This window comes from Lacinutrix sp. Bg11-31 (genome assembly GCF_002831665.1).
Lineage (GTDB): Bacteria > Bacteroidota > Bacteroidia > Flavobacteriales > Flavobacteriaceae > Lacinutrix.
This window is the reverse complement of record NZ_CP025118.1, coordinates 1730147-1960832: the sequence shown is the minus strand read 5'-3', so window position 1 is coordinate 1960832 and position 230686 is coordinate 1730147. Positions and strand designations below refer to the sequence as shown.

213 protein-coding genes, 2 pseudogenes and 1 CRISPR repeat array (2 of these 216 cut by a window edge) are annotated in these 230686 nt (G+C 31.0%); of the genes and pseudogenes, 131 read left to right on the top strand and 84 right to left on the bottom strand.

The features are described from left to right. The 10 genes from CW733_RS08830 to CW733_RS08780 form a co-directional block, all read left to right on the top strand. Positions 1–605: the 3' portion of a CsgE family curli-type amyloid fiber assembly protein gene (locus tag CW733_RS08830; RefSeq protein WP_100996848.1), read on the top strand. The gene continues 163 nt to the left of window position 1, outside the view; only the last 605 of its 768 coding nucleotides appear in the window; its start codon lies off the left edge, out of view; it ends in the stop codon at positions 603–605. 2 nt (positions 606–607) lie between these two features. After that, positions 608–1018, top strand: a complete 411-nt coding sequence (locus CW733_RS08825) for a curli production assembly/transport component CsgF (RefSeq protein WP_100996847.1) — start codon at positions 608–610, stop codon at positions 1016–1018. Between the two features lie 17 nt (positions 1019–1035). Continuing rightward, on the top strand, positions 1036–2562 hold the full coding sequence (locus tag CW733_RS08820; RefSeq protein ID WP_100996846.1) for a CsgG/HfaB family protein: 1527 nt from the start codon (positions 1036–1038) through the stop codon (positions 2560–2562). A 16-nt stretch (positions 2563–2578) separates the two neighbouring features. Then, a complete protein-coding gene (locus CW733_RS08815; protein ID WP_100998750.1) occupies positions 2579–4111 on the top strand; it encodes a carboxypeptidase-like regulatory domain-containing protein in 1533 nt (510 codons plus the stop codon). Between the two features lie 106 nt (positions 4112–4217). Further along, complete coding sequence (locus CW733_RS08810) at positions 4218–5396, top strand: AIR synthase related protein (RefSeq protein WP_100996845.1); 1179 nt, start codon at positions 4218–4220, stop codon at positions 5394–5396. 29 nt (positions 5397–5425) lie between these two features. Then, on the top strand, positions 5426–6367 hold the full coding sequence (locus CW733_RS08805; protein WP_100996844.1) for a DUF3078 domain-containing protein: 942 nt from the start codon (positions 5426–5428) through the stop codon (positions 6365–6367). 801 nt (positions 6368–7168) lie between these two features. Next, complete coding sequence (locus CW733_RS08795; protein WP_100996842.1) at positions 7169–7882, top strand: hypothetical protein; 714 nt, start codon at positions 7169–7171, stop codon at positions 7880–7882. Between the two features lie 38 nt (positions 7883–7920). Further along, on the top strand, positions 7921–8997 hold the full coding sequence (gene prfA / locus CW733_RS08790; protein ID WP_100996841.1) for a peptide chain release factor 1: 1077 nt from the start codon (positions 7921–7923) through the stop codon (positions 8995–8997). Between the two features lie 116 nt (positions 8998–9113). Continuing rightward, complete coding sequence (gene pyrF / locus CW733_RS08785) at positions 9114–9929, top strand: orotidine-5'-phosphate decarboxylase (RefSeq protein WP_100996840.1); 816 nt, start codon at positions 9114–9116, stop codon at positions 9927–9929. Between the two features lie 179 nt (positions 9930–10108). Continuing rightward, positions 10109–10900 carry an ABC transporter substrate-binding protein gene (locus tag CW733_RS08780; RefSeq protein WP_100996839.1) on the top strand — a complete coding sequence of 264 codons (792 nt, stop codon included), beginning with the start codon at positions 10109–10111 and terminating at the stop codon, positions 10898–10900. A 636-nt stretch (positions 10901–11536) separates the two neighbouring features. Here CW733_RS08780 and CW733_RS08775 read toward each other — a convergent pair. Both CW733_RS08775 and purU read right to left on the bottom strand, forming a co-directional pair. After that, positions 11537–12241 carry a DUF4197 domain-containing protein gene (locus tag CW733_RS08775; RefSeq protein ID WP_100996838.1) on the bottom strand — a complete coding sequence of 235 codons (705 nt, stop codon included), beginning with the start codon at positions 12239–12241 and terminating at the stop codon, positions 11537–11539. A 172-nt stretch (positions 12242–12413) separates the two neighbouring features. Beyond that, positions 12414–13262 (bottom strand): formyltetrahydrofolate deformylase, encoded by an 849-nt coding sequence (gene purU, locus CW733_RS08770; protein WP_100996837.1) that lies wholly within the window; start codon positions 13260–13262, stop codon positions 12414–12416. Between the two features lie 180 nt (positions 13263–13442). On the opposite strand from purU, the gene CW733_RS08765 reads away from it, so the two are divergent. The 3 genes from CW733_RS08765 to cas9 all read left to right on the top strand — a co-directional run bounded on the left by CW733_RS08765 (position 13443) and on the right by cas9 (position 22170). Further along, positions 13443–16880 (top strand): methylmalonyl-CoA mutase family protein, encoded by a 3438-nt coding sequence (locus tag CW733_RS08765; protein ID WP_100996836.1) that lies wholly within the window; start codon positions 13443–13445, stop codon positions 16878–16880. A gap of 302 nt (positions 16881–17182) precedes the next feature. After that, positions 17183–17656, top strand: a complete 474-nt coding sequence (locus CW733_RS08760) for an OsmC family protein (protein ID WP_100996835.1) — start codon at positions 17183–17185, stop codon at positions 17654–17656. Between the two features lie 209 nt (positions 17657–17865). Then, on the top strand, positions 17866–22170 hold the full coding sequence (gene cas9, locus CW733_RS08755; protein WP_100996834.1) for a type II CRISPR RNA-guided endonuclease Cas9: 4305 nt from the start codon (positions 17866–17868) through the stop codon (positions 22168–22170). 354 nt (positions 22171–22524) lie between these two features. Next, a CRISPR array of direct repeats spans positions 22525–26380; the repeat unit is 36 nt; unit sequence GTTGTGGTTTGATTAAAGATTAGAAAACACGATATT. A gap of 106 nt (positions 26381–26486) precedes the next feature. On the opposite strand, the gene cas2 is transcribed toward cas9, so the two are convergent. Together cas2 and cas1 are read right to left on the bottom strand one after the other, a co-directional pair. Further along, complete coding sequence (gene cas2 / locus CW733_RS08745) at positions 26487–26816, bottom strand: CRISPR-associated endonuclease Cas2 (protein ID WP_100996833.1); 330 nt, start codon at positions 26814–26816, stop codon at positions 26487–26489. Next, on the bottom strand, positions 26807–27688 hold the full coding sequence (cas1, locus tag CW733_RS08740) for a type II CRISPR-associated endonuclease Cas1 (RefSeq protein WP_100996832.1): 882 nt from the start codon (positions 27686–27688) through the stop codon (positions 26807–26809). The genes cas2 and cas1 overlap by 10 nt, the downstream gene beginning before the upstream one ends. A 264-nt stretch (positions 27689–27952) precedes the next feature. Here cas1 and CW733_RS16775 point away from each other — a divergent pair, with 264 nt between their 5' ends. The 4 genes from CW733_RS16775 to CW733_RS08725 all read left to right on the top strand — a co-directional run bounded on the left by CW733_RS16775 (position 27953) and on the right by CW733_RS08725 (position 29534). After that, positions 27953–28195, top strand: coding sequence for a sigma factor (locus tag CW733_RS16775; protein ID WP_369806611.1), 243 nt, complete (start codon positions 27953–27955; stop codon positions 28193–28195). Between the two features lie 79 nt (positions 28196–28274). Then, positions 28275–28493, top strand: coding sequence for a sigma factor-like helix-turn-helix DNA-binding protein (locus tag CW733_RS16770; protein WP_369806632.1), 219 nt, complete (start codon positions 28275–28277; stop codon positions 28491–28493). Between the two features lie 63 nt (positions 28494–28556). Continuing rightward, positions 28557–29060, top strand: a complete 504-nt coding sequence (locus tag CW733_RS08730) for an antitoxin Xre-like helix-turn-helix domain-containing protein (RefSeq protein ID WP_100996831.1) — start codon at positions 28557–28559, stop codon at positions 29058–29060. A 3-nt stretch (positions 29061–29063) separates the two neighbouring features. Then, positions 29064–29534, top strand: coding sequence for an RES family NAD+ phosphorylase (locus CW733_RS08725; RefSeq protein ID WP_100996830.1), 471 nt, complete (start codon positions 29064–29066; stop codon positions 29532–29534). A 191-nt stretch (positions 29535–29725) separates the two neighbouring features. Here CW733_RS08725 and CW733_RS16765 read toward each other — a convergent pair whose 3' ends face one another. Further along, complete coding sequence (locus tag CW733_RS16765) at positions 29726–29884, bottom strand: hypothetical protein (RefSeq protein ID WP_369806610.1); 159 nt, start codon at positions 29882–29884, stop codon at positions 29726–29728. Between the two features lie 94 nt (positions 29885–29978). After that, positions 29979–31184 carry an MFS transporter gene (locus CW733_RS08715; RefSeq protein ID WP_100996829.1) on the bottom strand — a complete coding sequence of 402 codons (1206 nt, stop codon included), beginning with the start codon at positions 31182–31184 and terminating at the stop codon, positions 29979–29981. A gap of 275 nt (positions 31185–31459) precedes the next feature. Between CW733_RS08715 and CW733_RS08710 the strand changes: the two genes are divergently transcribed. Together CW733_RS08710 and CW733_RS08705 are read left to right on the top strand one after the other, a co-directional pair. Continuing rightward, the gene (locus CW733_RS08710) at positions 31460–32002 is read left to right on the top strand and encodes a DUF4252 domain-containing protein (protein ID WP_100996828.1); all 543 of its coding nucleotides are present in this window, start codon (positions 31460–31462) and stop codon (positions 32000–32002) included. Between the two features lie 22 nt (positions 32003–32024). Next, positions 32025–32630: a DUF1684 domain-containing protein gene (locus CW733_RS08705; protein WP_100996827.1), complete on the top strand. Its 606-nt coding sequence runs from the start codon at positions 32025–32027 to the stop codon at positions 32628–32630. Here CW733_RS08705 and crcB read toward each other — a convergent pair. After that, a complete protein-coding gene (crcB, locus tag CW733_RS08700; RefSeq protein ID WP_100996826.1) occupies positions 32627–32998 on the bottom strand; it encodes a fluoride efflux transporter CrcB in 372 nt (123 codons plus the stop codon). The genes CW733_RS08705 and crcB overlap by 4 nt on opposite strands. 222 nt (positions 32999–33220) lie before the next feature. On the opposite strand from crcB, the gene CW733_RS08695 reads away from it, so the two are divergent. Further along, positions 33221–35296 (top strand): hypothetical protein, encoded by a 2076-nt coding sequence (locus CW733_RS08695; protein ID WP_100996825.1) that lies wholly within the window; start codon positions 33221–33223, stop codon positions 35294–35296. Positions 35297–35370: 74 nt separating this feature from the next. Here CW733_RS08695 and CW733_RS08690 read toward each other — a convergent pair whose 3' ends face one another. From CW733_RS08690 to CW733_RS08650, 9 genes are all read right to left on the bottom strand, one after another. Further along, on the bottom strand, positions 35371–36393 hold the full coding sequence (locus tag CW733_RS08690) for an SRPBCC family protein (RefSeq protein WP_100996824.1): 1023 nt from the start codon (positions 36391–36393) through the stop codon (positions 35371–35373). A gap of 112 nt (positions 36394–36505) precedes the next feature. Continuing rightward, positions 36506–37096 (bottom strand): hypothetical protein, encoded by a 591-nt coding sequence (locus CW733_RS08685; RefSeq protein ID WP_100996823.1) that lies wholly within the window; start codon positions 37094–37096, stop codon positions 36506–36508. Positions 37097–37101: 5 nt separating this feature from the next. Further along, positions 37102–37548: a lipocalin family protein gene (locus CW733_RS08680; protein ID WP_100996822.1), complete on the bottom strand. Its 447-nt coding sequence runs from the start codon at positions 37546–37548 to the stop codon at positions 37102–37104. A 197-nt stretch (positions 37549–37745) separates the two neighbouring features. After that, positions 37746–38453: a hypothetical protein gene (locus CW733_RS08675; protein ID WP_100996821.1), complete on the bottom strand. Its 708-nt coding sequence runs from the start codon at positions 38451–38453 to the stop codon at positions 37746–37748. Positions 38454–38557: 104 nt separating this feature from the next. Then, positions 38558–39400, bottom strand: a complete 843-nt coding sequence (locus CW733_RS08670; RefSeq protein ID WP_100996820.1) for a hypothetical protein — start codon at positions 39398–39400, stop codon at positions 38558–38560. 61 nt (positions 39401–39461) lie between these two features. Next, entirely contained in the window at positions 39462–40100 is a 639-nt protein-coding gene (locus CW733_RS08665; protein ID WP_100996819.1) for a response regulator transcription factor, read from the bottom strand. A 56-nt stretch (positions 40101–40156) separates the two neighbouring features. Next, a complete protein-coding gene (locus CW733_RS08660; RefSeq protein ID WP_100996818.1) occupies positions 40157–41872 on the bottom strand; it encodes an ATP-binding protein in 1716 nt (571 codons plus the stop codon). A gap of 7 nt (positions 41873–41879) precedes the next feature. Further along, complete coding sequence (locus tag CW733_RS08655) at positions 41880–42542, bottom strand: hypothetical protein (RefSeq protein ID WP_100996817.1); 663 nt, start codon at positions 42540–42542, stop codon at positions 41880–41882. A gap of 150 nt (positions 42543–42692) precedes the next feature. Beyond that, positions 42693–42878, bottom strand: coding sequence for a hypothetical protein (locus CW733_RS08650; protein ID WP_100996816.1), 186 nt, complete (start codon positions 42876–42878; stop codon positions 42693–42695). Between the two features lie 78 nt (positions 42879–42956). Between CW733_RS08650 and CW733_RS08645 the strand changes: the two genes are divergently transcribed. Both CW733_RS08645 and CW733_RS08640 read left to right on the top strand, forming a co-directional pair. Next, on the top strand, positions 42957–43346 hold the full coding sequence (locus CW733_RS08645; RefSeq protein ID WP_100996815.1) for a nucleoside triphosphate pyrophosphohydrolase family protein: 390 nt from the start codon (positions 42957–42959) through the stop codon (positions 43344–43346). A gap of 246 nt (positions 43347–43592) precedes the next feature. Further along, entirely contained in the window at positions 43593–45911 is a 2319-nt protein-coding gene (locus CW733_RS08640) for a T9SS type A sorting domain-containing protein (protein ID WP_100996814.1), read from the top strand. Between the two features lie 84 nt (positions 45912–45995). On the opposite strand, the gene CW733_RS08635 is transcribed toward CW733_RS08640, so the two are convergent. After that, positions 45996–46295 carry an immunity 53 family protein gene (locus tag CW733_RS08635; RefSeq protein ID WP_100996813.1) on the bottom strand — a complete coding sequence of 100 codons (300 nt, stop codon included), beginning with the start codon at positions 46293–46295 and terminating at the stop codon, positions 45996–45998. 214 nt (positions 46296–46509) lie between these two features. After that, complete coding sequence (gene htpG / locus CW733_RS08630; protein ID WP_100996812.1) at positions 46510–48426, bottom strand: molecular chaperone HtpG; 1917 nt, start codon at positions 48424–48426, stop codon at positions 46510–46512. A gap of 379 nt (positions 48427–48805) precedes the next feature. On the opposite strand from htpG, the gene CW733_RS08625 reads away from it, so the two are divergent. Further along, positions 48806–49816, top strand: coding sequence for a 3-oxoacyl-ACP synthase III family protein (locus CW733_RS08625; RefSeq protein ID WP_100996811.1), 1011 nt, complete (start codon positions 48806–48808; stop codon positions 49814–49816). A gap of 950 nt (positions 49817–50766) precedes the next feature. Here the strand turns inward: CW733_RS08625 and CW733_RS08620 are convergent. Beyond that, positions 50767–53244 (bottom strand): outer membrane beta-barrel family protein, encoded by a 2478-nt coding sequence (locus tag CW733_RS08620; protein ID WP_100996810.1) that lies wholly within the window; start codon positions 53242–53244, stop codon positions 50767–50769. A gap of 171 nt (positions 53245–53415) precedes the next feature. Between CW733_RS08620 and CW733_RS08615 the strand changes: the two genes are divergently transcribed. Beyond that, a complete protein-coding gene (locus CW733_RS08615; RefSeq protein WP_100996809.1) occupies positions 53416–53778 on the top strand; it encodes a CoA-binding protein in 363 nt (120 codons plus the stop codon). Here CW733_RS08615 and CW733_RS08610 read toward each other — a convergent pair. Then, positions 53762–55249: a sodium:solute symporter gene (locus tag CW733_RS08610; RefSeq protein WP_100996808.1), complete on the bottom strand. Its 1488-nt coding sequence runs from the start codon at positions 55247–55249 to the stop codon at positions 53762–53764. The two genes, CW733_RS08615 and CW733_RS08610, sit on opposite strands and share 17 nt — an antisense overlap. A 330-nt stretch (positions 55250–55579) precedes the next feature. On the opposite strand from CW733_RS08610, the gene recR reads away from it, so the two are divergent. The 4 genes from recR (at position 55580) to CW733_RS08590 (ending at position 60511) form a co-directional block, all read left to right on the top strand. Beyond that, on the top strand, positions 55580–56197 hold the full coding sequence (recR, locus tag CW733_RS08605) for a recombination mediator RecR (RefSeq protein ID WP_100996807.1): 618 nt from the start codon (positions 55580–55582) through the stop codon (positions 56195–56197). 6 nt (positions 56198–56203) lie between these two features. Then, complete coding sequence (locus CW733_RS08600; RefSeq protein ID WP_100998748.1) at positions 56204–57301, top strand: glycosyltransferase family 2 protein; 1098 nt, start codon at positions 56204–56206, stop codon at positions 57299–57301. Positions 57302–57415: 114 nt separating this feature from the next. After that, a complete protein-coding gene (locus CW733_RS08595) occupies positions 57416–58741 on the top strand; it encodes a dihydrolipoamide acetyltransferase family protein (protein WP_100996806.1) in 1326 nt (441 codons plus the stop codon). Positions 58742–59236: 495 nt separating this feature from the next. Next, positions 59237–60511 carry an ice-binding family protein gene (locus CW733_RS08590; RefSeq protein ID WP_100996805.1) on the top strand — a complete coding sequence of 425 codons (1275 nt, stop codon included), beginning with the start codon at positions 59237–59239 and terminating at the stop codon, positions 60509–60511. Between the two features lie 144 nt (positions 60512–60655). Here the strand turns inward: CW733_RS08590 and CW733_RS08585 are convergent, their stop codons facing one another. The 3 genes and pseudogenes from CW733_RS08585 to CW733_RS08575 form a co-directional block, all read right to left on the bottom strand. Next, positions 60656–61255, bottom strand: a complete 600-nt coding sequence (locus CW733_RS08585) for a GNAT family N-acetyltransferase (RefSeq protein ID WP_100996804.1) — start codon at positions 61253–61255, stop codon at positions 60656–60658. 135 nt (positions 61256–61390) lie between these two features. Continuing rightward, positions 61391–62110, bottom strand: a pseudogene (locus CW733_RS08580) (3-ketoacyl-ACP reductase). Positions 62111–62159: 49 nt separating this feature from the next. Then, a complete protein-coding gene (locus tag CW733_RS08575) occupies positions 62160–62798 on the bottom strand; it encodes a glutaredoxin domain-containing protein (RefSeq protein ID WP_157811563.1) in 639 nt (212 codons plus the stop codon). A gap of 88 nt (positions 62799–62886) precedes the next feature. On the opposite strand from CW733_RS08575, the gene CW733_RS08570 reads away from it, so the two are divergent. The 9 genes from CW733_RS08570 to CW733_RS08530 all read left to right on the top strand — a co-directional run bounded on the left by CW733_RS08570 (position 62887) and on the right by CW733_RS08530 (position 68542). Then, the gene (locus tag CW733_RS08570) at positions 62887–63660 is read left to right on the top strand and encodes a 3'-5' exonuclease (RefSeq protein WP_100996802.1); all 774 of its coding nucleotides are present in this window, start codon (positions 62887–62889) and stop codon (positions 63658–63660) included. Between the two features lie 99 nt (positions 63661–63759). Further along, positions 63760–64371: a fumarylacetoacetate hydrolase family protein gene (locus CW733_RS08565; protein WP_100996801.1), complete on the top strand. Its 612-nt coding sequence runs from the start codon at positions 63760–63762 to the stop codon at positions 64369–64371. Continuing rightward, the gene (locus CW733_RS08560; RefSeq protein ID WP_100996800.1) at positions 64372–64713 is read left to right on the top strand and encodes an Hpt domain-containing protein; all 342 of its coding nucleotides are present in this window, start codon (positions 64372–64374) and stop codon (positions 64711–64713) included. Positions 64714–64723: 10 nt separating this feature from the next. Then, positions 64724–65971, top strand: a complete 1248-nt coding sequence (locus CW733_RS08555) for a competence/damage-inducible protein A (RefSeq protein ID WP_100996799.1) — start codon at positions 64724–64726, stop codon at positions 65969–65971. Positions 65972–66049: 78 nt separating this feature from the next. Further along, a complete protein-coding gene (gene rpmB / locus CW733_RS08550; RefSeq protein ID WP_055448832.1) occupies positions 66050–66286 on the top strand; it encodes a 50S ribosomal protein L28 in 237 nt (78 codons plus the stop codon). A gap of 26 nt (positions 66287–66312) precedes the next feature. Continuing rightward, positions 66313–66495 (top strand): 50S ribosomal protein L33, encoded by a 183-nt coding sequence (gene rpmG, locus CW733_RS08545; protein WP_055448831.1) that lies wholly within the window; start codon positions 66313–66315, stop codon positions 66493–66495. A 9-nt stretch (positions 66496–66504) separates the two neighbouring features. Further along, positions 66505–66657: a DUF4295 domain-containing protein gene (locus CW733_RS08540; protein WP_083476345.1), complete on the top strand. Its 153-nt coding sequence runs from the start codon at positions 66505–66507 to the stop codon at positions 66655–66657. 364 nt (positions 66658–67021) lie between these two features. Further along, positions 67022–67996 carry a signal recognition particle-docking protein FtsY gene (gene ftsY, locus CW733_RS08535; protein ID WP_100996798.1) on the top strand — a complete coding sequence of 325 codons (975 nt, stop codon included), beginning with the start codon at positions 67022–67024 and terminating at the stop codon, positions 67994–67996. Positions 67997–68113: 117 nt separating this feature from the next. After that, positions 68114–68542: an SRPBCC domain-containing protein gene (locus CW733_RS08530; protein WP_100996797.1), complete on the top strand. Its 429-nt coding sequence runs from the start codon at positions 68114–68116 to the stop codon at positions 68540–68542. Here the strand turns inward: CW733_RS08530 and CW733_RS08525 are convergent. Beyond that, positions 68539–69615 carry a serine hydrolase gene (locus tag CW733_RS08525; RefSeq protein WP_100996796.1) on the bottom strand — a complete coding sequence of 359 codons (1077 nt, stop codon included), beginning with the start codon at positions 69613–69615 and terminating at the stop codon, positions 68539–68541. The two genes, CW733_RS08530 and CW733_RS08525, sit on opposite strands and share 4 nt — an antisense overlap. A 107-nt stretch (positions 69616–69722) precedes the next feature. Here CW733_RS08525 and rimO point away from each other — a divergent pair, with 107 nt between their 5' ends. Further along, entirely contained in the window at positions 69723–71030 is a 1308-nt protein-coding gene (rimO, locus tag CW733_RS08520) for a 30S ribosomal protein S12 methylthiotransferase RimO (protein ID WP_100996795.1), read from the top strand. A gap of 24 nt (positions 71031–71054) precedes the next feature. Here the strand turns inward: rimO and CW733_RS08515 are convergent, their stop codons facing one another. Continuing rightward, positions 71055–71477: a hypothetical protein gene (locus tag CW733_RS08515; RefSeq protein WP_100996794.1), complete on the bottom strand. Its 423-nt coding sequence runs from the start codon at positions 71475–71477 to the stop codon at positions 71055–71057. A 186-nt stretch (positions 71478–71663) separates the two neighbouring features. Here CW733_RS08515 and CW733_RS08510 point away from each other — a divergent pair, with 186 nt between their 5' ends. Next, positions 71664–72218 (top strand): thioredoxin family protein, encoded by a 555-nt coding sequence (locus CW733_RS08510; RefSeq protein WP_100996793.1) that lies wholly within the window; start codon positions 71664–71666, stop codon positions 72216–72218. Here CW733_RS08510 and CW733_RS08505 read toward each other — a convergent pair. From CW733_RS08505 to CW733_RS08495, 3 genes are all read right to left on the bottom strand, one after another. Next, the gene (locus CW733_RS08505) at positions 72205–72579 is read right to left on the bottom strand and encodes a hypothetical protein (protein ID WP_100996792.1); all 375 of its coding nucleotides are present in this window, start codon (positions 72577–72579) and stop codon (positions 72205–72207) included. The genes CW733_RS08510 and CW733_RS08505 overlap by 14 nt on opposite strands. Before the next feature lie 130 nt (positions 72580–72709). Further along, a complete protein-coding gene (locus tag CW733_RS08500) occupies positions 72710–73231 on the bottom strand; it encodes a hypothetical protein (RefSeq protein WP_157811562.1) in 522 nt (173 codons plus the stop codon). Further along, positions 73228–74118 (bottom strand): hypothetical protein, encoded by an 891-nt coding sequence (locus CW733_RS08495; RefSeq protein WP_100996790.1) that lies wholly within the window; start codon positions 74116–74118, stop codon positions 73228–73230. The genes CW733_RS08500 and CW733_RS08495 overlap by 4 nt, the downstream gene beginning before the upstream one ends. A gap of 133 nt (positions 74119–74251) precedes the next feature. Here CW733_RS08495 and CW733_RS08490 point away from each other — a divergent pair, with 133 nt between their 5' ends. Both CW733_RS08490 and ctlX read left to right on the top strand, forming a co-directional pair. Next, positions 74252–75103, top strand: coding sequence for a DUF4349 domain-containing protein (locus CW733_RS08490; RefSeq protein WP_100996789.1), 852 nt, complete (start codon positions 74252–74254; stop codon positions 75101–75103). Positions 75104–75179: 76 nt separating this feature from the next. Next, on the top strand, positions 75180–76112 hold the full coding sequence (ctlX, locus tag CW733_RS08485; protein ID WP_100996788.1) for a citrulline utilization hydrolase CtlX: 933 nt from the start codon (positions 75180–75182) through the stop codon (positions 76110–76112). Between the two features lies 1 nt (position 76113). Here the strand turns inward: ctlX and CW733_RS08480 are convergent, their stop codons facing one another. Further along, the gene (locus tag CW733_RS08480; protein ID WP_232730338.1) at positions 76114–78105 is read right to left on the bottom strand and encodes a tetratricopeptide repeat-containing sensor histidine kinase; all 1992 of its coding nucleotides are present in this window, start codon (positions 78103–78105) and stop codon (positions 76114–76116) included. A gap of 559 nt (positions 78106–78664) precedes the next feature. On the opposite strand from CW733_RS08480, the gene argS reads away from it, so the two are divergent. Both argS and CW733_RS08470 read left to right on the top strand, forming a co-directional pair. Continuing rightward, a complete protein-coding gene (gene argS, locus CW733_RS08475; RefSeq protein WP_100996786.1) occupies positions 78665–80467 on the top strand; it encodes an arginine--tRNA ligase in 1803 nt (600 codons plus the stop codon). A 207-nt stretch (positions 80468–80674) separates the two neighbouring features. Beyond that, entirely contained in the window at positions 80675–81445 is a 771-nt protein-coding gene (locus tag CW733_RS08470; protein ID WP_100996785.1) for a sigma-70 family RNA polymerase sigma factor, read from the top strand. Between the two features lie 125 nt (positions 81446–81570). Here the strand turns inward: CW733_RS08470 and CW733_RS08465 are convergent, their stop codons facing one another. Then, complete coding sequence (locus CW733_RS08465; protein WP_100996784.1) at positions 81571–82365, bottom strand: DUF3050 domain-containing protein; 795 nt, start codon at positions 82363–82365, stop codon at positions 81571–81573. Between the two features lie 430 nt (positions 82366–82795). After that, positions 82796–83308 carry a VOC family protein gene (locus tag CW733_RS08460; protein WP_100996783.1) on the bottom strand — a complete coding sequence of 171 codons (513 nt, stop codon included), beginning with the start codon at positions 83306–83308 and terminating at the stop codon, positions 82796–82798. Positions 83309–83464: 156 nt separating this feature from the next. Between CW733_RS08460 and CW733_RS08455 the strand changes: the two genes are divergently transcribed. The 4 genes from CW733_RS08455 to CW733_RS08440 all read left to right on the top strand — a co-directional run bounded on the left by CW733_RS08455 (position 83465) and on the right by CW733_RS08440 (position 87167). Next, positions 83465–83740, top strand: a complete 276-nt coding sequence (locus CW733_RS08455; RefSeq protein ID WP_100996782.1) for a helix-turn-helix domain-containing protein — start codon at positions 83465–83467, stop codon at positions 83738–83740. Positions 83741–83786: 46 nt separating this feature from the next. Next, entirely contained in the window at positions 83787–84401 is a 615-nt protein-coding gene (locus CW733_RS08450; RefSeq protein WP_100996781.1) for a SprT-like domain-containing protein, read from the top strand. Positions 84402–84526: 125 nt separating this feature from the next. After that, the gene (locus tag CW733_RS08445) at positions 84527–85615 is read left to right on the top strand and encodes a mannose-1-phosphate guanylyltransferase (protein WP_198520131.1); all 1089 of its coding nucleotides are present in this window, start codon (positions 84527–84529) and stop codon (positions 85613–85615) included. Between the two features lie 16 nt (positions 85616–85631). Beyond that, positions 85632–87167, top strand: coding sequence for a DUF389 domain-containing protein (locus CW733_RS08440; protein WP_100996780.1), 1536 nt, complete (start codon positions 85632–85634; stop codon positions 87165–87167). Between the two features lie 2 nt (positions 87168–87169). Here CW733_RS08440 and CW733_RS08435 read toward each other — a convergent pair whose 3' ends face one another. Both CW733_RS08435 and CW733_RS08430 read right to left on the bottom strand, forming a co-directional pair. Continuing rightward, entirely contained in the window at positions 87170–87937 is a 768-nt protein-coding gene (locus CW733_RS08435; protein ID WP_100996779.1) for an ABC transporter ATP-binding protein, read from the bottom strand. After that, positions 87937–88674, bottom strand: a complete 738-nt coding sequence (locus tag CW733_RS08430; RefSeq protein WP_100996778.1) for an ABC transporter permease — start codon at positions 88672–88674, stop codon at positions 87937–87939. The genes CW733_RS08435 and CW733_RS08430 overlap by 1 nt, the downstream gene beginning before the upstream one ends. A 198-nt stretch (positions 88675–88872) precedes the next feature. Between CW733_RS08430 and pafA the strand changes: the two genes are divergently transcribed. Further along, on the top strand, positions 88873–90534 hold the full coding sequence (gene pafA, locus CW733_RS08425) for an alkaline phosphatase PafA (RefSeq protein WP_100996777.1): 1662 nt from the start codon (positions 88873–88875) through the stop codon (positions 90532–90534). A gap of 360 nt (positions 90535–90894) precedes the next feature. Here the strand turns inward: pafA and CW733_RS08420 are convergent, their stop codons facing one another. The 6 genes from CW733_RS08420 to rsfS form a co-directional block, all read right to left on the bottom strand. Further along, positions 90895–91161: an acyl-CoA-binding protein gene (locus CW733_RS08420; RefSeq protein ID WP_100996776.1), complete on the bottom strand. Its 267-nt coding sequence runs from the start codon at positions 91159–91161 to the stop codon at positions 90895–90897. Position 91162: 1 nt separating this feature from the next. After that, complete coding sequence (locus tag CW733_RS08415; protein WP_100996775.1) at positions 91163–91813, bottom strand: phosphatidylserine decarboxylase family protein; 651 nt, start codon at positions 91811–91813, stop codon at positions 91163–91165. After that, the gene (locus tag CW733_RS08410; RefSeq protein ID WP_100996774.1) at positions 91803–92624 is read right to left on the bottom strand and encodes a phosphatidate cytidylyltransferase; all 822 of its coding nucleotides are present in this window, start codon (positions 92622–92624) and stop codon (positions 91803–91805) included. The genes CW733_RS08415 and CW733_RS08410 overlap by 11 nt, the downstream gene beginning before the upstream one ends. A gap of 3 nt (positions 92625–92627) precedes the next feature. Beyond that, complete coding sequence (locus CW733_RS08405) at positions 92628–93233, bottom strand: LUD domain-containing protein (protein WP_100996773.1); 606 nt, start codon at positions 93231–93233, stop codon at positions 92628–92630. A 110-nt stretch (positions 93234–93343) separates the two neighbouring features. Beyond that, positions 93344–95320: an ATP-dependent zinc metalloprotease FtsH gene (gene ftsH / locus CW733_RS08400; RefSeq protein ID WP_100996772.1), complete on the bottom strand. Its 1977-nt coding sequence runs from the start codon at positions 95318–95320 to the stop codon at positions 93344–93346. 8 nt (positions 95321–95328) lie between these two features. After that, positions 95329–95700, bottom strand: a complete 372-nt coding sequence (rsfS, locus tag CW733_RS08395; RefSeq protein ID WP_100996771.1) for a ribosome silencing factor — start codon at positions 95698–95700, stop codon at positions 95329–95331. 106 nt (positions 95701–95806) lie between these two features. On the opposite strand from rsfS, the gene CW733_RS08390 reads away from it, so the two are divergent. Next, positions 95807–96538 carry a biotin--[acetyl-CoA-carboxylase] ligase gene (locus CW733_RS08390; RefSeq protein WP_100996770.1) on the top strand — a complete coding sequence of 244 codons (732 nt, stop codon included), beginning with the start codon at positions 95807–95809 and terminating at the stop codon, positions 96536–96538. 14 nt (positions 96539–96552) lie between these two features. Here CW733_RS08390 and CW733_RS08385 read toward each other — a convergent pair whose 3' ends face one another. Together CW733_RS08385 and pyrE are read right to left on the bottom strand one after the other, a co-directional pair. Then, entirely contained in the window at positions 96553–96948 is a 396-nt protein-coding gene (locus tag CW733_RS08385) for an orotate phosphoribosyltransferase (RefSeq protein WP_100996769.1), read from the bottom strand. 64 nt (positions 96949–97012) lie between these two features. After that, positions 97013–97657 (bottom strand): orotate phosphoribosyltransferase, encoded by a 645-nt coding sequence (gene pyrE, locus CW733_RS08380; RefSeq protein WP_100996768.1) that lies wholly within the window; start codon positions 97655–97657, stop codon positions 97013–97015. A 132-nt stretch (positions 97658–97789) separates the two neighbouring features. Here pyrE and CW733_RS08375 point away from each other — a divergent pair, with 132 nt between their 5' ends. Beyond that, complete coding sequence (locus tag CW733_RS08375) at positions 97790–98371, top strand: NUDIX hydrolase (RefSeq protein ID WP_100996767.1); 582 nt, start codon at positions 97790–97792, stop codon at positions 98369–98371. 174 nt (positions 98372–98545) lie between these two features. Beyond that, positions 98546–100804: a T9SS type A sorting domain-containing protein gene (locus CW733_RS08370; protein WP_100996766.1), complete on the top strand. Its 2259-nt coding sequence runs from the start codon at positions 98546–98548 to the stop codon at positions 100802–100804. A 61-nt stretch (positions 100805–100865) separates the two neighbouring features. On the opposite strand, the gene CW733_RS08365 is transcribed toward CW733_RS08370, so the two are convergent. Next, positions 100866–102599, bottom strand: a complete 1734-nt coding sequence (locus CW733_RS08365; RefSeq protein WP_100996765.1) for a M14 family metallopeptidase — start codon at positions 102597–102599, stop codon at positions 100866–100868. Positions 102600–102697: 98 nt separating this feature from the next. Between CW733_RS08365 and CW733_RS08360 the strand changes: the two genes are divergently transcribed. Both CW733_RS08360 and CW733_RS08355 read left to right on the top strand, forming a co-directional pair. Then, positions 102698–104359, top strand: coding sequence for a SulP family inorganic anion transporter (locus CW733_RS08360; protein WP_100996764.1), 1662 nt, complete (start codon positions 102698–102700; stop codon positions 104357–104359). Between the two features lie 94 nt (positions 104360–104453). Beyond that, on the top strand, positions 104454–106634 hold the full coding sequence (locus tag CW733_RS08355) for an ATP-binding protein (RefSeq protein WP_100996763.1): 2181 nt from the start codon (positions 104454–104456) through the stop codon (positions 106632–106634). A gap of 2 nt (positions 106635–106636) precedes the next feature. On the opposite strand, the gene coaD is transcribed toward CW733_RS08355, so the two are convergent. Continuing rightward, positions 106637–107095, bottom strand: a complete 459-nt coding sequence (gene coaD / locus CW733_RS08350; RefSeq protein ID WP_100996762.1) for a pantetheine-phosphate adenylyltransferase — start codon at positions 107093–107095, stop codon at positions 106637–106639. Between the two features lie 18 nt (positions 107096–107113). Further along, entirely contained in the window at positions 107114–108088 is a 975-nt protein-coding gene (locus tag CW733_RS08345; RefSeq protein WP_100998744.1) for a D-alanine--D-alanine ligase, read from the bottom strand. A 257-nt stretch (positions 108089–108345) separates the two neighbouring features. Here CW733_RS08345 and CW733_RS08340 point away from each other — a divergent pair, with 257 nt between their 5' ends. From CW733_RS08340 to yaaA, 3 genes are all read left to right on the top strand, one after another. Then, a complete protein-coding gene (locus tag CW733_RS08340; protein ID WP_100996761.1) occupies positions 108346–108903 on the top strand; it encodes a PASTA domain-containing protein in 558 nt (185 codons plus the stop codon). 7 nt (positions 108904–108910) lie between these two features. Then, entirely contained in the window at positions 108911–109957 is a 1047-nt protein-coding gene (locus CW733_RS08335; RefSeq protein WP_100996760.1) for an RluA family pseudouridine synthase, read from the top strand. Positions 109958–110138: 181 nt separating this feature from the next. Further along, positions 110139–110897: a peroxide stress protein YaaA gene (gene yaaA / locus CW733_RS08330; RefSeq protein WP_100996759.1), complete on the top strand. Its 759-nt coding sequence runs from the start codon at positions 110139–110141 to the stop codon at positions 110895–110897. Positions 110898–111047: 150 nt separating this feature from the next. Here yaaA and CW733_RS08325 read toward each other — a convergent pair whose 3' ends face one another. Further along, positions 111048–111179, bottom strand: coding sequence for a 30S ribosomal protein THX (locus CW733_RS08325; protein WP_100996758.1), 132 nt, complete (start codon positions 111177–111179; stop codon positions 111048–111050). An 87-nt stretch (positions 111180–111266) separates the two neighbouring features. Between CW733_RS08325 and CW733_RS08320 the strand changes: the two genes are divergently transcribed. Continuing rightward, positions 111267–111989 (top strand): tetratricopeptide repeat protein, encoded by a 723-nt coding sequence (locus CW733_RS08320; RefSeq protein WP_100996757.1) that lies wholly within the window; start codon positions 111267–111269, stop codon positions 111987–111989. Between the two features lie 123 nt (positions 111990–112112). Then, positions 112113–112835 carry a uracil-DNA glycosylase family protein gene (locus CW733_RS08315; protein WP_100996756.1) on the top strand — a complete coding sequence of 241 codons (723 nt, stop codon included), beginning with the start codon at positions 112113–112115 and terminating at the stop codon, positions 112833–112835. Position 112836: 1 nt separating this feature from the next. On the opposite strand, the gene CW733_RS08310 is transcribed toward CW733_RS08315, so the two are convergent. After that, a complete protein-coding gene (locus CW733_RS08310) occupies positions 112837–114096 on the bottom strand; it encodes a carboxypeptidase-like regulatory domain-containing protein (protein ID WP_100996755.1) in 1260 nt (419 codons plus the stop codon). Positions 114097–114225: 129 nt separating this feature from the next. Between CW733_RS08310 and bshC the strand changes: the two genes are divergently transcribed. From bshC to CW733_RS08280, 6 genes are all read left to right on the top strand, one after another. Beyond that, the gene (gene bshC, locus CW733_RS08305; protein WP_100996754.1) at positions 114226–115821 is read left to right on the top strand and encodes a bacillithiol biosynthesis cysteine-adding enzyme BshC; all 1596 of its coding nucleotides are present in this window, start codon (positions 114226–114228) and stop codon (positions 115819–115821) included. Positions 115822–115824: 3 nt separating this feature from the next. Continuing rightward, positions 115825–117198, top strand: coding sequence for an aminotransferase class V-fold PLP-dependent enzyme (locus tag CW733_RS08300; RefSeq protein WP_100996753.1), 1374 nt, complete (start codon positions 115825–115827; stop codon positions 117196–117198). A 306-nt stretch (positions 117199–117504) separates the two neighbouring features. Then, positions 117505–119037, top strand: a complete 1533-nt coding sequence (gene guaA / locus CW733_RS08295; protein ID WP_100996752.1) for a glutamine-hydrolyzing GMP synthase — start codon at positions 117505–117507, stop codon at positions 119035–119037. Between the two features lie 302 nt (positions 119038–119339). Next, positions 119340–121313 carry a LysM peptidoglycan-binding domain-containing protein gene (locus CW733_RS08290; RefSeq protein WP_100996751.1) on the top strand — a complete coding sequence of 658 codons (1974 nt, stop codon included), beginning with the start codon at positions 119340–119342 and terminating at the stop codon, positions 121311–121313. 40 nt (positions 121314–121353) lie between these two features. Then, positions 121354–121893 (top strand): hypothetical protein, encoded by a 540-nt coding sequence (locus tag CW733_RS08285; protein ID WP_100996750.1) that lies wholly within the window; start codon positions 121354–121356, stop codon positions 121891–121893. Further along, the gene (locus tag CW733_RS08280) at positions 121893–122129 is read left to right on the top strand and encodes a DUF3820 family protein (protein ID WP_100996749.1); all 237 of its coding nucleotides are present in this window, start codon (positions 121893–121895) and stop codon (positions 122127–122129) included. The genes CW733_RS08285 and CW733_RS08280 overlap by 1 nt, the downstream gene beginning before the upstream one ends. Positions 122130–122202: 73 nt before the next feature. On the opposite strand, the gene CW733_RS08275 is transcribed toward CW733_RS08280, so the two are convergent. Further along, the gene (locus CW733_RS08275) at positions 122203–122787 is read right to left on the bottom strand and encodes a HEPN domain-containing protein (protein ID WP_100996748.1); all 585 of its coding nucleotides are present in this window, start codon (positions 122785–122787) and stop codon (positions 122203–122205) included. A gap of 250 nt (positions 122788–123037) precedes the next feature. Between CW733_RS08275 and CW733_RS08270 the strand changes: the two genes are divergently transcribed. From CW733_RS08270 to CW733_RS08260, 3 genes are all read left to right on the top strand, one after another. Beyond that, on the top strand, positions 123038–124654 hold the full coding sequence (locus CW733_RS08270; protein WP_100996747.1) for a CTP synthase: 1617 nt from the start codon (positions 123038–123040) through the stop codon (positions 124652–124654). Between the two features lie 149 nt (positions 124655–124803). Beyond that, entirely contained in the window at positions 124804–126705 is a 1902-nt protein-coding gene (gene yidC, locus CW733_RS08265; protein ID WP_100996746.1) for a membrane protein insertase YidC, read from the top strand. 175 nt (positions 126706–126880) lie between these two features. Continuing rightward, a complete protein-coding gene (locus tag CW733_RS08260) occupies positions 126881–127582 on the top strand; it encodes a toxin-antitoxin system YwqK family antitoxin (protein WP_100996745.1) in 702 nt (233 codons plus the stop codon). Between the two features lie 112 nt (positions 127583–127694). On the opposite strand, the gene CW733_RS08255 is transcribed toward CW733_RS08260, so the two are convergent. Next, complete coding sequence (locus CW733_RS08255; protein ID WP_100996744.1) at positions 127695–129113, bottom strand: fasciclin domain-containing protein; 1419 nt, start codon at positions 129111–129113, stop codon at positions 127695–127697. Between the two features lie 216 nt (positions 129114–129329). Here CW733_RS08255 and mnmA point away from each other — a divergent pair, with 216 nt between their 5' ends. The 7 genes from mnmA to CW733_RS08220 all read left to right on the top strand — a co-directional run bounded on the left by mnmA (position 129330) and on the right by CW733_RS08220 (position 136543). Next, positions 129330–130520, top strand: coding sequence for a tRNA 2-thiouridine(34) synthase MnmA (gene mnmA / locus CW733_RS08250; RefSeq protein ID WP_100996743.1), 1191 nt, complete (start codon positions 129330–129332; stop codon positions 130518–130520). A gap of 227 nt (positions 130521–130747) precedes the next feature. After that, positions 130748–131689, top strand: coding sequence for a nitronate monooxygenase family protein (locus CW733_RS08245; protein WP_100996742.1), 942 nt, complete (start codon positions 130748–130750; stop codon positions 131687–131689). Between the two features lie 75 nt (positions 131690–131764). Next, positions 131765–133609, top strand: coding sequence for a PLP-dependent transferase (locus CW733_RS08240; RefSeq protein WP_100996741.1), 1845 nt, complete (start codon positions 131765–131767; stop codon positions 133607–133609). Positions 133610–133775: 166 nt separating this feature from the next. Then, entirely contained in the window at positions 133776–135158 is a 1383-nt protein-coding gene (locus CW733_RS08235; protein ID WP_100996740.1) for an MATE family efflux transporter, read from the top strand. Between the two features lie 42 nt (positions 135159–135200). After that, the gene (locus CW733_RS08230; RefSeq protein WP_100996739.1) at positions 135201–135554 is read left to right on the top strand and encodes a four helix bundle protein; all 354 of its coding nucleotides are present in this window, start codon (positions 135201–135203) and stop codon (positions 135552–135554) included. Positions 135555–135674: 120 nt separating this feature from the next. Continuing rightward, entirely contained in the window at positions 135675–135902 is a 228-nt protein-coding gene (locus CW733_RS08225) for a hypothetical protein (protein ID WP_055448771.1), read from the top strand. Between the two features lie 71 nt (positions 135903–135973). Beyond that, positions 135974–136543, top strand: a complete 570-nt coding sequence (locus CW733_RS08220; protein ID WP_100996738.1) for a phosphatase PAP2 family protein — start codon at positions 135974–135976, stop codon at positions 136541–136543. Here CW733_RS08220 and CW733_RS08215 read toward each other — a convergent pair. From CW733_RS08215 to CW733_RS08205, 3 genes are read right to left on the bottom strand one after another with little or no spacing between them, the layout of a single operon-like run. Further along, entirely contained in the window at positions 136533–138167 is a 1635-nt protein-coding gene (locus CW733_RS08215) for a glycosyltransferase family 39 protein (protein ID WP_100996737.1), read from the bottom strand. The genes CW733_RS08220 and CW733_RS08215 overlap by 11 nt on opposite strands. Continuing rightward, on the bottom strand, positions 138160–138783 hold the full coding sequence (locus CW733_RS08210) for a lipid-A-disaccharide synthase N-terminal domain-containing protein (protein WP_100996736.1): 624 nt from the start codon (positions 138781–138783) through the stop codon (positions 138160–138162). The genes CW733_RS08215 and CW733_RS08210 overlap by 8 nt, the downstream gene beginning before the upstream one ends. Further along, the gene (locus tag CW733_RS08205) at positions 138783–139496 is read right to left on the bottom strand and encodes a glycosyltransferase family 2 protein (RefSeq protein WP_100996735.1); all 714 of its coding nucleotides are present in this window, start codon (positions 139494–139496) and stop codon (positions 138783–138785) included. The genes CW733_RS08210 and CW733_RS08205 overlap by 1 nt, the downstream gene beginning before the upstream one ends. Before the next feature lie 97 nt (positions 139497–139593). Between CW733_RS08205 and CW733_RS08200 the strand changes: the two genes are divergently transcribed. Beyond that, positions 139594–140535 carry an NAD(P)-dependent oxidoreductase gene (locus tag CW733_RS08200; RefSeq protein WP_100996734.1) on the top strand — a complete coding sequence of 314 codons (942 nt, stop codon included), beginning with the start codon at positions 139594–139596 and terminating at the stop codon, positions 140533–140535. Between the two features lie 256 nt (positions 140536–140791). On the opposite strand, the gene CW733_RS08195 is transcribed toward CW733_RS08200, so the two are convergent. From CW733_RS08195 to CW733_RS08165, 6 genes are all read right to left on the bottom strand, one after another. Next, complete coding sequence (locus CW733_RS08195) at positions 140792–141253, bottom strand: hypothetical protein (protein WP_100996733.1); 462 nt, start codon at positions 141251–141253, stop codon at positions 140792–140794. Positions 141254–141787: 534 nt separating this feature from the next. Then, positions 141788–142690, bottom strand: coding sequence for a TIR domain-containing protein (locus CW733_RS08185; protein ID WP_232730413.1), 903 nt, complete (start codon positions 142688–142690; stop codon positions 141788–141790). Between the two features lie 168 nt (positions 142691–142858). After that, a complete protein-coding gene (locus tag CW733_RS08180) occupies positions 142859–144286 on the bottom strand; it encodes an FAD-dependent oxidoreductase (protein WP_100996732.1) in 1428 nt (475 codons plus the stop codon). A 1-nt stretch (position 144287) separates the two neighbouring features. Then, positions 144288–144959, bottom strand: a complete 672-nt coding sequence (locus CW733_RS08175; protein WP_157811561.1) for a phosphoglycolate phosphatase — start codon at positions 144957–144959, stop codon at positions 144288–144290. A gap of 223 nt (positions 144960–145182) precedes the next feature. Then, a complete protein-coding gene (gene meaB / locus CW733_RS08170; RefSeq protein WP_100996730.1) occupies positions 145183–146253 on the bottom strand; it encodes a methylmalonyl Co-A mutase-associated GTPase MeaB in 1071 nt (356 codons plus the stop codon). An 83-nt stretch (positions 146254–146336) separates the two neighbouring features. Next, a complete protein-coding gene (locus CW733_RS08165) occupies positions 146337–146882 on the bottom strand; it encodes a DUF2911 domain-containing protein (RefSeq protein ID WP_100996729.1) in 546 nt (181 codons plus the stop codon). Between the two features lie 200 nt (positions 146883–147082). Between CW733_RS08165 and CW733_RS08160 the strand changes: the two genes are divergently transcribed. From CW733_RS08160 to CW733_RS08145, 4 genes are read left to right on the top strand one after another with little or no spacing between them, the layout of a single operon-like run. After that, complete coding sequence (locus tag CW733_RS08160) at positions 147083–147640, top strand: RNA polymerase sigma factor (RefSeq protein ID WP_100996728.1); 558 nt, start codon at positions 147083–147085, stop codon at positions 147638–147640. Further along, positions 147624–148184, top strand: a complete 561-nt coding sequence (locus tag CW733_RS08155; RefSeq protein ID WP_100996727.1) for a hypothetical protein — start codon at positions 147624–147626, stop codon at positions 148182–148184. Before CW733_RS08160 ends, CW733_RS08155 begins: the two co-directional genes overlap by 17 nt. A gap of 38 nt (positions 148185–148222) precedes the next feature. Beyond that, positions 148223–149692, top strand: a complete 1470-nt coding sequence (locus CW733_RS08150; protein WP_157811560.1) for a hypothetical protein — start codon at positions 148223–148225, stop codon at positions 149690–149692. Positions 149693–149739: 47 nt separating this feature from the next. After that, positions 149740–150429 carry a peptidoglycan DD-metalloendopeptidase family protein gene (locus tag CW733_RS08145; RefSeq protein WP_100996725.1) on the top strand — a complete coding sequence of 230 codons (690 nt, stop codon included), beginning with the start codon at positions 149740–149742 and terminating at the stop codon, positions 150427–150429. A 1-nt stretch (position 150430) separates the two neighbouring features. Here the strand turns inward: CW733_RS08145 and CW733_RS08140 are convergent, their stop codons facing one another. The 8 genes from CW733_RS08140 to CW733_RS08105 form a co-directional block, all read right to left on the bottom strand. Beyond that, complete coding sequence (locus CW733_RS08140; RefSeq protein ID WP_100996724.1) at positions 150431–151615, bottom strand: nitrate/nitrite transporter; 1185 nt, start codon at positions 151613–151615, stop codon at positions 150431–150433. A gap of 59 nt (positions 151616–151674) precedes the next feature. Beyond that, positions 151675–152082, bottom strand: a complete 408-nt coding sequence (locus tag CW733_RS08135) for a hypothetical protein (protein ID WP_100996723.1) — start codon at positions 152080–152082, stop codon at positions 151675–151677. A gap of 161 nt (positions 152083–152243) precedes the next feature. Then, positions 152244–153137, bottom strand: coding sequence for a T9SS type A sorting domain-containing protein (locus CW733_RS08130; RefSeq protein ID WP_100996722.1), 894 nt, complete (start codon positions 153135–153137; stop codon positions 152244–152246). Positions 153138–153305: 168 nt separating this feature from the next. Continuing rightward, positions 153306–156662 (bottom strand): preprotein translocase subunit SecA, encoded by a 3357-nt coding sequence (secA, locus tag CW733_RS08125; RefSeq protein WP_100996721.1) that lies wholly within the window; start codon positions 156660–156662, stop codon positions 153306–153308. A 311-nt stretch (positions 156663–156973) separates the two neighbouring features. Continuing rightward, complete coding sequence (locus tag CW733_RS08120) at positions 156974–157195, bottom strand: DUF2795 domain-containing protein (protein WP_034057512.1); 222 nt, start codon at positions 157193–157195, stop codon at positions 156974–156976. 175 nt (positions 157196–157370) lie between these two features. Then, on the bottom strand, positions 157371–157943 hold the full coding sequence (locus CW733_RS08115; protein ID WP_100996720.1) for a cob(I)yrinic acid a,c-diamide adenosyltransferase: 573 nt from the start codon (positions 157941–157943) through the stop codon (positions 157371–157373). Between the two features lie 367 nt (positions 157944–158310). Continuing rightward, a complete protein-coding gene (locus CW733_RS08110; RefSeq protein ID WP_100996719.1) occupies positions 158311–159084 on the bottom strand; it encodes an O-methyltransferase in 774 nt (257 codons plus the stop codon). A gap of 398 nt (positions 159085–159482) precedes the next feature. Continuing rightward, positions 159483–161348, bottom strand: a complete 1866-nt coding sequence (locus CW733_RS08105; RefSeq protein WP_100996718.1) for an ABC-F family ATP-binding cassette domain-containing protein — start codon at positions 161346–161348, stop codon at positions 159483–159485. A gap of 213 nt (positions 161349–161561) precedes the next feature. Here CW733_RS08105 and CW733_RS08100 point away from each other — a divergent pair, with 213 nt between their 5' ends. The 36 genes from CW733_RS08100 (at position 161562) to CW733_RS07925 (ending at position 200061) form a co-directional block, all read left to right on the top strand. Next, on the top strand, positions 161562–162362 hold the full coding sequence (locus CW733_RS08100) for a polysaccharide biosynthesis/export family protein (RefSeq protein ID WP_100996717.1): 801 nt from the start codon (positions 161562–161564) through the stop codon (positions 162360–162362). Between the two features lie 12 nt (positions 162363–162374). Beyond that, positions 162375–164843 carry an exopolysaccharide transport family protein gene (locus CW733_RS08095; protein WP_100996716.1) on the top strand — a complete coding sequence of 823 codons (2469 nt, stop codon included), beginning with the start codon at positions 162375–162377 and terminating at the stop codon, positions 164841–164843. A 59-nt stretch (positions 164844–164902) separates the two neighbouring features. Beyond that, entirely contained in the window at positions 164903–165724 is an 822-nt protein-coding gene (locus CW733_RS08090) for an ABC transporter permease (RefSeq protein ID WP_100998740.1), read from the top strand. Positions 165725–165744: 20 nt separating this feature from the next. Continuing rightward, positions 165745–166863: a non-hydrolyzing UDP-N-acetylglucosamine 2-epimerase gene (wecB, locus tag CW733_RS08085; RefSeq protein ID WP_100996715.1), complete on the top strand. Its 1119-nt coding sequence runs from the start codon at positions 165745–165747 to the stop codon at positions 166861–166863. Continuing rightward, a complete protein-coding gene (locus CW733_RS08080) occupies positions 166857–168134 on the top strand; it encodes an ABC transporter ATP-binding protein (RefSeq protein ID WP_100996714.1) in 1278 nt (425 codons plus the stop codon). The genes wecB and CW733_RS08080 overlap by 7 nt, the downstream gene beginning before the upstream one ends. Beyond that, on the top strand, positions 168131–168853 hold the full coding sequence (locus tag CW733_RS08075; RefSeq protein ID WP_100996713.1) for a hypothetical protein: 723 nt from the start codon (positions 168131–168133) through the stop codon (positions 168851–168853). Before CW733_RS08080 ends, CW733_RS08075 begins: the two co-directional genes overlap by 4 nt. An 83-nt stretch (positions 168854–168936) precedes the next feature. Next, the gene (locus tag CW733_RS08070; protein ID WP_100996712.1) at positions 168937–169740 is read left to right on the top strand and encodes a glycosyltransferase family A protein; all 804 of its coding nucleotides are present in this window, start codon (positions 168937–168939) and stop codon (positions 169738–169740) included. 8 nt (positions 169741–169748) lie between these two features. After that, positions 169749–170660, top strand: coding sequence for a glycosyltransferase family 2 protein (locus CW733_RS08065; RefSeq protein WP_100996711.1), 912 nt, complete (start codon positions 169749–169751; stop codon positions 170658–170660). After that, positions 170650–171495 carry a glycosyltransferase family A protein gene (locus tag CW733_RS08060; protein WP_100996710.1) on the top strand — a complete coding sequence of 282 codons (846 nt, stop codon included), beginning with the start codon at positions 170650–170652 and terminating at the stop codon, positions 171493–171495. Before CW733_RS08065 ends, CW733_RS08060 begins: the two co-directional genes overlap by 11 nt. A 4-nt stretch (positions 171496–171499) precedes the next feature. Beyond that, positions 171500–172642: a glycoside hydrolase family 99-like domain-containing protein gene (locus tag CW733_RS08055; RefSeq protein ID WP_100996709.1), complete on the top strand. Its 1143-nt coding sequence runs from the start codon at positions 171500–171502 to the stop codon at positions 172640–172642. Then, positions 172639–173652 carry a glycosyltransferase family 2 protein gene (locus CW733_RS08050; RefSeq protein ID WP_100996708.1) on the top strand — a complete coding sequence of 338 codons (1014 nt, stop codon included), beginning with the start codon at positions 172639–172641 and terminating at the stop codon, positions 173650–173652. The genes CW733_RS08055 and CW733_RS08050 overlap by 4 nt, the downstream gene beginning before the upstream one ends. Further along, positions 173652–174578, top strand: a complete 927-nt coding sequence (locus tag CW733_RS08045; RefSeq protein ID WP_100996707.1) for a glycosyltransferase family 2 protein — start codon at positions 173652–173654, stop codon at positions 174576–174578. Before CW733_RS08050 ends, CW733_RS08045 begins: the two co-directional genes overlap by 1 nt. A 6-nt stretch (positions 174579–174584) precedes the next feature. After that, entirely contained in the window at positions 174585–175652 is a 1068-nt protein-coding gene (locus tag CW733_RS08040) for an acyltransferase (protein ID WP_100996706.1), read from the top strand. A gap of 86 nt (positions 175653–175738) precedes the next feature. Then, entirely contained in the window at positions 175739–176947 is a 1209-nt protein-coding gene (locus CW733_RS08035) for a hypothetical protein (RefSeq protein WP_157811559.1), read from the top strand. Between the two features lie 19 nt (positions 176948–176966). After that, positions 176967–177785, top strand: a complete 819-nt coding sequence (locus tag CW733_RS08030) for a bifunctional 2-polyprenyl-6-hydroxyphenol methylase/3-demethylubiquinol 3-O-methyltransferase UbiG (RefSeq protein ID WP_100996704.1) — start codon at positions 176967–176969, stop codon at positions 177783–177785. 10 nt (positions 177786–177795) lie between these two features. Further along, positions 177796–178896 carry a glycoside hydrolase family 99-like domain-containing protein gene (locus tag CW733_RS08025; protein ID WP_100996703.1) on the top strand — a complete coding sequence of 367 codons (1101 nt, stop codon included), beginning with the start codon at positions 177796–177798 and terminating at the stop codon, positions 178894–178896. A gap of 7 nt (positions 178897–178903) precedes the next feature. Next, on the top strand, positions 178904–179929 hold the full coding sequence (locus CW733_RS08020; RefSeq protein WP_100996702.1) for a glycosyltransferase family A protein: 1026 nt from the start codon (positions 178904–178906) through the stop codon (positions 179927–179929). Continuing rightward, complete coding sequence (locus tag CW733_RS08015; protein ID WP_100996701.1) at positions 179930–181213, top strand: hypothetical protein; 1284 nt, start codon at positions 179930–179932, stop codon at positions 181211–181213. It abuts the gene before it with no gap. A 25-nt stretch (positions 181214–181238) separates the two neighbouring features. Continuing rightward, positions 181239–181913, top strand: coding sequence for a cytidylyltransferase domain-containing protein (locus CW733_RS08010; RefSeq protein ID WP_100996700.1), 675 nt, complete (start codon positions 181239–181241; stop codon positions 181911–181913). A gap of 11 nt (positions 181914–181924) precedes the next feature. Further along, a complete protein-coding gene (locus CW733_RS08005; protein ID WP_100996699.1) occupies positions 181925–182998 on the top strand; it encodes an acyltransferase in 1074 nt (357 codons plus the stop codon). A gap of 17 nt (positions 182999–183015) precedes the next feature. Continuing rightward, positions 183016–184056 (top strand): N-acetylneuraminate synthase family protein, encoded by a 1041-nt coding sequence (locus tag CW733_RS08000; RefSeq protein WP_100996698.1) that lies wholly within the window; start codon positions 183016–183018, stop codon positions 184054–184056. Further along, entirely contained in the window at positions 184056–184643 is a 588-nt protein-coding gene (locus tag CW733_RS07995; protein ID WP_100996697.1) for a serine acetyltransferase, read from the top strand. Before CW733_RS08000 ends, CW733_RS07995 begins: the two co-directional genes overlap by 1 nt. A gap of 4 nt (positions 184644–184647) precedes the next feature. Beyond that, entirely contained in the window at positions 184648–185766 is a 1119-nt protein-coding gene (neuC, locus tag CW733_RS07990; RefSeq protein WP_100996696.1) for a UDP-N-acetylglucosamine 2-epimerase, read from the top strand. Positions 185767–185769: 3 nt separating this feature from the next. Then, on the top strand, positions 185770–186684 hold the full coding sequence (locus CW733_RS07985; RefSeq protein ID WP_100996695.1) for a polysaccharide deacetylase family protein: 915 nt from the start codon (positions 185770–185772) through the stop codon (positions 186682–186684). Continuing rightward, positions 186681–187514 (top strand): GNAT family N-acetyltransferase, encoded by an 834-nt coding sequence (locus CW733_RS07980; protein ID WP_100996694.1) that lies wholly within the window; start codon positions 186681–186683, stop codon positions 187512–187514. The genes CW733_RS07985 and CW733_RS07980 overlap by 4 nt, the downstream gene beginning before the upstream one ends. Positions 187515–187520: 6 nt before the next feature. Then, positions 187521–188924: a UDP-glycosyltransferase gene (locus CW733_RS07975; protein ID WP_100996693.1), complete on the top strand. Its 1404-nt coding sequence runs from the start codon at positions 187521–187523 to the stop codon at positions 188922–188924. Between the two features lie 5 nt (positions 188925–188929). Beyond that, on the top strand, positions 188930–189493 hold the full coding sequence (locus CW733_RS07970) for a serine O-acetyltransferase (protein ID WP_100996692.1): 564 nt from the start codon (positions 188930–188932) through the stop codon (positions 189491–189493). 35 nt (positions 189494–189528) lie between these two features. Continuing rightward, a complete protein-coding gene (locus CW733_RS07965) occupies positions 189529–190251 on the top strand; it encodes a glycosyltransferase family 2 protein (RefSeq protein ID WP_100996691.1) in 723 nt (240 codons plus the stop codon). A gap of 171 nt (positions 190252–190422) precedes the next feature. After that, on the top strand, positions 190423–191583 hold the full coding sequence (locus tag CW733_RS07960; protein WP_100996690.1) for a glycosyltransferase family 4 protein: 1161 nt from the start codon (positions 190423–190425) through the stop codon (positions 191581–191583). Beyond that, positions 191564–193096 (top strand): glycosyltransferase family 2 protein, encoded by a 1533-nt coding sequence (locus CW733_RS07955; RefSeq protein WP_100996689.1) that lies wholly within the window; start codon positions 191564–191566, stop codon positions 193094–193096. The genes CW733_RS07960 and CW733_RS07955 overlap by 20 nt, the downstream gene beginning before the upstream one ends. Position 193097: 1 nt before the next feature. Continuing rightward, positions 193098–194090 carry a glycosyltransferase family 2 protein gene (locus CW733_RS07950; RefSeq protein ID WP_100996688.1) on the top strand — a complete coding sequence of 331 codons (993 nt, stop codon included), beginning with the start codon at positions 193098–193100 and terminating at the stop codon, positions 194088–194090. After that, positions 194090–195208 carry a glycosyltransferase family 4 protein gene (locus CW733_RS07945; RefSeq protein ID WP_100996687.1) on the top strand — a complete coding sequence of 373 codons (1119 nt, stop codon included), beginning with the start codon at positions 194090–194092 and terminating at the stop codon, positions 195206–195208. The genes CW733_RS07950 and CW733_RS07945 overlap by 1 nt, the downstream gene beginning before the upstream one ends. Then, a complete protein-coding gene (locus tag CW733_RS07940; protein ID WP_100996686.1) occupies positions 195209–196291 on the top strand; it encodes a glycosyltransferase family 4 protein in 1083 nt (360 codons plus the stop codon). Next, on the top strand, positions 196288–197640 hold the full coding sequence (locus CW733_RS07935) for an O-antigen ligase (RefSeq protein WP_100996685.1): 1353 nt from the start codon (positions 196288–196290) through the stop codon (positions 197638–197640). The genes CW733_RS07940 and CW733_RS07935 overlap by 4 nt, the downstream gene beginning before the upstream one ends. After that, on the top strand, positions 197600–198610 hold the full coding sequence (locus CW733_RS07930; RefSeq protein ID WP_100996684.1) for a glycosyltransferase family 4 protein: 1011 nt from the start codon (positions 197600–197602) through the stop codon (positions 198608–198610). Before CW733_RS07935 ends, CW733_RS07930 begins: the two co-directional genes overlap by 41 nt. A gap of 56 nt (positions 198611–198666) precedes the next feature. Continuing rightward, positions 198667–200061 carry a sugar transferase gene (locus CW733_RS07925; protein WP_100996683.1) on the top strand — a complete coding sequence of 465 codons (1395 nt, stop codon included), beginning with the start codon at positions 198667–198669 and terminating at the stop codon, positions 200059–200061. Between the two features lie 206 nt (positions 200062–200267). On the opposite strand, the gene CW733_RS07920 is transcribed toward CW733_RS07925, so the two are convergent. Further along, positions 200268–201449: a DUF4105 domain-containing protein gene (locus CW733_RS07920; RefSeq protein ID WP_100996682.1), complete on the bottom strand. Its 1182-nt coding sequence runs from the start codon at positions 201447–201449 to the stop codon at positions 200268–200270. 103 nt (positions 201450–201552) lie between these two features. Continuing rightward, positions 201553–202617 carry a PorV/PorQ family protein gene (locus CW733_RS07915; RefSeq protein ID WP_232730412.1) on the bottom strand — a complete coding sequence of 355 codons (1065 nt, stop codon included), beginning with the start codon at positions 202615–202617 and terminating at the stop codon, positions 201553–201555. A 282-nt stretch (positions 202618–202899) separates the two neighbouring features. Here CW733_RS07915 and CW733_RS07905 point away from each other — a divergent pair, with 282 nt between their 5' ends. The 3 genes from CW733_RS07905 (at position 202900) to CW733_RS07895 (ending at position 205189) form a co-directional block, all read left to right on the top strand. Continuing rightward, entirely contained in the window at positions 202900–203646 is a 747-nt protein-coding gene (locus tag CW733_RS07905; protein ID WP_100996679.1) for a phosphatidylcholine/phosphatidylserine synthase, read from the top strand. Beyond that, positions 203646–204452: a TerC family protein gene (locus tag CW733_RS07900; RefSeq protein WP_100996678.1), complete on the top strand. Its 807-nt coding sequence runs from the start codon at positions 203646–203648 to the stop codon at positions 204450–204452. Before CW733_RS07905 ends, CW733_RS07900 begins: the two co-directional genes overlap by 1 nt. Before the next feature lie 140 nt (positions 204453–204592). Further along, entirely contained in the window at positions 204593–205189 is a 597-nt protein-coding gene (locus CW733_RS07895) for a hypothetical protein (protein ID WP_100996677.1), read from the top strand. Between the two features lie 137 nt (positions 205190–205326). On the opposite strand, the gene lptB is transcribed toward CW733_RS07895, so the two are convergent. The 4 genes from lptB to CW733_RS07875 form a co-directional block, all read right to left on the bottom strand. Continuing rightward, complete coding sequence (gene lptB, locus CW733_RS07890; RefSeq protein ID WP_100996676.1) at positions 205327–206067, bottom strand: LPS export ABC transporter ATP-binding protein; 741 nt, start codon at positions 206065–206067, stop codon at positions 205327–205329. A gap of 66 nt (positions 206068–206133) precedes the next feature. Further along, positions 206134–206484 carry a carboxymuconolactone decarboxylase family protein gene (locus tag CW733_RS07885; RefSeq protein ID WP_100996675.1) on the bottom strand — a complete coding sequence of 117 codons (351 nt, stop codon included), beginning with the start codon at positions 206482–206484 and terminating at the stop codon, positions 206134–206136. Continuing rightward, a complete protein-coding gene (tatC, locus tag CW733_RS07880) occupies positions 206465–207304 on the bottom strand; it encodes a twin-arginine translocase subunit TatC (RefSeq protein WP_100996674.1) in 840 nt (279 codons plus the stop codon). The genes CW733_RS07885 and tatC overlap by 20 nt, the downstream gene beginning before the upstream one ends. Then, entirely contained in the window at positions 207304–208269 is a 966-nt protein-coding gene (locus CW733_RS07875) for an SIS domain-containing protein (protein ID WP_100996673.1), read from the bottom strand. The genes tatC and CW733_RS07875 overlap by 1 nt, the downstream gene beginning before the upstream one ends. Before the next feature lie 215 nt (positions 208270–208484). On the opposite strand from CW733_RS07875, the gene CW733_RS07870 reads away from it, so the two are divergent. Further along, positions 208485–210677 (top strand): ATP-dependent DNA helicase RecQ, encoded by a 2193-nt coding sequence (locus tag CW733_RS07870; RefSeq protein ID WP_100996672.1) that lies wholly within the window; start codon positions 208485–208487, stop codon positions 210675–210677. A gap of 68 nt (positions 210678–210745) precedes the next feature. Here the strand turns inward: CW733_RS07870 and CW733_RS07865 are convergent, their stop codons facing one another. Further along, positions 210746–211180 (bottom strand): hypothetical protein, encoded by a 435-nt coding sequence (locus CW733_RS07865; RefSeq protein WP_100996671.1) that lies wholly within the window; start codon positions 211178–211180, stop codon positions 210746–210748. Between the two features lie 140 nt (positions 211181–211320). On the opposite strand from CW733_RS07865, the gene CW733_RS07860 reads away from it, so the two are divergent. The 3 genes from CW733_RS07860 (at position 211321) to CW733_RS07850 (ending at position 213775) form a co-directional block, all read left to right on the top strand. Further along, the gene (locus tag CW733_RS07860) at positions 211321–212253 is read left to right on the top strand and encodes a peptidylprolyl isomerase (protein ID WP_100996670.1); all 933 of its coding nucleotides are present in this window, start codon (positions 211321–211323) and stop codon (positions 212251–212253) included. 191 nt (positions 212254–212444) lie between these two features. Next, positions 212445–213140 carry a lipopolysaccharide assembly protein LapB gene (locus CW733_RS07855; RefSeq protein WP_100996669.1) on the top strand — a complete coding sequence of 232 codons (696 nt, stop codon included), beginning with the start codon at positions 212445–212447 and terminating at the stop codon, positions 213138–213140. A 95-nt stretch (positions 213141–213235) separates the two neighbouring features. Beyond that, positions 213236–213775, top strand: coding sequence for a YfiT family bacillithiol transferase (locus tag CW733_RS07850; protein WP_100996668.1), 540 nt, complete (start codon positions 213236–213238; stop codon positions 213773–213775). A 257-nt stretch (positions 213776–214032) separates the two neighbouring features. On the opposite strand, the gene CW733_RS07845 is transcribed toward CW733_RS07850, so the two are convergent. From CW733_RS07845 to CW733_RS07835, 3 genes are all read right to left on the bottom strand, one after another. Beyond that, positions 214033–214758: a hypothetical protein gene (locus tag CW733_RS07845; RefSeq protein ID WP_100996667.1), complete on the bottom strand. Its 726-nt coding sequence runs from the start codon at positions 214756–214758 to the stop codon at positions 214033–214035. Next, complete coding sequence (locus CW733_RS07840; protein WP_100996666.1) at positions 214748–215050, bottom strand: hypothetical protein; 303 nt, start codon at positions 215048–215050, stop codon at positions 214748–214750. The genes CW733_RS07845 and CW733_RS07840 overlap by 11 nt, the downstream gene beginning before the upstream one ends. 166 nt (positions 215051–215216) lie before the next feature. Beyond that, positions 215217–216023, bottom strand: coding sequence for an SDR family oxidoreductase (locus CW733_RS07835; protein ID WP_100996665.1), 807 nt, complete (start codon positions 216021–216023; stop codon positions 215217–215219). A gap of 94 nt (positions 216024–216117) precedes the next feature. Here CW733_RS07835 and CW733_RS07830 point away from each other — a divergent pair, with 94 nt between their 5' ends. The 3 genes from CW733_RS07830 to CW733_RS07820 are packed head-to-tail and all read left to right on the top strand — an operon-like array spanning position 216118 to position 218405. Next, positions 216118–216453: a tRNA-binding protein gene (locus tag CW733_RS07830; protein WP_100996664.1), complete on the top strand. Its 336-nt coding sequence runs from the start codon at positions 216118–216120 to the stop codon at positions 216451–216453. A 2-nt stretch (positions 216454–216455) separates the two neighbouring features. Beyond that, positions 216456–217352, top strand: a complete 897-nt coding sequence (locus CW733_RS07825) for a bile acid:sodium symporter family protein (RefSeq protein WP_100996663.1) — start codon at positions 216456–216458, stop codon at positions 217350–217352. A 21-nt stretch (positions 217353–217373) separates the two neighbouring features. After that, positions 217374–218405, top strand: coding sequence for a lysophospholipid acyltransferase family protein (locus CW733_RS07820; protein ID WP_232730411.1), 1032 nt, complete (start codon positions 217374–217376; stop codon positions 218403–218405). A gap of 68 nt (positions 218406–218473) precedes the next feature. On the opposite strand, the gene CW733_RS07815 is transcribed toward CW733_RS07820, so the two are convergent. Together CW733_RS07815 and CW733_RS07810 are read right to left on the bottom strand one after the other, a co-directional pair. Next, positions 218474–218887 (bottom strand): PUR family DNA/RNA-binding protein, encoded by a 414-nt coding sequence (locus CW733_RS07815; RefSeq protein WP_100996661.1) that lies wholly within the window; start codon positions 218885–218887, stop codon positions 218474–218476. Between the two features lie 90 nt (positions 218888–218977). Further along, entirely contained in the window at positions 218978–220735 is a 1758-nt protein-coding gene (locus tag CW733_RS07810; protein ID WP_100996660.1) for an ABC transporter ATP-binding protein, read from the bottom strand. 142 nt (positions 220736–220877) lie between these two features. Here CW733_RS07810 and CW733_RS07805 point away from each other — a divergent pair, with 142 nt between their 5' ends. The 5 genes from CW733_RS07805 to CW733_RS07785 all read left to right on the top strand — a co-directional run bounded on the left by CW733_RS07805 (position 220878) and on the right by CW733_RS07785 (position 225027). Continuing rightward, on the top strand, positions 220878–221984 hold the full coding sequence (locus CW733_RS07805) for a Glu/Leu/Phe/Val dehydrogenase (protein ID WP_100996659.1): 1107 nt from the start codon (positions 220878–220880) through the stop codon (positions 221982–221984). A 101-nt stretch (positions 221985–222085) separates the two neighbouring features. Then, the gene (gene nusB, locus CW733_RS07800) at positions 222086–223030 is read left to right on the top strand and encodes a transcription antitermination factor NusB (RefSeq protein ID WP_232730410.1); all 945 of its coding nucleotides are present in this window, start codon (positions 222086–222088) and stop codon (positions 223028–223030) included. A 55-nt stretch (positions 223031–223085) separates the two neighbouring features. Beyond that, on the top strand, positions 223086–223577 hold the full coding sequence (locus CW733_RS07795; protein ID WP_100996658.1) for a DUF1573 domain-containing protein: 492 nt from the start codon (positions 223086–223088) through the stop codon (positions 223575–223577). Further along, positions 223577–223870, top strand: a complete 294-nt coding sequence (gene yajC, locus CW733_RS07790; RefSeq protein ID WP_100996657.1) for a preprotein translocase subunit YajC — start codon at positions 223577–223579, stop codon at positions 223868–223870. The genes CW733_RS07795 and yajC overlap by 1 nt, the downstream gene beginning before the upstream one ends. 149 nt (positions 223871–224019) lie before the next feature. Next, entirely contained in the window at positions 224020–225027 is a 1008-nt protein-coding gene (locus tag CW733_RS07785; RefSeq protein WP_100996656.1) for a LacI family DNA-binding transcriptional regulator, read from the top strand. A 51-nt stretch (positions 225028–225078) separates the two neighbouring features. Here the strand turns inward: CW733_RS07785 and CW733_RS07780 are convergent, their stop codons facing one another. The 7 genes from CW733_RS07780 to CW733_RS07750 are packed head-to-tail and all read right to left on the bottom strand — an operon-like array spanning position 225079 to position 229734. After that, the gene (locus CW733_RS07780) at positions 225079–225678 is read right to left on the bottom strand and encodes a YdeI family protein (RefSeq protein ID WP_100996655.1); all 600 of its coding nucleotides are present in this window, start codon (positions 225676–225678) and stop codon (positions 225079–225081) included. Positions 225679–225680: 2 nt separating this feature from the next. Then, positions 225681–226091 carry an MFS transporter gene (locus CW733_RS07775; RefSeq protein ID WP_100998737.1) on the bottom strand — a complete coding sequence of 137 codons (411 nt, stop codon included), beginning with the start codon at positions 226089–226091 and terminating at the stop codon, positions 225681–225683. Positions 226092–226095: 4 nt separating this feature from the next. Further along, positions 226096–226464 (bottom strand): DUF2200 domain-containing protein, encoded by a 369-nt coding sequence (locus tag CW733_RS07770; RefSeq protein ID WP_100996654.1) that lies wholly within the window; start codon positions 226462–226464, stop codon positions 226096–226098. Positions 226465–226518: 54 nt separating this feature from the next. Continuing rightward, complete coding sequence (locus CW733_RS07765) at positions 226519–226956, bottom strand: SET domain-containing protein (RefSeq protein ID WP_232730409.1); 438 nt, start codon at positions 226954–226956, stop codon at positions 226519–226521. Positions 226957–227001: 45 nt separating this feature from the next. Then, positions 227002–227310 carry a hypothetical protein gene (locus CW733_RS07760; protein ID WP_100996653.1) on the bottom strand — a complete coding sequence of 103 codons (309 nt, stop codon included), beginning with the start codon at positions 227308–227310 and terminating at the stop codon, positions 227002–227004. A gap of 15 nt (positions 227311–227325) precedes the next feature. After that, positions 227326–228399 (bottom strand): cytochrome d ubiquinol oxidase subunit II, encoded by a 1074-nt coding sequence (cydB, locus tag CW733_RS07755; RefSeq protein ID WP_100996652.1) that lies wholly within the window; start codon positions 228397–228399, stop codon positions 227326–227328. Positions 228400–228402: 3 nt separating this feature from the next. After that, positions 228403–229734: a cytochrome ubiquinol oxidase subunit I gene (locus CW733_RS07750; protein WP_100996651.1), complete on the bottom strand. Its 1332-nt coding sequence runs from the start codon at positions 229732–229734 to the stop codon at positions 228403–228405. Positions 229735–230256: 522 nt separating this feature from the next. Between CW733_RS07750 and CW733_RS07745 the strand changes: the two are divergent. Next, positions 230257–230686: pseudogene (locus tag CW733_RS07745) on the top strand (IS110 family transposase) (it continues 542 nt past the right edge of the window).

Genomic DNA, 230686 nt, shown 5'->3' with positions numbered 1-230686 from the left:
ATTTAACGTATTCAGGAAGAAATTTGCGTTATGAATTCATGTTGTTTAAGGCAGACACAAGCAATAATGTAGTTAAGTCATCGCAGATTGATAAGTTCTATTTGGAGAACTATGAAAAAAAAATATTATCTTCCGTTACAATTAACAATCAAATTGAAGGGAAAGTAACATTATTATTATTAATTTTCCCAGATGATGAAGGCTTAGATGAAACACAAGGCGCTATAGGAAAATGTAGGCTGGTTATTCGAAGTAAAGAAAATGGTCAATTAGATATTGAAGGAGACATAGAGAAAGAAATCTTTTTACAAGGCTTAGTGATACAAAAAACACTAACAAAGTCTGGAAGAGATTTTCATCGTTATTTTTACTCAGAATATTTTAATAAACAGATTAAAACAGAAAAGCATATTTTAATTAAAGAAGTGCCAGGTCAGCGTAGAAGTACACTAATTACTGTTGAAGTAGATGGCCAATTGGTTTGGAGATTTTTTGTAAGGCCTAAAAAAGAGTATTTACAAGAAATGGCAGGTGTTGCTTTAGATAGATGTATTAGATATCTTCAGCAATTAAAACAAAGACAAGACACACAAACACGCTATTAATTATGAAATTTAAATTATTTTCAACCCTATTTTTAGGGGTTTTTACTTTTGCTTTTGCGCAGCAGTTTAGTTATAAACCTACAAATCCAGCTTTTGGTGGTGATACTTTTAATTACAACTGGTTGTTAAGTTCTGCTAATGCACAAAATGGATTTACTGCGCCCAGAGCACAAACAGAAACACAAACTGAATTAGAACAATTTGGAAACCAATTGAACCAGCAGGTGTTAAATCAAATTTCTAGAGCATTATTAGCGCAACAAGTAGATGCAGTTGGAGATTTTGATCAAGAAGGAACATTTACCTTTGGAACACTAAATGTTGAGGTTTTTGAGTCTGATGAAGGTTTAGTAATTAATATTCTGGACACCTTAAACGGTGAACAAACTCAAGTAATCGTTCCCAATCCATAAACGAAGTTTAGCCTCTTATGATGAATTACCAAAAAATAATAGCCATACTGGCTATATACTTATGTTTAAGTTCCTGCGGAACTTATTTTAATCAGCCTTTTTCTCAAGAACCATCGAGAATTGGAGAGCTTTCTAAATCCACAAAAAAAATATTAGAATTACCGCCACCTAAAGTGCCTTTAGAAGTTGCGGTTTATAATTTTAGTGATCAAACTGGTCAATACAAAGCTGTAGAAAACGGAAGTACTTTTAGTACTGCAGTAACTCAAGGAGCAACAACCATGCTTATTAAAGCATTAGCAGATTCGGGTTATTTTATTCCTCTCGAACGTGAGAACTTCAATAATCTTTCAACAGAAAGAAATATCATTCGTACAACAAAGCAAGAATATATCAAAGGTTTAAATCCTAATGAACCAGCAATTAAACCGCTATTATATGCCGGATTAATGCTAGAAGGAGGTATTATTTCTTACGACACTAATATTGTTACAGGTGGTGCTGGTGCAAGATATTTTGGTGTTGGTGGTTCTGCACGTTACAGACAAGACAGAATAACAGTATATCTAAGAGCAGTTTCTACACAAAGTGGAGAGATAATTAATACGGTTTATGTTTCTAAGACCATTTTATCTCAAGCGGTAGATGTTAGCTTATTCCGTTTTGTTAAATTCCAGAGATTATTAGAAGCAGAGACTGGGTTTACTCAAAATGAACCAGTACAATTAGCAGTAAAAGATGCCATTGAAAAAGCAGTACATGATTTAATTATGGAAGGTATTGAAGATGGTTATTGGGCGACTAAAGCAGGTGTAGAGGTAGATCAAAGATTAATTGCAGATTATAAAAAAGAAAAAGAAGCAGCGAATGTTACAGAACTGTTTAATCGATTTACATTTAAACGTCGTACAGATAATGTATTGCATGCTTCAATTGGAGCAGCACGTATAAATGGTGATTATATTAATTCAGAATTAAGATTAAACTCGAGAATAGGATACAAGCGTTATTTAAATTCACATTTTAATTTAAGTTTAAATGCCAATAAATTTAATTTAGAAAATAAAGATATTCTAGATAAAAGCTTTGTTTCTATTGATGCCAATGTAGAATATACAGTATTGCCTTCAGATAAATTAACACCTTTTGTTTATGCAGGTGGTGGAACAAACATTTCTAACGATTTTAATAATATCAGTCCAAAACTTCAAGTTGGTGCTGGACTAGAATATTTAGTCACCGAGAGAATTGGAATTGCTGCTTATGCAGAAAATAATTTTGTATTTAGCGATACTGTAGATGATTTAGTTCGTGGTGATAAAGATGACATGTTCTTAAGGTTTGGTATAGGATTAAATTTATACATTGGTAATTACAATACTAAAAAAGATCTTGAGCGCACAAAACAAAGAGAAGAAAGAAAAGCGCTGAAGCAAATTAAAAAAGACAATATTAAGAGAAGCATATTGAAAAAAAAGTCAGCTCCTTTAGAAGAGAAGATTTCGCCTCCAAAGGAAATTAATGAAAATGGAGAGAAAAACTAATTTAAAAGCGATGAAAATGAAAACGATAAAAAATATCTTAGCGCTAATGTTAGTTATAGTAACTATTTTAACATGTAGTGAAAATCAAATTGATGGAGTAAGAATAGGTTCTATTAATGGTAAAGTTGTAGCCGAAGGAACAAACTCGCCATTAGAAAATGCCAAAGTATCTACAAACCCAGTAACAAGTACTGTATTTACAGATTCAGAAGGTAATTTTGTTATAGACAATGCTTTAGTCGAAACGTACGCTGTACAAGCTGAGTTAGATGGTTTTGTAACTGCATTCGAATCTGTTACTGTATTAGAAGATGCAGCAGCAGTAGTAGCTTTTGAGTTATTAACTTCAAACGCTAATAACCAACCGCCAACAATTCCAAATTTAGTTTTTCCGGAAGATTTGGCAACAGAAACGGATTTAGAGATTCAGCTTACTTGGGAATCTTCAGATCCTGATACAAATGATGAATTATCTTATTCTTTAGAACTAAGAAACGGTAGCACTAACGAGATTGAGATGTTTGAAACCGCTCAGGATACGTTCTACTTAGCTAGTAACTTAGAATTATCTACTACCTATTTTTGGCAAGTTACTGTAAACGATGATACTAACGACAATGTTGTGTCTACAATTAGTCAATTCACTACAATTACAGTTCCTAACAATCCTTTTGTTTTTGTAAAAAAAGAAAACAGTAATAGTGTTATTTATTCAGGTGACGAAGATGTAGAAGGTGGTGGTGATTCAGAATTAGACTTTAGCTTACTTAAATTAACAAGTGAGACAAATAATAGTTTTAGACCAAGAACCAATAGTGCCATTAATAAAATCGCTTACTTGAGAACCGTTGGAGGAAACACGCAAATTTTTACCATGGATACAGATGGTTCAGACAAAACACAGGTAACTAGTACTATACCAGTTAATGGATTTAGACTAGAGCATGTCGATTTTTGTTGGGCGCAAAATGGAAGTAAAATTTACTATCCAAGTTTCGATAAATTATATTCAATTAATCCAGATGGAAGTGGTCTTAGTGACCCTCCAATTTTTACAACAACAGATGGTTCGTTTATTTCTGAGGTAGAAAGTGTTGCTTTTGATAATGATTTAATTCTTATAAAAACTAACAATTCAGTTGGGTATAATGCAAGAATAGTTATCGTTAGGTTATCTACAGGATTAGAAGAAACTGTAATTGTAGAAAATCTGCCAGGAGCTATAGGTGGAATTGATATTACCGCTAATGGAAACGAAATTATATATACTAGAGATATTACTGGTTCAGAAAATGCAACATACAGACAATTTCAAAGTAGAGTTTTTGTCTATGATGTCGCAATGGCAACAAGTACTCTAATACCAACTGATGCTTTGATTGGCGAAAATGACACAGATGTTAAATATGCACCAAATGAAGGTGGTTTTATTCTTTCTAGAGCATCGAATACATTAAACGCTGTACCAGGAATTTTTAGATTTCAATTTGGAGCAGCAACTGCTGAAACTGAATTATTCACAGCATCTTCAATGCCAGATTGGGACTAATCAAATAAATTAAAACAGCACATCAAGAATCTTAATTATAAAGAAGCACACAATATTATTTGTGTGCTTTTTTTTTACAGTTATATTTGCAATTCAAAACAATATTATGAGTTCGGAAATAAGTAAACGTTACAGTCAAAGAGGTGTGTCAGCATCAAAAGAAGATGTGCATAATGCAATAAAAAACATAGATAAAGGCTTGTTTCCAAAGGCATTCTGCAAAATTGTGCCAGATTACCTTACAAACGACGACGATTATTGCTTAATAATGCATGCAGATGGAGCAGGAACAAAAAGTGCTTTAGCCTATATGTACTGGAAAGAAACAGGAGATGTTTCTGTCTGGAAAGGTATCGCCCAAGATGCTTTAATTATGAATATAGACGACTTACTTTGTGTTGGAGCAACAGATAATATTATGTTGTCATCAACCATTGGTAGGAATAAAAATTTAATTACAGGAGAAGTGCTATCTGCAATTATTAATGGAACAGAAGAACTTATAGAGGATTTAAAAACATTTGGAGTAACAATCCATTCTACAGGAGGAGAAACGGCAGATGTTGGAGATTTAGTGCGTACAATAATTGTAGACTCTACAGTTACTGCTAGAATGAAGCGTAGCGATGTTATAGATAATGCTAATATTAAAGCAGGAGATGTAATTGTTGGATTAGAAAGTTTTGGTCAAGCCACATACGAAAAAGAGTATAATGGTGGTATGGGAAGTAATGGTTTAACATCTGCTAGACACGATGTTTTTAATAACTATTTAGCAAAAAAATACCCAGAAAGTTTTGATGCGGCTGTACCTGAGGATCTTGTGTATTCTGGACAAGTAAAACTAACTGATAAGGTTGAAAATAGTCCTATAGACGCAGGTAAATTAGTGTTGTCTCCAACAAGAACTTATGCTCCAATTATAAAAGAGATTTTATCTAAGTTCAACTCTGAAACTTTACATGGAATGGTACATTGTTCTGGTGGAGCACAAACCAAAATCCTTCATTTTATAGACAATTTACATATAGTTAAAGATAATTTATTTCCAATTCCACCTTTATTCAAATTAATACAAGAGCAATCTAAAACAGATTGGAAAGAAATGTATCAGGTGTTTAACTGTGGGCATAGAATGGAACTTTATGTGTCTCCAGAAATTGCTGAAGATATTATTTCTATTTCAAAAGCATTTAATGTTAATGCTCAAGTTGTTGGTAGAGTAGAAGCTTCTGAAACTAAAAAACTGACAATTAATAGCGAATTCGGTACGTTTATATACTAAATATTATCTAATTTATAAAGTGAAATAGAATGAGGTTTTATTTATTGTTTTTAATTATTTTTTCGTTTCAAGTTGTAAAAGCACAAGACTCAGTTGTTAAGGTTTTAGATACTGTAAAATGGGTTCAAAAAAGCACAGCAGGTTTAGATATTAATGAAGTTACTTTTGTTAATTGGAATGCTGGTGGAAGTAATTCTGTTTCAGCACTTTTTAATATCCTTTCAAGTTTAAGATATAAAAAAGAAAATCTTATCTGGAAAAGTTCAATAAGAACACGTTATGGAGTTAATAAACAGGGAAATCAGAAATTAAGAAAAACGGAAGACGAACTAGAATTAATTTCAACTATAGGCTATAGAAAAGATACTTTAACTAATTGGTATTATTCAGGACGATTTAATTTTAAAACACAGTACTCTAACGGTTATAATTATCCTAATAGAGACAAGTCTATTTCACGTTTTATGGCTCCAGGATATTTATTTATAGGTGGAGGTGTAGAATATGGTAAAAATCTCGAAAAACTATCCTTTTATTTCTCTCCTTTAACTTTTAAAGGAACTTTTGTTTTAGATCAAGAACTTGCAGATGCAGGCTCTTTTGGTGTTCAAGCAGCAGTATATGATAATTTAAAAAATAGAATTAAAAAAGGAGAAAATGCTAGAACAGAAATGGGTGTTTTAATTACAAATGCCTACGAAACCGAAGTATTCGAAAATATATACGTTAGAAACCAATTGAGTTTATATACAGATTACCTTAATAGTTTTGGTAATGTTGATGTAGATTGGGAAGTCGTTTTCGATTTTAAGGTTAACGATTATGTAAAGGCAACTTTAGGTTCGCATATTAAATATGATAATGATATAAAAACGCAACAAGAAACAGCTATTGTGGATGTGTTTGTAGAAAGAGGAGCTAAGCTACAATGGAAACAAATTCTAGGAGTAGGTGTTACTATGGATTTATAATTAACGGATGTATAAAGAGTTCTAATTGAAATGTAAATTAATCATAAAAATAGTTGCACTAGTTGTCGTAGTAGTAAATATAGTTTCAGTATTTTTTTTGTATAGTCAGATTGTTAGGCTTCTTCTTCTTCTTCTTCTTTCTTAAAACTAAAGGTAAATTGTTATTGGTTTTTTTTGTATTTATGGTTTCTGCAGATATACTAAACCATATATGACAGAGATTTATTCTCTCATAAAAAGGATAGCATTTTCTATACTTTCTGTTAGTGTTTTATACTTTTAGGCTATAGATATATATATATCCTTTTATTTATGCATTATAGAAGAAAAAGAACGATGATGTAAATAAGTTGTTTTAAGAAATCAGTTTTCCTTACTTTTATATAAAACCTTTTATTAATAATAAAAAACTACAAGTTATTAAAGAGTCAATTGCGTAAAGAGTTGCAACTAATTTAAAATTAGAAACTCCAACCATTTTATAGAATTTTAATTTTCTTCGCATGCTTCTATCGTTAATCATTAGCAAAAATAAGAGCATTAAAAACAATTTGGTTAATAATGCACAAACTATCCCAGGATTATAGATAGTTATTAAAATAGTAACCACAAAAGACCATATGGCAATTGGTTTGTAATAAAATAGTATGGCTCTAAATTGGTTTAACATAGCTCATTTATAACGAAAGTTGTTGCGAAATATTTTAAACGATAATTAACCTTTATAAGTATAAAATATTGCTTTTTTTAGAAAAAATAATAATTAGTATCTTCGTAGACCCAAATCATAACCTATTTACTTTGTACTATCAAAAGCTATTATACTCTATAGCAGTTACTTTATTTTTAACTGGTCTTTATACTGTTTCAGAGATGCCATTCGGCGCTTATGTCGTTCATACAATGATTACATCATTAATATTCACACTTGTTTCCTTTTATATAGGTTGTTATAAACATAAAATAGCGGCAATTATTATGCTTTTGTTTGTAGTTTTCGATATGCTTACAATTTTTGCGGAAATTCAAATAATAATAAAAATAGCCATAGTAGTTCGTGCTACTATATTTTTATTATTATGTAGTTTAATAGTAAAAAAGATTAATGTAAAAGCGCGAAGCTATTCTATGATTTTAATTTTTTCTACAATAGCATTGTTAAATGGATACTTAGTTTATTTGTTAATTTCTTCAGTCGATATTCACAAGTTTGGTTTTGTTAATAGAGCTTTTTTTATAATTCCAAGTATTATAATGATTGTAATGTGTGTGTTTTCTGCAAATTATAATTTTAATAGATTCCACTTACGTTCAACACTATTTTTATTAGCAACGTTTTGTATTGCGTTTGCAGATATTTCAATGTTTTGTGGGTATTTCTTAGAGTTTAAATACATGTTTTATTTAGAACGGTTTTTTACTGTTTCAGCATTTTTAACTTTTGTAAACTACGTTATGTTAGAGAACAAAAAAAGAGCACAAAATTCAGTAGAGAAAAGCGTTTATTATTATTGATTTTTTATCGTATTTTTGCTCGATAACGCAAAATATTTATGTTAGATAAATTACAAATAGTAAAACAACGTTTTGATGAGGTTAGTGATTTAATCATTCAACCAGATATTATCTCAGATCAAAAACTTTATGTTGAGTTAACTAGAGAATACAAAAGTTTACGTTTGTTAATGGACAAGCGTGAGTTATATATAGAACAGACAAATAATTTAGCTGAAGCTGAAGAAATAATTGCAGATGGTAGTGATGCTGAAATGGTAGACATGGCTAAAATGCAATACGATGAAGCAAAAGCTGAAATCCCAAAATTAGAGGAAGAAATAAAAGTACTTTTAATTCCTAAAGATCCACAAGATGCTAAGAATGCAGTTGTAGAATTACGTGCAGGAGCAGGTGGAGACGAAGCAAGTATTTTTGCAGGAGATTTATTTAGAATGTACAGCAGATACTGTGAAGCTAGAGGGTGGAAAGTAGATACTGTAGATTATAGTGAAGGTACAAATGGAGGTTTTAAAGAAATTCAATTTGAAGTTTCTGGAGACGATGTTTATGGAACTTTAAAATTTGAAGCAGGTGTACACCGTGTGCAGCGTGTGCCACAAACAGAAACACAAGGTCGTGTACATACAAGTGCTGCTACAGTAATGGTGTTTCCAGAAGCCGAAGAGTTTGATGTAGTTGTTGAAGCAAAAGATGTAAGAGTCGATTTCTTTTGTTCTTCTGGACCTGGAGGACAATCGGTAAACACAACCTATTCAGCAGTACGTTTAACGCATATTCCAACTGGATTAGTAGCACAATGTCAAGATCAAAAATCGCAGCATAAAAATAAAGAGAAAGCTTTTAAAGTTTTACGTTCACGTTTATACGATTTAGAGTTAGCTAAGAAAAACGAAGAAGATGCTGCCTTAAGAGGCACAATGGTAACTTCTGGAGATAGAAGTGCTAAAATTAGAACCTATAACTATTCTCAAGGACGTGTAACAGACCATAGAATTGGGTTAACACTTTACGATTTACAAAACATTGTAAATGGAGACATTCAAAAAATATTAGACGAATTAATGCTAGCCGATAATACCGAAAAATTAAAGGCTAATAGCGATTTATTGTAAATATTAAGCCTCTTTATAGAGGCTTTTTTATTATAAAAAAAAGTTAAACTATTTGTTACACCACCCACAAGTGCAACGTTTGTTGTAGTGTAATGTGGAACTCACAATTTTAAAGCATGACAACACAGCAACTAACAGCAGAAATTAAAAAAAAGAACTCTTTCTTATGTATAGGGTTAGATGTCGATTTAAATAAAATTCCACAGCATTTATTAGAAACCGAAGATCCAATTTTCGAATTCAATAAAGCGATTATAGAAGCAACTCATCATTTATGTGTAGCCTATAAGCCTAATACAGCCTTTTACGAAGCTTATGGTATTAAAGGATGGCAAGCATTAGAGAAAACAATAAAATACTTAAATAAAAACCATCCTGAAATTTTCACTATTGCAGATGCTAAAAGAGGAGATATTGGCAATACAAGTACTATGTATGCAAAAGCATTTCTCGAAGACTTAGCGTTCGATAGTGTTACCGTTGCACCTTATATGGGAAAAGATTCTGTAGAACCTTTTCTAGCATTTAAAGATAAGCACACTATAATGTTAGCATTAACATCTAATGCTGGAGCATTCGATTTTCAAACAAAAACAGTAGAAGGTAAAGAGTTGTATAAACAAGTTTTAGAAACATCTAAAAACTGGGAGAACTCAGAGAATTTAATGTACGTTGTTGGAGCAACGAAGGCTGAGTACTTTGCAGATATTAGAAAAATAATTCCAGACAGTTTTTTATTAGTTCCAGGTGTTGGAGCACAAGGCGGAAACCTTCAAGATGTATGTAAATATGGAATGAGCGATAATGTTGGTTTGTTAATTAATTCTTCAAGAGGAATTATTTATGCTTCAAACAATGAAGATTTTGCACAAGCAGCAGCTATTAATGCAAAAGACTTACAGCAGCAAATGGAAGCTATTTTAAATAACTAATGTCATTGCGAGGAACGAAGCAATCTCTAAATAAGTAGTTAAATTAATCTAGTAACTCAAATAGTATTGCAAATATTACTGTCATTACGAGGAAGTATGACAAATAAATCTCATCATTTTAAGCGTTCCTGCTATTCATAGAGCAGCGAATAATCTCATAAAAAGAAGATATATCTTAAATGAAAATGAAAGATCAAATAGGTAGACAATTAAATATAGATACTATTCCAAAGCGAATAATCTCACTCGTACCATCGCAAACCGAATTACTTTACGATTTAGGTCTAGAACATTCCATAGTTGGCATCACTAAATTTTGTGTACATCCATTTCATTTTAAAAGCATAAAACAAATAGTAGGAGGTACAAAGCAAATTAGTATAGAGAAAATAAAGGCACTTAAGCCAGATATTATTCTTTGCAATAAAGAAGAAAATACTAAAGATATAGTAGAAGCTTGCGAAGCCATTTGCACAACTCATGTGTCAGATATTGTAACAATAGAAAATTGTATTGAAGTCATTAACCAATATGGAGAAATTTTCAATAAGCAAATAAATGCTCAAAAAATATCAGATAAAATAAATGTTAATTTAAAAGATTTTAAAACATTTATTAAAAGCAAGCCAACTTTAAAAGCAGCTTATTTTATATGGCGAAATCCATGGATGGCAGCAGGAAGCGGAACATTTATAAATCACTTATTAGAATTAAATAAATTCGAGAATATTTATAAAAATTTAGAACGCTATCCAGAAATAGAATTAAAAAATTTGCGATTAGAAGGCGATCCTGAAATCGTGTTATTATCCAGCGAACCTTATCCATTTAAAAACGAGCACGCTTTAGAAGTTGGCAGTGCATCTCAACATGCAAAAATCATTTTTGTAGACGGAGAAATGTTTTCGTGGTATGGCTCAAGGCTTATAAAAGCATTTAACTATTTTAAGACGCTACGTGAAAATTTTTAGGATGTTTTTTTATTATGTACAACTTCAAAAGACTGTACAGTCTTTTCTTTTATTGCACTTAAATTTAAGGTCTTATTTAAATTAGGTGTTATTCTTCCAACTTTACAAAAATGTGTACTCATAGCTCTTTTTATATAAATACGAGTAATTTTCCTACTTAGACGTCCAAAAGTAAAAATGATAATTTTTATACTGTAGAATACGAATTATCGAGAGATAAAAACTTAATTTTATTTAATTTGTGCAACAATTTCATGACTTATAAATTTATAATCATCACCAAGTGCATGATCTATTTGTCTAAGATTATATCCTTCTTTTGCTAATTACTTATAACGGTTTTGTAGTTTTTGTTCATGAGATAGTAATAGGTTACTTCTGTTCATGGCTAATTTGGTGTTAGTCAAATAAAAACACATTAAGTATTGATATATAGCAATATATGTCAGTAAAACATTTTTTTAGCCATAAAAAAAGCCAATCATAATTTATAGATTGGCTTTCATTATACTAAACTAACTAACTCAAGTAAAATTGAAGAATAATACTTGAACTACAAAAGTATAGAAATTACTCTTTTTATATGTTATCTAAACTTTAGTTTAACATTATTAATGTGTATTGTTTAAAGAAAATTTAGTCCTGCAAAGCAAAAACTTTTTGTAACAAACTAGTTGTTCTAGAGCCTACTTTCTCTCTAATTTCTAATTCCTCTACAGCAATCATTTTGTAAACACCTTTTAAAGCTTCAGTAGTAACATAATCTGTTAAATCTGGATTTACATTATTAGTAAATGGTATTGCATTATATTTATTAATTAAGTTAGACCAAATCTGGTCTGCACCAACTTTAGCAAAACTATTTTTAATCACAGGATTAAATTTAGCATAAAGCGCAGTTTGTGTTTTCTCGTTTAAGTATTGTGTAGCAGCATCTTTGTTACCTAATAAAATGTTTTTAGCATCATTAAACGTTATGTCTTTAACAGCATCAATAAATATAGGCGTTGCTTCGCTTACAGCGTCTTCTGCCGCACGATTTAATACCTTTATACCATCGTCTGCTAAACTTCCTAATCCAATATCTCTTAAAGCTTTGTCTACTTTTTGTAACTCTTCAGGTAGTAAAATTTTTACTAATTCGTTATTGTAAAATCCATCTTTAGACGTTAGTTTACTAACCTGTTTGTCAATACCTAAATCAAGTGCTTCGCGCAATCCGTTACCAATATCTAATTGAGAGATACTTCCATTACCTTGAGGTAATTGGTTTACAACCTGCTGTAATTCTGCACAAGCAGATAAATTTAATACTAATAAAAGGGCAATAAATTTTTTCATCTTTTGTTATTTTAGCGGTAAAGGTAATAATTATTAGAGCAAATATTTTGTTAAAACTGTTTCGCAAGCTACACAGTTTTAAAAAATACCGCGTTTTCCGTTATATCTTTTTTTTGCCATATATGGCAGCAAAAAAAAGGATGCCACCGCAACCGCTTTCGCAAAACCACTGTTACGAGAAAATAACCGTTTTATTATTAAACACCATCACCTTACGTTTTATGTGTAATTTAATAGCATTAGCCAATACAACGCGCTCTAAGTCACGTCCTTTTGCAATTAAATCTTCAATAGTGTAAGTGTGAGATACACGCTCTACATCTTGTTCTATAATTGGTCCTGCATCTAATTCCTTGGTTACATAATGGCTTGTCGCTCCAATAATTTTTACACCACGTTTATAAGCAGAATGATAGGGTTTTGCACCTACAAAAGCTGGTAAAAACGAATGGTGAATATTTATAACCTTATTAGGGAACTTGCTAATAATTTTACTAGATACAATTTGCATGTAACGTGCTAAAACAATAAAATCGACACCATGAGAATCGCATAACTTTAATTGTTGTACTTCGGCTTCAGCTTTAGTATCTTTTGTAACAGGAATATGATAAAACGGAATCTTAAAACTATCTGCAATAGGCTTTAAAGTATTATGATTGCTAACAATAAAAGGGATTTCTAAATCCAATTCACCCGAATTATAACGACCTAGTAAATCGTACAAACAGTGATCGTATTTAGACACAAATAAAGCCATTTTTGGTTTGTCTTCAGCATCATAAATACGCCATTTCATATTAAACCGTTCAGCTAATTCAGTTTTAAAATTAAGAGTAAAACTTTCCATAGAAAAGGAAGTAAATTCACTCTCTAAACGCATAAAGAAAATGTCTTGTTCTCTATCTACATGTTGGTCTATGTAAACAATGTTTCCATTGTTGTTAGCTATAAAATTAGTGACTGTTGCAATAATTCCAGATTGATCTTTACAGTGTATTTGTAATGTTATTTTTTTCATAGAAAACTTGTTCTTTCATTTCCATTCTTAAGGAAATACGATGACTATTGACCATACTAAAGTAGTGTAAAAAGAGTAGTGTAATTTTGTTCATTAAAACTTTTAGATAATTGTAGATTTTAGAGCGAATTTTTTGAATATTCCGTAAATTGCAAGCCTAAATCAGATTATTTTTTCCGAATGATACAAGCAACACCATACAAACCAAAATATAAAGTTAGAATAGTAACAGCAGCAGCCTTGTTTGATGGGCATGATGCATCCATAAATATTATGCGACGCATTATCCAATCTACAGGAGTTGAGGTTATCCACCTTGGACACGATAGAAGTGTAGACGAGGTTGTAAATACAGCCATTCAAGAAGATGCAAATGCTATATGCTTAACCTCTTATCAAGGAGGACACAACGAGTATTTTAAATACATGTACGACCTTTTAAAAGAAAGAGGAGCAGAACATATTAAAATCTTCGGTGGAGGAGGAGGTGTAATTTTACCTTCGGAAATTAAAGATTTAATGGATTATGGTATTTCACGAATTTACTCACCAGACGATGGTCGTGAAATGGGATTACAAGGCATGATTAACGATTTGGTACAACAATCAGACTTTGCCATTGGAGATAAATTAAATGGTGAAGTAGCATTACTACCTACAAAAAATGCAAAAGCAATAGCGAGAGTTATTTCTTCGGCTGAAAATTTTCCTGAAGTTGCAAAAAATGCTTTAGAGGAAATTCATTTAAAAAATAAAAATTCTAAAACACCAGTTTTAGGAATCACAGGAACTGGAGGTTCAGGAAAATCGTCTTTAGTAGACGAGTTAGTACGACGTTTTCTTATAGACTTTCCAGAAAAAACAGTTGGTTTAGTTTCTGTAGATCCTTCAAAACGTAAAACTGGAGGTGCACTTTTAGGAGATAGAATACGTATGAATGCCATAAACTCACCACGAGTTTATATGCGTAGTTTGGCTACACGCCAAAGTAATTTAGCATTATCTAAATATGTAAATGAAGCTGTACAGGTTTTAAAAGCTGCGGAATATGATTTAATAATTCTTGAAACTTCTGGTATTGGGCAATCTGATACAGAAATTATGGAGCACAGTGATGTTGCTTTATACGTTATGACACCAGAATTTGGTGCAGCTACACAGTTGGAGAAAATAGATATGCTTGATTTTGCAGATTTGGTAGCCATTAATAAATTCGATAAACGTGGTTCTTTAGATGCGTTGCGTGATGTGAAAAAACAATACATGCGTAATAATCATCTTTGGGATGTGCATCAAGATGATTTACCTGTTTATGGCACAATTGCATCTCAGTTTAACGATCCAGGAATGAACACGCTTTACAAAGCGATAATGGATAAGTTAGTTGAGAAAACTGAATCTAATTTAAAATCGACTTTTGAAATTTCGGAAGAAATGAGCGAGAAGATTTTTGTGATTCCACCAAGTAGAACACGTTACTTATCTGAAATTGCAGAAAGTAATCGTGCGTACGATAAAACGGCTTCTACTCAAGTTGAAGTTGCACAAAGACTTTTTGGTATTTATAAAACATTAGAATCTGTACTAAACGTCATTGCGAGTGAAACGAAGCAATCTCTTTTAGATAAACATGGCGTAAATAGTGATGAGATTCAGAATCTAGTTACCGAAGAAAATAAAGACTTTGTGAGATTACTTCTTGGAGAGTTCGATCGTGTAAAACTAAACTTAAACCCACACAATTGGGAGGTTATAATAGGTTGGGACGAGAAAGTAAATAAATATAAAAATCCTATCTATACTTTTAAAGTAAGAGATAAGGAAATAAAAATAGAAACACATACAAAGTCATTATCGCAAAGTGATATTCCAAAGGTAGCTTTACCAAAGTATCAAGCTTGGGGAGATATTTTAAAATGGTGTTTACAAGAAAATGTGCCAGGAGAATTTCCGTACACTTCAGGATTATATCCTTTTAAACGTACAGGAGAAGATCCAGCAAGAATGTTTGCAGGAGAAGGAGGTCCAGAACGTACAAATAGACGTTTTCACTATGTAAGTGCAGGTTTACCAGCGAAACGTTTATCTACAGCTTTCGATAGTGTAACACTTTATGGTAACGATCCAGATTTACGTCCAGATATTTACGGTAAAATTGGTAATGCAGGAGTTTCAATTTGTTGTTTAGACGATGCTAAAAAACTGTATTCTGGTTTCGATTTAGCACATGTAATGACATCGGTAAGTATGACTATTAATGGTCCAGCTCCAATGTTATTAGGTTTCTTTATGAATGCTGCTATAGATCAACAATGTGAGTTTTATATTAAGGAAAACGGACTAGAAAAAGAAGTAGAAGCTAAAATTGCTAAACTATATAAAGGCAAAGAGAGACCAAGTTATAATGGCGATTTACCAGAAAGCAATAATGGTTTAGGTTTAATGTTGTTAGGTGTTACTGGAGATTTGGTTTTACCAGCAGACGTTTATGCCGAAATTAAAAAGAACACTATTGCTCAAGTTAGAGGAACGGTTCAGGCAGATATTTTAAAAGAAGATCAAGCGCAAAACACCTGTATATTCTCTACAGAATTTGCATTGCGTTTAATGGGTGACGTACAAGAATATTTTATAGAAAATAATGTGCGTAACTTCTATTCGGTTTCAATTTCTGGATATCATATTGCAGAAGCAGGAGCAAATCCAATCACGCAATTAGCATTAACATTATCAAACGGATTTACTTATGTAGAGTATTACTTAAGTCGTGGAATGGATATTAATAAGTTTGGGCCAAACTTATCGTTCTTTTTCTCGAATGGTATCGATCCAGAATATTCTGTAATTGGTCGTGTGGCTAGAAAAATATGGTCTAAAGCTTTAAAGCATAAATATGGTGCAAATTCTAGAGCACAAATGCTTAAATACCATATTCAAACGTCTGGTAGAAGTTTACATGCTCAGGAGATTGATTTTAACGATATTCGTACAACGCTACAAGCATTATATGCTATTTACGATAATTGCAACTCGTTACACACTAACGCGTACGATGAGGCTATTACAACACCTACAGAAGAATCTGTACGTCGTGCAATGGCAATACAATTAATTATTAATAAAGAGTTAGGATTGGCTAAAAACGAAAATCCTATTCAAGGTTCTTTTATTATTGAAGAATTAACCGATTTAGTAGAAGATGCTGTTTTAACAGAATTTGACAGAATTACAGAAAGAGGAGGCGTTTTAGGAGCCATGGAAACCATGTACCAACGTTCTAAAATTCAAGAAGAAAGCTTGTATTACGAAACATTAAAGCATAATGGAGAGTTTCCTATAATTGGAGTAAATACATTTTTGAGTTCTAAAGGATCACCAACGGTTATTCCAAAAGAAGTGATTCGTGCAACCGAAGAAGAAAAGCAATTTCAAATTAAAACACTAGAGCATTTACATAAAGCAAATGATACTGATGTATTACTAAAAGAACTTCAGCAGAAAGCCATCAAGAATGAAAATATTTTTGAAGCTTTAATGGAAGTTTGTAAAGTATGTTCTCTTGGAGAGATTACAGCTTCGTTATTTGAAGTAGGAGGACAGTATAGACGTAATATGTAAGCAGAGAACCACGTTTTACTTTTGTAAAACGTGAGTGAATCGCTTATGCTGAGCGTAGTCGAAGTATCTCAGAGAATCCATTTTTCGTTTTTACGAAAAATGAGTGAATATCTTATCCTAAATTTATTTTGGGATCTCATAAAAAGGATTAACCTTTAAGAGCGTCGTTTGTAATTCAGAACAAAGTGAAGAATCTTAAAAAGAATCGTTTGTCTTTCAAAGCGTAGCGAAGAATCTCAATAAATTTAAAAAAAAGCGTTTCAAAATGGAACGCTTTTTTTACATCAAAAAACTAAAATAATATGATTCAAAATCACACCTTTAAAGCAAAAGTAAACTGGACAATAAACGAAGGCGGAAGCACTCGAAATCCAAGAAATTTCAGTAGAAATCATAGCGTTACAATTGCTAATAAGGCAGCACTACTACAAATGTCGGCTGCAAAACCATTTAGAGGAGACGATACGTTGTATAATCCAGAAGATTTATTGTTATCTGCTTTAGCATCTTGCCACATGATGTCTTATTTATATGTTTGTGCTCAAAATAATATAGAGGTTTTAAGTTATACAGATACTGCAGAAGGCGATTTAGAAGTAAAAACTACAGGTAGCGGAAGTTTTAAAAGAGTACGATTAAAACCAATAGTTACAATAAAGGATACTACACAAAAAACACTAGCGCTTAGTTTGCATGAAAAAGCAAACAGTTTATGTTTTATAGCCAATTCGTGTAATTTTCCAATTTCTCATGAGGCTTTAGTTTTTGTAGGTTAGTATTTTAAATGAATAACAAAAAAAAAGTCCTACCGAAGCAGGACTAAAGATTTTCATCTACGGCATATAGCCTTATTGTGATAAGATTAAAGATTAGAAATTTTAATCTGAAGTAAATGTACTATATTTTTTTTATAAAAACAATGAGGAAAACCGTAAACTACTCATTTTGTTTTATTGTAGTTTTATTGTTTAAATATAGCTAGTTAATGAATAAGATATTAGGATTAGATTTAGGAACCAATAGTATTGGTTGGGCAATTGTAGAAAAAGAGAAAAGCGAAAAAGAATATTCTTTAATAGACAAAGGTGTTCGAATATTTTCGGAAGGTGTTAATATTGAAGCAAAAACAAGTAGCGAGAGCTCAAAAGCAGCACAACGAACTGATTATAGAAGTGGTAGAAAACTAAAATATAGAAGAAAACTTAGAAAGCTAAGGCTATTAAAAGTTTTATCAGACAATAACTTATGTCCAACACTTTCAGACGAAGAATTAAATCTTTGGCGTTATAAAAAAATCTATCCAGAAAATGATGGCTTTAGATTATGGCTAAGCACAGATAATCAAGACAATGAAACAGAACGGAAAAAACAAAATAAAAACCCTTATGCATTTCGTTATAAAGTCTCAACCCAAAAATTAGATTTAAATACGACTGTTGAAAAGCATGAATTAGGCAGAGCTTTGTATCACATGGCACAAAGACGTGGTTTTTTAAGTAATAGATTAGATACTTCGGACAATTCGATTATTGAAGAAAAAAATAGCGAAATTGAAGATATTATTCAGCAATGTAATACTTCTGAAGAATTGCTTAAAATATATAATGAATTTTTAGAAGTTTATGATAAATCAGATGCATACAGTAAGGCATTATTTACTTTAGGTAGAGCTTTTAAAACCATTTTAAAAGAAAACGTAAATGCAGAATTTGTTGCAATTAAAGAAAAGTTATTAGAACGATTAAATCGCAAAGAATTTTTAGGCAAAGTTAAAAGTGCTATTAGTGATTTGTCTGCAAAAATAGAAGAAGCCAATTGCAATACTTTGGGAGAATATTTTTATGGCTTACATAAAGAAGGACTTAGAATAAGAAACAATTACACCCATCGTGAAGAACATTACTTACACGAGTTTCATGTTATTTGCGACCAACAAAATCTTTCAACAATACTAAAAAAAGAAATTGAAAATGCTATATTTTTTCAAAGACCATTAAAATCGCAAAAAGGATTGGTTGCCAAATGTCCTTTAGAGAACGACAAGGCTTGTGTGCCAATTTCTCATCCAGATTTTGAATTGTTTAGAATGTATGGTTTTATTAATTCAATTAAAACAAAGCCAATAGATGAAGACAAGTTAAGGTTTTTAAATACCGAAGAAAAGTTAATTATAGCACCACTTTTTTATAGAAAATCGAAGCCTAATTTTGATTTTGAAGAAATATCTAAAAAATTAACTCCTAAAAATTTAAAATCAGGCTATTATAAAGACAAGAATACAAAAGATTTTGATATTTTATTCAACTTCGGAAGCTATACAAATGTTAGTGGTTGTCCAACAATTGCAAATTTAAGATCTGTTTTTGGTGAGGATTGGAAAACCTATTTAATTCAGAATTTCAAAAAAAAGAATAAAGACAATTCTAATAAAACAGAAGATCAAATAATTGATGCTATTTGGCACATCCTTTTTAGATTTGATAAAACCGAAAAACTAAAACAATTTGTAATAGATTATTTAGGTTGCGATGAGGTAACTGCTATAAAATTTTCAAAAATAAAATTAAAACAAGACTATGGTTCTTTAAGTTTAAAGGCTATTCGTAATATTTTGCCTTATTTAGAAAAAGGATTGTTGTATTCGCATGCCGTTTTTCTTGCAAACATGAAAACTGTTTTGCCTAAAGAGGCTTGGAATAATGAAACAGATAGACATGTTATTAATAAAGAAGTGTTTTCTATAATAGACAATTTTAATACTTATAAAAATAGAGTTGACATTGTTAATGGGTTAATTAAAAAGGTAAAAGACAATAAAGAAACCTGGAGCGATAACAATACTTTTGTAATTGAAGCCTATAAAAAAGACATAGTTAGAAATATTCAAGACTATTTTGGATTAAAACGTTGGGATTCATTCTCTGAAGAAAAACAAAAAAAACTTTTAAAAGATAGTTTTAGTGTTTTTTCTTCTCAAATGAAACTAAATTCTGGGCGAGGAGAATTTTTGAAAAGAGAAACATTAGATGAGCGTGTAAAAGATTTTTTAAGAGATAACTTTAATATTGAAGAAGATAAACTTAAAAAACTCTATCATCCGTCTGCAATAGAGGTTTATAACAAAGCAAAACGCAGCGACAAAGACGAAAAACTGTATTTAGGGAGTCCGCTAATATCATCCATTAAAAACCCAATGGCAATGCGAGCCTTGCATCAACTGCGTAAAGTCATTAATCAATTAATAAAAGATGATGCTATAGACGAGAATACTATTGTACGTATTGAAATGGCAAGAGAACTTAAAAGTGCTAACGAAAGAGTTGCTATTAGGCAATGGCAAAATGATTTGCAGAATAATAGAAAAGAGTATGTTGGTGCTATACGAAAACTTTATAAAGAAGATTGTGGTTTAGATATTGAACCATCTCAAGATGAGATTTTAAAATACCAATTGTGGTTAGAGCAAAATAGAGTATGTCTTTATACAGGGAAAAGTATTGGGATTTGTGATTTTATTGGCGCAAACCCAAAATTTGATATTGAGCATACTGTTCCAAGAAGTAAGAGTTTAGATAATTCTCAAACCAATAAAACCTTGTGTTGCTCTATTTATAATAGAGACATTAAAAAAGATAAAATACCTACAGAATGTAGTAATCATGAAGAAATATTACCACTAATAAAACATTGGTATGCTAAATATAAAAACTTAGAAACTCAAATTAGAGATATTACTAAAAAAGTAAGAGTTGCAAGCACAAAAGAAGGTAGAGATAGTTACATCCAGAAAAGAGCCAAATTACGTTTCGAATATAATTATTTAAAGCATAAATACAGAACGTTTACAATAACTGAAATTCCAAAAGGATTTAAAAACAGTCAATCTGTGGATATTGGAATTATTAGTAAATATGGTAATTTATTTTTAAAATCGTTATTCATAAAGGTGTATCCTGTAAAAGGAAAAACAACATCAAATTTAAGAGATATTTGGGGATTAGATAAAAAGGAAAGAGTTAACCATGCGCATCATGCTAAAGACGCTGTAGTAGTTGCGTGTTGCTCCAAAGATATAAATGATGCTTTAGCAGAATATTATCATAATTACGAAGATTATAAATTTTACGGAAAGCCAAAACCTTCTTTTAAACATAGAATCCCATGGAAAGGCTTTAATAATGATGTTAAGAGCTTTGATGTTAATACATTAATTAGTCATCACACACCAAATGTTTTACCAATACAAAGTAAAAAAGCAATACGTAAACAAGGTATTATACAAAGAAACGAAAAAGGCGAAATTAAATACAAACAAGGTGATACTGTTAGAGGAGCATTACATAAAGAAAGTTTTTATGGCGCTATAAAAAGAGAAGAAACCAATAAAAAAGGAGAAGTTGAAGATGTAATAAAATATGTTTTAAGAAAACCGTTAGAAAGTTTTTCGGATACAGATTTAAAAAACATTGTAGACGATACAATTAAAGCAATTGTTATAAATGGTCGTAGTCAAGAAAATATATTAAAGAAAGAAATTGAAACTTTTAAAAAACAAATTAATAAAGTAAATGATGCCGAAGAGCAAATTATAAAAGCTCAAATAGAAATATTATCTAATAAAATTAAGAATGAACTTTATGTATTACCAAACAAAAATGGAAAACCAGTACCAATTAAAAAAATTAGATATTTTACAACAGATGTAAAAGCGCCATTAGAAATTAAAAAGCATCGGGATATTTCTAGACATGAGCATAAGCAACATTATTTTGCTAAAAATGATAGTAACTATTGTATGGCAATCTATGAAGGTGTTGATGTAAAAGGAAAAGTAAAAAGATCGAATTTGTTAATCAATAATTTAGATGCTGGAAGCTATTTTAAAAAGAGTAATACAGATAATGAAATTTACCCAATAGCACCAGAAAAGGATGAAAACAATAATCCGTTAAAATATATTTTAACAAAAGGTAAAATGGTTCTTGTTTATGATAAAACACCTAATGAGTTGTTTGATATGGAAGGATCTCAATTGTTAGAACGTTTATTTCAAATTACACAAATGGATGTAGAAGCTTCGTGTATTAAGCTCTTGCATCATAGTGAAGCTAGAGAAAAGAAGTCATTAACGTCATTTATGGGATTAAAATCTGGAATGAAAGGTGGTAAAAATATTGGTGAACATAAAAAATTTCCATGGATAAAAGTTGGTGTTAATAGTTTTGATTGCTTAGTGGAAGGTTATGATTTTAGAATTTCCGCTTCAGGAAAATTAGAATTTGTAAATTAGAACTAGACAAAGTGTTTCCTTATCTAAAAAAAAAATGATGAATAGTTTTTAAAAAAACAAGTAGCAGAAGATGAGTTTAATAGTAAAAGTGAAGCTATTAACTATCTCATGAAACAAGCGCGAAATTAAAAAGGATATTATAATTTCATACGATTAAAAATAGAAAACGGAGAGAAAGTCAGTTTTGTCTCAAAACAAACTAAAGAGGAGTTTTTGACTGAAATTAAGAGTAGTATAGATAAAAAGAAATATACATAATTTATTCACAAACGTTCATTGACATAAATCTGATTATCTTAAACAGTCAAACCACAACGAAAAATTGACCTTTTTAATTTTTTGCAACGATTTTTCGTTGTGGTTTGATTAAAGATTAGAAAACACGATATTCTTCTACACATTCTATATCCGTCACCAACTGTTGTGGTTTGATTAAAGATTAGAAAACACGATATTTCAGTTCTGCTGGTATATAGTCCAGGAGTGGTTGTGGTTTGATTAAAGATTAGAAAACACGATATTGGAAAAACATAATACATTTTAGTAATGGTAGTTGTGGTTTGATTAAAGATTAGAAAACACGATATTATTATCACCCTATTTTGTTCTAACACAATAGTTGTGGTTTGATTAAAGATTAGAAAACACGATATTAATGTTTGGCAAAGATATAGATAAAGAAAGGTTGTGGTTTGATTAAAGATTAGAAAACACGATATTGTAAGAAGTAATGTATATAATAAACGAGGAGTTGTGGTTTGATTAAAGATTAGAAAACACGATATTACATCTTCCTCTGGTTCTGTACCTTCGTAAGTTGTGGTTTGATTAAAGATTAGAAAACACGATATTAACTGGAAGACATATAAACGAGTTCTTTAAGTTGTGGTTTGATTAAAGATTAGAAAACACGATATTTTTTTATTGTTTGTTATATAATCGTAATACGTTGTGGTTTGATTAAAGATTAGAAAACACGATATTATAACAATAAAGTTTATAGGTGTTTGAATAGTTGTGGTTTGATTAAAGATTAGAAAACACGATATTTAAAAAAGCCTACCTATATAAACGTAGGTAGTTGTGGTTTGATTAAAGATTAGAAAACACGATATTGTTTCGCTCGCTTTCAGTCGCTACACTACTGTTGTGGTTTGATTAAAGATTAGAAAACACGATATTAATAACAATACTAGATACAGTTCTTATAAGTTGTGGTTTGATTAAAGATTAGAAAACACGATATTTTACGTCTTTATGCTTATCTATATTGCTAAGTTGTGGTTTGATTAAAGATTAGAAAACACGATATTGGTAATCTTATTAAAGGTCGTGACGACTTAGTTGTGGTTTGATTAAAGATTAGAAAACACGATATTTTTCATTGTTGTTTTTAAATGCTGGTTACGTTGTGGTTTGATTAAAGATTAGAAAACACGATATTACTAACAAAAAAAGTAACTTTAACTATATAGTTGTGGTTTGATTAAAGATTAGAAAACACGATATTGGCAATTTCTGTCGCGTTGAACAAAGCTTAGTTGTGGTTTGATTAAAGATTAGAAAACACGATATTTAGATAAATCAAGAGGGTTTAATATTGATAGTTGTGGTTTGATTAAAGATTAGAAAACACGATATTTTACAGAAATTATTGATGTACCAATTGCAGTTGTGGTTTGATTAAAGATTAGAAAACACGATATTTGTACAGAATAAATCTGTCACTTAGTTCTTGTTGTGGTTTGATTAAAGATTAGAAAACACGATATTCCTTTCTTGTCTGTAGTAACGTGTACTATGTTGTGGTTTGATTAAAGATTAGAAAACACGATATTTACTTACATCTCTTTGTTTGGATGGTTTAAGTTGTGGTTTGATTAAAGATTAGAAAACACGATATTAACTTAATAGAAAAAGAACTCAAGCTCAGAGTTGTGGTTTGATTAAAGATTAGAAAACACGATATTCCACCGTCTACACTTTCTCCTAATCTCCAAGTTGTGGTTTGATTAAAGATTAGAAAACACGATATTAGAAATGATGGAGATAATAATGGAGAGTATGTTGTGGTTTGATTAAAGATTAGAAAACACGATATTGGAAACTACTTATTAATGAGTGGTGCATGGTTGTGGTTTGATTAAAGATTAGAAAACACGATATTAAGTTTTCTTACTTCGTTTACATCATCAGGTTGTGGTTTGATTAAAGATTAGAAAACACGATATTTCAAAAAGAAATACAAAGCTAATAGGCAAAGTTGTGGTTTGATTAAAGATTAGAAAACACGATATTTTTATAACCTCTTTTTTCTAATACTTCACTGTTGTGGTTTGATTAAAGATTAGAAAACACGATATTTTTTTCTCCAGATCGCATAACATCGAAAGGGTTGTGGTTTGATTAAAGATTAGAAAACACGATATTTTAGGTGAGTTAGGTTTAGGTTCTTTATCAGTTGTGGTTTGATTAAAGATTAGAAAACACGATATTAGAAGCACGGAACAAAGCATTAACTATACCGTTGTGGTTTGATTAAAGATTAGAAAACACGATATTGTTTCCCAACAACGAACTATACTATTAATGGTTGTGGTTTGATTAAAGATTAGAAAACACGATATTTTTAGTCTCTTTAGTAGATTTAAGAAAACAGTTGTGGTTTGATTAAAGATTAGAAAACACGATATTAATTTTATATCACTTACTTACTTGGATAACGTTGTGGTTTGATTAAAGATTAGAAAACAAGATATTAAGGTGGATGCTATAAACACGTCTGTAAAGTTGTGGTTTGATTAAAGATTAGAAAACACGATATTCCCATTATGTCGTTTCGCATTCCGTCAATAGTTGTGGTTTGATTAAAGATTAGAAAACACGATATTGTAAAACACAAACACATGTACACAGAAGCAGTTGTGGTTTGATTAAAGATTAGAAAACACGATATTAATCATTGCAATCTAAACTCTTGTCTTTAGGTTGTGGTTTGATTAAAGATTAGAAAACACGATATTCATTGCTAAAAGAAATGTAGCCAAAGCCAAGTTGTGGTTTGATTAAAGATTAGAAAACACGATATTACCTTTTGTCCGTATCAATAGAAAGTATATGTTGTGGTTTGATTAAAGATTAGAAAACACGATATTCGACAACACGTAAATAAGCAGTGTAAGCAAGTTGTGGTTTGATTAAAGATTAGAAAACACGATATTTTTTAGTTGTTATTTCTTTTACAAATCTACGTTGTGGTTTGATTAAAGATTAGAAAACACGATATTAATAATGTATTTTAAGCCTAATGTAATAACGTTGTGGTTTGATTAAAGATTAGAAAACACGATATTTAAACTCTTACAGCGAAGAGAGAAAACAAAGTTGTGGTTTGATTAAAGATTAGAAAACACGATATTTTGCTTAGATTTTTCAAATGCGTTTTCTAAGTTGTGGTTTGATTAAAGATTAGAAAACACGATATTTAATAGTCAAGATATTACTAAGAATACTTCGTTGTGGTTTGATTAAAGATTAGAAAACACGATATTTAGAATTAGATATTAAAGAATCTAATGATCGTTGTGGTTTGATTAAAGATTAGAAAACACGATATTGCTACTGTTCTTATATACCAAGGATGGTAGGTTGTGGTTTGATTAAAGATTAGAAAACACGATATTCTGCATCTACGTAATAAGACCATGGGTGTGTTGTGGTTTGATTAAAGATTAGAAAACACGATATTGAAAAAGATTTCCATTGAGAAACGGCAAAAGTTGTGGTTTGATTAAAGATTAGAAAACACGATATTTTAGTTACAGAAGTGTCTAACCTATCTGCAGTTGTGGTTTGATTAAAGATTAGAAAACACGATATTTACAAAGGAATAAGAATATAGTAGCTAAGAGTTGTGGTTTGATTAAAGATTAGAAAACACGATATTCTCCACCTATTGCGCCAATTACTAACAAGGGTTGTGGTTTGATTAAAGATTAGAAAACACGATATTTAGAGCAGCAAGCAAACACATACGGGCGTGGTTGTGGTTTGATTAAAGATTAGAAAACACGATATTGTCTTTAAATTATTTTTAAACGGAGCAGAAGTTGTGGTTTGATTAAAGATTAGAAAACACGATATTATAACCACGTAAAGCAGGAAGCACAGTGTCGTTGTGGTTTGATTAAAGATTAGAAAACACGATATTAGTTGGCTTGTTACCTTCTGTTATTCAGTAAATTAAATATAAATATCGTTTAAAAAAATGCTTCTTTTTTGCAGTGATAAGGCAAGATTGTTGCATTTTTTTGTTTTTAAAATAGTTCTAATTGTGTTGGTTGTGGTGTTTTTGGCGCTTCAGCTCTTCCCCAAAAATTCATAATATTTCCAAATTGTTTATCTGTAATACGTAAAATACTCACTTTGCCCAAAGGCGGTAATAATGCTTTTATACGTTTTTCGTGTGCATCGGCACTTTCGCTACTAGCGCAATGGCGCATATATACAGAGTATTGCATCATATTAAACCCATCTTTAAGTAGGTTTTTTCTAAAGCCAGCAGCATTTTTTCTGTCTTTAGCTGTGTCTGTTGGTAAATCGAAGAAAACAAATAACCACATAATTCTATAACCGTTTAATTCCATAATTTTGGATACTTAATTTTTTTGCGTTCTCCAGTGTAGCATTGCTGTAAAGAGCTTGCGGTTTTTTGCAAACCAAGCATAAGTATGGTTTTTTCGGTTTTAAAATATACTGTTCTGGTAAGTATTTGTAGTAATATGGATTTTGTTTCTGTTGTTAATTCTTGCTCGTCATAATTTTCCATTATACTATAAACGGCTTCATCTACAATTGGTCTGTAAGGTTCCATAATATCATCTGCTAAAGCAAATGCATTGTATTTATTTTTATGGTGTATGCCTAAAGTATTTAATAGCCCGCTTCCAGAAAGAGCTCTTGCAGTTGCTGCACGTAAAATGGCGTATCCATAATTTAAAAAATTATTTGGATAGTTACCAAAACGCTCTCTTTTAAAATCTAGACTAAAAAAAGACTTCCAATAAAAATTAGCAGCAACACCTTCCATATTTGTTGTGTCTCCACTTTTAACTTTGCTTGCTAAATACTTAAAAGTGTTTTCTTTTCCTGTAATTGTATTTAATAAAAATCCTTGATTTTTAATTTTTTCTTTAACCGTTTGTTCCCATAATTTTTTTTTGAGAGGTAAGCTGGCATCTATTTGTTTTTTAAATAGTTGTTGTTGTATGTGGTGGCCATTAAGGTTTAATAACATGCCATTAGGTAAGTGTTTTTCATTACAAAAAATAATAGCTACATTGTTTTGGGTTAAGCAATTTATTGCAGGAATACTAATGTAAATTTCGGCATGATCTAATACTAAAAAGCCTATGTCTTCAATAGGTATGGTAGCTTTTCTTACCTCATTTTCTATATGTAGTTGTAATAATTTTAATTGTATTTTACTTTTTCGCTCTACAAGAATTGTCTTTTTCATGTTGGTTGTTTTGGTTAACAAAAGTTAAGGCTATTTTTTTAAGTAAAATAAAATGAAAGTAGTCGCTTTTTTTTGCATCTTTTTAAAACATTCTGCGTCTATTATATAAACTTAAAATTAGATATCATGAAAAATAAAGAATGTACTTGCAACTGCAAAGGTTGCTCTAAAGGAAACTGTGCTAATTGTACATGTTCTAACTGTAATTGTTAAAATAAAAGTGGGTTTAAAGGAATATGCTTTTAAACCGACTAATTTAAAACTATGACTACACAACATGTTTGGCAAAGTTATTCTCAAGACTTAAAACACTTTATTTTAAGTAAAGTAAAAGATCCAGCAATTACGGATGATATTTTGCAGGATACTTTTATTAAAATTCATACAAAATTAGAAACGCTTAAAGATGAATCTAAAGTGAAAGCTTGGGTTTTCTCTATTGCTAGATATTCGGTTTTAGATTATTTTAAGTCTACAAATTTAACTTTTGAGATTGCTAATTCTTAAACTGAAACATTTATAGAGGAGTCTGTACATACAGAAAAAGAATGCTTGTATGGTATTATAAAGCGCTTGCCTAAAAAGTATAGAGATCCATTATTTCTTTTCGGATATTAAAGGTTTAAAACAAGCTGAAGTTGCAAACCAATTACACGTTAGTTTACCAACGGTAAAATCGCAAATTCAACGTGCAAGAAAGATGGTGGCACAAGGTTTTAAAGACTGTTGTGGTTTTGTAGAAAACGATAAAGGAGTGTTAATAGGTGAAATACAGGAGAAAAAAGACTGTAAGATTTGTAATTAATAGTTGGCTAAATGTTTTTTAATCACGACAAAAAGGGTTATATTTGTGTAAAATGTCGCAATTATGAAACAATATAAACAAGACAACAGTATTCAAAATTTAGCAAACGAGCCAGAAGCATTCTACGGCTTAGATAACAAATACGATAGAATTATAAGTGTTTTAGGAGGTAGTACAAGTATTTCTCAAGATATAAGTAGCGATTTCGATCTTATTCAAATTACAAGAAAAGGGTTGCCAAAATCGGCTGTTTTAACGTTAAGTAAATTGTTAGGGGTTTCTATGGAGCGCATGAGTGATTTAATTCATATTTCGCATCGTACCATACAACGCAAAAACGATAGCGATTTATTAAATGTATACAGTACAGAGCAAATTTTAGAGATTGCGCAAGTGGTTTCTAGAGGTATCGAAGTTTTAGGAACGTTAGATAATTTTACATCTTGGCTACATAGCGATATTCGCGTTTTAAATTATAACAAGCCTATTAGTTTACTAGATACTAGTTTTGGTACTGCTTTAATTTTAGATGTTTTAGGTCGTATAGAATTTGGTGTTTACTCTTAATACATGCGCGTATTTAGAATAGCAAAAAAGCAATATTTAGAAGATTTATCTGGAGAAGGTTCTCGATTGTTTGGAGGACGATGGAATAAAAAAGGCATGGCTATGCTTTATTTTTCGGATAGTCTATCTACCAGTCTTCTTGAAGTTTTAGTGCATTTAGATTTTAAGCATCTTACTAATGATTTTGGTTACATTGAAATAGAGATTCCTGATGCGTTAATTGATACTAAATTAAAATTAAAAGATCTAAACGATGATTGGAGAGATAATCCACCAAGAAATAGCACTGTAAATTTAGGGTCAGCATTTTTAAAAGCTAATAAAAAATTAGGCTTAAAAGTGCCATGTACTATTCTGCCAATGGCAAGCAATATTTTAATAAACCCAAGGCATAAAGATATCTCTAAAATAAAAGTGATTAAAGTCGAAGATTTAGATATAGATAGTCGTCTGGTTGTGGATGGGAAGCTTTAAAAGTTAAAAGAGAAATTATTCCAATTGTAAAAAAGAACATTTCCATTTTGTGAATTTTTAATTAAATTTAATCTATTCGCCAAGGCGGATTTTTCCTGTTATCATCAGCCTTAAACAATATAATGCTATTACCATCTGGATCTTGCAATTTAGCTTGTCTCCAAAGCCAAGATTCATCCTTAGGTAATTGATTAAGTGTTATTCATTTTTTTCTTAAGCTCTTGAACTAAAATATCTAGATTTTTATCTTCAAAATATAATGTTGTATTGTTGTTCGATGGTGTTTCAGAAAAATAAATAGATAACGTTGCCTCACCATCTGGACATTCTAGTCTAGCGTAACGAGGCAATGCATCTACTATTAATTTTAAGCCTAATTTTTTATAAAAAGGAACTAATGCGCTTGTATTATTTGTAGCTATTGCGATTTGGTTTAAGTTTATTTTATGCTGCTTTTTTCTTCATATATAATTTTAAAATAAATAATAAAAGCACGCATAAACCCGACAGAGCTGTCATTATTGTCCATGTATTGTTAAAACCAATACCTGATATTGTTTGCAATCCTGCATTAAAACCAAAAACGCTAGCCACAGAAAAAGACATAATATACATGGCCATATATTCGCCTTGATTTCCTTTCTTGGCTTGTTCCATTGCAAAAGAATTTGAAAACGGAAATGCAATCATTTCTCCAATAGTCATTAATAACATTCCAATTATTATAACGCCAGACCAAGTTGTAAGGTTTAATACAAGAAAACTTAAGCCTACTAAAAAGGCTCCAAATAATATTAATCCAATTTTGTTATAACTACTTTTTTCGAGCCAGCTTATTAAAGGCATTTCAAATAGAAATATAAAAAAACCATTAGCTCCTAATAATAAACCAATTTCAATTTTGTCTAATAAGTGCACATCTCTATAATACAATGGCATTGCAGAAAAGTATTGGAAAAATATTACAGCAAAAATTAACATAGCAAAAAAGAAAATCATAAACGCTTTATTACTGTACACAGATTTTGGATTTTCTACTTCTATTTTATCTTGCACTACTGTTTTTTTAGGGTTTAATACTTTAAATAGAACAAATGTTGCTAAAATACATGTAATGCCATCTGCCCAAAATAAACCAGAATAACCCATAATGGTAATTATTATTCCACCTAAAGCAGGACCAGCCGAAAATCCAAGATTTATTGCTAAACGTATTAATGTTACACTTCTTGTTTTGTTTTCGGGTTTACTATACGCACTCATTGCTACAAACATTGCAGGCCTAAAAGTGTCTGCAACTATCATTAGAAAAAAGATGCCAAAGCAAAAGGATTCAAATGTTTTTAAATATTGAACAGCAATAAAAATAAGACCAGTAAGGAATAAGCTACCTACCATAACTTTATAAAAACCAATAGAGTCTGTTAGTTTTCCACCAATCCATGTTCCAATTACAGAGCCTAAACCAAAACACGTCATTATCCAACCAACATTTTCTAAAGATAGATTTAAGTCTTCTGTTAAATAAATTGATAAAAACGGAATTACCATTGTTCCTGCACGATTAATAAAAGTAATTAGTGCAAGCCACCAAACTTCTTGAGAGAGGCCTTTAAATGTTTCGAAATAGTTGTTAAATAATTTTTTCATGGTTTGGTTGGTTTTTTGTTTATTTCATTTACTAAAAGTTTAATTCGTAATAGTCTTAAATTAAAAAAGTCCAACTACGAAGTTGGACTTTTAATATTGTATTAATCGATATTTATATCATTACAAAATATAGCAAGCCCAATCTGTATCTCTACAAGAGGTTTGTTTTCTATAATATGTAATGACTAAATTCATTTTATTTATCTTTTCAAAGTATAAAATTAAACAAAAAAAGTAATAAGTTGTACTTTTGGAATGAAATAAATATATTCTTTATGAAGAAAATAGTTTTAATCTTTAGTGTTTTTCTTTTGCTTTTTTCTTGCGGAAGTGCGTCGTTTCAAGGTTTTTACAATAACCATAAAACAGATTTAGGAGCTACTTCTTTTCAAGTGCCAAATGTTATGAAAGCACTTTTAAGTTCGGTTTCACCAGAAACAAAAAGTGTAATTGGTAATCTTCAAGATGTAAAATACATAAAGCTTAATAGTGTTTCTTCTTTTAGAAGACAACAAATAATAACAGAAATAAATGCGGTTACAAGTGCAGGATATTTAGATATGTTTAGAGATAACCAGGTTAATAACACGCGTATTATTTCGGTTAAAGAAAATGGTAATGTACTAACAGATGTTATTCTTTTTAATTGCGACGAAAAAGAAGCAACTGCATTTTATTTACAAGGTCGTTTTGATCCAGATAAGATTAAAACACTGTCTGAAGTGAAAAATTTTGATGCCTTATCTTTAGATTTATTACAATCTTATAAATCGAATATGAGTCCTAGTTTAAACCCATCTTTCAACCCAAATAATTAAAAATTTACTCTTAAATTATATTATGAAAAAAATCATATTACTTTCAATTTTATTCGTTTCAGCATTAAGCTGCGCACAAGATAAACAACCGCTTTTAGGAGATACAGAACACCAAAAAGAACAAAATGCTGAATTTAAAGATGCCTTAAAATCACCTTTAACTGAAAAGGATAGAAAAACCTTTAGGGCTTTAGATTTCTTTAAATTTGATTCTACTTACGTTGTTACAGCTAATTTTAAAAGCACACCAAACCAGACACCTTTTGAAATGGCAACTACAACAGATCGTAAACCAATGTATGTTAAGTATGGTGAATTGTCTTTTGTTTTAAATGGCAAGGATTGTAAATTAAATATTTATCAGAATTTAGAACTAGTAAAACGTGAGGGCTACGAAGATCATTTGTTTCTTCCTTTTATAGACCAAACTAATGGTGAAGAGAGTTATGGAGGAGGACGTTATTTAGACACAAGCACACCTAAAGGCAATACGATGGTTTTAAATTTTAACGAAGCCTACAACCCTTATTGTGCTTACAGCCCAAGATATTCTTGTCCTATTGTTCCTTTAGAAAACTCTTTAGATGTTAGAGTAGAAGCAGGAGTTAAAGCTTATGGAAAGCATTAAAAACTCTTAGCTAAATACATGCCACCAAAAACGGCTAAAAAGCCAATAACAAAACTTGCTATAGTGTAAAGAGCAAAACTTGTAAAATCTCCTGCCTTTAAGAATACATGATTCTCGTAAGCAAAGCTTGAAAACGTGGTAAAACCACCACAAAAACCAGTGGCTAAAAGCAGCGTGTGGTTTTGAGAAAGTGTATTGTTTTTAAGTGCTAAACCTAATATAATACCTATAAGTAAACTCCCTAAAATATTGGCAGCGAAAGTGCCATAAGGTATTCCGTTTTGGGTATTGTTTAAATAGTTCCCTAGTAAGTAGCGAAGTACACTACCAAAACCACCACCAACAAATACAAGTAAAATATTCTTCATATTACAATAGAATGAGGTGCAATATTATCTCTTTTTTTCTAATCTCTTTTCAAAATAACAAAATATTTAAAGTTTAGACTTTAACATGTTGCGTGTTAACTATTTTGTTTTTAGTGTATTAAGTGGTGTATTCTGGTGTGTAGTTTATACTAAAATATCAGGATTTGGCGGAAACTGAAAAGCCAAAATAGAGTAAGTATGCTATTATAAATTTTTTACATCATGGAAAAGCTAAATGAAAAGCAGCTATTAGTTGCAAGACAAGAGTTTAAACCTTTTTTAACAATGACTAAAAAAGGAGTCTCTAAACTAAAATTAAAGACACCTTTAAGTCTTTACAAACAGCAATTTAATACCTCTTTCGAGTCGTTAGGTTGTGTTGGTTATAATTCGACTTTTAAACAATTAACAGCAACAATAAATATAAAACGGCAAACAGGTTATTCTGGAGGTTTGTGTACCAATGGCTCTTTTGAATATGTAAGGTTTTACATGAATTATCAAGAAGGAGATGGTTGGGAAGATATGGGTTATGTTGGTGTTAATGTACACGATATTCCAACACAAAAAGATTGTAGTAATAAAGATGAAAAACCTATTAACTATACTGTTAGATTAAATATAAGCCCAAAGAAAAAATCTTGTAACATAGCTAATTTGCCTTTGGTTAGAGCTGTTTTATCTTGGAGTACTATTCCTGCGGCAAACGATCCAGAGTTAACTAATGGAACTTACGTTTGGAGTGATAAAAAAGAAGTGCAAGTGCAAATAGAACCTTTAAAATTGTTTATACCAGATTTCCCAATATTTGAATTAGACGACTTGTTTAATACTGCTCTATTAAACCCAGAATTGTCTATTAATGCGATTACTAACTTAAACCCTAATTTAATAAACACTTTACAGAAGGCTAAAAAAAGTATAGCACCAAAGGCTTATAATTTTGCCGAATTAAATCAGCTTTATAAAAAAGAAAAATTTGGTCCTCAACGCTTTGGACATAAATTATTACAACAAGTAGAGTCTGAAAAAGAATTAGCTAATATTACAGAAATCAATGATTTATTTGAGTTGAACGATTTTAACTTGTCAGATGTTTTAGTGAACTGGAATCAATTAGAATGTAATACTGATTTTGAAGAATTATTATGTGTTGGAGCAGATTATAATCAAGAAGCATTGGTAGGTACTTTAAAGATTAAAAAGCCATCAGGTTACAGCGGCAATTTGTGCAGTACAGGAAGTAGAGAGTATGTTTCTTTTTGGATACAAACCGAAGAAAATTGCCAATGGAAACATGCAGGAACTACTTTTGTGAGCGCATATGATATTGCAGATATTCCGAGTGATGGTATTCACTATTCTGTAGTTTTACCTTATAATTTTGATGAATTAAAACAAGATTGTGAAAATCCACAAGTATTAAAGGTTAGAGCTATATTATCTTGGAACACTTCACCACAAGGTTTTGGGTGTTCTAATTATGGTAATGTGGTTGAGTCTTATATTCAATTACAGAAGGCATTAGTGAGTAATGGTCCTAAATTAGTTTCAGTTGGAGGTGTTTCTACAGATTTTATAAATAATGTAGATGGATTAACATTAGCAGGAGCGAAATTTGGATTTACTATGAATACTGTTACATCTGGAAGTGCTTTTGCGAAAAAGATTATTATTCAAGGTTTAGCGACTACTTATGCAGGACAGAGCTATAAAATTAAAACAACAAATTTGGACACTGGAGAGGTTAAATATGTAAATAATACATTAGTATTAGAAGGGCATAATAACGTTACAGGATCTGTAATTTATACAACTGTAATACCAGTAAACGATGTTTATACGTATATAGGTGGTAATAAAAACACATACAGTGTTATTGCTAACTTTTCTCCTGGAACAAATAACCGATTGCTAATAGAGCTTGAGCATTTAGGAGTAGCAGTAGATAGTCAAATTATTCAAATGGATAATCAAGCACCAATTTTAACGCTTAATATTGATGACTATGGTGATTGCTCTCACTTTTCTAAAGGCATTCAAATTAAGGGAAATTTTGATATTCAAGAGGCACACTTAAGTACGTTTGTTTTAAGAACAACAGCTACAGATGTTAATCAAACATTAAGTAGTTCTATAGCTGGAGATAACCCATTTGGAGACTTTGAGTTTACCGCTTCTACCATTAAAAATTGTGGTAATATTATATTAAGCGCAAAACCAAAAACGGTTGTAGATAGCGTAGTAATGCATCCAGGTACATCTATAGCACCTAACATTTGCTTATCGGATAATTAATATAAATTAAGTGTAAATGAAAAAGCAGTTCTAAATTTAGAACTGCTTTTTTTTATGATACTATATTAATACTGTTATTTTACTGCAATGTAAATTTTAGTTTTTAATTCTGCTGGATTAGGCGTGTTCATTGGTGAGTTTAAGTAAGCCTCTAAATTTGGTCCATTCTCTTCTTGTTCTAAACCACTGTCTGTAATAGTTTTTATTGCTTTTTCCCAAGCATCTTTTAAATTACTATAATCACCATTTAAAGTCGTTTTTACAGCTTTAAATGGTTTTAATTGACCAGTTAATATTTCTCCTCCTGTAGTAATTACACGAGCAGTTGTTGGGACACAGCATGAAAACATAACTGCGTTGTTTTCCTCATCATATTTATGATATAAAACGTAGGGTGCTCCAGCCATTGTAATGTTGTTTTTTTCAGCGTAAGACATAACAGCTGGTAACATTGTAGCCATTTTACTTTTAAAATCGTCTAGAGTTGTAGCAGCAGTATTATAAATATAATAGCCTCCACTGTGTTGTATTGTTTCTTTATCAACTACAATGCTGTATTTTTTCATGTCTAACAGAACTATGCTATCAAGTTTTTCTAAACTACGTTCGTATTCTGGACCTATTTGTTTTTCCATTCCACCCATAAAAGCAGCAAATGCTTTAAATTCAAATGGTAAATTTTTACCTGCTATATTCCACGTTACATCTGTTGAGCCATCTGCATTTGGTTTAAATTTCCATGAGACATCAGATGATGGGAAGTCTGCAAACTGCATTACTTGGCTTATAGATTTATTGGTGTTTGTTTCAATTGTTTTCATTGTGCCAATACCATCTTTATCTTCCCAAGTATAGCTTGAACCTTCACCTTTAGTTAATTCAGGTAAAGTAATTTTCATATTAGGATCTTTTTCTACCCAAGAAGACCAAGAATTCCAGTTTTTATAGTCATTAACATTCTTGTAAATTACAGCTGCAGGTGCATTTATGGTACGCGTTCTTGTTACAGAGAATTCGCTTGGTTGCACAGCTATATATATTGCTAATGCAATAATAGCTATAAGAATAAGGAAGAAAATGTATTTTATGGCTTTCATTATTTATTAAGATGATAATTATTTTATCAAAGATAGATATAAATAAGAAATAAAAGAAAAGCCCTTCAGAAATGAAGAGCTTTATAAGAAAGACTAATACTAAAAAAGTAGTTTACATAAAACTAAATCCAATACCAATATTAAAGACTGGTAATCCAGATTCGCTAATACCAGGAACTTCGGGTATTTCTTCAATAGATGTTTCGTTGTTAGAATTGCTCTTTACAACTACATATTCTGGAATTTCACCTAAACCGTATCCTGCTTCTATTCTAAAGAAGAAAGTTCTGCCCAGTTTAGCACCAATTTTAAGGTTTATAGTATTGAATTCTATGTTTGCTGTACCTTCATTTGTTCCTGAATCGAATTCTACATCGCTATAGGTTCCTTCGGCATTAAAAGAGAAGTAAGAAATACCTCCATAGAAGCCTTTGCCTGTATTGTTAATGTAAATGTTAGAGCCAATTTCGAAATTATTGTAATTTACATTAACATCATCTACAGTTTTAGACAACGACATGTAGTCTAACATTATTGAGACTCTATTGTCTAATAATGGTGTAACATATTCTAGGTTAGCACTAATAATATTTGGTACACCTATTTTCGCACCAATACGTAGTGGTTTAATACTTTCTTGGGCATCAATTTGTGTGCTACAAAGTATTAGTATTGCGGTTATAAATTTTAATAGCGTTTTCATAAGATTTATTGTTTGGTGAAGGTTTCTGTATAGATATAAGTATTACCGTCATATTCATCAACGTCTTTTAAAACTAGGGTAGTACTATTTAATGTTAAAATTTCTTGAGAATAGTCTTCGCTTGTTAAGGTATTGGCGCTAATAGTGTAGTTTGTATTATAAGTTTCGTCTAACTCACAGTTAGCCTCATTGTTACCAGATGGGTCTGAATAGTATTTGCTTGCAATAGAAGTGTTTGAGAAGGTGTGAGTGTCTTCAAAATCGCAAATCCATATATCTGTATCTGTTTCACCATTTGTAGTACTTGTGGTAAATTTCCAAGTGCCTATAATACGTTCTTTGTTTTGAGCTGTTGTAACTTGGTTTGAATCCTCATTATCATCATCGCTTCCGCAAGAGACTGTAAATAGTGTAATAATAATAACAGTAAAAATGGTTTTTAAAATTTTCATGGTTTTGTGTTTTTGATTAATTTATAGTAATGTAAAGAAAGATGGGAAACCAAAAAATCCCCAATATTGGGGATTTTAAAAAAGAAATTGATTAATAGCGAATTAATAAAATCTAGTGTTTAATAAGGTGCTTATTTACAGGATTATTGAGCGTAATAAACCTAATAAAATAGTAAGTTTCTGATAAATGAATATCATTATTTTACTCTGGCTTGAAATTCTGAAATCACATTAGAGTAACTACGTAGTACACGATCCCATTCTTTGTAGAGTTCGTCGCTTTTTACACTTGTCATTGGCATTCCAGAAGCTTCACTAATTAGTTTTACTTTAAACATAAGTGGGTCGCTTGACGATTCTTTAATAATAATTCTTGTTCGTACTGTATTTTGCATAAACGTTTTTAAAGACCAAGATGTACGTAAATAACCTGTTTCTTTATCTGTCATTTCAATGACATCAATATATGTAAGCACAATCTGGTTTATTAGTTTCCATGCTTTGTCTTTTTCCATGCTGTTACATTTTAACTCAATATCTATATTGGCAATATCGGTTAGTATAGATGCATCGTAAGAGTCGTCACGTTTCATTTCTACATAATGTGTTTTTGGTGGCTTAGTCATGTCTTTTTTATTACAAAACTCAATACGCTCTGTTAAATAGGCTACTTTTTTTATAATTACAGTAACACAATCGTTTTTTGGTACTGTTACTTCTGTACCACCTTTACCAACAAGTTTTCCGTTTATAAAAATTTCAGCATCACTTTCTGAGACACCTAGTTCTACTTTCTTTTTACCAACAAGTATACTGTTGTTTGTTTCTAGATTAATTGAAGTGCTGTTGTTGGAATAGCCAATAGTAGTTATAGCTAAAGCAAATAATAGTAAGTAAGTTTTCATAAGTTATAGTTTAAGAGTTAATTAGACTGCAAAGTATGAAAGAGTATGAAGCCAAAAAATCCCCAATATTGGGGATTTTTGAGTTAAATGATAATTGAAGTTAATTATTTGAAAGGATTTTTGTCTAATCGAAAAGAGAATGAGACAAATGGATTAGCTCTTATGTAATCGGTATGTAACTGATCGAAAGTTAAATTTTCATTTATACTATCTCCATTAGAATAATTAGAAGATAATCTTTTATGATTATGAAAAGCGACTCCTGTGGTTATTGTAATGTTTTCATTATAGATAATAGAATAACCTGAGAAAATAGATAAACTGGTTTTAAAATCGTAACCAATTCCACCAGAAAAGCCATGTTTCCAGTTGGCATTTCCAAATAGATGGTTTTTACTTAACCAAGTGAACATTAAAGTAGGATGGTATTGAAATTTTTCTTTGTTATTTCCTTCCGTAATTATATAAGAACCAGCAATATCTTCATCGGTATTAGTTTTAGAATAGTACGTTTCTTGATTGGTTAAAAAAATGAAATTAAAACCAAAAGTGGTTCGCCATTCTCCACGTTGTTGGGTTGTGTAAATTCGCTTTAAGTGAGTTCCTTCTTTACCATCCTTTTTTGTTTCTTGAATTTCAATAGTAAGTTGTTGCCCTTTATCCAAATTAAAATCTCCAATAGATATTTCTAAATTGTTTATCTCAGCAAGGCCGTTAATGCTAGCAAAATCTGTAGGTGTTTTTAATACTTCTATTTTTAAATCTTCTTTTTTTACTTTTATTTTATAAATAGAGGTTTTTTCAACATGAGTCATTTTAAAGTTATATTTATTAATGTCTGAAGGAATTGTTAACTCTTCTATTTGACTTGTTACATCAATCTCTATAGTTTGAGCAGATAATTGAAAGCAAATTAATAATAATAGAAAGTGTAAAAAGTATTTCATAGCATAAAGTTTAATTGGTTGATTTTTCAAAAATAACAGGTTATATTATACAAGTACATACCTAATTCCGGGTATTTTTAAATGTATATTTCTTCTCTAAAGCATAACGCATTAACTCGCCTTTACCTTTTAGTCCTAAAATACGAATCATGTTTTTTCTGTGTGTATCTACAGTATGGATGCCAATAAAGAGCTGCTCGGCAATTTCACGAGAGGTTTTTCCTTGAGCTACCAAGTGTAGAATTTCAATTTGTCTTTTAGTTAATAGCCCTTTTTTGCTATTGTTTTTTTCTTTGCCTAGTGCGTTAGTGTCTATATTTTTGTCGAAATATTTTTCACCTTTATGAATAGTTCTTATAGCTAATAGTACTTCGTTTAAAGAAGAGTTTTTTAGTATATATCCTTTTGCGCCAGCTTCTAACATTTGCTCGATTGCATCTAATTGATCGAACATAGAAAAGGCCAGTATTTTGGTTGTGGGAAATTCTTTTATTATTTGCTTAGCAGCTGTAATACCATCCATTTTTGGCATTCTAATATCTGTAATAACAACGTTTGGTTGTTTTAGTCTTACAATTTCAAGGAGCTGCTCTCCATCGTTTGCTGTTCCTACAATAGAAATGCCTTCTTCATATTTTAGTAGTAGTTCTAAACCATCAATTAAAGATTGATGATCCTCTGCAATGGCTAGTCGTATCATTATTTAATGTTTAATTGTTTTATAAATTTTAAATCATAGATAAAATTTTCATTATCCTAAATAGGGATGTCTATAATTATAGATGTTCCTTTATTTATTTCAGACTCTATAGTCATGTTTCCTTCTAGATGTTCTACGCGTTTATCTATACTGTGGATTCCCATACCTTCTTTACTAATGTTTTTAGTGTTAAAACCTATGCCATTATCTTCTACCATAATGTTTAAGCTGTTTTCGTGGTTAGTAAGGTGTATGGTTACTTGCGAAGCTTTCGAATGCTTTATTGTATTGGTAACCAATTCTTGAATAATTCTAAAAAGTGTTATTTCTAAGCTGTTTTCTAGACGGTTTTCAAGGCCATGATCTATTACTTCTATTTGTATTTTATTAGCTCCAGATATTTTTTTTGCCATATCTTTTATAGCTTTTAAAAGCCCTTGTTTAGCTATAACACCAGAGTTTTTAGCATGAGCAATACTTCTAACTTTTTTATAAGCTTCGTCTAATAATACATTTGTTTTATTAAATAAATCTGGAGATTGTTTTTCTTTTAATACATTAAAATGAAGCTTTACAGTTGCCATAAGTCCACCTAAATCGTCATGGAGTTCGTTTGCTATTCTTTGGCGTTCTTTTTCTTGGCCTTCTATCATAGCATCAATACTAGTAAGTTCTTGTTCTTTTAGTACTGTTGCTAGTTTTTGGGTTTTAAGTTTGCTTTCTTGTTCTGCTAATAGTTGTTTTCGTTTAGTGTTTTTCTGAATTAAAAAGGCTGTTATTCCACCAAAAACCAAGAATCCAATAGCTGCAAAAAGTAAGTTTTGAGTTTGTTTACGTTTGGCTTCACTTTCTAAATTGTCACCACGTAGTTTTTCGTTATCATATTGTTCTTTTATTTCGGAAATAGCAATATTCTGTGAAGTAACATTTATACTGTCTCTTACAGTATTATATTTTTCGAAAGCGTTGTAGGCATTTTGATAATCATTTAAATGTTTATAGCAAATAGTTAATTTTGCATATAGATTCTTTTGGTAATTATTCTTGTATTTTGTTAGTGCTATTGCCTCTGCTTTTTTTAAATATTCAATTGCCTTTATGTATTCTTTATCTTTTTGGTAAGAATTAGCGTAATTAAAATATGTAGAAAATAAGGCATTAACATTTTCGGTTTTGTACAGTTTTAATGCTTTTTCAAAAAATAGCCTAGCAGAATCTTGTGCTATAAATCCGGAATATAACAAACCCAAATTGGTATTTATTTTTGCTTGTGTATAACTATCGTTTATTGCTTTAGCATCATTTAGTGCATCGAGATAATACGCTTTAGATTTTTTGTAGTTTGTTGGGTTAAAATAATAAGATGCATAATCTAATTTAGCCTCTAGTAGTTTCTTATTATCGTTATTGACTTTAGCGTAATTAAAATAAGAATCTAAATATGGTAATGGATCAATATTGAGTTGGTTTTGAGAATCTAATAGCTGAAACAGCTCCTTGTTACATTCCATAAACCTATCTCTTAACCCGAGTTCTTTACTAAGTTTAAGAGATTGGTTGTAATATTTAAATGCTGAATCTGCTTTGTTTAAATTTGAATAACGCTCGGCAAGTAAAAACAATAGTTCTGCTTTATCTTCATTAGCATTTGTTTGAGATACTTTTGTTTTAAACTGGTTTGCAATCGAGTCTTGAACATTACTAGAAAATACTTTGGTAGTTAAACCAAATGCGAGAACATAAAAAAATAAATATTTATGGAAGTGTCTCATTTATTTGTTACTCGACTATTATTCCTCCACAAGCCTCTTTAGGTTTAGGATTTTCATTTGTAGATTTAGGTACATTATTAAATAATTCAAGACAATCAACATTAATATTATTGTTTGCTATTTGTTCCCTAAATTGAGTAATTATCTTTTTTTTACTTTGTCTAAAATCGTCAGGAGTATCATTTACAACAAAAACTACCAGCTTACCGTCTTTAACACTGCCTCCAATAAAACTAAGAGAAATTTTATCTTCTAGAATATGTGTAGGCACTTTTTCTAAAGCACCTTTTTCTTTTCTGTCTGTTATTACATATACTATTGCGCTTATAGTGCTAGATGAAACATCTTCTTTGTATAAGCCATAATAATCTGCATTTGGTACTGGTATGTCTAAAAAGATATTGCCTTCTTTTATATAACTGTTTTCTTTGCCAGATACAACGTGTAAGCTTTTATTACTGTAGGTTTCATGTTCACCTTCATCTATATTTATTTTTCTAATAGTAGATGAAGCTTGCTTATATTCTACTATTTCTTTATTTTTAAATTTAGGTGTTTCATCTTTTGTAGATTCTGTTTCAACACTATTTGTATTTGTGTTTTTACAAGAAAAATTTAAGCAAAGAAGCAAAAAGAGAAACGAATAAAGTAGCGTTTTAATAGTCTTCATAATAATTGTTTTTTTGAGTTAGATTAGTTAGCGTAAATAACATCAAATAAAAGATGTTTAAAAATACCTAATTATAGGTATTTTTAAAAGTTAACAATTATTTTTTTTAGAGGAAGAAAATACAGACAAAAAACAACAATTATAGGTAAACTACTTAAAAATAAATTTAATAGCAGCAATAAGTCCAATAAAAGAAATAAAGGCAACCAATACCCAAATAGTACCTTTGTAATGTTGTTTATGTAGCTTTAAGTCCTTTCTATACATATAAATTAAAGCTATAGTAAACACAACTGAAAAACAAATGCCAAATATTAATTGTCCTGTACTAAACATAGTATTATTTTTATGCAAAAATACGAAAACTAATAACCAAGATTTCCGTTTTCACGGAAATGAAAAATAAATTTTTCAATGAAAAATAAAATAGAAGCAGTAAAAGCATTTCATACAGCATTTAAAATTGGACATTTAGAAGCTCCAAAAGGTGACTTAGGAAAATCTAAAAACACCTTGCGTTTTAATTTAATGCAAGAAGAGAACGAAGAGTATCTTGAGGCTGCAAATAATAACGACTTGGTTGAGGTTGCAGATGCCTTAGGAGATATGCTTTACATTTTATGTGGAACCATTATAGAACATGGTATGCAACATAAAATTGAGGAAGTATTTAACGAAATACAACGTAGCAATATGAGTAAGCTAGGTGAAGATGGACAGCCTATTTACAGAGAAGATGGTAAGGTTTTAAAAGGACCAAATTATTTTAAACCAAATATTAAAGAGATTTTAGGTAATAAATAATTTAAAATTGTTAATTACCTTAGAATATAGAGAGCCACCTTAAAAAGGTGGTTTTAGTATTTCCGCGAAAGCGAAAAACAGTTCTATTTATAAGATTGCTTCATCTTGTTATTACATTAAAGATGTGCACTTACTTTTATTAATTTAGTAACTTATCTACCAAATATGTTTGTGCTATATTTACAATATATCTCACTAAAATATAACAATTAGAATTTGTTAGAAACTTAATATTAAAACCATTTTATGAAACAATTTTACTCGCTATTACTCACCTTATTAGCATTTGGTTTTTTAAATGCCCAAATAGTTAATATTCCTGATACTGCTTTTAAGCAAATTCTACTAGAGTATAATTGCGTTGATACAGATGGCGATTTTTCAGGAGATAGTACTATAGATTTAAATGGTGATGGCGAGATACAAAATACTGAAGCCGAAGCTGTTATTAATTTAATAATACCAATTTTTGAGTATGTTGATCCAATTACAGGAGCTAGCTCTAATATTAGTGACATAACTGGACTTGAAGCCTTTTCTAGTATCGAGATTCTATTTCTTGATGGTGCAGGTACCTTAATTAGTTTGTCCAGTATAGATTTAGGTGCTAATAACCAAAGTTTAGTTGAAATAAAATTGGGTTTTGTAGATGGTCTTCAAAGTTTAGATTTAGGTTTGAAACCCAATCTAACCAAATATACAAGTGAAAACACTTTTGATCTTACAACACTAGATTTTAGTGAATGCCCAAACTTAGAAAATTTATATTGTGGTATGACAAATTTAACGTCTTTAGATATTACACAAAATACTAATTTAATTAATTTTGGGACAGATTTTTATTATGGATTAGATATCGATTTTACACAAAATATTAATTTAGAAACTATAAGTTTTGTCGACTCTTCCATTACTTCTATAGATTTAAGTAATTGTGTGAATTTAATAAATTTTTATAGTCAATTATTAGATGCTTTAACAGCTTTAGATTTTTCGGGTAATCCTAATTTACAATCGTTACAATGCCAAGATAGTGGTTCACTAGAGACACTTAATATAAAAAACAATAGCCAATTAACTACTTTAGATTTTTCGGGATGTAGTTTTCTTACTTCTATATGTGTAGATGATACTGAGTTTGATATGGTGTCTAATCTTGTAAATCAATATGGTTATACAGATTGTGCAGTTACTAACTACTGTACATTAAATCCTGCAGGAGCGACTAATTTTGTAGAAGGAGTGACGGCTTTAGATTTAGACAATAATGGTTGCGATATTAGTGATTTGGCTTATGGTAATTTAAGATTCAATATTACAAATGGGACTACCAGTAGCGTTTTTTTTACAGACAATTCTGGAGATTACAGTATACCACTTCAAGATGGAATAAATACCATAACACCACAATTAGAAAATGCTAATTATTTTAACATTACACCTGCAAGTGTTACTATAGATTTTACTATAGATACTAGTCCGTTTAGTCAGGACTTTTGTATTGCGCCAAATGGTGTTTTTAACGATTTAGAAGTTGTTTTAATTCCTATTGGAGATGCAAGACCAGGATTTGATGCTAATTATAAATTAGTATATAAAAATAGCGGAAATACTACATTGTCAGGTAATGTGTCTTTTGCGTATTTAGATGATACAACTAACTTTGTTTCGGCTGTACCAATACCAGATAGTGATGTTAGTAGTGAGTTAATGTGGAGTTTTATTGATTTGCTTCCTTTTGAAAGTAGAGAAATTGATATTGTGATAAATTTAAATACACCAACCGATGTTACTTTTCCCTTAAATGGTGGAGATCTTATAGCTTACACTGCAAACGTAACACCTTTAGTTGGTGATGAAACACCAATTAATAACAATACAGCCTTGAGGCAAATGGTTGTTAATTCTTTCGATCCAAATGATAAGGCTTGTTTAGAAGGCAATGAAATTGACATAGACAGAGTAGGAGAGTCTTTAAATTATAGAATTCGTTTTGAAAACACAGGAACTGCTAGTGCTATTAATATTGTTGTAAAGGACGTTATTGATACCTCTAAGTTTGATATGGCTACTTTTACGCCTTTATATGCAAGTCATGATTTTGTTACTAGAATTGAAAATAATAATGAAGTAAAATTTGTTTTTGAAAACATTAACTTGCCTTTTGATGATGCTAATAATGATGGTTATGTTATTTTTAAAATAAAGACTGTTACTACTTTAGTAATAGATGATACATTTAGTAATCAAGCAGAAATTTATTTCGATTTTAACTTCCCAATTATTACAAATAATGAAACAGTAACTGTTGTTGAAGAGAATTTAAGTGTTTCAGATTTTGACTTAGATAATTTTGAAGTGTATCCAAATCCAGTAAAAGATATTTTGAAAATTAATAGTCAAGTAGATTTCGATTCTATTTTAATTTTTAATATTACAGGACAGTTTGTAAAAGAAATAAAAGGGAGTAATAATATAAATATAGAAGACCTTGATGCAGGTATATATTTTGTTAAATTAGAATATAATGAAGCACATTATGTGAGAAAAATTATTAAAATATAATAGATTTTAATAATGTTTGAAACAAAAAAAACCACCTCGAAAGGTGGTTTTTTTATTTCCGCGAAAGCGTAGAAAAAGATAGTGTTATGAGTTTTCGAACTTCTCTATCATCTCTTTGAATAAGCCTAGCAAAAAAGTTAGTTTTCCAGAATCACCAGAAGCGTTAAATACGTGGTTTTCAATTTTTACACCATACCAATCTTGCTTGCTACTTTCATTAAGAATCCATGGTATTTCTATATTAGCCAAAGAGGTATTAGATATGTCAATTTCCACATCCCATCCTGGATTGTCAATTGTCGTAATTTGTATCCCATTGCCATGTTCCCAATCTCCATCACAATTGTTTTTAAACCAATGCTGTATCCAGTCTGTAATTTCCATTTGTATTAAGTTGTTTTGATACTATTTAAGCACGTTTTATACTTAGTTGTTAAAAAATAAATGTAAAATATTTTAAACGAAATTAGCTTAAAAAAGTCACAAAGTCAAGCACTAAAAAACCACCTCGAAAGGTGGTTTAGTGTTTCCGAGAAAGCGAAAAAATGCTTTATTTATAAGGTTGTTTCATCTTGCTTACTGCAATAGAAATGTAATCTTACTTTATCATTTCGTAAGAACGTTTTACAAAATCACTAAGTTCTTTTCCTTTTAATAAACCTTGAGATAGTCTAGCTAAATCTAAACTTTGGCTTATTAAACGTTCTTGAATCTCTTTGTTTTCGGTATTTAAAATCTCGCCAACTAAATCAGAATTTGTATTAACAATTAAGTTATACATTTCTGGCATGTTACCAAACATTTGCATTCCGCCTCCACCACCAGACGCTTGCATTTCTTTCATTCTACGCATAAATTCAGGTTGCGTAATCATAAATGGAACTGCTTCGCTGTCTTGAGCTTCTAATTGTACCATGAATTTATCTGAAGGTATTACACCTTTCAATAACTCGTCTAATACTTTAGTTTGGTCTTCGTCTAATTTAGAAATTGCAGTTTCATCTTTCTTAATTAACTTTTCTATAGAATCTGCATCTACACGAGCAAATGTAATATTCTCTTTCGTGCTTTCTAATTTCTGCATTAAATGCGAAATAATAGGAGAATCTAATAATAATACTTCGTAACCTTTAGCTTTTGCTGCTTCAATGTACGTGTGTTGTGCATCTTGATCGCTAGTGTAAAGAATTACCATTTTACCATCCTTATCTGTTTGGTTGGCTTTAATAGTTTTCTCTAACTCTTCGTAAGTAAAATACTTATTATCTACTGTTGGGTATAAAGTAAAGGCATCTGCTTTTTCGAAGAATTTATCTTCAGAAAGCATACCATATTCAATAACCACTTTAATATCGTTCCACTTTGCTTCAAAATCTTCACGATTTTCTTTAAATAACGATTTTAATTTATCTGCAACTTTACGTGTAATGTAAGATGAAATCTTTTTTACAGCACCATCTGCTTGTAAGTAAGAACGCGATACGTTTAATGGAATATCTGGAGAATCGATTACACCTCGTAACATGGTTAAAAATTCTGGTACAATACCTTCAACATTATCGGTTACATAAACTTGGTTTTGGTATAACTGAATCTTATCCTTTTGCATGCTCATGTCTTGAGTCATCTTTGGGAAATATAAGATTCCAGTTAAATTAAACGGATAATCTACATTTAAATGAATGTGGAATAATGGATCCTCGTGTTGTGCAGGATATAATTCTCTGTAGAAATTTTTATAATCGTCACCTTCTAATTCTGTTGGTTGTTTTGTCCAAGCAGGATTAGGGTTGTTGATAATGTTATCTACAGTAATTTTTTTCTGTGGCTCAGTTGTTTCTTTACCTTCAGTATCTTTTGTAGTTGTTGGTGTGTGCTCTGGATCGTTAACTTCTTTAGTTCCAAATTTAATTGGAATAGGCATAAACTTGTTATACTTATATAATAAAGTGTTAATACGAGATTCTTCTAAAAACTCTGTAGAGTCTTCTGCAATATGAAGAATAATTTCTGTTCCTCTGTCTGTTTTGTCTGAAGCTTCTAAAGTAAACTCAGGAGAACCATCGCAAGTCCAATGTGCTCCAGTTGTTCCTTCTTTATGAGATTTAGTGATGATTTCTACTTTTTCGGCAACCATAAATGCAGAATAAAAACCAAGACCAAAATGACCTATAATTCCAGAATCTTTAGCAGAATCTTTATACTGATCTAAAAACTCTTCAGCACCAGAAAATGCAATTTGGTTAATGTATTTCTCAACCTCTTCGGCTGTCATACCTAAACCTTGATCGATAATATGAAGCTTCTTACCTTCTTTATCAATTTTAATTTCGATTACTGGATTTCCGTATTCCGATTTAGATTCTCCAATACTAGCTAAATGCTTTAGTTTTAATGTTGCATCTGTACCATTACTTATAAGTTCACGTAAAAATATTTCGTGATCACTGTACAAGAATTTTTTAATTAATGGGAAAATGTTTTCTACTGAAACATTAATATTTCCTTTTGCCATAATTATAATATTTATTTGTCATTCCTGCGAAGGCAGGAATCTGTTTGTTTTTTGTCATTTCGAGTGCTTTGAGTAAAGCGAAAAGTGTATCGAGAAGTTCTCAGGATATCTTTACTTAAAACTCTAACTCAAACTAACGTGTTTAACATTATTAATTTCTTTAGTATTGAACAGTCAACAAAAATGCCAATTAGTAAAAAGTGACAAAGTGTCAATTTTAATTTAACAGCTTCATTAAAATCGATTTATTATGCATGCATAATGAATTAAAACAAATTTAAGATAGATGATAACTGAAAAACTTAAATTGCACTACAAATTATAGTAATAATATAGTCTTGAGATTTCCGTTTTCACGGAAGTAAAAAAACAGCATTTTATGTACAATTCAAAAATAATAGGACTAGGTAAATACGTCCCAGATAATGTAGTAACCAACGCAGATCTATCTAAAATGATGGATACTAATGATGAGTGGATTACCGAACGTACAGGTATAAAAGAACGTCGTTGGGTAAAAGAAGGTTCTGGAGATACAACTGCAACAATGGGAGTAAAGGCTGCCAAACAAGCTATTGAACGTTCAGGAATAGATAAAGACGATATCGATTTTATAATTTTTGCAACTTTAAGTCCAGATATGTATTTTCCTGGACCAGGAGTACAAGTACAACACGCTTTAGATATTAAAACGGTTGGAGCATTAGATGTTAGAAATCAATGTTCTGGTTTTGTTTATGCTATTTCTGTAGCAGATAACTTTATAAAAACTGGAATGTATAAAAATATTCTTGTTATTGGTAGCGAATTACATTCTCATGGATTAGATAAAACCACTAGAGGAAGAGGTGTAACCGTTATTTTTGGAGATGGAGCAGGAGCTGCAATTTTAACTAGAGAAGAAGATAACACAAAAGGAATATTATCTACACATTTACATTCTCAAGGAGAACATGCTGAGGAATTAGTACTTGTTGCACCAGGAATGGGAAAACGTTGGGTAAATGATATTATAGCAGATAACGATCCTAATGACGAAAGTTATTTTCCACACATGAATGGACAGTTTGTATTTAAAAATGCAGTCGTTCGTTTTAGTGAAGTAATTATGGAAGGTTTAGCCAAAAATAATCTTGATAAAGATGCTATTGATATGTTGATTCCGCATCAAGCGAATTTACGTATAGCACAATTTATTCAAAGAAAATTTGGGTTAACAGACGACCAAGTATTTAATAACATCCAAAAATACGGAAACACTACAGCTGCTTCTATTCCAATTGCTTTATGTGAAGCTTGGGAAGAAGGAAAAATTAAAGAAGGAGATAATGTGGTTTTAGCTGCCTTTGGGAGTGGATTTACTTGGGGAAGTGTTATTATTAAATGGTAAACTCATTAACGAACTGTCATTGCGAGGAGCTTTTTAGTGACGTGGCAATCTCTTAATACGGGCTAAAAGATTAAATAATAAACGGTCTGTAATTGCGTACTTGATACGGAATCCATAATAAAAATTATAATTGAAAATTATTGTTATTTCTGCGAAGTCAGGAATCCAATTTTAAAATGAGATAATATTAATAAGATTCCTGCCTTCGCAGGAATGACATAAGTGTACTAGAGATAAAAAATTAAAAATCCCAATGCGTCAACATTGGGATTTTTGCTATTAATAATGAAAACTTAACTATTTGGCGAATTTTAAAGTGGAAGACTAATTCAAATTTAACTATTCGTTTTTCTAAGTTGTGTTATACTTTAGATGTGTCTTTTCTATTTTCATTGCATTAGAAATTAGACTTTAACATAGTTTAACATTAATATAGAATTTTAAATAGAAATCCCAATGCGTCAACATTGGGATTTCTTGCTATTAATCATATAAACTTAACGTGTTTACGAACGTTTTAATGGAAGACTAATTCAAATAAATGTTTCGTTAACTATGTTGTGTTTCTATATAGACGTTTAAATTTTAATTTTATTACACTGATAATCAGTATTTAACATGTTTTTAACATTGACGGCGTATATTTTTATTAAAAAAAAATCCTGAAACATAAGTCTCAGGATTTTATCGCTATTAACCAACTCTATATCGATTAGAAAATCGGATTAAAGAATTAATCGCCGCAAATGTACGATGGTTTAACGTAAATAGTACGTTTTAAAATTTTAATATTTATTTAACTTTTTTTAAAAGCTATTTGAGAGATAAAAATCAAAAACCCAAAACTGATCAAGTTTTGGGTTTTCTTATTTAATAACCTTGTATAACACTAACCATTAACTATTAATAAGGTTATTAAAACACTAATTAGTATTCTTAAAATCTATCTTCTATAAAAATCCACCTCCAGATTTTTCATTGTTATCTCTGTTTTTTCTAGATTTTGCTTGGTATTTTCCGCCTCCAAATCTGTAAGATAAACCAGCAAAAATCGTTTGGCTTTCCCAATTAAAGGCACCTACTTGTTTGTAAGGTCTGTTTCCTGTGAAACCAAATTCTTGTGTTCCAAATACATCGTTAAAATTTAAACTAAAAGATCCTTTACCATCTGCAAAATCATGTCTTGCACCTAGATTTACAAAATACATTGGTTCACTTTTAAATTGTAAATCTTCGGCAGAACCACGGTAAAAAGCGAAAGCAGATAAGCTAATCTTTTTTGTAACTTTAAAATTGTTGAATACTCTAAAGTTGTATGCGAAATTATCAACTTCAACCACATTTGTTTGGATATCGTCTAAAGTTGCCGTTTCTAAGGGAGCGTCAAGTATTTCTGTAATTCCATTTTGTGTTTGCATGTAAGCATCAAAACTAGCATTTAAACTCCACCATTTTGTAGGTCTGTAATTACTTGATAATTCCAAACCATAAGCAGCAGTATCATCATAATTATTATGTGTTAAAATTTGACGACCAGAAGTAACATCTGTTCTGTCTATAGTAATACCTTGGTTAATTTCATCTTGTATTGCACGATAGAAAACACCTGCTGTAACACTTCCTGCTTTTAATTGTCTAGTATAATTTAACTCTATAGAGTTTGTAAACTGTGGTTCTAAGTTTTGATTTCCAAAAGAAGATATTAAAGGCGTGCTCCATTCTCTAATAGGATTTATTTGTCCTATTCCAGGTCTGTCTACGCGACGACTAAAACTTAATTGGTAAGCGTTTTTTTCTGAAGGAGAATACGTAAAGAAAGCAGAAGGATAAACTTCAAAATAATCATTATCGAAAGCTATTAAGCTTGTTTCGTTTGTAGCTTCAGTAGATAAAGCATCCGCATTTACTTTTACATTTTCTGCACGTAAACCAATTTGGTACGTCCATTTCTCAAAAGTTTTGCCATAAGTAGCATAAGCAGAATAAATATCTCTTGAGTAATCGAAAATTGTACTTGGTGTTGGTTTAAAAACACCCATGTTATTTAGTGAAATTCCAGTAGAATTATAATCTATATTGGTATTAAACAAACGCGCTTGTACTCCAATTTCTAGTTTTACAGAGTCGCTTAACGGGTTCACATAGTCTAAATTTACAGTAGTGCTTTCTCTATCTGTAGTTACAAAATCTAAGTAATTGTCTAAGTCTACAGCTCCAGAAAACCTAAAATCGGCATCTTCTTGCTGGTCAAAAACATTATAATCTACTTCCAACTCTAGGTTAGAACCTTCTTTTGCTAATTCTAATTTGTAATCAAAATTGTATTGCGACGAGTTATTATCGTTTTTACTATCGAAAACTTGATATTGGTTTAGGCTTGGCATATCATAAAACAAAGCATCAGTTGTACCTTTGTTTTTCGCATCTGTAATACTTTGATTAGTAAAAAATGAAACAGTATTCTTTTCATTTAAATAGAAATCAACTCCAGCTTTAAATAAATGATTTTTATTATTGTCTTTAAAAGCAAAAGCCTGTTCAGAGTTGTTTGCTGGCCTACTTATTAAACCGCTATTGTCGTTGTAAGAAATGTTATTGCCATAATTACCGTAGAAATTTAATTTTCCATTACGGTAATTCATATCTATAGAACTATTAAATTTAGCATTGTCTTGGTAGTTTAAGCCTAGATTAATGTTTCCATTAAAACCAATTTTTATATTTTTTTTTAGGATAATATTTATTAATCCACTCATGCCTTCTGGATTATACTTTGCAGACGGATTTGTAATTAATTCAATACTTTTAATAGAAGTAGAAGGAATTTGTTTTAACAATTGCGCTGCAGGAACATTAGACAGTTTTCCATCCACCATAACACGTACATTAGCATTTCCTCTTAAGCTAACAGCTCCAGATTGAGAATCGACACTTACGCTTGGTAAGTTGTTCATTATATCGCTTGCAGTTGGACCAGATGTTGTTAAGTCTTTACCAATAGTAATAACTTTTCTGTCTACTTTTTGTTGTATAGTTGAGACTTCGGCAGTAAGTTCTACTTCGTCTAGGCTAGTTGCAGCTTCGTAAATTTTTACTTCACCAAAATCTATTTTATTGTTTTTTCGGTCTATAGTTATTTCTCTGCTTACAGTTTTGTATCCTAAATATTCGATACTTACTTTAGAGGTGCCTTCGGGAATATTATCCATGTAAAAACTACCATCGTCTTTAGTAATACCGCCTGTAATAATTTTGTCGTTGAGTTCGCGAATAACGACATTTACATATGGTAAGGGTTTGTTTAATATTCCGTCTAAAACAGTACCAGTAATAATACCAGTTTTAAATGTGGGTAATTGCTTTGTTGAAGTTTGCGCTTGAACTAATGTGGTTACTAGTAACAAGCAAAGGAAGATAATTTTTTTCATTTGATTGATTGATTGATTGATTGATTGATTGATTGATTGATTGATTTTTTGTTTTGGTATTAATATTAAGACGACCAATTTTATATTGTGTTACTGTTTTTAACAAACGTTAACATTGTTTTAACAAAAAGGTGTTTTCGCTTTCGCGGAATTGCCTCAAAATAAATTGATATGAATAAAAAGACATTAGTAATAGGAGCATCAACAAAACTACAGCGTTATTCTAACATGGCTATGCGAAAACTAACAAACTACAGCCATGAAACAGTGGCTTTTGGTTTACGAGAAGGAGTAGAGCATGGTGTTACATTAGATACAGAGTTAAAGCCTTATAAGAATATAGATACGGTTACTTTATATCTAAACCCAAAAAGACAAGAACAGTATTACGAGTACATTGTGTCTTTAAATCCGAAGCGTGTTATTTTTAATCCAGGCACAGAGAATCCTGAATTTTATACTATTTTAAAAGAAAACGATATTGAATTTGAAGTTGCTTGTACTTTGGTTTTATTATCTACAAATCAGTATTAGAAGTTTCTTTCTTAGAAATTATTAGTAAGCCTAAAAAGGTAACCAGCCCATTTAATGGTAGTATTTCCCAATGAAAAGCATAACTGCCAATAAAACTATCTGGGAAAGTTGCTGGAGCTAACGTTATTAAATAAGTAATTACAATAGATGCTAAACCAATAACCCAAGCTAATTGATCTTTAATGCTTCTTTTGGTTAAAATTCCAAAGGCAAAAAGACCCAGTAAAGGACCATAAGTAAATGTTGCAAATTTAAAGAGGTTACTTACTACGCTACCTTCTAAAGAGTTGAAGATAACTACAACAACAATTAGTACTAAAGAAACGATAATATGTACCTTTTTACGCAAAGGTTTTTGCTCTACTAGCGGTCGTTTTTCAATGTTTAAAAAATCTACAGAAAAAGAGGTTGTTAAAGAGGTTAAAGCGGAATCTGCGCTACTATAAGCAGCAGCAATTAATCCAATAATAAAGGTAATGGCTAAGCCTTTGCCAAGACCTTGATTCATTGCTATTTCTGGAAATAATAAATCTGTTCTAGTAACTCCGTTTAATTCTGGAATTTTAACACTAAACTGTTCCGCATATATAAATAATAAAGCACCAAGTGTTAAGAATACAAGGTTTACAATAACCAATAAAACCGACATGGATAACATGTTCTTTTTAGATTCGTTTGCGTTTTTGCAGGTTAAGTTTTTTTGCATCATGTCTTGATCTAAACCAGTCATCGCAATCGTAATAAAAATACCACCAATAAAATATTTCCAGAAATTTATTTTACTATTAATATCGTCGAAAAAGAAAATCTGACTCTTACTTTTAAACGTTTCTTTGGCAAATGTTTCGGCTAAAGTCCAATCGAGTTTGTTTAAAATTAAAACAATGGCAACAATAACAGAAGTTAACATGGCAACGGTTTGCAGAGTGTCTGTCCAGATAATCGTTTTAATTCCTCCTTTGTTAGTGTACAGCCAAATCAATAATATAGAAATAACCACAGTTACCCAAAACGGAACACCTAAACTTTCAAATACAATATATTGCATGGCAAGTGCAACTAAATATAATCTAAAAGAAGCTCCAGTAACTCTAGAAAGTAAAAAGAAAAAAGCACCAGTTTTATAACTTACTTTACCAAAACGCTCTTCTAAATACTGATAAATAGACGTTACATTTAAACGATAGTACAAAGGCACTAAAACAAACGAAACCACCAAGTATCCAACAAAAAAGCCAAAAACACCTTGCATATAAGCAAACTGCTGTCCAGCAATTAAACCAGGAACAGAAATAAAGGTAACTCCAGAGAGTGATGCGCCAATCATTCCAAAAGCAACTAAGTACCAAGGAGCAGATTTATTTGCTTTAAAAAAAGCAGCGTTTGTATCTTCTTTTCCTGTAAAATATGAGATTAATATAAGCACGCCAAAATAGGCTGCAATTAGTAGTAGTATTTGAGTTGCTGACATGTAGGTGGTTTTCTGAGAGCCAAAATACGGAAAAGTTACAAGTGCTTATAGTTTGAAAGTGTTTAAAGTTAAAAAACTGCGAATAGTGAAGTAAAAAAAAATCGAGTGAACTCTGTAAATCTCTGTGAAAATTCTGCGAATCTCTAGGTAATAACATCCAGAGTAATCATTCGTGATAATTAGTGAAATCCGTGTCTAAAAATGCCAGAGTAATCCCATAGAAATTAGTAGTAACTAGTGAAATTCGTGTCAAACAAAACTACAAGAGTCATCAAATATAGATTAGTGAAAATTAGTGAAATTCGTGGCTAAGTTATAAATTAGCACTCTATGGAATTCTCTTCAAAACTTTTAGAAAATGCAGTTAACGAAATCTCGCAATTACCAGGTATTGGTAAGCGTACAGCATTGCGTTTGGCATTACATTTACTAAAACAACCCAAAGAGCAAACGCTAAATTTGTCTAATGCATTATCACATATGCGAGAAGATTTAAAATTCTGTAAATCGTGTCACAATATAAGCGATGTAGAATTATGCGAAATTTGCTCAAATCCGTTAAGAAAAGACGATATTATTTGTGTGGTCGAAGATGTTCGCGATGTTATGGCAATAGAAAACACAGCATCTCATAAAGGATTATATCACGTTTTAGGAGGTAAAATTAATCCTATAGAAGGTATTGGTCCTCACGATTTAAATATTGTGAGTTTAGTAGAAAAAGTAAGAACTGGAAATATAAAAGAACTCATTTTTGCATTGAGTCCAACTATGGAAGGCGACACAACTAATTTCTATATCTTTAAACAACTAAACGGTTTAGAAGTCGAAACATCAACAATTGCGAGAGGGATTTCGGTTGGCGATGAATTAGAATATGCCGATGAGATTACACTTGGACGCAGTATATTAAACCGTATTCCGTTTGAAGCTTCACTAAAATACTAATTGCATTTGCAACTTTCTATAATCATATTAAACTACAACGTACACTACTTTTTACAGTTGTGCTTGCAAAGCGTGGAAGCTGCTATTCAAGGTTTAGATGCCGAAATTATTGTAATCGATAACAACTCTCAAGATGATAGTTGTGCAATGGTAAAAAAGAAATTTCCAAATGTAAAACTTATAGAAAATAAAGAGAACTCTGGTTTTTCTAAAGGTAATAATATTGGTGTTAAGCAAGCAAAAGGCGAATACCTTTGCATACTAAATCCAGACACAGTTGTTGAAGAAAATACTTTTAAAACACTTTTGGCTTTCGCCGAAAAACAAAAGAGTCTCGGAATCGTTGGTTGTAAATTAATCGATGGCAACGGAAATTATTTACCAGAAAGTAAACGTAATGTTCCTGTAACCAAAATTGCAATTAATAAAGCGTTAGGGAATTCTAAACACTATTACGCAAACCATTTAAAAGAAAGTGAAATTGGTAAAGTAGATGTATTTGTTGGTGCTTTTATGTTACTAAAACGTAGTGTTTATAACGAAGTTAAAGGTTTCGACGAAGATTACTTTATGTATGGAGAAGACATAGATTTAAGTTACAAGATAAAAAAAGCAGGATATCAAAGTTTCTATTTTGGAGAAACTTCAGTTATCCATTATAAAGGAGAAAGTACCTTAAAAGACAAAACCTATGCGAAGCGTTTTTATGGTGCAATGCAAATTTTCTATAAAAAACATTTTAAAAGTAATATTGTTTTCGATGCTTTAGTGTTTTTAGGAATACAATCTGCAAGATTATTTGGAGGTAAAGCTTCAGTTGAAAAACTAAATTTCGAGAACTATACTTTGGTTTCGAATACAAAAAATGAAGCATTAAAGAGTAAACTATCGAAACCCGTAAAACAAGTTTCTAATCTTTCTGAAATAAAAGATAGAACTCAAGTTATTTTCGATGTTAATTGCATTAGTTTTCAAGAGATTATTCAGCAAATGGAAACTTCAGAAAAAAATAAAAATATATCATTCAAAATACTTCCAAAAAACGCTAATTTTATACTTGGAAGTCATTCCTCTAAAAGTAGAGGAGAGCTGGTACACTTTTAAGTATCATAGTATTAGAATAATAGAATTTAAAATTATATTGAATAGTCAGGTAAATAGACTATTTTTTAGTAATTTTGCATTCTAAAATTATAAAAAGACACATTTTTTATTAATATGGCAAGATTTGAACTAAAATTACCGAAAATGGGAGAAAGTGTTGCTGAGGCAACAATTACTTCATGGTTAAAAGAGGTTGGTGATACTATAGAACAAGATGAAGCAATCTTAGAAATTGCAACAGATAAAGTAGATAGCGAAGTGCCAAGTGAAGTAGATGGCGTTTTAGTAGAAATACTTTTTAATGTAGACGATGTTGTTCAAGTTGGGCAAATTATCGCTGTAATTGAAACAGAAGGTGAAGGTAATGCTTCTGCCGAAGCTCAAAAAACACAAGAAGTTGTAGAAGAGAAAACAGCTCCTGCTGTTGCAGATGTAGCACAAACAGTTGTTGCTGCTCAAGAAACTGCTGCACCAATTAGTTCTAATGGAGAACGTTTTTATTCGCCATTAGTAAAAAATATGGCTAAAGCCGAAGGTATTGCACAAGCAGAATTAGATACTATTCCTGGTTCTGGGAAAGATAGCCGTGTTACCAAAGCAGATATGCAAGCATATTTAAAAACTAGAGGTTCGCAACCAGTTCAAGCTATTGCTGCTCCAGTTACTCAAGCTGCTAAAGCTCCTGTAAAAACAGTAGCTAAAAAAACAGCTGCTCCAGTTATGGCTGCAGAAGGTGATGAAATTATAGAAATGACCAGAATGGGCAAAATTATTGCACATCACATGGTAGAAAGTGTGCAAACTAGTGCACACGTTCAAAGTTTTATAGAGGCAGATGTTACTAATATCTGGAATTGGAGAAAGAAAATGAAGGATGTGTTTATGAAACGAGAAGGCGAAAACCTTACGTTTACACCAATCTTTATGGAAGCTATTGCAAAAGCATTACGCGATTTCCCAATGATGAATATTTCTCTACAAGGCGATACAATCGTTAAAAAGAAAAATATTAACCTTGGTATGGCTGCTGCATTAGGTAACGGAAACTTAATAGTGCCAGTTATTAAAAATGCAGACCAGCTTAATTTAGTTGGTATGACGAAAGCTGTTAACGATTTAGCAGGTAGAGCAAGGGATAATAAATTAAAGCCAGACGATATTCAAGGTGGAACGTATACGGTAACTAACGTTGGTACGTTTGGTAGTATTATGGGAACACCAATTATTAATCAACCACAAGTAGGGATATTAGCTTTAGGTGCAATACGTAAAGTACCTGCTGTTATAGAAACTCCAGATGGCGATTTTATTGGTATTCGTTATAGAATGTTCTTATCGCACTCTTACGATCACAGAGTGGTAAATGGTGCACTTGGAGGTCAATTTGTTAAAGCAGTAAAAGATTATTTAGAGGCTTGGGATGTTAATCGTGAGATTTAAAATTATTTATTTATGTCATTCAGGGTATTCCGAATATATTTGGAGTCGAAGAATCTCATAAAGCATTCTAAATAGTAAAAAGATAGTAAAGCGAAAAGCACAGTTTTTATAACTGTGCTTTTTTTTGTTTTATAGTAAAGGTTTTTTGTTGTAGTACTTACTCTTTAAGCAAATCTTAAGGAATTGATTTAAAGTTAGTAAATTAAGTCTTTTATGTTGTGTTAATGTATTATAGTTTACATTAGCACCAATAAATCTATAGGTTTCATTAGAAATTTAGAACTACTCTGTTAAAACAACCAACTCAAACTGATTGGTTCCTGTTAATCTATAGCATTTTTATTTTTCTGTTTTATTTTATATTAACATTATTTTTAATTCACTTTCTTAATCCGTTCAGTTTCGGAGTACCCTTTAATTTATTATAACAAATCTTATTTATAGAGGTATAAATTATACTGAACTTAATTTGTTTAACACAAAAAAAACACATTTATGAAACCTACTTTCAATCATTTTTTAATTTCGTTTGTTTTATTATTTTCAATTAGTCTAAATGCTCAGGTTGGTATAGGAACCGAGGTGCCAGATGATTCCTCTATGTTAGATGTTTTTTCTGTTGAGAAAGGATTCTTAATGCCAAGATTAACGACAACCGAAAGAGATAATATGGTGTTGCCAGCGAATGGTTTAATGATTTATAATACATCTTATAATGATGGACAATTAAACACAGGAACTCCTTTAAATCCTATTTGGGTAGGTGTAAAAGGGTATGATGAGCCTACTGTTGGTTCTGTAGTTTTTGATGATATTATTAGTACCATATCTACAAGTAGTTTATTGGTGCCAGGTATGACAGTGTCTCCTCAAGTAGGTACCTTTCTTGTATTGTTTAATGCTCAGCAAAACAATTTAGAAGGATCATCATCATTTAGTAGTAGTCAAGCTATTATTGATATGGACCAAGTTTATCAAGATTTAACAGCTATGCCAGGAGGTGTGCCTCATGCTGCTGTTTTTACAGGAGGAGAAGTCTTGTCTCCTGGCGTCTACGATGTTGCAGGAGCAGCATCGATTGGAGGGGGTGTTCTTACTCTTGATGGAGGAGGGGATTCAGATTCTGTATTTATTATTAGAAGCACTGGAGCATTTACTACTGCAGCGACTTCAAGTGTAGTTTTAATTAATGGAGCAACTTCTAATAATGTATTTTGGATGTCTCAGGCAGCTATGTCTACTGCTTCAGGAGCTGCGATGAAAGGAACTTTAGTTTCTTTAGCCGGAGCTATTTCATTAGGCGCTAGTTCAAGTCTAGAGGGAAGAATGTTTACAAAGTCTGGAGCTGTAAGTATAGCGGCAAGTTGTATTGTTACAGTTCCATTGGGTGACTCGTTTATTGATTTAGGAGTTCTTTCTACACTTGCAATGTGGAGCTCTAATGGAGCAATTTCAGATACGGCAACTTCTTCGATTACTGGAGATGTTGGAACAGGATTGGGAGCTATAACAATAGTAGGTACACATTTTGGAGCGGAGTACTCTCCTGGGACAATGTCTGGAGATGCTACAACTTATAGTATATATCAAAATGGATTTGAGGTCGTTAATTCTAGTAGAATAATTAAATTGAACAGTTCAGTTGTTTCTCTACAAGCAATGATTACTACTCTTGCAATTGGAGAATCTATAGAGGTGCGTTGGAAGGTAAATGGTGGTGAATCGATACTTAATAATAGAGTATTGTCGCTAATTCGTTCTGTTTATTAATTATTTAGCATTTTTGAAAAGCAGAAATTAAGTTCGACTATTTTTTTAACATAGTCAAGCCAGTTTAAACACAAAAAGCACAGTTATAAACTGTGCTTTTTGTGTTTTATTAAATGTTTTAATTTTTTTACAATATACTTGTTCTTAATAAACTAAAAACTCAGGAAAAATTTCATCTTTTAAAGCCTGCCATTCGTCTTTTATTATACTATAATAAATATCGGTTCTGCTGTCTCCACTTGGTGCGACGTTGTTATTTCTAAAAACACCTTCTTTTTGCGCTCCTAGTTTTTCTACTGCTCTTTGCGCTTTTATGTTTTTGCTATCGACACTAAATTGTATTCTTTTAAACCCAATAGTTTCAAACCCAAATTGTAATAATTCATGCTTAGCAGCTTTGTTTAGTCCTGTGCCTTGAAAATCTGTTCCAAACCAAGTCCAACCAATCTCACATTTTTTATTTGCAGCATCTACGTTTCCGTACCTTGTACAACCTGCAACTTTATTAGTTTCTTTATCGATAATTAAAAAAGGATAGCAAAGACGGTTGTTTTTGTCCTTAATCGTTTTTGCTATATAGTTTTTTAAACCTTGTTCATTATTTATGTTCGATCCCATAAATTCCCAAATTTCTTTATCGAAAATTATGTCTTTAAGTTCTTCATTTCTTTCATCGGTAAAAGGAAGAAGTAAGACTCTATCGTTTTCAAGTTGAATATTTGATTTTAGAATTTTTATTTTCATGTCTTAAAACTGTTGTCAATGTTTTTATTCCCGAAATTTCGAGATTAAACGAAGGTCGACTATTTTTTTTGATAAAGTGAGTCTTGCTTAAATATCTAAAATAAACGTTTCTCTATTATTTAATAAATAATAAAATTATGGATTTGTAGACCATAATGCTACACTTTTTAACATAGCTCTTCTAGGTAACTTTAAACCTGCAACTACAAGCTCTGCAAAATCTTCTGGTTGTAAAACACTGTCTTGAGAGTCTTTATCTGCAATACCTAATTATACAGACATGTCAGACGCTATTGTGCTTGGTGTTAATGTGCAAACTCTAATATTGTTTTTACGTACTTCTTTCATTAAAGATTCCGACATTCCTATTACTGCAAATTTAGAAGCAGAATAGGCAGAAGTAGTGGCATTTCCGTTTAATCCAGCAGTAGAAGATACGTTAATAATATCACCTTCATTTTTTTCTATTAAATAAGGTAAAACCTCTTTAGTTACATAATACATTCCCATAAGATTGGTTTGTATAATTTGGCTCCATTGTTTAACATCCATATCGTTAAACGAACCAAAGGCAGCAATTCCAGCATTATTTACTAAAATATCTACAGTACCAAATGTGTTTATTATATTTTTTATACCAGTTTTTACTTCTTCGTAATTACTAACATCAAAAACAGAATAGGTAGCATTAATTCCAAGCGATTCTAATTCTAAAACGGTTTCTTTTAAAACGGTTTCATTTCTTCCTGTTATAGCCACGTCTATTCCTTCCTTTGCAAAAGCAATGGCTGTCGCTTTTCCTAATCCTCTTCCGCCTCCAGTAATTATTGCTTTTTTACTTTTTAAATCTTTCATTTATTAAATCTTATTATTTTTGAGGTGTATATTTTCAAATAATTAAAGCTTAGTTAAAAGCCTCACGTAAAGCACCAATAAAATCTTCAACGCTCGAAATATTATTATAAACCTCACTCTCTATTTTTAAAAGTGGAATGCGGTTTTCGAAACGGTTCTTTTTATCTGCTTGAAATTCTTTAATTATTTTAAGATAAATGGTACTGTCTTTATCGATATTATACTCTGTGTAAGCAATCTTATTGTTCTCTAAAATACGTTTGGTGTCTGGGCAAATAACACAGTCGTTTTTAGTAAAAATTGTTACTTTCTGGTCTTTAATAGCGCGATCTAATTTAAACTCTAAAACTTCAAAATCTTTTTCTAAATCTAAAGCGTAAGCAACTTCATTAACAATAAAAACAGAGTCGTAGTTGCCTTCTGTTTCTGTTAGTTGAATAAGTGTCATTATTTTTATTTTGCTGTTAGCAGCAATATTTCTAATAATAGGCCTGTTGCTACTACGTCTATAATCTTTGGTATCTACTTTTAGGAAAATATCGTAAGAAATAGAATCTGTATTTGTAACGTAGAGCGTAAGGCGTTTGCCTTTTTTTTCTTCGGAAAGTTTAACGAATTTATGATCGTTTTGAGCAAAACTATTTAATGTAAGTAGCAAGAAAGTTATTAGAGTAAGGTATGTCTTCATATTTATAATTGATATCAAAGTAAAAATAATATAATACATTTATATTTGCATAAATCGCACCAGTTTTTGGTGCAAAATTAACAATTACATGCAATTAAATCTCACAAAACCAATTTGCTTTTTCGATTTAGAAACTACAGGTATTAATATTTCTAAAGATAGAGTTGTTGAAATCTCGATTTTAAAGGTGTTTCCAAACGGAAATAAAGAAAGTAAAACATGGTTGGTAAATCCAGAAATGCCAATTCCAGCAGAAGTTTCACTTATTCATGGTGTAACAGACGAGCGTGTTGCAAACGAGCCAACATTTAAGGAATTAGCAAAAGAGATTAGTGTAATGACTAAAGATTGTGATTTGGCAGGATTTAATTCTAACCGCTTCGATATTCCATTATTAGCAGAAGAAATGCTTCGTGCAGAAATGGATTTTGATATGAAAGGAAGAGTTGCTGTAGATGTGCAAACTATTTTTCATAAAATGGAAAAACGAACACTTGGAGCAGCTTATAAATTTTACTGCGATAAAAGTTTAGAAAACGCACATACTGCAGAAGCTGATACATTAGCAACTTACGAAGTGTTAAAAGCACAATTAGACCGTTACGAAGAATTAGAAAACGATACTAAGTTTTTAGCAGAGTTTAGCGTGCATAAAAAGTTTGCCGATTTCGCAGGTTTTATTAATTTTAACGAAGATGGAGAAGAGTGTTTTTCTTTTGGAAAGCATAAAAATAAAAAAGTATTGGATGTTTTAGATAAAGAACCAGGTTACTTTGGTTGGCTTTTAAATGCCGATTTCCCTCTTTATACTAAAAAAGTATTGACAGCTATCAAGTTAAGAGCCTTCAATAATAAGATTTAATTTCTCTGTCATTCCTGCGAAGGTAGGAATCCAATTTTAAAATTGCATTAATATAATAAGATTCCCATTTTCATGGGAATGACAAATTAAAAATTTGCCATGAAACTAATCTGCATAGGAAGAAATTACACAGACCATATTAAAGAGTTGGAAAACGAAAAACCAACAGATCCTGTTGTGTTTTTAAAGCCCGACACTGCAATTTTATTAAAAAAACAACCGTTTTTTATACCAGAATTTTCTAACGATGTGCATCATGAAGTTGAGGTTTTGGTAAAAATTAATCGCGTTGGAAAATATATCGATAAAAAATTCGCACATAAATATTATAGCGAAATAGGTCTAGGAATCGACTTTACAGCACGAGATTTACAAGCACAATTAAAAGCAAAAGGTTTACCTTGGGAAAAAGCTAAAGCTTTCGATGGGTCAGCAGTAATAGGTAGTTGGTTGCCAAAAACAGAATTTAAAGATTTAAACAATTTAGGTTTTAGTTTAAAAAAGAACGACGACATTGTACAACAAGGAAATACAAGCCTAATGTTGTGGAAAATTGACGAAATTGTAGAATATGTCTCAAAATATTTTACTTTAAAGATTGGAGATATTATATTTACGGGAACTCCAGCAGGAGTTGGCAAGGTTGTTGCTAATGATAAACTAAAAGGATTCATAGAGGATAAGCAGTTATTTTCTATAACAGTTAAGTAAATGGAAGAACACTACAAACTACACAGATTAAGAGAATTAGCAGAAGGTGACGAAGAGTTTATCTTAGCTTTAGCTGAAACTTTTTTAGAAGAAGTGCCTGCAGATGCTATAGTTTTAAAAGAAGCTGTAGAAAGTGGTGATTTTCTTCAGACCTACCAAACAGCGCATAAAATGAAGCCTACAATCGATGTTTTCGAATTAGGTGTTCTTGATAAACTAATTGTTGTTCAAGATTGGGGAAAACTAGAAAAAGAGAATGAAGATGTTTCTTCTCAATTAGCAGACGTTTTAGAAGCTGTAGAAAAAGCGGCAAACGAAATTAAGTCTGATTTCAATTTATAATACATAATACATGCAAGCCGAAATTATTACCATTGGAGACGAGATTCTCATTGGGCAAGTAGTAGACACTAATTCGGCATTTATTGGTAAAGCACTCAATAGCATTGGTGTTTCTGTTTACCAAATAACATCCGTACAAGACGATAAACAACATATTTTAAAAGCATTGGCTGAAGCCGAAGAAAATGCAGATATTATTATTGTTACAGGAGGATTAGGTCCAACCAAAGACGACATTACAAAACATACCATCTGCGAATATTTTAACGATACTTTAGTTAGAAACGCCTTAGTAACAGAAAATATAGAAAAACTGTGGCGAGATCATGTAAAGCAGCCTATGCAACAAGTAAACTTAGATCAAGCATTTATGCCTACAAAAGCAAAAGTATTGATGAATTTGGTTGGTAGTGCTCCTGGAATATGGATTGAAAAAGACGGCAAAGTATTTATATCAATGCCAGGCGTGCCTTTCGAAATGAAGGCATTAATGGAAGAAGAAGTACTTCCAAAGCTAACAATAAAATACAAGCGACCATTTATTCTGCATAGAACATTACTAACGTATGGAATGGGAGAAAGTAGATTGGCAGCAAAAATAGAATCTTGGGAAGATAATTTACCAGATTATATTAAGTTGGCTTACTTACCAAATTTAGGAAAAGTAAGATTAAGGCTTTCTGGTAAAGGATTCGATGAGCAAGCATTAAATATTGAAATAGAAAAACAGATTAAAACTGTTTTGCCATTAATAGAAGACGTCTTTGTAGGCTTCGAAGAAGATGGAGATATAGAAGTGTTAATTGCAAAGCAGCTAACTAAAAAGAACAAAACGTTAGCCATTGCAGAAAGTTGTACAGGAGGAAAACTAGCAGAAACATTCACGCAACACGCAGGAGCATCCTCCTTTTTTAAAGGCGGAATGATTACTTATGCAACCCAAACTAAAGTTGATGTTTTAGGCGTTTCTACAGACTTAATAAAGAAGTATTCTGTAGTAAGCGCAGAAGTTGCCGAAGCAATGGCAGTAAAATGTAGAGCATTATATAAAAGTGATTACGCAATTTCTACAACAGGCACTGCAGGACCAACAAAAGGAGATTCAGATGCAGAAGTTGGAACTGTTTTTATTGCATTAGCGACAAAAGAAGGTGTTTTTTCTCAAAAATTTGAGCTTGGAAATAACCGTACAAGAGTGATAAACAAGGCAGTAAATAAGGCTTTAGAGCAGCTTCAAAAAGAAATTTTTAAAAATTGACAAAAAACAGATTGTCAATACTAAAACATTCCCTATATTTGCACCTCGAATTTTAATAACAATTTAAAGTTATAAGTAATGTCAAGAGTTTGTGAACTTACAGGAAAGAAAGCAATGGTTGGAAACAACGTATCGCATGCAAAGAATAGAACTAAACGTACGTTTGATGCTAATTTAATCAAAAAACGTTTCTTCATACCTGGAGAAGATAAGTGGGTAACTTTAAAAGTTTCTACTTCTGCTTTAAAAACAATCAACAAGATTGGGATTGTAGCAATGTTAAAAGATGCAAGAGCTAAAGGATTTATAAAATAATAGCCAAGCTATAAAGGAATAAGAAAATGGCAAAAAGAGGAAACAGAGTACAAGTAATATTAGAGTGCACAGAGCACAAAGATTCTGGACAACCAGGAACTTCTCGTTATATTACAACTAAGAATAAAAAGAACACACCAGATAGAATGGAGATTAAGAAATTTAATCCAATCTTGAAGAAAATGACTGTTCATAAAGAAATTAAATAATAAGGAACCATGGCAAAGAAAACCGTTGCGTCTTTACAGACATCGTCAAAAAGATTATCAAAAGCAATCAGAATGGAAAAGTCTCCAAAAACAGGAGCTTACATGTTTGTTGAAAAAATCATGGCACCAGAATTAGTAGCAGATTTCTTAAACAAGAAATAAGTTAACTTCTTATATACTTTTATTAAAGCTACTTTCTTTTAGAGAGTGGCTTTTTTAGTTGCATAATACTTAAATTATCCCGTTTTTATAGCGGGATTTTTTGTGGAATAACAAAATATCTTAAATAATTCAAAAATATTCAGTTTCTTTACATTAATATGACAAAGTAGCAGTTTTGTAAAAAAGGCTTAACTATTGTTATTATAATTATGGCGTTACCTAAAGGTCGGGCTTTCCGCTATATCTTTTGCAGAAAGAGCAAAAAGGTTAAGACTATTGAGGAATAGTCGAGCGGCTTTAATCCCTAACGCTGAAATAATGTGAAGTATCAACTTCACAACTCAACAACAAACAACAAATAGTAATGAGTTTTTTTAAAAAAATATTTTCTTCAGAAAAAAAGGAAACTTTAGACAAAGGTCTAGAGAAAACAAGCACAAGTTTTTTAGGTAAACTAAGTAAAGCGGTAGCAGGAAAATCTAAAGTAGATGAAGACGTTTTAGATAATCTTGAAGAAGTGTTAGTTTCTAGCGATGTTGGAGTAAATACAACGCTAAAAGTAATAACACGTATAGAAGAGCGTGTAGCAAAAGATAAATACTTAGGAATAGACGAACTTAATAAAATCCTTCGAGAAGAAATAGCAGGATTATTAAGTAAAACCAATTCTGGAGAAGAGACAGAATATACCATTCCTAAATTGGCACCTCAAGCAGACGGAACAAAAACACCTTATGTATTAATGGTAGTTGGTGTAAACGGAGTAGGAAAAACAACAACCATAGGTAAGTTAGCATACCAGTTTAAAAAGCAAGGCTTAAACGTGGTTTTAGGAGCAGCAGATACGTTTAGAGCAGCAGCAATTGAACAATTACAGGTTTGGGCAGATAGAGTAGAAGTGCCAATGGTAAGACAAGATATGGGAAGTGATCCAGCAAGTGTAGCTTTCGATGCTTTAGAATCTGGAGTTACTCAAAATGCAGATGTTATTATTATTGATACAGCAGGACGTTTACATAATAAGATTAACTTAATGAATGAGTTAACTAAAGTAAAACGTGTTATGCAAAAAGTAATTGGAGATGCACCACACGACGTTTTACTTGTTTTAGATGGCTCTACGGGTCAAAATGCATTCGAGCAAGCAAAACAGTTTACAGCAGCAACAGAAGTAACTTCTTTAGCAGTTACAAAACTTGATGGAACAGCAAAAGGAGGAGTTGTAATTGGTATTAGTGACCAATTTCAAATTCCTGTAAAATATATTGGTGTTGGAGAAGGTATTGAGGACCTGCAAGTTTTTAACAAGCATGAATTTGTGGACTCGTTTTTTAAGTAATAAATTCCTGCGAAAGCAGTAATCTTATTAATTATTGTGTTAATAGTATTTTATGTGTCATTATAAGACACAAAGTGCGTGGCAATCTATTAAACTAAAATTTCATAGTTTTACTTTATGAGTCATACTATATTTCACGATGTTGTAATTAAAACAAAAAAAGAAAACGTGTTTAATGCTTTTACACAACCAGAGCATTTAAACAATTGGTGGACTTTAAAATCTTCAGGGAAACCCGAAATAAACGCAGATTATAACCTCAATTTTACAGACCAATACAATTGGTACTTTAAAGTTTTAGAAGTTAGATTAAACAAATCATTCTATTTAAAAACAACAAAAGCTGATGACGATTGGAATCCAACAACTTTTGGTTTCGAATTAAAAGAGCACGAAGATGGTACTTTGGTAGAATTTACACATACTAATTGGCAAGAAAATAATCATCATTTTCGAAACACTTCTTATTGCTGGGCATTATTACTAAAAGGTTTGAAAACTTACCTTGAAAAAGATGTTATTGTTCCTTTTAATGAACGTGATTAATCAATTAGTAAATTAATTTTCTCCCATAAATCATTATCAAAAGTAGAGAGTGCAAAATTAGAATTGTCTGCAGCTTCTCCCATTCTAACAATAACAAGTTTTTTGCTTGGGACTATGTATGTTTTTTGATCATTTTTACCTAAAGCTGCAAACATATCGCTAGGTGCATTAGGAATTAACTCTCCATTAAATTCAAGCTGACTTTGTGGTAAATGATATGTATTTTTTCCGTTTAGCCACCATAAATAGCCATAAGCTCTATTAATGTCTTGAGAAGTGGATGTTGCTTCATTTATAAAGTTTTCTGGAATAATTTGAGACGTTTCCCATTTTCCATTTGCAGACATTAATAAACCAAAACGCGCCATACTTCTTGTATTACTCCAGTACACACTTAAGTCACTAAAAGGAATCCAAGCTCCAGTCATGCCTATTCTGTCTCTAAGTTTTGTATTGAAATAGTTAGACCAACTTTGGTTACTTGCTTGAGTAATTACATCTTGCATTTTTACATAGACATTATGGTATGCCCATCTTTCTCCTGCGTCTGTAACATATTGTAAGTTTTCTGGTAAAACCGAATCTCCAATACTATCATCAAGACCTGTGGTCATGGACAATAAATTTTCACAAGTTATTAATTGTTCTTTTTCTATTGAAGCGCTTGTCCATCCTGTGCCTAAATAATCAGATACTTTATTGTTAATATTTATTAGATTTTCGTGTTGGGCAATTCCAGAAATGGCTGTTGTTAGTGTTTTGCCTGCACTTGCCCAATACCAGTTAGATTCAATATCATGATTATTAAAATAGTTTTCTATAACAATTTTACCATCGTGGAGCACAATAAAACCTTTGGTGTTTTTTTCTTCTAAATAATCTAAAAGTGGTTGTAATTGGCTTTCATTCCAATTCAAGCTATTTATAGATTTTGTTTCCCAATTAGTGCCGTCAACTGTTGGGAAATAAACAGATTCTATTTCTGTAACATCTTCAATTACTGTTTCGTTTGTACTACAGTTACTAATTAATAGAAAGAGTATTAAATAAAATGACGGTATTAAAACTTTCATAGACAGTGGTTTTGTAATTAGACTATAAAGAAAACTAAAAGTTTAATGTTTCACTATTATTCATATATCTTAAATCATTACGTATCTTTGCAATCCAAAATTAAGATATGCGTACTAAGTCACTTAAGAAGAACAAAATCAATGTAATAACTCTTGGTTGTAGTAAAAATGTTTACGACAGCGAAGTGTTAATGGGACAACTAAAAGCTAGCGGTAAAGATGTTGTACATGAGCAAGAAGGAAATATTGTTGTGATTAATACTTGTGGTTTTATTAATAATGCCAAAGAGGAAAGTGTGAATACCATTTTGGAGTACATGCAGAAAAAGGAAGATGGTGATGTAGACAAAGTATTTGTTACTGGTTGTCTTTCTGAAAGGTATAAACCAGAGTTACAAAAAGATATTCCAAACGTTGATCAATATTTTGGAACTACAGAATTACCAGGTTTATTAAAAGCTTTAGGTGCAGATTATAAACACGAACTAATAGGTGAGCGTTTAACAACAACACCTAAAAATTATGCGTATTTAAAAATTGCTGAAGGTTGCGACAGACCTTGTAGTTTTTGTGCTATTCCGTTAATGAGAGGAAAGCATAAAAGTACGCCTATTGAAAACTTAGTTATTGAATCAGAAAAACTTGCAGCAAACGGAGTAAAAGAATTAATACTTATAGCTCAAGATTTAACGTATTACGGATTAGATATCTACAAAAAAAGAAACTTAGCCGAGTTACTTGAAAACTTAGTAAAAGTTGAAGGTATCGAGTGGATTCGTTTACATTATGCATTCCCAACAGGTTTTCCTATGGATGTGCTTGATATTATGAACCGCGAACCTAAGATTTGTAACTATTTAGATATACCATTACAACATATTAGCGATTCTATATTAAAAAGTATGCGTCGTGGTACTACAAAAGAAAAAACTACGAAGTTGCTTAAAGAATTTAGAGCAACTGTTCCAGACATGACAATTAGAACAACATTAATTGTTGGTTATCCAGGAGAAACACAAGAGAATTTTGAAGAACTTAGGGAATGGGTTCGCGAGATGCGTTTTGAACGTTTAGGTTGTTTTACATATTCTCATGAAGAAAACACACATGCATTTAATTTAGTAGATGATGTGCCTCAAGATGTTAAGCAAGATCGTGCTAATGAAATTATGGAAATTCAATCTCAGATTTCTTGGGAATTAAATCAAGAAAAAATAGGTCAAGAGTTTAAGGTAGTTATCGATAGAAAAGAAGGCGAATACTTTGTTGGAAGAACAGAATTCGATTCTCCAGATGTAGATAACGAAGTGCTAATTAATGCAACAACAACCTATTTAAAAACAGGAGAATATACTACAGTAAAAGTTACTGAAGCTGCAGATTTCGATTTATACGCAGAACCAGTTACTAAATAGAAATATTAGTTATTAAGATTTCTTTTAAAGTTCTGCTAAAGCAGTATAAGCATCCATACTAGAGAAATTAGCTTCTAGAGGAAACACATTGTATTCTAATATTTTAACAACTTTCATAAGTTTATTGAAGTCTTTTTGCTTGTAAATACGCATTAAACTATCATCTGCTTTAAAGTACATTTGAGTGGTGTTTGTAGCCATGTCGTTTCCGTAGAAAAACAAAATTTCATTTTTCTTTGGTTTAAAATAACGATAGTCTTCAGTAATATTTCCGTCTTTTAGATAATAAATCTTAAGATTTATTTTTTCAGTTTCAACATCATTTTGAATATTTAATTCTGTTGGATGTATCTTATAACGCGTGACTTGTAATAAATTACTATCATTGTTTTGAGCTGAAATAAAAGAGGTAACAAAAAGGAACAGGAGTATTAGGGAATACTTCATTTAAGGGATAATGTTTAAGGGTTGCTATTAATATTTACGAATAAAGCAATAATTATTTGATAACTCAAATAAATTGGTATAAAATCGTAAAAATAATTATCAGTTTAGCTTTTTTAGATGTTATTTGTCTCTAAGTATTTAAAGTTCCTCATTATCAGTTTCATAACTAAATTTAAAATAAAAAACATGGCTTTAACAGAATCTAATAGTTTCGAAAATGGAACACTTGCACCTGAATTTTCTTTACAAGATGTTGTTACAGGTAAGTTAATGAATCTTCAAGATTATACAGGAGATAAAGGAACTGTAATAATGTTTATATGTAATCACTGTCCATTTGTAGTACATGTAAATGCGCAATTGGTAAAAGTTGCTAACTATTACCAAGAGAAAGGAATTGGGTTTATTGCTATAAGTAGTAATGATGAAGCGACTTATCCTCAAGACAGACCAGAATTAATGAAGCATGTTGCAGCTAATTTAAAATATCCTTTCCCTTATTTATACGATGAAACTCAGGAAGTAGCTAAAGCTTATGACGCAGCTTGTACTCCAGATTTTTATGTGTTTGATGCTAATTTAAAAGCAACATATCATGGGCAGTTAGATAATTCTAGACCTGGAAATGGGATTCCAGTTACAGGAAAAGACTTGCGTGAAGCTATAGATGCAGTATTAAATAATAAAGCACCTTTAGAAAACCAAAAACCAAGTATAGGTTGTAATATTAAGTGGAAGTAGTTTCGTTTTTTAAGGATTTTACTATTTCCTTTTTATAAATTTTAGTGTAGCGTTCTCCAAATGTGTCTATAATGGTAGCCATTGCAAAATGAATCATTAAGGCAGTTGAAATTCCAAAGGATATAGATTTAATATCTGTTTTAGATTGAATAATAGCTAAAACAAAGAAAAGCATAGCATATATGCATTTTAGAATAAAGAAAAATTTTAGGTTTTTGTCTATAATCAACTTGTCTTTTTCGAGGTAGTCTTTAGGTGACTCTTGATATGTTTCTAGTTTACTATTTACATTGTTTGTATTGTTTACGAGAAAATAACCTGTAATAAATACACCAGTTTCTATAGTTCCAAGTATAAGCATGGTAATATCAAAACCTTAAATTGAGGTTTTGATATTATAAAAAATAGACCTACAGAAATAGAAACCAAAAACTCCAACGCTTAGGCCAAGCAGTCGTTCGCTTTGTAAATAATGAGATACAAATTCCATATTACTTAATTTTATTAAACTTTAGTTTCTTCGATTGCATTTGCTTACCATCCACGTTTATTGTTTTAAAGGTGATTTCTGCCCAAATGGAATCTTGAGTTTTATTGTTTTTCGATGTTACATTATATAATAGTTTCATTTTTTGTGTAGAATCGTTGGGTTTTAATACGCTTCCTTTTAGTCTTAAACTATCTATTGTAATTTCTAAGCTTTTTGGTACTGCTAAGCTATCTTTTGTGAATGTTTTTAATTGTGATGTTAGAGAGTCTTTAAATTTAGGATGTTTTTGTATTAACGTTAATACATCGTATAATTCTTGAAGTTTCTCAGTTGTTAATTCTTTAAATTCAAAAGTTTCGGTTTTATTATTAGTAGTTGTTTCTTCAGGAACATAAAATTCCTCAAGTTCCAGATCCATTCTCACGTCTTCAGTAACTTGTTCCATTTCACTAGAACTTTTTACGGTTTTATTTTTGCAAGAAACCATAATTAATACAATAAAAATATAGAGGGATTTTTTCATTTTATTATAAATTTTAGAGTTCCAATTTTTCCGTTTTCTATAGATTTATCTAAAATTTCTATCTTTTTTAAGCTTTTTGTTGGTATTGTTAATATTCTAATAAACTCATCTTTAGAATATAACTCAATGTCCATTTTGTTTTTAAAAAGCCTGTAAATTTTGGCATCATTGGCTATGAGTAAATCTAATTTTTTTATGTGTGCTTTCCAATCTTTAATATTACCATTCGCATAGTAATGTAGCATTAATGCATAATCATCTGGTTTTACTTTTACAATTTGGTTGTAATTAGAGTTTATATTTCTAATTATGGTATCTGTTTTATGGTAAGGAGATTGTACTACAAATTTTATAATGTCGTTTTTTGTTTTAAATAAAAAGCAACCCAAGCTATCCGTTTTATAATGCATTGGAGACTCGTTATCCTGTAATATTTTTATATCTAATGGAATAGAGGTGATGTTTTCATTTTTAATAGCATCTATAAAACAAAATTCGAAAGTGTTTCTAGAATCAATGGTGAATAAAAGTAGCAAAAGAGGTAAAGGAGATAGAAACCATAATTTTGATATTTTTTTCTTTTTAGCAGATGTTTCCATAAAAGTATTTTCTGCTTTAAAAGCATTCCAATTTTTATAATCTACATAAGTACTTAGTAAGTTTAAGACATCTATTCTTGGTAGTTTTTTAGGCTCATTTTTAATGTATGTATAAAACCATTTTTCACTAACCTTTCCTTTAACTTTATCGAATAAGTCGTTTTGAAATATAGTTATGTCTTCACCTTTCCAATCTGTAATAGGAGAATTACAGCTGTTGTTTTTTAAAAAAGTAGCTTCGATAGCTTTTTTTAAGTGGTTAAAAAGATGTTGGTCTTTGTTATTCAAATTATTATATCTATCTAGTAGTTAGTGGTTTATATGTTGTAAAATGTTTTACAAATACTTTACAAGAGTTTTTCAAAAGAAAAACGGTTAATGGTAATAGGTTTGTTTTAGTAATTCTTAAAAATATAAAATTATGAAAGCAATGAGAGTAAAAAACGGATTAAAAATTTCAGTAATAATAATGTTCATATTTATGTATGGATGCAAACAGAGTAGCTATAAAGAATTTGTAATGGCTGATGCTGTAGAAGTTTCTGAAAGTTATGAGATAGTTGAAGAGAAAGAAATGACTTATAAATTAAATTCTAACCAAACAAATGTACCTTTAAATTTAAAGATTATTAAAACAGCTTCTTCGAGATATAAGGTGAAAAATATAGTGACCGCTACACGTCGAATTAAAATAATAGCGCAAAAGCATGGTGCTTATATTTCTGATTTAAGATTCCAAAACGATTTGTATAAAAAGGAAAATAGATTTACTATTAAAGTACCTCAAAAGTATTTTGATACCGTTATGGACTCAGTAAACACTGTTGTAGATTTTGTAGAATATGAAAACATTACAACTAAAGATGTTACCGAAGAATATATAGATATTGAAACCAGACTAAAAACAAAATTAGAAGTAAAAGCACGTTACGAAACTATCTTGCGTAAAAATGCTAAAACGGTAGAGGATATATTGTTGACAGAAGATAAGCTACGTATTATTCAAGAGGAAATAGAATCTGCCCAAGGACGATTAAAATACCTAACAAATAAAGTAGCTTTTAGCACAATACAAATAGATTTATATGAGCCTGTAGAGTATAAAGCAGAACCAGAAACATACACTAAAACTTTTTGGGATGAAACAAAGCAAGGTTTTGCTAACGGTTGGTGGTATATAAAATCATTTGTTGTTGTTTTAATTAATTTGTGGCCTTTATTAATTATAGGATTAGTTACATTCTTTTTTGTAAGAAAGCGTCTTAAAAAATAAGAGATATATAATTTTATGAAAAATAGAATATATGATTTACATATTCTTTATTTTTACACTCTAAAAATTACAAATAATGCAACAAACAACAAATACTATATTAATGATTCGTCCAATCAGTTTTAGAATGAACGAACAAACAGCAATTAACAACTATTTTCAAGAAAATTTAGATATAAAAAATGCTGAAATTAATGCAAAAGCGCAAGAAGAATTTGATGCTTTTGTAGAGAAATTAAGAGCTGTAGGTGTTAATGTTGTTGTGGAGCAAGACGATATATTATTAGACACTCCAGATTCTATTTTTCCTAACAATTGGATGAGTTTTCATGAAAATGGAAATGTAGGACTATATCCTATGTTTGCAGAAAACAGAAGAAAAGAAAGACGCGACGAGGTTTTTATGCGTTTGGAAAAAGAAGGATTTAAAATAAATAACATTGTAGATTATACTGCAGCAGAGGATGAAGGTGTGTTTCTAGAAGGTACTGGAAGTTTACTATTAGATCGTGTAAATGACAAAGCGTATTGTGCTTTATCACCTAGAGCAGACGAAGGTTTGTTTATAGAATTTTGCGAAGATTTCGAATACACTCCAGTTGTTTTTACAGCTAACCAAACAGTAGATGGTAAGCGTATGGCTATATATCACACAAATGTAATGATGTGTTTAGGCGAAACATTTGCGGTAATTTGTTTAGATACTATAGACGATAAAAAGGAACGCAAAAACGTAATCAATAATCTTAAGGAGGATGGTAAAGAAATAATAAAAATTACTGAATCTCAAATGGCAAACTTTGCTGGTAACATGTTACAAGTAAAAGGTAAAGACGATAAATTATATTTAGTAATGAGTCAAGCAGCTTACAATTCTTTATCTGAAGCTCAAATAAAAAGCTTAGAAAAGCATTGCGAAATATTATCAAGCTCTTTAGAAACTATTGAAACTTGTGGTGGAGGGAGTGCACGCTGTATGATGGCAGAGGTATTTCTACCAAAGGTGTAGTTCAAGTATTTACAGGATTTTTAGTTCTAGATTTAGGCAGCTCTACAAAAAAGGTGCTGCCTACATTTAGTTCACTATCTACCCAAATACGACCTTGATTAAGTTCTACCAATTCTCGACAAATAGTTAAGCCTAATCCAGTTCCTTTTTCGTTGTCAGTTCCAACAGTTGTAAATGTATTGCTACCAAATAACTTGTGCTGGTTTTCTACAGTAATACCAACACCGGAATCTGAAATACTAAATGTTCCACTACTAATACCCATACTGTTGGCTATAGTAATAGTATCTCCTTTTACACAAAACTTAACAGCGTTTGCTAATAGGTTTTGAATAATTATTTCTACCATACTTCTGTCTGCATAAACAACATCTGCAATAGTTATATCTCTTAAAACAATGCCTTTACTTTGTATTTTTCGCTCTACTAATTTTATTTTTTCGTGAAACACTTCTTGTATGTCAAATAAAGAAGGTTTTGGTTCTAAAGACTGCATTTGTGATTTAGACCAATTAAGTAAATTGAATAGTAGAAGTGAAGCATTATTTACGTTTTCACTCAGTTCTGGTAACAAGCTATTATACTCCTCTTGAGATAATTGGCCATCTTTTAGTAAATCAATAAAGCCTTTTGTGGAGGTTAGCGAATCTTTTAAATCGTGAGAAACAATAGAAAACAGTTTGTCTTTAACATTATTAGTACTTTCTAAGTGCTTACTTTGTTCTAAGATTGCTTCATTTTGCAATTTTATTTTTTGGTTTTTATCCTCAAGATCTTTAGTATATTTTACTCTACTACTTCGTTTTAAATAAAATAAAACAAAGAATATTAAAAGAACAGCAAAAGCGGCTAAAACGGCATAAAAAATCAACTTTAAACGGTCTAGTTTTCTTTTGCTTTCAACATCTACTATATTAATAGAGGTTGTGTTTTTTACAGTTTCATTGGGTATTGTTTCTATTTCACTAAGAGGTTTTTCTTCAAGAATAATGTTGTTCTGTTTTTGTTTTTCGGCATCTAATTTCGATTTTACTTTATTGTATTCTCTTTGCCAAGCAAAAGCTTTCTCAAATCTTCCTTTTGTAGAATCTAAAGCCTTCATAAGCTTATAGCTTTCTAATAACTCAAGTTTATCGTCAATCTTTCTTCCTAAATAACCTGCTTCTAATAATTGTTCTTCAGCAGTTTTAAAATGATTATTCAATATGTTTAATTCGCCTAAATGATTAAGGGACTTTAATATGCCTTGTTCATTATCTAATTGCTTGTTTAATTCTAAGCTTTCAAATAAATACTTTGTAGAAGTTCTGTATTCTTTAGTTTTTATATGCACACCTCCTAATTCTGGAAGAATACGTGCTCTAAGTTTTTGGTCGTATGGTTTAACATTAGCAAGCGCTTTCTGGTAATGAAGTATTGATTTTGGATAGTCTTTTTTTATTAAATTTAATCTTGCTAAATTAATATTACACTCAATTATACTATTAGTATTATTAACGTGTTCTTCAACCTCTAAATTTTTTAGAGCGTAATCTATAGCTTTTTCAATTTCACCACTGTTTTGGTATGCCTTTGCTAAATTTCGATAGCCGAAAGCTAAATCGTCATTTACTTCCCCTTTTTCTAATTCATCAATACTATCATGAGCATATTTTAGGCCTTTTTTATAATTGCCATACTCAATTTCTAAAACAGCTAATTGGTTTTTTACTTTAGCAAGTGATAATGAGTCTTTAAGTATGCTAAATATTTTTTTTGCTTTGTTAAATTGATTAAAAGCATTTAAGTAATCACCTTCTTTATTAAAAATCAATCCTTTGTAGTAGGAAATATTGGCAAGTCCTTTTTTGTACTTTAAATTTTCAAATAACGCTTCGGTAGCTTTAATCTGTTTTAAAGCATTATTGTAGTCTTTAGCGTCGTAAAGTAGTTTTATTATTTCAAGAGAAGTTTCAACTTTCGTGGAGTCTGTTTTTTGGAAAGTTAATTCCATATTCGGTTGTTCTAGTTCTTCATTTTGTGAAAAAGCAGTGTAGGGTAATATAAAGCATAAAAGAATAATTAGTCTTCTCATAAATACTTATGGCAAAAAGTAACAATAGTTAACTAAAGGTTTCTATGGTTTTGTAAAGGTTATTTACAATAGATATAAACATTTGTTTGTTAGAATTAATTTAAGTTGAATAAATAGCTTGTCAAAAATTAGAAAAAGCCTTCTATTATACTAATTTATAGGTTTTAATACCAAAATATTAGTTTAAGTGAACTGGCTTAGTTATGTCTATGCAATTTAACGATAAATAGGAAATTTAATACAAAAATATTCGATTTGTCGATGAAATGCATAATGTTGTTTTTTCTGCTAAAAAACTAAGGTTTGCTAACATAGTTTTAGATCTGTTAGAGGAAGAAAGAAAGGATTATTTATACCTTTTTTAGACTATAAACCTTGTTTTTTTTGCTTGGCTAAAAATCCTATAGAGAAATCAAAAGATTATAAATTATGTTAAGTCAATATATACTATATTTGTCGGTCTAAAATTAGACCTAAAATGAACCTTCAAGCAACATTAACACAAGCGGTAAAACAAGCTATTAGCACAGTTTATAAAGCCGAATTAGAAACCGTAGAATTTCAAGCAACACGTAAAGAATTTGCTGGAGATATTACAGTAGTTGTGTTTCCAATGTTGCGCGTGGTAAAAGGAAATCCTGTACAAATAGGAGAAGCTATTGGTCAATTTTTAGTGGATAATGTAGAAGAAGTAAAAGCGTTTAACGTAGTAAAAGGCTTCTTAAATATTGAAATTGTAGATGCGCATTATGTAGCATTTTTCAATGAGATTAAAGATCAAGACACTTTTGGATTTACAACACCTAAAGCAGAAGATAAAGCTGTAATGGTAGAGTATTCTTCGCCAAACACAAACAAGCCTTTGCATTTAGGGCATATTCGTAACAACTTATTAGGTTATAGTGTTGCCGAAATTATTAAAGCCTCTGGTAAGAAAGTATATAAAACACAGATAATTAACGATCGTGGTATTCATATTTGTAAAAGTATGTTAGCTTGGCAACGTTATGGTAATGCTGAAACTCCAGAGTCTACAGGCTTAAAAGGAGACAAGCTGGTTGGTAATTACTATGTAAAGTTCGATCAAGAATATAAAAAAGAAATAGCTGCTTTAATTGCTGAAGGTAAAACTAACGATGAGGCAAAAAAAGAAGCACCAATTTTAATTGAAGCACAACAAATGCTTCAAAAATGGGAAGCTGGTGATAAAGAAGTTGTAGCACTTTGGAAAACGATGAACCAATGGGTTTATGCTGGTTTCGATGTTACTTACAAAAACCTTGGTGTCGATTTCGATACCTTGTATTACGAAAGCGAAACCTATTTATTAGGAAAAGAATTTGTAGACGAAGGTTTAAAAACAGGAGTATTCTTTAAAAAAGAAGATGGTTCTGTCTGGTGCGATTTAACCGAAGACGGTCTAGACGAAAAAATAGTACTGCGTAGTGATGGTACAGCTGTTTACATGACGCAAGATATTGGTACAGCAATACAACGTTTAAAAGATTTTCCAGATGTTGGTGGTATGGTTTATACTGTTGGTAACGAGCAAGATTACCACTTTCAGGTCTTATTTTTAATACTGAAGAAATTAGGTTTCGATTGGGCTAAAAACCTATTTCATTTAAGTTATGGTATGGTAGATTTACCAAGCGGAAAAATGAAGAGTAGAGAAGGAACAGTTGTAGATGCAGACGATCTTATTGCAGATATGTCTGGCACAGCACAAGAAATTTCTGAAGAATTAGGAAAGCTTGATGGCTACAGTAAAGAAGAAAAATTAGACTTATATAACACTATTGGTTTAGGCGCTTTAAAATATTACATCTTAAAAGTAGACCCTAAAAAACGTATTCTCTTCGATCCTAAAGAATCTATCGATTTTCAAGGTAATACTGGGCCTTTTATACAATATACTTACGCTAGAATACAATCTATTTTACGTAAAGCTGAGACTACTTTAAAAAACGATAGTGTTACACTTAGCACAGTCGATGTAAATTATAAGTTAGAGGACAAAGAAAAAGCAGTACTTAAACAATTACAAGGTTTTCCAGAAATAATACAAAGTGCTGCAAATAATTATAGTCCTGCTTTAATAGCAAACTATATTTACGAATTAGTAAAAGAGTACAATTCATTCTTTCAAAACTTGCCAATTGTAATGGGTAACGATAATAAAGAGTCTGTTGTCTTTAGAGTGCAGTTATCTAAAACAGTAGGAAGTACTATTAAAAATGCGTTTAAATTGTTAGGAATAAGTGTTCCTGAGAGAATGTAGTTTTAGAAATTTTATAAAATAAAAACTCCAAAGCTTTTTAAGTTTTGGAGTTTTTTTAATTAAATTAATAACCTATACTTTGATAGTGCATAATTATTTAAGGACGTCTAAATATAATTTCATTTTTTTGTACTGAACTGATTTTTATCATATTCATTAAAATGAAAAACTGATACTTTTATATTTCACTATTTAAGTAAATATATTATGCAAACCAATGTTTCATATTACGAAAGTAAAAAAGAGTTCCGTCTATTCGTAACCAATTCCTTTTCAAGTCTTATTCAGCTAAAAAAAGAAGATAGTCAAACGTCTTTTAATGCGTTAGTATTAAAAATAATGCCTGAAATTAAAATGTATGTAAATGGAAGGTTAGATACAGCTATAAAAAAAGGAGATTTTTCCAAAGGGAAATATAAGGCTGATGATTTTATCGATCAATTATTTATTGAAATTTACGATAACATTGAAGATGTTGAGAATGAAAAAGATTTCTATATGTGGTTATTTAAAAAAACCAATGACTTGTTGGAAGATGCTATTGTGGAAGAGGAGTTTGATGAAATTTTCTTTAAAAACATAGATGATTATTCCAAACCAGAATGGGATGAAATGCAGGAGAAATATAGTGTAGATGCTGGTGGAGATTTACTGATGGTTGAAGAATTGGATGATATGTCTTATAACCATAATGATTATGTATTGAGTGATGTCTTTATAGAAGATAGTGAACAAGCATTGATTAGTAAAATAGATAAAAATTTAAGTATTCAAGACATTAAAAACCACACAGCAATGGTGTTGCATAACTTGCCTTTGGCAATGCGAAATGTGTTTGAGTTGTATACAAATCAAAAATTAACTTTAGAAGAAATTGCTCAAATACGAAATAGTACTATTAATGAAGTAGGTCAAGTTTTAAAAGATGCAAAAAAAGCATTACAAGTAAGTTTTTTTAATAGATATCCTTTGAGTTAAGTGATTTTTTTATGGTTTCGTTTAACATGTACGGTTGGTTGCGTGGTTAAGCAACTAATTTTGTAAAAATTAAACGAACCAGAGGGAATTTCGAAGGAATTTCCACGTAGGCTAGAAGCAAGAAATTAATTATACACGGTGTTATATGCAGGCTTTTTATTCTGGATTAAATCAGATATAGCATTCCAAAGTTCAATTCGTTTTTCTAATGATTGTTTCGCTACTGTTAATGTTTCATTCCATTTTTGCTCATCATCTTTACATAATTCAGAAATCATCTCAAGAGATAGAGGGCCATGTTCATCTCCGTCAAGTTCAATATGTCGTTCGAGATAGTAATTTATTTTGTTGTACACTTTGTTTTCAGAATCTGAATTCTTAAGAATTTCGATAAACATATCTGGAATAACATCTTCTCGTCCAAATGTAAATGCAGAAGCTACAAGATGTGGCTTGTTTGTTTCAATAATCGAAAATGTGAATTTAACAAAATTAGCTATTCTTGTATCGACATTAACTTGACTCAAACAATACTCGACTGAATTCCCTAATTCAATAAGCTTAATAAAATCATTGATTTTATTGGTATTTCCATTTACTTGGAACATTGCATCTAAATACATCTCAAAATGACTCTTTGGTTCTCCCAATTCATTAATGTCACTTTCCTCTCCGTGAACAATTTCATTTATAAATCTTGATAGTTTTGGGTTTTTTGGTGGTGTCCAAGGTGTTTGAACTTTAGTGAGGTTTATTTGAAGATTCTTTAAAAGAGACATGAAATCCCATACTGCAAATACGTGATTTTCCATAAAAATTTTTATGTCATTAATGTTACGTAAATTTTCATAAAGTTTATGATTTTTCAATTCATTTCTTAATTCAGAAAGCTCATTTTCTATATACTCTATTTTATTCATTTTTTAATTTATCTATTAGTTATAAATGATATATGCCTCAAATTTAAAGCTATAAATTGAAAATATCTTAAATCAGAAATAAATATAATAAATGATTAAATAGTTAAAAGTTTTAGTAATCAAGAAAAGTATATAGCTCTCGTTTAGATATGCCGTAGACTTGCATATATAAAATCGTTTCAATGTTTTATACCATACGTTAAACGAAGTTAGCAGAGAGATTTGACAAAGTCAAATCACTTTTTCTGTTTAGAAATTGATTAATACTGCATTATCTCATTAGGTTTTTTTATTTTTAGAACTTTTTTGATAGTACTAGTTTTAAATAAATAGTGAAAATCCAAAATCTAGTAACTATAAAAAGTTACCAACTAAAAAACCCAAAACTAAAAATAGCTTTGGGTTTTTTATATAATGCAGGTATTGGCCTTTATTTTGAATAAGCACCTGAAGAATAAGTTAACTCATAACTATGTGTGTAAATTTCAAAAACAATACCAAAGGGATCTTCAACATAGCACATTTTAAAAGGCTTGTCTTTTGGGTAGTATTCTCTTATAGGCATTCTTTGTTTTCCACCATAAGCAACAATTTTATCAATTAATTCTTCAATATTTGGATCCTGTATACAAAAATGAAAAAGTCCAGTATTAAAAGGATTAAATTCGGGAGCTTCTTTGATTCCGTTTGGAAAAGAAAATAATTCAATACCAATACCATCTGAAGTTGCTAAATGTGCAATTTCAAAAGTTGTCCAATCGTTTCCAAAAACGTCAATACACATTTGTCCAATTGCAGTTTCTTTTTCTTTTTTAACTGTAGAAGGTTCCATAATTACATACCAACCCATGACTTCCGAATAGAATTTTACTGCTTCTTTTATATTTGGAACCGTAATACCAATATGTGAAAATGATTTAGGATAATTTTTATTAGTTGTCATAATTTCTAATTTAGATTACAAAATTAATTTATATTTGCCATATTGGCAATAACTTACTAAATGGTACTATAGTCACCTAAAAGAGTAAATTATTGATAATAAGTAATTTAAATATGTAATTTGAATAAAAATAATACTTGTCCTTTAAATTATACAATGAGTTTAATAGGAACAAAATGGAAACCTTTAGTTTTATTTCATTTATTAGAAGGTGGATTGCGTTCTGGAATATTACAAAAGAAAATCCCAGGAATTTCTAATAAAATGTTTACTCAAACAGTAAGAGAGTTGGAAAAAGATGGGCTTGTTTCCAGAAAAATTTATCCTGTAGTTCCTCCTAAAGTAGAATATAAATTAAGTAAAAGAGGAGAATCGCTGGAACATATTTTAAGAGGTTTAGATAAATGGGGTTTAGAAGATACATTAAGTTAATTGTAAAATTATATAAAGTCAATTCCCTTTTCTTATTTTTGTACCAATGCAAAATACAATACAAAATCACATTCCAAGTCAAGCCATTCCAAGAGTTGTTCAACTTTTAGAGCATGATAATTTAGTGGTTTTAGTTAAAAAGGAACGCAAAACCAGACATGGCGATTATAGAAAATTACCAAATAATAAACACCAAATAACTATAAATAATAACCTTAATAGCTACCGTTTTTTAATTACACTTGTTCACGAAATAGCTCATTTCGAAGCTTATAAAAATTACGGAAGATTTATAAAACCACATGGATTAGAGTGGAAGCGAACGTTTCAGCATTTAATGTTACCATTTATAAACCCAGAAGTGTTTCCTGTGGATTTATTACCATTATTAGCAAGGCATTTTAAAAACCCAAAAGCGTCTAGCGATACAGATGTGCATCTCGCCTTAGCTTTAAGGCAATTCGACGCACCAAATAATAAAACCTTTATATTTGAATTACCTTTGGGTGAAACGTTTCAATTTAGAAATAATAAAATTTTTAAAAAAGGAAAAAAACGGACTAAACGTTACGAATGTGTAGAGCTTGCAACAGGTAAAGTATATTTGTTTAATCCAAATGCAGAGGTGGAACCAATACCTTCGAAAGAAGATGTCTCATGAATTGGAAGCAGCGTTTTAGTTATTAATAAATAACACTTGTCATTCTTGCGTAGGCAGGAATCCACAATGTTAAGATATGTTTTATAATAGATTTCTGCCTTCGCAGGAATGACATAAAAGGAATGATGGAAAAGAAAAATAAAAATTATTATGCCATATTAATGGCTGGAGGAGTAGGTTCAAGATTTTGGCCAGTAAGTACAGAAAATTTTCCAAAGCAGTTTCACGACATGCTTGGAACTGGCGATACACTTATTCAAAAAACGTTTAATCGTTTAGCTACTTTAATACCAAAAGAAAATATTTTTATTTTAACTAATGAGCGTTATAACGATTTAGTGTTCGAGCAATTGCCAGAGGTAACTAAAAGACAAGTGGTTTTAGAGCCAGCAATGCGTAATACTGCGCCTTGTATCTTATATGCTTCTTTAAAAATACAGAAAGAAAATAAAGATGCAGTAATGATAGTTGCACCAAGTGACCATTGGATTGAAGACGAAAAAGCCTTCACAGATAATGTGCAACAGTCTTTTAATTTTTGCGAGAATAATGATGCTTTAATGACATTGGGTATTACACCAACATTTCCTAATACTGGTTATGGTTATATAGAATACGATAAGGCTTCAGAAAATGATATAAAATCTGTAAATCAATTTCGTGAGAAGCCAGATTATAAAACGGCTAAAAGCTTTATTGATCAAGGTAATTTTTTATGGAATGCTGGTATTTTTATGTGGAGTGTTAAAAGTGTAGTGGAAGCTTTTCAAAATAATCAACCAGAATTATTTCAACTATTCGAAAAAGGAATTCCAACCTACAATACAGATTTTGAAGACGATTTTATAAGAGATAATTATGGTAAGGCTGAAAATATTTCGGTGGATTATGCTTTAATGGAAAAATCTAAAAACGTCTTTGTTTTACCTGCTACCTTCGATTGGAACGATCTTGGTACTTGGGGAAGTTTATACGATAAGTTAGATAAGGACGAAAATAACAATGCAGTTGTAAACGCAAGAACATTAACCGAAGATGCTTCGGGCAACATGATACGTACCAAGGCAGATAAAGTTGTGGTTGTAGATGGCTTGCAAGATTATATAATTGTGGATAAAGATGAAGTTTTGCTTATCTTTCCAAAGACAAAAGAACAAGATATTAAAAAAGTGCTTCAAAAGGTTAAAGCTAAATTTGGAGACCATTTAGGATAAGATACTAAAAGTAAACATGAGCGACGAAAGTAAATTTAATTTCGCTGAAGAGTCTGAAAAAGATGAAGCAGCCAAAGCGCAAGTAGCTAAAGAGGAAGCTCTAAAAAAAGACGAAGCTGTAAAGGAATCTAAAGAAACCGTAAAAAAAGACGCTTTAAATTTTTTTGATAGCATAAAATCTTTCTTTAACGAACTGCTAGATTTTAGAGATGATACAGATAGAGATGCCACAATAGATGCCATAAAAGCAGATATACCCTTTAAAGGAGCAACTGCATGGATTTTAATTTGTTCCATTTTTGTTGCTTCTGTTGGTTTGAATGCAGATTCTGCAGCAGTAGTTATTGGAGCCATGTTAATTTCACCATTAATGGGACCAATTTTAGGAATTGGTTTAGCTATTGCAATTAACGATATCGATACTTTAAAACGCTCGCTTGTAAACTTAACAACGATGATTGTTTTAAGTTTAATAACAGCATTTCTATTCTTTTGGTTATTTCCGTTAAGTGAAGATACTTCAGAGCTTTTAGGAAGAACACAGCCAGATATTCGAGATGTTTTAATTGCCTTTTTTGGTGGCTTAGCACTTATTATAGCAAAAACAAAAAAAGGAACAATTGCTTCTGTAATTTTTGGTGTTGCCATTGCAACAGCATTAATGCCTCCTTTATGTACAGCTGGTTATGGATTGGCAGTAGCAGTTTCTGGAGATGTAGCTAAAGGTATTGGTTTTGCTAAAGGCGCAATGTATTTATTTACCATAAATACTATATTTATTGCTTTGGCGACATTTTTAGTGTTAAAATTATTACGTTTTCCAATGCTTAAATATGCTAATTCAGCAAAGCGAAAGCGTATAGCTAGAATAGCATCTTTAGTCGCTGTAGTTGTTATGATACCTGCTATTATGACCTTTTTAAGCGTGCTAAAAAAGAGTCAGTTTGAGGCAGATGCTAAAAAGTTTATAACTAATGAGTTAAAAGCGTTGCCAAATGCTAATTATATTGAAAAATATGCAACGTTTGAGTATCATCCTGAGGCTATTTCGAAAATTGAATTAACTACGTTTGGTGCAGATATTATTTCGGATGACACAAAAAGAGTTATAGAATCGCGTCTGTCTGCATATTCAAATTTAGATGGTAAAACACAGTTGTTAGTAAATCAAACTAAAAATAGAGTGGTTAATAATCTTGAGTATATGGAAGAGCTAAGAAATCGTGATTCTTTAGACTTAATGTCTCAACAGCAAAAAATTACTTACTTAGAAGATAAGGTTAAAAATCTATCAAAATTTGAACGTAATCAAATTCCGTTTGAAAGCTTAACTGAAGAAGTAAGAATTAATTATGAAAACCTTGATGCCTTTGGTTATGCTTCAAAAATAAATTCTAACTTTAAGACTATTGATACTATTAATGTGTTTAGTATTAAATGGAAAGATTCTATTGCTAATGACAGCTTAAATATAATTCAACAGAAAAAAATAGAGACCTGGTTGAAATTTAAACTAAAGTTAGACACCTTAGTTATAGAGGTGAAGAAGTGAAATTAACTATTCTCTTTCAAAATAGCTTCGCGTACTTTTTTAAATAAGTTTGAAGAGTATACAAAGTCTGTAACAACTTCGTTATCTGTTCTAAATATAGTGTCTTTTGTACCTTCCCAAGCTTTTAAGCCATCTTTAAGAAACATAATATTATCTCCAATTTCCATAACTGAGTTCATGTCGTGAGTGTTAATTACAGTTGTAATTTTATACTCTTCGGTAATTTCATGAATTAAATTATCGATTACAATGGCTGTTTTAGGATCTAAACCAGAGTTAGGCTCATCACAAAACAAATATTTAGGATTGTTTACAATAGCGCGTGCAATAGCAACACGTTTTTGCATACCTCCAGAAGCTTCACTTGGCATTTTATTGTGAGCGTCTTCAAGGTTTACACGTTTTAATACAATGGCTGCACGATCACGCATTTCATCTTTTTTAAGCTTGGTAAACATGCGTAATGGAAACATTACGTTTTCTTCAATTGTTAAAGAATCGAATAAAGCACTACCTTGAAATACCATGCCTATTTTTGCACGCATATCTCTTTTTTTGTCTTCAGTTAAATTAGCGAAAACTTCACCATTGTACTCAATGCTTCCTTGTTCATAATCATATAATCCCAATAAACATTTTAAGAAAACCGATTTACCAGAACCACTTTGTCCTATAATTAGGTTTGTTTTTCCTTGATGAAATGTTGCACTAATACCTTTTAAAATATGAGCATCTCCAAACGATTTATGTAAGTTTTTTACTTCTATCATTAGCTTAGTAATAATTGAGTTGCTAAATAATTTATAATAATAATAGCGACACTAGTCCAAACAAAAGACGTAGTACTTGCTTCACCAACTTCGAGAGCACCACCTTTCATATAATACCCATGGTAAGAAGGTATGGTAGCTAAAACAAAGGCGAATAAAAATGTTTTAATAAAAGCGTAAACAATATGAAAAGGTTCAAACTCTTGTTGAATTCCTGTAATAAAATCATCTGCAGAAGCATAACCACCATAAATACACGCCATTAAACCTCCTATAACACCTAGAAACATTGCAATAGATATTACAAATGGATAAAAAGCCATTGCAACCAGTTTTGGAAAAACAAGATAGTTTAATGAGTTAATTCCCATAACCTCTAAGGCATCAATTTGCTCTGTAACACGCATAGTTCCTATGCTTGAGGTTATAAATGAACCTACTTTTCCTGCCATAATAATGGACATAAATGTAGGCGCGAATTCTAATAGAATAGATTGTCTTGTGGCAAAACCAATTAATTCTTTTGGAATTAATGGATTATCAATATTTAATGCGGTTTGAATAGTAACTACACCACCAACAAAAAAGGCAATAAAGGCAACGATACCTATAGAACCAATTATTAAGTCGTCTATATCTTTAAGTATAAGTTCTTTCATTACAGACCATTTCGTAGGCTTACGAAACATTTCTATAATCATTAAAAAGTAAGTGCCAATATTGTGTAGATACTGCATATAAGTATTGAAACGATTAAGGTTTTATTATTTGTTTTAAAACCTAATTGTATTAATTGCTAAAGTATAAAAATCTAAAACCAATTTTATATATAATTGAATAATATATTTACATAGATGTAAGTGTATTTAACGATAATTTTAAATTAAGACATTTAAAATAGTTTATTTTTGTAATGAAAAACAAAAGTACAAACCATGAGATTTTTATCAAGTATATTTTTATTATTATTCTTTTTCAATTGCACAACGCAAAAAAATGTAATAGAATCTAAAATTGAAAACGAGGTTGTTTTAAACGCTAGACCTAAATTGGTAGTTGGTATTGTTGTGGACCAAATGAGGTACGATTACTTAACACGTTTTTATAGTAAGTATGGAAATGATGGTTTTAAACGTTTAATTAATGATGGCTTTAATTGTAAAAATAACCATTATAATTACGTGCCTACTTATACAGGACCAGGTCATGCTTCAATTTTCACAGGAACTTCACCAAAAAATCATGGAATAATTGCAAATTATTGGTATGATAAATTTAGTAAAGAAACTGTGTATTGTGCAGGAGATTCTAATGTATTAGCTATTGGAAGTGATGCTGAAGCAGAACGTATGTCACCACATAGAATGAAAACAACCACCTTTGCAGATGAGAATAGATTATTCACACAAATGCGAGGAAAAACTATTGGTATTTCTATAAAAGATCGTGGTGCAATTTTACCAGCTGGTCACTCTGCAAATGCTGCATATTGGTTTAGAGGAAGAGATGAAGGGAGTTTTATTACTTCTTCTTATTATATGAATAGCTTACCAAAATGGGTTAGTGAGTTTAATGCTTCAAATACTGCCGAAAGCTATTTACGCGAATGGAATACATTCTACAATATTGATACATATACAGAAAGTGGAAGTGATTTAAATGCTTTTGAAGGTGGTTTTAAAGGTAAAGAAACCGCTACTTTTCCATATGATTTAGCCGTTTTAAAAGATACAAATAAAGGGTTCGATATTCTTAAAGCAACACCTTTTGGAAATAGTATTGTTGCTGATTTTGCAATAAAAGCGATTGCAGGAGAGCAGTTAGGAAAAGATAATATAACAGATGTTTTAACGGTTAGTTTTTCTAGTCCAGATTATGTTGGTCATAATTTTGGAGTAAACTCCAAGGAAATTGAAGATACTTATATTCGTTTAGATAAAGATTTAGAGCGTTTATTTAACGCTTTAGACACAGAAGTAGGAGTAGGAGAATACACTGTGTTTTTAACTGCAGATCATGGAGCAGTAGAAGTGCCAGCATATTTGCAAAGTGCTAAAATACCTGCAGGTTATTTTAATAAAGATGAATTTAAAAAGGACTTAAATACCTTTTTGGTTAAAGAATTTGCAGCTTCAGATTTAATTGAGAGTATTAGTAACGATCAAATATTTTTAGATAAATCACGCTTAAAGCAATTAAATTTAAATTTAAAAGATGTGCAATATGCGATTGTAAATGAAGTAATAAATTACAAGCATATCGATAAGGTATATTCTTCTGAAACTATGCAAAACGCAGCGTTTTCTACAGGAATAGAAGCTTTATTACAAAATGGTTACCATCAAAAACGTTCTGGAGATATTATATTAGTTAAAGATCCAGCAGTAATTAGTTATAGCAAAACAGGTTCTACGCATGGTTCTGGTTCTACTTTCGATACACACGTTCCATTATTATTTTATGGTAATGGTATTAAAAAAGGAAGCACATTAACTAAAACTGAAATAACAGACATTGCGCCAACAATTTCAGCTTTATTAGGAATAAGCTTTCCGAATGGAGCTACAGGAAATGTGTTAGGGTTTGTAATAGATTAGAGGATTTATTCTCGTTTTTTAGAAGCAAAGCCATAATATTATTAGAACGGAGTTTAGAATGTCTTAAGACGCTTTAAACTCCGTTCTAATTGTATTTAATTTCTTTAGAAATACTAAATACAATTACAATAAAATTGATACTAAAAAGTAGTATTACAAATCTAATCAGTATCATTTTTTAGAAGAATAACCTTGAGAGAATTCCCAATTCTCTTGGTTTTTCATGGATGTTTATGCTCTATAAGTATAAAGTGATTTTGTTTCTTTTAGAGGAAATCTATAGGTGATAATTTTAATAAATACAATACCACTTAAAGATATAATAGATTTATTAAATGCTTTAAAATATTTTTCGCGTGTTTACTTTCTATAAATAAAGTAATTATTAACCAATTCTATATAAGTCTGTTTTGCTTCATCATTCGTAATTCCTCGAATTTGAAAAAGCGCATTGGTTTTAAAGGCATTAATAATAGGTGTACGACTACTAGGTCTTTCGTAGTTATTGGTTGCCTTTTTAAAGTAAGCGTATAGGCGAAGAAGGAAGTCTGCAGGAAAAGGTTCTGTATGGGCGTTTACACGCTCTACAGCTTCATTAAATGCGATATTTATTTCCTCAGAAGTCATTTTACAATTCGGCAATTATGCTTTCGCCTCCTTTTACTTTATCGTTTAAATTTACTTTAATTTTAGTGTCTAAAGGTAAGTATAGATCTACTCTAGAACCAAATTTTATAAAACCAGAGTCGCTACCTTGTATAGCATCGTCACCTACCTTCGCGTAATTTACAATACGTTTTGCCAGTGCTCCAGCAATTTGTCTATATAATACTTTTCCGTAAGTTTCACTCTCTACAACAACAGTTGTACGTTCGTTTTCTTCACTAGCTTTAGGATGCCAAGCAACTAGATATTTTCCTGGATGGTATTTGCTAAATAACACTTTACCATTTATTGGATAGCGTGTTACATGTACATTTAAAGGAGACATAAAAACACTTACTTGCAATCTCTTTTCTTTAAAGTATTCTTTTTCAAAAACTTCTTCAATTACAACCACTTTACCATCTACAGGTGAAAGCACATGATTGTCATTGTTTACAGTGTTACGTTTTGGGTTTCTAAAGAACTGAAGTATTAAATATAGAAATACAGCTAACGTTACAAATAGTAAGTATTTAAGCCATGGAATACTTATAAAGTAATCTACAGCCAAATAGGATGCAACTATAATAATAAAAGTAATAGCAATAATTTTATGGCCTTCTTTATGAAACATAGTGTAGGATTCTTAAAAATAAATATATAAATGGTGCAGCAAAGATAATACTATCAAAACGGTCTAACAAACCACCATGACCTGGCATAATTACGCCACTATCTTTTACTTTTGCTTGGCGTTTAAATTTAGACTCTATTAAGTCTCCAATTGTACCAATAACACTAATAATTACGGCCAAAATTAGCCAATTACTAAAATTTAAAGTTTCTGTATAAGTGGCAATAAAATAACTTGCAATACAGGTGAATAATAAGCCACCAAGAAAGCCTTCTACAGTCTTTTTAGGTGAAATACTAGGGAATAACTTCTGCTTACCAAAGTTCTTTCCAACTAAATATGCGAAAGAATCATTAACCCAAACAAGAATGAAAGAACCTAATAAAAGTTTAGGAGTAAAAGCATGATTAAAGTTTGCAATTAATATTAAAAACACAAAAGCGCTAGAAATATAGAAGGTTGTTAATATAAAACGCTTTGTACTAAATAGCGGAATTTCTTTCTCTGAAAACAAATCTTTAATTAACAGTAGTTGAACAAATATGGTTATGACTTGTAGTATTTGAGTGGCCTCGTTTAATCCTTCCGAAGAATTCATTAGCAACTGCCAATACCCAAATATAAAATACAGTATTGTAAATACAATGTAAGGAACAAAGCTTTTTAAATTAATAAGTTTTTTAAATTCAGCTATGGCAATAATGCCAAAAATAAAAAATAGAATTATTAATGCATGCTGATTTAATAACGATGCAACGAGCAACGAGATAAAAAGTATTCCAGAAAGTGCTCTAGTAATAGTTTCTTTCATTAATTATAAATCTTCAAGAAGCAGCAAATATAGGTTTTTTGAAGCACTACCATAGGTTAAAAAGTCTTTTTCCTCAAGATCTTTAAAGTGTTTAATTGTAGTGATGTTAGTTGGTATTTTTTGCGCATTCTTGTTTTTAATTTGGCGAAGTCCTTCTCCAATATTTGTAACAATCTGGCTTGTAGTAGCAAAGACTATAAAATTGTTAGGAAATTCGATTAGCTTAGATTCTGCAATTTGAAGAGAAGATATAAGTAAAGAACCATCGTTAGCAATTAAATTCTCGCAAGTTGTAAAAAAGTAGGTAGCATCCTTTAAGCTCTCGGTTTTTAGATTTAGGCTTTTAAAACGCTCTTTTAGATTTTTATCGTAAAAATAACCAGGTTTATCTGTCCAATTATTTTCTTTAAAAATGAGATTTGTATTTTCAAAGACTTCATCTAGATTTTCGCAATATAAAAACTTACCACCATTAGCTTTAAAGTTTATAGTAAAACTCTCGTCTATTGGTAATTTAATTTGAGGCATGTGTTTACCTCTGTTATCGCTACTAGTCTCCTTTTTCTCTTTATCGGATTTAGAACGAAAAATGTTTTTAAAAATGCTCATTTATGTATTGCTATTAACCGAAACCTTTAGGCCAATTACCAAATATAAAAAATCTCAAACTAACATAAGCGTTAATTTGAGATTTTAAGACTATTTTATAATTTAGGAGTCTATTCTTCTTCCTTTTTTTCTTCTTTGTTATCTGTTGTAAGTTTTTCAGAAGGCTTCTCTGCAATAGGCTCAAAAGGACGTTTTCCTAAAATTTCTTCTAGATCATCCTTAAAAATAACTTCTCTTTCCATAAGTCTCTGTGCTAATTTCTCTAGCACATCGCGTTTGGATGTTAATAATTCTAAAGCACGATCGTATTGTGTTTCAACGATATTCTTTATTTCATTATCAATAAGCTCTGCAGTACTTTCGCTATAAGGTTTTACAAAACCGCTTTCTCCAGCAGGGTCGTAATATGTAATGTTTCCAACTTTTTCGTTTAAGCCATAAATCATAACCATAGCTTTCGCCTTTTTGGTTACATTTTCTAAATCGCTTAATGCACCTGTAGATATTTCATTAAAGATTATTCTTTCGGCAGCACGTCCACCCATAGTTACACAAATTTCATCTAAAAATTTGCTTGTTCTAGTAATGTAAGCTTCTTGAGGTAAATACCAAGCAGCACCTAAAGAGCGTCCACGTGGTACAATTGTTACTTTTACTAAAGGATCTGCATGTTCTAAGAACCAACTTACAGTTGCATGTCCAGCTTCGTGGTATGCAATTGTTTTCTTTTCTTCAACAGAGAAAAGGTGACTTCTTTTTTCTAATCCACCAATAATACGATCGACTGCGTCTAAAAAGTCTTGTTTGTCAACTGCTTTTTTATTGTTTCTTGCAGCAATTAATGCCGCTTCGTTACATAAATTAGCAATATCTGCACCAGAAAAACCAGGTGTTTGTTTTGCTAAGAAATCTACTTCTAAACCTTCAACTTTTTTAAGAGGCCTTAAATGGACTTCAAAAATGGCACGTCTTTCTGTTAAGTTTGGCAAATCTACATGTATTTGTCTATCAAAACGTCCAGCACGCATTAATGCTTTATCTAAAATATCTGCTCTATTTGTTGCAGCTAATACAATAACATTTGTATTTGTACCAAAACCATCCATCTCTGTTAGTAGTTGGTTTAATGTGTTTTCACGTTCATCGTTACTTCCTGACATTGCATTTTTTCCTCTTGCTCTACCAATAGCATCAATTTCATCTATAAAAATAATAGCAGGAGATTTCTCTTTTGCTTGTTTAAATAAATCTCTAACACGAGAAGCTCCAACACCAACAAACATTTCAACAAAATCTGATCCAGATAATGAGAAAAAAGGTACTTTTGCCTCACCTGCAACAGCTTTAGCTAATAATGTTTTACCTGTTCCGGGAGGTCCAACTAATAAAGCTCCTTTAGGAATTTTACCACCTAAAGAGGTGTATTTTTCCGGATTTTTAAGGAAGTCTACAATCTCTTGTACTTCTTCTTTTGCACCTTCTAAACCTGCAACATCTTTAAAAGATGTTTTTACTTTAGTATTCTCATCGAATAGCTTGGCTTTAGATTTTCCTATATTAAAAATCTGTCCACCAGCTCCTCCACCAGCTCCTCCAGACATTCTTTTCATTATAAATAACCAAACACCAATTAATAATATGAATGGCAATAGGCTGAAAAGTAAATCTGCTAAAACATTTTCTTCTCTGTCGTTATCGTACTTTGTAGTAAGATTGTTGTCGTCGATAATTTGAGTGTATTTGTTTTCAAAATTACTTAAATCACCATATTGAAAAATATAGTTAGGTATTTCTGTAGATCCTAGTTTAAAACCTGTTGAAATAGATTTAGCGTGCTTCTTTAATTTTGCGGCATCATCTGTAAGGTAAACCTTTACATATCCTGTGTTTTTAATAATATCAAAACGATCAATTTCACCATCTTTTAGAGTTTGAAAGAACTCTATTGGTGTTATTTTTTTATTATCGTTAGTATCACTACTACCAAAAACTTGAAAAGCGATTAACGCAATTAAAAGCGCTCCAGAAATCCAATATGGATTAAACTTAGGTTTTTTAGGAGCTTGAGGTTTTTTATTTTCTGCCATGTATAGGTTTAAAATTTAGATTCGATAATTGTAGTTTTGGCATCTCCCCAAAGACTTTCAATATCATAATATTCGCGAATATGCTTCTGGAAAACATGAACAACAACGTTTACATAATCCATTAAAATCCATTCTGCATTGTCTTGACCTTCAATATGCCAAGGCTTATCTTTAAGTTGTTTGCTTACTTTTTTCTGTATTGAACCTACGATAGCATTAACTTGAGTATTAGAGGTTCCTTCGCAAATTATAAAATAATCGCAAACAGTATTTTCAATCTCTCTTAGGTCTAGAATAATTGTCTCTTGTCCTTTTACATCTTCAATCCCACTAATAATTGTTGCTATTAGTGTATCTATATTTGCTTGTTTTTTAGTCATTAATCAAATTTAATTTGTGCAAAGTTATTATTTTTTGGTTCTTTATACTTTAAAATTATTATAAAGATTTGTTATAAAAATTTAACCACGAAGATAACCAATTTATATGCGTATAATCAAACTTGATGCCATCGATTCTACAAATACTTTTCTTAAAGAAATTAGTAGTGTAGAGACGCTTGAAGATTTCACAGTAGTTGTGGCAAAGCAACAGACCAAAGGTCGTGGACAAATGGGGAAGCAATGGCAAGCTAAAGCAGGTGAAAACCTTACCTTTAGTGTGTTTAAACGCATTAAAGGATTAACGTTTTCTAATCAATTTTACCTTAGTATTGTTACTTCTCTTGCGTTATATAAAACATTGAAATTCTATAATGTGCCAAATTTATTTGTAAAATGGCCTAACGACATTTTGTCAGCGAACAAAAAAATAGCAGGCGTTTTAATTGAGAATGTTGTAAAACAAAATCGATTAGAATATTCTATTATTGGTATTGGCTTAAATGTTAATCAAACAGAGTTTAATAACTTAAGTAGTGCTACTTCAATAAAAAACAGCAACGGTAAAACTTTTAATTTAGATGAAGTGCTCCATAAGTTTCTAACCGAGTTTAAAATTGCCTATAAAATATTAGAATCTGGAGCTTTTGAAGCGTTAAAGGTAGATTATGAATCTAAACTCTTTAGGAAAAATAAACCTTCAACATTTAAAAATGCTGAAGGCGATTTGTTTTCTGGTTTTATAAAGGGTATTTCTTCTAGTGGAAATTTAGTACTCCTACTAGAGGATGAAATTATTGAAGAATTTACTTTAAATGAAATTACTTTATTATATTAAAAGAATCTATTGTTTTAAACTGCGCTAACCATGTTTGTAGCCAAAGTATCAATAAATTTACTTATGGGCTTTTTAATCATCATAGCCATCATTGCATTAAATTCACCTTCAAAATTAAGTTTAACTTCGCTTGTGTTACTGTCTATTTCTGTAATGCTTGCTATTAAAGAAAAATCTAGTTTGCCACCTGCGGCTCCAAGTATTATTTTGCTATGAGGTACCGTTTCTTTCTTCTTAAGTACAATCTCTGGCATACCTTTTAAAGCAAAAAGAAATTTGTCTTCACCAAGGAGTTCAAATTTACTTATTGTTTCTGGCATAAGTGTTTCAAAGTTTTTAACGTCGCTTAAAAAATTGAAAGTATCTTCAGTAGATTTTTCTATGGTTACTTTTTGTGATTCTAAATTCATAATAGGGTAGTATATATTTATTCTTTTATAATAGCTAAAATAGCCTTTTTTATGTATTTAGATATCAAGAAGCATTCCATTCGCTTGGATTACTGTTCCAAGCAGATAAAGTTTCTAATTGATCCTCTTTTATATAGTTTGTTTCGGCAGCTTCTATAAGTAGGTTGTCGTAATTGCTTAAGGTTTGTAATTGTATGTCCTCTTTTTCAAAGTTCGCTTTAGCAATATCAAAGCCGTAAGTAAAAATAGCAACCATGCCTTTTACATTTACATTCGCTTCTTTTAATGCTTTTACAGCGTTAAGACTACTTTTTCCTGTGCTTATTAAATCTTCAACTACAACAACATTTTGTCCGCTTTCAATAAAACCTTCAATTTGGTTTTGGCGACCATGACCTTTTGCTTCTGGTCTTACATATATAAAAGGTAGCCCTAAATATTCGGCAACTAGTATTCCAATACCAATTGCTCCTGTTGCAACACCTGCAATTGCATCTGGTTTTCCATAATGTTGCTCAATAAATTTAGCCATTTCTTCACGAACATAATTTCTTACTGGAGGAAATGATAGAATAATACGATTGTCGCAGTAAATTGGTGATTTCCATCCAGAAGCCCAAGTAAATGGCTCTTTAGGGCTTAATTTAATAGCATTAATTTGTAATAATACCTTAGCGGCTTGCCTTGCAATGTGTTTGTCGAAAATCATAGGTGCAAAAATAAACAATAATTTAATTTTATAGGCTTACTTATAAAGCTAAAAAATATTTTTTTAAGAGGTGCGTAACTAAAATAAAAATAATATTTTTACCAAAGCTAACTATTCGCTAGACTCCAAACTATGTATTACATTTTTGTTAACGATAAGCCAATCATTTTAACAACCTTAGTTGAAAAGGAAACCGACTTTAAAAACTTCCTTTTAAAGGATGTCGATATGGAACAGGCTTTAAAAGTTTTAAAGAAGAAAAAAATAAAATCGGTTAGGTTTATACATCATAACGAAAAGAGTATTTTAAAAAAGTTTTTAAAAAAACTACCTAATGTAATTGCTGGTGGAGGAAAGGTATATAATAAGGACAAAGAGATATTGTTTATCTACCGAAACAATAAATGGGATTTGCCAAAAGGTAAAGCCGAAAAAAAAGAATCTATCGAAGATACAGCACTTCGTGAAGTAGAAGAGGAAACTGGTGTTTCGGGATTAAAAATTGTGAAGCCTTTAGAAACAACATATCATATTTTTAAAAGAAACGATAAGTTGAGAATTAAAATTACGTATTGGTTTGAAATGACAACCGATTTTAATGGCGAATTATTTCCTCAAGAAGATGAAGGTATTACTAAAGTGGAATGGCTAAATAGTGAAAAATCAAAACAAGCTTTAACAAATTCTTATTCCAATATTAGAAAGTTAGTTTAGACGCTTTTTTAGCCTAGAAAAGGCTAATTTTTTTTTAAGAAGTTTCACACTACATTCTTAGTAATACATTTTTACCTTTCATAGACGATTATTGTATTTTGACTAAAATATTCTACAATTCCAAACGGTTTTTTATATTTTTCGGGGCTATTACTAATTAAAAATTAATTAATCATGAAAAAAGAATTACCTATTAAGCTCCCTCAGCCTAAAGGGATACTGAACCTTTTAATGCTATTTGCATTGTGTTTTTCAATACAATCTTATGCAACAACTATCGAAACATTAGAGTCTAGAGAAGATACTTATTGTGGCAATATTTCTGGCTTTGAATTTTCTAATGGAAGTTCATCTACAGCAATCCAATATGGAGCTGAGTACCTTATGTCAGATTTGCCAAACAACTTTTATGTAGACCTTATTGTATCTGGTTACTCGGAAAGTGCAAGTTTTAAATTAAAAAATAAAGATACAGGACAAACTTATAATATTGGCGAAAACACTTTACCTTATACAGCACCAGGAGGAAATGGAGCATGGTTTTATGGAACAGGTGAATTTGAGTTAGAAGCTAAAATTTTTAAATATAATAATTGTTATGGATCGTATTGTGATAAAGAAAAAATTAAATTTACGATTACAAATAATCCTCCATGTGGCACTATTTCAGGATTCGAATTCTCAAATGGAAATTCTTCCGTAGCAATAGTTGAAGGCGGAGAGTACTCTTTAGACCAATTGCCAACTAATTTTTATACAGATATTATTGTTGATGGTTTTTCAGAGAGTGCAAGTATCAAGGTTAAAAACTTAAATACAGGACAGCAATATACAATTGGTGAAAATTATTTACCTTATACTTTTCCTGGAGGAAATGGAGCTTGGAACTTACCTGCTGCAGAATATGAAATTGAAGCTAAGATTTTTAAATATAGCAATTGCGCTGGATCATATTGTGATAAAGATAAAATTAAATTTACTATAACAAATACACCATCTTGTGGAGAAATTGACGGCTTATCATTCTCTAACGGAACTAATACAGTTGCTATTGCAAATGGAGGAAGTTATGATGTAGCTTCTTTACCTTATAATTTTTATGTAGATGTTGTAGTGTCTGGAATGACAGAAAGTGCTTCTCATAAAATAACGAACTTAGATACTGGTGAAGTTTTTACAAATGGTACGAGTTCACTTCCTTATACTTATCCAAGTGGAAATCAAGCATGGAATTTAGGAACTGGTACTTTTCAATTTTATTCTGAAATATTTAAGTACGATAACTGTGCAGGAACAAGATGTGATCACATTTGTTACACTTTTACTCTTTTCGAGCAAAACTGTGGAGATATAACAGAATTTCAATTCTCAAATGGAACAGAAAATATTACAATTGAAGATGGAAATACTTACCATGTTAACAATTTACCATCTAATTTTTATATAGACGCAATTGTTAGTGGTGTATCTGAAAGTGTGAGACTTGATGTTGAGAACCAAGATACAAACGAAGAATACTCTATAATTGAAAACTATATTCCATATACTTTTCCAGCAGGAAATGGTGAATGGGACTTAGGGTTAGGTACTTTTGAAGTGAAAGCATCAATGTTTAGTGGTAATTATTGTAATAGTACACTTTGCGATGAAAAGACGATTACATTTACAATTACAGAAGGAGATACTTTATGTGAAGCCAATTCTGGAACTACAACATTAGATAATAATGGTATTATTTCTATTATTGACTTAAATTCTTCAGTAACTGTTAATATAGCTTTAGGTCAAGACACAGTTGTGCCAGAAGGATATAATACCGCTATACTTTTATCTAGAACAGGCCCAGGTAATAATAGCGTAATCGAGCAGTATAAGGTGTCTAGTAATTTTTTCTTTTTTAGTAATGGATATAATTCTATAGGTTCTTATAAAATACATTCATTAGTTTATAATGCAGCGTCTTTAAACTTAAATTCTATTTCGTTAGGTAATACTACAATTACAGATGTTGCAAATACAATAACTACTAATGGTGTTTGTGCGTCGTTTGATGAAGTTGGAGTGCCATTCTCTATTGTTGCACCACCACCTAGAACTGTAGTAACAACATTAACAGATGTTAAGCCTGTAAAAGGTGAAACTCCTGTTTCTGAAACAGAAGCGCTACCAAGTACAGAGAATAGCGTAGATATTAAATTATATCCTAATCCAGTAGTAGATAACTTAAATGTTGAGTTATTATTATTAGACGTAGAGGTTATGAACTATAATATGATCGACTTAAACGGAAGACAGGTGCTTCAAGGTTCTTTCGATAACTCTACTTTTGGTAAAACAAGCGTAGATGTTAAAGGATTAGTTAATGGTTTATATATAATTACATTTAGATCTAACTTTAGAACTTTTAGTAAAAAATTTCAAGTTAATCACTAATATAATTAATTAGTTAAATTTTAAAAGACCACTACAATTGTAGTGGTCTTTTTGTTTGTTATTAGTTCAATACTCTATAAACAGGATATTGTAAATGTGCTTTTTCGTAGTTTTCACTATGTTTATGCAGCCAATCTAATTGCGCATACCAACTTTTAGCAAAGTCTTCTTCTGTGTTTTTTTTTGCTTCAAATTTAGCTTTTAATATGTCATCTTTATTTAATATTTCTAAAGCTTTGTCTTCCCAAACATATGCAGAGAAACCTTCTTTTTGCTGTAAAATAGTATCGAAAAAATTCCAATTAAAAAATGAATCTGCAGCCTGAGGTTCTAAAGTTTCTAGTATATATCTAAAACTTGGTTGATTTGTTTCAATTATATAATCTCCTTTTTTGAACGTTATTGTTTTTTCTTCGGAAGAAACGGAAGTATTGAAATGAAGGTAGTGTCCTTCGTACGGAGTTTTATTACTTTTATAATCTTCAATTCTATAACTTTCTACAGTTAGTGTAGAGTCTTTTTTTAGCTGAAACATTTCGGTGCTATTCAACTTTAATAAGTCGATAATAGTATACCAACCTTTTGGAATAATATATGCCTTCGGGATTATTACTTTAACATCTGGTTTAAAGTAATTCTGGTAATTAACTACTTTTTCAAAGGGCTTCTGCTGATTGTATTTTAGACGGTCTTTTCCAGTAATCTCACTAGTTATCACTTCTCCTTCATAACCTTTAAAGTTTAGAGTAGACTGTTTTAATGTGTCTATTGTCCAGTTTAAAGTGTAAGTCTTTTGTGAAATAAAATTGGTGTTAGCTTCTTTACGAAGTTGCTTTATCTTTTCGCTATCTCTTTCAATTATTTCTATCATGCTTTTAATTAACTCATAAGTACCTTCAACACGTTGCTTATAAGGTTTAAGCATGTGTGTTTCTACCATCATTCCTAAAGCGTTAAATAGTGTTGTGTAGCCTGTAGAGTAACGAGGAGAATCTTTAAATTGAGAAAATCCGTTATCTGGAATTTTGTTGTAAACATTTACATAAGGAGTGATATCCCATTTTTTTGCTGCTAGTTTTTGCTCTAGATTTGGCATCATTTCAGTATGTATGTATTTACCTAAATCTCCACCAAGTTTATTGTGTTGTGTAAATAAATGTGTTAAAGTATATTGATAATCTGCGCCATTACTAACATGGTTATCTATAAATACATCTGGTTTTACTAAATGAAATATTTTCGCAAAAGATTTAGCGTTTTTAGTATCACATTTAATAAAGTCTCTGTTTAAATCGTAATTTCTAGCATTGCCTCTAAAGCCATACTCTTTTGGTCCATTTTGGTTTGTTCTTGAAGTAGAGTTTCTATTTAAACTACCTCCAATATTATAAATAGGAATAGTAACTAAAACGGTGTTTTTAGGTGCTTCAATTTTGCCTTGCGCAATATCTCTATAGAGCATCATCGTGGCATCAATTCCATCACTCTCACCAGGATGAATACCATTATTTATTAAAAGAATACGTTTGTTTTTTCTTATTTCTGAAAAATCAAAGTTTTTGTCTATATTAAATGTAACAACATGAAGTGGTTTTCCAGAATCTGTTTCTCCTATAGAGTCAATAGAGATAGAAGCATATTCTTGAGATAGAGCTCTGTAATATGTAATAGTTTCGGCATAAGTTGCAGTTTCTAGTCCATTAGACTTTTCGAAAACAGTTGTAAGATCAAAATTAGTTTTAATATCACAACTAAAACTAAAAATAACGAGTAGGAGTATAAGTATTTTCTTCATTTTAAATTATTTAATAATACAGAATGAAACAAATATAAGAATTGCAAGTTTGTGTATCTATTAATTAAACGTACTTTTGCGGCTTCAAAAAATAGATAATGACTGAGTTTATAAGAAAGATAGTGCCAAATGCAAAAGATGATGTTTTAGCCGGAATAACCGTGTCTTTAGCAATGATACCAGAGGTGGTGGCTTTTGCTTTTGTTGCGCAAATAGATCCATTGATGGCTTTGTCTGGTGCATTTATTATAGGATTAATTACTGCTGTTTTTGGAGGTAGGCCAGGTTTAATTTCTGGTGCTGCTGGAGCTGTTGCTGTAATTTTTGTTACTATGATTGCAGATGGTCACACAAAAGGTATGTTAATGGACATGCCAATTGAGAATATGGGTTTTTTCTACCTTATGGCTTGTGTGGTGTTAATGGGAATCATTCAAATTTTTGCTGGTGTTTTTAAATTAGGACGCTTTGTACGTTTAATTCCACATCCAGTAATGATGGGTTTTGTAAACGGTTTATCTATCGTCATTTTTATGGCACAAGTGAAAATGTTTTCGCATAAATCGTTACAAGTTTCAGATGCAGGAGTAAAAGAGTATATAAGTACTTATATGCAAGGTTCAGAATTATATATCATGATTGGTTTAGTGTTATTAACCATGGCAATAATTTGGGGATTACCAAAAATCACTAAAAAAATACCTGCTGCATTAACAGCTATTTTAATAACCAGTCTTATTGTAATTGGTTTTAACATGGATGTTTCTACTGTTGGATCTTATATTGTTGAAGGAGGAGGAACTGGTTTAAAAGGTGAGTTTCCAACACCAAACATGGAGCTTTGGGAAAAGCTACCATTTAATTTAGATACTCTTAAATTTATTGCTTTACCTGCATTTTTAGCAGCTTCGGTAGGTTTAATAGAATCGTTAATGACTATGAATTTAGTCGATGAGTTAACCGAAACAAGAGGAAACGGAAATAGAGAATGTGTTGCACAAGGAGCAGGAAACATTGTTTCTGGTTTATTTGGAGGAACAGGTGGTTGTGGTATGATTGGTCAAACTGTAATTAATGTAAATGCTGGAGGACGCGGACGCTTATCTGGAATAATGATGGCTGTTACTTTATTATCGTTTATACTGTTTGCAGATAAGTTAATAGAAATGGTGCCAATAGCAGCTTTAGTAGGTGTAATGTTTATGATGGTTATTGAAACTTTCGCATGGTCTAGTTTTAGAATTTTAAAGAAAATACCAATGTCTGACGCTATCGTGCTTATTACAGTGTCTTTAGTTACAGTATTTGTAGATTTAGCAGTTGCAGTTTTTGTTGGTGTAATAATTTCAGCTTTAGTATTTGCTTGGGAGAATGCTAAGAAAATTAGAGCAAGAAAACGCGTGAAAGAGGATGGAACTAAGGTTTACGAAATTTGGGGACCATTATTTTTTGGAAGTATTCAAGCCTTTAACGATAAGTTTGATGTTAAAACTGATCCAGAAAATATTGAAATAGATTTTGTAGAATCTCGTATAAGTGATCATTCTGCAATTGAAGCTATTTTTAATTTAGTAGGAAAATATGAAGCTGAAGGTAAAAATATAAAACTTAAGCATTTAAGCGAGGATTGTAAAATATTACTATACAAGTCGAGCCCTAAATTTAGAGAGGTCATAGTTGAAGCTATAGACGACCCAAGGTACCATTTAGCTGCTAATCCAGAGCAGTTTCCTAAGCCTTTATCTGAATATAAACTATAAATTCACAATTCAAAAAAGAGCAATAAATACGATAAAGAGCTATTTAATAACGATTAAGCGCTTTGTTGTTCTATTGTTTTTTATCTTGCGAGATATGAAAACGTACCTAATAAAGTGTTATTACTTTAGTTTGGTTGCTGTCTTTAGTTTAACATGCTCAGTTTATGGGCAACAGGAACCTGATCTTTCTAAATATATGTATGCTGAAGTTGATAGAGCTTTCGAGCTCAATCAACGTACTAAATACGGTGAAGCTATTGAGATTAGTAGCAAGGTGTTAGAGTATGCTAACAATGTAAAAGACGATTATCTTAAAGCTAGAGCATATGGTAACATAGGGACTTCGCACTATTATATGAATAACGAATCTTTAAGTTTTACTTATTTATTTAAGTCTAAAGATTTATCCATAAAACTAAGAGACACTTCTCAAATAATAATAGGCTATAATAACCTTGGAGTCAACTATAGAGCTTATGGAAAATTAAAGGAGTCTAATATATATTTCAAAAAGTCTTTAAATCTTGCAGAGTTAAGTAACGCTCAAGAAGAACTAGTATATCCTTTATACAATATTGGGGTTAATTTAATTGAAAAAGAAGACCCATTGCTTAGAGATTATAAAGAGAGCTATGATTATCTTACAAGAGCAGAAGTTTTGGCTCACAAATATTATGAAGATAAAGCTATTCTAGGTGAGATTTTTGAGGTTCTAAGTTATGTGCACCATAAACTTGGAAATAAGAAACAGTCGTTAGATTATTATCATGAAGCTTTAGAGTTTACACAAAAGTACAATTATTTAGAAGTTAAAGCAGAGGCTTATTCTACAAGAGCTCTTATAAACGTTGAGAACAAAGATTTTGAGAAAGCTTACTATGCATTAGATGAGTATATTACAACTACAGATTCTGTCTATTCAATAAAAGAATTTGAGAAAGCCAAACAAATTGAGGCTAATAATTTCTTAAAAGAGAATGAACTTAAATTAGAACTTGTAGAAAAAGAAAAGAGATTACAAACTCTAGATATCGAAAGGACTAGAACTTTTAATGGCGTTTTAATATTTTTTACTTCAATTTTATTACTCTTAGGTTTTTGGATTTACAAAAAAAACAAACAATTAAAGTTGGCTAAAAATAAAGCCGAAAATTTATCTAAGGTAAAAAGTGATTTTTATTCAGAAATTAGCCATGAACTTCGTACTCCATTGTATGCAGTTATTGAGCTGTCTGGATTATTGCTAAAAGAAAATGTAAGTGTAGAGCATAAAGAATATATAGAGTCTCTTCGGTTTTCTGGAAACCATTTAATGTCTTTAATAAACAATGTATTAGAGCTTAATAAGGTGGAGTCTGGCAAAATGAAAATTCAACAAATAGAGTTTGATTTAAAAAATCTTGTATCTAATATTATTGAGAGTTTAGAATATGCGTTAAGTGATAGTAATAATACTATAAGTTTTAAGTACGACGAAAACATCCCTAAATCATTAACAGGAGACTCTTTAAAAGTATCTCAAATACTTATAAATCTAATTTCAAACGCTATTAAATTCACTAATAATGGGCACATAGAAATTGAAATTGATAGATTAAAAGATGTTGAGGAGGACGAAGTTACATTAGCCTTTAAAATTGTAGATAATGGGTCTGGTATTTCTGAAGAAATGCAAAGTCAAGTATTTGAAGATTTTTATCAAGAGCATTCTAAAAATGGAAAATCGTATAAAGGAACAGGTTTAGGTCTATCTATTGTTAAGCGCCTATTAACAGTTATGGGAAGTGATATAAATGTTATAAGTAAAGAAAATGAAGGCTCTACTTTCTTTTTCGAGCTTAAATTTAAAATCACTGAAATTGATAGTTTACCTATTATTATATACAAAAGCCAGCTAGAATATATTAAAAACAAGAACTTTTTAATTGTAGATGATAATAAGATAAATCAATTAGTAACTCGTAAAGTGCTCGATCATTTAAATATCAAATCTAAAGCAGTGGATTCAGGTGCTAAGGCAATAGAAATAATTAAAGAAGAAGAATTTGATTGTATTTTAATGGATATACATATGCCAGAACTAGATGGTTATGAAACCACGAAACTAATTAGAGAGTTTAATAATGAAGTGGCAATTGTAGCTTTAACAGCTGCAACAAAATACGAAGTTGAAGTTAAAGCTAATATGCATGGTATGGATGACTATGTATTGAAGCCTTTTATAACTAAAGATTTTGTAGAAACTATCACAAAAGCAATGCATGCAAGGCAATAAGTTTATTTTTTAACTCTTACGCTATTTGGTACTAGTTTAGTGTAATCACCATTATTTCTAATTACTTCTCTAACAATAGAAGAGGAGATGTAACTTGTGCTTGCAGCAGTTAATAGAAATACCGTTTCTATAGGAGCTAAATCTCTATTGGTATGTGCAATGGCTTTTTCAAACTCAAAATCTGCAGGATTCCTTAAGCCACGAAGAATAAATTCTATTCCTAATTCTTGACAAAAATGTACAGTTAAACCTTTATAACTTACTACTTTTATTTTTGGCTCGTCTTTAAAGGCTTCTTTTATAAAATCCATACGTTCTTCTAAAGAGAACATGTATTTTTTTGCAGAATTTACACCTATGGCAACTATAACTTCATCAAACAAAGTAACACCTCGTTTAATAATATCGTAGTGTCCAGAAGTTATAGGATCGAAAGATCCTGGGAATAGTGCTTTTCTCATACGATAAAATTACAATTTTTATTTCAAAGCCTCCTCAATAGCACTCTCAAATAATTCAGACATTGTAATTCCAGCTTCTGCAGCCTGTTGTGGCAAAATGCTTTCGTTGGTTAAACCAGGAACAGTATTCACTTCTAATAAGTGAGGCTCTCCATCTTTAAAAATAAACTCGCTTCTAGAGAAGCCTTTCATTTTTAAAACATCGTAAACCTTTTTGGCAAGACTATTTACTTTGTCTTCTTGTATTTTAGTAATTCTTGCAGGTGTTATTTCTTGAGACTTACCAAGATATTTAGCTTCGTAATCGAAAAAGTCGTTTTCGCTTACAATCTCAGTAATAGGTAATACTTTCGTTTTCCCTTTATAGGTAATTACACCAACAGAAACTTCTGTTCCGTCTAGAAAAGATTCTATAATAATCTCATCGTCTTCTTTAAAAGAATCATCTATTGCAGCTTGTAATGCTTCTTTTTTATGCACTTTAGAAATCCCAAAACTACTACCAGCTTTGTTAGCTTTTACAAAACAAGGTAAACCTACTTTGGCAATAATTTCATCTTCATTTATAGTGTCGCCTAAATTAAGGTAATAACTTTCAGCAGTTAAAATACCATAAGGTTTTAGTACACTCAAGCAATCACGCTTATTAAAAGTTAATGCAGCTTGATAAGCATTACAACTTGTTTGTGGTATACCAATAAGCTCAAAGTAAGACTGCATAAAACCATCCTCACCAGGAGAACCATGAATAGCATTAAAAACACAATCGAATGTAATCTTAGCTTCGTTTACTAAAACAGAAAAATCGTTTTTATCGATAGGAAACTCAGTATCATTATCATCTACATAAACCCATTTGTTTTTAAAGATGTGAATACAATAGGCATTATACTTTTCTTTGTCTAAATTATTGTAAACAACGTTTCCACTTTTTAAAGAAATTTGGTATTCGCTAGAATAACCACCCATTATTATGGCAATATTTTTTTTCATTAATGCTGAATTTATTTCAGTAACTTTAGTTTCCGCCTTTCGACTACGCTCAAGATAAACTTCAGCGGTAATCTTAAAACTGTTAAACTTCGTATAAATTATATAAAGCAAGCAATAAGCTTCAAATTTATTTGTTTAGCTAAAATATCATTTATTTTATAGCAAACGAAAACCTTTTTGTTTTTATATATTTGCATACCTTTTTAGTTGTGAAATTAACGATAAAGGTTTTAACTCTTTTTAATTAAAATCAAGCAATGAGTATTATTAAATTTCTAACGAGTAAAACGTTTTTTAAGCAACTTGGCTTAGCAATAGTTGCACTATTAATTTTATGCTTTATTATCTTTAAATGGCTTAATATTACTACTAATCATGGTAATTTTGAAACGGTTCCAAATTTAACAGGAAAGTCCATTGATGTTGCTAAAATTGAATTAGACGAGAATAACTTAGCTATGGAAATTCAAGATTCGGCAAATTTTAATCCAGACTATCCTAAATACTCTGTAATAGAGCAAGATCCTCCAGCTGGAGAAAATGTAAAAGAAAACAGAAAAATATACCTAACGCTAAATCCTTCAGGATATAGAAAAATTCCTGTGCCAAATATTATTAACCGTACTTTTCGTCAAGCAAGACCAACTTTAGAGTCTTTAAACTTTGAAATAGGAAAGAAAACATACGTAGATAATATTGGTAAAGACGAAGTATTAAGCTTAAGATTTGAAGGCAAGGTTTTAAAACCTGGGACTTTACTACCAAAACACTCTAAAATAGATGTTGTTTTAGGAAATGGTAATCGTCCTAACTAAATTATAAATGGATAAATATACACCACAATTACCAGAGCAAAACGAAGCTGGAGAAACGCGTTACGAGCATTTTTCATTTATTGCAGATAAAGGGCAATCGCCTTTACGTATCGATAAATGGTTAATGAATAAAGTAGAGAATGCAACTAGAAATAAAATTCAAGAGTCTGCAAAAGAAGGAAATATTTATGTAAACGACGTTCCTGTAAAATCTAACTATAAGGTTAAGCCAGAAGACAAAATTAGAGTACTATTAGCACATCCTCCTTTCGAGAATTTATTGGTTGGAGAAGATATGCCTTTGGATATCGTTTACGAAGACGAAACACTTTTAGTGGTTAATAAACCAGCAGGAATTGTAGTACATCCAGGACATGGAAACTACTCTGGGACTTTAATAAATGGGTTGATTTTTCATTTCGAAAATCTACCTAAGAATTCAAGCGATAGACCTGGTTTAGTACATAGAATAGATAAGGATACTAGTGGATTGTTAGTGGTTGCTAAAACCGAAAAAGCAATGGCACATTTATCTAAGCAATTTAAAGATAAAACTAGCGAACGCGAATACGTTGCTATTGTTTGGGGAAATATGAATGAAGACGAAGGTACCATAGAAGGTAACATTGGTCGTCATCCTAAAAACCGATTACAAAACACTGTGTTTTTCGACGATGATGCAGATAAAGGTAGGCACGCAGTAACGCACTATAAAGTTTTAGAGCGCTTAACCTATGTTACTTTAGTAGCATGTAAACTAGAAACTGGTAGAACACACCAAATTCGTGTACACATGAAACATATTGGACACACTTTATTTAACGATGAACGTTATGGAGGTGAGCGTATTCTAAAAGGAACAACCTTTACCAAATACAAGCAATTTGTAGACAACTGTTTTAAAATATTACCACGTCAAGCACTACACGCCAAAACCTTAGGTTTTATACACCCAGAAACGAACGAATTCATGAGTTTTGAAGCTCCAATACCTCAAGACATGCACGAGTGTATCGAGAAGTGGAGAGGTTATAGCACGCATTTAGAATCTTAGTTGGGCGTTACCTAAAGGTCAGGCTTTCAAGGCTCGCTATCAAAGATGAGCTCAAACAAACCTTTCAATCCTTAACGCGTCTCGCCTATAAACAACATTTATAATAGCATAGAACATTACATTTTATTAAATTGTAATGTTCAAAACGTAAATTGTAAATTCGTAGTAGAAAAAAGAATTTATGAAACTAGTATTGTCACCAGCAAAATCTTTAGATTTTGAAAGTAAATTGCCAACAGAAAAAACTACCGAAGCTCAGTTTTTAAGCCAGTCAGAGCGTATAAGTAAAGTGCTTAAAAAGAAATCTGCAAAAGCAATTTCAGAATTAATGCATGTTAGTGATGCTTTAGGGCAACTTAACTACGAGCGCAATCAAGAATGGCAATTACCATTTACAAAAGACAATGCAAGGCAAGCTGTTTATGCTTTTAGTGGCGATGTTTATAGAGGCTTAGACGCTTATACAATTTCAACAGATAAAATAGAAGTATTACAAGATAAAGTAAGAATCCTTTCAGGTTTATATGGTGTTTTAAAACCATTAGATTTAATGCAAGCGTATAGATTGGAAATGGGAACAAAATTACCAATCGCTACCAAAAAGAACCTTTACGAATTCTGGAAAAAAGATGTAGTAAAAGCATTAAACGAAGAATTAGAAGACGATGAGGTTTTTGTAAACTTAGCAAGTAAAGAATACTTTAAAGCTGTAGATACCAAAGCACTTAAAGTGCCAGTTGTAACTGTCGATTTTAAAGAATTTAAAGATGGTAAATATAAAATTGTAGCCTTCTATGCTAAATTAGCAAGAGGATTAATGGCTAGATATATTGTAGATACTAATGCGCAAACAATAAACGATTTAAAAGGGTTTACAACCGAAGGTTACGGTTTAAGCGATGAGTTGTCAACCGAAAACCATCTGGTTTTTACAAGATAAATTGCTTTGTTTAGTAGCTCCTTCCTTTAGTTAAAGGAAGGTGTGTTTTACTTCAGTAAAAATCGGGTGGTTTGAAGATAAAGGCGAAGCACTTTTTAAAACAAAGCGCTATAATTTTCACCAATTATTCATTAAAAGTAATACCACTAATTAAGGCTTAACCTTTTTATTAATTTCAATTTTGGTTTCTGGACGCACACGCTTTTTTATCCTTGGTCTTCTTGCTCCATAAGTTCCTCTGCTAATTTTTCCGCGTTTGGTCTTTTTATCTCCTCTTCCCATATAAATTATGTTATTGATTTTTCTTTAAGGTAATGATATTTTGAGGCTTTCTTTACTATATTTAGAACTTTAAACTAAATTTAACTAATGCTTTATTACTTAACAATCGCTTTACAAGGGTTTTGTATCTACCATTTAATAAAAAATAGAAGCCAATATTATTGGATTTTTCTAATCATATTCATTCCTATAATTGGCTCTATTATATATTTAATCACGCAAGTCTATAATAAGCGAGATGCTACTATTATTAAAGAAAATCTAACCTCAGTTTTAATACCAACAAAAAGGGTTAAAGACTTAGAGAAAAAGCTTCAGTTTTCTGAGACGTTTCAAAACAGATTGGATTTAGCAGATGTTTTTTTCGAAATGAAAGACTACAAAAATGCAATCACGCATTATGAAGTTGCTTTAAAAGATAAAAGTCAGAATAATTATTTCATTTTAGAAAACCTAATAACATCTTACTATAATTTAGAGGATTACAATAAAACTATCGCTTACGCGGAACAATTAAAAAATCACTCAGAATTTAATAAATCGAAATCAGAATTTATCTACGGATTAGCATTAGACAAAACAGGACAATCTGCAGCTGCCGAAAAACATTTAAAAGCTATAGATCAACGGTATTCTAATTATAGCGAACGTTTAGTGCTCGCTAAATTCTATATTAAAAAAGATAAAATCGAAGCTGCAAAAGAAATTCTAAACGAAATTTCAATTGAAGCGCAACACATGACAAAGTCAAACAAAAGCAAATACAGAACAACAATTAACGAGGTTGAGAAGCTACTAAAAACACTATAAGATTTCTAGTAAGTGTATTAGATGACGTCTTGTCATTCCTGCGAAGGCAGGAATCCACTTAAAAAAAACAAATGTTTAGCAAGAGAATAATTTAAAAAGATTCCTGCCTTCGCAGGAAATAATATGTTTCAACACAAACACCCATACCAACCATTCATTAAAAACGACACGACAAAATTAATTGTTGGTACTTTACCACCTCCAAGATTTACTACAGGAAACTTATTAGAAAAAGATGTGAATTTCTGTTATGGAAGTTATTATAACAGTTTATGGTTATTTATAGAGAAGATTCATAACCTTAATTTGCTTTACGATCATTCAAACGAAGCAATTAAGCAAAGACAAAATTTTTTAATTAAACACAAAATTGGTGTTTGCGATATTGTAGAAAGTTGCGAACGCGAGAAGGTTGATGCGTCAGATATTGGTATGCAAAATATTGAGCTTCGCGATGTTATTAGTTATATAAAACAATATCCAAGTATTGAAACTATTATATTTATTGGCGGAAAATCTAAAAACGGTCCAGAGTATTTCTTCAGAAAACATATAAAAGACTACAATATAAAGCTAGAATTGGTTTCAAACCAAACACCAAGAATTCATCAATTCGTCATTCCGAGCGAAGCGTGGGAATCTACTTTAATTGTGGAACATCAAAAACGTGAAACCGAGTCTTATCAAAGTGCATTACGCACAATTAAAACCGTATCACTTACATCTTCTTCTGGAGCGGCAAACATTTCTATAGGTAGCAATCCATTATACAAACAACTTAAGGCAAGTAATCCTAAATTTAATACGTTCGATTTTAGAGTACTTCAGTATAGCGAATATCTTTAAATTAAGATTTTTTCAACTGCTTACTAATTTTCTTGATAGCAGATTCTATAGATTTTTCGGGCTCAATAATATTATATTCTCCCCAAAACTCAGGATCAGTAAAACCAGAGGCTTCATCTGCTAAAATTGAATTAGTTTTTAATCGGTCTTTAGGCCTGTTAACAAAATTTACTGTGTTTTGGTCCCAATCTGTAATAGCCATTTCACTATGTAATGTATAGCGACTATTAAACAATCTATTCTCCCATTTTACCTTAAAAGTTAAAAGGATATTACTATAAGCAAAGTGCCATTTACCATCTCTAACTCTATAGTTTACGCGAAAGGCAGCTTCGGTAGGATATACAGTTGCTTTACGTGGTTTCTTTTTTACAAACAACTCACTGGATTCTAGTCTATTACTTACATTAAGATTATAGACAGCACTTGTTAAAGCATAATCTTCGGCATCAATATATAGCTTGCCATAATACATTGGTCTTGTAATATTTTCTTTTTGTATAAAACTCACAACAAAAACCAACTTGTTATTTATTTGGGTAGATTTATTAAAACTAAAATTATAATCTTTAATATCTTCGTTATTAAAAATATACTCAGGATATTTAATAATGTCTGTATGTAAAGCACTAAATGGACCACCTTGTAGCTTTAAAGTCAATGTGTCTAATCTAGAGTAATCAGTGTTTTTTCTTGCTTTAACTAGTTTAATAGCATCTTTTTTATTTGTTGTATAAGGTTGTTTGTAGATTTTTAAAACAGCTTCAGAAAGAGATGCGTTTTTATTTCGTTTTTTAATAGTTTCTCTATAGAAACTTGTCATTACAGTTTCTATATTTAAATAATTTTCAGCTTTAAGACTTAATGCTTGTATTACTAAAGTTTTTGCGTCTTTTGGAGCATTAACATCTACTTGAGCTAATACAGTTGCAGCAACAATTAATTTTATTTTAGTGTTCTCCTTTTTAAATTCTGAAAGCGGAATTTGTAACTTTTCATACCCTAAATAAGATACCAAAACAGCTTTGTCCAAATACTCGTTTGGGACTTTAAGAGAAAACTCTCCTTCGCTATTTGTTACTGTACTAATATTGGTGCCAATAACAATTAAATCTGCTAAACCTAATGCTTTATTAGAATCGGTATCAATAACTTTTCCTTTGTATTCTAGGTTGTTTTGCGCGAAGCAAATACATGATATTAGTAAAAAGAGAGAAGTAAGAATTTTTATTTTTAACGGACTAATAGTTAAGTTTTTCATAATTTAAAAAGTGTAAAAACATATTTTAAAGTTACTTAAACCTAACCAATTTCTATTCGTTTTTTATGTTAATTTTAAGACACTAAATAGTCTAAAGAATCTATATTTACACAGAATAACCAATTATATATGCCATCAGACTGTATTTCGTTTAAAGACACAGGATATTTTTCTCAACTTATTTGTGATTATTTAGCTGAAGCTGAAACGCTAAAGCCATTCTATAACCGTTTTCCTAAGTTAGAAAATTTTAAAGCTCAAATAGTAGAAAAAAGCGCTTCTTTTAAACAAGAAACGAGAACTGTTTTAGTTGATATTTTAAAAAAACAATATCAAAACACTGAAGCTTCTCAGGCGACTTTAGATAATATTATAGCGCTTCAAGACAGTAAAACATTTACAGTAACAACAGGACATCAACTAAATTTATTTACAGGTCCATTATACTTTTTGCATAAAATTGTATCCACAATAAATCTTGCAAAGAAATTAAAAACTACGTATCCAGAAAATAATATTGTACCAATCTATTGGATGGCTTCTGAAGATCATGATTTCGATGAAATAAACTATTTCAATTTTAAAGGAAAAAAAATACAATGGAATAGAGAAGCATCTGGAGTAGTTGGCGAACTTAATACCGATGGTTTAGAAGCTGTATTCAATACCTTTTCTAAAGAATTAGGCGTTGGTAAAAATGCCGATACACTTCGTGAATTATTTAAAAATGCTTATTTAAAGCATGATAATCTTGCAGATGCAACAAAATATATAGCAAACAAACTGTTTGGCGATTATGGTTTAGTAATTGTTGAAGCTAATAATAAAGAATTAAAGCAACTATTTATTCCACATGTAGAAAAGGAATTAGTAGAGCAAATTTCAGAACAAAAAGTTCTAGAAACAAATGCTAAAATTGAAGCTCTAAACTTCGGAATACAAGTTAATCCAAGAGCAATAAATCTTTTTTATATAACCAAAAATATAAGAGAACGTATTGTTTTAGAAAACGATACATACAAAGTTCTAAACACAAATATAAGCTGGAGTAAGAGTGAGGTGCTAAAAGAAGTCAATGACTTCTCAGAACGTTTTAGTCCTAATGTAATTTTAAGACCATTATATCAAGAAGTAATTTTGCCAAACCTGTGTTATATAGGTGGAGGCGGAGAGTTAGCATATTGGTTTCAATTAAAATCTAATTTTAAAGCTCATAACGTGGTGTTTCCTATGTTACTACTACGTAATTCGGTGTTAATTAAAACCAAGCAACAAGCCGATAAATTAGTAAAGCTAAACATCTCGAACAAAGACATTTTCTTAAAAAGAGAATCTTTCATAAATAAAAAAGTAAGAACGATTTCTAATATAGATATCGATTTTTCAGAGCAAATAAAGCATTTAAAAAATCAGTTTAAAGATTTATACGAATTGGCAAAACAAACCGACGATTCTTTTGTTGGCGCAGTGTCTGCTCAAGAAAGAAAGCAAGTTAGTGGTTTAGAAAATCTTGAAAAAAGATTGTTAACAGCTCAAAAAAGAAAACTAAAGGATCAGGTTGAGCGCATGACAGATCTTCAAAATCAATTATTTCCTAATAACAGTTTACAAGAACGAAACACAAATTTTAGTGAGTTGTACCTTGAGTTTGGGGCAGAATTAATACCGCAGTTAATTAAATACTTAAAGCCTTTAGAAGGACAATTTTCAATTCTTGAATTATAAGCAATGCATAAAATAGATTTAGATTTAGTTGAAATGACATTAGATGTCATGAAACACACTATCGATCGTATCTCAAAAAACGATGATAAAATTGGAAAACCACAAAAAGCAGAAGTATTAAAAGCTTTGGTTGGCGAAACCGTAACACCAGAAGGTATAGGTGGCGAAACAGCATTTAATCTTTGGAAACAACATTTAATGCATGCTAATGTAAAGTCAGACCACCCACGACATTTAGCATTTGTACCAGCTGCTCCAACAAGAGCAGCGATTATGTTCGATTTGGTAACCTCTGTTTCAAGTATTCATGGTTCTTATTGGATGGAAGGAGCAGGAGGTATTTTTTGCGAAAACGAAGCCATGAAATGGATTGTCTCTTTAACAGGATTACCAGAAGGTGCTTTTGGAGTGTTTACAAGTGGTGGGACTGCAGCAAATTTATCTGCAATAGTTACAGCTCGCGAATATTGGCGAAGTTTAAACGATAAAAACAAAGTAGAGAAAGGTCTTATTATCACATCTTCTGGAGCACATTCTTCTATAAAAGCAATGGCAAAAATTGTGGATGTAGATGTGTTATTAGTAGAAACAGAAGATAAATTAACAGCTGAAGACTTAGAGCAAACTATTTTAGGTTTAACACCACACCAAAGACAACGTTTATTTGCAGTTGTAGCCACAGGAGGAACTACAAATGCTGGAATAATAGACGATTTATATGGTATTGGAAGTATTTGCAAAGCAGAAAAATTATGGTATCATATAGATGCTGCTTACGGAGGAGGAGCTTTAGTTGCAGACTCTGTAAGGCATTTATTTAATGGTATTGAAAAAGCAGATAGTATAACCATAGATCCACATAAATGGATGTTTGCACCTTACGATTGTGGAGCAGTACTATATAAAGAACCAGAATTAGCAAAAAAGGCACATTCGCAACAAGGCTCTTATTTAGATATTTTTAAAGATGAAGGAGCCCATGGTTTCAATCCATCAGACTATCAAGTGCAATTAACGCGTAGGGTTAGAGGGTTGCCGCTATGGTTTAGTTTGGCAACACATGGAACAGATAGATATAAGGACGCAGTAGAAAAAGGACTAGAATTAGCAATTACTACAGGTAAAATAATAGAAGGCTTAGACCATGTAGAATTGGTTAGAGAACCAAGTTTGTCTTGTGTTTTATACCGAAGAAAAGGATGGACGCCAGACGATTATAGAGATTGGACATTTGCCAACCACGAAAAAGGTTTTGCGCTAGTAACACCTACAAAATGGAAAAATGGCGATGCTTTTGAAACCGTTTCGCGTTTTTGTTTTATAAATCCAGACACTAAAGAAAAGGATGTTTTGGCTATTTTAGAGTCTATGAGATAGCGTATATAGGCTAAGCGCATTAAGGATTGAAACGGCATCCTTTTTTATTTTTTATAAAAAAGATATAGTGGAAAGCCTGACGTTTTGCTTTTTTTAGGCAAAAGGTAATGCCCAAATAAATAAACTTTGTTCATTTGTAATTAGTAAAATAAAATTAAATTTTTTTTAAAGAATTTGTGAGAATTCGCAAAAATTTGTGTCTCAAATATTTTAATAAGTTTAACCTACTCACAAACTGTTAAAAAGTAGAGTAAAAAAATCTTAATTCAGCATTAGCCAATCAAAAATCAATTACTATTTTTGCGCATGCAACACGACAAAGTACTTATTTTAGATTTCGGATCGCAATACACACAACTTATTGCGCGTAGAGTTAGAGAACTTAATATCTATTCAGAGATATTTCCATTCAACAAAATACCAAAAAACTTAGACGAGTATAAAGCGGTTATTCTATCAGGAAGCCCAATGTCTGTTCGTTCAGATGATGCTTTTCATCCAGAGTTAAAAGGCATTCGTGGTGTAAAACCAATGCTTGCTGTTTGTTATGGCGCTCAGTATTTAGCTCACTTTTCTGGAGGAGAAGTAGCAGAATCTAATACAAGAGAATACGGTCGTGCAAATTTAAGTTTTGTAGAAGAAGATGCGTTTCTTAAAAATATTTCTGCAGGAAGTCAAGTATGGATGAGCCATAGTGATACTATTAAAAACTTACCAACAAACGGAAAGTTATTGGCAAGTACTCACGATGTTAAAAATGCAGCATATAAAATTGAAGGCGAAAAAACATACGCTATCCAGTTTCACCCAGAAGTGTACCATTCTACAGACGGAAAACAATTACTAGAAAACTTTTTAGTAGACATCGCAAATGTAAATCCAGATTGGACACCAAATGCATTTGTTGGCGAAACAGTAGAAGCATTACAAAATACAATAGGAAACGATAAAGTAGTATTAGGTTTGTCTGGAGGCGTAGATTCTTCGGTAGCAGCCATGTTATTGCACAAAGCCATTGGCGAAAACCTATATTGTATTTTCGTAAATAACGGTTTATTACGTAAAAACGAATATACAGATGTGTTAGAGCAATACAAAGGTATGGGCTTAAACGTTAAAGGTGTAGATGCTTCGGCACGCTTTTTGGATGCACTAGCAGGACTGAGTGATCCAGAACTTAAACGCAAAGCAATAGGAAATGCTTTTATAGAGGTTTTTGATCAAGAAGCAAATTTAATAGAAGACGTAACATATCTTGCACAAGGCACAATCTATCCAGATATTATAGAAAGTGTAAGTGCAACAGGAGGACCAAGCGCAACAATAAAAAGTCATCATAATGTAGGTGGATTACCAGACTTTATGAAACTTAAAATTGTCGAGCCACTTAAAGCCTTATTTAAAGATGAGGTACGTAGAGTAGGAGCTTCAATGGATATGGATCCAACCTTATTAGGTCGTCATCCTTTTCCTGGGCCAGGTTTAGCTATTAGAATTCTTGGAGATATTACAGCAGAAAAAGTGCGTATTTTACAAGAAGTCGATGCTGTTTTTATTAACGGATTAAGAGACGCTGGTTTATACGATAAAGTATGGCAAGCAGGCGCAATTTTATTACCTGTAAACAGTGTTGGTGTTATGGGAGACGAGCGTACATACGAAAAATGTGTAGCACTTAGAGCAGTAGAAAGTACAGATGGTATGACGGCAGATTGGGTAAATTTACCTTACGAATTTTTGCAAAAAACCAGTAACGATATAATAAACAAAGTAAAAGGCGTTAATAGAGTAGTTTACGACATTAGTAGTAAGCCACCAGCAACAATAGAGTGGGAATAACAAATTCCTTTGAAAAAAAGGAATCTCTTTAAATAGTAAGAAGCTGTCACTTCGAGTGATTTGTGAGGAACGAACAAATTGTATCGAGAAGCAAGTGGTTTTTAAAGTGAAATAATAATAATAATAATAATTTGGGCGTTACCACAAGGGTCGCGTCTTCCGTTATATCTTTTTTTTAAGCTGAACATGTTTCAGTACCTTTTTAAACCAATATTTTTTCATTTTAAGAAAGGATATTAATTTAAGAGAAAAAAAGGATGCCACTACAACCGCTAACGCAACTTTGAACGTATAATAAACATATGAAGAAAATAATATACATCCTTAGCTTATTAGTAATATTTAGTTGTGCTTCTGCAAATGCGCAGAAATACAAAACACATCGTGTTAAATCTGGTGAAACAATAGAAAGTATTTCAAAAAAATATGAAGTTTCAACAGCAGATGTTATTAAGCTAAATCCAGATTTGCGAGAAAAACTAAGAACAAATTCAATTTTAATAATCCCAAATGCAGGATCTGTTGCGACAACAACAACAACTCCAGTAAAAGAGAAAATAGTAGAGAAAACTTTCGATCGTTATATTAAACATAAAACAAGAAGAAAGGAAACCTTGTTTAGTATTTCTCAAAAGTATAATGTAGAAATAGAGGATATAAAAAAGCATAACAAATTCTTGTATGCAAATAATCTTAGAAAAGGAGATAAGTTACAAATTCCAGTATTTAAAAAAGTAATTAGATACCAAACAACACAAGAAGTAAAAGACGAAAACACAACTTACGTTGTACAACCAAAAGAAGGTAAATGGCGTATTGCTTACAAGTATGGTGTTACTGTTCAAGAACTAGAAGCATTAAACCCAAACATGTCAAGCATGTTACAACCAGGTCAAACCATAAATGTTCCTAATCTAGAAACAGATAAAGTAAAAACAGTCGACGCAAAATATAGCTACTATAAAGTATTGCCAAAAGAAGGTTTTTATAGATTAAAAGTAAAACTAGGTCTTGAGCAAGAAGATTTAGAACGCTTAAATCCAGAATTAGCAGCTACAGGTTTAAAAGAAGGGATGATTTTAAAGGTACCTTTAGATACTTCGGTAGATAATACAGAAAGTGCTAGTAATCAAGATGATGTTGTTAGTAATGTTTTAGAGAATGTTAAACTATCTAATAGTGTAACAGATACTAGTATTAAAAACATAGCAGTAATGCTGCCTTTTACACTTAATAAAATTAATACGGATTCTATTTTCGATACCAAATCGAAAATTAAAAACGATAGAACTTTAAACATCACTTTAGACTTTTATTCAGGTGTTTTAGTCGCTTTCGATTCTCTTAAGAAATTAGGAATAAACCTAAAAGTAGATGTTTACGATACGCAAAACAGATTAAGTCAAGTTAATTCTATTATTAGAAGTAATAGCTTCTCTAACACGCAAGCAGTTATTGGACCATTACATACTAATAATTTTAATGCTGTAGCAAGTGCTTTAGAGCGTGATAACGTTCCGGTAATTTCACCTGTAGTTAAAAAAGTGAATATTGGACGTAACGTGTTTCAGTCTAGACCAAACGACGACAACTTAAAAAACAAAATAATAGATTATTTTAAATCGGACTCTACAGCGCAGATTATTGTAATTTCAGATGTAAAACATAAAGCAATAAGCACAATGCTTAAAGGTAAATTTGCTAATGCAAAATTGGTGAGCTCTCGTTTGGATAAGAAAACCAAAAAAGATGCATATTTTATTATAGAGCAAGATTTAATAAATGTTATTAAGCCTGGAAATAATGTTGTGTTTTTAGAAACCAATAATGCAGGATTTGTATCTAACGTTTCTAGTATTCTTAATGGTTTACAAATTGATGGGACTAAAATAACTTTAACAACAACAGATCATCAAAGTAAGGCTTTCGAAGATGATGAAGTTTCAAACTACCATTTGTCTAATCTTCATTTTACTTATCCTTCAATTTCAAAAATGCTTAATGCAGAAACCAGCAATTCGTTTGTAAAGCATTATAAACGTGAGTATAACATTTCGCCAAATGCGTACGCTATTCGTGGTTTCGATTTAACAATGGATGTGGTTTTACGTTTGGTAACGTCTCAAGATTTATATCAATCTGTAGAGGATACACCAATGACGTCTTACATCGAGAATAAGTTCGCCTACAAAAAGAAATTGTTTGGAGGTTATTATAACGAAAGTGTCTACATCGTGCAGTATAACGATTTAGAGATTGAAGAAGTAAAGCAATAAGCTAAACGGTTTTTTCGTTTTAGTAGATTATAATTAAACTATGACAAAACTTTTTATAATCGTTACTTTTCTATTGTGTATTCAAAGTAATGCACAAGAATTTACATGGAACGAAAACCGCCAACTAAAATGGGAAGACTTTCAGGGAGAACCAGATGAAAAATCTAATGCTGCAGCTGTTACAGCTTCTGGTATTACTTTTAGCTATTCTCTAGAAAAAAGTAGTGTTCATGGTGTAACAGATTTTAGTACTAAAGCCTTAGCACATTTTTATCCCGAACATTCTTGGCGTAAAAAAGATGTAGTTAATAGTCACATTCTAAAGCACGAACAATTTCATTTTAATATTACTGAGTTAAATGTTAGGTATTTTCGAGAGCAAATTTCTAAATTAAAAGTATCTTCTAAAATTGCTAAGCAGCTTGATGCTTTATTAAAGCAAGCGAATATAGATTTAGAAAAAATGCAAAGGCTTTACGACGCAGAAAGTAATTACTCTATTAATAAAGCCGAACAGCAAAAATGGGTGGATTTTGTAAATAAAGAATTAAAACGATTAGAAATATATAAATTTAAGTAATGGAACTGCAACCAGATAAAACCTTTCTAATTAAGTTAGCACACACTAAAATGCCTTTTGGTAAATACGAAGGCAGATACTTAATAGATTTGCCAGAATATTATGTGGTTTGGTACCATAACAAAGGTTTTCCAAAAGGAAAATTGGGCGAAATGCTGGAAACTGTTTATATGTTGAAGCTAAATGGGTTGGAAGGACTGATTAAGAATATTCAAAAGAATTTCGATAGGATTTAGTGGGTTAATGTTTGTTTATTGTTGCAGGAACAAAACAACTACGACGTTTTTTAGGCTTAAAAAGGGTGTTGAGTTATATTTTTTTTAACCATTTTATAATAGCTTTTTCTATTTCAACGCAACTATCGTTAATTGATTCAAAGTTTTTTAAACCAACTTTTTCTTTTCCTCTAATTTCTCCATAAAAATAAAAATCATTTCCTTTATATGATTCAGGATATCTTAAAAGTTGATAATAATTATCTACATTACTATTATTACTTTCAAAAAAATCAGAAAAAGTATTGTCCTTATTTAAAACCTTTCCTAAAGAGATAAGTATTTCTGGGATGAATTCTGTCTCATTTTTTTGAATTATGTTATAATAACCAGTTAAGCCATGTGTTTTTTTTGTGGGTAATTTTCCAATTTCTTGTAATAGTCCTTTCATACATAGTTCTAATCCATGATAGAAATTAAAGAGTATTGGAACACCGATATTAAAATCATTCCATTTAGTTTTTTGGTAATAAAATTCATAAAATTCTTCATCTGTTTGATTTTGGTCATACAAAGACATGATTAACTTTTTATTGCCTTGTTTCTTCATTTCATTAATAGACTCTTTCGTTAAAGTCCAAAATTGATATGACAATCCTAGATAATTTGCTTTTTTCATTAATTTGGGCTAACTTTTTAATGTATGAGTGATTTTTTTAATATTCTATAAATACATGATCAACACAAAACCACTCAAATATTCCATACCAGATGTCTAACGAAGTTAAAACATTTCAATAAAAACTCACGTGTAAAAACACTCATAAATCAAGTTATTTATACACTCATAAATCAATCTAAAAATAAAACTTTAAACACTAATAACTTCCATAAAATATCGTAAATTTGCTCGCGTTTAACAACGCACAATGGCAACAACAACAAAATACATATTTGTAACAGGAGGAGTTACTTCTTCACTTGGAAAAGGTATCATCGCAGCATCTTTAGCGAAGCTTCTTCAAGCACAAGGTTACAGAATAGCAATTCAAAAATTAGATCCTTATATTAATATAGATCCAGGAACTTTAAATCCGTACGAGCATGGTGAATGCTACGTTACAGACGATGGAGCAGAAACAGATTTAGATTTGGGTCATTACGAACGTTTTTTAAATGTACCTACAAGTCAGGCAAATAATGTTACTACAGGTCGTATCTATCAAAGCGTTATTCAAAAAGAACGTCGTGGTGAGTTTTTAGGTAAAACAGTTCAAGTCATTCCTCATATTACAGACGAAATAAAACGAAGAATTCAAATTCTTGGACGCTCTGGAGATTACGATATCGTAATTACAGAAATAGGAGGAACTGTTGGAGATATCGAATCTTTACCTTACGTAGAAAGTGTAAGACAATTAAAATGGGAACTAGGTGAAAACAATGCATTAGCAATTCACTTAACGTTAATTCCTTATTTAGCAGCAGCAGGAGAATTAAAAACAAAGCCAACACAACATAGTGTAAAAACACTAATGGAAGGTGGTGTGCAAGCAGATATTTTAGTGTGTAGAACAGAGCATGAACTATCTCAAGATATTAGACATAAATTAGCACGTTTTTGTAATGTAACACCAGATTCTGTAATCCAATCTATAGATGCATCAACTATTTACGATGTGCCTAATTTAATGTTAGAAGAAGGTTTAAATACTGTGGTGCTAAGAAAATTAGGATTAGAAAGTAATACACCAGATTTAACAGATTGGAACGCTTTTTTAGGACGTCATAAAAACCCGAAGTCTGAGGTTACTATTGGATTAATTGGTAAATACGTAGAGCTACAAGATTGTTATAAATCTATATTAGAATCTTTCATTCATGCAGGAGCAGAAAACGAAGTGAAAGTAAATGTAGAATCTATACATTCTGAATATCTAAATGGAGACAATGTAAAAGCAATGTTATCTCATTTAGATGGTGTTTTAGTAGCGCCAGGATTTGGAGAACGTGGAGTAGAAGGTAAAATAGATGCTGTAAAATATGTTCGAGAACACAATATTCCATTTTTAGGTATTTGTTTAGGTATGCAAATGGCAGTTATCGAATTCTCACGTAATGTACTAGGATTAAAAAATGCCAACTCTACAGAGATGGACGAGAATACAGCCAATCCTGTTATTAATTTAATGGAAGATCAAAAAAATATTACAGATAAAGGTGGTACCATGCGTTTAGGTGCTTGGGATTGTAAGCTAATTAAAGACAGTATAGTTGGTGAAGTTTATAATGCTGAAACAATAAAAGAACGTCACAGACACCGTTACGAGTTTAATAGTGATTACAAAGCACAAATTGAAGCAAAAGGAATGATTGCAACAGGATTGAATCCTGATACAAACCTTGTAGAGATAGTAGAGATACCAAGCCATCCTTGGTTTGTTGGTGTGCAATACCATCCAGAATATAAGAGTACAGTGTCTAATCCACACCCACTTTTTGTTGCTTTTGTAGCAGCAGCTTTAAAGCATAATAAAAGCAAATAAGGTGTCAGTTTGGCATAAAAAAAATAACGGATTACTTTTTGAAGAGTAATTTATGAAAACATAAAACCTGTTTGTTTTTTAACATTCAGGTTTTTATATGAGAATACTAACTAGATTACCACTCGAGATTTCGAGATAGCAGAAATAATATGGAAGAAAAAAAATTAGACGTAAAATCGATAATAGGTTTCGTACTTATATTTGGAATTTTATTATTTATGATGTGGCAAAACCAGCCTACACCAGAAGAAGCTGCTGCAGATAAAGCTAAGCAAGAGCAAATTGAAGCAGATAATAAAATAAAAGAAAATAGTGTTGCTCAGGAAGATACAAGAGTAACAACACCAGAAGATTTTTCTAACATAATACCTAGAGATTCTTTACAGCAAGTAGCGCTTAATAATAAATTAGGACCATTTGCTTATGCTGCAAGTTTGCCTTCTCAAGATGCAACAGTAGATAATGGTGTGCTTGAATTAACATTCTCTAAAAGAGGTGGTCATTTATCAGAAGTAAAACTTAGTAAGTTTGTAGATTTCGATTCTATTCCTATTTATTTAGTAAAAGATAATAATGCAAGTTTCAATATTAATTTAGGAACTTCAGATAGTCGTATTTTTAATACTAAAGATTTACCATTCCAATCTAAAGTAACTAAAGACGGAGAAAACACTTTAGTTTCTATGAAGCTTAAAGTATCTGAAACTAAGTTTTTAGAATATTTATATGTAATCAAACCAAACGATTACATGATAGATTTTACTATTAAATCTCAAGGTTTAAGTAATGTAATTAATGGTTCTCAGGAAGTAAAGCTTGATTGGACTCAAACAAGTAAACGTCACGATCAAAGTGTAAGTTACGAAAACCGTTACACGCGTTTAACATACCAGCACGATGGTGGAAATATAGATAAATTATCGCAAGCAGGAGAAGATGAAGAAACTGTAGAAGATGTAGATTGGTTATCCTTTAGACAACACTTCTTTAGCTCTATTTTAGTTGCTAACAATAAGCCTTTAAAATCGGTAGCACTAACATCTAAAGATTTAGTAGAAGACGAAGAAATTGATACATTATTTACTAAAAAGTATGGTGCTAAAACTGTTTTAGCTTTAAGCGGAAATGAGCTTAATGAAAACTACGGATTGTTTTATGGTCCTACTGAAAGTAAAGTTTTAAGTAGTTACGATAAAAACTTAGAAGAGAGTATTCCGCTTGGTTGGGGACTTTTTGGTTGGATAAATGCATACTTATTTATCCCTTTATTTAGTTTCTTAAGTTCTTACTTGCCTTACGGTATTGCTATTATTGTAATGACTGTGTTAATTAAATTAGCCATGTCTTTTGTACAATACAAGCAGTATTTGTCGCAAATGAAAATGAAGATTTTAAAGCCGGAATTAGAGGCTATTAAAGAGAAGCATAAGGATAATAAAATGAAAGCGCAGCAAGAGACAATGGCACTGCAAAATAAAGCAGGTGCAAGTCCGTTGGCTGGATGTTTGCCAGCATTAATACAAATGCCAGTATTTTATGCTTTATTTATGTTCTTCCCAACAGCTTTTGCATTAAGACAGAAAAAGTTTCTTTGGGCAGACGATTTAAGTTCTTTCGATTCAATTTACCAATTTCCTGATGGTTTTAGTATTCCTCTTTACGGAGATCATATTAGTTTATTCCCAATTTTAGCAGGTGTTGCAATTTTCTTCTATATGAAGTTAACAACAGGACAACAACAAATGGCTGCACCACAGCAAGAAGGTATGCCTGACATGGCTAAGATGATGAAGTATATGATTTACTTTGCACCAGTTATGATGATTGTATTCTTTAACTCTTATGCTTCTGGTTTAAGTTTATACTATTTTATCTCTAACTTAATTAGTATTGGTATTTTATTAGTAATCAAGAATTATATTTTAGATGAAGATAAGATTCTAGCAAAAATTCAAGTACAAAAAGCGAAGCCTAAGAAGGAAAGTAAATTTCAGAAAAAAATGAAAGATATGATGGATCAGGCAGAGCAACAAAAGCGTAATAAAAAATAAATAACATTAATTTTTTATAAAGCTGCCATTCATTAATAAAGTTTGGCAGTTTTTTTTGTTTAATACAATTCGGTAAGAGTTTTACCGTTAATAATACATTCATTTTGTCATTCAGAGCCTTTCGTCTTCGCTCAAGACAGGCTCACGAAGAATCTTAAATATTTAATTTAAAAATATGAATAAACTAATAATTGTAATTCTAGTCTTAGTATCAAGTATGTCTTTTGCACAAGACATCAATAAAAAAGATGCAGATGGTAACCGTCATGGTAAATGGAGTAAAAACTTTGAAAGCACAAAAGTATTGCGCTACGAAGGCGAGTTTAACCATGGCCAAGAAGTAGGGACTTTTAAATTTTATAAAAATATAGACGGACAATCTGTACTAACTGCAACAAGAACTTTTAATGCAAATAGTGATTTAGCAGATGTTAAGTTTTTCTCTTCAACTAAAAATTTAATTAGCGAAGGAAAAATGCGCGGTAAAACTTATGTTGGTAAATGGGTTTATTATCATAACAAATCTAAAGTTGTAATGACGGAAGAGTTGTACGATAATAAAGGACAGCTTGAAGGTTTAAAGAAAACCTTTTACTTAAGTGGGCAATTAGCAAAGCAAGAAAATTATAGCTCAGGGATTGTAGTTGGTGAATCGAGATGGTTTTCAGAATCTGGAAAACTAATTAGAGTTTTCAATTATCTTAATGGAGAATTACACGGTCTAACTAAGATTTATGATTCTAAAGGTATAATTGAACAAGAAGGTGTTTACCAAAAAGATAGACGTCATGGTGTATGGAAATTTTATAAAGACGGGAAATTTATAAAAGAACAAGACTTTACTAGACGCAGTAAAAACCCATATAAGAAACAGTAAAAAAACAAAGCGCTTATAAATTTTTATAAGCGCTTTGAGTTTAATAAAAGGACTTAATGCTATTAATCAACTTATCGAAGAGTTAGCCTTTCATTAAAATACTTATAGTATATTACATAGGTAATAATACTTTGTTAATTACATGTATTACACCATTAGATGCTTGAACATCTACAGCAATAATACCAATGTCTGTGTTTCCAGAGCCATCTGTCATATCAGCAATATTTGCACCAGTTCCAGGTAAAGTAACTGTTAAGTTATCACCTTCTAAACTAGTTGCAGTAGTATCTCCATTTGGAGTTAAATCTCCTGAAGCCACATTTGCTCCTCCTATAACATGATGTAATAATACGCTTGTTAAAACAGCTTCATCAGTTGGAACAGTAATCGCAGCAAAAGCATCGTTTGTTGGGGCAAATACTGTAAAATCAGGATCAATGCCATCACCGTTACCAGTTGCAGTTCTTGATAAAATACTTGCGAAATCTGTTGCTGGTGTTAAGGTTGTTAAAGCAGAAACTAATGTTGAGAAATTTGGATCTGCAGTTGCAAAAGTGACTACTGTTGGTAATCCTATTACAGTATCTACAGCATGAATAATTCCATTAGTTCCTACAACATCTGCAGTAGTTACTGTAGAAATACCATTGAATACAACACCTGCATCTGTATTGTAGTAAATACTCATTGCATTTGTTCCAGCTCCAGATGCTAAAGAATTTGTATAACCATTACCTAATCCTACTAAATCTGTAGATGAGATAGCACCACTAATAACATGGTTTAATAATACTTGAGATAATACATCTGTTGGCACAGCAGCTAAATTAGCAAAACCATTGTCAGATAAAAAAGTTCCAAAAGCAGTGTCATCAGGAGCTAATACAGTAAAAGGTCCAGTTCCACTAAGTGCAGTTACTAAATCTCCATCTGCAGCACCTAAAGCAGCTACTAAGTTAGAAAACCCTGCATTTGACAAAGCATGATCTACAACACTAGGTAAAGTAAGTACTTTGTCTATAATATGCACAGTACCATTTGAAGCAGAAATATCTGCTGTAGTAACTGTGCCTAGATTATTAAATGTTACACCAGAAGAAGTATCAAAGTATAAGCTCATTTTATTTCCGCCAGCACCATCTGCTAAAGTGTTAGTGTAACCTACGCCTAATGCTGTTAGAGTTGCAGCATCAACTGTACCGCTAATTACATGGTTTAATAATACTTGTGTTAAAGTTGCATCTGGAATTTCTGTAACATTAGCCCAACCATTTGTAGATAAAAATTCGGAAAAAGCTGCGTTTGTTGGAGCTAATACAGTAAAAGGTCCTGAGCCACTAAGGGTGGTTGCTAGATCTGCTTCTAAAACTGCGGCTACTAAACTGCTTAAATCTGCTGTAGCTTGTGCAGTTTGAACAATGTTTAATTCTTGACTTGTTGCAATAGCAGTTGTATCATCGTCATTACTGCAAGACCAAAACAAGGTTACTACTAAAAGAACTAGAGGGAGTTTTCTTAAATTTTTCATAGTTAATTGATTTTTTTGTTTGTTAATATTTTTTTTGTTTGACTAAACTACAAAAAGATTAAACAATATATTTAAATATTTTGTTAAACTTTTTTATTAAACTCTTCAACAGAATATACGTAATGTTTTGAAAAAAAGATTATATGTATCAAAAAAAATATATTCTTGTATCTTTGCAGTCATTATAAAAATAGTCCTAAATTTTAGGAAATAAATATGAAAAAAAGAGTAATAGTAGGACTTTCAGGAGGTGTAGATTCTAGCGTTGCAGCTTATTTATTAAAAGAGCAAGGATATGATGTTATTGGTCTTTTTATGAAAAACTGGCATGACGATTCTGTAACAATTTCAGATGAATGCCCATGGTTAGACGATAGTAACGATGCCATGTTGGTTGCAGAGAAATTAGGAATCCCTTTTCAAACTGTAGATTTAAGCGAACAATACAAAGAACGTATTGTCGATTATATGTTTAATGAATACGAAAAAGGAAGAACACCAAATCCAGATGTACTTTGTAATAGAGAAATAAAGTTTGATGTGTTCATGAAAATTGCTTTAGATCTTGGAGCAGATTACGTAGCAACAGGTCATTATTGCAGAAAAGGTGTTGTAGAGAAGGATGGAGAAGACGTTTTTCAATTATTAGCAGGACAAGATAATAATAAGGATCAGTCTTATTTTTTATGTCAGTTATCTCAAGAGCAATTAGCAAAAGCATTATTTCCTATTGGAGAGCTTCAAAAACCTGAGGTACGTGAAATTGCTGCAAAAGCAGATTTAATTACAGCAGATAAAAAAGATTCTCAAGGTTTATGTTTTATTGGTAAAGTACGCTTGCCAGATTTCCTTCAGCAGCAGCTAAAACCTAAAGAAGGTGTTATAGTAGAAATCCCTAAAGATAACGAACATTATAATGAGGCTCCAAAGTCTTTCAGTTCTAAAATAGAAGAATTGGAGTACCTGTCTAGAAAAGCAGAATATGCTGTTACAGATGGAGAAATAGTTGGTAAACATCAAGGTGCTCATTATTTTACTAAAGGTCAGCGAAAAGGCTTATCTGTTGGTGGTAAAGTAGAACCTTTGTTTGTAATTGATACCGATGTAAAAGAGAATGTAATTTACACAGGACAAGGTAAAGGACATCCAGGATTATATAAAAAGGCACTATTTGTTTCTAACGAAGAGTTGCATTGGGTAAGACCAGATTTAGCTTTAAAAACAGGTGAGACTTTAAGTGTTTTAGCAAGAATTAGATATAGACAACCTTTAGATAATGCAACATTACATAAAGTAGAATCTGGTTTATATGTAGAGTTCGAAAATTTACAATCTGCAATTACCGAAGGTCAATTTGTAGCTTGGTATTTAGAAGACGAATTGGTTGGTTCTGGAGTAATTTGCTAATGTCATTGCGAGGACAAAGGACGAAGTAATCTATTGATTGTAAATTATAATTTAATAACGTCAGTTCCTTCTTTTAGTCGAAGGAAGGTGGATTTAACTTTAGTTAAATTCGGATGGTTTGAAGAAAAAAAGCAAAGCGGTTTTTAATTTCTAATAGATTTTCAGTATTAAAAATCACGTTTAATTAAAAAGACTCTTGCCTTCGCAGGAATAACAAAATAATACGTATGCAAAACAAAATAACAAAACTCTTTAATATAAAACATCCAATTATTCAAGCAGGAATGATTTGGAATTCAGGTTGGAAATTAGCTTCAGCCGCTAGTAATTCTGGAATTCTTGGTCTTATTGGCGCAGGAAGTATGTATCCAGATGTATTAAGAGAACACATTCAAAAATGTAAAAAAGCAACTGATAAACCTTTTGGTGTTAATGTGCCAATGCTATATCCTAATGTTCCTGAGATTATGGACATTATTGTAGAAGAAGGTGTAAAGGTTGTGTTTACTTCAGCAGGAAACCCTAAAACATGGACCAAATGGTTACAAGATAGAGGCATTACTGTTGTACATGTTGTAAGTAGTGTAAAGTTTGCATTAAAAGCACAAGATGCAGGAGTAGATGCTATTGTTGCCGAAGGTTTTGAAGCTGGAGGACACAATGGTCGCGACGAAACAACAACGCTTACCTTAATACCAATGGTAAAGGAACACTTGCAAATTCCGTTAATTGCAGCAGGTGGTATTGCTACAGGAAAAGCAATGTTAGCTTGCATGGTTTTAGGAGCAGATGGCGTACAAGTTGGAAGCCGTTTTGTTGCTAGCGAAGAATCAAGTGCACACCAAGCCTTTAAGCAAGTAGTTGTAGATGCTAAAGAAGGCGATACACAATTAACATTAAAAGAATTAGCGCCTGTACGTTTAGTTAAAAATAAGTTTTTTAACGAATTGCAAGAGCTTTATAAAACAGCGCCAACACCTGAGCAACTTAAAGAATTGTTAGGTAGAGCGAGAGCAAAACGAGGTATGTTTGAAGGTGATTTGGAAGATGGCGAATTAGAAATCGGACAAATTGCAGGATTAATACATACTATTAAATCGGTTGCAGAAATAGTAAAAGAAATGGTTTTAGAGTTTGAAGAAGCAAAGGTTAATGCTGTTAATTTGTAAGCTATTAATTTTGTAGAGACTATTTTACTGAGTAATCACATTACTATAAAACTTCCTAATTAAAGGACGAAAATTATGAAAGAGAATAAAATGCTAAGTTATATTGAAAATGTACTAACAAATATGCCAACCGATTGGTTGAGCTTAACAACACACCGATTAGATATCTACGATGAGTCTTTGGCAAAAACTGAGTTTTTAGAACAGTTTGAAGGTTTGTTTAACGATAATAATGTTGAAACATCAGCTTTAAGTAATTTACCAACAGCTTACGATTATATTAGATTGGGTCATCCATTATCTTGTGTGTTAGAATGGGCTATTGCTAATTTAAACGGTTTAGAAGCTAATAGTGTAATCAGTTTTTCATCTCAAACAGTTCCTGTTTTATCTATTTTAAGAAAAAACCTTTTAGAGCATAAAAACACGCAAATTATTTACATTGGAGATTTGCCAGCGTATTTTAATGCTGAAATTTTAAAATCTGTTTACGGTTATAAATTCGAACTTAAAAAAGTTGAAAGCATAGATGAGGTTACTAAGTTTAATGGTAGCACAATTTATATTTCTGAAGAAAACCAAATTGGTACTATTACTCTTAATTCAAATGTTGATTTTTTCATCAGCCTTTATCCAGAACTTGGAAGTGTTTTAGTAGTCAATGGAGCACAGAACGAAAACTATATTTCGGATATTCAACATGTAAGAAGAAGAGAAACTATTGCAATAACGCCTGATAATGCACTTATTGCTTTAAAAGCATTAGTTGCGCATTCTTCTGTAGAGAATAAAAATAATGATAGAGCGGCAAACAAAACGTTAGTTTTAGATGCTATAAAAGAAGTTACAGGTACGGTTACAAAACCACTTGTAGCGTCAAGCGGATTGTCTATACAGTATGCTATTTTAATGGGTTTAATACACGATGCATTAGAAAACCATAAAGGGAAAGCTATAAAAATTATAGTGCCTCCTAACTGTTATGGTGGTACAAATGACCAAGCAAGACGTGTTGCTGCTTGCGTTGATAATGTAGAGATTGTAGATTTATTAGTGGATGGTGATAACGATATGGTACAAAGTATTGCTACTGTTTTAGCTAAAATAGCTCAAGAAGATGCGATACCTTATATTATTGCAGAGATACCAACAAACCCAAGAGTTGAGGTTCCAGATCTTATAGAACTAAAAGCAGTTTTAAGTGAAGAACGTAAAACGCAATCTGGTGCAGTTGCTATTGATCCTGTGTTTATTTTAGATCAAACATTTTGTCCAAATGTTCACTTTTTAGGTGAAGACGATATACTTTCTTCAGTAAGAGCCATTTCATTTGCTAGTGGCTCTAAGTTTCCAAGTGGTGGGAAATGTACTGCTGGTTACTGTGTTGGTAACAAGAAGACTATTGCATTGATGGAGAAAATAGAATTGCATTTAGAACTTTGCGATAATGAAGCTACAGATTTTCAATATGAAATACTAGCAAAGCAATTACCTTCAATGAATCAAAGAATTGTAGATGCTTATAAAAACACACGTGAGTTTGTAAACTTTATTCATGATGCTTTACCAGGTGCAAAAATCAATTTTGTATCTGAAGCATTAGCAGAACAAAGCTTTACACCTTCAGTTTTTTCATTAGATCTTCCAACAAAAGGAAATACAGATGAAGAAAGAGAGACTTATAAAAGAGCATTGAATTTAAAGTTAATCAATTTAATGATTACAGAAATTCCTAACGAAAGTAAGTTCTGTGTAAGTTATGGCCAACTAAAAGGATGTTATTGGACTATCCCAGCAACTTCTACTCAAGGTACAACTAAGGAAGGTGATAAGGATTATATTGTTCGTGCATCTTTATCTTCAAATTTAGATTTAGAGCTTCATAAAAAGGTCTTCTTAAAATTTGTAGAAAGCATTTAATATTATAAATATTTAAATACATTTAATGGTGGTATTTTACTGGAAGGTAAATTACCACCATTGTTTTTTAAATTAGGAACGTTCGTTTGTATTGCTATAATTTCTTAGATATAAAATTCAGAAAAAATAAAATATACAAACCAAAACTAAGCATTACTTTTGCCAAATGGTATTGAGTAATTACACTAAAGAGTTTAAATATAACTGGCAACTAGCAGCACCTGTAATGCTAGGTATGCTTGGGCACACTTTTGTTAGTTTTGTAGACAACATTATGGTTGGGCAATTAGGTACAGCAGAATTGGCTGCAGTATCATTAGGTAATAGTTTTATGTTTATTGCCATGTCTATAGGTATTGGTTTTAGTACAGCAATTACACCAATAGTTGCAGAATCTGATACCGCTAAAGACTTCGCAAGCGGAAAATCGGCATTAAAGCACGGTATTTTTTTATGTTCGGTTTTAGGTGTTTTATTATTCCTATTAGTGCTTTTAGCAAAACCATTAATGTATTTAATGAAACAACCTATTGAGGTTGTAGAATTGGCTATTCCATATTTAAATTTAGTGGCGTTTTCTTTAATTCCGCTTATTATATTTCAAGCATTTAAACAATTTAGTGATGGTTTGTCTATGACAAAGTATCCAATGTATGCTACCATTATAGGTAACTTAATAAATGTATTATTAAACTATTTATTAATTTTCGGGAAATTTGGTTTTCCAGAAATGGGAATGGTTGGTGCAGCTTACGGAACTTTAGTATCGCGTTTTGTTATGCTTTGGTATTTATGGTATTTATTAAAGAAAAGAGACAAGTCGAAAGCATTTGTTACCAACATAAAACTATTTGTTTTAGATAAGTTAATGCTTCGTAAAATTATAAGTTTAGGGACGCCAAGTGCTATGCAAATGTTTTTTGAAGTCGCTATTTTTACAGCCGCTATTTGGCTAAGTGGCTTATTAGGTAAAAATCCTCAAGCAGCAAATCAAATAGCCTTAAACCTAAGTTCTATGACGTTTATGGTAGCTATGGGATTAAGTGTCGCATCTATGATTAGAGTTGGTAACCAAAAAGGATTAAAACAATACTTCGAGTTACGTCGTATTGCCTTTTCGTTATTTCTTTTAGGAGCTATTTTTGCTACTGGTTTTGCACTATTATTCGCATTATTTCATGACTATTTACCAAGAATTTATGTCGATTTTGACGATGTTGTAAATTTCGACGATAATATGGAAGTGGTATCAATAGCGTCTCAGTTATTATTGGCAGCAGCCATTTTTCAAATTAGTGATAGTATTCAAGTGGTTGTTTTAGGGGCTTTACGTGGATTGCAAGATGTTAAGATTCCAACTATAATGACATTTGTTGCCTATTGGTTAATAGGTTTTCCAATAAGCTGGTTTTTAGGAAAAGAAGATGCTTATGGTAGTTTTGGTATTTGGTTAGGTTTATTAGCAGGTTTAACGAGTGCTTCCATTTTATTATACATTAGGTTTAACTATCTTACAAAAAAGCTGATAGCATCTGAAAACAATAAGTAGTTAAGAGTGTTAAGTGCCTAAAGTATTTAAAGTTAAATAAATATGACGAATAAAGAGTTTGCAAAAATTTTAGAAAAACGAACTATTAAGTTTGCAATTGCTATTCTGAAGTTTTCGAGTAGTATGCCTAGTTCTATTGAAAATAATGTGCTTAGAAACCAATTAGCAAAGTCAGGTACAAGTGTTGGAGCAAATTATCGTGAAGCGAATAGATCTAGAAGTCCTAAAGATTTTACAAATAAAATAAAAATTAGTTTAGCTGAAGCTAGTGAAACTGATTATTGGTTAGAAATAATTGAAACACTTAAAATTACTGATAACATAAAATTGAAAGCATTGAGAGTAGAAGCTAAAGAACTTTTAGCTATTTTTACATCCATTGCAAATAAGCTTTAAAATTTATTTATTCGAGTTAGAAAAACTTTTAGCACTTAAAACTTTAGGCACTTTTAACTCAACAAAGGACGAGTAAGAAAAACTTTAAATACTTATAACTTTAAATACTTAAAACTAAAAATGACACTTCCAAAATTTATACTAGGCGATAATACAGATTTACCAAACGCTATTTTTGTAATCCATACAGAATTCCCAATGTTTATTATTAACCTTGAAGATGATGAGGTGGAATGGTTAGAAGATTTCGATCAGCACGACCAAAAAGAACTTGAAATGGAAACTGAAAACATGATTGCAGAAGCAACAGCTTTTTACGATAGAGAAGTAGCACGTTACGACGATTAAGCGTACTGTGATTTAAAGGCGCATTTTTGGCGACTTGGTAACCTCTTTTAACTAAACGAAAACTAAAGTAAATGTTAGAACAATTAATAGAATTAGATCACGAACTCTTTTTATTTCTTAATAATTTAGGAAGTGAAACTTGGGATAATTTGTGGCTTATAATCACTCATAAATTTACTTTTGCACCACTTTACGCGGTTTTATTGTTTTTAATGTTCAAAAAATTTGGATTAAAAGGCATGTTATTAATGATCTTGGTAATTGTATTAATGGTCACATTTACAGATCAAATTACAAATCAATTTAAAAGAGGATTTATGCGTTCTAGACCTTGCGGAACAGAAGGTGTAATGGATAGAATGAGAATGGTTGCCGCATATTGTGGTAAATATGGATACTTTTCTGGACATTCTTCAAATACTATGGCAGCAGCTATATTTGCAGGTTTATTATTAAGACCATACTATAAAAAGCTAATATTTATTCTAGTTACTTGGAGTGTTATAGTGGCTTACAGTAGAATTTATGTTGGAGTGCATTTTCCGTTAGATATTGTTTCTGGAATGCTATTTGGTGTGTTTTCAGGATTTATTTTCTATAAACTAGCAAAGTACATTTTAAAACGCGCTTCTATTTCTTAGTTAGTATATAAAACACGCTTTTTAAACGTGGATTGTTTTGGTTCGAAGCGCTTCCGAAGTAGTTTAAATCGTAAGTAGTCATTTCTTCTACTTCGTAATTAGCACGTATTTCGGCTTCGTTTTCTGCACTCATTTTATATACAAGAATTCCAAATTTGTTTTCCAACGGAAACACATAACCTTTAGCCTCTTGCCTAATTTCAGGAATAACGTTTCCGTAATCCCAAATGGTTTCTGGAGCAATGTAATTAATAGCATATAGTTTGATGCTACGTTGTTGGTTTTCTTCATTTAAACTAGAAAGACTACTAAAGTTTTCATTTTTAAAAGCTTTGGAAAGTGGCAATACAAAAATAAAAACCGAAGCAAAAAAGAGGACTGTAAGTAGAAATACGTTTTTAATGTCTTTTGCTTTTAGCTGAAACAAAATCAATACACCAATAACAAATAGAACAATCGAAGCTATTATAAATGTTAGTAAATGATTCTGTAATTCTGCCTTAAAAAGTACAAACATTACTACAGGAAAAGCAATACCTAAAATACCAATTAACCCAAAATTAAAATAAACAGGAAGTGTCTCGCGCTTGTCTTTTAATACTTTAAACTTTCGGATTAAATAGTCTATATAAAAACCAATATTAAAAGCCAACGGAATTAAAACAGGCATTAGATAGCGCGATTTTTTCATTGGTATAACAGATAATAAAATCACTGCAATAATTGTCCAAAGTAAACTAAATTTATAAGCTTTATAGTGGCTTACACGGTTTTTAAGGTAAGGATATAATAAGGATATAAAAGCAGGAATAGTCCAAAGGCCACTTTGTGTAAAGAAGCTCCAGTAATAATAAAATGGTCTAACGTTATAGCTTTTCCAAGTGCCTGTTTCTTTTGCAACAGTACTGTTTAAAACGTTTGGGTCTTTTAATTTAACATACAAATACCAAGAGCTTCCAATAGCTAAACCTAATACAATTGCACTTAGTATATAGGGTAATTTTTGTTTTATGTTTTTGTATTTAAAACTAAAACCATAGGCAATTAAAAACGGAATTAATAAAGCGTAAATAGAAACAGGACCTTTAGATAAAATAGAAAGACCTAAAAATATTCCAGAATAAACAGCATATCTCCAGTTGGTAGTTTCAATTTTAAAATTTTCATAGAAATAGTAGATAGTCACAAGCATAAAAGCGTGTGTAAAAATATCTGAAGGCGCTTCAAAAGTAATTCCAATTACATAAAAAGAAGTGATTAAAACTAAAGCATTAATAATACTATGCGCTCTACTTTTTAAAATAGTTCTTGATAAATAATACATAAAACTACCAGCAAGCATTACCATTAAAACGGCTGGTAATCGCATGCCGAAAAGGCTTTTAGTTCCAAATAAAATACTACCTAAAGCCGAAAACCAAGCTGGTAAAGGTGGTTTTTGGTAACGTGCAACGTTATTCATTGTGGTTAACAACCAATGGTCGTTGGTTATCATTTCGCGAGCAGTAATAAAGTTTCTCGCTTCCATAATAGAAATCTGTAAAGCGTCTAAATTTGGAAGTAACATAACCGCAACAAACAAACATATAACTAGTATGGGATATTTTTTAAGCGCTTTAAACATCTTGATTTTTTAGAATAATTAAATTTCTAATATAAATTACTGTACCTAAAATATGCCCAACAAAAAGCACAGGATCTTGTCTAAAGATAGCATAAGTTAAAATTAAAAGCGAACCAATTAAACTTAAAGCCCAAAACCCAAATGGCAAAGCCGAACTTTTTTGTTTTTCGGAATACAACCACTGGTAAACAAAACGCAGTGTAAAAATGACTTGAGAGACAATACCTAAAGTTAGTAACCAAAACGGAATGTCTTCATTTTTAAAGAAAATAGTCACATCTATTCTGTTATTGTTAAAATAGAAAACAGTGATAAACAGAGGCATAAATAGTAAGACATAACGTAAAACTACTGGAATTTTTTCCCACTGTTTTTGCAGTTGTAAATTTCTAATGTATATAAAATAGGTAAGTGCTTGACCAAGCATAATTGCAAAGTCGTTGCGTAAATAACCGTAAATAAAAAGGAGGAAAGACGCTATTAAACTTAAGGTCCAAAATAAAGTAGGTGTTACAACACGCTTTGTTTTTTCACTTGAAATCCATTGGATAATTAATCGCGACGAAAATAAAATTTGAGCTAAAAACCCAACGCTATATATTATCCAATCACTCATTAACTCTTTTTAGCTACAGTATAATTAATATACTTTTTCTTCATCCACAGGTAAGCAAAACAATCCATTAAAGGACCAATTAACCTGTTCCAAACACCAAATTTAGCTTCTCCAGCAACGCGTGGAAAATGTTGCACAGGAATTTGTTTAATGGTTCCGTTTTGCAGCAAAATCATGGCAGGCAAAAATCGGTGTAAACCTCTAAACATTGGAATACGTTTAGCAAAATCTGTTTTAATAACTTTTAATGGGCAACCAGTATCGTCCATACCATCATGCGTAAAACTTCTTCTAATACCATTTGCAATTTTAGAACTCATGTTTTTTACAAAACTATCTTTTCTATTTGCTCGAACACCAGTTACTAAATCGTGCGTTCCAATATGTTCTAAAAGTAAATTAAAATCGCTTGGTGCCGTTTGTAAATCGCTATCTATGTAACCAATCAATTCTGTTTCTGTATAGTCAAAACCAGCTTTAACAGCAGCACTTAAACCACAGTTTTCTTTAAAGGCAATAAAAGTAAATTCTGGATTTCTATTACAAATGTCTTCAATTAGTGTTTGGCTTTTGTCTTTAGAGCCATCGTTAACAAACAAAATTTTGGTAGATTTTGTTGCTATTTTCGTGTAAGCTAAAAGCTCCTTTTCAACACGTAATAAATTGTCTTCCTCGTTATAAACAGGAACAACGATGGTAAATTGGTAAGTCATAAATAAGCTAAATAGTACTACAAATGTATCGTTTTTTTAAGAATAGAAAATGAGTATCAAATAAAATATGTTTCTTTGTGATTGTAGAATTTTAAATATGAAGATATTAGTAACTGGAGCAGCTGGATTTATTGGCTCTCACGCTTGTGAAAGGTTAAAGAGTTTAGGCCACGATGTTATTGGTTTAGATAATTTCGATGCCTATTACAGCTTAGAGTTAAAACAGTTAAACGAAAAAGCACTTAACAACAAAGGTATTACTATTGTTAAGCAAGATTTGCGTGATAACGCTTTCGCGGAAATGCTCCCTAATAACATTAACTATATCTTTCATTTTGCTGCACAGCCAGGCATTTCGCCTTCTTCTACTTTTGAAGATTATTTAACCAATAACATTATTGCTACTAAAAACTTAATAGATTATGCTGCAAGTCTTAAAGATTTAAAGCTGTTTGTTAATATTGGTACCTCTTCGGTTTATGGGTTAGAAGCTACCTTTCCAGAAACTACAGCACCAAAACCTGCATCGTTTTATGGAGTAACCAAATTAACAGCAGAGCAATTAGTGCTTCAAAAAAGTAGAGAAAAACGGTTTCAATCGTGTTCTTTGCGTTTGTATTCTGTAATTGGTCCACGTGAGCGTCCAGAAAAAATGTACACAAAATTAATTGCTTGCGCTTTTAATAATACCCAGTTTCCTTTATATAATGGTAGTGCTTCGCATTTAAGAAGTTTTACTTATGTTGGAGATATTATAGATGGTATTGTAAGTGTTATTGGTAACGAAGCTAAAGTTAATGGAGAAATTATTAACCTTGGTACAGAAGTCGAGCATACTACGCAAGAAGGGATAAATACTGTAGAGCAAGTAATAGGAAAATCTATTAAAATAAATAATGTTGCTGCTAGATCAGGAGATCAATTACGTACTAAAGCGAATATTGATAAGGCTAGAGCGCTTTTAAATTATAATCCTAAAACTACATTGTTGGAAGGTGTGAAAGCTCAAGTGGAATGGTATGAGGCTAATTTTTTGTAGTTGACTTGATATTTAAGAAATCACTAAGGATTTTATTAATTTTTTTTGAGTATTAAAAGATAGAAAAGTAAAAAGTACAGTTTTAGGACTGTGTTTTTTTTATGGATTTTGGGAAGGTTCGTTTAACGTTTATGTATAAGAATAGTGCGGTTTTGTGTGCGAGGATTTTCCGCAGGAAAATCAGACGTAACAAAAGTGCACGGACTCTTGATTAAGCACTAAACTAAGCATTATTTTTATACGGTGTTGGCAACTGTTATTTCTTATTTTTATTACAAGGAGGTTCATCGCCTGCCATATCAGGATATTGAACTAATACCCATAGGTCTCTAGTGTCAGAATTGAATAGAATTTTCCAAACGTTTCCGGATTCACAGTCTTTATATTTAAACCATTCCCCATTTTTGTTTTGTATTCTATTTTCCTTTTTGAGAATATAATCAAAACCAATTCCGACATCAGAATCATCAGTCAGTTTTTTTAAATTGTTTTCAGAAATAAATCCGTCCACTTTATTTTCAGGTATTTGAAATTTTCCTATAACTGCAACTTCCATCATTGCAGTTTCATTTGTTACTGTCCAGAAAGGAAGGTTTATTCCAGTAACTTTTTTTATATACGCTTCTGAAGAAAGATAATTATTATATATCAGACTTAAGATTAGTATAATGAGAATCGAAATTAGGATTCTGTATTTTGTTTTTCTTCTGAGTTTCATTAATTGTTGCCAACGTTGTCTCGTTGATATAAAATCGTTTCAATGTTTTATATCATACGTTAAACGAAGTTAGCCTAAAAAAATGACAAAGTCAAGTAAAATGGTAGCATTGCAAAGCGAACTATTTAACCTTAATTATATACTATTCCCACTTGTTTTTTCTTTTAATATTTGGGTCTTTAGGCGCATTTATTAATAAAATAAAGGTGCTTTTAAATTATAATCCCAAAACGACATTGTTGGAAGTCGTGAAAGCTCAAGTAGAATGGTATAAGGCTAATTTTTTATAGTTGACTTGATATTTAAGAGATCACTAATATTTTTTATGAGTATTAAAGAATAGAAAAGTAAAAAGCACAGTTTAAGGCTGTGCTTTTTTATGGATTTATAAAATGTTCGTTTAACGGTCTTGTATATGAAAAGTAGTAGGTTTTACGCTCTAATTTTTCGGTTTATAACTGACCTTTATTTTATTGTTTATCTTTTGTTTAAGCATTAAAACCGCTATTTTTTATTGCGTTGTTGTGTGCAGTTTTATAATATATCATTGGCATCCGCTTTAAATCCAGCAGATTTCAGTTCTTTAACAAGTCTGAATTTCCAGTTTTCAGATTCATCAATCTTAGTATATAAAATACCTGACATATCACTCGGTAACTCGACTTCATTTTCATAGAGCGGTAAAACATTTTTCCTTCCCAATTTCGCAATAAAATATCCTAATTCAAGGATTACATTTTGCCTTGCTCTTTTGTTTTTTGACTCTTTTGATTTTACATTCCCATAATCATCAAAAGTTAGTAAAACTATAGCAAAAGATACATCAGCATGTTTCTCAAATTTTTCAATTATTGTTAGCCCTTCATTTGACTGTTCGTTTAGTATTACTGGTTTTAGTTTAAGCTTTTCAAGAACTCTTGCAACTTTATTTTGAATTTCCTCATTATGTCCGTGAACTATAAAAACATTGTTGTTATTATTTGATGAGTTAGTTTTTGTTTTACTTTTTTCAACTGATTTTTTAGGAAATACTTTCTTTTTATGTTCTTCAAAACTTTCCTCTATAATTTTTATGTTTTCAGAAGAGAAACCTACTCCTTTTATGCTTTCTATAATGTCAGAGAAATCAGTCTCTTCCTTTTTGAAATCTATAAACTTTGCAATAATATTAGAAATGAGGCTCTCCAGTTCTGGATTATTATCTAATTCATTTAAATAAAAACCCAAAGTGTCAGCTGCATCTCCAGGTTCGTGGTCAGTTCCAAGTGAAATATAAGAGCGTTGTGATTCTACCTGTTGAAAAATATTCTTCCAAGAATCAAACTCGTTAATTGAGTTCATATATAACTTAAATTCACGTGAGGCTAAATAATACCCAATATAATGACTTCTTAAATCACTATATAAAACTTCATATTTTGGAAAAATGTCAGTCATTTAATGTTTTTTTTCTAATTGCACACAATATTTCATCAATAAAAAACAATTTCAATGTTTTTTATCAGATGTCAAACGAAGTTAGTGTTTTTTCTGATAAAGTAAATCAAAACAAGAGCTTAGTAAAGCGACCAATTTAGTATGGGTAGTGCATAACAAAAACCACTACTATTTATCAATAACCAATTTTGATAACGCTTCAGGATAACCTCTATCTACTGCAAACTTTCCTGCTAAAGCATCAATGTCTGTTTTCGAGATGCTTTTTAATAAAGCAGTAGGCAATTCCTTTAATGGTTTTTCTACAATACCTTCCTCTACAATTTTTTCTATAATTTGGTTTGCAACCGTTAATGCAGAAGAGGCTTTAATAATTTCGCTACGCGCATAAAATTTACTTGGAAAACGAACTTCTCCAACTCTTAAATTTGGGTCGTCACCAAAAATTTGTTGCGCACCATATAATGGAGGTCCACCAACAGTTGCACTTTTAAATGAAGGTACAAATTTACCCACAAAAGCAATAGCGTTATTGGTTCTTGTTTCTATATCTTTTTGAGTCCAAGCACGAGACAGTTTTTGTTCAATTTCAGAACGAAACTCAGGTTGGGCATCATTGGTTTTAGATTGTACTATGCCATCATTAAAGAGCGTTATATCGTTAGTCATACCATGAATTTGGTAATAATCATCGCGATATGGTGTAAGTTGTGCCATGCCATGTGGTGTGCCACGTTCTCCATGAAAAATTAACTCTGGAATTAATCCAGAAATAGGCTGCCATTTTGAAACATAAGCAGCTTTAAACTCAATTAAACGTTCGGATTTTAAATGTAAAGAATTATCTATTTCTCCTGTTTTAAACCCAGAAGAATTAACTAAATATTTAACCTTGTAAATGTTGTCTTTAGTATGTATTTCCCAATTATGATCTAGTTTTTTAGGTCTAACATCTTTAATATCTGTAACAAAAGTATTTGTTTTTAAATTACATTCTTTAGAGCTGTTTAAGGCTAATTGTGCTTGTGCTCCTAATCTAAAAAAATTCCATCCGTATTCTTGTACTAAAATTACAGGCGTTTTTAAAAGATTATAATCTATTAATTTAATAGCGTTGCACATCCATTCATCTGCCGTATTTGGGACAGCAGTTGTAGGTTGTTCTGCTAAAATTTGTAAGTCTGCTTTATTATAAAGTTTATAATAGTGTTCTGGAGCACCAAGAATTTCATTTTCTGGATCTTCAGCAATTAATGTTTTATAATAATCCACCAACATATCTAGTCGGTTTTCAATTTGAGAAACGGCGTATTTTTCAGTTTTAGGAATACTTATAAATGTAGGTCTTTCGTCAATAGACTGCGGAAATAGTCGCGCCATTTCTATCGATTGTTTTAAGAGGATTCTACATTGTTCGTCCGAAATATCTGGATACAAATTTCCTCCAGCATGTAAATGGCAAAATGGCGGACCATTTACCACGCTTTCTTCTTTTTCAAATAAAATAGTATCTATTCCATATTCGGATAGCTTTAAGGCGATTACAACTCCCGAAACACCTCCTCCTATAATACCTATATCATGATTAATAGTCATACTAAAAAAGCACTTCTAAATCTGTAAAAGAATCAACTACCATTGTAGGATTGTAGTCGGCAATGTTTTCGTTATAATTATAGCCATAACTTACTCCAATACTTTCCATATTTGCATTTTGCGCTGCAAGAATATCGTTTTTAGAGTCACCAACCATAATGCAGTTTTCAATAGCTACTTCTTGTGTTTTTGCTAAATGTAAAAGTGGCGCTGCATCTGGTTTTTTTGTAGTTAAAGAGTCTTCTCCAATCCAAGATTTAAAAAGATGTTTTATCTCTAGTTTTTCTAAAATAGGTGCAATAAAACTATATGGTTTATTAGTACAAATCACCATTTTATAGCCTTTTTTATCTAGTTTGGTTAAGGTGTCAAAAACACCAGGATACATAAAAGTTTTATCGCAAGTTACTGCTGTATATGCCGAAAAATAAATAGTAAATGCTTCTTCTAAAAAAGCATCTGTAAGTTCTTTATTTGGCATTGCTTTTTTTAAAGCACGTTTTACAAGTGGCATTGCGCCATTACCAATAAAAGGAGTGACTTCTTCTATTGTTAATGGTGATACATTATAATGTAATAGCATTTTATTAACAGCCAAAGTTAAATCGGGAATGCTGTTAATAAGCGTGCCGTCAAAATCGAATATAATCAGTTTTTTATTTTTAAAATCCACAGTAATCTATTTTCAAACAAAGATGCGGAAGTTTTTATTAAATAGTAAGAAATTACTATGTTTTTAGTGAAGGTTAGTGTTACTGTAACCTTGTTTTAAATTAGAAAAAAAGACAAGTTTTTTTAATGACAACCTATAGGTTTATTACTTTAATGAAGTGCAACATCAGATTGTGTAAATTTTGTAACCAAAGTAGAATCTATTACTTCAAGCTTGTAAGCAATTAGCCTAATCCCAATAAATACTCAGCAGCAACAAAAGGTGTAGTTTTGTGCGCTTCAATAAGCTCTAGTTGTTTTTTTAGTTCTATTTTAATTTCAGTATTATTAAAGAAATCACTTTTAAGTTGGTCTTCAATAGTCTGTATTAACCAGAATTTATTCTGATCGTTTCGTTTAGAATAGAAATAGTTGTTATCTGTTGTTAGTTTTAGGTATTCCATAATCATATTATAGACTTCTTCAATACCTTGGCTTTCTATAGCACTACATGTTATTACTTTTGGTTGCCATTTAGATGCTTTTATTGGGTACAAATGTAATGCACGATTAAACTCAACTTTAGCTAATTTAGCACGTTTAGCATTGTCTCCATCGGCTTTATTAATAGCAATAGCATCTGCCATTTCTATAATACCACGTTTTATGCCTTGCAGTTCGTCTCCAGCACCAGCGAGTTTTAGTAATAAAAAGAAATCTACCATACTATGTACAGCAGTTTCACTTTGGCCAACACCAACGGTTTCAATAATAATGGTATCGAATCCTGCGGCTTCACATAAAATAATAGATTCACGTGTTTTTCTTGCAACACCACCAAGCGAGGTTCCGGAAGGACTTGGTCTAATAAAAGCGTTTTCATCTTTCACTAAATCTTCCATTCGCGTTTTGTCACCAAGAATACTGCCTTTAGTAATCGAGCTACTTGGATCTACAGCCAAGACAGCTACTTTTTTACCAATGCTAGTTAAATAAGATCCAAAAGCTTCTATAAAAGTACTCTTTCCAACACCAGGAACACCTGTTATTCCTATTCTAATAGATGTGTTAGCATGAGGTAAACACGCTTTTATAATAGCATTAGCTTGTTCTAAATGTTTGGTGTTTTTACTTTCTACTAATGTAATAGATTGACTTAATGCTGTAATGTTTCCTTCTAAAATAGCTTTGACTAAAGTATCTGTTGTTTTTTTATGTCTTCTGCTTTCTTTAATTTTTGAAATAGCATTATCGCTGGTTATTTCTGGATTAGAAATACCATCGTTTTCTTTTAATGCTGATTTTTTATTAGCCATTTCTTATTATTTCCGCGAAAGCAAAAACCTTATATTTAAAATTTATTATTTATCCATTTTGAGTAAGACTGCCAACTAAATACTTACTTAAGTGGCACAACAACCTTTGCAACATCCCAAGCCATAGTTAAGGATAGGTTGTCTGTAGAATTATCGAAAGCGATAGTAAATTGCTCTACAGGTTTATCTAATTTTTGAACAGGAACAGAGAAACTAGCAACGTCGAAATCTGGAATGCGCATAGGCTTCATTGTCTCGTCAACTCCCCATTTATATTGTTTTGCATTAAACATTACATTCCAAGAGGTATCGTTAGGTATAGTCCAAAGTGTGTATTTACCAGCAGGAAGCGAGTCGTTTCCAACTTTTAAAGATTTATTAGTTTCGAAAGTAGTCGCCTCGTTTGCACCAGTTCTCCAAACCTCGTTAAAAGGTACTAATGCACCAAAGACTTCACGATTCCGTTTTGATGGTCTGTTATAAAAAATTTCTAATTTTAAATCATCGACCGTAAAGACTACTGTTTTCTTAGGACTCTTACGTTCTACAAAAAGGCCAGTTTTAGTAAAGTAGAAATAGCCAACAATAACAAAAATGATAGCAAGTAAAAAAACGATAAACCGTTTCATAGGGAAATTTGTTAGGATTCATTAAAAAAATAAAGATACTGCAAAAGTCAACGTTGGTCAATATCTTAACGCTATTTTAATATTTTTTGTTGCTATCTTTATAAAAAAATGAAACTTTTTTGCAACATCTTAAGTTTTGTGTCGTCTTTAATGTGAACTTGTTTAATCAGTTCGAAAATAAACTAACCAAAAACCAATAAGTGAAAGTCGTTCAATTAAATATTATTGAATTGTGTAAACAAAACAATCGCAAGGCACAATTGCAATTATACAATCAGTATTGTGATGGTATGTATTGTATTGCAAAACGTTTTGTAAACCACACCGCTGAGGCAGAAGATGTAGTACAAGAATCTTTTATAAAAGCATTTTCGAAACTGCATCAATTTAAAGGCGATGTTACTTTTGGAGCTTGGTTAAAACGAATTGTTATTAATAAAAGTATTGATTATCTCAAACTAAAAAAGCAGCGTTTGGTTGAGTTAGAAGACGTTCATTTAAAAGTGATCGATACTAATGAGAATAACAGTTGGTTGGTGGACGATACAACAACTCTGGACGAGATTAAAGCAGCAATTAATAACCTGCCAGACAAGTACAAGTATGTGTTAATGTTGTTTTTAGTAGAAGGTTACGACCATGAGGAGATTTCCGAAATATTAAACATAACACAAGTTGCATCACGAACACAATTGTCTAGAGGAAAAGTGAAATTAAAAGAATTACTAAAACATAAGAGTTATGGCGAAAGATATTAGAGACCTTTTTGAAGCAGACAACAAACAGTCTACAGAACGCATGCCATCTGGTCACGAAGTACGTTTTCTAAACAAACTAGAAACGGCTTTGCCAGAAAAGAAAAAACAGAAATTTAATTGGCTGTCTATTGCAGCAAGTGTTGTTGTGTTTTTAGGTTTATGTTTTGGAGGTTTTCAATTTTTTAATGCCGAAAACACCCAAGGTATTACCGTTACAGATGTAGCACCTATTGAAACAAAAACAATTGGAGATATTTCTCCAGACTTAAAAAAGGTTGAAGATTATTATCTCGCTAATATTAATATAGAACTGTCTAAAGTAAAACTAACACCAGAAAACAAAGAACTGTTTGATGGTTATGTAAAACGATTAGACGAGCTTAAAGCAGAATACAAACGTCTAAATATAGAGCTTACAAACGAAGGTCCAGACGAGTTAACTGTAGATGCGCTTATTAGTAATTTAAAATTAAGATTAAACTTAATGTATCGTTTAAAAGAACAATTAAAGGACTTGAATACGGTAAATGCTAATCAATTTTAATGTTGAAAATGAATTCAACAAATCAAAAAAATAAAAACATGAAACATATATATATCAGCATGCTTTGTTTTTTTGTAACCTGTAGTGCCTTAGCGCAAAACAGATTGACAAAAACAAAGGAAACAGTAAAGGCAAGTAAACAGTCTACAATCTATTTAGATGCTAGTCACACCAACGTCGAGGTAGATACTTGGAATAAAGATTACGTAGAGATTGAAGCTTATATTGAAAGTAAAAAATTAAGCAAAGAAGATCTTAAATTGGCCTTGAAATCTTGGGATTTAGATATCGAAACTGAAGGTAATGCAATAACAATTCGCTCTAAAGGCTCGCAAGGACTTTGGACAGAGGATATGAGTGTTAATATTTTAAACGAAGAATCTATTGAAGCTTTATCTAATATGGATTTTAATTTAAACTTAGGTCCTTTATTAGAAGGCTTAAGCAGCTTAGAATCTTTAAAAGATTTGCCTGAAGCTTTAAACGTATTACGCATTCCAAAATCTCCAGATGGTAACTATAACATGGATTTCGATTTTGATAAATATCAAGAAGAAGGTGAGCCATATTTAAACTCTTGGAGTAAAAAGTACAGAAAAGAATATGGTGAAGAGTATGAAAACGAAATGCGCCAATGGGCTAAAAGCATCAAACAATCGGACTTAGATTCGTTTGAGAAAGGCATGGAAAATTGGGGAGAAAACCTTGGGAAAGATATTGAAAAAGCTATCGAAGAAGGATTTGGTAAAGATTTCGAGAAGAAAATGGAAAAATGGGGAGAAGACTTTGGTAAACAGTTTGAAGAAAAACTAGCACCAGCAATGGAAAAATGGGGAGAAGAGTTTGGTAAGGCTTTCGAGGAAAAAATGGAAGAAGCGTTTGGAGATTCGAAATCTAAAAACCTTTTTGAGAGCTCTAATAAAACACATGAGTTAATAAAAACCATAAAGATTAAAATGCCTAAAAAAGCCAAATTAAAGCTTGATGTTAGACATGGAGAGCTTAAAATGGCATCTGTAATTAGTAATCCAGACATTACTATTTCTCATGGTAAATTTTTAGCTAATAGTATTGATGGAAGCAACGCTTCCATCAATATTTCATATTCTAATGCGTCTATTCAATCATGGAATGAAGGTGCTTTAAAACTAAACTATGCTTCTAAAACTAGTATTAAATCGGCTAAAGATTTAATGCTTAATGCGGTGTCTTCTAATATTGATATCGAGAATTTAAGTGGAAACTCTGTTATAGATGGCAGTTTTGGAGATTTATATGTACAGAATATTGCAGAAGATTTTAATAACCTTAATATTGTTTTAGAGAATAGCGATGCGCTTTTAAACCTTCCAAAAGCAATAAACTATAAATTGTATTTTAAAGGCAATCAATCGAAATTTAATAAAGAGAAAACAAACAATAAAACAATAAAGCATAACCCAAACAATGGAGACTCTAATAAAACCATTGTAATTAATGCAAAGTATAGCAACGTTATTGCTGAATAAATTTTATTTTTGAGTTCAATAGTAATGATCGTTTTTACGTATTAATTATGAATTCAACAGACTTCAAAACACGGTTGGCAGCTTTAGCTACACAAAATATATGTGTAATTGATGCTTCCATTTCTAAAAGTGACTACACACCAATCGATTTATCTGAAGCTAATACAGACTTACAAAACTTCGATATTTCATCTTCTAAAGATTGGGACACCTATATTACCAATTACCTTAATAAAAGAAACAAAAAAGTAGCCTTTGGTGGTTATCTGGAAAAACGTGGTATTTATAATCGTAGCGATTATTTTAATAACCCTAATCCTGAAACCGAACGCAATATTCATATTGGTTTAGATTTATGGATAGCGGCAGAAACATCTATTTTAGCAGCTTTTAATGGCGAAGTAGATAGTTTTAATGATAATACTAATTATGGCGATTATGGTCCAACTATTATCTTAAAACATGAGTTAGATGGCTTTGTGTTCTATACACTTTATGGACATTTGTCTCGCGAATCTTTATCTAACTTAAAAGTAGGAGAGAAGATAAGTCAAGGACAAGCTATTGCTTATTTAGGTAGAGCTGAGGTAAACGGAGATTATGCTCCACATTTACATTTTCAAATTATTATAGATATACAAGATAAAGTTGGCGATTATCCAGGAGTAAGCTCTTTAATAGATTTAGATTTTTATAAAGAGAATACTGTTAATCCTGAAGCCGTTTTAGGATTGTAGATTAACCTTTGTGTACTTTTTTAGTCTTTTGACTTAAAGCAACTAAAGCAAAAATTGGACCTATAGCTAGAAGAATAAAAATAGCATTAGAGTCAGTAAACGTTGTAAGCATCGTAATAAATTGAATACTAATTATCGTAATTAAAAAGCCAAGGCAATTAACAATTGTAAGCGCTGTTCCTTTTATTTCGGCTTCAACATTTGTAACTACAAGTGTAGATAAAAGCGGTGAATCTGCAATAACAACCATTCCCCAAAAAATAAGAAAACCAATAAACAAGTTTTCATATTGTGTTGTAAAAACTATTGGAGACATTAAGCAACATATACAGGATAAAAGTAAAGCTATAAATGCTGTTCGTTTTACACCTATTCTTAAAGATACAAAACCACTTATTACGCAAGCTAATCCACCTATTCCAATTATAATAAACGATAGAACGGGAATGTTAAAGGTTATTGAAGGATTAAATTCACTATATTTTTTTAGCATAAAAGGAACAAATGCCCAAAAAGCATATAGTTCCCACATGTGCCCAAAATAACCAAAGGCTGAAGCTCTAAACGTTCGGTTTTTAAAGACGCTAAAAAAGGCTAATAAGTCTGTTTTCTGGCTCACCTTACGATATGGACCATTAGGAACCAAAGCTATCATTAATAAGCCACCAATTAAAGCAAGTGTAGATGTTGTAATTAATACAGATTCCCAAGGATATGTGTTTGTTATTTCTTTTAATAAATGCGGTAAAGCTGTACCTAATACTAATGCGCCAACTAATAAACTAAGTGATTTACCAAGTCCTTTTTCGTAATAATCGGCAGCTATTTTCATGCCTACAGGATAAATGCCTGCAAGAAAAAAACCAGTTAAAAAACGTAGTAAAAGTAAACTGTACAATGTGTTATCTTCCCATATTACACCCAAATTAAATAACGAACCCAATAGTGCACTTATAAAGAATACTTTGGAAGGTGAAAAGCGATCTGCAATAGTTAATATAGCAAATAGGAGTGTACCAATAATAAAACCAAATTGTACTGCAGAAGTTAGGTGACCTAAAGCACTAGCTTTAAGGTTGAAGTTTGTTATAAGATCGTTTACTACACCGTTTCCAGCAAACCAGAGTGATGTACAACAAAACTGAGAGATTACAATTATAGGAAGTATTAACTTAGAATGTTTCAATTATAACGTGTTGCGCAATTAGATACTAGATTTATAGCTGTTTCTTTTTTTGTCTAACATTAATTAAAAACATTACGTTGTGCCAATGTTTTTCCAAAATAGAAACTAGTAATAACACCAATAACTTCAGCAATAGTAAACCATGTTTCTTTTGGTAATGCAAAGGTTACAAATGCAGTAGCTAATATCATAATTCCAGCTACAATGTAAGCAGGAATCATACTTGTTTTAGAAATAAATCCGGCAATAAACATACCACTAATAATACCCATAAAATGCCCAACTACAACGCATATTTTTGCTCCTGTTGGTATTTTAGCCATGTTGTTTTTAATCCATTCCATATCTTCAGGTTTCGCACCTTCTGGTAATGGAAATAGACTGTGGCCAATTAAGGTTTCAAATATATAGACTACTATTCCTGCAGCTATAAAGCCAACTATAGTAGCGAGTATGTTTCTAAGCATAATTTTTTATTAGTTAGTTGATTTAATAAAATTACGAAATAAAAATGAATACATCATAAATAGGAGAGGAGCTGTTTGTGCAACAACTTTTTAAAAGGAATGCTTAAAAAAAAATCTCAATTTATTTAATTGAGATTTTTTATTTAAAATAATAAAATTATTTATTGTTTTATAAAACGAATCACTTCGTTTGTTTTTAATTTTATGAAGTAAACACCATTTGATAGTTTTGATATATTAATAGTATCGTTATTGTTTATACTACCAGCAGATATGGTTTTACCTAAAATATTAATTATTGAGTAGCTAGTAGTAGTTTCTAGATTAGAGATTGTAATTGTTTCAGTAGCTGGGTTTGGAAAAAGACTAGGTTTATTAGCTATTCTAAAGTCATTATTAGAAAGAGTTAATGCTCCCCATGTAAAAGTGTCTAATGCCATATAGTCTAAATTCCCAGAAGACGTAAATGTAATTTCATCTACATTTGTATTGCTATGGTCTACGCTATCTGTTGAAGCCATATCTATAAATGTAAAACCATTGTTAGGAGTAAAAGTAGTTGGGTTTGCATAAGTTCCAGAAAAGACGAATTCGTAAACTGGAATAGGATTTCCATCTTTTTTCCCAGTTATTGTTAGGTCGCCAGAGTGAATACCTATGGCACTAGTAGAGCAAAATAAATAAAGAGATTTAATTGTTACGTCTGTTCCGTCTGCAGAACTTATTGTAAAACTACTTCCATTTCCATCTCCATTATTATTGTTGATACCAGTTAGATCAACAAATTTTTGATCAAAAGCTGTTCCGTTCCAACCACAATTAGAGCATTGGTCTGATGATCCAGGAGAAGTATCACTATTAGCGAAGCCATCTTCAAAAATATCATAATCCTCTCCTGTGGAACTCGTAATGTTGAATGTTAATCCGTTGTTTTCAGAAAAGGAGCTAGAGCCAGCATTTTCATTGTCAAAGGTTTCTGTGCCTTGTGCATTTGTAAATTGTGATACTAAAAATACCACACTAAAAGCAATTGTAAAAAAGTAATGTTTTTTCATAATAGGTTTTTTTGATTTGGGAATACAAAGTTAATAATAAATTAATTGACAATTTTACTAATTATTAAAATGAAAAAATCCCGAAACTAATTAGTTTCGGGATTTAAAATATTTGTTCTCTAGTTTATAAGTTTAACCATTGGTAGTAAATACTAAAGGGAACGTTATTTACTCATTTACAATAACCCATTCACCTTTAGAAATTAAAGGTTCGGCTTGTTTGTATTTAACTATTTTGTTTTCGCCACTCATTACATGTTTAATAGTCACTTTATCGTTACGTCCAATTTTTGGTTGGTCGCGAACAATAGTTTCTACTACTTGTCTTTGTTGTTGTGTGTTTCCTGCTTGTCTGTTTTGTGCAGAACGTTCATCTAAATTTTGTATTTCGTCTTTTTTAGTTTGTAAATTATCTTTTCTTTTTACTTGTTTAGCTTCACTAATAGCATTAGTGTTTTCGCTTGGTAATTCACCTTTAAACAAGAAAGAAATAACATCTTTATTAACTTGGTCAATCATTGTTTTAAACAATTCAAAAGCTTCAAACTTATAAATTAATAAAGGATCTTTTTGCTCATGTACTGCTAATTGAACCGATTGTTTTAACTCGTCCATTTTACGTAAATGCGTTTTCCAAGCATCATCAATAATAGCAAGTGTAATATTTTTTTCAAAATCGGTAACTAGTTCTTTACCTTTAGATTCGTATGCTTTCTCTAAATCGGTAACTACTTGTAACGTTTTTACACCATCTGTAAAAGGTACTACAATACGTTTGTACTTATCTCTTTGGTTTTCGTAAACATCTTTAATTACAGGGAAAGCAACTTCTGCATTGCGTTCCATTTTAGCTTTATAATGATCGAAAGCAGCAGTGTAAACACGTTTTGCTAATTCTGTAGCAGATAGTTTTCCAAATTCAGCTTCAGTAATTGGAGAAGCCATTGAAAAATAACGAATTAATTCGAATTCAAAATTCTTAAAATCACTTGCTCCTTTGTTTGTTTCGGCTATGCCTTCCGAAGTATCGAAAATCATGTTTGCTAAATCCACACGTAAACGTTCACCATTTAAGGCATTAAAACGACGTTTGTAAACAACTTCACGCTGCGCATTCATTACATCATCATACTCTAATAAACGCTTTCTAACACCAAAGTTATTCTCTTCAACTTTTTTCTGTGCACGTTCAATAGATTTAGAAATCATAGAATGCTGAATTACTTCACCTTCCTGTAATCCCATTTTATCCATCATTTTGGCAATACGCTCACTACCAAATAATCGCATTAAATTATCTTCTAAAGACACGTAAAACTGTGAGCTTCCTGGATCTCCTTGACGACCAGCACGACCTCTTAACTGTCTATCGACACGACGCGAATCGTGACGCTCTGTACCAACAATTGCTAATCCACCAGCTGCTTTTACTTCGTCGCTTAATTTAATATCTGTACCACGACCTGCCATGTTTGTAGCAATAGTTACTTGTCCTGCATTACCAGCTTGTGCTACAATATCTGCTTCTTTTTTATGTTGCTTTGCGTTTAAGACATTGTGGTCTATTTTACGAATGCTTAACATTTTACCTAATAACTCTGATATTTCAACATTAGTTGTTCCAATTAGTACTGGACGACCTGCTTGAGATAATCGTGTTACTTCGTCTATTACTGCATTGTATTTTTCGCGCTTTGTTTTGTAAACTAAATCTTCTTTATCTTTTCTAGCAATTGGTCTGTTTGTAGGAATTTCTACAACATCTAATTTATAGATTTCCCATAATTCGCCTGCTTCAGTTACAGCAGTACCTGTCATACCAGACAATTTGCGATACATTCTAAAGAAGTTTTGAAGTGTTACAGTTGCAAAAGTTTGTGTTGCATCTTCAATTTTTACATTTTCTTTTGCTTCAATCGCTTGGTGTAATCCATCGCTATAACGACGACCATCCATAATACGACCAGTTTGCTCATCTACAATCATTACTTTATTCTCCATAACAACGTATTGGTTGTCTTTTTCGAATAAAGCATATGCTTTTAATAACTGATTTAATGTGTGAATACGTTCAGATTTTATACCAAACTCTCTAAATAAATCTTCTTTAAGGTTAGCTTCTTCTTCTGAAGAAAGGCCTTTATCTTCAATTTTTGAAACTTCAATACCAATTTCTGGCATTACGAAGAAATCTGGATTGTCTTTTCCAGAGATATATTCTACACCTTTATCTGTTAATTCTATCTGATTATTTTTTTCTTCAATTACATAGTACAAGGCTTCATCAACCTTTGGCATCTCACGATTGTTGTCCGCCATGTATGTGTTTTCTGTTTTCTGAAGGATTTGTTTAACGCCTTCTTCACTTAAAAACTTAATAAGCGCTTTGTTTTTAGGGATACCTCTGTAAACTCTCAATAATTGAAAACCACCTTCTTTAGTGTCTCCACTAGCAATTAGCTTTTTAGCTTCTACTAAAGTTTGTGTTAACTGTTTACGTTGTACAGAAACGATGTCTTCGACCTTAGGTTTTAAGGCATCAAATTCATGCTCGTTACCTTTTGGTATTGGACCAGAAATAATTAATGGTGTTCTAGCATCATCCACTAATACAGAATCTACTTCATCTACAATAGCGTAATGGTGAGGGCGTTGTACTAAGTCGTCTGGCGAATTTGCCATGTTATCACGTAAATAATCGAAACCAAATTCGTTATTTGTACCATAAGTAATGTCAGAATTGTATGCTTTTTTACGACCATCACTATTTGGTTTGTGGTAATCGATACAGTCAATACTCATGCCATGGAATTGGAAAATTGGAGCCATCCAAGCCATATCTCGTTTTGCTAAGTAGTCGTTTACTGTTACTAAGTGCACACCTTTTTCGGCTAAAGCATTTAAGTAAACAGGTAAGGTTGCGACTAGGGTTTTACCTTCACCAGTTTGCATTTCTGCAATTTTACCTTGGTGCATAGCTATACCACCAATAAGCTGCACGTCGTAATGGATCATGTCCCAAGTAATTGGTTTTCCAACGGCATCCCAAGAGTTGGCCCAAGTTGCTTGGTCCCCATCTAGAGTTACATAGTCTCCCATTCCAGAAACTTCCCTGTCAAACGCACTAGCAGTAACTGTAATTTGGGTATTGTTTGTAAAACGTTTTGCTGTTTCTTTAACGACAGCAAAAGCTTCGGGTAAAATAGTGTTTAAAGTTTCTTCTACTGCTTCGTAAGACTCGTCTTCTATTTTATCAATTTCTTGATAGATGTCTTCACGTCTATCAATATCTTCAGTAGCATCTGCTTCTGCTTTAAGTTTGTCTTTACGCTCGTTAAACGGTTTACGTGTTTCTGCAATAATAGCCTTAAATTCTGCAGTTTTAGCTCTTAACTCATCGTGAGATAAAGATTCTAAAGCAGCTTCAAAGGTTTTAATTTTATCTACTAAAGGTGATATGGCTTGCACATCTTGTTTGGATTTGTCTCCAACAAATAGCTTTAGTACGGAATCTAAAAAACTCATAATTTTATGTTTTATATTTCGTTTGTAGCGTTTTATCTGTTTAAAACACTACAGTTGTTATGTTAGTTGTGTTGCGACTGTTACACTTAGTGCAGTCGAAGCACCTTTGTTTTCGATGCTATTTGCATAGCAAATTTAAGGGCTTAAATATACGTTTTTAGCTGTGGATGGCTAAATTTTAAAGCACAAAAAAAGTCCCAAATTGAGACTTTTTCCTTTTTGTTAAAGCGTAGCATTGCTATGTCTTTTAGTTGTTGAGATGTTGCATTGCAACGTCTTATTGGTATTAGAGATTATGCAAAGCATAATTTCTAGTACTCATCCTCATTCCAGAGGTAATCTTCATCTGTTGGGTAATCTGGCCAGATTTCTTCAATTGAGTCGTACGAATCTCCTTCGTCTTCAATTGCTTGTAAATTTTCAGTAACTTCTAAAGGTGCTCCAGTTCTAATCGCGTAATCGATAAGTTCGTCTTTAGTAGCAGGCCAAGGTGCATCACTTAAATGAGATGCTAATTCTAATGTCCAATACATTTCTTAATAGGTTTTATTTTTTGCAAAAATAAATTTTTAATTTTGATAGGCAAGAAAAAAGTGAATTATTTTTCAGTAATAAAAAAGAACATCATTTCTCACTGAAACTATTTGATACTAAATCTTTTGCAGTGTTATTTAATAACAGGACTCAAGTTTGTGTTTCTATATAGCTTTAATGCTTTTCAGGAATCCATTTTACTTCGTCTGCTTGTAAGTCATGAGACAACTTTCGTGCCAATACAAAAAGATAGTCAGAAAGACGGTTTAAATACATTAGAGCTTCTGGTAAAAATGGCTCTAATTCGTTTAATGCACTTGCTAAACGTTCGGCTCTTCTACACACACAACGTGCTATGTGACAGAATGACACTGTTTGGTGTCCTCCAGGAAGCACAAAATGCGTCATAGGTGGTAAGTCCTCGTTCATAGCATCCATTTCGTGCTCCAGAAGTTCTATATCTTCTGCTGAAATTTTATTGATGTTTAAACGTTCTTTCCCGTTTTTTAAAATTAATTTCTCTGGATCTGTTGCTAAAACGGCTCCAACAGTAAAGAGTTTGTTTTGTATTGTTGCTAAAATGTCTTTGTATTGCTGATTTATATTTTGGTCGCGAATAAGTCCTATATGAGAATTAAGTTCGTCTACTGTACCATAACTATCTATACGAATATGATGTTTTGGAACACGAGTACCACCAAATAGAGCTGTTGTACCTTTATCTCCTGTTTTTGTATATACTTTCATGTGTCTTTTTTTTTAAAAATTGGTCACATGTTGTTTCCAATTGGGTATTCTTTTAGGTGTTAAAATTTATTATGGAAGGTTTATACTTTCAAAGTTAAAAGTTATAAGTTAAAAGGTGAACGTTTTTAGTGGAAATTATTTAAACTTTTTATTATTGATGAAAACCAATATCAAACCAATAATTACTGCAATAAGAAGCCAAGGAATATTCATGAGTTTGTTTATAATAAATGAGACTACTTGCGGTTCATTTTTTTTCTAAATTTAGTTTTATTGTTTCTAAATTTTCGTTTGCGATTAATAACAGAAACAAATGCTTTTGCTAACAGTAATAATCCAAATAATGTGAGAATAGGTACTAACAGACTTATATCCTTATTTTAAAATGTTCTTTTTTCTGTTCTTTTCTAAAAAACACAAAGCCTAAAAAAAAGGTATCTATTGTTACTGTAACTTGAGGATGCTTTTTAATTATTTCCCAAGCCTCAGTCATTTCTTTAGACCAATAAATATCATCAAATATAAAAAAGGAATCGTTAGTTGTTGTTGTTAATAAGGTTTCAAAATAATCTAAAGTTGCTTGTTTTTGGTGATTGCCATCAAAATAGATTAAATCATATTTATTTAATGCTAAAGGTTTAATAGCGTCGTTAAAATCACCTGTAAGTATTTCTGTGTTTTTTAAGTTGAATTGCCCTAGCGTTCCTTTTGTATAAGCCGAAATATTTGGACAACCTTCTATAGAGGTCATTTTAATTTCTGGATTTGCAACTGCCATAGCATGAGTTGCAATACCTAAAGAAGTACCTAATTCTAAAATGGTATTAATTTGAAGATAATTTACTAAACGAAATAGTAGTTTAGATTCTTTTTTAGAAGCACCTACTTTCTGTACCATTTTAGAAACCGAACGTTGGCTAGTTTTAAAAACACGACTGCCAGAACCTAAATCTATAACATTTATAGTGTCTTTACTTTTTCTAAGCGCTTTTCTATAGGAAGCTATTTCTTTATACTTATTGTATTTAGATTTATCGTAAAAACATTTTGTTATTAAATTATAGACAAAAGGAGAGTGCACACCATGTTGGTTTGTGGAACGCTTTAAAAATTTTATGTAGGCTATTATTTGTTGCAACATTTTGAACACCTCTTTCTTTAAATGTCTTTAGGGACATTTAAATTCATTCTCCTCTTTGAAAAAAAGAGGAGAGCGTTTTAACGATTATAATTGTTGTTAAAATTATTTTTTATTCTGTTTCCTTAGTTAACTATAACGAGTATTTTTATTTAATATTATTAGTTTCTGAGCTCCTCTTTCTTCAAATGTCTTAAGGGACATTTAAATTCATTCTCCTCTTTGAAAAAAGAGGATAATGCTTGAGCAAAATAGTATTAGGTGTTTTATTTAAATAATTTAAGTTGTTATTTTTTTTCCTCTGTATAAATAACTAATGGTGTTATTCAACATTAATTTATAATCCACAGTTTTCTGCAAGCATAATCAACTGCTCACCGAATACTGCTTACTGAGGACTATTACCCTTCCAGTTTCTCAGTTAATTCTAACCAGCGCATTTCTTTTTCTTCTATGCTGTCGATAATAACTTGTAGTTTGCTCGAAAGTTTATTTATCTCTTCTGTAGAAAGTTCAGGATTTAAGAATTTCTTTTCCAATTCTATTTTATCGAACTCTAACGTTTTTATTTTGCTTTCTAAGTTTTTGTACTCCTTTTGTTCGTTATAAGATAGCTTTACATTATTGTTCTTTTTCCAATTTTTCTTTTCTTTTTTTTCTTCTTCGGAAACTTCGGAGATAACAGGTTTGCTATCTTCGTAAGCTCTATAATCACTATAATTTCCAGGAAAATCTTCAACAACACCTTCTCCTCTAAAAATAAATAGGTGATCTACTATCTTATCCATAAAATAACGGTCGTGAGAGACTACCAAAAGGCAACCAGGAAAATCTAATAAGAAAGCTTCTAGTACATTTAAAGTTACAATATCTAAATCGTTTGTTGGCTCATCGAGAATTAAAAAGTTAGGATTCTGTATTAAAACAGTACATAAATATAAACGCTTACGTTCTCCACCACTTAGTTTTTCGACAAAATCGTATTGCTTTTTTCTATCGAATAAAAAGCGCTCTAATAATTGTTGTGCACTAATTTGTTTTCCTTTTTTTAATGGAATGTAATCACCAAACTCACGAACAATATCTATAACTTTTTGGTTTGGTTTTGGAGTAATACCGCCTTGTGTGTAATATCCAAACTTTACAGTTTCTCCAATAACTATCTTTCCAGAATCTGGTTGTGCGCTTTCTGTTAAAATATTTAAAAAAGTCGACTTTCCTGTTCCGTTTTTTCCAATAATCCCTGCACGTTCACCTTTTTGGAACATGTAATTAAAGCCATCTAGTATTACTTTGTCTTTGTAAGATTTAGAGACTTTTTTAAGCTCAACAATTTTACTACCCAAACGCTCCATATTTAATTCTAATTGAATTTCATGGTCGTTTCTACGTTGGCTTGCTTTGTGTTTAATTTCGGTAAAATCGTTTATTCTCGATTTAGATTTTGTAGTACGTGCTTTTGGTTGGCGACGCATCCAGGTTAATTCCTTTTTAAAAAGTTGTTTGGCTTTACCAGTTTCTACAGTTTGTTGTTCTATCCTAGCTTCCTTTTTTTCTAAATAATAAGAGTAGTTTCCTTTATACGAAAATAATTCACCTTGATCCAGTTCTATAATTTCATTACAAACACGCTCTAAAAAGTAACGATCATGCGTTACCATAAATAAGGTGATGTTTTCTTTTGCGAAAAATTCTTCTAACCATTCTATCATTTCTAAATCTAAATGATTTGTTGGCTCATCAAGAATTAAAAGGTCAGGTTTATTAATTAAAGCATTAGCTAAAGAGAGGCGTTTTTTCTGCCCACCAGACATGCTACTTACTTTTTGTTGTAAATCTTCTAGCTTTAGTTTAAAGAGAATTTGCTTGTATTGTGTTTCAAAATCCCAAGCATTTTGTATATCCATTTGCTCGAATGCTACTTGATAAGCTTCGGCATCTTCAGGATTTAAAAGTGCCTTCTCGTAGTTTTTAATAACATCTAGAATAGGATTGTCGCTATTAAAAATGGTGTCTTCAACAGAAAGCTCGCTATTTAAGTAAGGTTCTTGAGGTAAAAAAGATACTTTAATATCTTTTCTGAAAATAACATTACCAGAATCTGGCTCGTCGGTTTTTTCAAGAATATTTAATATGGATGTTTTTCCAGTACCATTTTTCGCAACGAATGCTACTTTTTGGCCTTTATGGATACTAAAAGAGATGTCTTCAAAGAGTGTTAGCTCTCCATAAGATTTTGATATACTTTCAACAGTTAAATAAGTCAATGGTTGTTTTTTTACAAATAACGTACAAAAAACTAAAAGAGCTTGTATAAGTTTCGCTCTTCATTAATTTAAAAATTAAATTAAAATTATAACGGATTGGATTAAAAACTATCGAACATTTATAAAACAACAGACAAGAAACCAAAAAATCCGACAAAAGTTTTGTTATTCACGACGAAAGGTTATATTTGTGACTAATCTAAGCGCCAGATAATGAATAAATTTATAGTAGCTATTGCTATACTATTCAGTATATTATGTTCTTCTTGTATTACTAATAAAGACGTGGTTTATCTTCAAGATAAAGGTACGGTTGTTAATGATTCTCTGTTGTTAAAAGACATGGGAAAGCCTTATCGTGTTCAAATTAACGATGTTCTTAGTATAAATATAAAATCTGCAGATTCTGAATTAGCAAAATTAGTAGCGGTTTTTACGCCTACAGGAAAAGCAGGAAGTACGAGTGGTCAAGAAGCATTATATTATGATGGTTTTACAGTCGATTTACATGGTAATATTGAATTTCCCATATTAGGAAAAATAAATGTTTTAGGTTTTACTACAGACGAAATTAATGCAAAAGTAAAGCAGTCTTTATTCGATAATTACCTAAAAGATGTTTCTAAAATTTTTATAACAGTTAAGTTAGCGGGATTACGTTATACTGTTTCTGGAGAAGTAAATGGTTCTGGAGTGTTAACATTGTTTCAAGATCGTGTTAATATTATTGAAGCATTGGCAAATGCAGGAGATATAAAAGATACTGGTGATAGAACAGATGTTTTAGTTGTTAGGCAATATCCACAAGGACAGAAAATACACCACATAGATTTAACAGATATGGTTGCTATGCAATCTCCATATTATTATATTCAATCTAACGACATGATTTTGGTGAAACCATTAAAGCGAAAAGCTTTAGGAGCAGGACAAACTGCAACTCAAACATTAACGACTATAGCTTCAATTTTTTCGGTCTTAGTGTCTACATTCTTTTTAGCAAAAAATCTTTAAAAGTGATTATTTATGAATGATGAATTTGAACTTTTAGAATCGCAATCTCAATCATCTTTTGATGTTAAGGCCTTTTTAATACGTGCTTTAAGTTATTGGAAATGGTTTATACTTTGTATAGGTCTAGGTGTGTTTATTGTGTATCAGCAAAATATTAGAAAACAACAATCGTATAGATTGAGTACGCAAATATCTGTTGAGGATGATAAAAACCCATTGTTTACTTCTAATACAAGTTTGACTTTTAATTGGGGAGGAGTTTCTGGAAAAGTAAAAACGATAATGACTAATTTAAAGTCTAGATCGCATCATGAAAAAGTTGTAGACAGTTTAGCCTTTTACATTAGTTACCTTAAGCAATCACGTTTTAGAAAAGACGATATTTATAAAGCGGCACCTTTTAAGTTAAAACTAACACCAAACACGTTTCAAGTATTAAATCACCCTATAAAAATTACGTTTTTAGAAGACGAAAAAATAGAAATACAAACTGAATTTGAAACACCAACATTAAGGACTCAAAATTTCAATACTAAAGAGCATAAGACTATCTCTGTTGCAAATGGAATAAAAAAGTATCAAGCCACTTTAAACACGCCTATTGATTTACCATTTCTAAAAGGAATGATTACCAAAAGGGCAAAACGCGAGTTTGGCGTTGGCGATTCGTATTATATTCAGTTAAGCGATTTTGATGGTGTTGTATATAACTATAAAAGCAAATTATATATAGACAACCCAGCAAACTCTTCTATACTTAATTTAAGTATGACAGATGTTAACACATCTAAAATTGTCGATTATTTAAATAAATCTGTAGATATATTAAGAAAAGATCAATTAGATAAAAAAAACCTATTTGTTACCAATACTATTGCTTTTATAGACAAGCAGCTTGCTCGCGAAAAAGCCAAACTAAGTTCTAGAGCAGATTCTTTAAATAATTATAGAGAGAAGAATAAGATTTTTAATTTAGATGAAGAAAACCTTCTAATAAACGAAAAACTATCTCAATTCGAAGTAGAGCGTGATAATATTAATAGAAAACTGGCTTACTATAAGAGTCTTAGAACATATTTAGAAACTAGTAATGCGTTTACAGATTTGCCTGCACCATCAATAGCTGGTATTGATGATAGTAATATTCTTAATAATATTTCTAAGATTAATGTTTTGTCTGTACAGAAATCTAAATATGAAGCTACTGTAAGAAGTGATGCGTCTATTTTTACAGACTTAAATAATCAAATAAATGGTCTTAAATCTGTGCTTTTAGAGAACATAAGTTCTGCAACCGGAGGTTTACGTCGTGAACTTAATTTTGTTATAGGAAAAATAGGCCAGAGTAATAGTAAAATAAGAAAGCTTCCTAAAGACCAACAACAGTTACTATCTATTCAGCGTCAATATGCTTTAAGCGAGCAGACTTATAATATGTTTTTAGCCAAGCGTGGCGAAGCAGACATTATTAAATCGGCAAGTGTAAGCGATGTTCAAATTATAGATACAGCTAAAGATACAGGAGCAATACCAATAGACTTAAAACTAAGTGCGCGCTATGTTTTTGCTTTTTTAGGTGGTTTTTTATTACCATTACTAGCAGCATTTTTGTTTACATTTTTCGATAATAAACTGCATAATCCACAGAGTTTAGAAAAATTATCGAAAATCCCATTATTAGGTGTCGTTGGTAAAAACACAACTAAAAACAATTTAGCAGTACACTTGAAGCCTAAGTCTACAGTAGCAGAGGCTTTTAGAAGTTTAAGATCCAGTTTGCAGTATATCTATAAAAAGCATGCTGTTGATGGCTCTAAAACGGTTATGATTACTTCTTCTGTAAGTGGAGAAGGTAAAACCTTTTGCTCTATTAATATAGCAACCGTTTTTGCGCTTAGTGGAAAGAAAACAGTATTAGTAGGATTAGATTTAAGAAAGCCAAAAATATTTGACGATTTCGAAGTTAAAAATAGTATTGGCTCTGTAAATTATCTTATAGGCCAAAAAACGTTATCAGAAATCACACAGCAAACACAAATTGAGAATTTAGATTTAATTGTATCTGGTCCAGTACCACCAAATCCTTCAGAGTTATTAATAGGTGAAACTATGGATAAATTTATAGAAGAATTAAAGGCTAAATACGATTATATAATATTAGATACACCTCCAATTGGTTTAGTAGCAGATGCTTTAGAATTAGCAGAATATGTTGATGCTACATTATATGTTGTAAGACAAGATTATACTAAAAAAGGCATGCTAAGTCTTATTAACGATAAATTTAAACGTAAAGAATTAAGTAACATTAGTTTTATTTATAATTTCTACGATCAAAAAGGGACGTATGGTTATGGCTACGGTTATGGTTACGGTTATGGCTACGGTTATGGCACTTATGGTAATGGCTATCATGAAGATGAAGAAAGAAAAAAAGGCTTGTTAAGTAAGATAATTAGCTCGTTTAAATTAAAAAAATAATATTGAATACTGAAACAACACCTCAAGACTGGTTATATACTATCTCTCCTAAACGAAAAATGGTAGATCTAAATTTTAAAGAAATTTGGCGCTATCGCGATTTGCTGTTTTTGTTTGTTAAACGAGATATTATAACAGTATATAAACAGACTATATTAGGACCATTATGGTTTTTTATTCAGCCTTTATTTACCTCAGTAATATTTACATTAATATTTAATAATTTAGCATCAATTCCAACAGGAGAAGGTGTGCCAGCATTTTTATTTAATCTAGCAGGTATTACCTCATGGAATTATTTTAGTGCTTGCTTAACGGGTACAAGTAATACCTTTAAAGCTAATCAAGGTATTTTTGGTAAAGTCTATTTTCCCAGAGTAATAACACCACTGTCTGTTGTGTTTTCTAACCTTTTAAAGTTTGGTATTCAACTATTGGTGTTTGTAATTTTTTATATTTATTTTGTGTTTTTCACAGATCAAGCATCTGCTGCTTCACCAAAAGCAGCAATACTTTTATTGCCTTTTTTAATCGTTTTTATGGGATTATTTGGTTTGGGTTTCGGCATGATTTTATCATCATTAACTACCAAATATCGTGATTTAACATTTTTGGTGAGTTTTGGTGTGCAATTGTTAATGTACGGTTCTGCGGTAATGTATCCATTATCTTATTTTAAAGAACGTTTACCTGAGTATTCTTGGTTAGTAGAGTATAATCCTATGACCACAATTATTGAACTTTTTAGATATATGACTTTGGGGATTGGTGACTTCTCTCTCAATAAATTTTTATATGCAGGAATTATAAGTGTAGTTCTATTTTTATTAGGTTTAATAATATTTAATAAAACCGAAAAAACCTTTATAGATACAGTTTAGTCTGAGCTATTTTTTTAATTATGAACGAGAATAAAAATGTTTTAATTTGTATAGGCACAAGACCCGAGGCTATTAAAATGGCACCAGTTTATTTTGAGTTTTTAAAATCTGGTTACAATACAAAACTTTGTGTGACTGCTCAGCATAGAGACTTGTTAGATCAAGTGTTGCATTTTTTTAAAATGACTCCAGATTTCGATTTAGATTTAATGACACCTAATCAAACCTTAAATATGTTAAGTTCTAGAATTCTAGAAGGTATTGATAACATCTTTATAGAACAGAAAATAGATCTTGTTTTGGTGCATGGAGATACTACAACCTCTAGTGTTATTGCTTTAGCTGCTTTTAATAGAAAAATTAAAGTAGCACATGTAGAAGCAGGATTAAGAACTTATAACAAGCAGTCTCCATTTCCAGAAGAAATGAATAGACAACTAACAGGTAGATTGGCAGATTTTCATTTTGCGCCTGGAGAAACGGCAAACCAAAACCTTAAAAAGGAAGGTGTTTTAGTAAATAACATTTTGGTTACTGGTAATACAGTAATAGATGCTTTAAAAATAACGAGCACTATTTTAGACGAAGGTTTTAATAATACTATTATTCAAAACTTAAATGAGAAAATAGATTTTAATAAAAAAATAGTTCTGGTTACAGGACACAGAAGAGAAAATTTTGGAGAAGGTTTCGAGTCAATTTGTAATGCTTTAGTCGAAATTTCTAAAGATAGCGATGTGGAACTTGTTTTTCCAGTACATCTCAATCCTAACGTTCAAGAAGTGGTTTATAAGCGACTTTCTAATTTGCCAAATGTGCATTTAATAGCGCCTTTAGATTATCCAACGTTTATTTGGATTATGAAGAAATCTCACCTTATTATTTCAGATTCTGGAGGTGTTCAAGAAGAAGCACCAACCTTTGGAGTGCCAGTTTTAGTAACGCGTACAGTAACAGAACGTCAAGAAGGTATTACTGCTGGATGCTCATTTTTAGTAGGTACTAATAAAATTGTAATCGTTACAAAAGCAAAAGAAATTTTGTCTAAATCTAAAGATTATAATAAAACCATAAACCCTTATGGAGATGGTAACGCATCAAAAAAAATTGTTGACTTTTTTAAAAGTAGAACATGGTAGATAGTAAAGACATTATATTAAAAGCCGAGAACATTTCTAAACAATACCGTTTAGGTATGGTTGGTACAGGAACTATAAGTCACGATTTAAACCGTTGGTGGAATCGTGTGCGAGGCAAGGAAGATCCATATTTACAAGTTGGAGAGGCAAACGATCGTAGTACAAAAAGCGATAGCGACTATGTTTGGGCATTACAAGATATTAATTTTGAAGTTAAAAAAGGAGAGGTTTTAGGTATTATAGGTAAAAATGGTGCAGGTAAATCGACCCTTTTAAAAATATTATCTAAAGTAACAGGTCCAACAACTGGCGAGATAAAAACTAGAGGACGTATAGCGTCTTTATTAGAAGTAGGTACAGGTTTTCATGGCGAAATGACAGGACGCGAAAACATCTTTTTAAATGGTGCTATTTTAGGAATGACCAAAAAGGAAATTACTGCTAAAATAGACGAGATTATCGAGTTTTCTGGTTGCCAACGTTATATAGATACACCTGTAAAACGCTATAGTTCTGGTATGACAGTGCGTTTAGCATTTGCAGTAGCAGCCTTTTTAGAGCCCGAAATATTGGTTATTGATGAGGTATTAGCAGTTGGTGATGCAGAATTCCAAAAGAAAGCGATTGGGAAAATGCAAGATATTTCTCGTGGCGATGGTAGAACTGTTTTGTTTGTGAGCCATAATATGGCAGCGGTTAAGAGTTTGTGTACTAGGGCTTTGGTGCTTAAAAATGGGAAAACAACCTTTGAAGGAGATGTAGAAGAAGCTGTTATGTTTTATTTAGAAGGATCAGAAGTTGATTCAAAAGTAAATACATTTCATGATAGAAAAGGAAGTGGAAAATTAAAAATAAAAGAAATTGAAATACAAGGTAAAAATAAAAATAAAACACCACAAACGGGATTTCCATTTGCAATCACCTTTTCTCTAGATAATAATATTCAAGCTAAACTTAATGATGTCCAAATGGATTTACGAATAGATGATAATTTAGGACAAAGAATAGCTTGGCTTAGTACTAGTTTAGTTAATTTTAGTGAAGAAAATGAGATAGTAAATAAGCTGGTTTTTAAAATTGATAAACTAAACCTTAACAAAGGTATATATTATGTTACTACATATATAATGGTTAAAAACGAAGAATCAGATTGGATTCAGAACGCATTTTCTTTTGAAGTAGAAGAAGGAGATTATTATGGTAATGGTGCATCTGTTTCAGTTAGTCAAAGTAAAGCCTTGTTTAATTTTAAAGTCTCAAATGTATTATGATTAATAAAATAAAAAGGTTGGTTAAGGAGAATAGAGAATTCCAACAATCACAAATAAAATATCTAAAAGAATTAGAATGGGCTCAAGTATATCATGATAGTATTAGAGGTCAAAAAGCAATCGAAAACTTGCCATTAAATATTGGTAGATGGGCTGGTAACTATACTTTTTTTTATATACTTAATAGAGTTCTAAAAGACAACAAACCATTAAGTATATTAGAAATGGGTTTAGGAGAATCTTCTAAGTTTATCTCTACTTATTTAGACTCTAATTTAACTAAATCAACTCATTTAATAATTGAACAAGACAAAAGCTGGGCATCAACATTTGAATCACAATTTTTATTATCCAAAAGATCTAAAATTGAGATTTGTCCAATAGTTGAAAGAGATGTTAAAAATTTCCAAGTGAAGGTTTATGAAAATTTTAAATCGATAATTGAAAATAATTACGACTTATATGTTGTCGATGGGCCGCATGGAAGTCCTCGTTTCTCTAGGTACGATATAGTGTATGCTGCTAAGAAAATGGACAAAAACCAGCAGTTTATAATTATTCTCGATGATTATCAACGACAAGGAGAAAAAGATACTTTTTACGAATTACAATCTGTCTTTAAGCAAAAAGGTATAACTATATTTTATCAAACTTATTTTGGCGCTAAAGAAGTAAAGGTTATTACTACCGAGAAGTATAAACATTGTTGTTCTATGTAAAATAAGCTTTTCTTTTTATTAATAATCTTATGTTCTGTAATTATTAATAAGCAGCTGCAAATATAAAAACTTTTGCTAATAATATGAAAACCCATTCAAACCAAAATATTTTATTGAATGTTCTTACCCGAACATCCAATCGTCCTTTTGGTTTTTCAAATTGCCATAAGTCTATTATAAATCAAACTTACAATAACGTAAACCATATTGTGTCTTACGATAATGAAAAAGATTTAGATTACCTTAAATTATATAATGTTGAAAAAATTAAGGTTAATGTAAATATTCCTGTTGTTGAACATAAAGACGGTCACATACACGCACCTTATAATTTATATTGTAACTCATTATTAAATCAAGTAAAAAGTGGTTGGATAATGTTTTTAGATGATGATGATAATTTGCTACATAATAAAGTTTTAAAAGAAATTGTGTCTAAAATAAAAAAAGCAAACGACGACACTATTTTTATATGGCAAATGAGATATCCTGATGGGAAAATTTTACCTAATGAAGAACAATTTAATTCAAAGGAAATAAAACTTAATACAATAGGTTCATGTTGTATTATTTTTCACTCTAAGTATAAAGATGAAGCACAATGGGATCAATGGAAAGCCTCAGATTTTAGATTTATTAAAGCTTTATCTAGCAAAGTGCCTAATATAGAATGGATAAAAAAAGTTTATGTTCAAATTAATAATTTTGGAGATTATGGAAATAAAAACGACATCTCAAATTCTGTTGTAGATAATAAGATTTATAATAAAAATTTTATCTGGTGGTTTTTACCAAAATATCATCAAACTATTTTTGGTATTTATATATTTAAAAAAGAAACCTATTCTACTTTTTTTAATAGAGTAAAAAGAAAATTAAATCAATAATAAAATAAATGCTTGCAATTGTAATTCCATATTATAAATTATCTCATTTTAATGAGACTTTAAAATCTTTATCGATTCAGACCAATAAGCGCTTTAAAGTATATATTGGTAATGACGCGAGTCCTGAAGATCCATTACATTTATTAGAGAAATATAAAACACAATTACATATTGTTTACCATCATTTTGAAGAGAATTTAGGAGGTGTGTCGTTACCAAAACAATGGGAACGCTGTATTAATTTAACTAATAATGAAGAATGGATTATGATATTGGGTGATGACGATTATCTAGAAGAGAATGTCGTTGAATCTTGGTACGAAAATTACAATAAATTTGTATCTAAAACAAACTTGATAAGGTTTGCTACTAAAATTGTAAATGAAAAAGATGACACTATTTCAGATAGTTATAAACACCCAATTTGGGAGTCTGCAACAGATGCTTATTTTAGAAAATTTAATTATTTAACAAGAAGCTCCTTGTCAGAGTATATTTTTAAAAAACAATCCTTTGTTAAATATGGTTTTTATAATTACCCACTAGCTTGGAACAGTGATGATCATGCTTGGCTAGATTTTTCAGATAATAAACCTATTTATACTATAAATGAAACCTTGGTTTATTTCAGGTTATCGAATTTAAATATTTCTGGAAAAGATGATAATCTATTGGTTAAGAGTGTTTCTCAAACAATATTTTATAAAAACTTAATTAACAGAAAGCTTAAGTTTTACAAAAAAACAGATAAAATAAAAATATTAAGAAGATATGAAAATCATATTCTAAAAACTAGAAAACTAACGTACAGAGAATGGATATATTTATTGTATCTGTACTCGAGACAATTGCATTTTATTGAATTTAAAAAAATAATAAAAAGATTTTTGAATACTAAATTAGGTAGGTATGAATATTAACGTTTCAATAATAGTTCCATGTTATAACCAATCGCAGTTTCTTGACGAGGCACTTGCTAGTGTCTATCATCAAACTGCCAAAGATTGGGAATGTATTATTGTAGACGATGGTAGTAAAGATCAAACAAAAGAAGTTGCTAAAAGATGGTGCGATAAAGATTCTAGGTTTTTATACATATATCAAGAGAACGCTGGGTTAAGTGCGACTAGAAATACAGGAATAAATAGAGCTAAAGGTATCTATGTATTGCCATTAGATGCAGATGATAAAATTGCAGACAATTATATTGCTTTAGCCTTAAGTACTTTTAAAAAAGATGAAGCCATTAAAGTGGTTTATGCAAAAGCAGAAAAGTTTGGATCAGTATCTGAAAAATGGAATTTAAAAGATTTTTCACTTAAAAATTTGAGTAGAAATAATATGATTTTTTGCTCTGCTTTATTTAGAAAGTCTGATTGGGAACGTATTGGAGGTTACGATGAAAATATGTTATACGGTTGGGAAGATTGGGAGTTATGGATAGCAATGCTTAAAAACGGAGGCAAAGTAGTTAAGTTAGATAATACTTGTTTTTTCTATAGGATAAAAGAAAGTTCTATGCTTACAGGTATAGATAAAAATAAAGCAGACTATTTATTAAACTACCTTAATGTAAAGCACGCAGATTTTTTTGTAAAGCATTATGGAACTTTTCAAGATTTAGATAGAGAAATAATTTTGTTACAAGAAACCCATAAAGAACAAATGGACAGCGAAAAATATGTAATTGATGTTTTTTTTAGCAAATTCCTTGGCTTTTCTATTTTCGGAAAATATAAAAAGAATAGAAATTAAATAAATGAAGAAAAAAGACATTCAATTTCTAGCTTATTATTTACCACAATTTCATCCTATTCCTGAAAATGATGCTTGGTGGGGAAAAGGCTTTACGGAATGGACAAATGTAAAAAAAGCAAAACCATTATTTAAAGGCCACCAACAACCTATAATCCCAGGTGAGTTAGGATATTATGATTTGTTGAAACAGCCTATCATACAAGAAGAACAAGCTAAATTAGCAGGAGAGAACGGTGTCGATGGTTTTATATATTATCAATATTGGTTTGATACAGATAAGATGTTATTAGAGAAGCCAGCAGAAGCTATGCTTGCTAATAAAAATATTGATATTCCATTCTGTTTTTGCTGGGCAAACGAAACATGGAAAGGCATATGGCATGGTTTAGATAACCCAGAAGTATTGGTAGAGCAATGCTATAGTGGTGTTAAAGGATATCAAGAATATTTTAATTATTTACTACCATTTTTTAAAGACAAACGGTATATATTGGTAGATAATAAACCAATGTTTCATATTTATCGCATTGAGGATATTCCAGATTTTAAAGCATTTACAGACACGTTTAATAGTTTAGCTAAGCAAGCTGGTTTTGATGGCGTTTATTTTATAGCAACAATTGTTTCTCAGCCTAATAATGTACTAGATAATACTAGTATTTATGGTCAAGTAGGAATAGATGTATTTCTTAAAATGCGCTACCAAAAACCTTCTTTTTTTAAGCTTGGAAGTATACTAAATAGAATTGAAAATAAATTAAAAACAAAGTTTGGAGCTTCTTATAAAATAGGTGTTCGCAAAAAACCTTTAATTTTCGATTATGCTAAAGGTGTGTCAGAATTTAATATTGAATCTCCACATAATAAGTATATACCTTGTGTATTTCCTAATTGGGATAACTCGCCAAGAAGCGGAAAAAAATCTTTAATCTTTAAAAATGCAACACCAGAAACTTGGAAAAAACACTTAGAAGTAGCAGTAGATGAGGTTAAAAAAAATGTTAACAATCCAAGATTTATTGTAATAAAGTCTTGGAACGAATGGGCAGAAGGGAATTATCTAGAACCTGATAAAAATTATGGATTACAGTGGTTAGAAGTTGTAAAAACAGTTAAAAATAAAATGATAGAAACAGAGCTATGATAAAAAATTTAGTTTCTATAGTTATGCCTGTATATAATGGCGAAAAATATTTGGTGGAAGCAATAAATAGTTGCTTAAACCAGACACACACTAACATAGAGTTAATTATAGTTAATGATTGTTCTACCGATAACAGTTTAGAGATTGCAACTAAATTTCAGGAAAAAGATAGTAGAATCGTTATTATTAACAATAAAAAAAATATAAAACTACCAGCGAGTTTAAATCTAGGACACAAAGCAGGTAAAGGAAGTTATGTAACTTGGACTAGTGATGATAATATATTTAATTTAAATGCCATTGAACGCTTATTAAAAGCATTAAAAACTAATAAAGTAGACCTTGTATATAGTGATATCTCAAAGATAGACAGTAATGGCAAAGAAATTAAAAAAGTATCGTTTTTAGATTTTGAAAACGTGCTGTTTGGTAATTTTATTGGATCCTGTTTTTTATATAAAATGGAAGTTTTTAATAAAAATAAAGGGTATAATGAATCATTGTTTTTAGTTGAGGATTACGATTTTTGGCTAAGAGCTTCTTTACATAGTGAGTTTTATCAGTTAAAAGAGAATCTGTATAATTATAGACTTCATGGAGATAGTTTAACCCATAGTATTTCTTCAAATAACGATAAAAATATACTTTTTATAAAAAATGTAGAATTAATGTACACTAATTTTGCAAAATCTATAATGGTAAGCAATCATGAGGTTATTGCTAAATTTCAAACCAATATTTTAATATATAGAGAAATAAAGTTCGACTGGCTTAAAAATAATAAGAGCATATTTTTTGAGTTTTTTAATGCGCTTTCTAAGTACAAAAACTACAGTAACAAAAGCGATTTAAAGAAACTGCTTATGAATAAAATAACGTATGTTTTTGTTTTAAATTATAAAGAAAGAAAAAACATTTTAAGAGCTGCATTTATAATTTTTAACTTTTATAGTGTATTAGATATCAAGACAATAAAGACACTAATTAAATATTCTTTTTTTAAAAAATAATGAAACCAACCGTAACAATTATAATGGCAACATACAATAGAGCTCAATACATTGTTGAGTCTATTAAATCCATACAAGCACAAACATTTGAAAATTGGGAATGCCTGATAATCGACGATGGTGGGACAGATAATACAAGTGAAGTTTTAAAACCCATTTTAGAAGAAGATAAACGCTTTTCTTATTTAAAAAGAACAGATAATTATACAAAAGGATTGCCAGGTTCAAGAAATTATGGATTAGATTTAGCAAAAGGTGATTACATTATATTTTTTGATGATGACGATATTGCACATCCTCAAAATTTAGAAATATGTTTAGATGAATTTGCTAAGGACGATATTTCTTTTTGTCGATACATAAGGCGTGTTTTTAGAGGTGATTTTAATTATAATTTCGACCTTTCTAAAGAATACACACATTTCTATATAGATAAAAGAGATATTAATAAAATTCTTAGAAATGAGCTTCAATTTAATTCTTGTGCAGTTATGTGGACAAAAGCATGCTACCAAAACCATCGTTATACAGAGCATTTAAAATATGCTGAAGAATGGGAGGTGTATTCAAGAATTATTACATCTGTTAATAAAGGAATATCTATAGATAAAGATTTGTATTACGGTAGAAAACACGAAGCATCAATTACTGGCGATTTCAATAACAAGAATGAAGCAAGTCTTAAATCTTATGCAGATGCAATACATTTAGTGATTACAGATTTACATAAAAAGCAATTATTAAATACAGAAATATTGCGTTATTTTGTTCAAGTTTCTTTAGATTATAAGGAGTATAACCTGTTTAATAGAATTTTTAATACACTAGACTATCCTTCTCTAAAAAAACTAAAATGGGAAGCTATTTATTTACACTTACCGCTTCGTTTATTTTTTTATAGAATTTATAAAAGACACATTAAATAACCTTTTATGAAATATATATCAGGTTTAAATGGCATTCGAGCTATTGCTGTGCTTTTTGTAATTGTTTCTCATCGTTTTCCACAGGACCATATTGTGCATAAACTTTCTTTAGGCAATTATGGAGTAGATATCTTTTTTGTATTAAGTGGGTTCTTAATATCACGCTCCCTTTTTTCTCAAATTATAGCTCATAATAATGGAGAGATTTCAAAACAAAATATTCTTAAGCAATTTTTTTATAAAAGAAGCTTGCGTATTTTTCCTATATACTATTTGTTATTACTTTTTATGTATTTAACTAGTGGTATCATTGGGAATCAGTTTAAAGAGAATATACTATGGTACTTGTTTTATGGTTCTAATTATTTAAATTATTTTCAAAACAAATGGTTTGGATCCTTAGCACATTTTTGGTCACTAGCCGTAGAAGAACAATTTTACATCTTTTGGCCATTGTTATTACTATTCATGTTTAAAAAACGGATTTTAATATTTTTTGGAGCTTTAATTATAGTAGGTACAATTTATCCTTTTTTAATAGATGGAAAATCGGGAGTGTTATTATTGTCTTGTGTTAATGCATTTGCAGTAGGTGCTTTGCTTGCCTATATAGAAATTAAAAAGCCTGTTTATAAAAGTGCATTTATAAAAATTATAAAAGTTGTATTTTTCCCAACACTAATTATGGTTTTAATACATCAACTTGTTGTAAATATTCCATATTTTTCTAGTCGATTAGCTGCGGCAATTATAGCAGTGTCAATAATTTCATATTGTTTATACCATTCTAATAGTTTTTTAGTAAAACACATATTAGGTAATAAAGCTCTTAATTTTATTGGTACTATTAGTTATGGAATATATTTGTATCACAATATAGTACCAAGATACTGGGCTTGGGGATTACGAAAGCTGAATATAATTACTCCAGCTACACACTATGAGTTTTCATATTTAGAATTTTTTATGCAAACTATTTTTATAATTGTAGTTAGCTATTTTTCATGGATTATTGTTGAAAGACCAATATTGAAATTTAAAGACAGACAATTTAATAATGGTAAATTAGTATAATGTTGCTAAATTATAGATTGTAGAATGCTAATAGTTTATTGTATAAGATAAACGTTAAAGAATATAATAAAAACGAAGTTGTAAATATGAATTTTCTAGTAATAGCACAAGATCTTAGAGTTTCTGGCACAAGCGAAGGCATCGTGTCACGATCTTTTATTGCAAAGTTAAGAATGGCATATCCAAAGGCTATTATAGATGTGTTGTACATTAAAAACCATAATAGTGAAGACCAGTTAGAGTTATTACCTGTAAACTCAATACAATCTCATGTTATTAATTTAAAGCCAACATTTAGTGTTAAATGGATAAATAGATTTACAAGACGAGTATTTAATATCTCTTGGTACGATAGGTTTATACATAAATCTTATGCAAAACATATTGCCACTATAGATCATGCAAAATACAATCATGTTTTTATAAGAAGTGCAGGTTTAAATCATGAAATTATTTTGGCAGCGAAAGATCTTCAAATTTTAAAAAAAGCAATAATAAACTTTCACGATCCTTATCCGTTTTTCTGGTATCAAGGATCTAAGCAGGAGTTGTCTGGAGACGAATTAAACCGTTTTCATAATATGTATAAAGTAGTACAGCAAGCTAAAGGTTGTATTAGTACAGCTAAGATGATGTCTCAAGATTTAGAGTTTTTATATGGTTCTAGAAAGCAATTTTATACGTTGCCACATCAATTCTCGGAAACCGTTTTCAACTTAACAGATATAGAGCATGTGCGTAAAAAGCAAAAACCAGTAACACTTGCCTATCATGGTTCTATTCAATTTGGAAGACAGATTGATGTGCTTTTAGATGCCTATGATACTTTAGTAAAAACAAACACTCAAATTAAAGAGCATACAGAATTTGTATTACGTTTAGGAGGAGGTGATGTGCAAAGATTAAGAAGTAAATATGCTAAAAATAAAAACATTTCTATTTTAGGAACACTTAATTTTTCGAATTCGTCTTACGAACAAATGCATAGTGCAGATATTAATATTATTCTAGAAAACGGACCTTTGTACTGTAATATACTTGTTGGTAAAGCTCCTTTTTTAGCTTCTTTAAATAAGCCAATATTTTGTGTGTCTCCAAGACGTAGTGAATTAAGGCATTTAATAAATGATGTAAAGTATATTGCAAGTGGAGATGATATTGAAGAGGTAAAAGAAAAATTAGAAGCCTTAATTAGTAAAAATATAATATCTAAAGAACCGGTTTTTCCTTTTGGAGACTATTTTAGTGATACTAATTTTGTAAATAAGTTAGACAATATTTTAAAAGAAAATTAATACATAGATTAATTGTAATATGAAAAAAAAATGGTCAGGTGAAAGGTTAGAGACTTTTATTTATGGTAACGTATCAGTGGAACATTTACATAGGTATGCGTTGTCCTCAATGTTTGTTAAAGGAAAAATAGTACTTGATATAGCCTCAGGAGAAGGGTACGGCTCTTTCTTAATGTCAAAAGCAGCTAAAAAAGTTATCGGAGTTGATATAGATAACGATGCTGTAGATCAGGCAAAAATTAAATATAAAAATGATAATTTAAGTTTTTTGACTGGTAGCGCAGAGAATATTCCGCTTGAAGACAATAGTATAGATGTATTGGTGAGTTTTGAAACAATAGAACATCATGACAAGCATGAAGAAATGTTTTTAGAAATAAAAAGAGTCTTAAAACCAAATGGGATGTTAATAATGTCTTCTCCAGATAAAAAATATTATTCCGATTTACAAAAAAATAATCCTTATCACATAAAAGAGTTATACCTAGAAGAATTTGAAAATTTAGCCAAGAGGCATTTTACTAACACTAAAACATATTTTCAAAATTGTGTTAATGGAAGTTCTATAATAGCTCCAGTTAATTCTTTTGAGAATTTAAAAATATTTTCAGGAAATTTTGAAGAAATATACCCGAAAAAACTTCCAGCTCTTTATAATATAATTATTGCTTCAGAGGGAATAGTAGATGAAGTTGAATTATTTATATTTGATGGTCAAGTAATTTCTAATAAAATAAATGAGGATAATATAAATTACATAAGGTCTTCAACCACTTTTAGATTAGGAAGTTATATTCTTAAGCCATTTATTAAAATAAAAAATAGCATTAAAAGATAAAAACTTTAAAATGAGCAAAGCTAGAGTAATCGCCTATTATTTACCACAATTTCATCCTGTAGCAGAAAATGATGAGTGGTGGGGAAAAGGCTTTACAGAGTGGACAAACGTAGGTAAGGCGAAGCCTTTGTTTAAAGGCCATGACCAACCAAAATTACCAGCCGATTTAGGATATTATGATTTAAGAGTTCCAGAAGTTTTAGAACAGCAAGCCAAAATGGCGAAAGAGCATGGCGTAGAAGGTTTTTGTTATTGGCATTATTGGTTTGGTGATGGAAAGCGCTTGCTAGAAAAACCATTTCAAGCACATTTAAAATCCAATGTTTCAGATGTTGGTTTTTCTTTAGCTTGGGCTAATGTAAAATGGGGAGGATTAGATTATGGCGATAAGTTTAAAAGATTATTAATGGATCAAACTTATTCTGGCATTGAAGATTATACAAATCATTTTTACGAAGTGCTACCTGCTTTTAAAGATAAAAGGTATTTAACTATTAACGATAAACCAATTTTTACCATTTATAATCCATCAGGACTTCCAGACTCAAATGCATTTATTAAATTGTGGAATAAATTAGCTGTTGAAAATGGATTAAAAGGAGTCTATTTTATTGCCTATCAGCATTTCGATTTTCCATATAAAGAACAAGGTTTTGATGCTCTAACACCACCAAGTCCAAGTCATCTTTTTTCGAGAGTTAAGTATGGGTTTTTAGATAAACTAGTTAATAAAGTTACAGGTTATAGATTGAATCAATTTAAATACAAATCATTTAAATTAAGAAATATTTACAATCACAGTAAAATCGTTGAAGCAAGTGATTATAGAGACATACCTAAGAGTGTAAAGTTCTATCCAAGTTGTAGCCCAAATTGGGATCACACACCAAGAAGTGGACATAAAGGGCAAGTAATTATAAACACGAAGCCAGAGCTGTTTTTTAAAAATTTAGAAAATTGTTATGATAGAATTAAAAACTATAATAAAGACGAGAGAATTATTTTTATTAAAGCTTGGAACGAATGGGCAGAAGGCAATTATTTAGAGCCAGATCAAAAAAATGGTTTCAATAATTTAAATGAAATAAAGAAATTTCAAGAAAGAACTTAATTTGTAAATGAGAATAGGTTACAATCCACATAAAGACCAAGTATTAGAAAAATCTGAGTTTACACATCAGGTAGTAATGCCAGTTTATATACCTAATCAAGAAGGTTATTTTAAAGATAGCTTATCTATTTTAAAATTAACTTTAGAGTCTTTATTTAAAACAACACACAACAGCACATTCTTTTCGATTGTAAATAATGGAAGTTGTGACGCAGTTGTAGATTACCTTGAACATTTATACAAAAAAGGAAGCATTCAAGAATTAATACACACCACTAACATTGGCAAATTAAATGCTATTTTAAAAGGGTTGGTTGGTAATACTATAGAGCTAGTAACCATTACAGATGCAGATGTGCTTTTTACTAACGGATGGCAATTAGAAACAGCTAAGGTTTTTAAAACCTTTCCAAAAGTTGGCGTTGTTGGTATTGTGCCTCAATTTAATATGTTTAAATCGCATTGCGGAAATGTTATTTACGATAACCTATTTAATAAAAACTTTAAATTTCTTCCTATAAAGTCACCAAAAGCATTAGCCTTATTTTATAAAAGTATTGGTTGGGATGAGACTTATAATAAAGATTTTTTAAAGTACGGTTTAGGTATCGAAAATAAAGAAGTAAATGTACTATTAGGTTCAGGTCATTTTGTAGCAACCTATAAAAAGCAGCAATTTGAGACTGTAAAATCGTATTTGGGTTATAAACTAGGAGGGAACTCTGAAGGTTATTTAGATTCTGCAGCTTTAGAATTTGATTATTGGAGAGTAACAACGCAGGAGAACTATGCTTTTCACATGGGTAATGTTATGGAAGATTGGATGTCTAAAATAGCTATTAATAATAGTGATAAGGATGTTGTTATTTCTGGATTTTTAGAAAGACAAAAAATGAATAGTATTAGTTACTTTATAAAAAATAAACTGTTTTATAAGTTGGTTCTAAATAAGCGTTTTTCGAAATTATTCTACTCATGGAAAAAATTGCCAAAGCAAATGATTAGTAATTATAACAGTGTAAAAGCAGAATAGATGGTTAATAGAATTATTGTGTCGGCTTATTCTGTTCATCCAGATCAAAAATCTAGCGAAGCTATCGTTAATAAAAATTGGTTGGATATTTTATATAAAAAGGGAAGTGTGTTGTATGTGATTTCTGCATTCAATAATTATAGTTTTAAAGGAGGAGTAATTAAGCTTATAAAAAAACATAAAACAAATGCACTGCTCTATAAAACATCAAAACAAAACAAAGGTTTAGGAGGCTTAGTTTATAAGGTTTTAAATACATTAAATAAGACGGTATTTAATTCTAATAATACGCTTTTAGAGACCATTTGGGTAAAAAAACAATCGAAGATATTACATAATACAATTACTCAAGAAGATGTTGTTTGGTCAAGAATTCTACCAACACTTTCAATAGTTCCAATACTAAATGTTTATAGAAAAAAACCATTCCCATTTATTGTAAATGTAAACGATCCAATAAATGCAGGTGTTTTTAAACAGGATAATTTGGACAGCCATCAAGCTGTTTTTTTAAAGACAAAAGATATTGCGCAAGCTTGGACGTTTCCTTCATCTAAATTAGCCGATAGAATGGCTAATAATTATAATTTAGATAGGCAACGTTGTTTTGTAATACCACATGCAATGCAAAAAGTTGAAAAACTTTACAAAAGAAATATAGAGAAACAGGAAGTCAATTTTTTATACGCAGGTACTTTTTATAAAAGTGCTTTTACTGAAGAGTTTAAAACGAGTCTAATTACCTTTAATAAGCTTGAAGTCTCACAAAAAGTGAGTTTTACATTTGTGCTTTCTCAGTTTGATGAAGAATCTATTACTTGGTTAAAAGCATCAATACCTAATGTTATTTTAAAATTTAAATTAGAGAGAACACAAGTACTTGAGCTTATAAAGAAATCGGACTGTATGTTTGTTGTAGATTCTATTTTGCATGGCGAATTGTTAAAAGGTAAATTAATAGAAGCTTTGTCTTTTGGTGTTCCAGTTTTTGGAGTTACTTATCCTAATTCTATAATGGATAAAGTAGTTAGTAGTTATGGGAGCGTTTCGGCTTATCAAAATAAAGAAAATGACATCTTAAATAAAATGAATTTTTTTGTAAATAACATTAATAACTTAGAGGTGTTAAATGCCTTTTACAAGCAAAGAACTACGGTTTTAGATAAAATTTCTGAAGATTATATTGCAGAGGCAACACAGTTGGTAACTACTTTTGCTTATAACCGTTTTAATAACAAAAAGGAAGTATCTATAAAAGCACCAGATCAATTAAATTGGCCTTGATATAAAAATATAAACACTACTAAAATTGAAAACAATAATAGTTATACCAGCACGTGGAGGCTCTAAAAGGCTGCCAAATAAAAATGTTTTAGCATTAGGCGATTTGCCTTTAATAGCACACAGTATTTTGTATGCTAAAGCAAATTTACATTTAGCTGATGCTATTTATATTACAACAGACGATGCCGCAATAAAAGAAATAGCATTGTCTTATGGCGTAAATGTTATAGATAGACCTTCGGATATTTCTGGAGATTTAGAACCTACAGTTTCTGCGGTTAAGCATGTTTTACAATCAATTAATGAAGCTGTAGAAACAGTAATTCTATTGCAGCCTACAAATCCATTAAGACCAAAAACATTGTTAGAAGATTGTTTTAATGCTTACAATGAAAAAGCTTGTGACAGTGTGTTTACAGTATCTCAAAGTTATCATAAATTAGGAAAAATAGAGAATGATAAGTTTAAGCCTTTTAATTATAAACCAGGACAACGCAGTCAAGATTTAGAACCCTTATATTTTGAAAATGGATTGCTGTATATAGCAGATGCAACAAGTGTGTTAAACAATGAGATAATGACTACTAACGGGTTTCCTTTTAAGGTAAACCACGTTTTTTCAACTGTAGATATTGATACACAAGCAGATTTAGACTATGCAAATTATATTTTAGAGAAATCTCATCTTAACTTAAATTAAGTAAGCCAGCAATGAGAATAGAACAACTTACTTTTACTCGATTTGTTGCGGCACTTTTAATTGTTGTGTTCCACTTTGGTAGTGGATCAATGCATTTTACTAACGAGTATACTCAGTTTTTATTTAAACAAGCAAATATTGGAGTAAGTTACTTTTTTATATTGTCTGGTTTTGTAATGATAATTGCCTACCATAAAAAAGTGAAGGTTAATTTTATGGACTATATGGTAAATAGATTTGCTAGAATTTATCCTGTATATCTCCTAGCCATTCTTTTCCTTTTGTTTCTAATAGTTGTTTCAGGCCAATTTAATTTTACCGAGTTTATTTTGAATCTATTTATGGTTCAAACTTGGGTGCCTGGACAAGCTTTAGTTTTTAATATTCCTGCTTGGTCATTATCAGTAGAGTTAGTATTCTATGCATTGTTCCCATTTTTATACAATAGGTTTTACTCTAAAATTAGTTTCAATAAATTAATTGTCCCGATTATTTTCTTTTGGTTAATTAGCCAATTTTTATTTCATTATTTAATTAATCAAACAACGTTTACAGATTTATTTTATAGTTCCAAAGATGTAATGTATCATCCCATTTTTCATCTTAATGAATTTATTATTGGTAATTTAGCAGGTCTTTATTTCGTTAAAAAAAGTACTGAAACTAAAAATTATGATGTGCATATAATTGCTTTAGTTATTTTATCTTTAATAGCCTTAAAATTTCCCATAGGGCTTAGTTATCACAATGGTCTTTTAGCAGTTTTGTTTATTCCAATAATTATATTATTGTCACTTAATAATGGGTTTATAACCAAACTATTTAATAAAAAAACTTTTATTTTTTTAGGCGAAATAAGTTACGGTTTATATATTCTTCAATTTGTAATATGGGGATATATAAGTGATTATAGATTGAATAAATATTTAGGCTTAGATAAAGCAGAAGATTTCTTATTTTGCTTCTTTTTAAGGTTGTTTATACTCATTGGCTTATCTATTTTAAGTTATTTATATATTGAAAAGCCAGCTAGAAATAAAATAAAGAGTTATTTAAGTAAAAGAAAAGAAGGTAAATTAATATAATATAGAGAATACAATACATGAATCCATATATAGAAATAGCTGGACGTAAAATTGGTCAAGATTTCCCACCTTTAGTCATTGCCGAAATTGGTATAAACCACGAAGGTTCTCTAACAGTAGCCAAAGAAATGGTTGATGCAGCACATAGAGCAGGTGTCGAGGTTGTAAAGCACCAAACACACATTGTTGCAGACGAAATGAGTGGTGCAGCAAAAAAAGTAATTCCTGGTAATGCAAATGTTTCTATTTACGATATTATGGAGCGTTGTTCGCTTAACGAAGAAGATGAGCTTGCACTTAAAAATTATGTAGAGTCTAAAGGCATGATTTTTATTTCTACACCTTTCTCTCGTGCAGCAGCAGAACGTTTAAAAAAGTTCGACATACCAGCTTATAAAATAGGATCTGGTGAGTGTAATAACTATCCGCTTTTAGAACATATAGCACAGTTTGGTAAGCCTGTAATATTAAGTACAGGAATGAATACCATAGAAAGTGTAAGTAAAGCTGTCGCTATTTTCGATAAACATAAAGTACCTGTTGCGCTATTACATACCACAAATTTATATCCAACACCAATTCATTTGGTACGTTTTGGAGCCATGATACAATTACACGAAGCGTTTCCAGATAAAGTTTTTGGTTTAAGCGATCACACACTAAATAATAATGCATGTTTAGGAGCTGTAGCACTAGGTGGTTCTATATTAGAGCGTCATTTTACAGACCACATGCAACGTACAGGTCCAGATATTGTTTGTAGTATGGACGAGAAAGCTTGTAGCGAATTAATAACAAGCAGTGCAGAAATAGCATTAATGCGTGGTGGAGTTAAAGAACCTGCAAAAGAAGAACAGGTAACCATAGATTTTGCTTTTGCAACAGTTTGTACAATAAAACCAATTGCAGAAGGTGAAACCTATACAAAAGAAAATATCTGGGTTAAAAGACCTGGAACTGGAGATATTTTAGCCAATGAGTATGAAAGTATACTTGGTAAAATAGCAACAAGAGCAATAGATAATGACGAACAGTTAACTTGGAAAGATATTAAGTAATGGTAGAATTTGTTTCTTTTTTACAAGCTAAAGTATATAAGCCAAAAGCCATACCAGATAAGGTAATACATGATGCTTTCGAGAAAACAGTAAAAGATGTAAACTATCATTTACCAACATTATCAAAAAAAGAAATAAAACAAAGAATACAAAGTAATGCTAATGAGTTGGCTGTCTTTTTATTTAGACTAGGAAATCAATTACAAACAGAGAATTATAACGATTTAACAGCTCAAATTCATTGGCTATTAAAAGAGTTGTGTTCCTGCGAAATCTATTTCAATAATACTATCGCAGAAGGTTTTTATATAATCCATGGGCAAGGCACAGTAATAGGTAGTAGAAACACCATTGGGAAAGGTTTTATAATTCATCAAGGTTGTACTATTGGTCATAAAAAAAACAGAGAAGGCACTGGAGTTGTTATTGGAGATAATGTAACACTATACTGTAACGCTTCAATTCTTGGTGATTTAAAAATTGAAAATAATGTAACTATTGGTGCTCATATTCTTGTAAGTACTAGCATTAAGAGTAATAGTATCGTTTTAAAAGATGAAACACATAAAATAAAGCCTATAAAGTAGATAAATGAAAAAAATTGTTTTTTTAACAGGCACACGAGCAGACTTCGGAAAAGTGAAATCACTAATCCAAATTCTAGAAAGTCAAAGTCAATTTGAGGTACACATATTTGTTACAGGCATGCATATGCTTGAAGAATATGGTTATACATTAATTGAAGTTGAACGTTGTGGTTTTAAAAATATTTCAACATTTAACAACCACACACACGAGGCTACAATGGATTTAACATTGGCTAAGACCATTTCGGGTTTTTCTGAGTTTATAAAAACTATAAACCCAGACTTAATTGTTATTCATGGAGATCGTGTAGAAGCATTAGCAGGAGCTATTGTTGGTAGTTTAAATAATATATTAGTTGCACATATTGAAGGAGGCGAATTATCTGGTACTATAGACGAGCTTATTCGACATTCTACAAGTAAAATGAGTCATATTCATTTTGTCGCTAACGATAAAGCTAAAGAACGTTTGGAGCAAATGGGAGAGTTGCCAAAGTCTATTTATAGTATTGGTTCTCCAGATGTAGATATTATGTTTTCCGAAAACCTACCAAGCCTAGAGGTTGTTAAGGCATATTATAATATTAGTTTTGATGATTATGCAGTAGCGATGTTTCATCCTGTAACAACAGAGCATGATCAAATGGAACGCTATGCAAAGCAATTTGTAGAAGCCTTAATTAAGAGTGAAAAGAATTATGTTGTAATTTTCCCTAATAACGATTTAGGAAGCCAAATTATACTTGAAACTTATCAAACTTTAAAAAGCCATTCAAATTTTAGAATTTTCCCATCCATAAGATTCGAATATTTTTTAACCTTATTAAAAAAATCTAAATTTATAATTGGTAATAGTAGTGCAGGTGTGAGAGAAGCACCTTATTATGGAATTCCTACAATAAACGTTGGTACAAGACAAGCCAATAGAGTTTTATTGGGTTCAATTATTAATACAAGTTATAATGCTGAAGCTATATTAAAAGCTATTAACGATAAAAAAGAATTTGAAATAGAGAAAACCGAAATCTTTGGAAAAGGTAATAGTGCGGAAGCTTTTTTAAAAACATTATTGATGGAAGATTTATGGGAAACCAATCATCAAAAACAATTTATGGATATTTAAATTATGCTAACAGTTAGTAACTACCATTACATTAGAGAAGATTTTAAAACTAAATACCCAAGTATTTTTGGAGTCACACCTTTAGCATTTAAAAAACAGTTGCTATTGCTTCAAAATCAAGGTGAATTTATAGCTTCAAAAGATTTATTAGATAATTCTGAACAAATCCTTTCAAGTAAAGAAAATTATATTTTAATAACTTTTGATGATGGACTAAAAGAACAAGTTGATTTTGGGTTTTCAATATTAAACGAACTTAATATTCCGGCAATGTTTTTTGCAAATTCAATTAACTATCAAGAGAAAAAAATATCGACAGTCCACAAAATTCATTTATTAAGATCAAAAATTGAATCTGAAATAATCTTAAAAAGAATTGAAAATAAATACAAAAGTAAATTGCAAACTATAGATGTCGCTAAAATAAAAGCGATTTACATTTATGATGACGAAAAAAGCGCTGTTTTAAAATATATATTAAATTTTGTATTAGACTATAAAGAACAAGAAGAAGTAATAAACGAATTGTTTTCTAATCATTTTAATGAAAATGAAGTATTAAACGATTTGTATATGACTACCAATAACTTACAGGAACTAGCAAATTTAGGCTATCTAGGAAGCCATACGCATAGTCATTATCCACTAGGTTTGTTACCATTAAAAGACATAACTAAAGAATTAGAAAGCTCTAAAAATTATTTTGAAAGCTTAACAAAAACTAAAATAGATACTGTTGCTTATCCTTATGGAACAGACGAAGCTTGTACTGCTGAGGTTTCTAAATTAGCAACATTAGCTGGTTATAAATTTGGGTTTACAACTAAACGAGGTGTAAATTTGAATCCTCAGGATAAACTGCTTTTAAATAGATTTGATTGTAACGATGTTATTGGAGGAAAAAACTATAAAATATGATAACACGAGAGGCAACAATACAAGATTGGGATAAACTACGTGCTTTTTTTATAAAAATATATAGAGCCAACCATCCTTTACATAAATTAGAATTTTGGGAATGGCAATATGGGAACGCTAAATATGGACGCTCTTTTATTTGTTTAAACAATAATCAAGAAGTTGTTGGCCATGTAGGAGCTAATTTTCAAGGCGGTTTAGCTTGGATAATTAATGTGTATCTAGATGTAGAATGTAGAGGTCAAGGCGTTTTAGGTAAATTATATGCATTAGCAAGAAACTATTATCCATTAGCAGCAACAGCAGCCAACGAGGCTGGTTTAGGTTTGTATAGAAACATGAGATGGATTCGTTATTACGATTTGGTTCGCTATGTAAAGGTTAATCCTAAATTAGAAGATCAATCTTTTAAATCGGTTTGTAGAAATATAGAAGTAAATATTGAAGATTTATTAGATGCGAAATCACATTATTTCCAACAACCAGGTGTTAAAGGATTAGTGTTTAATGATGGGTCTCAAGCTGTAAGTCAAGAAAATGTTGGAGGATTAAGAGCTGTAAATATTGTAGATATTAATGCTTTCGAAGAGCAAGCTTGGGCATTAGGCTACCGTTGGATCGATTATATTACCTCTTGGAATAACTTAGAAACAAAAAAACTAGCTAAAAACAATTGGGCTTTAGATTATAAAAATGTTGTGCCTTGGCGCTTAAATCCAATTGAAGAAAACTATTTTTGCGATATTACATTTCTTTCAGAAAAACCATTGGACAACGAGTTTGTTGTTAATAGAAATTTTTCAGATCATGGTAGAATAGGTAGCTTGTAAATTATTATGAAAAACAAAAAAATATTTATTCTTATTCCTTCAGGTATAGCGCTTCGTAATTTTGCGTTTACTAAATTTCACGATTTAGCTAAAGCACAAAATCTTGATATTACGTACTGGAATAGCACTCCGTTTTCTATTTCAGAAATGGGATATAAAGAAATTAGACTAGATAACATTAAACCGCATTGGCTTACAGATATATTAAAGAACGTAAGAAAAACGATAGAATTAAATTTAAATATTAAGAATGCAGGAGATCCTATTTATAACGCATATAAATTTCCTGCAAGTAACAAATCTATAAAAGCAGTTGTAAAAAACGTAATTACTAAAGTTATAATATTTTTATTTTCATCTGCAAAAGGGCTTGAAAAAATTAAGCAAATCATTAATAAAAAAGAACGATCTACAGGTTATTACAACTCGTGTATTAATACTTTAAAAAAAGAGAAACCAGATTTTATTTTTTGTACTAACCAGAGAATTGTGGATGCTATAGCACCTTTATTGGCAGCTCGAGATATTGATATCCCTACAGCTACATTTATTTTTTCTTGGGATAATTTGCCAAAAGCAACACTAGTTGTGGATACAGACTATTATTTTGTGTGGAGTGATTTCATGAAAAAAGAAATGCATCAATATTATCCTCAAATTAAAGCGAATCAAATAATAGTAACTGGAACACCACAGTTCGAACCACATTACGACAACGAAACAATAAAAACTAAAGAAGCATTTTATAAAGACTATAATCTAGATTCTAAAAAAGAATATGTTTGTTTTTCGGGAGACGATGTTACTACTTCACCAGATGACCCAAAGTACTTAGAAGATTTTGCTAAGGCAATAGCATCTTTAAACACAAAAGGTTATAATCTAGGTATTGTTTTTAGAAAATGCCCAGTAGATTTTTCTGGCAGATACGATAATATCGTTTCTAAATATAATGGCTTGATTGTAGAGGTTGCACCAAAATGGCAAAATGTAAATAATACTTGGAATACAATGTTACCTAGTAGGGAGGATAATGTATTGTTATCTAATACAATAGCTCACTCTTTGTTTGTTGTAAATTTAGGTTCGTCTATGGTTTTCGATTATGCTGCATTTAATAAAGCCTGTGGTTATTTTAATTACAATCAAGAAGTACAGTTAAATACGTATTGGGATATACATCAATGTTATAAATATGTTCACTTTCGTTCAATGCCAAATGGAGCAGTAATATATTTTGATAAAGCTGAAGAGATTGAAGCCAAAATAGTAGGTATTATTAATAAAGAATCAGATACTGTAGAAAAGGCGAAATTATGGTTCGATACTATTTGTAAATCACCACAAAAAGAATCGTCGCAACGTATTTTAAAAGCAATTACAGCAATACTATCTAAAGAAAATATATAATAAAAATGAGTGATTCGAGCTTAAAACATATTCTTGGTGAAGATTTAAAACGTTATGGTTTAAGTTCTAAACCTTCTTTTTTTAGTTGTGTTAAACAACTTTTATTTTATACAGCTCCTGGTGTTAAATTCTCTATTGTCTTTAGAAGTTGCCAACATTATCGCGGACGAAACAAAGTTTTATTTTATTTTTTCTTTTTGTATTTAAGAAGAATAAAACATAAATATGGTTTCGATATTTCTTATAGGACATCTATTGGTAAAGGTTTGTATTTAGGACATTTTGGAGGTGTAGTAATCCATGGAGACGCTACTATTGGCGAGTATTGTAATATTTCTCAAGGCATAACAATAGGTGTGTTAAATAGAGGTAAATATAAAGGTGTGCCTAAAATAGGAGATAGTATTTTTATTGGCCCAAATGCAGTTATTGTTGGAGGAATTTCAATTGGAAATAATGTTTTAATAGGTGCAAATAGCTTAGTTAATTTTAATGTAAAAACTAATGCAGTAGTTGCACCAACACCATCACAAATAATATCTTACCAAGGCTCAAAAGACTATGTGTAATATTTTGAACTTAATAAATTGTATTTAAAAACACTATGAACCCAAAATTTAATAAGCTTTCTATAATTATACCTGCTTACAATGAAGAAGCAACTATTCATCTAATTTTAGATAAAGTAATAGCTGTTACATTGCTTAATGCTATAGAAAAAGAGATCATTATTGTTAATGATTTTAGTAGTGATAATACAGTGAAGGTTATTGAAAATTATATTAGTTCTCATAAAGATGTTAATATGAAACTGTATCAGCAAGATAAAAATTATGGAAAAGGAGCAGCTTTACACAGAGGTATAAAAGAAGCTACTGGAGAATTAATTATTATTCAAGATGCAGATTTAGAGTATGATCCTAATGAGTATAATAAGCTTTTAAAACCAATAATAGATGGTTTTGCAGATGTTGTTTATGGCAGTCGATTTATTGGTGGTAATCCACATCGTATTTTATTTTTCTGGCACAGTTTAGGAAATAAGTTTTTGACTTTTTTAAGTAATATGATGACAAATATGAACTTTACAGACATGGAAACCTGTTATAAAATGTTTAAAGCAGAACATATTAAGTCTCTTAATTTAGTAGAAAGCCGGTTTGGTTTCGAACCAGAAGTGACTGCGAAAATGTCTAGAATTAAAAATATTCGTGCTTACGAAGTTGGTATAAGTTACTATGGTAGAACCTATGAAGAAGGTAAGAAGATAGGTTGGAAAGATGGTGTTAGAGCAATCTATTGCATCCTAAAATATAAATGTTTATAAAGCATGTTTTGCTATTTTGTCAAGATTTTTAGGGCAAACGTTTATTTATACAAGCTTGAGATTTAATGTTATCTATGGATTGTCAATGTTATTTTTAGCAATTATTATAAATTAAGAAGCGATTATTAAAGTAGTAAGAGTAATAGGTTTAAAAACGAAACTATCAAATTTATGAAAATAGCATTCCTAACTCCAGAGTATCCTCACGAACGTATTGGTCATTCGGGAGGAATAGGGACAAGTATAAAACACCTTGCTGTTGCTTTAAAAAAACAAGGGCATGATGTTTCTTTGCTTATTTACGGTCAAAAAGAAGATGTCGAATTCAACGATAATGGTATTCAATTCTATAAAATTAAGAACCCAAAGTTAAAAGGTTTATCATGGATTTTAACGCGTAAAAAAATTCAAAAACTAATAAACAAACTACATAAAGAACAAAAAATAGAGATTGTAGAAGCTCCAGATTGGACAGGTATTGCTTCGTTTATAAATATAAAGTGCCCAATAGTGATTAGAGAAAATGGATCTGATACTTATTTCTGTCATTTAGACCATAGAAAAGTAAAAGCTATTAATCGCTTCCATGAAAAGCAGGCTCTAAAATCTGTAGACGGTATTATTTCGGTAAGCCAATTTACGGGTGAGTTAACGAATAAACTTTTCAATTTAAACAAACCATTTACCGTAATTCCAAATGCTGTTAATATAGAGGACTTCGAGCCTTCAGGTAGTCTTTCAAAAGAAAAAAATCAAACCATATTATATTTCGGTACGCTAATAAGAAAAAAAGGACTTCTAGAATTACCTTCTATTTTTAATAAAGTGAATAAAAAGTATCCAGAAGCAACTTTAGTATTAGTAGGTAAAGATAGCCCAGATATTAAAACGCAAACACAATCTACTTGGCAATTAATGCAACCGTTATTTACTAAAGAAGCCATAGGGAAAGTAAACTATATTGGTGCTGTGCCTTATTCTAAAATGAGAGAACATATAGAAAAAGCAACACTTTGTGTTTTTCCTACTTTTGCAGAAGCTTTACCAGTATCTTGGTTAGAAGCAATGGCTTTAAAGAAACCAATAGTAGCATCAAACGTTGGTTGGGCAAAAGAGATTGTTAATGATGGAGAAGATGGTTTTTTGGTGCATCCTAAAGAACACGATAATTATGCAAATAAAATTATTGACCTTTTAGAAAATGAAACTTTAAGAGGTCAGTTTTCAGTAGCAGCTAGAGAGAAGATAATATTAAAATTTAGTTCAGAAATTGTTGCAAAGCAATCTATCGAATTTTATAAAAAGACAATAGATGCTTATTCTCTTTCATAAAAACAATACCGTTGTTAAGGTTATTGACAATACAACTAGCGAAACTATAGTGCTTGCAGAAAAAGAGCCTACAAAGGCATTATTTCTTTTAGCTTCTAAGTATAGTAACCGTATTATTGCTTGGAGTCATATTTCAAATAAAAGTAACATTAATACTAAAGCTTTAAAGTCTTGTTTTACCTCAAATAATGTTATGGTTTCTAATGGTAAATCTACCTATTTGGGAGATGCCATTGGCTATGTTGAAGATTCACTTTTTATTAATGTAAATAGAGAAACAAATTTCCCTACTTGGTTAATGCATAGTAATTGTGGCGCAATTTATGGCGAAAAACTATTACTATTTAAAGAATCTATAAACAGTAAAAATAGTTTAGATTATAATTTAAATAGTATCGCAAAACTAGGAATGGAGAATGGTTTGCTTTGTTATTTTTCTCCAGAAATTGTAGAAAATAATAATGAAGATTATGTAGATAGAAAAGCAACTGCTTCGGAATTGTTTAAGTTTGTTAAAGAACATTTTAGAGCACGTTGGACGGTTTTATTATTTTTAAATCTGCTAATTTTCGAAAAAAGAATTTCATTAATTCCTTTAATAAAAAGCCTGTTTTTTAAACAGAAGACATTTGGTAACGTAATAACATCTAAAACTGATACTACAAAAACGATAGTATATTCTTCAATTTCTGTGCTAATACCAACATTAGGAAGAGCCAAATATTTGTATGATGTTTTAAAGGATTTAGCTAAGCAAACACTAGTACCTGTAGAAGTAATACTAATAGAGCAAGACGATAGTGGGATTACAAAAACAGAATTAAACTACATTAAAACCGAAGATTGGCCATTTAAAATAAATCATAAACTTATAGCGCAAACAGGTGCATGTAATGCCAGAAATATTGGCTTAGAATTAGTGACATCAGATTATGTTTTTATGGCAGACGATGATATAAGGTTTAATAAAGACACAATAGATCAAGCTGTGAAATTTATGCAAACGCACGATTTTAAAGCGATAACTTTAAGTTGTTTAAGAGCGAACGAAACCGAAAAACATAAAGTACCTATACAATGGGCTGCTTTTGGTTCTGGTTGTAGTATTGTAAAAACAAGTGCTTTAAAAAACTTAAAATTCGATATGGCTTTCGAGCATGGTTTTGGCGAGGATACAGACTTTGGAATGCAACTTAGAAATAATGGTGTTGATGTTATCTATCTTCCTTATGTACAGTTAAAACATCTAAAAGCACCAATAGGAGGCTTTAGAAATAAGCATATACATGATTGGGAAAAAGAAAATGTAGAACCTAAACCATCTCCAACAGTTATGCTTTATAATTTAAAGTATAAATCAATACAGCAACTAAAGAGTTATAAATTAACGTTATTGTTTAAATTCTATAAAAGTCAAGCGATAAAGAATCCATTTAAATATTATAGTACTTTTAAGAAGCGATGGAGTTTAAGTAAAACGTGGGCAAATAGATTAAATAATTTAAATTTTTAATATGAATTTCTCTCTAATCGTTTGCACATACATGAGACCGCAACCACTTTTAAAGTTGTTACAATCGGTTAAAAAGCAAACGCTATATCCAAATACCATTTTAATTATTGATGGTTCTACAGATAATAAAACGGAAACTGTTTTAAAAGAAAATACGTTTGATAGTTTGAGCTATTATAAAGTTGATGAAGCAAATCGCGGACTCACAAAACAACGTAATTATGGTATTAATTTAGTTGAAACTGCTACAGAGATTATTTGTTTTCTTGACGACGATATTATATTAACGCCAAACTACTTTGAAGCTTTAATAAGCACATACAAAACAAAACCGAAGGCATTAGCTGTAGGCGGTTATATTACAAACGAAATAGATTGGCAACAGCAAACGAAAGCAAACGATAAGAACTATTTTTATTATGATGGTTGGCAGCGTAAAGAGCCATTGCGTTTTAAAATAAGGCGTCTGTTTGGTGTTTTACCAGATGCACAACCAGGTTTTATGCCTACATTTTCTCATGGAAGATCGGTAAGTTTTTTACCGCCTTCAGGAAAAGTGTATCCAGTAGAACAAATAATGGGAGGTGTATCGTCCTACAAGAAGGAAGTGTTTAATACCTTATCTTTTTCTAACTATTTTATAGGTTATGGTTTATATGAAGATGCAGATTTCTCTTTACGATTAGCAAAATTAGGGAAGTTATACATTAATACTGCAGCGCAATTAGCGCATTATCACGATGCTTCTGGTAGACCAAATAAATTTAGCTATGGTAAAATGGTTATTAGAAATGGTTGGTATGTATGGCGTGTAAAATATGCTAATCCTACTCTAAAAGCGAGGTTTAAATGGCACGTAACCGCTATCTTGCTAACCAAAGTAAGATTGCTTAATGTAATTACAACAACCAATAGAAAAGAAGCACTCACCGAGAGCTTAGGAAGAATTGTAGGCTGGTTCTCTTTGTTTTTTAATGCTCCAAAAATTAAATAATGCGGTTTTTAATTATTTCTCATGCTTTACACAAAACTGTAAACCAACAGGTTTATAGTTATGCACCTTATGTTCGCGAAATGAATGTGTGGCTTAAGCATGTAGATAATGTAACTGTTATTGCTCCAAAAGTTGAAAACAATATTAATGCTATAGAAATACCTTATAAGCATCAAAATATACAATTACAATCTATACCAAGTATTCAATTTACAAGCGTAAACCATATTTTACTAGCGTTGTTAAATTTGCCAGTTATCTTTTTTAGAATCTTTATAGCGTGTAAACAAGCAGATCATATTCACTTACGTTGCCCAGGAAATATTGGATTATTAGGTTGTATTGCTCAAGTTTTTTTTCCAAAGAAAATAAAAACAGCAAAATATGCTGGTAATTGGGCTCCTAAAGCAAAACAACCTTTAAGTTATCGTTTTCAAAAATGGTTATTGAGCAACACCATTTTAACTAAAAATATTCAAGTTTTGGTTTATGGAAACTGGAAAAATCAAACTAAAAATATAAAATCATTTTTTACAGCAACATATAGCCAATCGGAAATAGAAAAAGCACCAAATCGTGAGTACAACACAGAACTTAAGTTTATTTTTGTAGGTAGCTTAGTAACTGGTAAAAGACCGTTATTAGCAATTCAGATTATCGAAAACTTAAAGCGAAAAGGATATAATGTAAGTTTAGATTTGTTTGGCGATGGTGTTTTAAAAGCCGAATTATTTCAATATATTTCAGAAAATAGGATAGAAAGCATTATTAATATTCATGGCAATAAAACTAAAGACATTGTAAAAGAGGCATTAAAAATAGCTCATTTTTCAATATTACCTTCTAAGTCAGAAGGTTGGCCAAAAGCCATTGCAGAAGCGATGTTTTTTGGTTGTATTCCAGTAGTTACTAAAATATCATGTGTGCCTTTTATGTTAGATTATGGGAAAAGAGGTGTTTTAATTGAGTCTGAACTAGAGGATGCAACACAAACAATAATTAATGTAGTAGCAGATAAAGAACGTTTAAGTTTAATGTCAGAATTAGCCTTAAAATGGTCGCAACATTATACTTTAGATCTTTTCGAGAGTGAAATAGTTAAACTATTAAAGCAATAAATGAGAGTTTTACAACTAATAGATTCTTTACATCCAGGAGGAGCAGAGCGCGTAGCAGTTAATATAGCCAACGCTTTAGCTTCTAAAGTAGAAGCGTCTTATTTGTGTGCAACACGCGAAGAGGGTATGTTAAAAGAAAGTATTGATACTCAAGTTAATTATCTGTTTTTAAATAAGCAAAAGACTGTAGATATTAAAGCAATTAAAAAGCTTAGTGCATTTATTAAGTCTGAAAACATAAATATTATCCACGCACATGGAACTTCGTTTTTTTTAGCTACTGTAATAAAAACTTTAAATAAGCGTGTAAATATTGTATGGCACGACCATTTTGGTAATAGAGCTACAACAAGTAAAACTAACCAACTTATTTTAAAACAATGCTCTAAATCCTTTTCTCGAATTTTTTGTGTGAATGAGAATTTGGTAGCATGGTCTAAACTTAATCTTAAATGTCGTCTAGTTAGTTTTATGCCAAACTTTGTAATAGAGCATACTATTGAAGGAAAAACACAATTAAAAGGAAAAGAAGGCAAGCGCATAATCTGTTTAGCAAATTTACGTCCAGATAAAGACCATCTTAATGCAATAGAAGCTTTTGAAGCACTTTTAAAAACAAATCCAGAATGGACTTTACATTGTGTTGGGAAAACATTCGATGACACCTATTCAAAAACTATTTTAGAAAAAGTAAAGGCACTAGGATTAAGCAAAAATGTTTTTTTTTATGGAAGTATTGTAGATGTTCCGTATACATTAAGCCAAAGTAATATTGGTATATTATCATCAGTTTCAGAAGGTTTGCCAATGGCACTTTTGGAGTATGGACTTTCAGTTTTACCAGTTGTGGTTACCAATGTTGGAGAGTGTGGTAAAGTAATATTAGATGGAGAGTTAGGTGTTTTAGTGCCATCTAAGAATAGTGTTTTATTAGCGAAAGCAATTCAATATTATATAGATGATCCACAATTAGCAGTAGAAAAAGGTAAAGCCTTTAATACACATGTACTTAAACTTTATTCTTCTAAAGAAGTAATAGATACATTAATAACGAATTATAATATTACTTTAGAAGCCCAGTGAAGTTTTTAAGCGACATAAAATTAATAGGATTACATGTGTTAATTGCCCTTGCAGTTTATATACTTCCTGTGCTTTCTAATGTTTATTTATTAGCCATTTTTTTTTATTTTTTCTTTAGAATAATAAAATCGCCAATTAATGGCAGGACATTAGAGATTTTATTTGCTTGTGGTTACATTGTAGGTGCTGAGGTTTTTATAAGGATGACAGGTGGAAGTATTTTATACGAAGCTTCAAAATACATGGTTATTTTTTTTAGTGTAGTAGGTATAATCAGTACTAGAATTTCCCAAAATAGTTTTGTTTATGTACTATACATTCTACTACTAATTCCTGGTGTTTTTGTTACAGGATTTAATCAAACTGCAGAAACTGTTATTAGAAAGGCGATTGCTTTTAATTTAAGTGGACCAGTGTGTTTAGGTATTGCTGCAATCTTTTGTTATCAAAAAGCGATTACGTATTCAAGTTTTCAAAAACTACTACTCTATATTGGTTTGCCTTTAATTTCTACAACCACATATCTTTTTCTTTACAACCCAAGTGTTAGTGAGGTTATAAGTAGTACAGGTTCTAATTTTAGTACCTCTGGAGGTTTTGGACCCAATCAAGTGGCAACAGTGTTAGGACTTGGAATGTTTGTTTTTTGTGTTCGGTTTTTTTCTAAAGCACCTTATAAATTATTTAAAATAATTAATGTTCTTTTGTTAGCTGTTATTTCGTTTCGTGCCATCGTTACCTTTAGTCGTGGAGGTGTTTTTGTAGCTGTTATTATGATGGTTTTTTATGTTTTATTTTATTACAAAAAGTCTACAAGTAAAAACAGGAAACGTGTTGCTCTTTTATCAACATTGTTTGTTGTTTTGGGTCTTTCGATTTGGACAATATCCTCAATAGAAACAGGTGGTTTTATAGATAAAAGGTACAATAATGAAGATGCCTTAGGTAGAGAAAAAGAAGATGTTTCAACTGGACGTAGTGATCTAATGGCATTCGAATTAAATGCCTTTTTAGAAAACCCTTTTTTGGGAATTGGAGTAGGGAAATCTAAAGAGTTGCGTTTTGAAAAAACAGGTATTAAAGCTGCATCTCATAATGAAATGAGTCGTATTTTATCTGAGCACGGACTTTTTGGGTTGATAGCCTTTGGAATTTTATTTATTACACCATTATTACTTAGAATAAGAAATAAATCTAACATCTTTTTTTATTCTTTTTTCCTATTTTGGTTCTTAACGATTAATCATTCGTCCATGCGTATTGCTGCACCAGCATTTGTTTACGGCTTGTGTTTACTAACTATAAACTATGAAAAACCTCCTCTACATAGGAAACAAGTTATCCAGTAAAGGTAAAACAGCCACTACTATAGATACGCTTGGTAATGCTTTATCTGCGGAAGGTTATTCTGTAAAAGCAGTATCCAACAAGAAGAATAAGTTTTTTAGATTGCTAGACATGTTACTCTCAATACTAAAAAATAAAAAGTGGGCAGATTATGTTTTAATAGATACGTATAGTACTCAAAATTTCTATTATGCCTATTTAACAAGCTGGTTGTGTCGTTTATTACAACTTAAATATCTACCTATTTTACATGGTGGTAATTTACCAAACCGGCTTAAAAATAGTCCCAAACTAAGTACAGCAATTTTTAAGAATGCATATATAAACGTAGCGCCTTCAGAATATATAAAATCTAATTTTGAAAGTTTTGGATATCATAATATTGCAATAATTCCAAATGCAATAGCTTTAGATAACTATATTTTTAAACAAAGGGAAATAGAAGTCATTAGGTTACTTTGGGTGCGTTCATTTTCAGAAGTATATAACCCTAAATTGGCAGTTTCAATTTTAAAAGCACTTCATGATATAGGAGAAGGAGCAAGTTTAACAATGGTTGGTCCAGATAACGATGGTAGTTTAGAAGACACAAAAGCTTTTGCAGAATCCTTAAATGTAGAAGTTGATTTTACAGGAAAGCTATCTAAACAAGAATGGATTACACGCTCTAAAGATTATAATATTTTTATAAATACCACTAATTTCGATAACATGCCTGTAAGTGTTATAGAAGCTATGGCATTAGGATTACCTGTAATATCTACAAATGTTGGTGGCTTGCCTTTTTTAATTGAAAATAATCTAGATGGTTTATTAGTTCCATTAAATAATGTCGATGCTTTTGTTGCAGCGATTTTAAAACTTAAAAATAATCAAGAAGTAATAGAACCATTAATTGGTCAAGCAAGAAAAAAGGTAGAACTGTATAACTGGCAAATAGTTAAGGAGAAATGGAAGTCAATTTTAGAATAAATCTTGCAAACCACATATAACTTATTATATTTACGCAAAATTACACCAAGTAACTCATGACCAAACAGTCTAATATTCATTTTGAAATATCAGAACGTAAGATCTTGTTAAGACTTTTCGATATTTTATCTATTAGTCTTGCTTTATATGGGTTTAGTTATTTTTCAGGATTCGATTATATTAAAATTGATGAAACACATTGGAGATGGTTAGTTGTTTTAGTAATTTATGTCATGGGTTTTGGTACCGTTTTCGAGCTTTACGATTTAAAAAAATCTAGTAAAATAGAAACTGTTACCAATGCAATACTACTTACAACTTCAGTAACAGTGCTTGTCTATCTTTTAACACCTTATTACACACCAACATTACCCGAAAACCGTATTCAAATACTTTACTTTTATTTAGCTATATTATTTCCGTTATTACTATGGAGGTTGGCTTATATTACGTTTATAGCTTCACCTAGATTTTATAAAAGAGCATTGTTAGTTGGTGAAACGTCTAGTATTGAAGCTGTAGTTTCATCAATAAAAAAAGCAGATCCAAATTATCAAATTATTGGATTTATTAATTGTGAAGCAGAAAAAGAAGACTCCATAAAATTCAAAGGAATAACGGAGTATAAAGCGAATCAAATTCACGAAATTATTTCTGAAGAAAATATCTCTGAAATTGTTATTGCAAGTTATAATTCTGAAACTATTTCTTCATCTATATATGTTGATTTAACAACGCTTCTAGAACGTGGCTATCCAGTTAGAGAATACACACAGGTGTATGAAGATATGTCTTACAGAGTACCTGTACAGTTTATTGGGAAAGATTTTTATAAAGATTTTCCATTTAGTAGAAACAATAAAAACAGGTTCTATTTAGCCTATAGAAGGTTTTTTGATGTGATTTTGTCTGTTTTCGGTGTTTTATGTTCTCTAGTGGTATTACCATTTATTGTAATAGGAAATGCTATTGGCAATAGAGGTCCATTATTATATTCTCAAGAACGCGTTGGAAAAAATGGAAAGCCCTTCAAAATTTTTAAATTTAGAAGTATGGTAACTAATGCTGAAGCTGGAGGAGCAGTTTGGGCTCAAAAAAATGATTCCAGAGTAACTGCTTTTGGGCGTTTTTTAAGAACCACACGTTTAGACGAGCTACCGCAATTAATAAATATTATTAAAGGAGAAATGAGTATTATTGGTCCAAGACCAGAACGACCAATGTTTGTTAACGAGTTAGCTCAGGTTATACCTTTCTACCATACAAGGCATATTGTAAAACCAGGTTTAACTGGTTGGGCTCAAGTAAATGCACGTTATGGGTCTAGTATTGATGACAGTTTAGTTAAGCTAGAGTACGATTTGTATTATATAAAACATCGTGGTTTTTTACTTGATTTTAATATTATTATTAAAACTTTAAGTACAGTTATTTTCTTTAGAGGACAGTAGGTTAATAGGCAGTCTTTAGTCTTAGTTTTTAGTCTTCAGTAAAATTAAATAATAAATAAATACGTAGTATTAAGAAACAAGAGTAACCACAAAACAGTGTTGTTTATTTTCCTTCGGAAAAGAGTCCGATAAGAGAGTTCTTAAAGGCTTCAGTTTTTTTGTTCCACCTTAGCGACTTTGCGAGAAAAAGCAACCAGTCTTAAGTATTAACTTTGTTTTTTCGAGTCTTTACTTCCAAAAAACCGAATCAAATAAACATACCTCACAGCTAATGCTATTAGTAATGGAATAAGCCCATAAGCATAAACTTGCACTCCAATAAACCAATGCAACGTCATTAAACACAACATAATAACAAGAAATTTTAAATAGCTTATAAACCAACGTTTTGGAGTGTTTTTAGAAACTTGAAATAAGGCTATTAAACTAATTGGGCAAGCCCAAAGTAAATTGTAATTGTATGCAGTGGCAGAATGGTCTGTAGCAAACCAAAGTAGTACTAATAGTAAGCCAATAGCACCTGTTATTGTAAACAGTACGGTATCTAGCCACTTAGAGCGTTTAGCGTTTTTATTATCCTTATAAGTAACAAATAAAATAAATAAACTTAATATTGAAAGTATAAAAATAGGACTTGTAAAAAAACTATCCTTTTCAAAATCACCATTTTGAGCATAAAGTATTCTAGATTCTTTTACTACTTGTTTATTAGAACTTTTAAACGAAGCTTCTTCAAAAAACTGAAAGATGTTTTCTGGTAAAAACATATATTCTCTAGGGCTAGCAACCTTATCGATAACAGAACCTAAGGCAATATCAATACCAAAACTTCCCCAAGAATTCCAATATAAATTATTTTGAATAAGGTCTCTAAATGTTTCTTCTTTATATACTTTAGGTGTCTTATATTCTATGTCACCATTTAAAACAGTCTCAGAAACGTCACGCATTTTAGTAGCGCAATTATCGTAGAAAAAATCATAAAGATATGGTCTGTTTTCTGGTTTGTAATTATTACTTAAATAACTTAGAAGCGCTTCTTTTTGGTCTTGGTTTAAATTAAGACCTTGCTCTTTTATTGTTCTATTTTGCTGTTTGTATAAACCAACTACATCTCTAGTATTAGCAGCTCCCATTAAATACTTTAATTTGCCTTTGGCAAAATTTATATAAAAATCAGGGTCGTTAAAAGGGTATCTTCCGTAGTCGTAAACAACATCTAGATATTCGTTTTTTACTCTAAAACCGTTGTGGCCAAAACTATCGTTTAACAAACTTCCAGGCCCAATAGTAATAATACTAATTTCTGTGTTTTCGGTAAGTTGTGGTACTTGAGAAAATGATAAAAAGAATGAGAGTAGAAGTGAAGTGAGTAAAAGTTTATTCATGTGGTTATTTTATTATTTTTAATCGGTCACATGCAGTTCTCTATTAATCATTCTCTTTGGTTAAAAGGCTTTTCAGCATGCTCCTTTCTTATAAAAATAGTTGTTATCTAAAAGCGCTAAAATCTAGTTTTATAGAAAACACGTTAGAATATAATGCAGCACTTTGATCTCCAATGTCTGTAAAAGCATAATCTACATGAATGCCTCTGTATTTAAAGCCAACACCAAAACTAGGCTGAAAGCCTAGACTTTCTGAATTGTCGAGTTGTAATTCATTTTGAAAATTACCAACACCAGTTCTAAGATATATCATGTCTATATAACCAAACTCAAAACCTAAAGCAGGATTTACACTAGCAAAAGAAGTTGAAATAACATCATTATTCTGCTCGAAACGTACATTCAAGTCAAGTTCAGCTTTTAAGCTATAATCATAATGAAAAAGATAGTTTTTAGAGATTCCAATTTGTAATTTAGGTATTGTAATTTCTGAAGATTCAGGCAATTCTTGATTTTGTCCTTCTACAGCACCTTGTACTCTAGCAAAGGCCTCGTCATCGTAACTCCAAGAATTAAAGGTTGTTGTAATATCGCGAGCCATTAAACCAAATTTCCAATTGTTTTCACTTTCAAATTGTATTCCTGCATCGAATCCAAATCCCCAAGAATTAGCAAAATCACCAATAACACGTCGTATAACTTTCGCATTAATACCATAGTTTAAACCTTGTATAGGTAATTTTCTTGCATAAGAAAATGTAAAACCATAATCTGCTGTCGAGAATAAACTAATACGATCGTAATTAACATTTCCTTGATCGTCAATTAATTGCGTGGTGTCTAAAATATCATCAACAGCAAAACGTATTAATGAGATTCCAATAGCACTTCTATCGTCTATAGGCATTGCAAATGCAGCATAATCGTAATTAGCAATGTTTGCAAAATAACTAGAATGCATTAATGCAAGTTGGTTATCTTCTACGTTAACCAATCCCGCAGGATTCCAATAACCAGCGTTAACATCGTTAGTAGTAGCAGATACAGCATTGCTCATTCCAAGAGCAGCAGCATCTACACCAATGTTCATGAATTCGTTAGAATATTTGGTTTGACCAAAAAGTGTTAATGACACTATGGTTAGCGCAAGTGTTAGTTGTAGTTTCAATGGCAGTTTTTTTACAAAGATGGTATATTTTTTCTAGTTACTCAAAACAAATAGGTTTTAGGGAATTTAGAGCTCGTGTTTTTTTTCTTTATTGGAATACAATTTTAAAGCATAGCCTTTGTTATGGTTTAAAACTTTAGCGAAAAGAAAGCAGAAAAGAGCATCTTTAAAAATCGAAAATCTACTTGTTTTGGGTATCTATTAAACTTCAAATTAAATACTATATTGTATAGTGTTATATTAAATTGAAATACTTTACTATTTTTACAAAAAAACTAACCAATGCAAATTAAAAAATTTATACCAAATTTTGTAACGCTTCTTAATCTGTTATGCGGAAGTATAGCCGTATTATTTGCAGTTAACAGTCTTTTTGTTACTTCAGCATTATTTGTGTTTTTAGGCATATTTTTCGATTTTTTCGATGGGCTTTTGGCGAGAAAATTAAACGTGCAAAGTGAATTGGGTTTACAATTAGATTCTCTGGCAGATATGGTTACTAGCGGACTTGTACCAGGAGTTGTACTATATAAACTAATAGAAATTGCTGTAGATGCTCCACCAATGGCAGGATCTAACGAGTGGTCGCTACATTGGTCTGGGTTTTCAATGTCTTTTATTCCAATTATTGGCTTGTTTGTTACGTTAGCTTCGGCTTACAGATTAGCAAAGTTTAATTTAGATGAAGATCAACAGACTTATTTTAAAGGCTTGCCAACACCAGCTAATACATTACTTATTATGTCGTTACCATTAATTATGGAGTTTCAACATAATGATATTATTAATGCAATTATACTAAACAAGTGGTTTTTAATTGGGCTTGCTCTTTTAAGTTGCTACTTGCTTAATTCGGGTATTAAACTATTCGCTTTAAAATTTAAAGACTATAGTTTTAAAAATAATGCAATGCGTTATGTTTTTATTATTCTAAGTCTAGTATTACTAATTGTGCTTCATTTTGCAGCAATACCAGTAATTATATTATTATATATTTTCCTCTCTTTAATTCAAAATAACCAAAACTAATGGGTCAAATTATTTTTACACTTATTATGCTAGTGGCTTTACAAGCCGTTTTAGGTTTCGATAACTTATTATACATCTCTTTAGAATCTAAAAAAGCACCACTATCCGAACAAAAAAGTGTTCGTAAAAAAGGAATCTTAATAGCTATTTTTTTAAGGATAATATTATTATTTGTATTGGTAAAAGTTATTGTCTTTTTTCAAGAACCTTTTTCTTGGCTAACAGGAGAGATAGAAGATGTTGTAAAGTTTTCATTTAATGGACACAGTATTATTGTGCTTATAGGTGGTGCTTTTATTATTTATACTGCTATTAAAGAAATATGGCACATGATTTCACTTCAACAAGACAGTCATAAAATAGAAGATAGTGAACGTGGTACAAAAACGGCAAATGCAGCTATTACAAGTATTGTAATTATGAATTTGGTTTTTTCTTTCGATTCTATTTTAGCAGCCATTGGTTTAACAAGAGAGATTGAGGATTCTACAGTCGCTTTTATCGTTATGGCTATTGCCATTGTAGCTAGTGGATTATTAATGCTATTTATGGCAGATAAAATTTCTAGTTTTTTATCTAAAAATAGAATGTATGAAGTCTTAGGGTTATTTATCCTTTTTATAGTTGGGATTATGCTTATTACCGAAGGTGGCCATTTGGCTCACTTACATTTCTTTGGAGAAGAAATTGTACCAATGAGTAAAACAACATTCTATTTTGTAATTGCGATACTTGTAATTGTAGATGTTGTACAAGGTCGTTACCAAAAGAAACTGTTAAAGGAGAGTACGCATAAGGCAGAATAAGTTTTCAGTAGCAGTTGAAGTTGAAACCTTATTTTTGTTTCATTTAAAATATTTCAATAAGTTATTAATCAAGAGTAATTACATAACTGTGTCTTTTCCCTAGGAAAAGAGTAAGAATAGGATAAAATATAATTTATAATATGAAAGATTTAAAATTCCCATTACATTTTAGTTTTAATATTGGCACATTATCTAACGATTTTACAGCTAAAAATACAGATGGAACCACTGTGGCTTATGTAAAACAAAAAATGTTTAAGCTTAAAGAGGCTATTACTATATATTCCAATTCTAATAAAACAGATATTGCTTATACTATTGCAGCAAACCAATGGTTAGATTTTTCTGCTGCATACGCATTAAAAGATGCAGATGGTTCTATTATTGGTAAAGTAGCAAGAAAAGGTTGGGCTTCAATTTGGAAAGCCAATTACGAAATTATAGATCAAAACGAGAAAGTACAATACCATATAAAAGAAAGTAATCCTTGGGTAAAGGTTGTAGATTCTATACTTGGAGAAATACCAATTTTAGGGTTTTTTACAGGTTATATGTTTCATCCTACTTACAATGTTACCAATTTAAGAGATGAAGTTATTGTACAGTTAAAAAAAGAGCCTTCTTTCTTTGGTAAGGAATTTAAAGTTGAACTTGTTAAGCCAATAGATAACGACGACGACGATCGTATTATGCTTAGTTTAATGATGATGGTTTTATTGGAGAGACGAAGAGGTTAATTAATTTATTGCATAAAAAAAACACCTTTAATAAAACAACTGTATAGCCTGTTTTATTAAAGGTGTTTTTTATGTATAGCCTCGTTTTTTAATTCATAGTCTTTAGGAGTGGGTAAAGTTTAATATCACTATTTAAACTAGAAATCAATCTTAGTTTTACGTAACTCGAAGTTCTGTCCTAAATACACTTTACGTACCATTTCGTCTGCAGCAAGCTCTTCTGGCTCACCAGCTTTAAGAATACCACCTTCAAACATTAAGTATGTTCTATCTGTAATTGCTAAAGTTTCTTGTACGTTGTGGTCTGTAATAAGAATACCAATATCTTTCTTTGCTAATCGTGCAATAATTCGCTGAATATCTTCTACTGCAACAGGATCTACACCAGCAAAAGGTTCATCTAAAAGAATAAAATTAGGATCGGTTGCCAAGGCACGCGCAATCTCTGTTCTTCTTCGTTCTCCACCAGACAATAAATCGCCACGACTTTTTCTAATATGTCCTAAACTAAACTCATCAATAAGCGATTCCATTTTATGTAATTGCTCTTTTTTACTCAGCTTAGTCATTTGTAAAACGCTTAGAATATTGTCTTCAATACTCAATTTTCTAAAAACCGAAGCTTCCTGTGCCAAGTAACCAATACCATTTTGAGCACGCTTGTACATTGGGTATTTGGTAATGTTTGTGCCTTCTAGAAATATATTTCCACCATTAGGTTTTATTAAGCCAACAATCATGTAAAAAGACGTTGTTTTTCCAGCACCATTAGGTCCAAGTAATCCAACAATTTCTCCAGTATTTACTTCTAGAGAAACGTCTTTTACAACTTTTCGTCCGTTGTAGGACTTCATTAAATGTTCGGCTTTTAATTTCATGTGTTAAATATTATATTAGATAAAAATACAAAACTGGCTTTAATCTAAATTCGGTTTAGCTAAAGTTTAACTTTGAGATTCTAATGCATCCCAATATTCATAAGCTTTTCTTAAATGAGGAATTACAATTGTTCCACCTACTAAGGTTGCAATACTAAGTGTTTCTACTACTTTTTCTTTAGATAATCCTGCTTTATGGCAAGATTCTAAATGGTACTTAATACAATCATCACAACGTAAAACTGTAGAGGCAACAAGGCCTAAAAGTTCTTTTGTGGCAACATCTAAAGCACCTTCTGCAAAAGCATTTGTATCTAAATTAAAGATGCGTTTTATTACCTTATTATTATCTGCTAATATCTTATCGTTCATTTTTGTACGATAATCGTTGAATTCTTTAACTACTGATCCTGACATCTTTTTTATTTTTCTTATTCTGTTTCTTGACTACCATTCTAGATATAAAAATACTGGCTTGATATAAAATCAATATTGGTATTGCTACAATAACCTGACTTGCAATATCTGGAGGTGTTATAATTGCTGAAAGAATAAGCACTATAACAAGTGCAAATTTTCTGTATTTTTTTAAAATTTCGGGTGTTACTAAACCAACTTTGGTTAAAAAGTATATAATAATAGGAAGCTCGAATACAAAACCTGCAGCTAAAGAAGAAGATCTAATTAAGGAAATGTAAGAACTAATATCTATTTCGTTTAAAATTTCTGTACTTACTATATAATTGGCAAGGAAATTTATCGATAATGGAATTATAATAAAATATCCAAACAGTACACCAATAAAGAATAATAAAGATGAAATAATAATGAAGCCTCTAGAGGTTTTTCGCTCATTTACTTTCATTCCTGGGCTTATAAAATGCCAAAGCTGATAGATTATATAAGGAAATGCAACAATAAATCCTGCATAGAAAGAAGTCCATATATGTGCCGAAAACTGTCCAGCCATTGTCCTATTCTGAATAATAAAAGGGAATTCTGCTTGACAGAAGGTGGTGTCTTCAATACCAAAAAAAGTAGACATACTACATAACCATTGGTAGGTAGGAAACGTCATCTTTTTTGGCCACATAATAATGTTATCCATTATAAACGTTCCAAAAATAAACGCGACAATCCCACAAACGAGTATAGCAATAAATATTCTAATTAAATGCCATCTTAAATCTTCAAGGTGATCTAAAAACGACATACTGTTTACATCTGTTTTCACCATTAAATAATACCTTCTTTTATTAAATTGTGTAAATGCACAACACCTGCATAATTGCCATTGTTTTCTACAAGTAATTGAGAAATACCATAAGTTTCCATAACGTCCATGGCATCAACAGCCATTGCATCTTCATTTATGGCTTTAGGATTACTGCTCATAATATCTTTAGCAGTTAAACCAGAAAAATTATCGACTTTAGTAAGCATACGTCTTAAGTCACCATCTGTAATAATACCTGCAATTTTATTATTTTCTACAACAGCAGTAACACCAAGCATACTTTCTGATATTTCTATTATTACAGTTTTTAAATCCGTATCAGGCTGTACCTGCGGTTTATTATTAACCGATGATAAATCATGTACACGTAAATATAATTTTTTCCCTAAAGCACCTCCAGGATGGTATTTTGCAAAATCTTTACTAGAAAAACCACGTATTTCTAACAAACAAACAGCTAGAGCATCACCAATTACTAATTGCGCAGTTGTACTTGTTGTTGGTGCTAAATTATTTGGGCAAGCCTCTTTTGCAACATAAGCATTTAATACATAATCTGCTTGTGTACCTAAAAAAGAGTCTTTATTACCCGTTATGGCAATCATTTTATTTTTTGCATTCTTTATTAAAGGCACAAGTACCTTAATTTCAGGTGTGTTACCGCTTTTAGAAATGCAAATAACAACATCATCTTCTAAAATTAAACCTAAATCACCATGAATTGCATCTGCAGCATGCATAAAAACAGCAGGAGTTCCTGTAGAATTCATTGTAGCTACAATTTTTGTTGCAATAATAGCGCTTTTACCAATACCAGTAATTATTACTCTTCCCTTAGATTTGTATATAAGTTGCACAGCATCAGCGAAGTCTTCATCAATTAAAGTAGCTAGATTACTAATAGAGGCACTTTCCAATGCTATGGTTTCTTTAGCGATTTTTAGTATAGATTCCTTAGTATTCAAAATATATCATTTTAAGATTAGGTAGCAATTGAAAAGATTTTGTTATCTTTAAAAGTTGCGTAAAATAACTTCGATTTCGTGATTGTTGATAATCTCGACAAATTTAGCGAAAAATTAAAAGTAAAGCTTTAATTCTTCTTACTAATAGTGTTGATTTTAGAAGTTGTTTTGCCTACATTGTAAATGTGTAAATAATTAACTGCTTAAAATAAACTGTGAAAAGTCAAATACGTGCTGCCCTAAAAAAGTATTTCGGTTTTAGTGAATTCAAAGGATTACAAGAAACCGTTATCGAAAGTATTTTATCTCAAAATAACACATTCGTTATTATGCCTACTGGAGGCGGAAAATCCTTATGCTACCAACTTCCTGCGCTTATGCAAGAAGGAACAGCTATTGTAGTTTCTCCTTTAATTGCCTTAATGAAAAATCAAGTAGATGCCATTCGTGGTATTTCAGATCAACATGGTGTTGCGCATGTTTTAAATTCGTCTTTAAATAAAACGGAAATAAAACAAGTAAAAGAAGATATTACTAATGGAATAACCAAGTTACTTTATGTAGCACCAGAATCGCTAACAAAAGAAGAGAACGTAGAATTTTTGCGTACTGTAAAAATTTCTTTTATGGCTGTAGATGAAGCCCATTGTATTAGTGAATGGGGACACGACTTTAGACCAGAGTACAGGAATTTACGTACTATAATTCAACGTATTGGTGACAATATTCCAATTATTGGTCTTACTGCTACTGCAACTCCAAAAGTTCAAGAAGATATACTTAAGAATTTAGGAATGCCAGATGCTACAACTTTTAAAGCATCATTTAATAGGCCTAATTTATATTACGAAATCCGTCCGAAGACAAAAACCGTAGATTCAGATATTATTCGTTTTGTAAAGCAAAACGAAGGAAAAACTGGGATTATATACTGTTTAAGTAGAAAACGTGTTACAGAGTTAGCTCAAGTTTTACAAGTTAATGGTATTAAAGCATTGCCTTATCACGCAGGATTAGATGCAAAAACAAGAGCAAAACATCAAGATATGTTCTTAATGGAAGATGTAGACGTTATTGTTGCTACCATTGCTTTTGGAATGGGAATCGATAAACCAGATGTACGTTTTGTAATCCATCACGATATTCCAAAAAGTATAGAAAGTTACTACCAAGAAACTGGACGTGCTGGACGAGATGGTGGAGAAGGCCATTGTTTAGCTTATTATGCATATAAGGACATAGAAAAACTTGAAAAATTTATGTCTGGAAAACCAGTTGCCGAGCAGGAAATTGGTCATGCATTATTACAAGAGGTTGTTGCCTATTGTGAAACATCTATTTCTAGACGAAAATTTATTCTTCATTATTTTGGTGAAGAATTTAGTAACGAAACTGGAGGTGGTGGAGACATGGATGATAATATGCGCCATCCTAAAAAACAAAATGAAGCAAAAGACGATGCTGTTATACTTCTAGAAGTAGTGCAAGCTACAAACGAAACTTATAAATCTAAAGATTTGGTATGTGTGATTGTTGGTACTTCTAACGCAATGATTAGTTCACATAAAACAGATGCTCAGCCTTATTTTGGTAACGGAAAACATAGAGATAATAAGTATTGGATGGCACTGCTACGTCAAGTATTAGTAGCAGGTTATCTAAAAAAAGATATAGAAACTTATGGTGTTGTTAAATTAACAGACGCAGGAAAAGCTTTTATTAAAAAGCCTTCTTCGTTTATGATGACAGAAGACCATACTTTCGACGAGGCTCATAACAATAATATTGTTACAGCTGCCAAAGGTGGAGGAGCAGTAGTAGATGTGGCATTAATGAAAATGCTAAAAGATTTAAGGAAATCGAATGCAAAAAAACTTGGAGTTCCTCCTTTTGTTATTTTTCAAGATCCTTCTTTAGAAGACATGGCTTTAAAGTATCCAATTACTGTTGCCGAACTCTCAAACGTTCATGGTGTTGGAGAAGGAAAAGCTAAAAAGTATGGTAAAGATTTTGTTGCTTTAATAGGTAAGTACGTTGAAGAAAACGATATCATGAGACCAGACGATTTTATTGTTAAATCTACTGGTACTAATTCTGGTTTAAAATTATATATTATCCAGAATGTGGATAGAAAATTACCATTAACAGATATTTCGTCTGCTAAAGGTATGCAAATGAATGATTTTATTAAAGAAATGGAAGCCATTGTCTTTTCTGGAACCAAGCTTAATATTAATTATTGGATTGACGATTTATTAGATGAAGATCAACAAGAGGAACTGTATGACTATTTTATGGAATCTGAAACCGATAAAATAGACGTTGCTATAGATGAGTTTGATGGCGATTATGATGACGAAGAATTACGTCTCTACCGTATTAAATTTATTAGCGAGGTGGCAAATTAAATACTAATACTTTATGTAAATAATATATCACTCTTGGTTTCTTCTTTAAAAATCAAGAGTGATTTTTTTTACTCCTTATTATATACAGTAAAAACAACTTCTTTTTTCATTACTGAAAGCGTAACCTGCTTCATTGTAGACTTCTTAAGTTTTTCGACCGCAGATTTTTCAATTTCAAAATCTATTTTAGTAACATAACCTTTTAAGGGATGTGCAGGATCGCATTCAAACTCAAGCATATCAGAGTTTAAACTTAAAGTATAGTCATTACCTTCAATAAGTAATTTAGCGCCATTTTTAGTTTTAGTTTTTAAACGACCAATAGTAAAAGTTTGTAAATAGTAGTAACCACCAAGTTCGTTGTATCCAGCATACATAACATTACTAGTAGAAACAGCAAGAGGTTCTCCATCTCCAGAGGTAATTATAGATTCAATATATTTTTCGTCTTCTTCTTTATTCTCAATTTGTTTACTTCCAAATAACTTTCCAAAAACACCCATACTTTATTTTTAATTTAATTTCAAAGCTAATAAAATTCATCATAATTAACTTAATAATTCAGACTTGAAAAAAATTGTTAACTCATTACTTAAAATTTTTAACTTCTTCCTATCTTTGCACCTCATTAAAAAATAAGACAATGCAAGACGGTTTATACGCAAAATTTAACACGAATAAAGGTACTATTTTAGTAAATCTAGAATTTAAAAAAACTCCTGGTACAGTAGGTAATTTTGTTGCTTTAGCAGAAGGAAATATGGAGAACACGGCTAAGCCTCAAGGAACTCCTTATTATGATGGTTTAAAATTTCATAGAGTAATTGCAGATTTTATGGTTCAAGGTGGTTGTCCACAAGGCGCTGGAACTGGAAATCCTGGTTATAAATTTGACGATGAGTTTCATCCAGATTTAAAACATAGTGGACCTGGAATATTGTCTATGGCAAATTCTGGACCTGGAACTAACGGAAGTCAGTTTTTTATAACTCACATTGCTACAGATTGGTTAGATGGTAATCATACTGTATTTGGTAATGTAATAGAAGGACAAGATATTGTTGATGCTATTGCTCAAGGAGATTCTATTGAAACTATGGAAATTGTAAGAGTAGGTAATTCCGCAGAAAAATTTAATGCTATCGAAGCTTTTAGAACATTTGAAGGTTCTCGCGAAAAAAGAGCAGCAGCAGAAAGAGCAGAAAAAGTAGCAGAATTAGATAAGTACTCAGCAGGTTTCGACCAAACAGAAAGCGGATTACGTTACCAAATTCTTCAAAAAGGAACAGGTGTTCAAGCAGAAAAAGGAAAAACAGTTTCTGTACATTATAAAGGAAGTTTAACAGATGGTACTGTTTTCGATTCTTCTTACAAACGTAACGAGCCAATTGACTTTGCTCTAGGAATGGGACAAGTAATTGCTGGTTGGGACGAAGGTGTTAGCTTACTTAAAGTAGGAGATAAAGCACGTTTTGTTATACCAAGTGATTTAGGATATGGATCTAGAGGAGCAGGAGGAGCAATACCACCAGATGCAACTTTAATTTTCGATGTAGAATTAATGGCAGTAAAATAAGCAGATTACCACTTTTTTATAAAAAAAAAGTAGTGAATCGCTTATGCTCACTAAAGTGAGTATCTCATTAAATAAAAGTTATTACTAAAATTTAGTAACAAATATAATTCTAAAACGTCTCATATATATGAGGCGTTTTTTTATGCGCAACATTTAGTATTTTTATTCAATCAATCAAAAAACCACCAAAAATGAAAACCAAAGTCTTTATTTACACTTTACTATTTGCGCTAATATTATCTTGTGGCAAAGCAGCAAATTATTCGCCAGGATTTATTAAAGACACTACTGGACGCTATTTGTTTAATACAAATGAAGTAATAGAGGTTTATTTTGAAAATAACGAACTCTTTTTAAAATGGAGAGGAGCAGAAAAAATAGAACCTATATATTTAGATAAAAACACCTATTTTGTAAAGGAAATGAATAAGAAAATTCAATTCTTGAAGCATCCTGAAACCGAAGTGTTTTATATTTCTGAGATTTCCGAAGATGAAAAAGCAGAAATAACTTATAATTATAAAAAATTACCAGACTCTGTTCTAGTACCAAGTACCTATTTAAAAAATAAAGAATACGATAAAGCATTGGAAGGCTATTTAGCCATCCAAAAAGAAGATTCTACAAGTGCTTTTTTAAATCAATATGATTTTAATAGGCTTGGTTATAAATTTCTCAATGATAAAAACTATACAGATGCTATCGAAGTTTTTAAATTAAATTCAGCATTACATCCAACAAGTGACAATGTTTACGATAGTTTAGCCGAAGCTTATGCTAAAAGTGGAGATACTTTACAGGCTTTAGAAAACTATAAAATGGCCTTGAAATATAATACAGGAAATAGACGTGCTAAAAGTTTTATTGCTGCTTATAATAACAAGTAATCTGTTGTCATTCCTGCGAAGGCAGGAATCCATAGTAATAGAAAAGCATAACTTTTTGTCTTCGCAGGAATGATAAACGATTTAACACAAAAAAAATGACAAACCAAGAACTTGAAAACTTAAAATATCCAATAGGAAAGTTTCATTGTCCTGTAGAGATTACCGAATCTCATATTCAAGAATGGATTTCTGTTTTAGAGCAGTTTCCAAACCGTTTAGAAACTCTAGTTGCCAACTTAAATAATAAACAACTCGATACGTTATATAGACCAGAAGGATGGACAGTTAGGCAAGTTGTACACCATATTAGCGATAGCCACCATAATAGTTACACACGTTTTAAGTGGGCAATGACGGAAGATAATCCTGTTATTAAGGCTTACAATGAAAATACTTGGGCACAACAACACGATTATAAAGAACCTTTAGAAAACTCACTATTACACATTAAAGTAATCCATGCTAAATTGGTACACTTTGTAAAAGGTCTTTCTTTTCAAGATTTAAAACGTACGTTTATTCATCCAGATGGTAATGAGGTTGTTGCTTTAAATGAAAACTTAGGTGTTTATGCTTGGCATTCTAATCATCATTATGCGCATATTGAGCGGTTGATGAAAAGAGAGAATTGGTAGTTGTTGAATTGTTTTTATTTCAATTGAATTTTTTAAGTTCGAAATTATTGTGACGGATTTGTATAAGAACAGTAGGGCGGAAAAAACGCACGAACCATTCGGTTGAACACAAGTCGAATTTTTAAATTTTACTTATTATTTTTTTTCTCAATAAGCCAAATTTAAAAATTTATAAACCTCGAAAAGTGCTGTAAACATTGGGTTAAGTGCCAATTTCCCTATTGTTTTTATACGTTGTTGCCAGTAGGCTTTCCCGCTTAGTTTTTCGCTCTTTCTTTTTTCCTTTGCTCTCTACGATATTCAGCATCAGTTTCAATTTCCCAGTCTCCATTTTCATCTTTAGATAATCTATGCCTAAAGTATTTAAGCAACACAAGTGCTGAATCTATTTTAGTTTCTGAAATTCTTGTTGATTTTAAACTCTTACCTTCTTTACGAATTTTATACTCAATCCCATAATCGTTTTTAACTAATTCGGATTGCCATTTGTACATTTCCAAGCTATCTAAAGTCTTGTAATATTTGTTTTCAATTTCTTTGAATTTAGGATAATATGCTAACGCTGTATCTGCTTTAGTTACGGATTTGGCCGATATTAAAGTATCTCCATTTCTCGTTACTTTATATGAAATGCCATAGTCACGTTTAGCATTCTTTAATATGAATTTTAGTCGAGCTAAAGAGTCTCTAAGTTTATTATTGTTATCTAAAGTTTTATTCGCAATTCGCAAAACTTCTTTCTGTGAGATTTTTTTTCCGTCAATGTAGAAATTACAATCGTTTACAAATTTTTCAATTTTATCAGCGTACTCTTTTGTTTTCTCATCTATAATTGAGTCATTTCTAATTGACTTTTCTATAATTGCATTTTTTTTAGAAACTTGATGCTCAAGTTCAAAAATATAATTGCCTAATATTAACAACAAAATTAAACTTACAATTGTTGCAACCGTTAATAAAAATATGATTGATTTATTTTTCATCTTTTACCTTTTTTAATAAATCAATAATCTCGTCTATATCATTTATTCCACTATCTAAATCTCCAATTTTTATAGCATTACATTTTCCTTTGTGTTCTTCAATCTTGGCTTGATATAATTCGTCAATTTCTAGTCTTTCTACTTTACAATCGATTTCTCCCTTAAATATGCCTACTGAATATCCAACTCCAATAAGAAAGACAATTGAAGTAATTGCTCCAACAGCCTGAACCCAAGTCCTTTCAAAGAATTTTATTTCCTTTTCAGATTTTTTCTTTTTATCCTTTGGCATAATTTAATTCGTAATTTTTAATCATAGACGGATTTTTTTCAAGCTTACTGCCAACTTTCTACTCTGATATGAAATCGTTTAAATGTTTTACCTCAGCAGTTATAGTAATTTCGAAGTTAGCTGTTTTTTTTGATAAAACAAAGGCGTTTTTCTTAACAATTAACCACTATTTTTTACGACCTATAAACTCTTCCATAGTGTCATAAATACCAAGAAAACTACCAGCAAACCAATCGAAAAAATTAACAGAAAAGAGGGCTTGTCCTATTCTTGCTAATCTGTACATATATCCAGGAATAGTTACCATTCTTTTCTTTTTTTCAATGGCTTTTAAAATGGTGAGTGCAGCTGTTTCAGGTTCAAGTATTGGTAATTTAGACTTTACACCATCAAACATTCCTGTATTTATGTAGTATGGCATTATGGTGGTGACGTAAATGTCTTTTTTTAGCTTTTTCATTTCTAACCTTAAACTGTCCGACCAACCAATTAAAGACCATTTACTTGCTGCGTAAACCGACATTTTCGGATTAGAAATTAATCCTCCAGAAGATGCTATATTACAAATATGACCAGCGTTTTTTGTAATCATGCCTTCTAAAAACTCATGAGTAATAAGCATTGGTGCATTAGCATTAATAGCCATTGTTTTAGTAATGTCTAATGTTGTGTGTTCATTAAAATATTTACCTATAATAATGCCTGCATTATTTATTAGAACATCAATACTACCATAATCTTGCTTTACTTTTTTAGCTGCATTTTGAATTTGCTCAACATTTGAAATATCGACTTTATGACCTACAATTTTTCCTATTGAAGATAATTTAGAAACGGTTTCGTTTAAATTTATTTCGTTAATATCCCAAATAATAACTGTTGCTTGTTTTTCAAGAAATAAGCGTGCTAGAATTTTTCCAATTCCTGAAGCACCACCTGTAATTAGCACTGTTTTGTTTTGTAGTTGCTTCATGTTAATTTTGGGCTTATGTTATCAATAGAATAACAAATATATGTTTTTACTTTTTGAGTTTGTTTGCGCAATTCAACTTCATTATCTTTAACTCATGAGCAAAACCATCCAATTCGACGATTTTACTAAAGTAGATATTCGTGTAGGTACAATAATAGAAGTTAACGATTTTCCAGAAGCTAGAAATCCAGCATATCAATTAAGAGTAGATTTTGGAGATTTGGGAGTAAAGAAAACATCTGCGCAAATAACAACGCTTTATAAAAAAGAAGACTTACTAAACAGGCAAATTCTGGCAGTAGTAAATTTCCCTACAAAGCAAATAGGTAAATTTATGAGTGAGTGTTTGGTGCTTGGAGCAGTAGATGGAAAAGACGTAATCTTGCTAAATCCTGAGGTTTCAGTTAAAAACGGAAGTACGGTTTCATAACGATGCAAGACTTAGATAATGTAACCATAAACTTTGATGCCAACGGACTCTGGCTATTAAATATAGCACTAGCAGTCGTTATGTTTGGTGTCGCTTTAGGTATTACAACTACAGACTTTAAACTACTTTTAAAAGAGCCAAAATTATTAGTAGCAGGTGTTTTATCGCAATTTGTACTCTTGCCATTGGTTACTTTCCTTTTTGTTTTGGTTATAGAACCACAACCAAGTATTGCGTTGGGGTTATTTATGGTCGCAGCTTGTCCTGGTGGAAATATTTCTAATTTCATGACGCATTTAGCAAAAGGAAACACAGCGTTATCTATAAGTTTAACCGCTTTTGCTACAGTTTTAGCCGTCTTTTTAACACCTCTTAATTTTGAGTTATATGGTAACTTATATCAACCAACAGCAAGTGTATTGCAAACTGTCAACATTAGCTTTTTAGAGTTATTAAAACTCGTGTCTCTTATATTAGGTGTGCCGTTAATACTTGGTATGTTGGTTAGAAATAGATACGAAGCTTTAGCAATCAAACTTTCGAAACTACTAAAACCTTTATCTATAATTGTTTTTATAGCTATAGTCTGTATTGCGTTTTATAAAAATCTAGATGTATTTATGGGTTATGTAAAACATGTTATTGGTATTGGGATAACACATAATATAATAGCATTACTCTTAGGCTTTTTGGTAGCGAAACTATTCGGCTTATCTCTTAAAAATCAAAAAACGATAATGATAGAAACTGGTATTCAAAATTCTGGTTTAGGATTGTTATTAATCTTTACTTTTTTCGATGGATTAGGAGGTATGGCAATAATTGCCGCTTTTTGGGGAATCTGGCATATTATATCAGGTTTAGTATTATCCTTATATTGGTCCCGAAATTCTAATTAAAACCTAACTAAAAACTACCGCTTGAAATCACTTTTACTTTTTTGTGTTAAAACGTACATAAGTATTGGCTTGTTTTTCTATTTCAAAAAAATTGAAGTTAGAAAACCATTAAACATGCCAAAAAATGAACCTGTTTTATTTCTAGGCAATCACCAGAATGCTTTATTAGATCCTTTATTGTTAGCAATAACATCTGGAAGATACACGCATTTTTTAACGCGAGCTCAAGTTTTTAAAAAACCATTGGTAAGTAAAATTTTAAAGACATTACAATTGATACCAGTTTATAGAGTACGTGATGGTTGGCAGAGTATTAAACAGAATAACACTATTTTTAAACAATGTGTATCGTTATTAAATGCTAACGATGCAGTTACTATTTTTCCAGAAGGAAGCCATAATTTAAAGCGTACGGTTAGACCTTTAAGTAAAGGATTTACAAGAATTGTTTTAGGTGTTTTAAATGAAAACCCGAGTACTAAATTATTATTAGTTCCTGTTGGTTTTAACTACCTAAATGCGACTTCATTTGCAGATGAAGCATTGGTTTGGTTTGGAGAACCCATTGCAGTTTCAAAATATAATTTTAGTAATGAAAACGAAGCTGTAAAAAAACTAAAGGAAGATGTATATCAAGAATTAAAAGGCTTAACAACCCATATTGAAACGGAGAATTACAATAGGGCGCTTTTAAATTTAGAGCGTTTAAATGTTGATTTTCTAGAACCAGAAAAGGTTAATAATTGTATTGCATCAAGTTTTAAATCTTGCCAACCTAAAAAGAGAAAAAGTAATGGTTACTTAAAGTTGTTTTTTATACTGCTTTTAAAGGTTGTTTGCATTGTTCCTTATTTTGTTTGGAAAAAGCTTGCGCAGCCAAAAATTAAAGAAATAGAGTTTACAGGTACTTTTAGGTTTGCCATTGTTATTACTTTAGCACCATTATGGATAGCGTTATTAGCTATTGTGTTGTCTGTTTTCTTCTCTGTAAGTATTGTTGTTTATTTTATTATTTCAGTTTTAATAATAGCTTTATTAGCAGTTAAACTTTAGTCAAAAAAAAAACACCGTTTCGTAAGAAACAGTGTTTTAAAATTAATAGCCAAGGCTAATAGTTTGTTTTATATATCGTCAAAATCTACATCTGTAAATCTACTTTCTGCAGCAGTTCCTTCGCTTGTAGTTTCTGTTTCTGTAGTAGAAGCAGCTTCAATTGGAGCAGGAGTATCATATTCCTTTTTAAAATCTTTTTGATGACGATCACTAATCACTTCATCACCTTTTTCAGCAATAACATAATCTGTCATTTCCTGTAGAATGCTGTTAAACTCGCTAAAATCTTCTTTATATAAATAGATTTTATGCTTCTTGTAGTGAAACGAGCCATCATCATTTGTAAACTTTTTACTTTCTGTAATAGTTAAGTAGTAGTCTTCAGCTTTAGTCGCGCGAACGTCAAAAAAATATGTGCGTCTTCCGGCTCTTAAAACTTTAGAGTAAATTTCCTCTTTCTCCATCATCTCGTTATTGTGCATAGTTGTAATTTGTTATTATTGTCTTTCAAAAATATAAAAAAAATAAAACCACGCAACATTTTAAGGTTTTTCTTTTAACAGATTTATTATTTAAATAGAGGTGTTTTCACTCAATTGCTTCAAATAAAGGTCTTTATAGTAACCAGCGTTGTCAATAAGTTGATTGTGTGTTCCGTTTTGTACAATCTTACCATCATCTAGCACAATAATATGGTCTGCATTTTTAGCTGAAGAGATTCTGTGACTCACAATTATACTCGTTTTTCCAGCTGACACCTTTTTAAGATTATTTAGAATTTTTTCTTCGGTTTCTGTATCAACTGCCGAAAGACAATCGTCGAACAACAATATTTTAGGGTCTTTAATAATTGCTCTGGCAATAGAAACACGTTGTTTTTGTCCACCAGATAATGTAATACCACGTTCTCCTAAAATAGTTTCGTAACCATTTGTGAATTTAGTAATGTTTTTATGAACTTGAGCATTTTTGGCAGCAGCTATAACTTCATCATTAGAAGCATTTTCTTTACCAAACTTTATATTATTGTTAATGGTGTCACTAAATAAAAAGGCATCTTGTGGCACGTAACCAATGGCGTCTCTTAAACTAGTAAGGTTTAGTTTGTCGATTGCTTTATTATCTATTAATAACTCGCCTTTATCAATATCGTAAAGCCTTCCAATTAAATCTAATATGGTCGATTTTCCAGAACCAGTCTTTCCTATTATAGCTAAAGTTTCACCAGAGTTCACTTTAAAGCTAACACCTTGTAAGGCTTTAATGTTTGTGTCATCGTAAGTAAAATGAACATTTTTAAATTCAATATTTCCACCAATAATAGAAGGTTCGGGAGTATTGTTTTTTATTTCAGGTTCAATTTTTAGAAACTCGTTTATACGTTTCTGCGATGCTTCTGCACGTTGAATAATAGACGTTACCCAACCTACAGTTGCTACAGGCCAAGTTAGCATGTTTACATATATTATGAATTCAATAATATTTCCAAGGGAAATTTCGCCATTAATATATTGTTTACCTCCAATATAAATAACTATAATATTACTAATACCAATAAGCAACAACATCATTGGGAAAAAGAAGGCTTGTATACGAACTAAACTTAATTGTTTCTCTTTACTTGTTTTTGCGAGTGTATTAAAATCGGCTTGCGTTTGTGGTTCAATACCATACGCTTTAATAACCGAAATACCACTAAATGCTTCTTGAGTAAAAGTCGAAAGTTTAGATAAATACTCTTGTACAACTGTACTGCGTTTGTGTATTTCTTTACTAATTAAATAGATTAAAACTGATAAAATAGGTAATGGAATAATTGTGTAAAGCGTTAATTTTGGCGCTTCCTTAAACATAAACGCTAAGGCCACAACAAAAAGTGTAATAGTATTTATGCTGTACATAATTGCTGGTCCAGCGTACATTCTTACTTGTCCAACGTCTTCACTAATTCTATTCATTAAATCTCCGGTTCTATTTTTTTTATAGAAGTTTAAAGAGAGCTTTTGGTATTGCTGGTAGATCTCGTTTTTTAGATCAAACTCAATATAACGCGATACATTTATAATGTATTGACGCATAAAAAAGGTTAATATTCCTGCTATAATAGCAGTCCCAATAATGAGTAGGATATTGTTTAATAATTCGCTTTTAAAATCTGCAATAGAATTTTCAGGATGCTGTAATTGGTTATTTACAATGTCTATAATAGACCCAATTAATTTTGGCACATATACCTTAAAGAGAATTGAGATAATTGTAATAGCAATCCCAATTAATAATTGCGTTTTATATTTTAAGAAATACTTATTAAGATGCTGTAATTCTTTCATTTACAGTTTAGTGTTTTAGATTAAATTATGAAATACTCAATTTAATAGTTTTATTTTTGCAATAATATCAATATTTATTATTTTTACGCGTTCATTTTATGGAATCGGTAAAATGCAACCCAAATTAATAAAATTATAATCTATGGTTTCAGAAGTTTTAAACACCAACGAATTACATAAAATCGATCCAGTATTTGGACAATTATCATTCGATAATCACGAACAAATAGTTTTTTGCAACGACAAAGATAGTGGATTAAAAGCAATAATTGGTATTCATAATACGGTATTAGGACCTGCTTTAGGAGGTACCAGAATGTGGCAATACAATAACGAATGGGAAGCGCTAAACGATGTTTTGCGTCTCTCTCGTGGCATGAGTTTTAAAGCAGCCATTACAGGTTTAAATCTTGGAGGAGGAAAAGCGGTAATTATAGGTGATGCTAAAACACAAAAAACACCAGAGCTAATGAGACGTTTTGGTGCCTTTGTACATTCTTTAAGTGGTAAATATATTACTGCTGAAGATGTTGGTATGGAAACTAGCGATATGGATTTAGTTCGCGAGGTTACACCTTATGTTACAGGAATATCAGAAAGTAAAGGAGGAGCAGGAAATCCATCGCCAATTACAGCTTATGGTGTTTTTATGGGAATGAAAGCTGCCGCAAAATACAAGTTTGGAACAGATGTTTTAGAAGGTAAGAGCGTACTCGTTCAAGGTATTGGCCATGTTGGCGAAACCCTTGTAGAGCATTTAACAAAAGAAGGCGCAAAAGTTATTATTACAGATATAAATGAAGAACGTCTTAACGAAGTAAGCTCTAAATATGGCGCACAAATTTATAGAGGAAATGATATTTATTCTGAAGCTGTAGATATTTATGCGCCTTGTGCTTTAGGAGCGACTATAAACGATGAAACTATTAATAAAATACAAGCTAAAATAATTGCTGGAGCTGCTAATAATCAATTAGCAAACGAAAAAATACATGGACAGATGCTACAAGACAAAGGCATTGTTTATGCACCAGATTTTTTAATTAATGCAGGTGGTATTATTAATGTATACGCAGAATTAGAGAATTATGGTAAAACAGAAATTATGCGTAAGACAGAAAATATCTACAATACAACATTAGAAATATTAAATAATGCAGATATAAAGAACACATCAACACATCAAGCAGCATTAAATATTGCACAAGGAAGAATTGATGCTAGAAAAAAAGAAAATTCTAGCAACTAATATTAATTAATAATTGGTATTAGTATTCATAAAATATACTATTTTTGCAGAGCGAAAGTGACCATCACTTTCGCTCTAATTTTTTTAAGTTCTTTGTAAAGATGCTAAGTAGAAGACACATTCGAATTAAAGTTATGCAAGTGCTTTATGCCTTTAGAGGTAGTGAAAGCGATGATTTTTCAAAAGATCAAAGATTTTTGTTAAACAGTATAGATAATATGTACAATCTATATTTGCTAATGCTTTCTTTAATGATAGAAGTACAAAAACGTGCCGAAACTCATTTAGAGAGAAGTAGTAAGAAATATCTACCTACAGAAGAAGAAAAAAATCCTAACCGTAAATTTGTAAATAACGAAGTGCTTGCCATGCTTAAAAATAATGAGCAATTACAAGCAAAGTTTGAAGCACACCATATTAATAATTGGGAGCTAGATACAGAATACGTAGAAATTATTTTTAAAGAAATTTTAGCTAGCGATATCTATAAAGAGTATTTAGAAACAACAACTTCAAACTTTAATACAGATCGTAATTTTATTGTAGATGTTTTTAAAGAAATAATTGCACCTAACGACAAGCTTTACAATTATTTAGAAGACAAGCATTTAACTTGGTTAGACGATTTGCCTACAGTTAATACTACGATACTTAAATTGTTACGTAAAGTTAAAAAAGATTCTAGTGCATTTCATTTTTTACCGAAACTATATAAGGATATAGAAGATAAAGAATTTGCTATTAAGTTGTTTAAAAAGACGCTGTTAAACCAAAACGCTTTAACCGAGGAAATCTCTAAAAAAACAACCAATTGGGATAGCGATCGTATTGCAAGTATAGATCTTATGTTGCTTAAAATGGGAATTTGTGAGATTCAAAGTTTTCCATCTATACCTACTAAAGTAACTATTAATGAATACTTAGAAGTTTCTAAAGAGTACTCAACACCAAAAAGTAGTGTCTTTATAAATGGTATTTTAGATAAGCTTGTAAAAGAGTATCAAACCGAAGGAAAACTAAATAAAATTGGTCGTGGCTTGATGTAGTTCAAAAATATTGTTATTTTTGCATCGAATTACCAAAATATTAAAAAATTAAATTATGAAAAAAGTAGTATTATTATTTAGCGCAGTATGCATGATAGCATTAACTTCATGTAAAGAAGACGCAACAAAAGCTGTAGACGACACAAAGGTTGCAGCAGCAGCAGTTAGAGACGAAGCAGCATCTAAATTTCCAGTAATTGAGTTCGATAAATCAGAACACGATTTTGGTGAAATTATTAATGGTACTCCAGTTGAAACTGTATTTTCATACAAAAACACAGGAGAAACTCCTTTAGTAATTACAGATGTAAAGAGTTCTTGTGGTTGTACTATTCCTAAAGATTGGTCTAGAGAGCCTTTAGCTCCTGGAGCAGAAGGTAAGTTTACAGTTAAATTTAATGGTAAAGGAAACAACAAAATTTCTAAAGCTATTACAGTAACTGCAAATACGGAAAAAGGTAGAGAAGTAGTTAAGATTTCTGCTTTTATTAAGCCAGATCCTAACGCACCAGCTAAAGCAACTCCATTATCTCCAGTTATTAAATAATGGGTGATCTTATGAGTATGCTACCAATAGTAGCAATGTTTGCTGTAGTATATTTCTTTATGATAGCACCACAGATGAAACGTGCTAAAAATGAAAAAAAATTCGCGTCAGAGTTAAAACGTGGTGATAAAGTAGTTACTAAAAGCGGTATGCATGGTAAAATTGCAGAGCTTAATGAGAAAGATAGTAGTTGCATTATAGAAACTATGTCTGGAAAATTAAAGTTCGATCGTGCTGCAATTTCTATGGAAAGCAGTAGAGCATTAAATGCACCAGCAAAAATAAAAAAGTAATTCTATTTTAATTACATATTTAAGAACCTCAAGTTAACGCTTGAGGTTTTTTGTTTAAAACTGTTTTACTATTTTACATAAAAAAGGGAGCGCTATTTGTTCTACATTTCTCGATGTATTATCTTGTTACGATATAACTTATTTTTATTATGATTACTCTTAAAGAATTAGCCGAAAAACTTAACGTTTCTATATCAACTGTGTCCAAAGCGTTAAACGGAAGCAGCGAGATTGGAGAAGCTACAGTTTCTCGTGTAAAAGAGGCGGCTAAATTGTATAACTACAAGCCCAATAGAGCCGCTCTTAATTTAAAGAATAGTAAAACAAAAACCATAGGTGTCATTATTCCCGATATTTTAAATCACTTTTTTGCTAAAGTACTATTTGGTATAGAAAAAGAATCTGCAAAACTAGGCTATAACATTATAACCTGTTTGTCTAACGAGTTGTACGACAAAGAAGCTAATAGTTTAGAATTGCTAGCAAACGGAAGCGTAGATGGTTTTATTATGTCTATTTCTGAAGAAACCCAAGTCACTAATAAAACTGATCATTTAAAAGATATTTTAGATCAAAAAATTCCTATTTTAATGTTCGATCGTGTAGCAGATGCAATTGATTGTGATAAAGTTGTTATTAACGATTTTCAAGCAGCCTATAACGCAACTATGCATTTAATAAAAGAAGGTAGAAAAAACATGCTTTTAATTAATAATATAGATGGTTTAAGTGTTGGTAAATTAAGAGCAAAAGGTTGTTTTAAAGCCATTGAAGATGCTAAACATTACAATAGTAATTTAACTGAATTAAAAATTCCTAAAATTTCAGAATTAGAAAAAGAAATCAATTTATTTTTAAAAAATAATAAAGCGATTGATGGTATTATTTCTATTGATAATATTTCTGGAGTTATTGCATTAAATACAGCAACTAAAAAAGGATATAATATACCTAAAGAACTATCTATAATAGGTTTTAGTGATGATAATGTTTTACCTTTTACAAGTCCTAAATTGTCTACAGTTACCCAGCATAGTGATGCTATTGGTGAAGCTTCTGTACAGTTGTTAATTAAACGTTTAGAGTCTAAAGAGCCTTTAGAAACTGTTGTTAAGACTATCGATTTTTCGCTTAATTTACGCGAAACAACGTTATAAGTTTTGTTTTAATATACTTTACTTACTTATTATAATAGGAGTTATGCTCTGCTAGCAATTTTTATACTTATCATGTAAACCACCTCCTTTTAATATCATTGGCTTAATTTTTTCAAACCTTGATGTTTTAGTGTTATCGCGTTTTGCTTCAATGATATAATTACAATATTCTCGTTGGCAAGATGGAGAAAGTTTATTAAAAGCAGTTTTAAAGCTAGTATCGTTTTTTATTTCTTCAGATAAAAGTTCTGGAATTACAACATCTTTTTTTGTGGTACGAATAGGTTTTAATTCTTTACCTAATTTTTGATTTTCAATAGCTTCTTTAATATAGGTTAAAACTAAAGGTTTATTTATATCTTCTATAGTTTCAAAACGCATTTGTCGTAGTGCTTTTGTTTTTTCTTTGGCTTTTTCTAGATAGTTTTGTTCATCTTTTAAAAACACACCATTAAAAAACCAAATACAAAAGTGCTTTTTAAAAGCGCCTAAACCTAAAACGTTCTTGCCGTTTAAACTATAGGTTGGAGCAGACCATTTTATGTCTTCATCAAGATTAGTAGATAATGTTAGCTCACGAAGTAGCTCTAAGGCTTCTTTAAAATGCGTATTGTTTTCTATGTATCCTTCTACCGAATTTGCTTTTTTCATCTCTATAGAAAGCTAATAGCGTTCTTAAAGCGATTTTCTGTTGGTCTTAAGAGTATTAAATAAATAAGAATTAATATTCCAAAAAGTATAAACTCTGGTTTTAGAATTAAAATAATAAATGCAGAACCTTCTAAAATAGCCCAACGTGCTATAGAAGCAGTTTGAAATACGCTTAAGTTAAAGTCTTCAGTAGCATTTTTATCTGCTTTTTTAAGTAAAAATTTATATATAAAGTTACTTGCAACAAACGCTATTAGTGGTATTGCTATGTATAAGTAATCGTCTGTAGAAACCTCTGAGGTGTTAAAAATATCACCACTAGAATTTATATTAGATAATACAATATAGGCAACAATAACACCAGCACATAATGCTAAGTGAATAATTTGTAGTGTTTTAATGTTTGGTTTCATATGTTTATTTTTTAACACGTAAAATCTTTTCCATTTTACGTCCTCTGGCTAGCTCTTCTATTAGTTTATCTAAATAACGTGCTTGTTTGGTTAAAGGTGTTTCTATATCTTCTATCCTGTAACCACATATTACGCCTTTAATAAGTTCTGCGTTTGGGTTTAATGTTGCACGTTCAAAGAAGGTTTTAAAAGTTACTTTCTCATCAATTAACTCTTGTAGCTTTTCTTCGTTAAAACCGGTTAGCCATTCAATTACAGTGTGTAACTCTTTAATTGTTCTACCTTTTTTTTCAACTTTGGTAACGTAATGCGGATAAACAGAAAAAAACTTCATTTCTGAGACTCTTTTATCGTGTTCAGGTGTTGTGGTCATAGTGTATTCTTTATTCTTAAAAATAAGAAAATTTAACGACAATTAAATTAGTATTTAACTGTGTTTTTTCCAATACCGTTTTCCGTAGCTGCAAAATATTTCTTCACCAGATTTAATTTTCTTAATTGCTTTTAAGCAAACATTATCATTGGCATCTAAAGTTATTTCTGCATTTTTTTTAAAATCGCTATTAATAGCATCGTTGGCATACTTTGCAAAGCAATTAGTATGCATACTGTCCATAATAGTACCATCTAATAAATTTATAAAATAGCGATCGCTGTTTTGTTTGGCTCTTTCTTCGGCTTCTTTAGCATCGAGAATTTCTCCTTTAAACAACGTTATTATTTCATTTTTAAAGATATCTATTGCAGTAAATAATCCATTGCCAGCATTTTGTATTTGAGACGTTTTTATGTATAGATAATCTTCCTCAGAAGCTTCAATAGTGTTGGCGTCTATGTAGTTTTTTTCAGGATCTGCTACTTTCAAGTTTAAGATGTTTTGATTTTATATAGGTACTTAAAAGTGTCTAATTTAAGCTTTATTACTGTTATTCATTTTATGCTTCAATTTTTTTATAAATATGATTGCTAAAGCACCTCCTAAAAATGAAACAATACAGTTGATAATAAATAACCAACTATGAAATGTTTCATTCTTCATTATAGAAAAAGGATTAAAGCCCAAGCGTCCAAAAGACTTAATTAAGAATATACTACCAAAAACACCAGCAATTGTATTGCCTATTAAACCAAACGAATATTTTTTTAAGGCATAACCAGCACTATTTGCACCAATTATACCTATAAGAATACTAATTAAGGAAATTAAAGTATCTGTCATAACATTGGCTTTAAATTAATGACCATAATCCATTTTATCAATTTTCCCACCCATTAACCTTTTTTGGATAATCATGTATACAAAAAGAAGAATGAAACCTATAATTCCCCAATTTAAGGCTACAGACAAACCATACTCCGAAGCCGAAGTGTTATATATGGTTAAAGACTCGTTAACGTTATTAATAGACGGTAAAATTACTGGAAATAACGATGCTAGAGAAGAGGTTATACCACCTAAAACCAATAAGGTTGAAAATGTAAAACCGTAGCTCTCTTTTTTTAATTTTTTAATAAAAAATAAGCCAACTAAGCCTGTTAGATATATAATAGGAAAAATTATTAAATAAGGTCTATTTATAAAATTGTCTAAAGCATTTGGGTTTACTTTTAACCATACAATTATAGAGAAAATGGTAAGTATTGCAAGCGCAATATTTAGTTTAAAAATAACACCTTTTAGTTTGTTGTTTATAGACGAATTGGTTTTTAAAATAATCCAATTGGCACCGTGTATTGCTAGTGTAACAACAGATATTACACCTATAATAATTGTAAACCAATCTATAATCCCTGGTGTTTTACTAAGTGGGCTAAATGTGCTATCCCATAAGGGTAAGAAAAAGTAATGACCTTCGTAAGTAGAGACTCCGTTTTCTACACCACCTAAATTTACACCTCTAACTATATTACCTAAAGCAATACCAAAAAATAAGGCTAGTAATAAACTTGCTACTCCAAAGGATTTATCCCAAATGTCTTTCCACATTTGATAGTTAAACTGTCCTCTAAACTCTAATCCAATAGCTCTAAAGATAATTAACCACAATACTATTATTAGTGGTAGATAAAAGCCACTAAATACCGAAGCATAAAATGTAGGAAATGCCATAAAAAGCATACCACCTGCGGCTACTAGCCAAACTTCGTTAGAATCCCAAAATAAACCAGCAGACTTAGCTATAACTTCTTTATCCTCTTCTTTTTTAGCAAAGAATAAATGAATAATTCCAGTTCCAAAGTCGTAACCATCTAAAATAAAAAACATAACTAAAACAATAGCTATTATTATGTACCAAAATACTTCCATAATTTAATGTGTTTGAGGTTTAGGGCCTTGGTTTATAGTTTTACCAACTAAGACTAGAAATAATAAACCTAGCAGCATATACAAAGCCACAAAGCCAAGTAAAGTAAATAAGGTGTTACCAGATGAAACTGTTGGAGAAATACCATCGCTTGTTCTTAATAAACCATATACTAAATAAGGCTGTCTGCCTAACTCTGCAACATACCAACCAGTAATATTTGCTATGTATGGAAACGGAACTAAAAACATAATAACCCAAAGTAATGTTTTAGAGGTGTATAGTTTCTTGCGCCATAAAAATAAAAGCGCTAATGCCATAACACCTATAAATATAGTGCCTAAACCAACCATTATGTGATAGGAGTAATACAGTGCAGGAATATTATCTGGTAGTTCTTCTTTTTCAAATTGATCCATTCCTGGGATTTGTTTATCCCATTCTTGATGCGTTAGAAAACTTAATACATTAGGTACTGCAATTTTATTATCTAACTTTTTTTCTACCATATTTGGCTGCCCAATCAATACAATTTCGGCACCAGCTTCTTCGGTTTCAAAAATACCTTCCATAGCTGCAAAAGAAGCCGGTTGGTATTTTGCTACATTTTTAGCATTCCAGTCTCCTGTTGGAAAAGCCAATAGAATACTAGAAACTAATCCAAAAACTACTCCTGTTTTTAAAAATAACTGTCCGTATTGGGTTTGCTTATTCCTTAGAATATAAAAGGCACCTATACTTGCTACAACAAAAGAAGAGGTAACAACAGATGCTAATTGATTGTGTAAGAATGCTGGCAGAAGCCAAGGATTAGTAAATAATGCCGAAAAGTTTTGTAATACAAATTTACCATTATCTAAAATTTCGTAACCTACAGGATGCTGCATCCAAGCGTTGGTTGCTAGAATAAACCAACCACTTGCCCAAGAGCCTAAAAAGACTAGAAATCCGGTTAGGAAATGTAGCTTTTGTCCCATTAGTTTTTCTCCAAATATAAAGAGCGCTAAAAAAGAAGATTCTAAAAAGAAGGAGAACATGCCTTCCATTGCTAGGGTCTGACCAATAATACCACCTGTTAATTCAGAAAATTTAGCCCAATTGGTGCCAAATTGAAACTCCATAGGAATTCCTGTTACAACACCCATTGTAAAATTGATAGCAAAAATTTTCATGAAAAATTTTGCAGCATTATTATATTTTTCAATGTTATTTCTAAGGTATTTCCATTTAAAATAGACTATCAATAACGATAATCCCATGGTTAATTGTGGAAATATATAGTGAAAAGTGATAGTAAATGCGAATTGCAATCTATCGTAAAAGATCATGTCTTCCATACTCTTGTTTTAGACTATAAAAATACGACAGACAGAGCAATCTTAATGTAACATTTATTACAAATAAATAATTAATATTGCTGTTTTTAATGGCTATTATTTTAAATGTTTTCTACTCAAGTTTTAATACTGTTAGTTCGTATAAAGTTTTCTTCAGGATTAATATTTTTAAATTTTTTGAAGTTTCGTTTAACGGTCTTGTGTATGATTAGTGGCGTGTTTAAGTACCTAATTTAGCAAATAAAAACCGAATAGAAAATTCGCTAGAATTTTCGTAAGTAGGCGAGAACTAGCAATTAAATATACACGTCTTAAGTTTGTATTATCCTTAAATTAGATAAATAAACAGAAAGCACAAAAGAGAGGATTAAGGTTATTATACACGCAGAGACTTAGATCTCGTCAACATTGAAAATCACCTCTCTTTTCTACACAGATTTCGTACAGTTCTATGAGGCTTTAAGACCTCGCTTTTAAGTCGTTGAAACTCGCGTAGATTGTCCTTTCAAAAAACATTTTCTTATGAATAAAGATATAAAATATTTTGGAATTGACATTAGTTATTTAGTATTTGATGTTACCGATTCTGATGGTAATTACTATCAGTTTAAAAACAATGTGGGAGGCTTTAGGAAGTTTACAAAACTATAGAATACTTATAGTCATTGTGTAATGGAAGCTACAGGTTATTATCATTATCAATTAGCATATTATTTGTTAGAGTCTAGTATAAAATTGTCTGTAGAGAATCCATTATCTGTTAAACGATTTATACAGATGAAGCTATCAAAAATCAAGACAGACAAGAGCGATTCTAAGCTTATTTGTGAGTATGCTCAGAAAGTAGAATTAAAGCTTTGGCAAGGTAATTCTAAGAATGAAATAGAATGTTTTCAAATTACCCGAGCGCTTTCTATCTATACTAAACAAAGTACAATGATAAAAAACAAAT

What these genes read in the sequence shown, in the direction of transcription:
- CW733_RS08825 (WP_100996847.1), top strand. Translation starts at nt 608, where the DNA reads ATGAAATTTAAATTATTTTCAACCCTATTTTTAGGGGTTTTTACTTTT.
- CW733_RS08820 (WP_100996846.1), top strand. Translation starts at nt 1,036, where the DNA reads ATGATGAATTACCAAAAAATAATAGCCATACTGGCTATATACTTATGT.
- CW733_RS08815 (WP_100998750.1), top strand. Translation starts at nt 2,579, where the DNA reads ATGAAAACGATAAAAAATATCTTAGCGCTAATGTTAGTTATAGTAACT.
- CW733_RS08810 (WP_100996845.1), top strand. Translation starts at nt 4,218, where the DNA reads ATGAGTTCGGAAATAAGTAAACGTTACAGTCAAAGAGGTGTGTCAGCA.
- CW733_RS08805 (WP_100996844.1), top strand. Translation starts at nt 5,426, where the DNA reads ATGAGGTTTTATTTATTGTTTTTAATTATTTTTTCGTTTCAAGTTGTA.
- prfA (WP_100996841.1), top strand. Translation starts at nt 7,921, where the DNA reads ATGTTAGATAAATTACAAATAGTAAAACAACGTTTTGATGAGGTTAGT.
- pyrF (WP_100996840.1), top strand. Translation starts at nt 9,114, where the DNA reads ATGACAACACAGCAACTAACAGCAGAAATTAAAAAAAAGAACTCTTTC.
- CW733_RS08780 (WP_100996839.1), top strand. Translation starts at nt 10,109, where the DNA reads ATGAAAATGAAAGATCAAATAGGTAGACAATTAAATATAGATACTATT.
- CW733_RS08775 (WP_100996838.1), bottom strand. Translation starts at nt 12,241, where the DNA reads ATGAAAAAATTTATTGCCCTTTTATTAGTATTAAATTTATCTGCTTGT.
- purU (WP_100996837.1), bottom strand. Translation starts at nt 13,262, where the DNA reads ATGAAAAAAATAACATTACAAATACACTGTAAAGATCAATCTGGAATT.
- CW733_RS08765 (WP_100996836.1), top strand. Translation starts at nt 13,443, where the DNA reads ATGATACAAGCAACACCATACAAACCAAAATATAAAGTTAGAATAGTA.
- CW733_RS08760 (WP_100996835.1), top strand. Translation starts at nt 17,183, where the DNA reads ATGATTCAAAATCACACCTTTAAAGCAAAAGTAAACTGGACAATAAAC.
- cas9 (WP_100996834.1), top strand. Translation starts at nt 17,866, where the DNA reads ATGAATAAGATATTAGGATTAGATTTAGGAACCAATAGTATTGGTTGG.
- cas2 (WP_100996833.1), bottom strand. Translation starts at nt 26,816, where the DNA reads ATGGAATTAAACGGTTATAGAATTATGTGGTTATTTGTTTTCTTCGAT.
- cas1 (WP_100996832.1), bottom strand. Translation starts at nt 27,688, where the DNA reads ATGAAAAAGACAATTCTTGTAGAGCGAAAAAGTAAAATACAATTAAAA.
- CW733_RS16775 (WP_369806611.1), top strand. Translation starts at nt 27,953, where the DNA reads ATGACTACACAACATGTTTGGCAAAGTTATTCTCAAGACTTAAAACAC.
- CW733_RS08730 (WP_100996831.1), top strand. Translation starts at nt 28,557, where the DNA reads ATGAAACAATATAAACAAGACAACAGTATTCAAAATTTAGCAAACGAG.
- CW733_RS08725 (WP_100996830.1), top strand. Translation starts at nt 29,064, where the DNA reads ATGCGCGTATTTAGAATAGCAAAAAAGCAATATTTAGAAGATTTATCT.
- CW733_RS08715 (WP_100996829.1), bottom strand. Translation starts at nt 31,184, where the DNA reads ATGAAAAAATTATTTAACAACTATTTCGAAACATTTAAAGGCCTCTCT.
- CW733_RS08710 (WP_100996828.1), top strand. Translation starts at nt 31,460, where the DNA reads ATGAAGAAAATAGTTTTAATCTTTAGTGTTTTTCTTTTGCTTTTTTCT.
- CW733_RS08705 (WP_100996827.1), top strand. Translation starts at nt 32,025, where the DNA reads ATGAAAAAAATCATATTACTTTCAATTTTATTCGTTTCAGCATTAAGC.
- crcB (WP_100996826.1), bottom strand. Translation starts at nt 32,998, where the DNA reads ATGAAGAATATTTTACTTGTATTTGTTGGTGGTGGTTTTGGTAGTGTA.
- CW733_RS08695 (WP_100996825.1), top strand. Translation starts at nt 33,221, where the DNA reads ATGGAAAAGCTAAATGAAAAGCAGCTATTAGTTGCAAGACAAGAGTTT.
- CW733_RS08690 (WP_100996824.1), bottom strand. Translation starts at nt 36,393, where the DNA reads ATGAAAGCCATAAAATACATTTTCTTCCTTATTCTTATAGCTATTATT.
- CW733_RS08685 (WP_100996823.1), bottom strand. Translation starts at nt 37,096, where the DNA reads ATGAAAACGCTATTAAAATTTATAACCGCAATACTAATACTTTGTAGC.
- CW733_RS08680 (WP_100996822.1), bottom strand. Translation starts at nt 37,548, where the DNA reads ATGAAAATTTTAAAAACCATTTTTACTGTTATTATTATTACACTATTT.
- CW733_RS08675 (WP_100996821.1), bottom strand. Translation starts at nt 38,453, where the DNA reads ATGAAAACTTACTTACTATTATTTGCTTTAGCTATAACTACTATTGGC.
- CW733_RS08670 (WP_100996820.1), bottom strand. Translation starts at nt 39,400, where the DNA reads ATGAAATACTTTTTACACTTTCTATTATTATTAATTTGCTTTCAATTA.
- CW733_RS08665 (WP_100996819.1), bottom strand. Translation starts at nt 40,100, where the DNA reads ATGATACGACTAGCCATTGCAGAGGATCATCAATCTTTAATTGATGGT.
- CW733_RS08660 (WP_100996818.1), bottom strand. Translation starts at nt 41,872, where the DNA reads ATGAGACACTTCCATAAATATTTATTTTTTTATGTTCTCGCATTTGGT.
- CW733_RS08655 (WP_100996817.1), bottom strand. Translation starts at nt 42,542, where the DNA reads ATGAAGACTATTAAAACGCTACTTTATTCGTTTCTCTTTTTGCTTCTT.
- CW733_RS08650 (WP_100996816.1), bottom strand. Translation starts at nt 42,878, where the DNA reads ATGTTTAGTACAGGACAATTAATATTTGGCATTTGTTTTTCAGTTGTG.
- CW733_RS08645 (WP_100996815.1), top strand. Translation starts at nt 42,957, where the DNA reads ATGAAAAATAAAATAGAAGCAGTAAAAGCATTTCATACAGCATTTAAA.
- CW733_RS08640 (WP_100996814.1), top strand. Translation starts at nt 43,593, where the DNA reads ATGAAACAATTTTACTCGCTATTACTCACCTTATTAGCATTTGGTTTT.
- CW733_RS08635 (WP_100996813.1), bottom strand. Translation starts at nt 46,295, where the DNA reads ATGGAAATTACAGACTGGATACAGCATTGGTTTAAAAACAATTGTGAT.
- htpG (WP_100996812.1), bottom strand. Translation starts at nt 48,426, where the DNA reads ATGGCAAAAGGAAATATTAATGTTTCAGTAGAAAACATTTTCCCATTA.
- CW733_RS08625 (WP_100996811.1), top strand. Translation starts at nt 48,806, where the DNA reads ATGTACAATTCAAAAATAATAGGACTAGGTAAATACGTCCCAGATAAT.
- CW733_RS08620 (WP_100996810.1), bottom strand. Translation starts at nt 53,244, where the DNA reads ATGAAAAAAATTATCTTCCTTTGCTTGTTACTAGTAACCACATTAGTT.
- CW733_RS08615 (WP_100996809.1), top strand. Translation starts at nt 53,416, where the DNA reads ATGAATAAAAAGACATTAGTAATAGGAGCATCAACAAAACTACAGCGT.
- CW733_RS08610 (WP_100996808.1), bottom strand. Translation starts at nt 55,249, where the DNA reads ATGTCAGCAACTCAAATACTACTACTAATTGCAGCCTATTTTGGCGTG.
- recR (WP_100996807.1), top strand. Translation starts at nt 55,580, where the DNA reads ATGGAATTCTCTTCAAAACTTTTAGAAAATGCAGTTAACGAAATCTCG.
- CW733_RS08595 (WP_100996806.1), top strand. Translation starts at nt 57,416, where the DNA reads ATGGCAAGATTTGAACTAAAATTACCGAAAATGGGAGAAAGTGTTGCT.
- CW733_RS08590 (WP_100996805.1), top strand. Translation starts at nt 59,237, where the DNA reads ATGAAACCTACTTTCAATCATTTTTTAATTTCGTTTGTTTTATTATTT.
- CW733_RS08585 (WP_100996804.1), bottom strand. Translation starts at nt 61,255, where the DNA reads ATGAAAATAAAAATTCTAAAATCAAATATTCAACTTGAAAACGATAGA.
- CW733_RS08575 (WP_157811563.1), bottom strand. Translation starts at nt 62,798, where the DNA reads ATGAAGACATACCTTACTCTAATAACTTTCTTGCTACTTACATTAAAT.
- CW733_RS08570 (WP_100996802.1), top strand. Translation starts at nt 62,887, where the DNA reads ATGCAATTAAATCTCACAAAACCAATTTGCTTTTTCGATTTAGAAACT.
- CW733_RS08565 (WP_100996801.1), top strand. Translation starts at nt 63,760, where the DNA reads ATGAAACTAATCTGCATAGGAAGAAATTACACAGACCATATTAAAGAG.
- CW733_RS08560 (WP_100996800.1), top strand. Translation starts at nt 64,372, where the DNA reads ATGGAAGAACACTACAAACTACACAGATTAAGAGAATTAGCAGAAGGT.
- CW733_RS08555 (WP_100996799.1), top strand. Translation starts at nt 64,724, where the DNA reads ATGCAAGCCGAAATTATTACCATTGGAGACGAGATTCTCATTGGGCAA.
- rpmB (WP_055448832.1), top strand. Translation starts at nt 66,050, where the DNA reads ATGTCAAGAGTTTGTGAACTTACAGGAAAGAAAGCAATGGTTGGAAAC.
- rpmG (WP_055448831.1), top strand. Translation starts at nt 66,313, where the DNA reads ATGGCAAAAAGAGGAAACAGAGTACAAGTAATATTAGAGTGCACAGAG.
- CW733_RS08540 (WP_083476345.1), top strand. Translation starts at nt 66,505, where the DNA reads ATGGCAAAGAAAACCGTTGCGTCTTTACAGACATCGTCAAAAAGATTA.
- ftsY (WP_100996798.1), top strand. Translation starts at nt 67,022, where the DNA reads ATGAGTTTTTTTAAAAAAATATTTTCTTCAGAAAAAAAGGAAACTTTA.
- CW733_RS08530 (WP_100996797.1), top strand. Translation starts at nt 68,114, where the DNA reads ATGAGTCATACTATATTTCACGATGTTGTAATTAAAACAAAAAAAGAA.
- CW733_RS08525 (WP_100996796.1), bottom strand. Translation starts at nt 69,615, where the DNA reads ATGAAAGTTTTAATACCGTCATTTTATTTAATACTCTTTCTATTAATT.
- rimO (WP_100996795.1), top strand. Translation starts at nt 69,723, where the DNA reads ATGCGTACTAAGTCACTTAAGAAGAACAAAATCAATGTAATAACTCTT.
- CW733_RS08515 (WP_100996794.1), bottom strand. Translation starts at nt 71,477, where the DNA reads ATGAAGTATTCCCTAATACTCCTGTTCCTTTTTGTTACCTCTTTTATT.
- CW733_RS08510 (WP_100996793.1), top strand. Translation starts at nt 71,664, where the DNA reads ATGGCTTTAACAGAATCTAATAGTTTCGAAAATGGAACACTTGCACCT.
- CW733_RS08505 (WP_100996792.1), bottom strand. Translation starts at nt 72,579, where the DNA reads ATGCTTATACTTGGAACTATAGAAACTGGTGTATTTATTACAGGTTAT.
- CW733_RS08500 (WP_157811562.1), bottom strand. Translation starts at nt 73,231, where the DNA reads ATGAAAAAATCCCTCTATATTTTTATTGTATTAATTATGGTTTCTTGC.
- CW733_RS08490 (WP_100996789.1), top strand. Translation starts at nt 74,252, where the DNA reads ATGAAAGCAATGAGAGTAAAAAACGGATTAAAAATTTCAGTAATAATA.
- ctlX (WP_100996788.1), top strand. Translation starts at nt 75,180, where the DNA reads ATGCAACAAACAACAAATACTATATTAATGATTCGTCCAATCAGTTTT.
- CW733_RS08480 (WP_232730338.1), bottom strand. Translation starts at nt 78,105, where the DNA reads ATGGAATTAACTTTCCAAAAAACAGACTCCACGAAAGTTGAAACTTCT.
- argS (WP_100996786.1), top strand. Translation starts at nt 78,665, where the DNA reads ATGAACCTTCAAGCAACATTAACACAAGCGGTAAAACAAGCTATTAGC.
- CW733_RS08470 (WP_100996785.1), top strand. Translation starts at nt 80,675, where the DNA reads ATGCAAACCAATGTTTCATATTACGAAAGTAAAAAAGAGTTCCGTCTA.
- CW733_RS08465 (WP_100996784.1), bottom strand. Translation starts at nt 82,365, where the DNA reads ATGAATAAAATAGAGTATATAGAAAATGAGCTTTCTGAATTAAGAAAT.
- CW733_RS08460 (WP_100996783.1), bottom strand. Translation starts at nt 83,308, where the DNA reads ATGACAACTAATAAAAATTATCCTAAATCATTTTCACATATTGGTATT.
- CW733_RS08455 (WP_100996782.1), top strand. Translation starts at nt 83,465, where the DNA reads ATGAGTTTAATAGGAACAAAATGGAAACCTTTAGTTTTATTTCATTTA.
- CW733_RS08450 (WP_100996781.1), top strand. Translation starts at nt 83,787, where the DNA reads ATGCAAAATACAATACAAAATCACATTCCAAGTCAAGCCATTCCAAGA.
- CW733_RS08445 (WP_198520131.1), top strand. Translation starts at nt 84,527, where the DNA reads ATGGAAAAGAAAAATAAAAATTATTATGCCATATTAATGGCTGGAGGA.
- CW733_RS08440 (WP_100996780.1), top strand. Translation starts at nt 85,632, where the DNA reads ATGAGCGACGAAAGTAAATTTAATTTCGCTGAAGAGTCTGAAAAAGAT.
- CW733_RS08435 (WP_100996779.1), bottom strand. Translation starts at nt 87,937, where the DNA reads ATGATAGAAGTAAAAAACTTACATAAATCGTTTGGAGATGCTCATATT.
- CW733_RS08430 (WP_100996778.1), bottom strand. Translation starts at nt 88,674, where the DNA reads ATGCAGTATCTACACAATATTGGCACTTACTTTTTAATGATTATAGAA.
- pafA (WP_100996777.1), top strand. Translation starts at nt 88,873, where the DNA reads ATGAGATTTTTATCAAGTATATTTTTATTATTATTCTTTTTCAATTGC.
- CW733_RS08420 (WP_100996776.1), bottom strand. Translation starts at nt 91,161, where the DNA reads ATGACTTCTGAGGAAATAAATATCGCATTTAATGAAGCTGTAGAGCGT.
- CW733_RS08415 (WP_100996775.1), bottom strand. Translation starts at nt 91,813, where the DNA reads ATGTTTCATAAAGAAGGCCATAAAATTATTGCTATTACTTTTATTATT.
- CW733_RS08410 (WP_100996774.1), bottom strand. Translation starts at nt 92,624, where the DNA reads ATGAAAGAAACTATTACTAGAGCACTTTCTGGAATACTTTTTATCTCG.
- CW733_RS08405 (WP_100996773.1), bottom strand. Translation starts at nt 93,233, where the DNA reads ATGAGCATTTTTAAAAACATTTTTCGTTCTAAATCCGATAAAGAGAAA.
- ftsH (WP_100996772.1), bottom strand. Translation starts at nt 95,320, where the DNA reads ATGGCAGAAAATAAAAAACCTCAAGCTCCTAAAAAACCTAAGTTTAAT.
- rsfS (WP_100996771.1), bottom strand. Translation starts at nt 95,700, where the DNA reads ATGACTAAAAAACAAGCAAATATAGATACACTAATAGCAACAATTATT.
- CW733_RS08390 (WP_100996770.1), top strand. Translation starts at nt 95,807, where the DNA reads ATGCGTATAATCAAACTTGATGCCATCGATTCTACAAATACTTTTCTT.
- CW733_RS08385 (WP_100996769.1), bottom strand. Translation starts at nt 96,948, where the DNA reads ATGAATTTAGAATCACAAAAAGTAACCATAGAAAAATCTACTGAAGAT.
- pyrE (WP_100996768.1), bottom strand. Translation starts at nt 97,657, where the DNA reads ATGATTTTCGACAAACACATTGCAAGGCAAGCCGCTAAGGTATTATTA.
- CW733_RS08375 (WP_100996767.1), top strand. Translation starts at nt 97,790, where the DNA reads ATGTATTACATTTTTGTTAACGATAAGCCAATCATTTTAACAACCTTA.
- CW733_RS08370 (WP_100996766.1), top strand. Translation starts at nt 98,546, where the DNA reads ATGAAAAAAGAATTACCTATTAAGCTCCCTCAGCCTAAAGGGATACTG.
- CW733_RS08365 (WP_100996765.1), bottom strand. Translation starts at nt 102,599, where the DNA reads ATGAAGAAAATACTTATACTCCTACTCGTTATTTTTAGTTTTAGTTGT.
- CW733_RS08360 (WP_100996764.1), top strand. Translation starts at nt 102,698, where the DNA reads ATGACTGAGTTTATAAGAAAGATAGTGCCAAATGCAAAAGATGATGTT.
- CW733_RS08355 (WP_100996763.1), top strand. Translation starts at nt 104,454, where the DNA reads ATGAAAACGTACCTAATAAAGTGTTATTACTTTAGTTTGGTTGCTGTC.
- coaD (WP_100996762.1), bottom strand. Translation starts at nt 107,095, where the DNA reads ATGAGAAAAGCACTATTCCCAGGATCTTTCGATCCTATAACTTCTGGA.
- CW733_RS08345 (WP_100998744.1), bottom strand. Translation starts at nt 108,088, where the DNA reads ATGAAAAAAAATATTGCCATAATAATGGGTGGTTATTCTAGCGAATAC.
- CW733_RS08340 (WP_100996761.1), top strand. Translation starts at nt 108,346, where the DNA reads ATGAGTATTATTAAATTTCTAACGAGTAAAACGTTTTTTAAGCAACTT.
- CW733_RS08335 (WP_100996760.1), top strand. Translation starts at nt 108,911, where the DNA reads ATGGATAAATATACACCACAATTACCAGAGCAAAACGAAGCTGGAGAA.
- yaaA (WP_100996759.1), top strand. Translation starts at nt 110,139, where the DNA reads ATGAAACTAGTATTGTCACCAGCAAAATCTTTAGATTTTGAAAGTAAA.
- CW733_RS08325 (WP_100996758.1), bottom strand. Translation starts at nt 111,179, where the DNA reads ATGGGAAGAGGAGATAAAAAGACCAAACGCGGAAAAATTAGCAGAGGA.
- CW733_RS08320 (WP_100996757.1), top strand. Translation starts at nt 111,267, where the DNA reads ATGCTTTATTACTTAACAATCGCTTTACAAGGGTTTTGTATCTACCAT.
- CW733_RS08315 (WP_100996756.1), top strand. Translation starts at nt 112,113, where the DNA reads ATGTTTCAACACAAACACCCATACCAACCATTCATTAAAAACGACACG.
- CW733_RS08310 (WP_100996755.1), bottom strand. Translation starts at nt 114,096, where the DNA reads ATGAAAAACTTAACTATTAGTCCGTTAAAAATAAAAATTCTTACTTCT.
- bshC (WP_100996754.1), top strand. Translation starts at nt 114,226, where the DNA reads ATGCCATCAGACTGTATTTCGTTTAAAGACACAGGATATTTTTCTCAA.
- CW733_RS08300 (WP_100996753.1), top strand. Translation starts at nt 115,825, where the DNA reads ATGCATAAAATAGATTTAGATTTAGTTGAAATGACATTAGATGTCATG.
- guaA (WP_100996752.1), top strand. Translation starts at nt 117,505, where the DNA reads ATGCAACACGACAAAGTACTTATTTTAGATTTCGGATCGCAATACACA.
- CW733_RS08290 (WP_100996751.1), top strand. Translation starts at nt 119,340, where the DNA reads ATGAAGAAAATAATATACATCCTTAGCTTATTAGTAATATTTAGTTGT.
- CW733_RS08285 (WP_100996750.1), top strand. Translation starts at nt 121,354, where the DNA reads ATGACAAAACTTTTTATAATCGTTACTTTTCTATTGTGTATTCAAAGT.
- CW733_RS08280 (WP_100996749.1), top strand. Translation starts at nt 121,893, where the DNA reads ATGGAACTGCAACCAGATAAAACCTTTCTAATTAAGTTAGCACACACT.
- CW733_RS08275 (WP_100996748.1), bottom strand. Translation starts at nt 122,787, where the DNA reads ATGAAAAAAGCAAATTATCTAGGATTGTCATATCAATTTTGGACTTTA.
- CW733_RS08270 (WP_100996747.1), top strand. Translation starts at nt 123,038, where the DNA reads ATGGCAACAACAACAAAATACATATTTGTAACAGGAGGAGTTACTTCT.
- yidC (WP_100996746.1), top strand. Translation starts at nt 124,804, where the DNA reads ATGGAAGAAAAAAAATTAGACGTAAAATCGATAATAGGTTTCGTACTT.
- CW733_RS08260 (WP_100996745.1), top strand. Translation starts at nt 126,881, where the DNA reads ATGAATAAACTAATAATTGTAATTCTAGTCTTAGTATCAAGTATGTCT.
- CW733_RS08255 (WP_100996744.1), bottom strand. Translation starts at nt 129,113, where the DNA reads ATGAAAAATTTAAGAAAACTCCCTCTAGTTCTTTTAGTAGTAACCTTG.
- mnmA (WP_100996743.1), top strand. Translation starts at nt 129,330, where the DNA reads ATGAAAAAAAGAGTAATAGTAGGACTTTCAGGAGGTGTAGATTCTAGC.
- CW733_RS08245 (WP_100996742.1), top strand. Translation starts at nt 130,748, where the DNA reads ATGCAAAACAAAATAACAAAACTCTTTAATATAAAACATCCAATTATT.
- CW733_RS08240 (WP_100996741.1), top strand. Translation starts at nt 131,765, where the DNA reads ATGAAAGAGAATAAAATGCTAAGTTATATTGAAAATGTACTAACAAAT.
- CW733_RS08235 (WP_100996740.1), top strand. Translation starts at nt 133,776, where the DNA reads ATGGTATTGAGTAATTACACTAAAGAGTTTAAATATAACTGGCAACTA.
- CW733_RS08230 (WP_100996739.1), top strand. Translation starts at nt 135,201, where the DNA reads ATGACGAATAAAGAGTTTGCAAAAATTTTAGAAAAACGAACTATTAAG.
- CW733_RS08225 (WP_055448771.1), top strand. Translation starts at nt 135,675, where the DNA reads ATGACACTTCCAAAATTTATACTAGGCGATAATACAGATTTACCAAAC.
- CW733_RS08220 (WP_100996738.1), top strand. Translation starts at nt 135,974, where the DNA reads ATGTTAGAACAATTAATAGAATTAGATCACGAACTCTTTTTATTTCTT.
- CW733_RS08215 (WP_100996737.1), bottom strand. Translation starts at nt 138,167, where the DNA reads ATGTTTAAAGCGCTTAAAAAATATCCCATACTAGTTATATGTTTGTTT.
- CW733_RS08210 (WP_100996736.1), bottom strand. Translation starts at nt 138,783, where the DNA reads ATGAGTGATTGGATAATATATAGCGTTGGGTTTTTAGCTCAAATTTTA.
- CW733_RS08205 (WP_100996735.1), bottom strand. Translation starts at nt 139,496, where the DNA reads ATGACTTACCAATTTACCATCGTTGTTCCTGTTTATAACGAGGAAGAC.
- CW733_RS08200 (WP_100996734.1), top strand. Translation starts at nt 139,594, where the DNA reads ATGAAGATATTAGTAACTGGAGCAGCTGGATTTATTGGCTCTCACGCT.
- CW733_RS08195 (WP_100996733.1), bottom strand. Translation starts at nt 141,253, where the DNA reads ATGAAACTCAGAAGAAAAACAAAATACAGAATCCTAATTTCGATTCTC.
- CW733_RS08185 (WP_232730413.1), bottom strand. Translation starts at nt 142,690, where the DNA reads ATGACTGACATTTTTCCAAAATATGAAGTTTTATATAGTGATTTAAGA.
- CW733_RS08180 (WP_100996732.1), bottom strand. Translation starts at nt 144,286, where the DNA reads ATGACTATTAATCATGATATAGGTATTATAGGAGGAGGTGTTTCGGGA.
- meaB (WP_100996730.1), bottom strand. Translation starts at nt 146,253, where the DNA reads ATGGCTAATAAAAAATCAGCATTAAAAGAAAACGATGGTATTTCTAAT.
- CW733_RS08165 (WP_100996729.1), bottom strand. Translation starts at nt 146,882, where the DNA reads ATGAAACGGTTTATCGTTTTTTTACTTGCTATCATTTTTGTTATTGTT.
- CW733_RS08155 (WP_100996727.1), top strand. Translation starts at nt 147,624, where the DNA reads ATGGCGAAAGATATTAGAGACCTTTTTGAAGCAGACAACAAACAGTCT.
- CW733_RS08150 (WP_157811560.1), top strand. Translation starts at nt 148,223, where the DNA reads ATGAAACATATATATATCAGCATGCTTTGTTTTTTTGTAACCTGTAGT.
- CW733_RS08145 (WP_100996725.1), top strand. Translation starts at nt 149,740, where the DNA reads ATGAATTCAACAGACTTCAAAACACGGTTGGCAGCTTTAGCTACACAA.
- CW733_RS08135 (WP_100996723.1), bottom strand. Translation starts at nt 152,082, where the DNA reads ATGCTTAGAAACATACTCGCTACTATAGTTGGCTTTATAGCTGCAGGA.
- CW733_RS08130 (WP_100996722.1), bottom strand. Translation starts at nt 153,137, where the DNA reads ATGAAAAAACATTACTTTTTTACAATTGCTTTTAGTGTGGTATTTTTA.
- secA (WP_100996721.1), bottom strand. Translation starts at nt 156,662, where the DNA reads ATGAGTTTTTTAGATTCCGTACTAAAGCTATTTGTTGGAGACAAATCC.
- CW733_RS08120 (WP_034057512.1), bottom strand. Translation starts at nt 157,195, where the DNA reads ATGTATTGGACATTAGAATTAGCATCTCATTTAAGTGATGCACCTTGG.
- CW733_RS08115 (WP_100996720.1), bottom strand. Translation starts at nt 157,943, where the DNA reads ATGAAAGTATATACAAAAACAGGAGATAAAGGTACAACAGCTCTATTT.
- CW733_RS08110 (WP_100996719.1), bottom strand. Translation starts at nt 159,084, where the DNA reads ATGTTGCAACAAATAATAGCCTACATAAAATTTTTAAAGCGTTCCACA.
- CW733_RS08100 (WP_100996717.1), top strand. Translation starts at nt 161,562, where the DNA reads ATGAATAAATTTATAGTAGCTATTGCTATACTATTCAGTATATTATGT.
- CW733_RS08095 (WP_100996716.1), top strand. Translation starts at nt 162,375, where the DNA reads ATGAATGATGAATTTGAACTTTTAGAATCGCAATCTCAATCATCTTTT.
- CW733_RS08090 (WP_100998740.1), top strand. Translation starts at nt 164,903, where the DNA reads ATGGTAGATCTAAATTTTAAAGAAATTTGGCGCTATCGCGATTTGCTG.
- wecB (WP_100996715.1), top strand. Translation starts at nt 165,745, where the DNA reads ATGAACGAGAATAAAAATGTTTTAATTTGTATAGGCACAAGACCCGAG.
- CW733_RS08080 (WP_100996714.1), top strand. Translation starts at nt 166,857, where the DNA reads ATGGTAGATAGTAAAGACATTATATTAAAAGCCGAGAACATTTCTAAA.
- CW733_RS08075 (WP_100996713.1), top strand. Translation starts at nt 168,131, where the DNA reads ATGATTAATAAAATAAAAAGGTTGGTTAAGGAGAATAGAGAATTCCAA.
- CW733_RS08070 (WP_100996712.1), top strand. Translation starts at nt 168,937, where the DNA reads ATGAAAACCCATTCAAACCAAAATATTTTATTGAATGTTCTTACCCGA.
- CW733_RS08065 (WP_100996711.1), top strand. Translation starts at nt 169,749, where the DNA reads ATGCTTGCAATTGTAATTCCATATTATAAATTATCTCATTTTAATGAG.
- CW733_RS08060 (WP_100996710.1), top strand. Translation starts at nt 170,650, where the DNA reads ATGAATATTAACGTTTCAATAATAGTTCCATGTTATAACCAATCGCAG.
- CW733_RS08055 (WP_100996709.1), top strand. Translation starts at nt 171,500, where the DNA reads ATGAAGAAAAAAGACATTCAATTTCTAGCTTATTATTTACCACAATTT.
- CW733_RS08050 (WP_100996708.1), top strand. Translation starts at nt 172,639, where the DNA reads ATGATAAAAAATTTAGTTTCTATAGTTATGCCTGTATATAATGGCGAA.
- CW733_RS08045 (WP_100996707.1), top strand. Translation starts at nt 173,652, where the DNA reads ATGAAACCAACCGTAACAATTATAATGGCAACATACAATAGAGCTCAA.
- CW733_RS08040 (WP_100996706.1), top strand. Translation starts at nt 174,585, where the DNA reads ATGAAATATATATCAGGTTTAAATGGCATTCGAGCTATTGCTGTGCTT.
- CW733_RS08035 (WP_157811559.1), top strand. Translation starts at nt 175,739, where the DNA reads ATGAATTTTCTAGTAATAGCACAAGATCTTAGAGTTTCTGGCACAAGC.
- CW733_RS08030 (WP_100996704.1), top strand. Translation starts at nt 176,967, where the DNA reads ATGAAAAAAAAATGGTCAGGTGAAAGGTTAGAGACTTTTATTTATGGT.
- CW733_RS08025 (WP_100996703.1), top strand. Translation starts at nt 177,796, where the DNA reads ATGAGCAAAGCTAGAGTAATCGCCTATTATTTACCACAATTTCATCCT.
- CW733_RS08020 (WP_100996702.1), top strand. Translation starts at nt 178,904, where the DNA reads ATGAGAATAGGTTACAATCCACATAAAGACCAAGTATTAGAAAAATCT.
- CW733_RS08015 (WP_100996701.1), top strand. Translation starts at nt 179,930, where the DNA reads ATGGTTAATAGAATTATTGTGTCGGCTTATTCTGTTCATCCAGATCAA.
- CW733_RS08005 (WP_100996699.1), top strand. Translation starts at nt 181,925, where the DNA reads ATGAGAATAGAACAACTTACTTTTACTCGATTTGTTGCGGCACTTTTA.
- CW733_RS08000 (WP_100996698.1), top strand. Translation starts at nt 183,016, where the DNA reads ATGAATCCATATATAGAAATAGCTGGACGTAAAATTGGTCAAGATTTC.
- CW733_RS07995 (WP_100996697.1), top strand. Translation starts at nt 184,056, where the DNA reads ATGGTAGAATTTGTTTCTTTTTTACAAGCTAAAGTATATAAGCCAAAA.
- neuC (WP_100996696.1), top strand. Translation starts at nt 184,648, where the DNA reads ATGAAAAAAATTGTTTTTTTAACAGGCACACGAGCAGACTTCGGAAAA.
- CW733_RS07985 (WP_100996695.1), top strand. Translation starts at nt 185,770, where the DNA reads ATGCTAACAGTTAGTAACTACCATTACATTAGAGAAGATTTTAAAACT.
- CW733_RS07980 (WP_100996694.1), top strand. Translation starts at nt 186,681, where the DNA reads ATGATAACACGAGAGGCAACAATACAAGATTGGGATAAACTACGTGCT.
- CW733_RS07975 (WP_100996693.1), top strand. Translation starts at nt 187,521, where the DNA reads ATGAAAAACAAAAAAATATTTATTCTTATTCCTTCAGGTATAGCGCTT.
- CW733_RS07970 (WP_100996692.1), top strand. Translation starts at nt 188,930, where the DNA reads ATGAGTGATTCGAGCTTAAAACATATTCTTGGTGAAGATTTAAAACGT.
- CW733_RS07965 (WP_100996691.1), top strand. Translation starts at nt 189,529, where the DNA reads ATGAACCCAAAATTTAATAAGCTTTCTATAATTATACCTGCTTACAAT.
- CW733_RS07960 (WP_100996690.1), top strand. Translation starts at nt 190,423, where the DNA reads ATGAAAATAGCATTCCTAACTCCAGAGTATCCTCACGAACGTATTGGT.
- CW733_RS07955 (WP_100996689.1), top strand. Translation starts at nt 191,564, where the DNA reads ATGCTTATTCTCTTTCATAAAAACAATACCGTTGTTAAGGTTATTGAC.
- CW733_RS07950 (WP_100996688.1), top strand. Translation starts at nt 193,098, where the DNA reads ATGAATTTCTCTCTAATCGTTTGCACATACATGAGACCGCAACCACTT.
- CW733_RS07945 (WP_100996687.1), top strand. Translation starts at nt 194,090, where the DNA reads ATGCGGTTTTTAATTATTTCTCATGCTTTACACAAAACTGTAAACCAA.
- CW733_RS07940 (WP_100996686.1), top strand. Translation starts at nt 195,209, where the DNA reads ATGAGAGTTTTACAACTAATAGATTCTTTACATCCAGGAGGAGCAGAG.
- CW733_RS07930 (WP_100996684.1), top strand. Translation starts at nt 197,600, where the DNA reads ATGAAAAACCTCCTCTACATAGGAAACAAGTTATCCAGTAAAGGTAAA.
- CW733_RS07925 (WP_100996683.1), top strand. Translation starts at nt 198,667, where the DNA reads ATGACCAAACAGTCTAATATTCATTTTGAAATATCAGAACGTAAGATC.
- CW733_RS07920 (WP_100996682.1), bottom strand. Translation starts at nt 201,449, where the DNA reads ATGAATAAACTTTTACTCACTTCACTTCTACTCTCATTCTTTTTATCA.
- CW733_RS07905 (WP_100996679.1), top strand. Translation starts at nt 202,900, where the DNA reads ATGCAAATTAAAAAATTTATACCAAATTTTGTAACGCTTCTTAATCTG.
- CW733_RS07900 (WP_100996678.1), top strand. Translation starts at nt 203,646, where the DNA reads ATGGGTCAAATTATTTTTACACTTATTATGCTAGTGGCTTTACAAGCC.
- CW733_RS07895 (WP_100996677.1), top strand. Translation starts at nt 204,593, where the DNA reads ATGAAAGATTTAAAATTCCCATTACATTTTAGTTTTAATATTGGCACA.
- lptB (WP_100996676.1), bottom strand. Translation starts at nt 206,067, where the DNA reads ATGAAATTAAAAGCCGAACATTTAATGAAGTCCTACAACGGACGAAAA.
- CW733_RS07885 (WP_100996675.1), bottom strand. Translation starts at nt 206,484, where the DNA reads ATGTCAGGATCAGTAGTTAAAGAATTCAACGATTATCGTACAAAAATG.
- tatC (WP_100996674.1), bottom strand. Translation starts at nt 207,304, where the DNA reads ATGGTGAAAACAGATGTAAACAGTATGTCGTTTTTAGATCACCTTGAA.
- CW733_RS07865 (WP_100996671.1), bottom strand. Translation starts at nt 211,180, where the DNA reads ATGGGTGTTTTTGGAAAGTTATTTGGAAGTAAACAAATTGAGAATAAA.
- CW733_RS07860 (WP_100996670.1), top strand. Translation starts at nt 211,321, where the DNA reads ATGCAAGACGGTTTATACGCAAAATTTAACACGAATAAAGGTACTATT.
- CW733_RS07855 (WP_100996669.1), top strand. Translation starts at nt 212,445, where the DNA reads ATGAAAACCAAAGTCTTTATTTACACTTTACTATTTGCGCTAATATTA.
- CW733_RS07850 (WP_100996668.1), top strand. Translation starts at nt 213,236, where the DNA reads ATGACAAACCAAGAACTTGAAAACTTAAAATATCCAATAGGAAAGTTT.
- CW733_RS07845 (WP_100996667.1), bottom strand. Translation starts at nt 214,758, where the DNA reads ATGAAAAATAAATCAATCATATTTTTATTAACGGTTGCAACAATTGTA.
- CW733_RS07840 (WP_100996666.1), bottom strand. Translation starts at nt 215,050, where the DNA reads ATGCCAAAGGATAAAAAGAAAAAATCTGAAAAGGAAATAAAATTCTTT.
- CW733_RS07835 (WP_100996665.1), bottom strand. Translation starts at nt 216,023, where the DNA reads ATGAAGCAACTACAAAACAAAACAGTGCTAATTACAGGTGGTGCTTCA.
- CW733_RS07830 (WP_100996664.1), top strand. Translation starts at nt 216,118, where the DNA reads ATGAGCAAAACCATCCAATTCGACGATTTTACTAAAGTAGATATTCGT.
- CW733_RS07825 (WP_100996663.1), top strand. Translation starts at nt 216,456, where the DNA reads ATGCAAGACTTAGATAATGTAACCATAAACTTTGATGCCAACGGACTC.
- CW733_RS07815 (WP_100996661.1), bottom strand. Translation starts at nt 218,887, where the DNA reads ATGCACAATAACGAGATGATGGAGAAAGAGGAAATTTACTCTAAAGTT.
- CW733_RS07810 (WP_100996660.1), bottom strand. Translation starts at nt 220,735, where the DNA reads ATGAAAGAATTACAGCATCTTAATAAGTATTTCTTAAAATATAAAACG.
- CW733_RS07805 (WP_100996659.1), top strand. Translation starts at nt 220,878, where the DNA reads ATGGTTTCAGAAGTTTTAAACACCAACGAATTACATAAAATCGATCCA.
- nusB (WP_232730410.1), top strand. Translation starts at nt 222,086, where the DNA reads ATGCTAAGTAGAAGACACATTCGAATTAAAGTTATGCAAGTGCTTTAT.
- CW733_RS07795 (WP_100996658.1), top strand. Translation starts at nt 223,086, where the DNA reads ATGAAAAAAGTAGTATTATTATTTAGCGCAGTATGCATGATAGCATTA.
- yajC (WP_100996657.1), top strand. Translation starts at nt 223,577, where the DNA reads ATGGGTGATCTTATGAGTATGCTACCAATAGTAGCAATGTTTGCTGTA.
- CW733_RS07785 (WP_100996656.1), top strand. Translation starts at nt 224,020, where the DNA reads ATGATTACTCTTAAAGAATTAGCCGAAAAACTTAACGTTTCTATATCA.
- CW733_RS07780 (WP_100996655.1), bottom strand. Translation starts at nt 225,678, where the DNA reads ATGAAAAAAGCAAATTCGGTAGAAGGATACATAGAAAACAATACGCAT.
- CW733_RS07775 (WP_100998737.1), bottom strand. Translation starts at nt 226,091, where the DNA reads ATGAAACCAAACATTAAAACACTACAAATTATTCACTTAGCATTATGT.
- CW733_RS07770 (WP_100996654.1), bottom strand. Translation starts at nt 226,464, where the DNA reads ATGACCACAACACCTGAACACGATAAAAGAGTCTCAGAAATGAAGTTT.
- CW733_RS07760 (WP_100996653.1), bottom strand. Translation starts at nt 227,310, where the DNA reads ATGACAGATACTTTAATTTCCTTAATTAGTATTCTTATAGGTATAATT.
- cydB (WP_100996652.1), bottom strand. Translation starts at nt 228,399, where the DNA reads ATGGAAGTATTTTGGTACATAATAATAGCTATTGTTTTAGTTATGTTT.
- CW733_RS07750 (WP_100996651.1), bottom strand. Translation starts at nt 229,734, where the DNA reads ATGGAAGACATGATCTTTTACGATAGATTGCAATTCGCATTTACTATC.